At 69.8% G+C, this 230,686-nt stretch carries 182 protein-coding genes and 3 tRNA genes; 77 read left to right on the top strand and 108 right to left on the bottom strand.

The window, feature by feature from the left end:
* Positions 1 to 13: 13 nt before the first annotated feature.
* The 6 genes from FHT26_RS06795 to FHT26_RS06770 all read right to left on the bottom strand — a co-directional run bounded on the left by FHT26_RS06795 (position 14) and on the right by FHT26_RS06770 (position 3,640).
* Positions 14 to 385: an ArsC family reductase gene (locus tag FHT26_RS06795; RefSeq protein WP_168559397.1), complete on the bottom strand. Its 372-nt coding sequence runs from the start codon at positions 383 to 385 to the stop codon at positions 14 to 16.
* Positions 382 to 873 (bottom strand): hypothetical protein, encoded by a 492-nt coding sequence (locus tag FHT26_RS06790; protein ID WP_168559396.1) that lies wholly within the window; start codon positions 871 to 873, stop codon positions 382 to 384. The genes FHT26_RS06795 and FHT26_RS06790 overlap by 4 nt, the downstream gene beginning before the upstream one ends.
* 89 nt (positions 874 to 962) lie before the next feature.
* Positions 963 to 1,604 (bottom strand): hypothetical protein, encoded by a 642-nt coding sequence (locus FHT26_RS06785; protein ID WP_168559395.1) that lies wholly within the window; start codon positions 1,602 to 1,604, stop codon positions 963 to 965.
* A 218-nt stretch (positions 1,605 to 1,822) separates the two neighbouring features.
* Positions 1,823 to 2,218, bottom strand: coding sequence for a hypothetical protein (locus FHT26_RS06780; RefSeq protein WP_168559394.1), 396 nt, complete (start codon positions 2,216 to 2,218; stop codon positions 1,823 to 1,825).
* Positions 2,219 to 2,274: 56 nt separating this feature from the next.
* Positions 2,275 to 2,484 carry a hypothetical protein gene (locus FHT26_RS06775; protein ID WP_168559393.1) on the bottom strand — a complete coding sequence of 70 codons (210 nt, stop codon included), beginning with the start codon at positions 2,482 to 2,484 and terminating at the stop codon, positions 2,275 to 2,277.
* Positions 2,485 to 2,593: 109 nt separating this feature from the next.
* Positions 2,594 to 3,640 (bottom strand): M14 family zinc carboxypeptidase, encoded by a 1,047-nt coding sequence (locus FHT26_RS06770; RefSeq protein WP_210427277.1) that lies wholly within the window; start codon positions 3,638 to 3,640, stop codon positions 2,594 to 2,596.
* 115 nt (positions 3,641 to 3,755) lie between these two features.
* Between FHT26_RS06770 and FHT26_RS06765 the strand changes: the two genes are divergently transcribed.
* Complete coding sequence (locus FHT26_RS06765; RefSeq protein ID WP_168559392.1) at positions 3,756 to 3,893, top strand: hypothetical protein; 138 nt, start codon at positions 3,756 to 3,758, stop codon at positions 3,891 to 3,893.
* A 12-nt stretch (positions 3,894 to 3,905) separates the two neighbouring features.
* Here FHT26_RS06765 and FHT26_RS06760 read toward each other — a convergent pair whose 3' ends face one another.
* Positions 3,906 to 6,521 carry an excinuclease ABC subunit UvrA gene (locus FHT26_RS06760; protein ID WP_168559391.1) on the bottom strand — a complete coding sequence of 872 codons (2,616 nt, stop codon included), beginning with the start codon at positions 6,519 to 6,521 and terminating at the stop codon, positions 3,906 to 3,908.
* Between the two features lie 205 nt (positions 6,522 to 6,726).
* Here FHT26_RS06760 and FHT26_RS06755 point away from each other — a divergent pair, with 205 nt between their 5' ends.
* Positions 6,727 to 7,068 (top strand): hypothetical protein, encoded by a 342-nt coding sequence (locus FHT26_RS06755; protein WP_168559390.1) that lies wholly within the window; start codon positions 6,727 to 6,729, stop codon positions 7,066 to 7,068.
* Between the two features lie 19 nt (positions 7,069 to 7,087).
* Here the strand turns inward: FHT26_RS06755 and FHT26_RS06750 are convergent.
* The 7 genes from FHT26_RS06750 to FHT26_RS06720 all read right to left on the bottom strand — a co-directional run bounded on the left by FHT26_RS06750 (position 7,088) and on the right by FHT26_RS06720 (position 11,725).
* Positions 7,088 to 7,163 (bottom strand) — tRNA-Lys (locus tag FHT26_RS06750).
* 31 nt (positions 7,164 to 7,194) lie between these two features.
* Positions 7,195 to 7,270 (bottom strand) — tRNA-Lys (locus FHT26_RS06745).
* 90 nt (positions 7,271 to 7,360) lie between these two features.
* Complete coding sequence (locus FHT26_RS06740; RefSeq protein WP_349238101.1) at positions 7,361 to 8,188, bottom strand: tRNA threonylcarbamoyladenosine dehydratase; 828 nt, start codon at positions 8,186 to 8,188, stop codon at positions 7,361 to 7,363.
* Positions 8,189 to 8,204: 16 nt separating this feature from the next.
* Positions 8,205 to 9,023 (bottom strand): tol-pal system protein YbgF, encoded by an 819-nt coding sequence (gene ybgF, locus FHT26_RS06735; protein ID WP_168559389.1) that lies wholly within the window; start codon positions 9,021 to 9,023, stop codon positions 8,205 to 8,207.
* Between the two features lie 15 nt (positions 9,024 to 9,038).
* Entirely contained in the window at positions 9,039 to 9,572 is a 534-nt protein-coding gene (gene pal, locus FHT26_RS06730) for a peptidoglycan-associated lipoprotein Pal (protein WP_168559388.1), read from the bottom strand.
* Positions 9,573 to 9,641: 69 nt separating this feature from the next.
* Positions 9,642 to 10,925, bottom strand: coding sequence for a Tol-Pal system beta propeller repeat protein TolB (tolB, locus tag FHT26_RS06725; protein WP_168559387.1), 1,284 nt, complete (start codon positions 10,923 to 10,925; stop codon positions 9,642 to 9,644).
* 14 nt (positions 10,926 to 10,939) lie between these two features.
* A complete protein-coding gene (locus FHT26_RS06720) occupies positions 10,940 to 11,725 on the bottom strand; it encodes a glycosyltransferase family 2 protein (protein ID WP_168559386.1) in 786 nt (261 codons plus the stop codon).
* 72 nt (positions 11,726 to 11,797) lie between these two features.
* Here FHT26_RS06720 and msbA point away from each other — a divergent pair, with 72 nt between their 5' ends.
* From msbA to FHT26_RS06700, 4 genes are read left to right on the top strand one after another with little or no spacing between them, the layout of a single operon-like run.
* Positions 11,798 to 13,597: a lipid A export permease/ATP-binding protein MsbA gene (gene msbA, locus FHT26_RS06715; protein WP_168559385.1), complete on the top strand. Its 1,800-nt coding sequence runs from the start codon at positions 11,798 to 11,800 to the stop codon at positions 13,595 to 13,597.
* Entirely contained in the window at positions 13,594 to 14,415 is an 822-nt protein-coding gene (locus tag FHT26_RS06710; RefSeq protein ID WP_168559384.1) for a glycosyltransferase family 2 protein, read from the top strand. The genes msbA and FHT26_RS06710 overlap by 4 nt, the downstream gene beginning before the upstream one ends.
* The gene (locus FHT26_RS06705; protein ID WP_168559383.1) at positions 14,412 to 15,293 is read left to right on the top strand and encodes a glycosyltransferase family protein; all 882 of its coding nucleotides are present in this window, start codon (positions 14,412 to 14,414) and stop codon (positions 15,291 to 15,293) included. Before FHT26_RS06710 ends, FHT26_RS06705 begins: the two co-directional genes overlap by 4 nt.
* A complete protein-coding gene (locus FHT26_RS06700; protein WP_168559382.1) occupies positions 15,290 to 16,387 on the top strand; it encodes a glycosyltransferase family 4 protein in 1,098 nt (365 codons plus the stop codon). The genes FHT26_RS06705 and FHT26_RS06700 overlap by 4 nt, the downstream gene beginning before the upstream one ends.
* Here the strand turns inward: FHT26_RS06700 and FHT26_RS06695 are convergent.
* Positions 16,368 to 17,471: a glycosyltransferase family 9 protein gene (locus FHT26_RS06695; protein ID WP_168559381.1), complete on the bottom strand. Its 1,104-nt coding sequence runs from the start codon at positions 17,469 to 17,471 to the stop codon at positions 16,368 to 16,370. The two genes, FHT26_RS06700 and FHT26_RS06695, sit on opposite strands and share 20 nt — an antisense overlap.
* Positions 17,468 to 18,442, bottom strand: coding sequence for a DUF5672 family protein (locus FHT26_RS06690; protein ID WP_168559380.1), 975 nt, complete (start codon positions 18,440 to 18,442; stop codon positions 17,468 to 17,470). Before FHT26_RS06690 ends, FHT26_RS06695 begins: the two co-directional genes overlap by 4 nt.
* Before the next feature lie 163 nt (positions 18,443 to 18,605).
* Here FHT26_RS06690 and FHT26_RS06685 point away from each other — a divergent pair, with 163 nt between their 5' ends.
* Entirely contained in the window at positions 18,606 to 19,718 is a 1,113-nt protein-coding gene (locus FHT26_RS06685; protein WP_168559379.1) for a glycosyltransferase WbsX family protein, read from the top strand.
* Positions 19,715 to 20,425 (top strand): class I SAM-dependent methyltransferase, encoded by a 711-nt coding sequence (locus tag FHT26_RS06680; protein WP_168559378.1) that lies wholly within the window; start codon positions 19,715 to 19,717, stop codon positions 20,423 to 20,425. The genes FHT26_RS06685 and FHT26_RS06680 overlap by 4 nt, the downstream gene beginning before the upstream one ends.
* 24 nt (positions 20,426 to 20,449) lie before the next feature.
* Here FHT26_RS06680 and rng read toward each other — a convergent pair whose 3' ends face one another.
* Genes rng through FHT26_RS06640 form a run of 8 tightly spaced genes read right to left on the bottom strand, consistent with a single transcriptional unit; the run spans position 20,450 to position 27,351 of the window.
* On the bottom strand, positions 20,450 to 21,955 hold the full coding sequence (rng, locus tag FHT26_RS06675) for a ribonuclease G (RefSeq protein ID WP_168559377.1): 1,506 nt from the start codon (positions 21,953 to 21,955) through the stop codon (positions 20,450 to 20,452).
* 25 nt (positions 21,956 to 21,980) lie between these two features.
* A complete protein-coding gene (locus FHT26_RS06670; RefSeq protein WP_168559376.1) occupies positions 21,981 to 22,583 on the bottom strand; it encodes a Maf family protein in 603 nt (200 codons plus the stop codon).
* A gap of 12 nt (positions 22,584 to 22,595) precedes the next feature.
* Positions 22,596 to 23,063: a 23S rRNA (pseudouridine(1915)-N(3))-methyltransferase RlmH gene (rlmH, locus tag FHT26_RS06665; protein ID WP_168559375.1), complete on the bottom strand. Its 468-nt coding sequence runs from the start codon at positions 23,061 to 23,063 to the stop codon at positions 22,596 to 22,598.
* The gene (gene rsfS, locus FHT26_RS06660) at positions 23,060 to 23,809 is read right to left on the bottom strand and encodes a ribosome silencing factor (protein ID WP_168559374.1); all 750 of its coding nucleotides are present in this window, start codon (positions 23,807 to 23,809) and stop codon (positions 23,060 to 23,062) included. Before rsfS ends, rlmH begins: the two co-directional genes overlap by 4 nt.
* Positions 23,810 to 24,403, bottom strand: a complete 594-nt coding sequence (gene nadD / locus FHT26_RS06655) for a nicotinate-nucleotide adenylyltransferase (protein ID WP_210427276.1) — start codon at positions 24,401 to 24,403, stop codon at positions 23,810 to 23,812.
* Entirely contained in the window at positions 24,400 to 25,326 is a 927-nt protein-coding gene (gene hemF, locus FHT26_RS06650; RefSeq protein WP_168559372.1) for an oxygen-dependent coproporphyrinogen oxidase, read from the bottom strand. The genes nadD and hemF overlap by 4 nt, the downstream gene beginning before the upstream one ends.
* Entirely contained in the window at positions 25,323 to 26,615 is a 1,293-nt protein-coding gene (purD, locus tag FHT26_RS06645; protein ID WP_168559371.1) for a phosphoribosylamine--glycine ligase, read from the bottom strand. The genes hemF and purD overlap by 4 nt, the downstream gene beginning before the upstream one ends.
* Before the next feature lie 10 nt (positions 26,616 to 26,625).
* A complete protein-coding gene (locus FHT26_RS06640) occupies positions 26,626 to 27,351 on the bottom strand; it encodes a YebC/PmpR family DNA-binding transcriptional regulator (RefSeq protein ID WP_168559370.1) in 726 nt (241 codons plus the stop codon).
* Between the two features lie 91 nt (positions 27,352 to 27,442).
* On the opposite strand from FHT26_RS06640, the gene FHT26_RS06635 reads away from it, so the two are divergent.
* Entirely contained in the window at positions 27,443 to 29,005 is a 1,563-nt protein-coding gene (locus tag FHT26_RS06635) for a helicase HerA-like domain-containing protein (RefSeq protein ID WP_168559369.1), read from the top strand.
* Between the two features lie 3 nt (positions 29,006 to 29,008).
* Here the strand turns inward: FHT26_RS06635 and FHT26_RS06630 are convergent, their stop codons facing one another.
* Entirely contained in the window at positions 29,009 to 30,730 is a 1,722-nt protein-coding gene (locus FHT26_RS06630; protein ID WP_168559368.1) for a M14 family metallopeptidase, read from the bottom strand.
* A gap of 195 nt (positions 30,731 to 30,925) precedes the next feature.
* On the opposite strand from FHT26_RS06630, the gene FHT26_RS06625 reads away from it, so the two are divergent.
* The 3 genes from FHT26_RS06625 to FHT26_RS06615 are packed head-to-tail and all read left to right on the top strand — an operon-like array spanning position 30,926 to position 33,353.
* On the top strand, positions 30,926 to 31,435 hold the full coding sequence (locus tag FHT26_RS06625) for a DUF6622 family protein (protein ID WP_168559367.1): 510 nt from the start codon (positions 30,926 to 30,928) through the stop codon (positions 31,433 to 31,435).
* Between the two features lie 35 nt (positions 31,436 to 31,470).
* Positions 31,471 to 32,535 (top strand): sensor histidine kinase, encoded by a 1,065-nt coding sequence (locus tag FHT26_RS06620; RefSeq protein ID WP_168559366.1) that lies wholly within the window; start codon positions 31,471 to 31,473, stop codon positions 32,533 to 32,535.
* Positions 32,535 to 33,353 carry a LytR/AlgR family response regulator transcription factor gene (locus tag FHT26_RS06615; RefSeq protein WP_246867755.1) on the top strand — a complete coding sequence of 273 codons (819 nt, stop codon included), beginning with the start codon at positions 32,535 to 32,537 and terminating at the stop codon, positions 33,351 to 33,353. The genes FHT26_RS06620 and FHT26_RS06615 overlap by 1 nt, the downstream gene beginning before the upstream one ends.
* Here FHT26_RS06615 and FHT26_RS06610 read toward each other — a convergent pair whose 3' ends face one another.
* Together FHT26_RS06610 and FHT26_RS06605 are read right to left on the bottom strand one after the other, a co-directional pair.
* Entirely contained in the window at positions 33,354 to 33,746 is a 393-nt protein-coding gene (locus tag FHT26_RS06610) for a hypothetical protein (protein ID WP_168559365.1), read from the bottom strand.
* Positions 33,747 to 33,887: 141 nt separating this feature from the next.
* Entirely contained in the window at positions 33,888 to 34,301 is a 414-nt protein-coding gene (locus tag FHT26_RS06605) for a hypothetical protein (RefSeq protein WP_168559364.1), read from the bottom strand.
* 206 nt (positions 34,302 to 34,507) lie between these two features.
* On the opposite strand from FHT26_RS06605, the gene FHT26_RS06600 reads away from it, so the two are divergent.
* Positions 34,508 to 36,325, top strand: coding sequence for a glutamine--tRNA ligase/YqeY domain fusion protein (locus FHT26_RS06600; RefSeq protein WP_168559363.1), 1,818 nt, complete (start codon positions 34,508 to 34,510; stop codon positions 36,323 to 36,325).
* Positions 36,326 to 36,455: 130 nt separating this feature from the next.
* On the opposite strand, the gene FHT26_RS06595 is transcribed toward FHT26_RS06600, so the two are convergent.
* A complete protein-coding gene (locus FHT26_RS06595) occupies positions 36,456 to 37,928 on the bottom strand; it encodes a M48 family metalloprotease (protein ID WP_168559362.1) in 1,473 nt (490 codons plus the stop codon).
* A 118-nt stretch (positions 37,929 to 38,046) separates the two neighbouring features.
* On the opposite strand from FHT26_RS06595, the gene FHT26_RS06590 reads away from it, so the two are divergent.
* A complete protein-coding gene (locus FHT26_RS06590) occupies positions 38,047 to 38,547 on the top strand; it encodes a DUF3016 domain-containing protein (protein ID WP_168559361.1) in 501 nt (166 codons plus the stop codon).
* 18 nt (positions 38,548 to 38,565) lie between these two features.
* Here FHT26_RS06590 and FHT26_RS06585 read toward each other — a convergent pair whose 3' ends face one another.
* Entirely contained in the window at positions 38,566 to 39,669 is a 1,104-nt protein-coding gene (locus tag FHT26_RS06585) for a hypothetical protein (protein WP_168559360.1), read from the bottom strand.
* 211 nt (positions 39,670 to 39,880) lie between these two features.
* Complete coding sequence (locus tag FHT26_RS06580; protein ID WP_168559359.1) at positions 39,881 to 40,105, bottom strand: hypothetical protein; 225 nt, start codon at positions 40,103 to 40,105, stop codon at positions 39,881 to 39,883.
* Between the two features lie 180 nt (positions 40,106 to 40,285).
* Here FHT26_RS06580 and FHT26_RS06575 point away from each other — a divergent pair, with 180 nt between their 5' ends.
* Both FHT26_RS06575 and FHT26_RS06570 read left to right on the top strand, forming a co-directional pair.
* Positions 40,286 to 41,536, top strand: a complete 1,251-nt coding sequence (locus FHT26_RS06575) for a YHYH protein (RefSeq protein WP_168559358.1) — start codon at positions 40,286 to 40,288, stop codon at positions 41,534 to 41,536.
* Between the two features lie 122 nt (positions 41,537 to 41,658).
* On the top strand, positions 41,659 to 42,282 hold the full coding sequence (locus tag FHT26_RS06570) for an SCO family protein (RefSeq protein WP_168559357.1): 624 nt from the start codon (positions 41,659 to 41,661) through the stop codon (positions 42,280 to 42,282).
* Here the strand turns inward: FHT26_RS06570 and FHT26_RS06565 are convergent.
* Both FHT26_RS06565 and FHT26_RS06560 read right to left on the bottom strand, forming a co-directional pair.
* On the bottom strand, positions 42,228 to 43,202 hold the full coding sequence (locus FHT26_RS06565; RefSeq protein WP_168559356.1) for a winged helix-turn-helix domain-containing protein: 975 nt from the start codon (positions 43,200 to 43,202) through the stop codon (positions 42,228 to 42,230). The genes FHT26_RS06570 and FHT26_RS06565 overlap by 55 nt on opposite strands.
* On the bottom strand, positions 43,166 to 43,609 hold the full coding sequence (locus FHT26_RS06560) for a type IV pilin protein (protein ID WP_168559355.1): 444 nt from the start codon (positions 43,607 to 43,609) through the stop codon (positions 43,166 to 43,168). Before FHT26_RS06560 ends, FHT26_RS06565 begins: the two co-directional genes overlap by 37 nt.
* A gap of 228 nt (positions 43,610 to 43,837) precedes the next feature.
* Here FHT26_RS06560 and FHT26_RS06555 point away from each other — a divergent pair, with 228 nt between their 5' ends.
* From FHT26_RS06555 to FHT26_RS06545, 3 genes are read left to right on the top strand one after another with little or no spacing between them, the layout of a single operon-like run.
* Positions 43,838 to 45,265, top strand: a complete 1,428-nt coding sequence (locus FHT26_RS06555; RefSeq protein WP_168559354.1) for an ATP-binding protein — start codon at positions 43,838 to 43,840, stop codon at positions 45,263 to 45,265.
* On the top strand, positions 45,262 to 45,948 hold the full coding sequence (locus FHT26_RS06550) for a response regulator (protein ID WP_168559353.1): 687 nt from the start codon (positions 45,262 to 45,264) through the stop codon (positions 45,946 to 45,948). Before FHT26_RS06555 ends, FHT26_RS06550 begins: the two co-directional genes overlap by 4 nt.
* Positions 45,949 to 45,960: 12 nt before the next feature.
* The gene (locus FHT26_RS06545) at positions 45,961 to 46,797 is read left to right on the top strand and encodes a response regulator transcription factor (RefSeq protein WP_490362773.1); all 837 of its coding nucleotides are present in this window, start codon (positions 45,961 to 45,963) and stop codon (positions 46,795 to 46,797) included.
* On the opposite strand, the gene FHT26_RS06540 is transcribed toward FHT26_RS06545, so the two are convergent.
* Positions 46,698 to 47,957: a PAS domain-containing sensor histidine kinase gene (locus tag FHT26_RS06540; protein WP_168559352.1), complete on the bottom strand. Its 1,260-nt coding sequence runs from the start codon at positions 47,955 to 47,957 to the stop codon at positions 46,698 to 46,700. The genes FHT26_RS06545 and FHT26_RS06540 overlap by 100 nt on opposite strands.
* A 223-nt stretch (positions 47,958 to 48,180) precedes the next feature.
* On the opposite strand from FHT26_RS06540, the gene FHT26_RS06535 reads away from it, so the two are divergent.
* Positions 48,181 to 50,046: a sensor domain-containing diguanylate cyclase gene (locus FHT26_RS06535; RefSeq protein WP_168559351.1), complete on the top strand. Its 1,866-nt coding sequence runs from the start codon at positions 48,181 to 48,183 to the stop codon at positions 50,044 to 50,046.
* Positions 50,047 to 50,058: 12 nt separating this feature from the next.
* Here FHT26_RS06535 and FHT26_RS06530 read toward each other — a convergent pair whose 3' ends face one another.
* The 5 genes from FHT26_RS06530 to FHT26_RS06510 all read right to left on the bottom strand — a co-directional run bounded on the left by FHT26_RS06530 (position 50,059) and on the right by FHT26_RS06510 (position 56,424).
* On the bottom strand, positions 50,059 to 50,937 hold the full coding sequence (locus FHT26_RS06530; RefSeq protein WP_168559350.1) for a dienelactone hydrolase family protein: 879 nt from the start codon (positions 50,935 to 50,937) through the stop codon (positions 50,059 to 50,061).
* On the bottom strand, positions 50,934 to 51,692 hold the full coding sequence (locus FHT26_RS30465; RefSeq protein ID WP_168559349.1) for an NMCC_0638 family (lipo)protein: 759 nt from the start codon (positions 51,690 to 51,692) through the stop codon (positions 50,934 to 50,936). Before FHT26_RS30465 ends, FHT26_RS06530 begins: the two co-directional genes overlap by 4 nt.
* A gap of 60 nt (positions 51,693 to 51,752) precedes the next feature.
* Entirely contained in the window at positions 51,753 to 53,405 is a 1,653-nt protein-coding gene (locus FHT26_RS06520) for an alanine racemase (RefSeq protein WP_168559348.1), read from the bottom strand.
* A gap of 59 nt (positions 53,406 to 53,464) precedes the next feature.
* Entirely contained in the window at positions 53,465 to 55,198 is a 1,734-nt protein-coding gene (locus FHT26_RS06515; protein WP_168559347.1) for a hypothetical protein, read from the bottom strand.
* A 128-nt stretch (positions 55,199 to 55,326) separates the two neighbouring features.
* Positions 55,327 to 56,424, bottom strand: coding sequence for a GlxA family transcriptional regulator (locus tag FHT26_RS06510; protein WP_168559346.1), 1,098 nt, complete (start codon positions 56,422 to 56,424; stop codon positions 55,327 to 55,329).
* Positions 56,425 to 56,516: 92 nt separating this feature from the next.
* On the opposite strand from FHT26_RS06510, the gene FHT26_RS06505 reads away from it, so the two are divergent.
* From FHT26_RS06505 to FHT26_RS06475, 7 genes are all read left to right on the top strand, one after another.
* Entirely contained in the window at positions 56,517 to 57,305 is a 789-nt protein-coding gene (locus FHT26_RS06505; RefSeq protein ID WP_168559345.1) for an amino acid ABC transporter ATP-binding protein, read from the top strand.
* Positions 57,305 to 57,955 carry an amino acid ABC transporter permease gene (locus tag FHT26_RS06500; protein ID WP_168559344.1) on the top strand — a complete coding sequence of 217 codons (651 nt, stop codon included), beginning with the start codon at positions 57,305 to 57,307 and terminating at the stop codon, positions 57,953 to 57,955. Before FHT26_RS06505 ends, FHT26_RS06500 begins: the two co-directional genes overlap by 1 nt.
* A complete protein-coding gene (locus FHT26_RS06495; protein WP_168559343.1) occupies positions 57,952 to 58,638 on the top strand; it encodes an amino acid ABC transporter permease in 687 nt (228 codons plus the stop codon). Before FHT26_RS06500 ends, FHT26_RS06495 begins: the two co-directional genes overlap by 4 nt.
* Complete coding sequence (locus FHT26_RS06490) at positions 58,635 to 60,074, top strand: amidase (RefSeq protein ID WP_168559342.1); 1,440 nt, start codon at positions 58,635 to 58,637, stop codon at positions 60,072 to 60,074. Before FHT26_RS06495 ends, FHT26_RS06490 begins: the two co-directional genes overlap by 4 nt.
* 26 nt (positions 60,075 to 60,100) lie before the next feature.
* A complete protein-coding gene (locus FHT26_RS06485; RefSeq protein WP_168559341.1) occupies positions 60,101 to 61,042 on the top strand; it encodes an ornithine cyclodeaminase family protein in 942 nt (313 codons plus the stop codon).
* On the top strand, positions 61,039 to 62,250 hold the full coding sequence (locus FHT26_RS06480; protein WP_168559340.1) for a D-amino acid dehydrogenase: 1,212 nt from the start codon (positions 61,039 to 61,041) through the stop codon (positions 62,248 to 62,250). Before FHT26_RS06485 ends, FHT26_RS06480 begins: the two co-directional genes overlap by 4 nt.
* Before the next feature lie 216 nt (positions 62,251 to 62,466).
* Positions 62,467 to 63,348 (top strand): ABC transporter substrate-binding protein, encoded by an 882-nt coding sequence (locus FHT26_RS06475; RefSeq protein WP_168559339.1) that lies wholly within the window; start codon positions 62,467 to 62,469, stop codon positions 63,346 to 63,348.
* Positions 63,349 to 63,357: 9 nt separating this feature from the next.
* Here FHT26_RS06475 and FHT26_RS06470 read toward each other — a convergent pair whose 3' ends face one another.
* A complete protein-coding gene (locus FHT26_RS06470; protein ID WP_168559338.1) occupies positions 63,358 to 63,882 on the bottom strand; it encodes a GNAT family N-acetyltransferase in 525 nt (174 codons plus the stop codon).
* A gap of 2 nt (positions 63,883 to 63,884) precedes the next feature.
* Between FHT26_RS06470 and FHT26_RS06465 the strand changes: the two genes are divergently transcribed.
* On the top strand, positions 63,885 to 64,580 hold the full coding sequence (locus FHT26_RS06465; protein WP_168559337.1) for a hypothetical protein: 696 nt from the start codon (positions 63,885 to 63,887) through the stop codon (positions 64,578 to 64,580).
* A gap of 106 nt (positions 64,581 to 64,686) precedes the next feature.
* Here FHT26_RS06465 and FHT26_RS06460 read toward each other — a convergent pair whose 3' ends face one another.
* The 6 genes from FHT26_RS06460 to FHT26_RS06435 form a co-directional block, all read right to left on the bottom strand.
* A complete protein-coding gene (locus FHT26_RS06460) occupies positions 64,687 to 65,169 on the bottom strand; it encodes a hypothetical protein (protein WP_168559336.1) in 483 nt (160 codons plus the stop codon).
* A gap of 87 nt (positions 65,170 to 65,256) precedes the next feature.
* Positions 65,257 to 65,739: a hypothetical protein gene (locus FHT26_RS06455; protein ID WP_168559335.1), complete on the bottom strand. Its 483-nt coding sequence runs from the start codon at positions 65,737 to 65,739 to the stop codon at positions 65,257 to 65,259.
* Positions 65,721 to 67,262 carry an RHS repeat-associated core domain-containing protein gene (locus FHT26_RS06450; RefSeq protein WP_168559334.1) on the bottom strand — a complete coding sequence of 514 codons (1,542 nt, stop codon included), beginning with the start codon at positions 67,260 to 67,262 and terminating at the stop codon, positions 65,721 to 65,723. The genes FHT26_RS06455 and FHT26_RS06450 overlap by 19 nt, the downstream gene beginning before the upstream one ends.
* 36 nt (positions 67,263 to 67,298) lie before the next feature.
* Positions 67,299 to 67,868 carry an ankyrin repeat domain-containing protein gene (locus FHT26_RS06445; protein ID WP_168559333.1) on the bottom strand — a complete coding sequence of 190 codons (570 nt, stop codon included), beginning with the start codon at positions 67,866 to 67,868 and terminating at the stop codon, positions 67,299 to 67,301.
* 10 nt (positions 67,869 to 67,878) lie between these two features.
* The gene (locus FHT26_RS06440) at positions 67,879 to 72,744 is read right to left on the bottom strand and encodes an RHS repeat protein (RefSeq protein ID WP_168559332.1); all 4,866 of its coding nucleotides are present in this window, start codon (positions 72,742 to 72,744) and stop codon (positions 67,879 to 67,881) included.
* A gap of 351 nt (positions 72,745 to 73,095) precedes the next feature.
* On the bottom strand, positions 73,096 to 74,550 hold the full coding sequence (locus FHT26_RS06435; protein ID WP_168559331.1) for a serine/threonine-protein kinase: 1,455 nt from the start codon (positions 74,548 to 74,550) through the stop codon (positions 73,096 to 73,098).
* A 359-nt stretch (positions 74,551 to 74,909) separates the two neighbouring features.
* Here FHT26_RS06435 and sctC point away from each other — a divergent pair, with 359 nt between their 5' ends.
* The 14 genes from sctC (at position 74,910) to FHT26_RS06365 (ending at position 86,606) form a co-directional block, all read left to right on the top strand.
* Positions 74,910 to 76,961 (top strand): type III secretion system outer membrane ring subunit SctC, encoded by a 2,052-nt coding sequence (gene sctC / locus FHT26_RS06430; RefSeq protein WP_168559330.1) that lies wholly within the window; start codon positions 74,910 to 74,912, stop codon positions 76,959 to 76,961.
* Between the two features lies 1 nt (position 76,962).
* Complete coding sequence (locus tag FHT26_RS06425; protein ID WP_168559329.1) at positions 76,963 to 77,979, top strand: hypothetical protein; 1,017 nt, start codon at positions 76,963 to 76,965, stop codon at positions 77,977 to 77,979.
* Positions 77,979 to 78,251: a hypothetical protein gene (locus FHT26_RS06420; RefSeq protein WP_168559328.1), complete on the top strand. Its 273-nt coding sequence runs from the start codon at positions 77,979 to 77,981 to the stop codon at positions 78,249 to 78,251. Before FHT26_RS06425 ends, FHT26_RS06420 begins: the two co-directional genes overlap by 1 nt.
* Positions 78,252 to 78,269: 18 nt before the next feature.
* On the top strand, positions 78,270 to 78,464 hold the full coding sequence (locus FHT26_RS06415; RefSeq protein ID WP_168559327.1) for a hypothetical protein: 195 nt from the start codon (positions 78,270 to 78,272) through the stop codon (positions 78,462 to 78,464).
* An 89-nt stretch (positions 78,465 to 78,553) separates the two neighbouring features.
* Positions 78,554 to 78,916, top strand: a complete 363-nt coding sequence (locus FHT26_RS06410) for a hypothetical protein (RefSeq protein ID WP_168559326.1) — start codon at positions 78,554 to 78,556, stop codon at positions 78,914 to 78,916.
* Positions 78,917 to 79,028: 112 nt separating this feature from the next.
* Complete coding sequence (locus tag FHT26_RS06405; protein WP_168559325.1) at positions 79,029 to 79,484, top strand: HrpB1 family type III secretion system apparatus protein; 456 nt, start codon at positions 79,029 to 79,031, stop codon at positions 79,482 to 79,484.
* Positions 79,485 to 79,512: 28 nt separating this feature from the next.
* Positions 79,513 to 79,941, top strand: coding sequence for a hypothetical protein (locus FHT26_RS06400; RefSeq protein ID WP_168559324.1), 429 nt, complete (start codon positions 79,513 to 79,515; stop codon positions 79,939 to 79,941).
* Between the two features lie 103 nt (positions 79,942 to 80,044).
* Positions 80,045 to 80,773, top strand: a complete 729-nt coding sequence (gene sctJ / locus FHT26_RS06395) for a type III secretion system inner membrane ring lipoprotein SctJ (protein ID WP_168559656.1) — start codon at positions 80,045 to 80,047, stop codon at positions 80,771 to 80,773.
* A complete protein-coding gene (locus FHT26_RS06390; protein ID WP_168559323.1) occupies positions 80,773 to 81,501 on the top strand; it encodes a type III secretion protein HrpB4 in 729 nt (242 codons plus the stop codon). Before sctJ ends, FHT26_RS06390 begins: the two co-directional genes overlap by 1 nt.
* On the top strand, positions 81,459 to 82,256 hold the full coding sequence (sctL, locus tag FHT26_RS06385; RefSeq protein ID WP_168559322.1) for a type III secretion system stator protein SctL: 798 nt from the start codon (positions 81,459 to 81,461) through the stop codon (positions 82,254 to 82,256). The genes FHT26_RS06390 and sctL overlap by 43 nt, the downstream gene beginning before the upstream one ends.
* Before the next feature lie 2 nt (positions 82,257 to 82,258).
* Complete coding sequence (gene sctN, locus FHT26_RS06380) at positions 82,259 to 83,581, top strand: type III secretion system ATPase SctN (RefSeq protein ID WP_168559321.1); 1,323 nt, start codon at positions 82,259 to 82,261, stop codon at positions 83,579 to 83,581.
* Positions 83,578 to 84,096 (top strand): hypothetical protein, encoded by a 519-nt coding sequence (locus FHT26_RS06375; RefSeq protein ID WP_168559320.1) that lies wholly within the window; start codon positions 83,578 to 83,580, stop codon positions 84,094 to 84,096. The genes sctN and FHT26_RS06375 overlap by 4 nt, the downstream gene beginning before the upstream one ends.
* Positions 84,089 to 84,907, top strand: a complete 819-nt coding sequence (gene sctT / locus FHT26_RS06370; protein ID WP_246867752.1) for a type III secretion system export apparatus subunit SctT — start codon at positions 84,089 to 84,091, stop codon at positions 84,905 to 84,907. Before FHT26_RS06375 ends, sctT begins: the two co-directional genes overlap by 8 nt.
* Positions 84,908 to 84,938: 31 nt before the next feature.
* On the top strand, positions 84,939 to 86,606 hold the full coding sequence (locus FHT26_RS06365; RefSeq protein WP_168559319.1) for an HrpF/NolX family T3SS translocon protein: 1,668 nt from the start codon (positions 84,939 to 84,941) through the stop codon (positions 86,604 to 86,606).
* A 386-nt stretch (positions 86,607 to 86,992) separates the two neighbouring features.
* Here FHT26_RS06365 and FHT26_RS06360 read toward each other — a convergent pair whose 3' ends face one another.
* The 8 genes from FHT26_RS06360 to FHT26_RS06325 form a co-directional block, all read right to left on the bottom strand.
* The gene (locus FHT26_RS06360; protein ID WP_168559318.1) at positions 86,993 to 87,460 is read right to left on the bottom strand and encodes a hypothetical protein; all 468 of its coding nucleotides are present in this window, start codon (positions 87,458 to 87,460) and stop codon (positions 86,993 to 86,995) included.
* Positions 87,441 to 89,825 carry an RHS repeat domain-containing protein gene (locus FHT26_RS06355; protein ID WP_168559317.1) on the bottom strand — a complete coding sequence of 795 codons (2,385 nt, stop codon included), beginning with the start codon at positions 89,823 to 89,825 and terminating at the stop codon, positions 87,441 to 87,443. The genes FHT26_RS06360 and FHT26_RS06355 overlap by 20 nt, the downstream gene beginning before the upstream one ends.
* 98 nt (positions 89,826 to 89,923) lie before the next feature.
* The gene (locus FHT26_RS06350) at positions 89,924 to 90,628 is read right to left on the bottom strand and encodes a hypothetical protein (RefSeq protein WP_168559316.1); all 705 of its coding nucleotides are present in this window, start codon (positions 90,626 to 90,628) and stop codon (positions 89,924 to 89,926) included.
* A 6-nt stretch (positions 90,629 to 90,634) separates the two neighbouring features.
* Positions 90,635 to 91,702, bottom strand: coding sequence for a TAXI family TRAP transporter solute-binding subunit (locus FHT26_RS06345; RefSeq protein WP_168559315.1), 1,068 nt, complete (start codon positions 91,700 to 91,702; stop codon positions 90,635 to 90,637).
* Between the two features lie 29 nt (positions 91,703 to 91,731).
* Positions 91,732 to 92,349 carry a hypothetical protein gene (locus tag FHT26_RS06340; protein WP_168559314.1) on the bottom strand — a complete coding sequence of 206 codons (618 nt, stop codon included), beginning with the start codon at positions 92,347 to 92,349 and terminating at the stop codon, positions 91,732 to 91,734.
* Entirely contained in the window at positions 92,346 to 94,283 is a 1,938-nt protein-coding gene (locus FHT26_RS06335; RefSeq protein ID WP_168559313.1) for a SulP family inorganic anion transporter, read from the bottom strand. The genes FHT26_RS06340 and FHT26_RS06335 overlap by 4 nt, the downstream gene beginning before the upstream one ends.
* Positions 94,284 to 94,325: 42 nt before the next feature.
* Positions 94,326 to 95,069, bottom strand: coding sequence for a response regulator transcription factor (locus FHT26_RS06330; RefSeq protein ID WP_168559312.1), 744 nt, complete (start codon positions 95,067 to 95,069; stop codon positions 94,326 to 94,328).
* Between the two features lie 326 nt (positions 95,070 to 95,395).
* The gene (locus FHT26_RS06325) at positions 95,396 to 96,784 is read right to left on the bottom strand and encodes a sigma-54-dependent transcriptional regulator (RefSeq protein WP_168559311.1); all 1,389 of its coding nucleotides are present in this window, start codon (positions 96,782 to 96,784) and stop codon (positions 95,396 to 95,398) included.
* 202 nt (positions 96,785 to 96,986) lie between these two features.
* Between FHT26_RS06325 and FHT26_RS06320 the strand changes: the two genes are divergently transcribed.
* Together FHT26_RS06320 and FHT26_RS06315 are read left to right on the top strand one after the other, a co-directional pair.
* Positions 96,987 to 97,997, top strand: coding sequence for a hypothetical protein (locus FHT26_RS06320; protein ID WP_168559310.1), 1,011 nt, complete (start codon positions 96,987 to 96,989; stop codon positions 97,995 to 97,997).
* A 25-nt stretch (positions 97,998 to 98,022) separates the two neighbouring features.
* Positions 98,023 to 98,289: a hypothetical protein gene (locus FHT26_RS06315; RefSeq protein ID WP_168559309.1), complete on the top strand. Its 267-nt coding sequence runs from the start codon at positions 98,023 to 98,025 to the stop codon at positions 98,287 to 98,289.
* On the opposite strand, the gene FHT26_RS06310 is transcribed toward FHT26_RS06315, so the two are convergent.
* The 9 genes from FHT26_RS06310 to sctU form a co-directional block, all read right to left on the bottom strand.
* On the bottom strand, positions 98,290 to 100,146 hold the full coding sequence (locus FHT26_RS06310) for an ATP-binding protein (protein WP_168559308.1): 1,857 nt from the start codon (positions 100,144 to 100,146) through the stop codon (positions 98,290 to 98,292).
* Between the two features lie 19 nt (positions 100,147 to 100,165).
* Positions 100,166 to 100,690 carry a CesT family type III secretion system chaperone gene (locus tag FHT26_RS06305; protein WP_246867751.1) on the bottom strand — a complete coding sequence of 175 codons (525 nt, stop codon included), beginning with the start codon at positions 100,688 to 100,690 and terminating at the stop codon, positions 100,166 to 100,168.
* Positions 100,687 to 101,544: a hypothetical protein gene (locus FHT26_RS06300; RefSeq protein ID WP_168559307.1), complete on the bottom strand. Its 858-nt coding sequence runs from the start codon at positions 101,542 to 101,544 to the stop codon at positions 100,687 to 100,689. Before FHT26_RS06300 ends, FHT26_RS06305 begins: the two co-directional genes overlap by 4 nt.
* Positions 101,541 to 101,801, bottom strand: coding sequence for a type III secretion system export apparatus subunit SctS (gene sctS / locus FHT26_RS06295; RefSeq protein ID WP_056810193.1), 261 nt, complete (start codon positions 101,799 to 101,801; stop codon positions 101,541 to 101,543). Before sctS ends, FHT26_RS06300 begins: the two co-directional genes overlap by 4 nt.
* Before the next feature lie 13 nt (positions 101,802 to 101,814).
* Positions 101,815 to 102,471 carry a type III secretion system export apparatus subunit SctR gene (gene sctR / locus FHT26_RS06290; protein ID WP_168559306.1) on the bottom strand — a complete coding sequence of 219 codons (657 nt, stop codon included), beginning with the start codon at positions 102,469 to 102,471 and terminating at the stop codon, positions 101,815 to 101,817.
* The gene (gene sctQ / locus FHT26_RS06285) at positions 102,449 to 103,519 is read right to left on the bottom strand and encodes a type III secretion system cytoplasmic ring protein SctQ (RefSeq protein ID WP_168559305.1); all 1,071 of its coding nucleotides are present in this window, start codon (positions 103,517 to 103,519) and stop codon (positions 102,449 to 102,451) included. Before sctQ ends, sctR begins: the two co-directional genes overlap by 23 nt.
* Positions 103,520 to 103,525: 6 nt before the next feature.
* Positions 103,526 to 104,137 (bottom strand): type III secretion system protein SctP, encoded by a 612-nt coding sequence (gene sctP, locus FHT26_RS06280; RefSeq protein WP_168559304.1) that lies wholly within the window; start codon positions 104,135 to 104,137, stop codon positions 103,526 to 103,528.
* Positions 104,138 to 104,282: 145 nt separating this feature from the next.
* Positions 104,283 to 106,238, bottom strand: coding sequence for an FHIPEP family type III secretion protein (locus FHT26_RS06275; protein ID WP_168559303.1), 1,956 nt, complete (start codon positions 106,236 to 106,238; stop codon positions 104,283 to 104,285).
* 23 nt (positions 106,239 to 106,261) lie between these two features.
* The gene (gene sctU / locus FHT26_RS06270) at positions 106,262 to 107,356 is read right to left on the bottom strand and encodes a type III secretion system export apparatus subunit SctU (RefSeq protein ID WP_168559302.1); all 1,095 of its coding nucleotides are present in this window, start codon (positions 107,354 to 107,356) and stop codon (positions 106,262 to 106,264) included.
* A 161-nt stretch (positions 107,357 to 107,517) separates the two neighbouring features.
* On the opposite strand from sctU, the gene FHT26_RS06265 reads away from it, so the two are divergent.
* The gene (locus FHT26_RS06265; RefSeq protein WP_168559301.1) at positions 107,518 to 109,275 is read left to right on the top strand and encodes a tetratricopeptide repeat protein; all 1,758 of its coding nucleotides are present in this window, start codon (positions 107,518 to 107,520) and stop codon (positions 109,273 to 109,275) included.
* A 232-nt stretch (positions 109,276 to 109,507) separates the two neighbouring features.
* Here FHT26_RS06265 and FHT26_RS06260 read toward each other — a convergent pair whose 3' ends face one another.
* From FHT26_RS06260 to FHT26_RS06240, 5 genes are all read right to left on the bottom strand, one after another.
* The gene (locus tag FHT26_RS06260) at positions 109,508 to 111,889 is read right to left on the bottom strand and encodes a hypothetical protein (protein WP_168559300.1); all 2,382 of its coding nucleotides are present in this window, start codon (positions 111,887 to 111,889) and stop codon (positions 109,508 to 109,510) included.
* A gap of 15 nt (positions 111,890 to 111,904) precedes the next feature.
* The gene (locus FHT26_RS06255; RefSeq protein ID WP_168559299.1) at positions 111,905 to 112,861 is read right to left on the bottom strand and encodes a CesT family type III secretion system chaperone; all 957 of its coding nucleotides are present in this window, start codon (positions 112,859 to 112,861) and stop codon (positions 111,905 to 111,907) included.
* A 144-nt stretch (positions 112,862 to 113,005) separates the two neighbouring features.
* A complete protein-coding gene (locus FHT26_RS06250) occupies positions 113,006 to 115,927 on the bottom strand; it encodes a hypothetical protein (RefSeq protein ID WP_168559298.1) in 2,922 nt (973 codons plus the stop codon).
* A gap of 55 nt (positions 115,928 to 115,982) precedes the next feature.
* Positions 115,983 to 116,699, bottom strand: a complete 717-nt coding sequence (locus FHT26_RS06245; RefSeq protein ID WP_246867749.1) for a lytic transglycosylase domain-containing protein — start codon at positions 116,697 to 116,699, stop codon at positions 115,983 to 115,985.
* 7 nt (positions 116,700 to 116,706) lie between these two features.
* Positions 116,707 to 118,185 carry a helix-turn-helix transcriptional regulator gene (locus FHT26_RS06240; RefSeq protein WP_168559297.1) on the bottom strand — a complete coding sequence of 493 codons (1,479 nt, stop codon included), beginning with the start codon at positions 118,183 to 118,185 and terminating at the stop codon, positions 116,707 to 116,709.
* Between the two features lie 381 nt (positions 118,186 to 118,566).
* Between FHT26_RS06240 and FHT26_RS06235 the strand changes: the two genes are divergently transcribed.
* The gene (locus tag FHT26_RS06235; protein ID WP_168559296.1) at positions 118,567 to 121,155 is read left to right on the top strand and encodes a chemotaxis protein CheW; all 2,589 of its coding nucleotides are present in this window, start codon (positions 118,567 to 118,569) and stop codon (positions 121,153 to 121,155) included.
* Positions 121,156 to 121,570: 415 nt separating this feature from the next.
* Here the strand turns inward: FHT26_RS06235 and FHT26_RS06230 are convergent, their stop codons facing one another.
* From FHT26_RS06230 to FHT26_RS06220, 3 genes are all read right to left on the bottom strand, one after another.
* Entirely contained in the window at positions 121,571 to 122,203 is a 633-nt protein-coding gene (locus tag FHT26_RS06230) for a class I SAM-dependent methyltransferase (protein ID WP_168559295.1), read from the bottom strand.
* Between the two features lie 90 nt (positions 122,204 to 122,293).
* On the bottom strand, positions 122,294 to 123,046 hold the full coding sequence (locus FHT26_RS06225; protein WP_168559652.1) for a glucose 1-dehydrogenase: 753 nt from the start codon (positions 123,044 to 123,046) through the stop codon (positions 122,294 to 122,296).
* A 74-nt stretch (positions 123,047 to 123,120) separates the two neighbouring features.
* The gene (locus FHT26_RS06220; RefSeq protein WP_168559235.1) at positions 123,121 to 123,270 is read right to left on the bottom strand and encodes a hypothetical protein; all 150 of its coding nucleotides are present in this window, start codon (positions 123,268 to 123,270) and stop codon (positions 123,121 to 123,123) included.
* Between FHT26_RS06220 and FHT26_RS06215 the strand changes: the two genes are divergently transcribed.
* The gene (locus FHT26_RS06215) at positions 123,202 to 123,792 is read left to right on the top strand and encodes a TetR/AcrR family transcriptional regulator (RefSeq protein WP_168559294.1); all 591 of its coding nucleotides are present in this window, start codon (positions 123,202 to 123,204) and stop codon (positions 123,790 to 123,792) included. The two genes, FHT26_RS06220 and FHT26_RS06215, sit on opposite strands and share 69 nt — an antisense overlap.
* Complete coding sequence (locus tag FHT26_RS06210) at positions 123,789 to 124,073, top strand: hypothetical protein (RefSeq protein WP_168559293.1); 285 nt, start codon at positions 123,789 to 123,791, stop codon at positions 124,071 to 124,073. The genes FHT26_RS06215 and FHT26_RS06210 overlap by 4 nt, the downstream gene beginning before the upstream one ends.
* Positions 124,074 to 124,549: 476 nt before the next feature.
* Here FHT26_RS06210 and FHT26_RS06205 read toward each other — a convergent pair whose 3' ends face one another.
* From FHT26_RS06205 to FHT26_RS06185, 5 genes are all read right to left on the bottom strand, one after another.
* Positions 124,550 to 125,527, bottom strand: a complete 978-nt coding sequence (locus FHT26_RS06205) for a Bug family tripartite tricarboxylate transporter substrate binding protein (RefSeq protein ID WP_168559292.1) — start codon at positions 125,525 to 125,527, stop codon at positions 124,550 to 124,552.
* Between the two features lie 34 nt (positions 125,528 to 125,561).
* Positions 125,562 to 126,746, bottom strand: coding sequence for a tricarballylate utilization 4Fe-4S protein TcuB (gene tcuB, locus FHT26_RS06200; protein WP_168559291.1), 1,185 nt, complete (start codon positions 126,744 to 126,746; stop codon positions 125,562 to 125,564).
* On the bottom strand, positions 126,733 to 128,139 hold the full coding sequence (gene tcuA / locus FHT26_RS06195; RefSeq protein WP_168559290.1) for an FAD-dependent tricarballylate dehydrogenase TcuA: 1,407 nt from the start codon (positions 128,137 to 128,139) through the stop codon (positions 126,733 to 126,735). The genes tcuB and tcuA overlap by 14 nt, the downstream gene beginning before the upstream one ends.
* A gap of 81 nt (positions 128,140 to 128,220) precedes the next feature.
* Positions 128,221 to 129,147 carry a LysR family transcriptional regulator gene (locus FHT26_RS06190; RefSeq protein WP_168559651.1) on the bottom strand — a complete coding sequence of 309 codons (927 nt, stop codon included), beginning with the start codon at positions 129,145 to 129,147 and terminating at the stop codon, positions 128,221 to 128,223.
* A gap of 628 nt (positions 129,148 to 129,775) precedes the next feature.
* Positions 129,776 to 130,453, bottom strand: coding sequence for a TetR/AcrR family transcriptional regulator (locus FHT26_RS06185; RefSeq protein ID WP_246867748.1), 678 nt, complete (start codon positions 130,451 to 130,453; stop codon positions 129,776 to 129,778).
* 24 nt (positions 130,454 to 130,477) lie between these two features.
* Between FHT26_RS06185 and FHT26_RS06180 the strand changes: the two genes are divergently transcribed.
* From FHT26_RS06180 to FHT26_RS06170, 3 genes are read left to right on the top strand one after another with little or no spacing between them, the layout of a single operon-like run.
* Positions 130,478 to 131,389, top strand: coding sequence for an SDR family oxidoreductase (locus tag FHT26_RS06180; RefSeq protein WP_168559289.1), 912 nt, complete (start codon positions 130,478 to 130,480; stop codon positions 131,387 to 131,389).
* Positions 131,386 to 132,396, top strand: a complete 1,011-nt coding sequence (locus FHT26_RS06175) for an alpha/beta hydrolase family protein (protein ID WP_210427275.1) — start codon at positions 131,386 to 131,388, stop codon at positions 132,394 to 132,396. Before FHT26_RS06180 ends, FHT26_RS06175 begins: the two co-directional genes overlap by 4 nt.
* 13 nt (positions 132,397 to 132,409) lie before the next feature.
* Positions 132,410 to 132,769: a hypothetical protein gene (locus tag FHT26_RS06170; RefSeq protein WP_168559288.1), complete on the top strand. Its 360-nt coding sequence runs from the start codon at positions 132,410 to 132,412 to the stop codon at positions 132,767 to 132,769.
* A 467-nt stretch (positions 132,770 to 133,236) separates the two neighbouring features.
* Here the strand turns inward: FHT26_RS06170 and FHT26_RS06165 are convergent, their stop codons facing one another.
* Positions 133,237 to 134,163 carry an alpha/beta fold hydrolase gene (locus tag FHT26_RS06165; RefSeq protein WP_168559287.1) on the bottom strand — a complete coding sequence of 309 codons (927 nt, stop codon included), beginning with the start codon at positions 134,161 to 134,163 and terminating at the stop codon, positions 133,237 to 133,239.
* A gap of 83 nt (positions 134,164 to 134,246) precedes the next feature.
* Between FHT26_RS06165 and FHT26_RS06160 the strand changes: the two genes are divergently transcribed.
* On the top strand, positions 134,247 to 134,609 hold the full coding sequence (locus FHT26_RS06160) for a MerR family transcriptional regulator (protein ID WP_168559286.1): 363 nt from the start codon (positions 134,247 to 134,249) through the stop codon (positions 134,607 to 134,609).
* Between the two features lie 132 nt (positions 134,610 to 134,741).
* Positions 134,742 to 135,092 (top strand): nuclear transport factor 2 family protein, encoded by a 351-nt coding sequence (locus tag FHT26_RS06155; protein WP_168559285.1) that lies wholly within the window; start codon positions 134,742 to 134,744, stop codon positions 135,090 to 135,092.
* Between the two features lie 150 nt (positions 135,093 to 135,242).
* Here FHT26_RS06155 and FHT26_RS06150 read toward each other — a convergent pair whose 3' ends face one another.
* Positions 135,243 to 136,154 carry a LysR substrate-binding domain-containing protein gene (locus FHT26_RS06150; RefSeq protein ID WP_168559284.1) on the bottom strand — a complete coding sequence of 304 codons (912 nt, stop codon included), beginning with the start codon at positions 136,152 to 136,154 and terminating at the stop codon, positions 135,243 to 135,245.
* 121 nt (positions 136,155 to 136,275) lie between these two features.
* Between FHT26_RS06150 and FHT26_RS06145 the strand changes: the two genes are divergently transcribed.
* The 3 genes from FHT26_RS06145 to truD all read left to right on the top strand — a co-directional run bounded on the left by FHT26_RS06145 (position 136,276) and on the right by truD (position 139,153).
* Complete coding sequence (locus tag FHT26_RS06145; RefSeq protein WP_349238100.1) at positions 136,276 to 137,028, top strand: substrate-binding domain-containing protein; 753 nt, start codon at positions 136,276 to 136,278, stop codon at positions 137,026 to 137,028.
* Positions 137,029 to 137,049: 21 nt separating this feature from the next.
* On the top strand, positions 137,050 to 138,033 hold the full coding sequence (locus FHT26_RS06140) for a Bug family tripartite tricarboxylate transporter substrate binding protein (protein ID WP_168559283.1): 984 nt from the start codon (positions 137,050 to 137,052) through the stop codon (positions 138,031 to 138,033).
* A gap of 106 nt (positions 138,034 to 138,139) precedes the next feature.
* On the top strand, positions 138,140 to 139,153 hold the full coding sequence (truD, locus tag FHT26_RS06135) for a tRNA pseudouridine(13) synthase TruD (RefSeq protein ID WP_168559282.1): 1,014 nt from the start codon (positions 138,140 to 138,142) through the stop codon (positions 139,151 to 139,153).
* A 30-nt stretch (positions 139,154 to 139,183) separates the two neighbouring features.
* Here the strand turns inward: truD and FHT26_RS06130 are convergent, their stop codons facing one another.
* From FHT26_RS06130 to FHT26_RS06110, 5 genes are all read right to left on the bottom strand, one after another.
* Positions 139,184 to 142,030 carry a hybrid sensor histidine kinase/response regulator gene (locus tag FHT26_RS06130; RefSeq protein WP_168559281.1) on the bottom strand — a complete coding sequence of 949 codons (2,847 nt, stop codon included), beginning with the start codon at positions 142,028 to 142,030 and terminating at the stop codon, positions 139,184 to 139,186.
* 39 nt (positions 142,031 to 142,069) lie between these two features.
* Positions 142,070 to 143,242: a substrate-binding domain-containing protein gene (locus FHT26_RS06125; RefSeq protein WP_246867747.1), complete on the bottom strand. Its 1,173-nt coding sequence runs from the start codon at positions 143,240 to 143,242 to the stop codon at positions 142,070 to 142,072.
* A gap of 165 nt (positions 143,243 to 143,407) precedes the next feature.
* Positions 143,408 to 143,836, bottom strand: a complete 429-nt coding sequence (locus tag FHT26_RS06120) for a GNAT family acetyltransferase (RefSeq protein ID WP_168559280.1) — start codon at positions 143,834 to 143,836, stop codon at positions 143,408 to 143,410.
* A 19-nt stretch (positions 143,837 to 143,855) separates the two neighbouring features.
* The gene (gene alaS, locus FHT26_RS06115; RefSeq protein ID WP_168559279.1) at positions 143,856 to 146,465 is read right to left on the bottom strand and encodes an alanine--tRNA ligase; all 2,610 of its coding nucleotides are present in this window, start codon (positions 146,463 to 146,465) and stop codon (positions 143,856 to 143,858) included.
* 149 nt (positions 146,466 to 146,614) lie between these two features.
* Positions 146,615 to 148,024: an aminotransferase-like domain-containing protein gene (locus FHT26_RS06110; RefSeq protein ID WP_168559646.1), complete on the bottom strand. Its 1,410-nt coding sequence runs from the start codon at positions 148,022 to 148,024 to the stop codon at positions 146,615 to 146,617.
* Between the two features lie 186 nt (positions 148,025 to 148,210).
* Between FHT26_RS06110 and gabT the strand changes: the two genes are divergently transcribed.
* From gabT to FHT26_RS06075, 7 genes are read left to right on the top strand one after another with little or no spacing between them, the layout of a single operon-like run.
* The gene (gene gabT, locus FHT26_RS06105) at positions 148,211 to 149,503 is read left to right on the top strand and encodes a 4-aminobutyrate--2-oxoglutarate transaminase (RefSeq protein ID WP_168559278.1); all 1,293 of its coding nucleotides are present in this window, start codon (positions 148,211 to 148,213) and stop codon (positions 149,501 to 149,503) included.
* Between the two features lie 11 nt (positions 149,504 to 149,514).
* Positions 149,515 to 150,678, top strand: coding sequence for an ABC transporter ATP-binding protein (locus FHT26_RS06100; RefSeq protein WP_168559277.1), 1,164 nt, complete (start codon positions 149,515 to 149,517; stop codon positions 150,676 to 150,678).
* Between the two features lie 38 nt (positions 150,679 to 150,716).
* Complete coding sequence (locus FHT26_RS06095) at positions 150,717 to 151,742, top strand: ABC transporter substrate-binding protein (protein WP_168559276.1); 1,026 nt, start codon at positions 150,717 to 150,719, stop codon at positions 151,740 to 151,742.
* Positions 151,739 to 152,962, top strand: coding sequence for an ABC transporter permease (locus FHT26_RS06090; RefSeq protein WP_349238099.1), 1,224 nt, complete (start codon positions 151,739 to 151,741; stop codon positions 152,960 to 152,962). Before FHT26_RS06095 ends, FHT26_RS06090 begins: the two co-directional genes overlap by 4 nt.
* Positions 152,959 to 153,780 (top strand): ABC transporter permease, encoded by an 822-nt coding sequence (locus FHT26_RS06085; protein ID WP_168559274.1) that lies wholly within the window; start codon positions 152,959 to 152,961, stop codon positions 153,778 to 153,780. The genes FHT26_RS06090 and FHT26_RS06085 overlap by 4 nt, the downstream gene beginning before the upstream one ends.
* Positions 153,777 to 154,727, top strand: coding sequence for an agmatinase (gene speB / locus FHT26_RS06080; RefSeq protein ID WP_168559273.1), 951 nt, complete (start codon positions 153,777 to 153,779; stop codon positions 154,725 to 154,727). Before FHT26_RS06085 ends, speB begins: the two co-directional genes overlap by 4 nt.
* 20 nt (positions 154,728 to 154,747) lie before the next feature.
* Complete coding sequence (locus FHT26_RS06075) at positions 154,748 to 156,220, top strand: NAD-dependent succinate-semialdehyde dehydrogenase (protein ID WP_168559272.1); 1,473 nt, start codon at positions 154,748 to 154,750, stop codon at positions 156,218 to 156,220.
* A 17-nt stretch (positions 156,221 to 156,237) separates the two neighbouring features.
* Here the strand turns inward: FHT26_RS06075 and FHT26_RS06070 are convergent, their stop codons facing one another.
* The gene (locus FHT26_RS06070) at positions 156,238 to 157,593 is read right to left on the bottom strand and encodes a GGDEF domain-containing protein (protein WP_168559271.1); all 1,356 of its coding nucleotides are present in this window, start codon (positions 157,591 to 157,593) and stop codon (positions 156,238 to 156,240) included.
* Between the two features lie 255 nt (positions 157,594 to 157,848).
* On the opposite strand from FHT26_RS06070, the gene FHT26_RS06065 reads away from it, so the two are divergent.
* On the top strand, positions 157,849 to 158,976 hold the full coding sequence (locus FHT26_RS06065; RefSeq protein ID WP_168559270.1) for a 3-deoxy-7-phosphoheptulonate synthase: 1,128 nt from the start codon (positions 157,849 to 157,851) through the stop codon (positions 158,974 to 158,976).
* A 22-nt stretch (positions 158,977 to 158,998) separates the two neighbouring features.
* Here the strand turns inward: FHT26_RS06065 and FHT26_RS29485 are convergent, their stop codons facing one another.
* The 4 genes from FHT26_RS29485 to FHT26_RS06045 form a co-directional block, all read right to left on the bottom strand.
* Positions 158,999 to 159,163: a hypothetical protein gene (locus FHT26_RS29485; protein ID WP_210427273.1), complete on the bottom strand. Its 165-nt coding sequence runs from the start codon at positions 159,161 to 159,163 to the stop codon at positions 158,999 to 159,001.
* Complete coding sequence (locus FHT26_RS06055; RefSeq protein ID WP_168559269.1) at positions 159,160 to 159,621, bottom strand: hypothetical protein; 462 nt, start codon at positions 159,619 to 159,621, stop codon at positions 159,160 to 159,162. Before FHT26_RS06055 ends, FHT26_RS29485 begins: the two co-directional genes overlap by 4 nt.
* Before the next feature lie 28 nt (positions 159,622 to 159,649).
* A complete protein-coding gene (locus FHT26_RS06050) occupies positions 159,650 to 162,154 on the bottom strand; it encodes an ATP-binding protein (protein ID WP_168559268.1) in 2,505 nt (834 codons plus the stop codon).
* A gap of 226 nt (positions 162,155 to 162,380) precedes the next feature.
* Positions 162,381 to 162,454: transfer RNA gene (locus FHT26_RS06045), tRNA-Gly, on the bottom strand.
* A gap of 73 nt (positions 162,455 to 162,527) precedes the next feature.
* Between FHT26_RS06045 and trmB the strand changes: the two genes are divergently transcribed.
* A complete protein-coding gene (trmB, locus tag FHT26_RS06040) occupies positions 162,528 to 163,235 on the top strand; it encodes a tRNA (guanosine(46)-N7)-methyltransferase TrmB (protein WP_168559267.1) in 708 nt (235 codons plus the stop codon).
* Between the two features lie 13 nt (positions 163,236 to 163,248).
* Here the strand turns inward: trmB and FHT26_RS06035 are convergent, their stop codons facing one another.
* Both FHT26_RS06035 and apbC read right to left on the bottom strand, forming a co-directional pair.
* Positions 163,249 to 163,497 (bottom strand): hypothetical protein, encoded by a 249-nt coding sequence (locus FHT26_RS06035; RefSeq protein WP_168559266.1) that lies wholly within the window; start codon positions 163,495 to 163,497, stop codon positions 163,249 to 163,251.
* Between the two features lie 10 nt (positions 163,498 to 163,507).
* On the bottom strand, positions 163,508 to 164,599 hold the full coding sequence (gene apbC / locus FHT26_RS06030; RefSeq protein ID WP_168559265.1) for an iron-sulfur cluster carrier protein ApbC: 1,092 nt from the start codon (positions 164,597 to 164,599) through the stop codon (positions 163,508 to 163,510).
* 101 nt (positions 164,600 to 164,700) lie between these two features.
* On the opposite strand from apbC, the gene metG reads away from it, so the two are divergent.
* On the top strand, positions 164,701 to 166,746 hold the full coding sequence (metG, locus tag FHT26_RS06025) for a methionine--tRNA ligase (protein ID WP_168559264.1): 2,046 nt from the start codon (positions 164,701 to 164,703) through the stop codon (positions 166,744 to 166,746).
* 27 nt (positions 166,747 to 166,773) lie between these two features.
* On the opposite strand, the gene FHT26_RS06020 is transcribed toward metG, so the two are convergent.
* Together FHT26_RS06020 and FHT26_RS06015 are read right to left on the bottom strand one after the other, a co-directional pair.
* A complete protein-coding gene (locus tag FHT26_RS06020; RefSeq protein WP_168559263.1) occupies positions 166,774 to 167,322 on the bottom strand; it encodes a hypothetical protein in 549 nt (182 codons plus the stop codon).
* A gap of 128 nt (positions 167,323 to 167,450) precedes the next feature.
* Positions 167,451 to 168,203 (bottom strand): fused MFS/spermidine synthase, encoded by a 753-nt coding sequence (locus FHT26_RS06015; protein ID WP_168559262.1) that lies wholly within the window; start codon positions 168,201 to 168,203, stop codon positions 167,451 to 167,453.
* 111 nt (positions 168,204 to 168,314) lie between these two features.
* Here FHT26_RS06015 and FHT26_RS06010 point away from each other — a divergent pair, with 111 nt between their 5' ends.
* From FHT26_RS06010 to panC, 6 genes are all read left to right on the top strand, one after another.
* Complete coding sequence (locus FHT26_RS06010) at positions 168,315 to 168,986, top strand: hypothetical protein (RefSeq protein ID WP_168559261.1); 672 nt, start codon at positions 168,315 to 168,317, stop codon at positions 168,984 to 168,986.
* Positions 168,987 to 169,037: 51 nt separating this feature from the next.
* The gene (locus FHT26_RS06005) at positions 169,038 to 169,238 is read left to right on the top strand and encodes a DUF3460 family protein (protein ID WP_168559260.1); all 201 of its coding nucleotides are present in this window, start codon (positions 169,038 to 169,040) and stop codon (positions 169,236 to 169,238) included.
* Positions 169,239 to 169,274: 36 nt separating this feature from the next.
* On the top strand, positions 169,275 to 170,114 hold the full coding sequence (locus tag FHT26_RS06000) for a segregation and condensation protein A (RefSeq protein WP_349238098.1): 840 nt from the start codon (positions 169,275 to 169,277) through the stop codon (positions 170,112 to 170,114).
* An 80-nt stretch (positions 170,115 to 170,194) separates the two neighbouring features.
* Positions 170,195 to 171,187: a biotin synthase BioB gene (gene bioB, locus FHT26_RS05995; RefSeq protein ID WP_168559259.1), complete on the top strand. Its 993-nt coding sequence runs from the start codon at positions 170,195 to 170,197 to the stop codon at positions 171,185 to 171,187.
* Positions 171,184 to 172,017, top strand: a complete 834-nt coding sequence (gene panB / locus FHT26_RS05990) for a 3-methyl-2-oxobutanoate hydroxymethyltransferase (protein WP_168559258.1) — start codon at positions 171,184 to 171,186, stop codon at positions 172,015 to 172,017. Before bioB ends, panB begins: the two co-directional genes overlap by 4 nt.
* A gap of 21 nt (positions 172,018 to 172,038) precedes the next feature.
* Positions 172,039 to 172,872, top strand: coding sequence for a pantoate--beta-alanine ligase (gene panC, locus FHT26_RS05985; RefSeq protein WP_168559257.1), 834 nt, complete (start codon positions 172,039 to 172,041; stop codon positions 172,870 to 172,872).
* Positions 172,873 to 173,594: 722 nt separating this feature from the next.
* Here panC and FHT26_RS05980 read toward each other — a convergent pair.
* From FHT26_RS05980 to FHT26_RS05910, 15 genes are all read right to left on the bottom strand, one after another.
* Positions 173,595 to 174,377, bottom strand: a complete 783-nt coding sequence (locus FHT26_RS05980; RefSeq protein WP_168559256.1) for an aminopeptidase — start codon at positions 174,375 to 174,377, stop codon at positions 173,595 to 173,597.
* A 271-nt stretch (positions 174,378 to 174,648) separates the two neighbouring features.
* Positions 174,649 to 175,512, bottom strand: a complete 864-nt coding sequence (locus FHT26_RS05975) for an alpha/beta fold hydrolase (RefSeq protein WP_168559255.1) — start codon at positions 175,510 to 175,512, stop codon at positions 174,649 to 174,651.
* The gene (locus FHT26_RS30290; protein WP_168559254.1) at positions 175,512 to 176,237 is read right to left on the bottom strand and encodes an alpha/beta fold hydrolase; all 726 of its coding nucleotides are present in this window, start codon (positions 176,235 to 176,237) and stop codon (positions 175,512 to 175,514) included. Before FHT26_RS30290 ends, FHT26_RS05975 begins: the two co-directional genes overlap by 1 nt.
* Positions 176,234 to 182,806, bottom strand: a complete 6,573-nt coding sequence (locus FHT26_RS05965; RefSeq protein WP_168559253.1) for a non-ribosomal peptide synthetase — start codon at positions 182,804 to 182,806, stop codon at positions 176,234 to 176,236. Before FHT26_RS05965 ends, FHT26_RS30290 begins: the two co-directional genes overlap by 4 nt.
* Positions 182,803 to 183,717 (bottom strand): DMT family transporter, encoded by a 915-nt coding sequence (locus FHT26_RS05960; protein ID WP_168559252.1) that lies wholly within the window; start codon positions 183,715 to 183,717, stop codon positions 182,803 to 182,805. Before FHT26_RS05960 ends, FHT26_RS05965 begins: the two co-directional genes overlap by 4 nt.
* Before the next feature lie 2 nt (positions 183,718 to 183,719).
* Complete coding sequence (locus tag FHT26_RS05955) at positions 183,720 to 184,625, bottom strand: DMT family transporter (RefSeq protein WP_168559251.1); 906 nt, start codon at positions 184,623 to 184,625, stop codon at positions 183,720 to 183,722.
* An 89-nt stretch (positions 184,626 to 184,714) separates the two neighbouring features.
* The gene (locus FHT26_RS05950) at positions 184,715 to 191,191 is read right to left on the bottom strand and encodes an SDR family NAD(P)-dependent oxidoreductase (RefSeq protein ID WP_168559250.1); all 6,477 of its coding nucleotides are present in this window, start codon (positions 191,189 to 191,191) and stop codon (positions 184,715 to 184,717) included.
* Positions 191,188 to 196,965, bottom strand: a complete 5,778-nt coding sequence (locus tag FHT26_RS05945) for a type I polyketide synthase (RefSeq protein ID WP_168559249.1) — start codon at positions 196,963 to 196,965, stop codon at positions 191,188 to 191,190. The genes FHT26_RS05950 and FHT26_RS05945 overlap by 4 nt, the downstream gene beginning before the upstream one ends.
* A complete protein-coding gene (locus FHT26_RS05940) occupies positions 196,966 to 204,594 on the bottom strand; it encodes a type I polyketide synthase (protein ID WP_168559248.1) in 7,629 nt (2,542 codons plus the stop codon).
* The gene (locus tag FHT26_RS05935; RefSeq protein WP_168559247.1) at positions 204,591 to 209,003 is read right to left on the bottom strand and encodes a type I polyketide synthase; all 4,413 of its coding nucleotides are present in this window, start codon (positions 209,001 to 209,003) and stop codon (positions 204,591 to 204,593) included. The genes FHT26_RS05940 and FHT26_RS05935 overlap by 4 nt, the downstream gene beginning before the upstream one ends.
* Positions 209,000 to 215,533 (bottom strand): type I polyketide synthase, encoded by a 6,534-nt coding sequence (locus tag FHT26_RS05930; protein ID WP_168559246.1) that lies wholly within the window; start codon positions 215,531 to 215,533, stop codon positions 209,000 to 209,002. Before FHT26_RS05930 ends, FHT26_RS05935 begins: the two co-directional genes overlap by 4 nt.
* Before the next feature lie 2 nt (positions 215,534 to 215,535).
* Complete coding sequence (locus tag FHT26_RS05925; RefSeq protein WP_168559245.1) at positions 215,536 to 220,770, bottom strand: type I polyketide synthase; 5,235 nt, start codon at positions 220,768 to 220,770, stop codon at positions 215,536 to 215,538.
* A 13-nt stretch (positions 220,771 to 220,783) separates the two neighbouring features.
* Positions 220,784 to 221,560 carry a thioesterase II family protein gene (locus FHT26_RS05920; protein WP_168559244.1) on the bottom strand — a complete coding sequence of 259 codons (777 nt, stop codon included), beginning with the start codon at positions 221,558 to 221,560 and terminating at the stop codon, positions 220,784 to 220,786.
* Positions 221,561 to 221,713: 153 nt separating this feature from the next.
* Positions 221,714 to 222,634, bottom strand: coding sequence for a PA2778 family cysteine peptidase (locus tag FHT26_RS05915; RefSeq protein ID WP_168559243.1), 921 nt, complete (start codon positions 222,632 to 222,634; stop codon positions 221,714 to 221,716).
* Positions 222,635 to 222,638: 4 nt separating this feature from the next.
* Positions 222,639 to 223,046 carry a PA2779 family protein gene (locus FHT26_RS05910; protein ID WP_168559242.1) on the bottom strand — a complete coding sequence of 136 codons (408 nt, stop codon included), beginning with the start codon at positions 223,044 to 223,046 and terminating at the stop codon, positions 222,639 to 222,641.
* 176 nt (positions 223,047 to 223,222) lie between these two features.
* Here FHT26_RS05910 and FHT26_RS05905 point away from each other — a divergent pair, with 176 nt between their 5' ends.
* From FHT26_RS05905 to FHT26_RS05890, 4 genes are read left to right on the top strand one after another with little or no spacing between them, the layout of a single operon-like run.
* Positions 223,223 to 224,422, top strand: a complete 1,200-nt coding sequence (locus tag FHT26_RS05905; RefSeq protein WP_168559241.1) for a multidrug effflux MFS transporter — start codon at positions 223,223 to 223,225, stop codon at positions 224,420 to 224,422.
* Positions 224,423 to 224,464: 42 nt separating this feature from the next.
* Positions 224,465 to 225,391, top strand: a complete 927-nt coding sequence (gene miaA / locus FHT26_RS05900; RefSeq protein ID WP_168559240.1) for a tRNA (adenosine(37)-N6)-dimethylallyltransferase MiaA — start codon at positions 224,465 to 224,467, stop codon at positions 225,389 to 225,391.
* Positions 225,388 to 226,071, top strand: a complete 684-nt coding sequence (locus FHT26_RS05895; RefSeq protein WP_168559239.1) for an ABC transporter ATP-binding protein — start codon at positions 225,388 to 225,390, stop codon at positions 226,069 to 226,071. The genes miaA and FHT26_RS05895 overlap by 4 nt, the downstream gene beginning before the upstream one ends.
* Before the next feature lie 2 nt (positions 226,072 to 226,073).
* Complete coding sequence (locus tag FHT26_RS05890) at positions 226,074 to 228,614, top strand: FtsX-like permease family protein (RefSeq protein ID WP_349238097.1); 2,541 nt, start codon at positions 226,074 to 226,076, stop codon at positions 228,612 to 228,614.
* Between the two features lie 12 nt (positions 228,615 to 228,626).
* Here the strand turns inward: FHT26_RS05890 and FHT26_RS05885 are convergent, their stop codons facing one another.
* Entirely contained in the window at positions 228,627 to 229,124 is a 498-nt protein-coding gene (locus FHT26_RS05885) for a M48 metallopeptidase family protein (RefSeq protein ID WP_210427272.1), read from the bottom strand.
* Positions 229,125 to 229,215: 91 nt separating this feature from the next.
* Here FHT26_RS05885 and FHT26_RS05880 point away from each other — a divergent pair, with 91 nt between their 5' ends.
* On the top strand, positions 229,216 to 229,782 hold the full coding sequence (locus tag FHT26_RS05880; RefSeq protein WP_168559237.1) for a DUF1415 domain-containing protein: 567 nt from the start codon (positions 229,216 to 229,218) through the stop codon (positions 229,780 to 229,782).
* A gap of 12 nt (positions 229,783 to 229,794) precedes the next feature.
* Here the strand turns inward: FHT26_RS05880 and FHT26_RS05875 are convergent, their stop codons facing one another.
* Positions 229,795 to 230,460 carry a hypothetical protein gene (locus FHT26_RS05875; protein WP_168559236.1) on the bottom strand — a complete coding sequence of 222 codons (666 nt, stop codon included), beginning with the start codon at positions 230,458 to 230,460 and terminating at the stop codon, positions 229,795 to 229,797.
* Positions 230,461 to 230,686: the final 226 nt, after the last annotated feature.

Below are 230,686 nucleotides of genomic sequence, written 5' to 3'. Positions count from 1 at the left end.
CGGAATCCGGGGATCAACCGTTCCTGAGCGCTTGCGCGAACACTTGCTCCGAAAATCCGACCGTCACCGAGCCGTCGGCCCAGCGCACCACCGGCCGCTTGATCGTGCTCGGCTGGGCCTGCATCACCGCGCGCGCCGACGCGGCGTCGGTGACGCCCGCCTTGGTCGCGTCGTCGAGGCCGCGCCAGCTGGTGCCCTTGCGATTGAGCAGCGTCTCCCAGTCGACCTGTTTCAGCCAGCCGTCGATCAACGCGTCAGGCACGCCGTCTTTCTTGAAATCGTGGAACTGCACCGCGGCGCCCTGCCCGGCCAGCCACTGGCGGGCCTTCTTGACGGTGTCGCAATTCGGGATGCCATAGAGGGAGATCGACGCGGGAGCGCTCATGGTCGGTTGTCGTTGTCGTGGTCGTTGTAGTCGCACATCGGGTCGATGCCGTACCCGGTCTCGACCACCTTGCCATCATCGCCGACGCTGACCTGGAACCACTGGCAGAACGGCGTCTCGTAGCGGTACGACCACACCGTCAGGTGCTGGCGGCCGATGCGCTGCTGCTGCGCCGGACGGCCGAATTCGAACAGGATCTGCTCGCCCGGCGTGCCGATCATCACCGCATTGAAGCGCGCCTCGGTCAGCACCTGCTGCCAGCCGCTGAGCCGGCCCTGTGCATCGACATCGAGCATGTAGGTGTGCTTGCCGAACGGGCCGCGCGCGTATTCGAGCCGCTTGCCGCCGCCGGGCAGCGGGCGTTCGCCGGTGGGCGGGCCCATGCGCTCGACGATCGCGCTGCGCGGCGCACCGGGCATCAGGCCACCGGGGTCGTAGCCGGCGCAGCCGGCGAGCAGCAACAGCGACATCGCATGAAGCGCTTCCACCCAGCGGACGCCGTGGAACCGGCTTTGCCGGGCCGCTGGCGGTGCCCCCTGGGGGGAGGCGCCGAAGGCGCTTCGGCGGGAACCTTTCACTAGAACCAGCCGGCCTTCTGCGCCCCCGCGAGCAATGCGGTCGCCAGCTCGGCCATCTGCTTGTTCACCTCTTTTGACGGCGCGGTGGTCGCGCGGCCGGTCCACAGCAGCTTGCCGCTGCGCACGTCGGTGATGCTGGTTTCGGCGGCATAGCCGACGGTCGCATTGCCACCACCGCCAACCGGCGTCGACATGCCGACACCGAGCCCGACGCCGGAGCCGAAGGTGCCGAGCCCGAAGCCGAGGCTCACGCCACTGTCGGGACGCGACACCGAGGTCATCGCGCGCGTGCGCAGCACCGCGGTGGCGCCGCGGTCGCGCGCGATGCCGACGTAGTCGGCGGTGGGTCGGGAGGCGCTGGCGGCGGTACCGGCGATGTTGCGGTCGGCATCGTCGAAGGCCACCGCGGTCGCACCGCGTGCGGTGACCTCGGCACGCATCTGGTCCTGGCAGATCTGGCGCAGCGGCGCCTCGTCGGCATCGCACACCACCAGCAGCTTCGCGCCCTGCAGCGAGGTCGGTGCCGCGGCCGGATCGCTCCATTGCGAATCGAGGCGGGTGGTCGAGGCGCATCCTGCCGCAGCGAGCAACACCAGCGAAGCGCAGAGCCCGGTTGCTTGCCTGATCGTTGCCATCGTCATCGCTTTGCTCCTGAGTGAACCCGCACGTGAATCCGCAAGAGAAGAGGCGGTCAGTGCGCTGCACTGACCGCCAAGGGACCGCCGAATTCGGAGGAGCATTACCAGCGGCCCAACCCCGAAGTCATGCTAAGGCGGGGGCCTGGGCCGCGGTGTAGGACGAAATCCCGATCTGTCCTAGGCACGGCCGCAAGGCAGTCGCCGATGCACGGGATTGTGCTTCAGAGCCCCAGGCTCGGATGGCGCGGGGCCGCGGCGACTGGCGTGCGCGCGGGCACGTCGAGCTCAGCTGCCGACTCGCGCGCCGACGCCGGTGTCTTGACCACCGCAGGCTCGACACGCAGGAACCATTCGGGCATCCGTGCGAGCAACCAGGCCAGCGCAAGGAACAGCCCGAAGCCGATCACCGCGAACGCCACCATCATCACCGCGTGTTCCCACGGGTCGGTGAAGAAGCCGAAAGTGACGGCCGAACCGGCGGCAACGCCGGCAGACCGCCAGCGCCCGGTGGCGCCGAGCATCCCGCCCAGTGCCATGCCATAGCTGCAGAGGAAGATCAGCGCCAGCAGCAGCTGGGGCAGTCCCATGTGGCGAAGGCTTTGGTGCAGGTCCGACATGGTTTTCAGCGTATTCGCGCGGTGTCGGTTTGCGTGTAGGAAGAAAGCTCGATATTTCAGGGCTGTAACTGACGTAGCTGCCGAGCAACAGGCGCTGTGCGCAACATCGCACGGCCGCGGTCGGTCAGTGTCAGCACGCCGTCGGTTTCGCTGAGCAGGCCCTGCACGCAATAAGCCTGCACCAGGTCCTCGCTGATCGCATTGCCGTGCTTCTCGTACAGGAACTGCATCGCCTGGTCGAAGGCAGGAAGGTAGCTGGTGTCCATTCGGGGGCCCCGTCGTTGGCGGATGGATCCACTTTACGGACGCACACTTTGTTGCGACATCGCGCATTCGAGGGGGTTGATTTCCTCTCGCGCCCGCCTGTCGCCGACGCTACGACGATGCGCCGGCGCCGTACCAGCGCTGCAGCGCCAGTTGCCCATGGCGCGCGCGCGATGCCGGCGATGGCAGCCAGCGCTGCCAGCTCGCCGCGGCACGCGCGAGGAAATCGAGCAGTGCCATGTGCTGGCGCAGCACGCGCTGCTGGCGGTGCGCGATCAGCGGGTTGAAGATGCCGTGGCGCGAGAACAGCTGGCGCGGGTTCTTCTTGACCCACAGCCACGAGCCCATCTCCAGCGTCAGCGGCAGCAGCAGGCGCTGCGGCAGCGCCGACGCGCGCTGGTAGAGGTGATCCCACAGGTCGCCATGCGCGAGGTACTGGCGGCTCTGCGGCTCGAACACATAGCGGTTGTTCGGATGCGACTGCTGGAAGATGCCGTGCAGCGCGTCCATCTCGGGCAGGTGGGCCATCGGCGCGCGGGTGTGCGCGTACGGAAACCACAGCCGGTCGCGCAGCCCGAAGCCCGAGTGGCAGTCGACCGTCAGGCTGAACGGTCGCGCGAGCAGGTCTTCCTCGACCACCCGGCACAGCGCGGCGCTCTCGGGCTGCATCGGCGCGCCGGCCGGGCCGCGGTACCACGGCAGCGACGCGCTGAGGCGCTGGCCGCCGAGCAGGAAGGGCACGCGGTCCTGCGCATCCACCGGTGCATTGCGCATCAGGTCGACGCCCTGCGGGTTGGCCCGCGTGCCGCGTGCGATGCCGCCGGGGTTGACGACCGGCATGAAGACCATGCGCACGCCGTCGAGCTGGCGGTGCAGCGACTCGTCCCAGCGCAGCCGCATCACCAGGCTGCGCAGGTGCGCCATCACGACCGCCGAGCCGATGCGCTCCAGCCCGTGCACGCCGCCGAAGAAGCCAACCGCCGGGATGTCGGGCGCCGGGTTGCCGAGTGCGACCGCGATCACCGGCAGGCGCTGCGCACCTGCGCCATCACCGGCACCACCGCCTGCATCGACCTCGCACAGCACGCGCGCGCTCAGGTGCGTGCCGCCCTCGTCGATCAGGCGCTGCAGTTCGATCAGTTCGGCCGGGGTTTGCAAGGCTGCGGAGGCGTCGGGGTGCGCGCGCAGGATAGCGCGCCGCGCACGCGCGGTCTGCCATCAAACCGTCATGAACGCTTGCTACGGTGCCGCATCGTCAATTCAGGAGACGCCGATGAGCGGCATCATCCGCAGGCTCCCGGCGCGGCCGGGACTCGCATGGCAGATCGGCGTCGCGGTCGCGAGCAGCCTGCTGTGGGGCGCGATCGAACTGGCCGCGCTGTGCCGGGCGCGCTGGAGGCGCCAAGGCTGAGCCTGCCTCGTTTCAAGCGCGGCCATCGACGTGGCGGGCCAGGTAGCGCGCCGTCGGGCCCGTCGATGAGCCGGCGACCTCCGAAGGCGTGCCCGTCGCGACGATGCGGCCGCCCTCCTCGCCGGCGCCAGGCCCCACGTCGATGACCCAGTCGCTCGCCGCGACGACCCGCATCTCGTGCTCGACCACCACCACGGTGTTGCCGGCATCGACCAGGCCCTGCAGTTGCGCCATCAGCCTGTCGACATCGGCGGGGTGCAGGCCGGTGGTCGGCTCGTCCAGCACATACAGCGTGTTGCCGCGCTGTGCGCGCTGCAGTTCGGTCGCAAGCTTGATGCGCTGCGCCTCGCCGCCCGACAGCTCGGTCGCCGGCTGGCCGAGCCGCAGGTAGCCGAGCCCGATGTCGCGCAACAGCTGCAGCGGCTTCAGCACCGCCGCATCGTCGGCAAAGAATGCGCAGGCCTCGTCGACCGTCATCGCCAGCACCTGGGCGATGTGGCGGTCGCGCACGGTGATCTTCAGCGTGTCCGGGTTGTAGCGCGCGCCGTGGCAGGTCGGGCACGGCGCATAGACGCTCGGCATGAACAGCAGCTCGACGCTGACGAAGCCCTCGCCTTCGCAGGTGTCGCAGCGCCCCTTCGCCACGTTGAACGAGAAGCGGCCGGCGTCGTAGCGCTTCTTCTTCGCGGCCGGGCTGGCGGCGAACATCTTGCGCACGTTGTCGAACAGGCCGGTGTAGGTGGCCAGGTTGGAACGCGGCGTGCGGCCGATCGGACGCTGGTCGACGACGACCAGGCGCTTCAGCGTGTCGGCGCCGACCTGCAGGCGCCCACCGGACGGGCGCAGCGGGCCCTGCGGCACCGATGGGTCGGCCTCCTCTTCGACCACCGGCTCATGGCCGAGGTGCGCGCCCACCAGCTCGACCAGCGCCTGGCTGACGAGGCTGGACTTGCCGGAGCCGGAGACGCCGGTCACCGCGGTGAAGCAGCCGAGCGGGAACTCCGCATCGACGCCATGCAGGTTGTTGCGCTTGATGCCGCGCAGCGCCAGCCAGCCGCTGGGCGAGCGCACGGTGCGGCTCGCATGGCCGGAGGATGCGGCGAACAGGTAGCGCGCGGTCTGCGACGCGGCCACCTGGCGCAACCCACCAGGCGGCCCGCTGTACAGCACCTCGCCACCGCGCTCGCCGGCCTCCGGCCCGACATCGATCAGCCAGTCGGCACGGCGCATCATCTCCAGGTCGTGCTCGACGACGAACAGCGTGTTGCCGGCCTGCTTCAGCTGGTCGAGCGCGCGCATCAAGGCTTCGCTGTCCGCCGGGTGCAGCCCGGCCGACGGCTCGTCGAGCACGTAGACGACACCGAACAGGTTGGAGCGGATCTGCGTCGCCAGCCGCAAGCGCTGCAACTCGCCGGGCGACAGCGTGGGCGTCGCACGGTCGAGCGAGAGATAGCCCAGCCCGAGTTGCTGCAGCGTGGCGATGCGCTCGCACAGGTCGTGCGCGATGCGCTGCGCGGCGATGCGCTTTTCTTCCGACAGTTCCGGCGTGCGCCGCACGTCGGGCGACGCGGCATGCGCCGAGCCGCCGGCCGCGACGCGCCGCCGCGTGTCGCGACGGCCTGCATCGCGGCTGCGCGTCGCGACATCGGCGGGTGCATCGAAGCGTCCCTCGGCGGCTGGCGCCAGCCATTGCGCCACGCGGTTCAGCGGCCAGTCGCCCATCGTGCCGATGTCGACGCCGGCGAAGGTCACCGACAACGCCTGCGGCTTCAGCCGCTTGCCGTGGCAGACCGGACAGACGGTGCCGCTCATGAAGCGCGCGACACGCTTCTTCATCAGCGCACTCTGAGTCGTGGCGAAGGTGTGCAGCACGTAGTTGCGCGCACTGGTGAAGGTGCCCTGGTAGCTCGGTTCGAGCTTGCGGCGCAGCGCGGTGCGCGTCTCGGCGGGCGTGAAGCCGGCATAGACCGGCACGGTCGGCTGCTCGTCGGTGTAGAGGATCCAGTCGCGCGTCTTGCGCGGCAGGTCGCGCCATGGCACGTCCACGTCGTGCCCCAGCGTGACCAGGATGTCGCGCAGGTTCTGGCCGTGCCAGGCGGGCGGCCAGGCGGCGATCGCGCGCTCGCGGATCGTCAACGACGGGTCCGGCACCATCGAGCGCTCGGTCACGTCGAAGAGATGGCCGAGCCCATGGCAATGCGGGCAGGCGCCTTGCGGCGTGTTCGGCGAGAAGTCTTCGGCATACAGCATCGGCTGCTGCGGCGGGTAGTGGCCGGCACGCGAATACAGCAGGCGCACCAGGCTCGACAGCGTCGTCACGCTGCCGACCGACGAACGGGCGCTCGGCGTGCCGCGCTGCTGCTGCAGCGCGACCGCGGGCGGCAGGCCGTCGATCGAGTCGACGTCGGGCACGCCGGCCTGGTCGATCAGCCGCCGCGCATACGGCGCCACCGACTCGAGGTAGCGGCGCTGCGCCTCGGCATACAGCGTGCCGAATGCGAGCGACGACTTGCCGGATCCCGAGACGCCGGAGAACACCACCAGCGCATCGCGCGGCAGGTCGACGTCGACGTCTTTCAGGTTGTGTTCGCGCGCGCCCCGCACGCGGACCTGGCCATCACGCTGCATCGAGTCTCCTGGAAAGGGTGGATCGGATGGTCTCGCCGCGAGCCGGCGACACCCGTAGGACGCCGACACAACGGTGTGTCGGCCTGCGGCGGTGAGCGCGGCCTGGAAACCGTCCTACGCCCGCTTCAGGCGTTTGCCGATTCTCATCGGCCCGGCGGTCCGCCACCATCTCGCGCATTGCACGACCGCTCACGACGCAGGCCCCATGCAGACACGCCTCTTCACTGACAACGCCGACTTCGACGAGGCCGGCGACGGCGCCAGCTTCGTTCGCGAGTTGATGGAAAGCATTCGACGGCAAGGCCCGGACGGTGTCAGGCTGTCGTTCGGCGTGGAGGGACGGGACCGGCAGCTCTACTGCATCATCGACACCCGGAACATGGTCGAGGCGGTCGACATCCTGAGCGCGGCACGCCAGTGGGGAATGTCCATCATGCCGGGCCGCAAGGAAGGCGGAGTCTGGCTGCACCGCATCATCCGGTGCGCAAGGCCTGCACAAAACGAAAGCACAGAAAAGGAAAACCCCGGAGAGTCGCATTGCTGCTGACTGTCCGGGGTTTCTGTGTTGGTGGGCCCCGACAGATTCGAACTGTCGACCAACGGATTAAGAGTCCGCTGCTCTACCAACTGAGCTAGGAGCCCTTGCTCGGGAAACCTCCCGATCAATAAAACCTGGTGGGTTGTGCAGGACTTGAACCTGCGACCAACGGATTAAAAGTCCGCTGCTCTACCGACTGAGCTAACAACCCAGCAAGCCCATGACTATAGCATCACTTGCAGGGTCATCCGTGAATGATGCTCGTGCGATGTTTGAACATCTTTGCGAGCACCGCTTCAACTCAGCGGAGCGCAGATTGTAGCCCGATTTCGAGCGCTTCAGACGCCAGCACCAGTCCGAATGTTGCCGTGACGACCACGGTCGAGCCGTAGCCGTGGCAATTCAGGCTGCCGTCGCCCGCGGTGGCCCCCACATCGCAGGCCTCGCCGGCGACGACCGGCATCGCGACGGCCTCGCGCGAGAACACGCAGCGCACGCCGATCGCCCCGCTGCGCGGCGCGCCATGGTGCTTGCGCAGGCGCTGCCGCAGCGAGGCGAGCAAGGGGTCGTGCGTGACGTTCGCGAGGTCGTCGACCTCGACCGCCTGCGGGCGGCGCTTGCCGCCGGCGGCGCCGGCCATCACCAGCGGCGTACGCGTCGCGATCGCCCACTGCGCCATCGCGAGCTTGGCCTGTACCTGGTCGCAGGCATCGATCACCGCATCGACCGGGCCGGGCAGCAGCGCCGGCCAGTTGTCGGCAGCGACGAAGTCGTCGACCAGCAGCACCTCGCAGCCGGGGTGGATGTCGGCGATGCGCTCGCGCAGGGCCTCGCCCTTGGATTGGCCGAGCGTGGTGCCGGTGGCCTGCACCTGGCGGTTGATGTTCGACTCGGACACGTGGTCCATGTCGATCAGCACCAGCGTGGCGACCCCGCTGCGTGCCAGGGCCTCGGCCGTCCAGGAGCCGACGCCGCCGAGCCCGACGACCGCGACGCGCAGTGCGCGCAACCGCCGGTAGCCGGCGTCGCCGTACAGGCGGCGCAGGCCGCCGAAGCGGCGTTCCAGGTCGGGCGCGTCCAGATCGGCCAAAGACCGATCAGACAAAGGCAGCTCGTTGACGGCATTCACGGCAGCGCGCCTGTCATCACTTCATCGACGCCAACCGCTCCTTGGCCGCCTCGGCGGCCTCGGACTTCGGGTAGGTCTTCAGCAGGTCGTCCAGCGTGCGCTTCGCGCCCTTCGTATCCTTCAGTTCGAGCTGGCAGTTGGCGATCGACAGCAGCGCCTCGGGCGCGCGCGGGCTCGCCGGCGCAACCTTCAGCAATTCACGGAACGACGCGGTGGCTTCGCGGTATTCACGCTTGCCGTACTGCGCGTTGCCGAGCCAGAACAGCGCCACGTCGTTGTAGCCGCTGGCCGGGTAGCGCTGGCGGAACGCGACGAAGGCCGATGCCGCGCCGGGAAAGTCGCCCTTGCGCATCACCGCCATCGCATCGTCGAACTGCTTCTTCTCTTCGGGATCGACGAGGAACTCCTTGTCGTCCATCGTGACCTTCTGCGGTTCGAGCTTGCGGATGCGGTCGTCCACGCCCTGTGCGATGTCCTTCTGCCGGCGTTGCAGGTCGGACACGTCGCGCGTCAGCTGCTCGTTCTGGCCGACCAGCTTCGCCGCATCGCTGCGCATCAGCTCGATCTGCGTGTTGAGATCGAGCAGGCTGCGCTTGAGCTTGCCGATCTCTTCGAGCAGCTGCGCGTTCATCTCGGCCTGGCGCTGCGCCTGCAGCTTGTTGTTCTCCTCGAGCTTGCCGCGCAGGTCGAGGATGGCCCGGCGCGCCTCGTCGTCGTCGAACAGCCCGGCGTGCGCGACCGGCGCCGTCACCAGGGCGAAGGCGGCCAAGGCCAGTGCCGACAGCGACGGCGCCCACCACGCGCCGCCCGGCCGTCCGCGAAGAATCGATTGCATTGCCAGGCCTCCGGCTTACTTGGCGTTGAATTCGGCGCGGCGGTTCTTCGCCCAGGCCGCTTCGTCGCTGCCCTGCACGGCCGGACGCTCCTTGCCGAAGCTGACGGCTTCGACCTGCGACTGCGACACGCCCAGCAGCTCCAGCGACTTCACGACCGCCTCGGCACGCTTCTGGCCGAGCGCCAGGTTGTATTCGCGGCCGCCGCGCTCGTCGGTATGGCCTTCGACCGAGACCTTCTTCGACTTGTTGGCCGACAGGCTCTTGGCCTGCGCTTCGATCGTCGGGCGGAACTCGTCCTTCACGACGTAGCTGTCGTAGTCGAAGTAGATGACGCTGCTGGCGGGCGCCGGCGCGTTCTTCGTCAGGTCGACGCTCGCGACCTGCGACTGCGAGGTGCCGGCGTTGTTGGCGCCGCTGTTCGACGCGGTGCCGCCGGTCGAGCGGTTTTCGACCGGGGCCGGCTTGTCGTCGAGCTTGACGCCGGAGGCGCAGCCGGCCAGCAGGGCCGAGGTCAGTGCAGCGAGAAGGGCGAGATGTGTTGATTTCATGATGTTGAACTCCTGGTCGTGTTGTCGTCGAAAAAAAATGTCGTCGGGAAAAATGCGCCGGCCGTTTTTTCAGCGGCCGTACGGGCCCCACATGGGCTCACGGACATCGGCGGCTGTCGACACCAGCTTCGCCTTGATCTTGCCGTCCAGCGTGGTGGTCATCAGCACATCGCGCCCTTGCGCGCGCGATGCGTAGATGATCAGCCGGCCGTTCGGCGCGAAACTCGGGCTCTCGTCGTCGCTGGTGTCGCTCAGTGCCAGCGGCGTCGCGCCCGGGTTGGTCAGGTCCATCAGGTACAGCCGGAAGGCGTTGCCCTGGCGGGAAATGTAGGCGAGGTTGCGGCCGTCGGGGCTGAGCGACGGGCTGATGTTGTAGCTGCCCGAGAAGGTGACGCGCTCGACCGCGCCGCCGCCGAGCGGCGTGCGATACACCTGCGGGCCACCGCCGCGGTCGCTGACGAAGTACAGCGTGCGGCCGTCCGGCGTGAACACCGGTTCGGTGTCGATCGCCTGGCTGGTCGTGATGCGCTTCGGCTCGCCGCCGCTGCGCGGCATCAGGTAGAGCTGCGAGATGCCGTCGCGGCTCAGCGTGAGGGCCAGCGTCTGCGAATCGGGCGACCAGGCCGGCGCGCTGTTCGAGCCGCGGAAGTTGGCGATCACGCGGCGCTCGCCGGTGGCGACGCTCTGCACGTAGACGATGGCCTTCTGCTTCTCGAACGACACGTAGGCCAGTTCCTGGCCATTCGGCGCCCAGGCCGGCGAGATGATCGGCTCGGGGCTGTTCAGCGCGACCTGGCCGCCCTCGCCGTCGGCGTCGGCGATGCGCAGCGCGTAGCGGCTGCCGGTGCGGGTGACATAGGCAATGCGGGTCGAGAACACACCCTTGTCGCCGGTCAGCTTCTCGTAGACGTAGTCGGCGATGCGGTGGGCGGCCAGCCGCAGGTCGGCCGGCTGCACCGCATTGCTCTGGCCGCCGAGCTCCTGGCCCTTGACGATGTCCCAGAGCTTGAAGCGCACGTCGAAGCGGCCGTCGGCCAGCCGGGTGACCGAGCCGGCGACCAGCGCGTCGGCACCGCGGGTGCGCCATTCGCCCATCACCGGCTGCGCGGTCTCGTCGATCGCGACGCTGGTGTCGATGCCGCGGAACACGCCGGCGCGCTCCAGGTCGGCGCGGATGATGGCCGACAGCGCCTGCGTGGTCTTGTCTTCGTCGCGGAACTTCGCGATCGCGATCGGCACCTGCGTGGCGCCGACCCCGGCGATCTCCACGCGGAACTGCGCCAGCGCAGGGGTGAAGGCCGGCGCGCACAAGGCCAGTCCGGAGGCAGCGGAGAAATGACGTCGGTTCAGCATCCAGTGTCCTGATCTCAAATTGTGGTCTTGGTTCCGGTGGCGTCCACGAACGCCATTTTCAGGTATCGGTAGTAGGTGCCTTCGGCGTTGTAGACCGCCAGCACGAACCCCAGCCGCCCGTCCAGGAAGCCCCGCCGCAGGAGGTAGGCCCTGAAGAACGCCCAGGCACCATGGGCAAGCGCCGTACCCAGGCCGCCGGCGCGGCCGGCCCGCACCTTGTCGACGGCACGCCCGCTGCTGTAGCGGTTCATTTTGTCCAGCGCGTCGTGCAGCGTCGGCATGGTCTCGTGCAGCAGGTCGCCGGGAAGGCGCCCGACCGGGCCCTGCACGTCGAGCCGCTCGTGCACCAGGTCGTCGGTGAAGCGGGCGCGTCCGCGCAGGAACAACCGGGTGACCCGGTCAGGGTACCAGTCGCCATGGCGCATCCACTGTCCGCAGAAACGAGAAAGGCGTGACAACTGGTAGCCGGCGGGGCTGCCGGCGTCGCTGGCGCCGGGCGCCACGGCCGCCCGGATCGCGGCCGCCAGCGGCTCGCTGACCCGCTCGTCGGCGTCCAGGCTCAGCACCCAGCGACCTTGCGCCTGGTCGAGCGCCCGGTTCTTCTGCCGGCCGAAACCGGGCCAGTCGTCGCTGCGGGTCACGCGGGCGCCGAGCGCGGCGGCCTGCTCGCGGGTGTCGTCGGTGCTGCCGGAGTCGACGACGATCCACTCGTCGGCGAACGCGACGCTCTTCAGGCAGTCCGCGATCTGGTGGCCTTCGTTGTGCGTGATGACGATGACCGACAGGTTCGGAGCGGACATGGAGGGCGAAAGGTGCGTGCAGCGGAGGTGCGCGGATTGTAGGCAGTGCCGGCGAACGATAATGCGCCCGGAATGAGCACCCCCACCCTGCCCCCGGCCCTGCCACTGCGATCCCGCCTGAAGCGCCTGGCGCCCTATTTCGCCGACAGCGGCAAGGGCTTCGTCCTGATGATCGTCGGCTCGATCATCGGCGCGCTGACCGAGCCGGTGATCCCGGCGCTGATGAAGCCGCTGCTCGACAAGGGCTTCACCGCCGACGGCATTCCGCTGTGGACGGTGCCGGTGGCGATCATCGGGCTGTTCTTCATCCGCGGCGTCGCCGGGCTGGTCGCGCAGTACGGGCTGGCCTGGTCGGCCAACCGCGGCACGCAGGCGCTGCGCACCGCGATGTTCCAGCGCCTGATGACGGTGCAGCCGACCCTCTTCAGCCACAGCACCGCCAGCAGCCTGACCAACACGCTCACCTACGAGGTGCAGGGCGGCGCCGGCCTGCTGGTCGGCTCGGTGATGACGCTGGTGCGCGATTCGGCCACGCTGGTCGCGCTGCTGGCCTACCTGCTGTGGGTGAACTGGCAGCTGACGCTGTTCGTCGGCGTGCTGGTGCCGGCGGTCGCCTTCGTGATGCGCATCCTCAGCAAGCGGCTGCACCGCCTGACGGTCGAGGGCCAGCAGGCCACCGACCAGCTCGCCTACGTGGTCGAGGAAAACGTGCTCGCCTGGCGCATCGTGCGGCTGCACGGCGCCGAGGCCGGCCAGGCCGGGCGCTTCCGCGCGCTCAGCGACACGCTGCGCCGGCTGTCGATCAAGTCGACGATGGCCGCCGCGACGATGACCCCGGTGACCCAGATGATCGCCGCCTGCGGCCTGTCGGCGGTGATCGTCGCGGCGCTGTGGCAGAGCACCCACTCCGGCAGCACCGCGGGCAGCTTCGCGGCCTTCATCACCAGCATGCTGATGCTGCTGGCGCCGATCAAGCACCTGTCGGAGGTGGCCGGGCCGATCACCCGCGGGCTGGCGGCGCTGGAGCGCGGCGTCGCGCTGATCACCGACGCACCGGTCGAGCAAGGCGGCAGCCACGATCCGGGACGCGCCCAGGGCCGCATCGAGATGCGCCACGTCGGCCTGCGCTACAAGACCGACCAGGCGCCGGCGCTGGTCGACGTGAACCTGCGGCTGGACATCGGCGAGACGGTCGCGCTGGTCGGGCCGTCGGGCGCCGGCAAGACGACGCTGGTGAACCTGCTGCCGCGCTTCCTGGAGCCGAGCGACGGCGAGCTGCTGCTCGATGACCGGCCTCTGCGCGAGTGGGACATGGTCGCGCTGCGCCGCCAGTTCGCGCTGGTGAGCCAGGACGTGGTGCTGTTCAACGACACCGTCGCGGCCAACGTCGCGCTCGGCGACACCGGCCCCGACGAAGCGCGCACCATCGACACCGCCCGCGTGCGCGAAGCCCTGCGCGGGGCCAACCTGCTGAAGTTCGTCGACGAGATGCCGCAGGGGCTGGACACGATGATCGGCCACAACGGCAACCAGCTGTCGGGCGGCCAGCGGCAGCGCCTCGCGATCGCCCGCGCGATCTACAAGGACGCGCCGATCCTGATCCTCGACGAAGCCACCTCGGCCCTCGATTCCGAATCCGAGCGCCTGGTGCAGGAGGCCCTCGACCGCCTGATGAAGGGCCGCACCAGCCTCGTGATCGCACACCGGCTGTCGACCATCAAGGCCGCCGACCGCGTGCTGGTGCTCGAGGGCGGCCGCGTCGTCGAGCAAGGCACGCACGCCGAGCTGATCGCCCAGGGCGGGCTGTTCGCGCACCTGCATTCGCTGCAATTCCGGACCCCCCACGCCGCGCCACCGGAGACCCGAGGATGACCCGACTGAGCATCATCACCGCCGTGCACAACCAGCTGGAGATGAACCGCTGGTTCGTCGAGCACCTGCAGCGCTGCACGCGGCTGCCGTCGGAGTTGATCATCATCGACAACGCGTCGACCGACGGCTCGGCCGAGTTCTTCGAATCGGTCGGCGCCAAGGTGATCCGCAATGCGCAGAACTTCTCCTACCCGTACACGCAGAACCAGGGCATCGCGGCGGCGCAGGGCGACTGGCTCGCGTTCCTGAACAACGACATCGTCGTGCCGCCGGACTGGGACAGCCGCCTCGTCGCCAACGCCGAACTGCACGGGCTGGACGCGCTGACGGTCTGCGGCATCGAGCGCATCGAGACGCCCGAGGCGACGCACGCGCTGCGCCGGCGCTGGAAGCGCGCGTCGCTGCCGGTGCGCTTCTTCGGCGCGAAGCAGCCGTGGCTCGGCCTGTCGCACCGCTGGATGTACGGCGACTGGGAGCGCTTCTGCCGCGAGCGCGCCGAGCAGTTCGAAGGCCTGGTGATCGAAGGCTACGTCGGCAATTCGGTGCTGATGAACCGGCGCGCGATCGACCGCATCGGGCTGTGGGACGAGCGCATCCAGGCCGCCGATGCCGACCTGTTCCTGCGCGCCAAGAAGCGCGCGGTCGAGGTCGGCGACATCCGCCCGCTGCACATCGCGCTCGACGTGTTCGTGCACCACTACATCCGCGTGACCTTGCGGGCCCGCCCGCCGGCCTTCGCGGACGCCACGCGCCTGATCCCGATCGACAGGAAGTGGAGTGCGGCCGAACTGGCACGCCTGTCGGCGGACGCTTCATGACGGCCGCTGCAGTGGCCTCCATCAGCGGCTTCACCTTCCTGCGCAACGGGGTCAAGCTCGGCTTCCCGTTCGAAGCCTCGGTGCGCTCGCTGCTGCCGCTGGTCGACGAGTTCGTGATCGCGGTCGGCCGCGGCGAGGACGACACCCGAGAGCGGCTGCTGGCGATCGGCGATCCGAAGATCCGGCTGATCGACACCGTGTGGAACGAGCGCATGGAGTCGCGCGGCTTCGTCTACGCGCAGCAGAAGATGATCGCGCAGTACGCCTGCACCGGCGACTGGGCCTTCTACCTCGAGGGCGACGAGGTGCTGCACGAGGCCGAGCTGGCGGCGATCCGCGCGTCGGTCGAGCGCCACCATGCCGACCGGCGCATCGAGGCGCTGGTGTTCGACTACCTGCACTTCTACGGCTCGCCGCACTGGCTGGCGACCAGCCCCGCCTGGTACCGGCGCGAATGCCGGCTGATCCGCAACACGATCCGCAGCTACGCGCCCGACGGCCAGTTCTGGGTCGTGATGGACAAGCACCGCCGCGGCCGCCACCCGAACGCGGCACTGGCCAACGCGCACATCTACCACTACGGCCACGTGCGCCGCACCGACTACATGCAGGCCAAGCTCGACCAGGTGAGCAAGTACTGGTCGCACGGCGCGCCGAAGGTGCACTACGGCAACATCGATCCGCAGTCGCTGGTGCCGTACACCGGCACGCACCCGGCACTGATGGCCGACTGGCTGCGCGACGAAGCCGAGCAGCACTTCGCGCCCGACCCGGCGCACGTGCTGACCGGCCGCGAGCGCAAGCACCGGTGGTCGATGCGCGTCGAGCGGCTGCTGGGGGTCGACCTGAGCCGCAAGCACTACCGACTGGTGGCATGACGCCCCCTCGACACCGCATCGGCATCAGCCTCGGCATGATCGATTCGCTGAGCGACGGGCTCGGCGAGTTCTCGACCCAGGTCTGCGAGCACGTCGCGCGCGTGGCACCCGCATGGCGCGAGCAGCACGGCGTGCAGTTCCACCTGCACATGCCGGCGCGCTGGCATGGCCGCTTCGGCGACCAGGTCGGCTACCTGGCCACCCGCAAGCTGCAGGGCTACTGGCACTGGCAGGGGCTGGAGCGCTTCGACGTCTGGCACGGGCTGAACCAGCTCGGCCGCATCATCCCGCCGCTCGGCACGCGGCAGGCGCTGCTGACCATCCACGACCTGAACCCGGTCTACCACGACGCCGAACCGGCCGCCCGCAAGGCGCTCGACAAGCTGCGCCGCCGGCTGCGCCACTTCGACGAGGTGACGACGCTGACGCACCACGTCGAGGGCGACATCCGCCGCCACCTCGGCTGGACCGGCCCGATCAGCGTGATCCCGAACGGCGCGCGCGACCTGAACACCCATGCGCAGGACGCCGTGCCCGGCATCCTGCCGGGCCGCTACCTGCTGCACCTGAGCCGCATGGCGAAGTCGAAGAACCCGCAGAGCCTGGTGGAGATGGCCGCGCTGTGGCCGCAGCAGGCACTGGTGCTCGCCGGGCCGCGCACCGGCGACTCGGACCGGCTCGCGGCCCAGGTGCGCGAGCGCGGGCTCGCGAACGTGACGGTGGTGCAGGAAGTGAGCGACGCTCAGAAGACCTGGCTGTACGCGCACTGCCAGGCCTTCGTGTTTCCGTCGCTGACCGAAGGCTTCGGGCTGCCGCCGCTCGAGGCGATGCACTTCGGCAAGCCGGTGTTCCTGTCGCGGCTGACCAGCCTGCCGGAGGTCGGCGGCCCGCACGCCGGCTACTTCGACAGTTTCGAGCCGGCGGCGATGCGCCGCACCATCGAGACCGACACCCCGCGCCTGCTGCGCGAGGGGTTGGCGATCCGCGCCCATGCGGCGCAGTTCCGCTGGGACCGCGCGGCCGAGGCCTACCTCGCGATCTACCGGCGCCTGCTGGGGCCCGTCGATGCGGCCGTCAGCGCGGCGCCGCGTTGAGGCAGGCCAGCGCCGCGGCGAGCACCGCGTCGGGGTCGATGTCGTCGACCTGCCGCGGGCCATGCAGCGACGTGGTCCGGTTGGCCGACGTGACCCGGTAGTCCGGCAGGATCTCGCCGGCGAACAGCGCGACCACCGGCGTGTCGGTGGTGTGGGCCACGTGCAGCAGGCCGCCGTCGGCGCACAGCGCGAGCGCGCAGCGGCCGATCAGTTCGTGCACCTCGGGGAGGCTGTGGCGGCCGACGCGGTCGATCAGCGGCAGGCCGATCTCGGCGGCGACGATCGCGTCGCGCATCGCGAGGCCGTTGTCGGCGCCGATCAGCACCACGCGCGGCACCCGGCCGGTCGCGGCCAGCCCGCGCAACACGTCGATCCAGCGGGTGTAGGTACGCCAGTCGCGCACGCCGCCGAGCGCGACCGCGATCGCGCCCGGCGGGATCGCGAGCGCGGCGATCGCGGCATGCGCGGCATGCGACGCCTGCATCGTCGGCCGGGCCACCGCCTCGAGCGCCGCGCCCGGCAAGCCCATCAACTGGGCCAGCCGGTAGAAGCCGAACAGCGTGCGGTTGAATTCCGGGCCGGTGTAGCAGCCCTGCACGTGCACGAACGGCACGCGGCGGAAGTACTTCAGCTTGTCGCGCACCGAGCGCGACGACATGCTGTGCAGCATCACCAGGTCGTAGCCGTCGGCGGGCAGCTCGTGCGCCGACGAGGCGACGTTCGAGAACACCGCATCGCTGCGGTACAGCGGCAGCAGGTGCGCATCGGTCAGCAGGTCGAGCCGCGCGACCCGCCCTTGCAGCAGCACCCGCGCCGCCAGGTCCATCAGCGAATCGCCGACCTGCGGCGTGCCCTGGTGGATCCACAGGATGCGGCGGTGCTGCGCCGGGTCGATGTGCTGCCGCAGCAGCGGGCCCTGCCCGTGCAGCGCGAGGTTCAGCTCGCGCAGCGCACGGCGGCGGGCCACCTTCCAGCGCGACGCGCGCGCCGCGTAGTCCGCCGCGTTGGAGGGCAGCGCCTGCGGGAACGGCGGCGTCCAGGTCGCGGCCGCATAGCGCGCGAGCAGGCCCGGCGCGGCCGTCATCGGGCCTGCACTGCCGCGCGCAGTGCGTTGTATTGCAGGCGCAGCCACAGCTTCGGCTCGCCGAAACGCCGGCCCGAGGCCGCGCGCCGGCGCGCCAGCAGCCGGGCGGCAGCCGCATGCGGGCCGTGGCGGATCAGTGCCTTCAGCATGCCGAGCGCCTGCGGCGACAGGCTGGCCGGGTCGTCGAACTCGTCGATCGCCCGCAGCACCAGCCGCTCGAAGGCCGCCAGCGCCGGCTGCAGCGCCGGATCGCGCCGCGCGCCGCGCACCAGTTCGCGCAGCAGGCTGCCGAAGTAGTGCGCCCGCAGCGCGCGGGTGGGCAGCGATTCGACGAAGGCCAGCACCTCGGCGGGCGGCAGCAGGGCCGGCAGGTGGTACGGCCCGTGGAAGCCGAACACCCCGGCCGACAGCGCGCCGTCCTCGACCGCGAAGCGTTCGGCCATCTCGAGCGGCGCGAAGCGCAGCCCGCGGGCCTCGAGCGCCGTCCGCTGCGTCTTGCAGATGTAGAGGTCTTCCGGATGGGCCGGCACGAACGCCGGATCCTGCAGCGCCTGCAGCAGCCGCGCGGAGCGCAGCGAGAAGCCGCCGTTGCCGACCTTCCACGGCTGCGGGATGTGGTTCCACGGCGCGCCGATGTAGTCGACCGACAGGAACTCGTCGCGCCAGGCCGACGGGTTCAGCACGTAGCCGTCCCACTGCACCACCAGCAGGTGGCTGGTGCGCAGGTGCGGCGCGAGCCCCTTGATCATGAAATCGGAATAGACCTCGATGCCGTCCAGCGGCGCGATCTCGATCCAGCGCAGCCCGTCGGGCAGCGCCTGGCCGGCCAGCGAAGCGCGGTCCGTGCACAGGAAGGCATCGCCGAACGACACCTGCGCGAGGCAGCGCCGCAAGGCCTTCAGCGACCAGTCGAGTCGCGGGGTCGAGTCGACACAGCAGAGGGTCACCTGCGGCAGGCTCAAGGAGGTCATGTGGGCGCCATCGTCGGAATACGGGAAAAAGAATCGGCAAGCTGCGACGGATTGTCGGCGGATTGTCCGTGTCCTGTCGTCGTCAAGCTGGATGCAGGAGGCGGCAGCGACAACCACTAGACTTCGACATCCGAAGAAACAAAGCCGATTCCGCTGTCATCCGATGTCCGAACCGAAGATCATTGCCTTCCACCTGCCGCAGTTTCACGAGATCGAAGAGAACAACCGCTGGTGGGGCCAGGGCTTCACCGAATGGACCAACGTCCGGCGTGCGAAGCCGCTCTACCGCGGGCACCGGCAGCCGCGCGTTCCCGCCGGCGACCGCTACTACGACTTGATGCAGCGCGAGACACGCGAATGGCAGGCCGACCTGGCGCGCCGCCACGGCGTGCACGGCTTCTGCTACTACCACTACTGGTTCAACGGCAAGCAGTTGCTCGAACGCCCGATCGAGGCGTTGCTCGACGAGGGCCGCCCCGACTTCCCGTTCTGCCTCGCGTGGGCCAACGAACCGTGGACCCGCGCCTGGGACGGCGGCGAGCGCGACGTGCTGATGCCGCAGTCGTATGGCGACGAGCCCGACTGGGACCTGCATTTCGCCAGCCTGCTGCGCAGCTTCCGCGACCCGCGCTACATCCGCGTCGACGGCCGGCCGATGCTGCTGGTCTACCGCTGCGAGAGCATTCCGACCTTCGAGCCGATGCTGGCGCGCTGGCGGGCGCTGGCGGCCGAGGCCGGCCTGCCGGGCTTGCACGTCGTCGCGATGCAGACGGCCTACGTCGCGGGTGCGCAGAGCCGGTTGGCGGATGCCCAGGTCCAGTTCGAGCCGATGTACACGCTGAAGCACGACCAGCCGAGGGGGTACCGCATGCGCCAGCGCATCTCGCGCCAGGTGGCGAAGCTGTGCCACTGGCTGTCGCCCGAGGCACGCTCGCACCGCCTCGACAGCCACGACTACGGTCGCCTGTGGCAGCTGATCCGGCGCCGTCCGCTGGCGGCGGGCACCTACCCCGGCGCGTTCGCCGACTGGGACAACAGCGCGCGCCGCGGCGCGCACGGCCTGGTGCTGCGCAACTTCAGCCTGCGCACCTTCCGCCGCGGCCTGGCCGCGCAACTGCAGAAGGCACGCAGCAGCGGCGCGCCGTTCGTGTTCTTCAATGCGTGGAACGAATGGGCCGAGGGCACCTACCTGGAGCCCGACACCCACCACGGCATGCAGTTGCTGGACATCGTTGCCGAACTCACCCACACCCCACGCGGGAACAACACGCCATGACGAACGCATCCGCCGCCCACCCGACCCTGCCCGGCGGCCTGCCGGACACCCACCTGGACCTGGGCTGCGGCAAGTTCCCGCGCAACCCCTACCGCCAGCAGCGGTTGTTCGGGGTCGACATCCGGCCGCTGCCGCCGACGCCCGATTTCGAATCGCGAGTCGCCAACCTGGCGCTCGACCCGATTCCGTACCCCGACGGCATGTTCGGCTCGGTCTCGGCCTTCGACTTCATCGAGCACATCCCGCGCGTGCTGGCCGTGCCCGACGAGCGTCGCACCATCCTGCCGTTCATCGCGCTGATGAACGAGATCTGGCGCGTGCTGGCGCCGGGCGGGAGGCTGTACGCGGTGACGCCGGCCTACCCGCAGCCGGAGGCTTTCCAGGATCCGACGCACGTCAACATCATCACCGACCGCACGCACGAGTACTTCTGCGGCGAGACGCCGTTCGGTCGCATCTACGGCTTCGAGGGGCGCTTCCGGCTGGTGCGCGCGCACTGGGTGCGGCACCACAACCTGGACTTCACCGGGCCGGAGAAAGCCGCCGAGCGCGAGGCGCTGGAGCGCCAGCGCCGCAAGCGCCGCCAGCCGCTGCGCTGGATCGCGTACACGCTGCGCGACGCCGTGCGGCTGCTGCGCGGCAAGGACCACGGGATCAACGAGCGCCGCAAGGCGCACCTGCTGTGGGAGTTCGAGGCGGTGAAGTGAGCCGCCGGAGGGTCCCGGCCGGCGCTACATCAGCACGATGTCGTAGGCCTCCGGCGAGCCCGCCGCCTCCGCCTGCAGCGAGATCGGCTTGCCGATGAAATCGCTCAGGCCGGCCAGGTGCTGGCTCTCCTCGTCGAGCAGCATCTCGACCACCGCCGGTGCCGCGATCACGCGGAACTCCTTCGGGTCGAACTGCCGCGCCTCGCGCAGGATCTCGCGCAGGATGTCGTAGCACACGCTGCGCGGCGTCTTCACCTGGCCCTTGCCGCCGCAGGTAGGGCACGGCTCGCACAGCATGTGCGCGAGCGATTCGCGGGTGCGCTTGCGCGTCATTTCCACCAGCCCGAGCTGCGTGAAACCGCTCACCGTGATCTTGGTGCGGTCGCGCGACAGCTGCTTGCGCAGCTCGCCGAGCACCGTGCCCTGGTGCTCGTCGCGCGCCATGTCGATGAAGTCGATGATGATGATGCCGCCGAGGTTGCGCAGCCGCAGCTGGCGCGCGATGGCCTGCGCGGCCTCGAGGTTGGTCTTGAAGATCGTGTCGTCGAAGTTGCGCGCCCCGACATAGCCGCCGGTGTTCACGTCGATCGTCGTCAGCGCCTCGGTCTGGTCGATGATCAGGTAGCCACCCGACTTCAGGTCGACGCGCCGCGCCAGCGCCCGCGCGATCTCCTCGTCGATGTTGTACAGGTCGAAGATCGGCCGTTCGCCCTTGTAATGCTGCAGCTTGCCGACCGAGCCCGGCGTGTACTCGCCGCCGAACGCGAGCAGTTGCTCGTACTGCATCAGCGAATCGATGCGGATCGACTGCGTCGCGTCGTTCACGAGGTCGCGCAGCACGCGCTCGACCAGGCTCAGGTCCTGGTGCAGCAGCGTGCCGGGTGGCGACTTGAAGCTGCGTTCGCGGATCGTGCCCCAGGTCTTGCGCAGGTAGGCGATGTCGTCGGCCAGTTCGACGTCGGTAGCGTCCTCGGCGTTGGTGCGCAGGATGAAGCCGCCGCCGGCATACGGCGTGGCCGGCGGTTGCCCACCTTCGGTCTTGCCGGTCAGCTCGTTCATGCGGGTGCGCAGCTGGTCGCGCAGCTCGTGCGAGCCGATCTTCTGCGAGATGCCGAGGTGGTCGTCCTGCGGCAGGAACACCAGCATGCGCCCGGCGATGCTGATCTGCGTGGACAGCCGCGCGCCCTTGGTGCCGATCGGGTCCTTGATGACCTGCACGGTCAGCGTCTGGCCTTCGAACACCAGCCGCTCGATCGGCAGCGGCGGCGCGGCGCCCGGCGCGTGGTCGTTGCGCGGGCTGCTGCCGGCGACGTGCACGTCGGCCACATGCAGGAAGGCCGCGCGTTCGAGGCCGATGTCGATGAAGGCCGATTGCATGCCCGGCAGCACGCGGGCGACGCGGCCGGCGTAGATGTTGCCGACGAGGCCGCGTTCGAGCGTGCGTTCGAGGTGGAGTTCCTGCACCGCGCCGTTCTCGACGACCGCGACACGGGTCTCCTGGGGTGCCCAGTTGATGAGGATGTCTTGCATGGGCGCTCTTGTTGCGGCGGCGGCGTCAGAACCTGACGCGCGCTTGTCTCAGCAGTTGGGCCGTTTCGTACAGGGGCAAACCCATGATACCGGAGTGACTGCCGGCGATGCGGCGGATCCAGCCGGCCATCGCGCTCTGGATCGCGTACGAGCCGGCCTTGCCGAACGGCTCGCCGCTCGCGACGTAGGCGTCGATCCATGCCGCCGGCAGCGGCGCCACGTCGACGCGCGAGACGTTGACCAGCAGCTCGCGGCGCCGGCCACTGGCCAGCGCCACCGCGGTCAGCACGCGGTGCGTGCGGCCCGACAGCCGTTCGAGCACGCGGCGCGCGTCGTCGGCATCGGCCGGCTTGCCGAGGATGCGCCGGCCCACCGCGACCGTGGTGTCGGAGCACAGGATCGGCGCAGCCGGCAGCCCGCGCGCCGCATGGCGCTTGCGCGCTGCGGCCAGCTTGGCCAGCGTCACCCGCTCGACGTAGTCGGCCGGCAGCTCGCCGGGCCGCTCGGCTTCGAGCGCCTCGGCGTCTTCGTCGGCACCGGGCAGCAGCAGTTCGTGGCGCACGCCGATCTGGTCGAGCAGCTGGCGGCGGCGCGGGCTCTGCGACGCGAGATAGATGAAGTCGTGCATTCCGGGGGACGGCTACTCGCGGTGGTAAGGGTGGTTCACCGTCAGCGTCCAGGCGCGGTACAGCGCCTCGGCCAGCAGCACGCGGGCGAAGGCATGCGGCAGCGTCAGGTCGGACAGGCGCATCGTCTCGTCGGCACTGCGCTTCAGGTCGGCATCGAGCCCGTCGGGGCCACCGACCAGGAAGGCGACGTCGCGCCCGTCGGGCAGCCAGGCCTTCATGCGGGCCGCCAGCTGCACGCTGGTCAGCCGGTCGCCGCGCTCGTCGAGCACGACGCGGCGCACGCCCTTCGGCAGCGCCGCCTCGATGCGCGCGGCTTCGGCCGCCATCATCTGCTCGGCGGTGCGCGAGCCGCGGGTCTCGGCCTTGACCGCCTTCAGCTCGAGGCGCATTTCCGGTGGAAAGCGCTTCGCGAAGTCGTCATAGGCCGTCTCGGCCCAAGACGGCTGGCGCTGGCCGACCGCGACCAGCAGCAGCTTCACGCGCGCGAGGTCTTCTTGGCCGGCGCTTTCCGGGCGGGAGCCTTCTTCGCAGCTGCAGCCTTCGCAGGTGCCGCCTTCGCCGGCGCCTTGCGGGCCGCGACCGGCTTGGCGACGACCTTCTTGACCACGACCTTGGCCGGTGCCGACTTGGCCGCCGCCTTCTTCGCCGGTGCCGCGCTCTTGACACCGACCGTGCGCGTCACGCCGCCCGTCCTCGCCGGTGCGGCCTTGCGTGCCGGTGCCTTGGCCGGGGCGGCCTTCCGGGCCGGCGCCTTGGCTGCTGCCGTCCTGGCCGGGGCCTTGGCAGGGGCCTTGCCGGCCGCGGCCTTCTTCGCCGGCGCCTTCTTCGCGGCCGCCTTCTTCGCGACAGGCTCTTCGGCCTTCACGAGCTTCGCCGGCGCGCTGTCGACCTTCAGCTTGATCGGCTTGTCGCCCCAGATTTCCTCGAGGTGGTAGTACTCGCGGATCGAGGGTTGCATCACGTGGACGACGGCGGCGCCGCAGTCGACGATGATCCATTCGCCGTTGTCCTCGCCCTCGGTGCGCAACACCGGGAAGCCGCCCGATTTCACCGCATCACGCACGCTGGCTGCGAGGGCCTTGGTCTGGCGGTTCGAGGTGCCCGACGCGATGATCACGCGCTCGAAGAGCGGTGAAAGATGCTCGGTGTTGAAGACCAGGATGTTCTGTGCCTTCACGTCTTCCAGACCATCGACGATGGCGCGCTGCAGTTTTCGGATGTCCATTCAACTCCTGAGATCGCCTCTGTATAGGGCGTGTTGGGCAATATAGCGCGCCACGGGGGCGGGCACCAGATCGTCGACCGCAAGTCCCCGGGCCACGCGGGCACGGATCTCGGTCGACGACACGTTCATCATCGGCAGCGGCACCGCACGGTGCGGCAGCGCCTGCACCTCGGCGCTCGCTGCCATCGTCACGCCGGGCCGGTTCGCGACCGCGAGCGTGACACGCTGCAGCAGGTCCTGCCAGCGCACCCAGCTGTGCAGCCCGGCGTACTGGTCCTGGCCGATCACCAGGAACCACTCGACGCCCGGCTCGGCGGCCTGCAATGCGCGCACGGTGTCGAAGGTGTAGCTCGCGCCGCTGCGGCGCAGCTCGCAGTCTTCGAGCGCGAAGCGCGGCTCGTCGGCGATGGCCAGCCGCACCATCGCTTCGCGATGCGCGGCGGGCGTCAGGTCGCGGTGCTTCTGCCATTGGCGACCCGCCGGCACCCAGCGCAATTCGTCGAGGCCGAGTTGCGACAACGCCACACGGGCCAGCGCGACATGCGCCGCGTGCACCGGATCGAAGCTGCCGCCGAACAGCGCGATGCGCTTCAAGAGGGCGTCTCTTCCGCCCACGCCCGCGGGCGCAGGAAGTCGGTGTACAGCCGGGCTTCCGGCGTGCCGGCTGCGGGCGACCAGTTGTAGCGCCACTTCACCAGCGGCGGCATCGACATCAGGATCGATTCGGTGCGCCCGCCCGACTGCAGCCCGAACAGCGTGCCGCGGTCGAACACCAGGTTGAACTCGACATAGCGCCCGCGCCGGTAGGCCTGGAAATCGCGCTCGCGCTCGCCGAACGCCGTCGCGTTGCGGCGCTGCACGATCGGCAGGTAGGCCGGCACGAAGGCGTCGCCGACCGCGCGCAGCATCTCGAAGCTGCGCTCGAAGCCGAGTTCGGAGAAATCGTCGAAGAACACACCGCCGACGCCGCGCGGCTCGTTGCGGTGCTTCAGGAAGAAATACTCGTCGCACCACTGCTTGAAGCGCGGGTACTTGTCGTCGCCGTAGGGCGCGAGCGCCTCGCGGTTGACGCGGTGGAAGTGCTGCGCGTCTTCCTCGAAGCCGTAGTACGGCGTCAGGTCCATGCCGCCGCCGAACCAGGTGACCGGTTCGCCGCCAGCCGGCAGCGCGGCCAGCATCCGCACGTTCATGTGCACGGTCGGCACGTAGGGGTTGCGCGGGTGGAAGACCAGCGAGACGCCCATTGCCTCGAACGGCGCCCCGGCCAGCTCGGGCCGGTGCTGCGTGGCCGACGGCGGCAGCACCTTGCCCTTCACGTGCGAGAAGCTGCAGCCGCCGCGCTCCAGCAGCGGCCCTTCTTCCACCAGCCGCGACAGGCCTTCGCCCTCGAGCTTGCCGCCGGGCTCGCGCACCCAGTGGTCGGTGACGAACGAATCGCCACCCTCGGCCTCCATCGCGCCGATGATGCGCGACTGCAGGCCAAGCAGGTACTCGCGAACGGCGCCGGTGTCGCTCATCGCTTGATGGCGCGGTGGCCGATGTCGCGGCGGAACTGCATGCCGTCGAAGTGGATGCCCTGCAGCGCCTCGTAGGCCCGGTGCTGCGCCATCTTGGTCGAATCGCCGAGCGCGGTGACGCACAGCACGCGCCCGCCCGAGGTCACGACGCCGCCGGCCGCCGGCGCGGTGCCGGCATGGAACACCATCGCATCCGGCTGCTCGGCCGGCAGCCCGGTGATGGCATCGCCCTTGCGCGGGTCCAGCGGGTAGCCGCCGGCTGCCATCACGACGCCCAGCGCGACGCGCCGGTCCCATTGCAGCTCGACCTGGTCGAGCGTGCCGTCGGTCGCGGCCATCATCACGTCGAACAGGTCGCTCTTGAGCCGCATCATGATCGGCTGCGTCTCGGGGTCGCCCAGCCGGGTGTTGAACTCGATCGTCTTCGGCGCGCCGTCGTCGTCGATCATCAGCCCGGCGTACAGGAAGCCGGTGAACGGCGTGCCGTCGCGGGCCATGCCGGCGATGGTCGGCAGGATGATCTCGTGCATCACCTTCGCATGCACGTTCGGCGTGACGACCGGTGCCGGCGAGTACGCGCCCATGCCGCCGGTGTTCGGGCCGACGTCGGCATCCTGCAGCCGCTTGTGGTCCTGGCTGGTCGCGAGCGGCAGCACGTTCTTGCCGTCGCACATCACGATGAAGCTGGCTTCCTCGCCCTGCAGGAACTCCTCGATCACGACGCGCGCGACGCCGGCGTTGTGCTGCACGCCCAGGCGGTTGCCGGTCTCGGTCCCCCCGAGGATCCAGTCGATCGCCTCGTGCGCCTCGGCCAGCGTCATCGCGACCACCACGCCCTTGCCGGCCGCCAGGCCGTCGGCCTTGATCACGATCGGCGCGCCGTGCTTGTCGACGTGCGCATGCGCCGCCTTCGGGTCGTCGAAGGTGGCGTACAGCGCGGTCGGGATGCCGTGGCGCTGCATGAAATCCTTCGCGAACGCCTTCGAGCTTTCGAGCTGCGCGGCGGCCAGGGTCGGGCCGAACACCCGCAGGCCGCGGGCGCGGAATTCGTCGACCACGCCGGCCGCGAGCGGCCCCTCGGGTCCGACCACCGTCAACGCGACCTTCTCGGCCACCGCGAAGTCGGCCAGCGCCTTCACGTCGGTGATCGCCACATTCTTCAGCCGCGCATCGAGCGCGGTGCCGCCGTTGCCCGGCGCGACGTAGACCACCTGCACCTTCGACGACTGCGCGAGCTTCCAGGCCAGCGCGTGTTCGCGTCCGCCGGAGCCGATCACCAGAACTTTCATGCGTTCACTCTCATTCGCCCAGAACGGCGTTGTGGAAGACATCCTGCGTGTCGTCCAGGTCTTCGATCACGTCGAGCAGCTTCTGCATGCGCTGCGCGTCTTCGCCGGCCAGGTCGACGGTGTTCTCGGCACGCATCGTGACCTCGGCCACCTCGGGCTTCAGGCCCGCGCCTTCGAGCGCCGCCTTGACCGCCTCGAAATCGACCGGCGAGCACAGCACCTCGATCGCGCCGTCGTCGTCGGTCACCACGTCTTCGGCACCGGCTTCGAGGGCGACTTCCATCACCTTGTCCTCGTTCGTGCCCGGCGCGAACACGAACTGGCCGCAGTGCTTGAACTGGAAGGCCACCGAGCCTTCGGTGCCGAGGTTGCCGCCGTACTTGCTGAACGCATGGCGGATCTCGGCGACGGTGCGCACCCGGTTGTCGGTCATGCAGTCGACGATCACCGCGGCACCGCCGATGCCGTAGCCCTCGTACCGGATTTCCTCGTAGCTGACGCCTTCGAGGTTGCCGGTGGCCTTGTCGATGTTCTTCTTGATGGTGTCGGCCGGCATGTTGGCGGCCTTCGCCTTCTCGACCGCCAGCCGCAGCCGCGGATTTTCCTTGACGTCGCCGCCGCCCTGGCGTGCCGCGACCATGATCTCGCGGATCACGCGTGTCCAGATCTTGCCGCGCTTTTCATCCTGGCGCCCCTTGCGGTGCTGGATGTTGGCCCATTTCGAATGTCCGGCCATGAAGGCTCCTCTGAGGACCCACGCCGGCAGCCGGGTGGGCAATGTTCTTGGATAGACTGCAATTTTACTTGCCTGCCCACCGGAGATCCCCATGGCCGAGCCGATCCTGATCGCCAAGCACGACACGGCGGCGTGTTTCCTGCTGCCGGCGCTGGCGAATCGCCATGGGCTGATCACCGGCGCCACCGGCACCGGCAAGACGATCACGCTGCAGACGCTGGCTGAAAACTTCAGCAAACTGGGCGTGCCGGTGTTCATGGCCGACGTGAAGGGCGACCTGACCGGCATCACGCAGGCCGGCAAGGTGGGCGACAAGCTGGCCGCGGTGCTGAAGGAACGCGGGCTCGACGCACCCGCGTCGGCCGCCTGCCCCGCGACGCTGTGGGACGTGTTCGGCGAGCTGGGCCATCCGGTGCGCGCCACGATCAGCGACATGGGCCCGCTGCTGCTGGCCCGCATGCTGGCGCTCAACGAGACACAGGCCGGCGTGCTGAACCTGGTGTTCAAGATCGCCGACGACAACGGCCTGCTGCTGCTCGACCTGAAAGACCTGCGCGCGATGCTGCAGCACGTCGGCGAGAACGCGAGCCAGTTCACCACCGAATACGGCAACGTCAGCGCCGCCAGCGTCGGCGCGATCCAGCGCGGGCTGCTGCAGATCGACGAACAGGGCGGCGACAGGTTCTTCGGCGAGCCGATGCTGAACATCGCCGACTTCATGCAGACGGTCGATGGCCAGGGCGTGGTCAACGTGCTCAGCGCCGACAAGCTGATGAACGCGCCGCGCCTGTACGCCACCTTCCTGCTGTGGATGCTGTCCGAGCTGTTCGAGCAGCTGCCCGAGGTCGGCGACCTCGATCAGCCGAAGCTGGTGTTCTTCTTCGACGAGGCGCACCTGCTGTTCAAGGACGCGCCGGCCGCGCTGGTCGAGCGCATCGAGCTCGTCGTGCGGCTGGTGCGCAGCAAGGGCGTCGGCGTCTACTTCGTGACGCAGAACCCGCTCGACATCCCCGACACCGTGCTGGCCCAGCTCGGCAACCGGGTGCAGCATGCGCTGCGCGCGTTCACGCCGCGCGACCAGAAGGCGGTCAAGTCGGCCGCGAGCACGATGCGCGCGAACCCGGGGCTCGACATCGAGACGGCGATCACCGAGCTGGCGGTCGGCGAGGCGCTGGTCAGCCTGCTCGACGAGAAAGGCCGGCCGAGCGTCACGCAGCGCGTGTTCGTGCTGCCGCCGGGCAGCCAGATCGGGCCGATCACGCCGGCGCAGCGCCAGGCGCTGGTCGCGAACTCGCTGGTGGCCGGGGTGTACGAGAAGGCGGTCGACCGGGAGTCGGCGTACGAGAAGCTGAAGGGGCGTGGGGCCGCAAGCGCCGATGCGGGGCGGCCGGCCCCGTCGCCGACCTCGTCGCCGTCGGCCACATCCTCGCCGATGCCCGCGCCGACCGGCGGTCAGCCGGCCGAGGCCGGCGGCGGCTGGGGCGGCATGCTCAATGACGTGCTGTTCGGCACCACCGGGCCGCGCGGCGGCAAGCACGACGGGCTCGCGCAGACGATGGCGAAGTCGGCGGTGCGCACGATCGGCACCAGCGTCGGCCGCGAGCTGATTCGCGGCGTGCTGGGCAGCCTGATGGGTGGCTCGAAACGCCGTTGAACCTTATGGCAGCACGTTCAGCTTGACGCCCGGCACCGCGGTGACGCGCGCTTCGCTGGTCACGCTGCCGATGATGCCGTTCGCGAAGAAGCTGTTCTGCGTGTCGGGCTCCAACGCAGCGATCACCAGGTTGGCGAGCGGCTGGCTCAGCGGCACGTAGTAGCTGCCGACCGGCACGTCCATCAGCGCCTGCGTCAGCAGCACCTGCGCATGCACGACCGCGCCGCCGTCGGCGATGGTGCCGCGCACGTCCTGTCGCGTGCCGGTCTGGCGCGCGGTCTCGGCATACACCTCGCCCTGCATCACCCCCATCGCGGCCACCTGCTCGACCCGCACGCCCAGCGTGCGCAGCCGCATCACCGCGTCGCCCTGGTCGGCGGCCAGCCAGTAGCCGCAGGCACGCGGGCGGGTCTTCAGCGGCTGCAGTTCGAGCGCCGAATCCCAGTTGACCACCAGCGCCTTGTCGGCGCCGGTCGTCGGGTCGAGCATCTGCAGCGTGTACTCGCTGGGCGTCGGGCCGGCCTCGACCACCGCATCGCCCTGGCAGGCCTTCGCGGCCACGTCGGCGTCGACGTACTGGCGCAGCTTCACCAGGTCGGCCGAGCGGTCGGCCGCGCTGCGCAGGAAGCTGCCGAGTGCGACCACGTGCGTCTGCACCCGACGCTTCAGGTGCAGGCGGCCGATGCCGACGCCGCGCGTCTCGATGAGGATGCTGACCGCGTTCGTCAGGCCGTTCACGTTGCGCCCGGTGTCGGGCTGCGTGCCGCCCATCGAGATCTTCTTGTCGTTCACGTCGACCGAGGTGGTGTAGTACCACTCGGCGCTCAGCCCCTGCTGCTTCAGGCTGGCGAGCATCGGCTGGCGGAACCATTCTTCCGCGGCCTTGGTGATGAACTCCGGCAGGTTGGCGGTGGTGGCGTACTGCACCAGCGCGTCGAAGCGCTGCACCGCGCCGAACTTCTCGAGGAAGCGGCCGACCACCGTGTACTCGTGCGAATCGACCACCAGCACCGGCTGGAAGTCGCGCACCAGCCGGGCCTGCGCCTGCGCCTCGGGGGTGCGCAGCAGCAGGTGGTCGCGGTTGGCATCGATGCCGCTGGCAGTGACGCGGCGCTGCGCCTGCGCGCCGTCCGGGTTGGCGCGCGGCAAGATCACGACGTTGATGCGGTCCAGCAGGTCCTGCAGGCCGCCGCCGGCAAGTTCGCGCGCGAGCACGATCAGCGCTTCGCTGCCGGCCGGTTCGTCGCCATGCTGCTGGCCGACCAGCAGCACCGTCGGCCGGCCGCTCTTCAGCACCGCGGCGGGCGACATGTCGGGGTTGCGGGTGAACAGCACCGCCTCCAGCGGCACGCCGGCCTGCGAGCTGCCGAGCGGCAGCAGCGTGGCATTGCGCCCGCCGTGCACGATCTCGCGCAGCACCGCCTGCAGCTCGGCATTGGTCGTGAAGCCGGCGTGGCCGGGCTGGAAGGCCGGCGTGCGGAAATCGACCGCAGGCTCCGGGAAGCGGGCGGCGACCAGGTCGTTGTACGGCGCCGGCAGCGCTGCATCGGCCGACACGGCGGGCGCGGGGGCCGGGGCGGTCGGGGTCGGCCGTTTGGCCGGCGGCATCTGCGGCCCGCCGGCGGGCGTCCACTCGGGCATCGGCGAACTGCATCCGAGCAGCGCGGTCACGGCCAGCAGCGACAGGCCGGCAGCGGCGCGCGACAGCAGGGTGGAAAAGGACATGCGGGTCTCCGTGGGACGCAAAAGCGGCGGCGCCGACTATACGACCACGGCCCGGCCCTGCATCGCGCGCCCGGCCCGCTCGCGCCGCGGCGACCACCGCTTGCGCCGGCATTGCGCGCTTCGTCGCACGCCGCTCGCCCGCCCGACGCCGCCGCGCGACAGTGTGTCCATCGACACCCCCGCCTGAGGACACCCATGTTCACCGCCATCCTTCACCACACGCCGTCCTGGGTCTGGTGGCTGCTCGCCGGCCTGGTCGCGCTCGGCTGGTCGCAGTCGCGCGACCGCCTGCTGACGCTGCAGCGTGCGACGCTGCTGCCGCTCGCGATGGTCGGCCTGTCGTTGTACGGTCTCGGCTCGGCCTTCGGCTGGGGCACCGAGCCGCTGACCGCCTGGGTGGCCGGTGCGGCCGCCGCGCTGGCTGCGGTGCATGCGGCCGGCGGCTGGCGCGGCTTCGAATGGCAGGCCTCGGCGCGACGCGTGTTCGTGCCGGGCAGCTGGATGCCGATGGTCACGATCCTCGGCGTTTTCGGCATCAAGTTCGCGGTCGGCGTGATGCTGGCGATGCAGCCGGCGCTGCGCTCCCAGGCCGCATTCATCGGCGCGGTCGCGCTGGTCTACGGCGTCTTCAGCGGGCTCTTCTTCAGCCGCGGCATCGCGAGCTGGCAGGCGGGCCGCCATGCGCTGCGGGCGGGCCGCGCCTGATGCCCGTGCCCACCGACCTGCCCCACAATCCCGCGATGCCCGACACCGCGCCTGTCCACGAGTCCTTCACTGCCGGCGGCTTCGCCCGCCACGGGCTGATCGTGCTGGGCTTCAACACCTTCATCGGCATCGCGCTGGCGATCGGACGCGGCGGCGACTGGCGCATCCAGATGGTCTATGCGCAGTGCATCGGCCTGAGCATCTGGGCGCTGATGGATTTCGGCCGGATGGCCTTCCATCCCGATCCCGAGACCGGCTGGCCCAGGGGCTGGCGGCGCGCCGTGCTGCAGCTGGGGGCGGTGCTCGGCGGCTACCTGCTCGGCAGCACGCTGGGCGACGCGCTGTTCGGCCGGCCGCTGCTCGACATGTGGCGTGGCTCGCCGCGCATGCTGCTGAGCTACCTGCTGATGTGCCTGGCGGTCAGTGCCGGCATCTCGTTCTACTTCCATGCCCGCAACCAGGACCAGCTGCGCCTGCGCCAGCTCGCCGCCGCCCAGCGCGACATCGCCGAGCACCGGCTGAAGCTGCTCGAATCGCAGCTCGAGCCGCACATGCTGTTCAACACGCTGGCCAACCTGCGCGTGCTGATCGCGCTCGACCCGCCGCGCGCGCAGCAGATGCTCGACCAGCTGATCGCCTTCCTGCGCGCGACGCTGTCCGGTTCGCGGGCTGCGCTGCACCCGCTGTCAGCCGAATTCGCACGCGTCGCCGACTACCTCGAGCTGATGAAGGTCCGCATGGGCGACCGGCTGCAGACCGAGCTCGACCTGCCCGCCGAACTGGGCACGCAGGCGGTGCCGCCGCTGCTGCTGCAACCGCTGGTCGAGAACGCGATCAAGCACGGGCTGGAGCCGCACGTCGACGGCGGCCGGCTGGTCGTCAGCGCGCGGCGCGATGGCGATGCGCTGGTGCTGAGCGTGCGCGACACCGGCGCCGGCCTGTCCGCGGCGCCGGCCGACGGCACCCATTTCGGGCTGTCGCAGGTGCGCCAGCGGCTGGCGACTCTGCATGGCGAGGCCGCTTCGCTGAGCCTGCAAGCCGCGACCGACGCCGACGGCGGCACGCTGGCCACCGTCCGACTGCCCTGGAGCCCGCCCTGATGAATGCCACTGACATGCCGGCCACCGCGCTGATCGCCGAAGACGAGCCGCTGCTGGCCGCGAACCTGAAGGCCGAGCTGCAGGCGCTGTGGCCGGACCTGCGGATCGTCGCGAGCGTCGCGCATGGCGAAGCCGCGGTGCAGCAGGCGCTGGCGTTGCGGCCGCAGCTGCTGTTCCTCGACATCCGGATGCCCGGCATGAGCGGGCTGGAGGCGGCGCAGGCCATCGCCGAAGACTGGCCGGACGACGGCTCGCCGCTGCCGGCGCTGGTGTTCGTGACGGCCTACGACGAGTACGCACTGCAGGCCTTCGAGCAGGCCGCGGTCGACTATGTGCTGAAGCCGGTGCAGCCGGCGCGCCTCGCACAGACCTGCGCGCGGGTGCAGGCAGTCCTGAAGCAGCGCACGTCGGCGGGCGGCGGCGCCATCGATGCCGCGCTCGGGCAGCTGCGCCAGCTGCTCGGCAGCGGCCCGCCGACGGTGCCGCCCGTGGCGCCGCTGACGGTGATCCAGGCGGCCGTCGGCAATGCGATCCACCTGGTACCGGTGGCCGAGGTGGTGTACTTCGAGGCGGCCGACAAGTACGTGCGGGTCGTCACGCTGGAGCGCGAGTACCTGGTGCGCACCTCGCTGCGCGAGCTGTTGCCGCAGATCGACCTGCAGCGCTTCTGGCAGGTGCACCGCGGCACGGTGGTGCGGTCGGACGCCATCGCCACCGCGTTGCGCGACGAGGCCGGCAAGATCACGCTGACCCTGCGCGGCCACGCCGACCGGCTCGCGGTGAGCCGGCTCTACGCGAATCTCTTCAAGCCGATGTGATCAGCGGCGGTGGCCGTCGTGGTCGTGATGGTCGTGGTAGTAGCCGCCACGGCCCGGCACGATCACCGGCACCGGACGCCCCACCGGGTAGTGGTGGTAGACGGGATACGGACGGTAGACGACCGGGTACGGCCGATAGACCGGCCGCGGGCGGTAGACCACCACCGGTGCAGGCTGGACGTAGACGGGGGCCGGTTCGTAGTAGGCCGGCTGCACGTAGACCGGCTCGGCATAGACCGGCTGGGCATAGACCGGCCCACTCGACACGACGGTGGTCACCGGCGGCAGGTTGACGCCGATCGACCATTGGACATTGGCGGCATGCGCGCCGGCGGTGGACAGCGCACCCAGCAGGGCCAGCGCGGCGATGAACGGGGTCTTGCGATTCAGCATCGTGAACTCCTTGTGATCCTGACGCTGCGATCGCAGCGTCACGGGTCTACAACGTCACGACACCTGCTTGCGAAGACCGGCTTCCGTGTCGATTGGTAAGCCGCAGGTTTCCGGAAGGTTAAGTTGACTGGCGTCGTGGGCTTACTGACGTGCGCGGTGCATCGCCAGTTCCAGCAAGGAGCGCAGGTCGCCGAGCTCGGTCAACACCTCGAACGAGAAGCCGGCGCGCCCGGGGCGGTCGCTCAGCAGCAGTTCGTCGAAGTAGGCCGGCAGGTGGAGCGGCCGTTCCCACAGCGCGGCCAGCCGGTTGACGACGTGCGGATGGCGTTGCGCCGTCGTCAGCGGCTGGTAGCGCGGCGGCAGCGACGCGAGCCATTCTTCGGCGATGCCGCTGAGCCCGCCGAGTTGCACCGCGCGCTTCGGCGGCGGCGGCGGCGGCCGGTGCGGCAGGCCGTGCGGCCCGTCCATCAGCGCCGACGGCGCGGTGGCCATCCAGCCGGTCTGGCTGGGCGAGAAATCGAACCCGAAGTTCGAGGGACGCGGCGGTCTGTTCATGCTGCCGATTGTTCGACTGCGCTCCCCGGCTGACCAGCCCGCGGTGCCCCTCTGCTCGCGGGGGTAGATACAACCAGTCACAAGTTGGCGTGAGAAAAATCACGGCCCAGCGATTGCCGCGGCGCCTCCAGGGGTGCGAACTACAATGAATTCACGTTTCGCAGCCCCGCGCAACGCCTCCAACTCCTTGATTCCAAGCGCATTTCATGAGCGATCCCCACAGCAAGGCACCCGCTGGCGAGTCCGCCGCCGCCGACGTTCGGCCGACCAATTTCCTGCGGCAGATCATCGAGCGCGACCTCGACCAGGGACGCTACGCGGGGCGCCATTTCGCCGGATCCCCCGGTGACGCCGCCCACCACGCCGGCGGGCCGCTCGACGCGGCACGGGTGCGCACCCGCTTCCCGCCCGAGCCGAATGGCTACCTGCACATCGGCCATGCGAAGAGCATCTGGCTGAACTTCGGGTTGGCGCGCGACTTCGGCGGCGTGTGCCACCTGCGCTTCGACGACACCAACCCCGAGAAGGAAGAACAGGAGTACGTCGACGCGATCATCGAACTCGTCACCTGGCTGGGCTTCGACTGGCGCAGCGACGTGAACGGCGCGCCGGTCGAGCACCTCTTCTACGCGAGCAACTACTTCGACTTCATGTACCGCGCGGCCGAGGCGCTGATCGGCGCCGGCCACGCCTACGTCGACGAGCAGAGCGCCGACGCGATGAAGGCCACCCGCGGCGACTTCAACACCCCCGGCACCGACAGCCCGTTCCGCAACCGCACGCCGGCCGAGAACCTGGCGCGCTTTCGCGAGATGCGCGACGGCAAGCTCGCCGACGGTGCCGCGGTGCTGCGCGCGAAGATCGACATGGCGTCGCCCAACATCAACCTGCGCGACCCGGCGCTCTACCGCATCAAGCGTGCGACGCACCACAACACCGGCGACACCTGGTGCATCTACCCGATGTACACCTACGCGCACCCGATCGAAGACGCGCTCGAGCAGATCACGCACAGCATCTGCACGCTGGAGTTCGAAGACCAGCGCCCGTTCTACGACTGGCTGCTCGACACGCTGTGCGGCCTGGGCCTGCTCGCGCAGCCGCGGCCGCACCAGCACGAGTTCGCGCGGCTGAACCTAACCTACGTGATCACCAGCAAGCGCAAGCTGAAGCAGCTGGTCGACGAGAAGCACGTCGACGGCTGGGACGATCCACGCATGCCCACCCTGGCCGGCCTGCGCCGCCGCGGCTACACGCCGGCGGCGATCCAGCTGTTCTGCGAGCGCATCGGCGTGACGCGCGACTACAGCTGGATCGACTACGGCACGCTCGAAGGCGCGTTGCGCGACGACCTGGAAGGCAAGGCAGCGCGCGCGATGACGGTGATCGACCCGGTGAAGCTGAAGCTCGTCAACTGGGCCGAGGTGTTCGGCAGCGACACCCACATCGAACCCTGCCATGCGCCGGCGCATCCGCACCGGTCCGAGCTCGGGCAGCGCGACTTCGGCCTCGGCCCCGAACTGTGGATCGAGCGCGACGACTATGCCGAGACGCCGCCGAAGGGCTTCTTCCGGCTGTTCCCGGGCAACAAGGTGCGGCTGAAGTACGGCGTCGTCGTCGAATGCATCGGCAGCGAAAAGGATGCGAGCGGCGAGCTGGTCGTGCTCGCGAAGGTGATTCCCGACACGAAGAGCGGCACGCCGGGCGCCGACGCGGTGAAGGTCAAGGGCACGATCACCTGGGTCGGCGTGCACGACGGCGTGCCGGCCGAGCTGCGGATCTACGACCGGCTGTTCACAGAGGCCCAGCCCGACGCGGGCGGACGCGACTACCTGACGGTGCTGAACCCCGGCAGCAAGAAGGTGCTGCAGGGCTTCGTCGAACCGTCGCTCGCGAAGGCGCGACCGGACGACAAGTTCCAGTTCGAGCGGCATGGGTACTTCGTGGCGGATCGCGTTGACTCCACCGCTGGAAAGCTCGTGTTCAATCGCATCACGAGCCTGAAGGACAGCTGGGGCAAGTAGAAGTCAGTCCGGTTTGAAGAAGCCCCATTCGCGTTGAGCGTGTCGAAACGCTGGTGCCGGCGGCAGGGCTTCGACAGGCTCAGCCCGGCCCTTCGACAAGTTCAGGGCGAGCGGAGTCGAGTCGTCGCGCTCACTCCACCACCTTGACCCGCTGGCCCACCGCCGGATCCTTGCCGCCGCCGTAGACGCCGTTGATCAGCTTCAGCTGGGCCTCGGCCTGCGGCAGCGGCGACTGCTTCGCCAGTTCGGCGAACCCACCGCGCGGGAACGGCACCGACTTCAGCGTCCACGGCTTCGCCGCGGCACGGTCGGCCGCGGTCAGCGCGCGGAACGAAGCCTCGGCGTCCTTCAACCCGGCCGCGTTGCGCTGCAACGCGGCGGCATCCTTCGACGCCTGCAGCAGCACGAAGCGGTTGTTCTGCGGACCGTCGACCACCGTCGCAACGACCGCCCGCGCCTGGCCCTGCTTGGTCGTCGCGGTGCCGGTGAAGCGGCTCGCCTTCAGGCCGTTCAGCTCGATCTTGTCGAACCGGCCCTGCGTCGGCTTGAACACGCTGCGCACGATCTCCTCGTGCGTGCTGCCGGCCTTGGCCGGCGCCAGCATCACCACCAGCCCGGCATCGCCCGCCGCATTGACCAGCGTGATGTCTTCGGCCGAGTTCTGCACCTTCCAGCCCTCGGGCGCCTTCAGCACGATGCCCAGCGGCTCGTGGTAGAAGCTGCGCCCGCGCGTCACCCCTTGCGCGCGGCTCTCGCCGAACGCCATCCCGGCGATCGCCTGCAGGTAGCGGTCGCGACCTTCGTCGACATAGGAAGCATCCTTGGCATAGGTGTCGGCAATGGCCGTGATGTCGCGCAGGCGCTGGTCGTTGCTCGGGTGCGAGGCGAGCCAGTCGTTGCCGCCCGACGCGCTGCGGCCCTCGGCCTTCGCGGTGTCGGCGGCGAACTGCTCCTGGCGCTTCAGCACCTGGATCACCTCGACCATGTTCTTCGGGTCGTAGTGGTTGCGCACAAGGTACTCGGCGCCGAGTTGGTCGGCCTGCGATTCCTGGTCGCGGCTGTACGACGCGATGTAGCCGGCCGCGACGCTCTGCGACACCTGGCTGGCCACGTCGCCGATGCCCAGCACCGCGCCGAGCACGGTCGCCGCGACCACGCCGATGCCGGCGGTCTGTTGGCGCGTCGCACGCTGCGCGCCGTGGCGCGCGGTGACGTGGCCGATCTCGTGGCCCATCACGCCGGCCAGGTCGGCCTCGCTCTCCATGTAGGCCATGATGCCGCGCGTCACGTAGACATAGCCGCCCGGCAGCGCGAAGGCGTTGACCTCGGGGCTGTCGAGCACGGTGAAGGTCCACTGCAGTTGCGCGCGGTGCGACTGCTTCGCCAGGCGCTGGCCGAGGTCGTTCACATAGGCCTGCACCGGCGCGTTGTCGAGCACCGCGTATTCCTTCAGCACCTCCTGGTGGGCCTTCTTGCCTTCGGCGATCTCGGTCGGCTCGTCCATCACCGAACGCTCGCTGCGGCCCGTCACCGGGTTGACGACGGAGGCGCAGGCGCCCAGCAGCGACGTGGCCAGCAACAAGGGGATCAGCAGACGACGCATGGCAAGGACCTTTCCGGGAGTGCGGCCGGATGGTAGCCGCTGTGCCGGCGCTGTCCCCACGCTTGCAGGGCCGCGGTCGGTGGCGTACTGTCGTGGATCAGTCTCCAGGAGTTTCACCATGCGCTTCGGATCGATCATCGGATGGGCCGCCTTCGCGGCGTGCGTTGCAGGGCCCGCCGCCGCGGCGGGCTCGGCCGACGTGCAGTTCAGGCAGCCGGAACGCTTCGTCGATGCCGGCGAAACGCCGCGCGAACGCGACATCAACCTGCGCCTGCTCGCCGACCAGTTGCAGGCGCTCGCCGCGCAGCACCTGCCGGCCGGCCAGTCGCTGCAGGTCGAGGTGCTCGACGTCGACCTGGCCGGCTATCTGCGGCACACCCGGCGCGGTGACTTGCGGGTGGTGCGCGACGACCACGACAGCGCGCGCATCTGGCTGCACTACGCGCTGGTGTCCGATGGGCGCACGCTGCGCACGGGCGATGTCGCGCTCAGCGACCTGTCCTCGCGCAAGGCCCCCGCCGGGTTCGGCACCGACCGCAGCGCGCTCGGTCGCGAAAAGGCCTTGCTGGCGAACTGGTTCACCCAGGAATTCGGCGCGGCGCGGGCCGCCGCGAACTGACCAGCAGGCTGGCTGAGCTCACAGCCGCGGCTGCGTGGTCGGCCAGTCGTCGTGGCGGTCGGACTGGCCATCGCCGGCCACCAGCGTGTTGCCCATGCCGAGCAGTTCGCGGGCCTGCTGCAGGCTGATCAGTTCGTCGCGCGACATCCGCGCATGGCTGCGGTGGCGCTCGATCTCCCACACCAGCTCGATCAGGTGGCGCTGGGTCTGCGCCGAGCGCACCTTGCCGTGCGTCAACGCGGCGAACAGCGGCGCATCGATGCGCAAGGTATCGATCAGCAGTTCGCGCACCTGGGCGATCAGCTGCTGTTCGGACGACGGCCTCTCGATCCGCGGCGTCATCGGCGGCAGGTCTTGGGGCGGCCTGGCGCGCCCGCGACCCAGCGCCTTGTTCAGCACCGCCGTCATGCCACCGGCCGCGGCGCGGGCACCTGACTTCCGGGATGGCTTCGACGCCGCGACCAAGGCCGGCTCGGGCGGCGACCACACCGCTTCGCGGGGCTCTTGCGACAGCGGAATCGTGTCGGACCAGGCCACCGCGTCCACCAGCTGCACCTCGTGCGCCGGCTCGGGCTCGGGAGGGCGGCGCGCCAGCGGCTGTGCCGGCTGGAGCGCCATCGGCTCGTCGACCACGGCGTGCGGCGATGGCGTCGCCAGTGGTTGCGGCGGCAGCATCGAGGTGGTCGACAGGCGGGCGGGATCGATCGGCGCCACGTCGGTGTGCTCGTCGAGGGCGAGCGGCGCGACCTCGGCAGCGGCCTCGGGCGCGATCCACACCGCCGGTGCGGCCGGCTCGCGCGCCACGGGCTGAAGCACCTGCGGCGTCGGCACGTCGAGCGCGACGCTGGTGAGCGTCGGGGCGTCGAGCGCGCCCGAGCCGCTGTCGATCGCCTCCGTCGCTTCCGGTTCCGGTTCCTCGGGCAGCTCGACCAGGCCGAGCCGCACCAGTTCCTCGAAATGCCCGGTCTGCGCGCCGGCCTGGTGGGCCAGGCTCAGCACCTCGGCCAGCGTGCGACGGCCGTCCACCAGGAACAGCACCGTGCGATGCCGCTGACCGAGCCGCTGCGTGCGGGTGCGCAGCTCGTCATGGCCGCGCGAGGTCTTGGTGGGAACGGTGGGCACGGGCATCTGGATCACGGGGTCGAAGGCACCATTGTGGCGCGAGATCTGGTAACCGTCAGTGGTCACTTCGCTCGCTCGCACAGGCGGGTTGAAGGCCGCATCGGGCGGCACTCGTCCCTGTCATCGGCCCCTCGGAGTCGGCCTGTAGGGCCAGGCGGCGCCGGTACACACCCGGTTTCAATCGGCACGTTTCGGCGCGTGCCTCGCAAGCTCAGAAACGGCTGCGCGCCTTGCGCTTGTCGAGTTCGAGCAGCTGGTTCTTGATCAGCGACTGCAGCACGCGCAGGTTCGCCTCGGTCAGGCTGATCACGCTGGACGGATCGTCGTCGTGGTTGGTCACCGTCTGCACCACGGCGTCGACCCGCAGGTGCACCAGGCCGTGCACGTCGTGCGCCATGGATTTCACGCGCTGGATTTCGATGTTGTGGGTCTTCATAGCACTCTCCGCAGGCCCGCTCGCCGGGCCGAGGGCGGCAGGGTAACGCAGCCCCGGGCCAAGCCGGACACAAACATGCAGAAATGATGCAGACACGCCGCGTCATTTCTCCACAAAGCGCTCCTACCTTCGACGCTGCTTTCGGCCTTGTCCCCCCAACCGTACTCTGGAGCTTCCACCGTGACCCCAACTCCTTCGCGCGCTGTCCAACTCCTTCAATCCCTGCTGCACCTGGGACCGCTGCTGGTGCTGGCCGCCTGTGGCGGCAACGGGTCGTCGTCATCGAGCAGCACTTCGTCCAGCGGAAGCTCGTCGGGTGACAGCACCGCCACGGTACCCGGGGCGCCGACCCTCTATGCGACCTCTGTCGCCGATCGCAAGGCCACACTGGGCTTCACCTCACCGACCGACACAGGCGGTGCGACCGTCAGTTCGTTCGAGGCCACCTGCGCCGCAAGCAGCTCCGACACTCACACGGTGACCGGCAGCGCCAGCCCCATCACCGTTGACGGCCTCACCAACGCAACGTCCTATGACTGCACGGTGAAGGCCGTCAACTCGCTGGGAAGCGGCGACGCTTCGGTATCGAAGTCGTTGGCTCCGACAGCGACGCCCGATACCACCGATACCACCAAGCTGCCGCTCGGAGACAACCTGATGGTGACCGCGGCACCGGCCAGCACGGCTCGGGGCTATCTCTATTCCTGCTCGACACCGGATTCGAGTCAACCGGGTACCACCAACAAGGGCCCCTGGTTCAACAGCGACGGCACGACCTGGAACCTCGGCACGAAGCTGCCCTACGCGGTCGAAGGTGCCGAAAGCTGGGCGTCGAGCTTCGCAACCTCCATCGTCAGCAGCCTGCGGAGCATCACATTCAATGGCGTCCCCAGCCACGGTACCGGCCAATTCCCGATCACCTCGGCAACGAGTCCAATGGCCTCGCAATACGACACCAACGGCAACAAGATCGTTGCAGCGTCGACCACCTGGACCGGTTTGAAGACCAGCCCCACGGTCAACAGCACACCGACCTGCCTCGGCAAGGGTGCGATCGGTGTCTTCCTGACGGGCGCCCGCCTGTTCGCCGCGATGGACGCCAAGGGACGCGACGCCCGCGCCTGGGAAGTCACGGATGCCTGCGAAGGCCACCCGGCACCGGGGAACAACTACCACTACCACAGCATGCCGACTTGCGGGCTTGCCGCCGATACCGCCAGTCAGCATTCCGCGCTGATCGGCTATGTCGCCGACGGTTTCGGCCTGTACGGCAAGCAAGGTGACAACGGCAAGATATTGACCAACGCCGATCTGGATGAATGCCACGGTCACACCGATATCGCAGTGCCGCAGTACCACTACCACGCCACAGAGCAATTCCCCTACACGGTGGGTTGCTACCGCGGCACGCCGATCACGAGCCACAACTGACCGGCCGACATCGAGCCGCACGTGTGATGCGCCGAATCGCTGTCGCTTGCATCAGCCTCGCCGTCATGGCGGCGGGCGCCGGAGCCTTGTCTCTGTGGGCCGACTGGCGTCGGCCCGATTCGGTGCTGGCACACGACACGCTGCCGTTCTACGCATCGGCCGACCTGCGCCCGCGCTGGGATCGCGTCTCGTCGGTGCTGCGGGTCAACGACTTCGAGTTCACGGATCACCGCAACGCAGCCGTCGATGAACGGGTGCTCGACGACGGACCAACCGTCGTCAACCTGTTCTTCGCGGGTTGCGTGTCGGTGTGCCCGGTGTCGATGGACCTGCTGCGAACCCTGCAGGCGGGCCTGGGGGCGCAGGCGCCACGTTTCATGTCGTTGACGGTGTCGCCGCTGACCGACGACGCGCGTGCGCTGGCCGATTACCGCGGCAAGTTCGGACTTCCCCAGGAGTGGCTGCTGCTGACCGGCCATCCGCAGGCCGTCGAGGCCTGGGCGCGGCACAGCCTGTACTCCGACATCACGAAGCTCGGCGCGGACGGCCTGCCGCCGCACACCGAGCGCGCTTTCCTGATCGACCGCCGGCACCGCGTCCGCGGCCTCTACGACGCGCGCTCACCGCACGAGATGGTGCGGCTGCGCTACGACATCGCCCGGCTGAAGCAGGAGGAGGCTCCCGCCGCCGATCAGTCGATCTCGAGGTCTTCGCCGTCCGCGGCCACGGCGGTCGTCAGGCGATAGCCCTTGCCACGGATGGCCACGATTCGCACCGCATCGGCACCGACCTCGCGCAGCCGCTGGCGCAGCCGCGACACATGCGCATCGACCACACGCGTGCCGCCGATGCGGCCCGCCTTCGTGGCCGGAATCACGGCTTCGATGTCGGCCCGGCTGACCGGATGCGGTGCCCGGTCGAGCAACAGCTTCAGCGTGTACAGCGACGAAATGCCCAGCGAGAACGGCACGCCTCGCACCGTGCAGGTCAGGCTCGCGGTGTCGACCGTCAGCCCGGTGTCGCCGATCGAATCGTCGACACGAGCGACGCGACTCTTCTGGATCCGTTGCCCGGCATGCCGGATCAGCACGGCCAGTGCATCTTCATGGGCGAGGTCGCCCCAGACGTGATCGAAACCGAGTTCCAGCGCGAGCAGATGCACCAGGCTGCCGAACGCCGGGCCATACAAGGCCACCGACGACACGCCTGCGTCGCGCAAGGCCTCGAGCACGGCGCCGAGCGGCACGTCGAGGCCGTTGGCTGCAACGATCGCCAGCCGGGCCGGACCGGTGCGAGGCGCCTGCACGATCACTTCAGCCACCGAGGCCACCACGCACTGCCGGCCGAGGTTGGCGCAGACCCGGCGGAACCTTGCACGGTGCCGCTCGTCCTGTGCCACGACGAACACGGTGTCTTCCGGCAACGCCGTCGGCATGTCCATCGGCGTCTCGTTGAACGTGTCGGTCGCGCGTTCCGTTGCATCGACATCCTCGATGCGGGTCGAGGCGTCGGACGCGGCACCCGCCGGGTCCGCACGGGCGAGACTCAACAGGAGAGGCTGCTCATCGGCGCGCGGACGCGAGGTATCCAAGGTATTGGTCATGAAAAGCTCGATCGATAGCGGCAATCTCACGCCCCGCAGGCACGACCATCCGGTGACCAGCAAGGCAACGCTGCCTGGGCTGCGTTGCCCGCCTGGGGGAGGGAGATCGTCTGTTGGCGGCCTTTTTCGTCGGTGCGGTACTGGTGGCCCGCCATCGGTCCATGGCCGATGGCATCGAGCGTGTAACCGCCTCCGTCGTCCCTGAGTGAGCAATGCACCGAGAAATGTTCCACCTCGGAATCCGGAACTGCACATTTCCCGCCGGTTCCGTAGCGCTGGTTGCGCTGGAAGGCCTTTTCCATCTTGATGCCCGTCACCGACAGTTCCATCAGCGCAGGCATGGCTCGCGACTTCCGGACCTGGGCGCTGTACCCGGGGAGCGCCACCGCCACGGTCACCAGCGCGACGGCGAGGACGACGCTCAGTTCGACAAGGGTGAAGCCGCGGGAAATCGAATGGGTAGAAGCCATGGTTGCAATTTGTTGCGAGTGGGCAGGCCCGAATGATCGGGGTAACAGAATGCGAATGCCACCCACAAGTGCCCGTTTCGAGGGCGGCAAATGTCAACGATTGCGAACCCTCGTTGCCAAGTCGAGGCCTCTGCACCGAGCATGCACAGACCTGCGCTTTGGACCCTGTCATCGCGCCGGCACACGCCGACAACACCGACATCACCCCACGATCAGAAGATCTCTGCGATGCGCTTGCGAATGGTTCATCAATTGGCGCTGTTGCTGCTGGCGACAGTCAGTCTGTCGGTGCTCTGCGTCGTCGTCGGCGCGCTGCTCGACCTGAGCGGTGGCGCGTCCGACTATGTCCACGATCGCGAGTCGCGCCGGCTGAATCGTTTTGCGGTCTATGTCGGCGAGCAGGCGAGCGACCGGGGCGGCCTGGCCGCGGTGGCTTCCGACTTCGACGGCATGCGCAGGCTGATCGACGGCTTTCTCGCCCGCGAGGGCGATCCGCAGGAGCCGGCCCCCGGTGCGCAGGCCAGCCGTGTCCGGCAACCCGGCTTCGCCGGCCGCGTCCGGATCCTCGACACGAGCGGCGCGCGGATGGCAGGCAGTCCGGCCGAGCCGAGCGGCCGCACGCTGCGCCGCGAGATTCTCGTCAACGGTCGTGCGGTGGGCACGGCCCTGCTGGATCTCGGCGGCCGCACCGGCGAATCGGACATTGATGTCCTGCAAAGCCAGTACCAGGGCGTCGCGGTCGCCGCCTTCGTGTCGCTGGCCGTCTCGATGGCCCTGGCGGTGCGCGTCGCCCGTCGATGGAGCCGGCCGCTCGGCGCGCTTCAGGATGTGACGCGCAAGCTCGCTGCCGGCCATTTCGAGTCGGCCGAACCGTCGTTCGACGGCCCGCAGGAGATCGTGCAGTTGTCGCACGACGTGTCGGCGATGGCGACCTCGCTGCGCCGCCTGGAGCTGACTCGGCGCAAGTGGATGGCGCAGATCTCCCATGAGCTGCGCACGCCGCTGTCGGTGCTGCAAGGCGAGATCGAATCGATGGAAGACGGCGCACGTGAACCCAACCGCGCCCTGGTGATGAACCTCGGCGAGGAAGTCCGCCACATGGTGCGCATCGTCGACGACCTGCACCTGCTGGCGGTCGCCGACCTCGGCAGCCTGCCTTGCCACAAGGTCGATCTGGATCCGCTGGACACGCTGGAGTACGTCGTTGCGAAGCTCGTCCGCCATCCGTCGCTCGACGGCCTGGAGGTGGAGGTGACCGCCGCCGCACCGCGCATGCTGCGGGCCTCGTGGGATCCGGTGCGCATCGAGCAGGTGCTGCGGAACCTGTTGACCAACAGCGGCCGCTACACGACCCGCCCGGGACGCGTGCGCGTGTCGTGGGCGCCGAGCGAGGACGACCGGCACCTGAGGCTGATCGTCGAAGACTCGGCGCCCTGCGTCGAGCCGGCCGACATCCCCCACATCTTCGAGCCGCTGTTCCGCGGCGACCGGTCCCGGCAGCGCAGCGGAACCGGCAGCGGCCTGGGCCTCGCGATCGTGCGTGCCATCGTGATCGCCCACGGCGGCACGGTCGACGCCAGCCCGTCGACCTGGGGAGGCCTGGCGATGCAGGTGATGCTTCCGGTGAAGGCACAGCAGCAAGGAGCCTCCGCATGAACACCTCGATGGATACCACCTCGATCCTCATCGCCGAGGACGACGTGAAGATCGCCGACATGCTCGGCAACTACCTGCGTGCGCAAGGCTGGCAGACGCTGGTGGTCCACAACGGCGTCGCTGCGGTGAACGAGGTGCGCATGCAGCGTGCATCGATCCTGCTGCTGGACCTGATGCTGCCCGGGCTCGACGGCCTCGAGGTGTGCCGCTCGATCCGCGAGTTTTCCTCGGTGCCGATCATCATGCTGACGGCGCGCATCGACGAAGTCGATCGCCTGCTCGGCCTCGAAGCCGGCGCCGACGACTATGTCTGCAAGCCGTTCAGCCCGCGCGAGGTCGCCGCGCGCGTGAAGGCGCAATGGCGCCGCGTCACCGGCCAGTTCCGCACCATGTCGCACGGCGGCTTCGACGTCAACGAGGCGGCGCAGCGCATCCTGTGGCAGGGCCGCGCGCTCGACCTGACGACCTCCGAATACCGCATCCTGCGAGCACTGCTGGTTCGCGCCGGCGCCATCCTGTCGCGCGCCCAGCTGCTCGACGCGGTGCGGCAGGACTTTCGCGACACCGCCGACCGCACCGTCGACAGCCACATCCGCAACCTGCGGCGCAAGCTCGAGGAGGTGCGACCTCAGGGCTCGGGCATCGTCGCGGTGTACGGCGTCGGCTACCGCTTCGACCCATGACGCGTCAACCCCGTGCGTGTCCTGCCAAAAGAGACCTGTTTTCAGGTATGTTCAAACTCACCGACCGGCCTCGCAGGCCGGCCGCTTCCTCCGGGGGACCCGATGAAAGTCGCAATCGTTGACGACGATCCTTCACAGGTCGACTTGATCTCGCATGCCATCTCCAGCCTCGGGCACGATTGCCAGGGATTCGAGCGCGGCCAGGCGCTGATCCGGCAGATGCGGCGCGACACCTTCGATTTCCTGGTCCTCGACTGGCACCTGCCGGACATGACCGGACCGGAAATCGTGACCTGGGTTCGAAACAAGGTCGAGCACCGCATCCCGATCCTCTTCGTGACGAATCGCAATGAGGAGCGCGACCTGATGGACGCGTTGGCCAACGGCGCCGACGACTACCTGACCAAGCCGGTGCGGGTCGGCGAACTGGCCGCCCGCGTGAACGCGCTGATGCGCCGCAGCTACCCCGCGGCCACGAGCGAAGTCGAATCCTTCGGCCGCTACAGCTTCGACACCCGGCGGCGCATGCTGTCGATCGACGGACATGCCATCGAGTTGAAGCAGAAGGAGTACGAGCTGGCGCACTTCCTGTTCCACAACGTGGGCCGCCTGTTGTCGAGACAGCACCTGCTCGAGAAGGTGTGGGGCGTGAATCCGGAGATCTGGTCGCGAAGCCTCGACACGCATGTCTCGAACCTTCGCAACAAGCTCGGCTTGCGACCTTCGTCCGGCTATCGGCTCAGCGCCGTCTATGGCGTGGGATACCGGCTCGAGACGCTGGACGAGGCCGGGACCGTCGGGGCAGTCGGGGCAGTCGGCATGGGACCTGAATCCGGCCCGCCAGACTGAGACCGCGGCAGGTACAGGCTCATCGTCAGCCCTTGCGTGGTGGCACGGCGCTGACGCAGCATGCCGCCGTGGCGGCGTGCCACCAGCGCGGCGAACCCGAGCGCGTAATCGCCCTCCGCCGGCAACACCGGCACGCCATCGCCGGCATTGACGGCCCGGCTGCCGGCGAGATCGACGCCGCCATCAACGGCCTCTGGCGTGGCGCCGTGGTCGGTCACTTCGAAGGCAGCACCGGTGCCGCTGCAGACCACATGGCATTGGATGCTGGCTCCTCCCGGGCTGCGCGCGAGCGCATGTCGGAGCAAATGACCGAGCGCCCGCTGCAGCAGTTGCGCATCGGCGACGACATGCACCGGTGCCGCGCCGGGCTGGGGACGGCGGATCGTGACCCGGCGTTCGCGTGAGCGTTCCCACAGATCGTCGACGGCCTCGGCTGCCACTTCGTTCAGGTCGATCGTTTCGCAGCGCAGCTCAGTTTGCTGCGCCCGCACATAGCGAACGAAGTTGTCGGCCATCGACAACGCAGTGATCGCGTTGTTTTCGACCTGCGACAGCAGATCGGCTTCGTTCGTCGCCCCCCGGCGCAACCGCCACAACTCGACCACGCTGAGGATGGTGGAGTGCGGCGCACGCAGGTCGTGGTTGAGCAGGCGAAGCGCCGCGTCGAGCTGCTGCTGGGCGAGGTGCTCGGCGGTGCAGTCGCGCACGGAGACCGTCCAGCCCGACACGCTGCCGAACACGCCGAACCGCGGCGTCGCGCGCACGATCAGATGGCGGTGCTGCCGGTCCTGCGATTCGCATTCGAAACCGTGTTGCGGCGCATCGCCCGGCGGCCACACCGCCGCCCGGTCGCTGAGGCGGACCGTGCCGCTGAAGAGATCGGCGATGTCCCGCCCCTGCAGCAGACCGCCGGACGGCCCGTTGAAGCAGGCCTGCGCGGCAGCGTTCGCGTGGTCGATGCGCCCGGTGGCATTCACCAGCAGCATCGGGCCGAGATGGGCGTCGGCGACTGCACGACGCTGGCGCCGCGGGCTCAGCATCGGGCCGTTGCGGCCCAGTGCGGACAGGTGCTGCAGAAGCCGTTGCCAGCCGCCGCGCCGGAGCGGCACGGCACGCGTGGTGACGGGCAGGTGGTCCGGGCGTGACGATGGGGCTGTCATGGGTTCATTGTGGGCGGAGCCGTCGGCGCAGTGCAAGGCCGGATCGAGGCGTTTGCCGACGGCTGCAGCGCTTCAATCGCCAACAACTGTCAACTCGCCGCGGTGCTTCGCGGAGCGCCGGAATAAGTCACGGGCCACCGCAACAGCCGGCCCGCTGCGATGCCGAAATGGCGTGCACGATGCCTCTCCGTCGCGCCTCCCTCGCCCGCCCGCGGGCGTTCCCATGACCATCGACTTGTCGTCCACCCTCGCTGCCCTGCCTGCGCCGCCCACCCCGGCCGGGCGGCGCTTCCGCCCGCTGGTGTTGCGCACGCTCGTCGCCATTGCCCTGAGCTGCCTGGTGTGCTCGACGCTGTCGCTCGGCTTGCAGGCCTGGCTCACCTTCGGCGCCCAGGTCGATGACGAACGATCGATGGCACGCGACATCGCCGCCACGCGCCTGCCGCGACTCGCCGATGCGCTGCGCCGACGCGACGGCAGCGCGATCCAGCAGGAGCTCGACCTGATCTCCCGCTACCCACGCGTCGTGAACGCGCGGCTGTTCGCCGAGACCGGCGCCGCCTACGCGGCCGGGGCACCGTCCGACCTGCCCGGCGCGCCGCAAGGCGTGCTGCACGACATGCTGCCGCGCGCGGCGCTGCACGGCATCGAGATGCCGATCGCCGCGGCAGGCGCCGACCCCACGACGCTCGGCCGGCTGGAGCTCGACTTCGATCGCAGCGGCCTGTCGGCCGAGATGCGGCGCAGCGTCGCCAGAACGGCCGTTGCGATCGTGCTGCCGGCCGTGCTGCTCGGGCTGCTGGTGGCCTGGATGCTGCATCGCGACATCTCCCGCGGCCTGCGCCTGATCGCCCGGCAGGCGGCGTTGCTGAAGCCCGAAGAACTCGGCCCGCTGCCGATCTGGCCGCGTCCGCAGCGCCGCTGGCGCGACGAGATCGACCTGGTAGCCGACAGCTTCCAGCAGTTGCACCGCGGCATCGCACGCTATGTCGGCGAGCGCGACCGCGCGTTGCAGCGGCTCGGTGCCGAGCGCGACCGCCTCGAGACCGCGGTGCAGCAGCGCACCGCCGACCTGACGCGCCTGAACCGCGTGCTCGAATCGGCCTCGCGCCTGTCGGCCCGCCTGATCTACCTGCCACCCGATGCCTATCCGCTCGCGCTTCGGATGGCGCTGGCCGACATCGCCGAGCTGCTCGGTGCGCGTGCCTGCGCGCTGGCCGAACGCGGCGACGCCCGCCGCTGGACCTGGACCTTCAGCGGCGGCACCGGCGGCTGCCCGGCCGAAGGCACCGAGCTGCCGCCGCTGTTCCCGGTCGACGGCTGGCAGATGCAGTGGTGCACCGAAAGCAGCGACTGCCATGAATCCCGCGCACTGCTGCATGGCTGCGCGGCCGGCTCGCTGCAGGTGTGCCGGCACGATGCCGCCGACAGCGGCCAGCTGCTGGCCTGCCTGGACCTGCCGCAGGCGGTCGAGGAACGCGAGATCGCGCTGATCGCGAAGCCGCTGTTCGGCGCGCTCGCGCGCTGGCGCGACCTCGCGCAGCTGGAGCAGGCGCGCCGCGAGCTGTTGCACCAATCGCGCAGCGATGCGCTGACCGGCCTCGCGAACCGCCGCGCGTTCGACGAACGCAAGCTGGAAGAAGTCCGCCGCGCCTGGCGTTCGCAGCGCCCGCTGACGCTGGTGATGGTCGACATCGACCACTTCAAGCGATTCAACGACCGCTACGGGCACGCGGCCGGCGACGACTGCCTGGCGCGCGTCGCGCGGGCGATCGGCGCCGCCTTCGAGCGCGGCGGCGAATGCGCGGCCCGCATCGGCGGCGAGGAGTTCGCGGTCCTGCTGCCCGACGTCAGTGCGGACGACGCCGAACGCCGCTGCGAGCGCATCCGCCAGACCCTCCACCACATGGCGATCCCGCATGCCGATTCGCCGCTCGGCTTCGTCACGGTCAGCATGGGCATCGCGACGCTGTGCATGACCGAGCGCCCGCCGCCCGACATCGCCTTCGACCGGCTGCTGAAGCGGGCCGACATGGCGCTCTACGGCGCGAAGTCGGCCGGCCGCAACGGCATCGTGATGCTGATGTGAGCGTGATGCGCTTCAGTGCCTTGCCCAGGGCGCGATGAACTCGAGCAGGCGCTGCCGCGAGCGCTGCAGCGCCTCGGGGTTGCCGCCGACATGCACCCCCTCGCCCGGGTGCAGGCCGTTCGGCACTTCCTTGCGCACGCGCACCGGCGCATGCGAATCGAAGCCGTGGTACGCGCCGGGATAGGCCTCGATCTGCACCGCCGGCGTTCCGGCACCGCTGTCGATGACCGCCCGTGCCGCCAGCGCATGGCAGGGTTCGGCGGGCGTCCAGTCGTCGGCCTCGCCGACCAGCACCAGCAGCGGTGCCGACGGCTGGTAGCCGCGGCGCAGGTCGGCCTCGCAACCGGGGTAGAACGCGACCGCGAAGGCCGGCCGCAGCGGCGCATCGCGCACCTCGCGCTGCCGCAGGTTGGTGGCCGACAACACGGTGCTGCCGCCGTTCGACCAGCCGACAAGGCCCAGCCGCCGCGCATCGACGTCGGGCCGTTGCGCCAGCCAGTGCAGCGACGCGAGCGCGTCGAGCCGGCGATTCGCCTGCGTCACCTGCCGCGTGCCGACGCGCTGCGTGCACAGCTCGGTCTCGCCGCGCGGCGTCAGCGAATCCACCACCAGCGCATGCAGGCCTTGCGCGTTGAGAAGCTGCGCGTACTCGCGCATGCGCTCGCCGAGCCGGCCGCGGTGGTCGTACGGGCCGCTGCAGCCGTGCAGCAGCACGACCGCGGGCGCCTGCCGCCTGTCGACACCGAACCACCAGGCCTTCAGCGTGACGACCTGGCCGCCGCGGCGATCCAGGCTGTCGAAGGCGACCTCGGTCTGCGCCTGCGCGCCGAACACCGCGGCGCAACCCACGGCCGCCAGCAGGCACCGCCAGCGCGGCGCGACGCGGATCACGGTGCCCTCACGCCGTCCGGCGCGATGCCGGTCGCCGCTGGCATCGGCGCGAAATTCAGGGCCTGCGTCCCCGGCGCGGCGCTGAGCGTCGTCACCGCGCCGATGCCGAAGTCCTGCGAACCGCCGACGCGCCGGTAGCGCCATTGCATCTGGGTGCGCCAGGCACCGGCGCGTTCGATGCTGCGTTCCACCTGCAGCTGCACGCGGGCGCCCTTGCCGGTCAGTTCGCCGGTCACCTCGGCCAGCGCCAGCCGCAGCCCCGGTCCGGAGACACGCTCGGCCCACACCGTGCAGCGCGAGCCTTGCGCGGCCACCAGCAGCACCCGGCTGTCGCTGCCCGGCGCGGCCAGCACCGTGCCGGGTTCGCCGGCGAGCAGCTCGTCGGTGGAGCCGCGCATCGGGTCGACCGGCGAGAAGCCCTGCGCAAGCGCCCAGTCGACCGCCGCGGCCGGCTGGCCTTCGGTCTGGATGCAGGCCTCTCGGAACAGGCGCGCCACCGCGCGCGGGTCGGCCCACAGCGAGCGCAGCGGCGCCGCCTCGGGCGCCGACCCGGCGTCAGCGCCCTGCGCCGGCAGCGGCGTGATCAACTCCGCCGCCGAGGTCACCGGGAACGTCACCGCCGGCTCGATGACCGACGGTGGCACCGCCTGGGCCAGTGGCTGCGCGGCCGACGCCGCCGGCCACGACACCCACAGCGCCAGCACCGCCTGCCCCATGCCCGCCACGACGGATCGATTGCCTCTGACCGTTGCCACGCCCTGCCCTTTCACTGTTGCCGCATTGCCGAGGGGGCGATCCTCGCACACGCAGGCCGCTCAGTCCTTCCAGGCGTGCGGCGACGGGTCGACATAGGCCTCGCCCACCACCGACGGGGCGTTGTCGTCCACGTACTTCCGCGCCACCCGCGAGCCGAGCTTGACGTTCAGCTCGGAGACGCCGGAGCCGTGCATCTTCGAGAACTGGTTGACGCTGATGCCGTCGCCGAGCACGGTCACCATGTCGCCCGGCTTGCGCAGGTCGGCCGGCACGCCGTCGAGCCTGATCTGCGACTGGTCCATCGACGTCGAGCCGATGAACTCCGCCTTGTGCGTGCCGACCATCACGTAGGGCCGCGCCGGATCCCCCTCCTTGTTTCCGTTGCTGCGCCTCGGAGCGCCCTCGGTGTAGCCCCAGGCGATGGCGCCGTGCAGTTCCGGCTCGCCCTTCACCGTGTAGTTGCTGCCGTAGCCGATCTGCGAGCCCGTCTCGGCGACATCCACCTGGCGGATCTTGGCCTCGATCTTCAGCGTCGGCTCCAGCGGATGGTCCTCGTCGCCGAACGGCGCCTGGCCGTGGAAGGTCGCGCCCATGCGCACCATGTCCTTGTGCAGCTCCTTGCCGAGGAACACCGTGGACGAAGCGCCGATCGATTCGTCGATGCCGGGGAACTGCTCGGAAATCCTGTTGAACGCCTCCAGCTGCTGCTGCGTCTTCTTGCCGGCGACATGCTCGTAGAGCGTCGAGCCCTCGAGCGCCGACGCATCGTCGGAGTCGGACAGGTGCGACATCACCATCTTGATGTCCAGGCCCGGCAACTGCCCGGAGCGCCACTGCTCGGCCAGGTCGGCCACGTGCTTCTCGCGGATACCGGCGCGCGTCATGCCGGTGTCGAACTGCAGGATCGCGGGCAGCTTTCGGTTCGCCGCCTGGCCTGCTTCGTTCCACATCTTCACCTCGTCGACGCTGTTGAGCACCGGCGTGATCCTGTGCTGGATCAGGTACTGCAGGTCCTCGCCGGGCGCGATGCCGTCGAGCATGTTGATCGCGACGTCGCCCGCCAGGTCCGGCCGCTGGGCCTTGAACGCCGCGCGCAGGTCTGCCGCTTCCTCCGCGCTGGCCACGAAGAAGTCGCGGATGCCTTCGGAGAGCGCCATCATCGCGACCTTGACGCGTTTCTCGTCCAGCCCGGGACCATGCTTGTCGTCCAGCCCGTAGCCGCTGGCCTTGACGACGACGGCCGCGCGGCGGCCCGGGATCCACTTCGGTTCGGTGGCATCCGGATCGCTGTAGTCCGGGCGGGGACCGGCACCGATCATGGCCATGCCGAGGCGGATGTTGCGCCGCATCGCACCGAGGTCGGTGGTCGCGACGGCGCGGGCGAAGGTGGCGCGCCGCGCAGCGTCATCGGCCTTCGCGTCAGCGGCTTCGGCCGCCGTCTTGGCCTCGGCCGCCTGCGTCGTGCCGGTCAGGCGGCCCAGTGTCGACAGCAGTCCGCCGCGCGGGCCCTGGCCACGCCGGGCGGCCGATGCCGGATTGCGCGTCTTCGGCCCGCTGGTGGTGTCGCGCGTGGTCGGCGTGTTGGTGGGTGTGCTGGTGGACGTCGCCGGCGTGGTCCCGCAGCCCTGGTTGCGGCTCGCCGGATCGGGAATGACTGCGCGGCTGCCGGACTCTGCGGCGTTGCTGCGCCTGGCTGACAAAGAATTGAACATGATGGTTCTTTCTGCTCGGATGGAAGGGTGGCGAAGAATGCGCGGACGCTGCTGTGCGCTCAGGCGGTCGAGGTCGACGCGTCGTTCGGGCCGGGCCGGCGCTGCGTCAGTTGCATGTCCTGCTGCCGCTTCACGGCGGCCAGGTTCGTCATATCGGCGTTGGGGTGGGGATAGGTGCGCACGCTGTCGGCATCGCTCTCCGCGCCGTGCGCGTCGGCGGCTTCCGCATCCTCGATGCGCGCCCTGCCCTTCGGGTCGGGTTGACCGGAACCGGCGTTCGCGAACGGCTCGTACAGCAACGCGTTCACGCCGCCGATGATCATGTCGGCCGTCAACTCCTGGAACTTCTCGGGCACTTTCTTGCCGGTCACGCCGGTCAGCGCGATCGTCGTCGCGAGGATGCCGGTTCGCACCGCCCATGGTCCCATCGCGGCGTTCGCGAGATAGCCCGCCTGGTAGCCCTCCGAGTGGATGCCCAGCTGCAGCACGTGGGCGTCGTCGGCGTTGTTCCACCAGGCACGGACTGCCGGGATCGACTGGAACATCAGGTCCTCGCCGATTTCGCCCAGCAGGTTGATGAAGGCGCGCACACCCGCATTGGTCAGCTGTTCCTTGACACCGGCATGCGCCTTGAAAGCGCCCGGACCGGAGGGCGATGCGAACTTCGACATGCAGTAGCTGACCACGCCCTGGTCGATGCCATAGGCCACCATCATTGCGCCGAAGTGCTTCCAGTCCGGCACCAGCCCGTCGGTGTTGTGGTTGTCCAGTCGGAGGTTGGACTGCACCAGCAGGTCGCGGATCGCGGTGTAGGCGGTGAACCCGATGTGCAGCGAGGAGTTCTCGTCAGCGGCGCCCATGCCCAGCTCGAAGGCGGTCGCAGCCACTGCGGTGCCGGCCATGATCATGCGCGAGCGGCGGCTGGTCCAGGTCGCGGTGCCGGCCATTTCGTCGCGGATGGCGCCGGCGCCATGCGCAACCAGCGCCGGCCCCACGCCGAACAGCGTGCCCAGGGCAGCCCTGGCCTGCGGCGAGGTGCCGTACTTGGCGAAGGCGGCCTCCTGCCCCATGGTGATGAACTGTCGCGCGAACGTCCCGACGAACACGCCGGGAAAGTTGCGAACCGTGACGTTGGCGCCGGACGCGAGAATCTTGCCCCAGCTGCTGGTGAAGTCCTTGTTTGCAGCGACGCGCTGGGCGAACTGTTTCGTCGTCGAGGCCGCGCGCTGCAGCATGTTGCCCCGCTGCGCATCGCCGCTGTCGGAAGCCGCAGGCGTCATGTTCGACGGCGAGTGCCTTGCGGCAGGCGGCTCGTCGAACAGGTTTGCCAGCGCATGCCCGGCAATGTCCTGGTCGCTCAGGCCGGCGCCTTTGACCTGCTCGTACTGCTTCGCAAGACCTTCGAGGTCGAGGTGCGACATCATCTCGCCGCGCGCCCGCTCCACATCCATCGGCGTGATGTCGTCGGAACGGGAGCGCCCACCGTGCAGGATCGCCGGCGCCTCGGGCGTCCTGTCGACCCCCTTCTGCTTGTCGAGCGCCGCCAGCTTGCTGGTGGCTTCGCTGCTCGACGGGCGCCGCACCGACTGCACCGAGGCCTGGCTGGCCTGCGACCCGGTGCGGCTGCGGCCCTTCGGCAGTCCGGCCCCTTGCGCCTTGTCGGAATGGGTCGATCCGGATCGCGTCAGTTGCGTCGGCTGCGACGACGGCAGCGGCGTCTCGGACGGACTCGGCAACGACGCGCGCGAATTGCTGCGCGAGACAACGGGTGAGGTGTGGGTCGGGATGGACATGGCAGAGCCTTCGAGTGGGGTGTTTGCGGTACCCGATCGATTCTTGCCATCCCGGATGTGACGCTCGCATGACCTGCGAAGCCGCGTGCGCTCAACCGAAGCTGCGCGCACCGGTCCTCGCGCCGTCATCAGACCGCCGGCGTCGGCCCGCTGAGCGCCTTGCGCAGCCGCCCCGGCGCCATGCCGTACAGCTGCTGGAAGTGGCGGATGAAATGCGACGCGTCCGAGAAGCCGCTCTCGCCGGCGATCGTCACCACCGGCAGGTCGGTGGTGGTCAGCAGGTAGCGGGCGTACTTCAGCCGCGAATTGCGGTAGTGCTCCGACGGCGTCGCGCCGGTCTCGGCGAGGAACACCCGCTCCAGCTGCCGGCTGCTCGACTTCACCAGCCGCGCGATCACCGCGATCTCCAGCGGCGTCGTGATGTTCTTCTCCATCAGCACGATGGCCTGGCGCAGCTTCTCGTGGTCGCTCGACTCGTAGCCGAGCGCATGCCGGCGCGCGACGTGGCTCGCGGTCTTCTCGGCGTTCACCGTCATCTGGTGCACCACCTTGGCCGCACGGTCGGCGCCGCAGTGCACCCGCACCAGTTCGGCCGCCAGCTCGACGATCGAGATGCCGCCGGCGCAGGTGATGCGGTTCGAGCCGATCGCATAGTGCGAGCGCGTCTCGAAGGCCAGGCCCGGGTGCATCGATTGCCAGTCGTCGACGTGGAACGGGTGGATGCACGGCGCATGGCCGTTCAGCAGCTCGAAGCGCGCCAGCACGAAGCTGCCGGTGCAGATGCCGATCAGCGGCACCTGGGCTGCCGCCACCGAGCGCAGGAAGGCCACGTAGCGCGGGTCGGCGCCGCCGATGCGCGGCAACAGCCCGCCGATCACCGCGACGTAGTCGTAGTCGACCGGTGCCGACAGCGGCAGGTCGACCGGCACCCGCACGCCGCAGCTCGCGGTCACCGATTCGCCCGGCGTGCCGAGGATGGCCCACGAGCAGCGATTCTGCCGGCTCTGGTCGCCCAGGTCGGCGGCATGGCGCAGGCCGTCGCACAGGCCGGCCAGAGACAGCAGCGGAAAGCCCGGCCACAACAGGATGCCGACCCGCAGCTCGGCCTTCGATGCCGCCTTCCTGCCGGGCCGCGCCGGCTGCCCGGCCTGGTCGAGCCGGTCGACCAGCGAGCGCGCCTGATCGGTGCGGTCGTCATCGGTCAGGGTTTTCCCGGCATGTCGCATCCGTTCAATATAGCCGCACCGCCCTGCCATGCCGTTGCGGCGATCGTTCCTAGCATCCCCCTCGTCGCAATCAGTACGCACGACGGGGACACATGGAAAACACATTGCTGACGGTCAAGGGCCTGAAGAAGAGCTACGGCGCCGCCGAAGTGCTCAAGGACATCTCGTTCCAGCTGCAGCGCGGCGAAACGCTCTCGCTGATCGGCCCCAGCGGGTCCGGCAAGTCGACCTGCCTGCGTTGCGTGAACTACCTCGAGAAACCGAGCGGCGGCGAGATCGTGCTCGAAGGCGAGCGCATCGGAACGGTGCGCACCGGCAACGGGCGCGAGCGCATCATGAGCGACCGCGAACTCGCGCCGCAGCGCAGCGAGATCGGGATGGTGTTCCAGGGCTTCTACCTGTGGCCGCACTTGAACGTACGCGACAACGTCGCGCTCGCGTCGATCAAGGCCGGCGGCATGCCGCGCGCCGAGGCCCACGCGCTGGCCGAGCAGATGCTCGAGAAGGTGCACCTGCGCCACAAGGCCGACGAATACCCCGAGCGGCTGTCCGGCGGCCAGCAGCAGCGCGTCGCGATCGCCCGCGCGCTGGCGCAGAAGCCCAAGCTGATCCTGTTCGACGAACCCACCTCGGCGCTCGACCCCGAGCTGGTCGGCGAGGTGCTGGGCGTGATCCGCGAACTGGCCGAGGACGGCCGCTCGATGATCCTGGTGACGCACGAGATCCGCTTCGCGCGCGACGTCGCCGACCGCGTGATCTTCATGGACGGCGGCGTGATCGTCGAGGAAGGCCCGGCCGCCGACGTGATCAACCGCCCGCAGAAGGAGCGCACGCGCGCCTTCCTCGGCCAGGTCGGCGAAGCGTCCGGGCTGGCGGCGTGATGCTCGACGCCCTGCCCACCATCGCCGTGACGCTGCTCGAGGGCGCCGTCACCGCCGCGCAGGTTGCACTCGGCGCGGCGCTGATCGCGTTCGCGCTCGGGCTGCTGCTCGCGCTGCTCGACGTGTTCAGCTCGCTCGCACTGGTGCGCACCGCGATCGGCGCCTACGTCGAATGGATGCGCAACGTGCCGGCGCTCGCCCACCTGTTCATCCTGTACTTCGGCCTCGCGTCGATCGGCCTGCGCTTCTCGCCGAAGGGCGCCGCCATCGTCGGCCTGGGCCTGGTCGGCGCGGCCGTGCTGTGCGACGTGTTCGGCGCCGGCATGCGCGCGCTGCACGTCGGCCAGCGCGAAGCGGCGCTCGCCTGCGGGCTGACGCCGATGCAGGCGCTGCGCTGCATCGTGCTGCCGCAGATGCTGCGGCTGACGCTGCCGGCGATCGGCAACTACGCGAGCCAGCTGATCAAGGACACCTCGATCGCGTCGGCCATCGCCGCGCCCGAGATCATGTTCTACGCCCGCAACCTGGTGACGTCGACCTTCCAGACGCCGCTGATCTATGCCAGTGCGGTGGTGCTCTACGCGAGCATCGTGTTCCCCGTCAGCTGGATGTTCAACCGCATGGAGCGTCGGCTGGGAGTCGGACGATGAGCGCTTTCTTCCAGGTCTACCGGGAGTACCTGCCCGAATGGTGGCCGCGGCTGCTCGAGGCGGCGCGCGTCACCGCCGAGCTCTCGACACTCGGCTTCCTGCTCGCGCTGCTGCTGGCGGCCCTGCTGGTGGCGATGGCCCGCTCGCGCTCGCCGGCGCTGCGGCTGGCATCGAACGCGGTGGTGCAGTTCGTGCGCGCGGTGCCGCTGCTGGCGCTGCTGCTGGCGCTGTACTTCGGGCTGCCGGCGTTCGGGCTCACGCTGTCGGGCTACTGGGCCGGCATCCTCGGCCTCGGGCTGCAGGGCGCGGCCTACGTGGCCGAGGTGTTCCGCGGCGGGCTCGATTCGGTGCACCGTGGCCAGCGCGAGGCCGCGCTCGCCGCCGGGCTGACGCCGCGCCAGGTGTTCACCGCGGTCGTGCTGCCGCAAGCGCTGCGCGTGATGCTGCCGCCGCTCGTCAACTGCTACGTCTCGCTGCTGAAGGACAGCTCGCTGTGCGCGCTGATCGCGACCGACGAGCTGATGCTCGCGGCCCGCGCGATGTCCAGCGAGTACTTCCTGCCGCTGCACATCTTCGTGCTGGTCGGACTCTTCTATTTCGCAATCGCGTTCCCGCTGTCGATGGTTTCCCGCCTGCTGGGCCGGCGGCTGTCGCGCGGACGACGCGCCCTGGGAACCCCATGACGCCAAACCTCGACACCCGCAAGAACATCGATCCGTCGCGCATCGAATCGCTGACCTGGGCCACCCTCGAAGAGACCGCCGCCGCGATCAGCGACGGCCAGGTCAGCAGCGAGGCGCTGGTCGAGCACCGGCTGGCGCGCATCGCGCGCTTCGAGCCGCAGTTGAAGGCCTTCGTCGAGGTCTATGCCGACGAGGCGCGGCAGGTGGCGCGCGCGCTCGACGGGCTGCTGCGTGCCGGCATCCGGCTCGGGCCGCTGCATGGCGTGACGATCGCGGTCAAGGACCTGTTCGAGATCGAAGGCCGGCCGATCGGCGCCGGCTCGCGCGCCGTGCCGGCCAAGGTGTCGACGCTGAACGCGACGGTGGTGGAGCGGCTGCGCGCGGCCGGCGCGGTGATCATCGGCAAGACGCAGACGGTGGAGTTCGCGTTCGGCGGCTGGGGCACCAATGCGGTGATGGGCACGCCGTGGAACCCGTGGGACCTGCACACGCACCGCGTGCCGGGCGGCTCGAGCAGCGGCTCGTCGGTGGCGGTCGCGGCGGGCCTCGCCTGCGGCGCGCTCGGCACCGACACCGGCGGCTCGGTGCGCATCCCGGCCGGGCTGTGCGGGCTGGTCGGGCTGAAGACCACGCACGGCCTGGTGAGCCGCCACGGCCTGGTCGAGCTGTGCCCGACGCACGACACCGTCGGCCCGATCGCGCGCAGCGTGCGCGATGCGGCGTTGCTGCTCGACGCGATCGCCGGGCCCGACCCGCGCGACCCGGTCAGCGCCGGCGCGCCGGTGCGCCGCGCGGTCCACCACATCGAGCACGACGCGGCCGGCACGCGGGTCTGGGTGCTGCCGGCGTCGGAGCGGCATTCGATCGAATCGGACGTGCTGTCGCTGTACGACCGCGCGCTGTCGACGCTGGCCGAGCTGGGCATGCAGCTGGTCGAGCGGCCGCTGCCGCAGAGCCTGACCGAATCGATGCGCATCGCCGGCAAGCTGATGAGCGCCGAGGGCTACGCCAACCTCGGCGAGCTGTTCGAGCAGGACCTGGTGTTCGACCCGCATGTGCGGCGCCGCATCCTGGCCGGCAAGGACATCGACGCCGCGCAGTACATCGAACTGCTGAAGATGCGCGACAAGGCGCGCACCGCGATGCTCGACGCGATGGAGGGCGTCGACGTGTGCTTCATGCCGACCAACGCGATCACCGCGATCCCGGTCGGCGAGGTCGACGAGCTGTCGACGCCGCTGTCGCGCTTCGGCCGCTTCGTGAACCTGCTCGACCTGTGCTCGGTCGCGGTGCAGGCGGGGCTCTCGGGCCAGGGCCTGCCGGTCTCGGTGCAGTTCGTCGGCAAGCCGATGGCCGAGCCGCTGGTGCTGCGCGTCGCGCATGCCTTCGAGAAGGCCACCCCCTGGCACGAGGCCGTTCCCAACGGGCTGGATTGATCCCCATCAACGTCAAGGCGAACCCCATGCTTCACATCACCGATCCGCAGGTTGCCGAGCTGCTGGACTTCCGCGGCGTCGCCGACGTGCTGGCCGAGGCCTTCCAGGACCTGGCCGACGACAAGGCCGCCGTGCACGGCCGCCAGCGCACCGATTGCGCCGGCACGAAGCTCAGCACCATGGGCGGCGTCTGGGCCGCGCGCAACGTGGCCGGCGTCAAGGTCTACCCGACGGTGGCCGGCCAGTTCAGCTTCGCGGTGATCCTGTTCGACCTGTCGACCAACACGCCGGTGGCGGTGCTCGACGGCAACGAGCTGACGCGCTTTCGCACCGCAGCCATCACCCGCATGGTCGCGTCGCGCGCGGTCGCGCCGTCGCCGCGCAAGCTGGCGTTGTTCGGCGCCGGGCTGCAGGGGCGCTCGCAGGCGCACGCGCTGTGCGAGGTGTTCCGCTTCGACGAGATCTGCGTCGTCGACCCGAAGGCGGACCCGGCCTGGATCGACCGGCTGCACGCGCGGAGCGGTGCGCGGGTGCGCCTGACCACCGCCGAGAAGGCGGTGCGCGATGCCGGCATCGTCGTCACCGCGACGCGCTCGGCCGAGCCGGTGTTCGACGGCGCGTGGCTGGAGCCGGGCGCCTTCGTCGCCGCGATCGGCACCAGCACGCCGAAGGGCCGCGAGCTGGACGACACCACGATGACGCGCGCCGCGCGCATCGTCGTCGAATGGAAGCAGCAGAGCCTGGTCGAGGCCGGCGAGATCGTGCTGTGGAACCAGCGCCACCTGAGCGAGAAGTACGTCGACCTGCCGGAGCTGTTCGGCGGCCGGCAGCCGTGGCAGCTGCAGCAGCCCGGCATCACGGTGTTCAAGTCGGTCGGTGTCGGGCTGGCCGACGTGGCCACCGCGCAACTGGTGCTGTCGCGGGCGCGCGGCGGCTGGCTGCTGGCGTCGGACGAGGCGCGGCCATGAAGGTCTGCGTCGTCGGGGCCGGCGTGATCGGCTGCGCCAGTGCGTACCAGCTGGCGAAGGCCGGCTTCGAGGTGCAGTTGGTCGATGCGGCGCCCGAACCGGGCACCGGCACCAGCTTCGCCAACGGTGCGCAGCTGAGCTACAGCTACGTCGAGCCGTTCGCATCGCCGGGCACGCTGCAGTCGCTGCCGAAGATGCTGTGGTCTGCAGACTCGCCGGTGAAGTTCCGCTTGCGCGCCGATTGGCGGCAATGGACCTGGGGCCTGCAGTTCCTGCGCGCCTGCCGGCGTGGGACCGCGCTGCACGGCACCGCCGCGCTGCTCGACCTGGCGCAGCGCAGCCGCCGCGTGCTCGACGGCTGGATGGCCGAGGAGCGCTGGTCGTTCGGCTTCGCGCAGAACGGCAAGCTGGTGCTGTGCCCGGACGACGAAACCCTGAGGCGGCAGCGCGCGCAGGTCGAGCTGCAGGCACAGTTCGGCTGCCGGCAGCAGGTGCTGTCGCCCGCCGAATGCCGCGACCGCGAGCCGGCGCTGGCGGCCGCGCGCGAAGACATCGCCGGCGGCATCTGGACCGAAGACGAATGCGTCGCCGACCCGTACCTGCTGTGCCGCGAACTGGTGGCCGGGCTGCGGCGGCTCGGCGGCACGGTGACGTTCGACACCGCGGTCAGCGGCTTCGTGCGCGACGGCCGGCGCTATGCCGCAGCGCAATCGGACCGCGGTGAACTGAAGGCCGATGCCTTCGTGCTGGCCGCCGGCCCGCATGCCGCGGCGCTGGCCTCGGACGTCGGGCTGCACCTGCCGGTCTACCCGATCAAGGGCTACAGCATCACGGTGCCGTTCAAGGGCGGCGCGCGGCCGACCGCCAGCGTCACGCACCTCGGCCGCAAGACGGTGTTCGCGCCGCTCGGCGACCGGCTGCGCGTGGCCGCGATGGCCGAGATCACCGGTTACCGGCTGGACGTGCCGGCCTCGCGCGTGCGGGCGATGGTCGACAGCGTGGAGGCGGTGTACCCCGGGCTGTGCGAGCTGGACGCGCCGCAGACCTGGGCCGGCCTGCGCCCGGCGACGCCCGATTCGGTACCGATCATCGGCCGCGTGCGCGACAGCAACGTCTTCGTCAATGCCGGCCAGGGGGCGCTCGGGCTGACGCTGGCGGCGGGCAGCGCCGAGCGGCTGGCCGAAGCGGTGCAGCGGTACGCCGCCTGAGCCGATCTTTCTTCGCCGTGTTGCCCTGGCCCCGGTGCTCGCACACCGGGGCTTTTTTTTTGCCGCCGCGCATGCACCAACACGGGCCCCGAGGGCTTACCCGGCATGTCGCAAGCGTGCAATTCACGTGTCAGCGCCTGCAATCCATGCGGGGGTTGCGTCCCTATATTCGCTGCCGTTCCAGACCCACAACGTCAACACTTCCAGGAGTTCCCCATGTTGAACGGACGCATTCGAATCGCTGCCCTGCTGGCCACGCTGCTGCTCGCCTTCGCCGCCGCGGCACCGGCTGCCGCGCAGGCGGTCGAGACCATCGAGAAGGGCGCGCTGACCATCGCCTTCACCGGCGACATGCCCGGCACCGGCTACCAGGACGGCAAGATGGTCGGCTACGACGGCGAGATCCTGCAGCGCATCAGCGAAGCGGCCAAGCTGAAGGTGAAGCCGGCGCTGATGGAGTGGTCGGGCACGATCGCCTCGGTGCAGGCCAGGCGCGTCGACGTGATGGCGGGCACGATGGGCTGGACCGAGCAGCGCTCGAAGATCATGACGCTGAGCGACCCGATCCACTACTTCAAGAACGGCATCACGCAGACCGAGAAGAACAACTGGAGCAAGCTGAAGGACCTGGAAGGCAAGAAGGTCGGCACCATCACCGGCTTCTCGTTCATTCCCGAGCTGCGCAAGATCAGCGGCCTGACGCTTGCGCTGTACGACACCTCCGACGCCGCGGTGCGCGACCTGCTGGCCGGCCGCATCGACGCGGTGATCGGCGATCCGCCAGTGATGCAGTACGCGATCTCGCGCAACCCGCAATGGCACATCAGGTTCAATGCCTTCACCGACCAGTCGCCGGACTTCCCGCTGCTGACCGGCCTTGGCCAGGTGGTGTTCGGCCTGAACAAAGACAACCCCGAACTCGCGAAGGCCGTCAACGCCGAGATCGCGAAGCTGTGGCAGAGCTGCGAGCTGCGCAACATCGGCAAGACCTACGGCCTGGTGCAGGATGTGTGGTTCGTGCCGGTGGGCCAGAACCTGCGCGCCGGCGTCGACCGCCCGGCCGACTGGAAGCTGCCGTCCTGCAAGCCGGCGGGCTGATCGAACGGATCAGTTCCCGATGCGCGGCGGGTTCGGATGGAAGCGGACCATCGCGTGCGCATCCACATACTGCCCGTCGCGCAGCGCATAGCCCTTGAACGTGCCTTCGACCTCGAAGCCGAACTTGCGATACAGCCGCAGCGCGGCCGCGTTGTCGGTGTACACCGTCAGCTCCAGGCGCAGCGCGCCGACCCAGTTGTCGGCGTAGTCGCACATCGCGGCCATCAACGCGCTGCCGACTCCCTTGCCTTGCGCCGACGGCGCCACCGAAATGCCCAGCACCAGCGCGTGGCGGCGGCGCAGGTGGGGTCCGACCGGGTGCAGCCCGGCGGTGCCGACCACCTCGCCATGAAGCTCGGCCACCAGCGGCAGGTCGGTCTTGCCGGGCGCGCAGGTGTCGGTCAGCCGGGACTTCCACGAATGCGCATCGGTGTGGGGCATCTGCATCAGACCGGGGAACACCTGCGGGTCGCCCATGATGCGGGCGAAGGCGGCGGCGTCATCGGGGTTGGCACGCCGGAGGGTGATCGTCATGCATGACCTTTGGCAGTTGTCGAAAGCCCGCGCAGCTTACCTGCCCCGACTTCGGGCTGACGTACGACCGTTCGCTTGCAGCAGCGCACCGCCCGCGTGCGGCAAGCACACTGCATTCACGATCAGCCACTCCCGCACGCCCTGCCACCGTGAACACCACCACCACTTCGAATGAGTTCCTGTCCGAGATGTCCCTGCTGATGGGGCTGCCGCAAGGCGGCGCCACCGCGTTGCAGGACAGTTCGGCGTTCTGGGGCCCTGGCGGCCTGCTGTGCCGGCTGCAGATGCAGCATGACGGTGCGGTCACCGCGGTGCGCCCGCAGGTGCTGCTGCCGATGCTGGCCCGCGAGCTCGCGGGGCTGCGCGTCGAGCAGATGATGGCGATGCAGCAGGCCGTGATGCTGGAATACGGCTGGATGCTCGGGCTGTCGTCCGAAGGCATGCTGCAGTTGAGCCCGCTGAAGTGGATCGAGCAGCCGAGCGACGCGGTCGCCGCGCTGGATCTCGGGCATGCGGTGGGAATGCAGGCGTTGGAGAGCTTGTTCGTCGATGAGGACGAGGAGACGGACGACGGGGCCGAACTGGATGCCGCCAAACTCAGTCCCAATGTCGGCAGCTTCAGCGATCTGGCCGACGAGTTCGACATGCCGTGGGACGAGGCCGGCAGTGCACGGGCGAAGCGGCCGACCTTGCATTGAGCGTGTCATCGCTGTCTGCGCTCACTGCGTCTCGACGGAACTGCGCGACCACGCGCTGGCGGCTCGTTGATTCGGGCCATCGAGCCGATGGCTTGTGAAGAGTTGGCTATGGACAATACCTTGTGGAGGTTGCAGCGAATCCACAATCGCCGCTCAACGTCAATTGATCTCCACCCTTGGCGCGAATTGCAATCACTCCGCGCTCCTTCGAGTACGCATAGTCGATGGTATTTTCACGCCAATCTTGGCGGATCACTTGATACTCAAGTAATTCGCCATTGAATGTCATGGCACCCTGCCGCAGCACCATGTACCGCGCCCCACCATAGGTCCATTGCGGCGCCCATTTCTTGGCACTGGGCACCGCGAAAGCAAAAACGTCAGATTTCAGACAGACGAATCTTTCTTCGGGCGAACATTTTTGCAAAGGGTACTCAAGATCCAACAGCCTGACGATTTTATCGCCGACACCTAGAATCATCGACTTCTCGCCGAATAGATTCACGTACCGAACAATTTCCTGTGCCCTTGCAGCGTTCGATGCAGCAGAGAAAGCGCCAGCCAAAATCAATACCACTATTTTTTGCACGTGCACACCTCTCTGAAAAAACTGCATCCCGCCCTGACAGCTTTGCATCCCGTGCGCGCCTACAAATCAACATCAGTCCATGAATTTCTATTCCTTGCAGCTCTCTGGCGCCCCGAGACCACAGCGGCTCTCTGAAAGAAATGACGGCGCAGCCGCCTGTGCAGCTTGGAACGAAATGAGCCCACGCTCTGTTGAGTAGACGAAGTGCATCACCTTCTTGCCATCGCGGCTCTGCAGTATCTCAAGCACTTCGAGCTCGCTGCCGAGCAAAGAGAGCTTCGTCTGCTTCTGAATCTCGTACCGGAAGCCGGCGTGCATCCACGCCTTCGCATTGATGCCTTGCTTCGGAAGCGCAAACGAAAAAATGTCACTCTGATAACACCACATCAACTCCTGCGCCGTACACATTGTCGCGGCCGCGGCCCGATGCCCACCTATTGAATCGGGCTTGATGATGATCTGCCCCGATGAAGGATGCACGGCATTCGCGTAGAAAAACTCTGACGCGTTCGCCGAGCAAGTGAGACCCAATGCAAGGCACAAAGTCGTTGTCAATTCGAAATGCCGCATGGACACCTTCCTAAAAACAATTCTGCGAATTTATCTGCATCCGCTTCTGCCGGGTCGAAACCCCCTCGACCGCTGAGGCGATTTCCGGCTGTGAGACTGGCCGAGCCCTTCGCTCTGTTGGAAGGACTGAGGTGCCGAAACTCATGCGCGAAGATGAATTCTTGACCTGGAGCAGCTTCAGAATTATATGCGTCGCCTTCCTGGAAGAACCGAGAATAAAACGTGGAGTTTGGATACCGTGTGTCAGCAAAATCAGAGCGATTCCTTCGCAACGCGAAAACGTTGGGATCAATTCTCAATACCCAATCATCAAAGAGGGTCTGGAGCTTCGCACGGTCAACGAAACAGACCGTTTTGATCCGAGCTCGAAATCGTTCCCCCAACTCTTTCAACGACTTGACCATTCTCGTCCACTCTTGGCGCTCATACGTGCTCAGGCCTTCAGGCGGGTTCTCGTCAACGATGAAAAGTCCCGACGGATCAACGGCTGTCAGAGGATTTCCGTCCACATATCCGTACGTCGACACGCTCCCACCCACCAACCCGATCGGGTCACTCTGCGTGTAGCGCCCCTCTCCTGCTTTGTAGTAGCGGTGGTAGTTGTAGAACAGCCCACTCTCCTGGTCCGCATACTGCCCCGGGAACCGCAGGTTCTGCGTAAAGACCCCCAGCCCGCTCGGGTCGGTCTCTGGCGCGGTGGTGCCGAAGGGCTCGGCCAGCCAGCGCCAGCGCACGCGGTTCTGCCGGTCCACCACCACGCGCGGCGTGTTCAGGTGGTCGGTGTGGATGTAGAACACCAGCGGCGCCCCGGTGGGGTTCGCCGGGTCGGGCGTGAACATCGCCATCGGCGTGTCGCGCAGCCACACGTATTCGCGCAGCGCCGCGCCGTTCTGGTCGTACTCGCCCAGCACGTGCCCGGCCTGGTCGTATGCGAAGACCACCGTGCTCTGCGCCCCGGTGCTGCTTACCTTGCGCACCCGCTGCCCCGCCGCGTTGTAGGTGTAGCTCGTCGTCACCCCGGCCTTCGTCAGCGTCGCGAGCTGCCCGCGCAGGTTGTACGTCGCGGTGTAGCCCTCGCTGTCGGTCGTCGTATTGCCCGCGCTGTCATAGCCGAAGCTCCTCGCCGGGTTCGTGATGCTCGTGGTCCGGTTGCTCGTCGCCTCCACGCTGTAGGCGCTCAGGCTGCCGTTCAGGCTGATGCCGGTGCGGTTGCCGTTGGCGTCGTAGCCGATGCCCCAGCTCGCCGCGTTCGTCGTGATGCTGGTCAACCGGCTGTTCTCGTCGTAGCCGAAGGCCTGGTCCAGCGCTGGCTGCGCCGTGCCATCGCTCGCGCTCAGGTGCGTGAAGCTCACGATGCGGCTCGCCTCGTCGTAGCGCACATCGCGCAACAGCTCGCCCAGCGGGTAGCGCACCGCGCGGCCCGCCAGGTCGTAGTAGCGCTCGTTCGCGATCTCGCCACCGGCCATCGCCCAGCGCCAGCGCTTGACCGTGCCGGCGAACAGCGTCCACTCAATCTGCGTCACCAAGGGTGTGACACCGAACGAGGTTCTGCGTGTAGTTCACCCAATCAGCGATGCTGCTATCACCTTTTCACTCTGATGTCTTCCCAATTCCTTTGCGTAATGCAGCGCTGCGTCCTTGATTGATGAGTTGATCGCTCCGGGACAGCATTCGATCAACGATTCAACAACTTCTGCGTGATCATCTTCTACGAGAGCCCATTGCAGGCTGGAGCGACCAGCAGCATCGGTTCTGGACGGCAACGCGCCCGCGGCACAAAGCATGCGAACAATGGACGCATGCCCCCCCTTTGCGGCAAACATAAGCGCATCGCGGCCTAAGGAATCCACCGTGTCCAACTTCACCGCATGAGACAGGAGCTTGGAGGTGAACCGATCCATTCCGCTGTAAGAAGCCAGCATCAATGGCGTTTCGTTGCGCTGGCCATGCACGTCGTAGTCAGCACCATTGTCGAGGAGAAAGACAGCCGCCTCTTCGTTCCCAACAGAGCAAGCCCAAACTAGCAATGACTGGCCTTCGAATTCCTGATTCGCACCCGCTAGGCCCTTCGAAAGAATTTCCTTCAGACGTTGAGTATCGAATTCAAGGATTGCATCAACTTCTTTCACACTATCTCCTTCAAGGCTGAACAGCGGCACCACCCAAGGTAAGGGCGGGCACCACAATTTGTGGCGCAGTCACGACGCCAATACCAATGCCAATCGCTCCAACGCCAAGCCAAAAGGGCGTGGTATTCGGCGGAGGCTGGATCACCGGTTCCGCGACCGGACGATTTGCATCGCGATCGATCGATCTGGGAATTGCCGCCCAAGCGCCACCGTCTCCGTCATCCCGGTCTTTGCACTGTGTGTTGTACTTGTCTATGTCGTTCTTGATGCCTTGTCGCAGATCGTTGATCTCTTGGTAGTGGCCGCCGGGCTTGGTCAATTTGCCACCGCGCATCGGGAATCCACCCCGTCCGTCCAAAACTGGATCGTAGGCCCGAAGCTCTGCGAGCAGAAGCGCGTACTTTCTCAGAATTCCGCGCTTCAATTCGCCGCAGTCGCAGCCACCCCGCGGTCCGCCTCCCGCTGGCGAGGAAAGAGCCGTTGCAGCGAGACCCAACGGATCAACGTAGCTCAACGGATTCCCATCGACATACCCATAAGTTGACAGACTGCCCGCAGCAAGCCCAATCGGATCACTCTGCGAGTAGCGACCACCCTTCTGGTCGTAGTAGCGGTGATAGTTGTAGACCAGCCCACTCTCCTGATCCGCATACTGCCCCGGGAACCGCAGGTTCTGCGTAAAGACCCCCAGCCCGCTCGGGTTGGTCTCCGGTGCGGTCGTGCCGAAGGGCTCGGCCAGCCAGCGCCAGCGCACGCGGTTCTGCCGGTCCACCACCACGCGCGGCGTGTTCAGGTGGTCGGTGTGGATAAAGAACACCAGCGGCTCGCCTGCCGGGTTCGCCGGGTCGGGCGTGAACATCGCCATCGGCGTGTCGCGCAGCCACACGTATTCGCGCAGCGCCGCGCCGTTCTGGTCGTACTCGCCCAGCACGTGCCCGGCCTGGTCGTATGCGAAGACCACCGTGCTCTGCGCCCCGGTGCTGCTCACCTTGCGCACCCGCTGCCCCGCCGCGTTGTAGGTGTAGCTCGTCGTCACCCCGGCCTTCGTCAGCGTCGCGAGCTGCCCGCGCAGGTTGTACGTCGCGGTGTAGCCCTCGCTGTCGGTCGTCGTATTGCCCGCGCTGTCGTAGCCGAAGCTCCTTGCCGGGTTCGTGATGCTCGTGGTCCGGTTGCTCGTCGCCTCCACGCTGTAGGCGCTCAGGCTGCCGTTCAGGCTGATGCCCGTGCGGTTGCCGTTGGCGTCATAGCCGATGCCCCAGCTCGCCGTGGGCGTCGTGATGCCGGTCAACCGGCTGTTCTCGTCGTAGCCGAAGGCCTGGTCCAGCGCGGGCTGCGCCGTGCCGTTCGCACTCAGGTGCGTGAAGCTCACGATGCGGCTCGCCTCGTCGTAGCGCACATCGCGCAACAGCTCGCCCAGCGGGTAGCGCACCGCGCGGCCCGCCAGGTCGTAGTAGCGCTCGTTCGCGATCTCGCCACCGGCCATCGCCCACCGCCAGCGTTTCACGGTGCCGGCGAACGGCGTCCACTCGATCTGCGTGACGAGCGCGTTGCCGCCCAGCGTGAGCCCAGTCACTTCGCCATCGACCCAGCTCAGCCCCAGTTGCCGCCCTGACGGGTAGCTCACCCCCGTCAGGTTGCCCAGCGTGTAGCTATAGACCACCGTCTGCGTGAGTTGCGTGGCATTGCCGCCGGCCACCGCGTCCACGCGCTGCAGGTCGCTCGTGATCTCGCCCTGGTCGTCGTAGCCGTACTGGGCCGAGCCGCCCGGGTAGCCGCTGCTCGTCAGCCGACCCACGCCGTGGCTGAAGCCCGCGCCGGTCTGGCTGTAGGTCAGGCTCACCGCCTCGGTGGGCTGCCCGCTCTTCGTCGCCACCGCCACGGTCAGCCGGTCGCTCGCGTCGTAGCCGTACGTCGTCAGCACGCCGCGGCTGTCGGTGCTCGTCTTCAGGTTGCGAGAGGCGTCATAGGTCAGGTTCTCGGTGCCGGTGTCCGGGCTGATCACCTGCGTCGCGTCGCCGAAGCCGTTGCGCGGGTACTGCGTCGAGAGGTTCCTCGGGTCGGTGACCTGCGTCGTGCGGCTGCCGCCGTCGTACGCGAAGCGCGTCGTGCCGTTCTTCGGGTCGGTCGTGTCCTTCACCCGCTCCAGTGCGTCGTAGCTCAGCCGCGTGACGAGGTTCAGCGTGCCGGCGCCGCGGGTGATCTGGGTGCGGTTGCCCTGCGCGTCGTACTCATAGCGCTCCAGCGGCAGCGGCGACGTCGGCAGCGACGGGGCGACCTGCGAGGCCGGCACCGCATCGGTCACGCCCGCCTGCTGCTCGCGCCCGAGCGCGTCCATCAGCCGGTTCAGGACCTGTGTCAACTCGCCCGCCGGGTCCTTGACCCGCTGGTCGGTGCGGTTGCCGGCGTTGTCCAGCACGTAGTCGATGCGGTTGCCCTTCTTGTCGGTCACCGCCACCACGCGGTGGGCATCGTCGTACTCGTAGCCGATCCAGCTGCCGTCGGGCAGCGTCACCTTCGTCAGCAGGCCAGCCGCGTCATACGCGTATGCCGTGGTCTTGTCGCCCACCGTGCGGCTGAGCATGCGCTGGCGCAGGTCGTAGGTGTAAGTCGTGACGGTGCCGTCCGGGCTGGTGCTCTGCAGCACCTGGCCGTACCTGTCGTGGCGGTCGAAGCGCGTCACCTCGCCGCTCGGCGACGTGATGCTCAGCAGGTCGCCCAGGGTGTGATCGGCCGTGGTCTGCGCTGCGCGCAGGTAATCGCTGGTGCCGGACGCCGTGCTGGCCGTCAGCACCCGGCCATCCACGTCGTACGTCCAGGTCTGCACCGTGTCGGTGGTGCCGGCCTGCCGCGTGGCAGCGAAGCCGAGGTGGCCATCCGCATCCGTCGTCGCCTGCGTCACCTGCTTGCACAGCGCGGTGATCGGCTGGCCGTCCAGCAGCGTTGCCGCGGTCGGTGCGCAGCTTGCCACTGTGTTGGCATTGAACGGATCGGGCTGGCCGTGGTAAACGTAGGTCGTCATCCGGCCAGGCGCTGCCACCTTCGTCGGCAAGCTCCAGTCCGGGTGCCACTGCGTGCTGGTCTTCAGCGCCCCGGCCGGCAGCGTGGCGTTGGTGGCCGTGACCGCCGCACAGTCCTGGCTCGTGCCCAGCGAGGTGACGCTCACCGTCTGCAGGTTGCGCGTCAGGTCGTTCAGGTCGCAGCGGCGCGTGCCGTTGAAGTCGTCCCGGCTCGCGATGTTGCCGTTCGCGTCGTAGGTCTGGCTTCGGCTGCTGGCCAGGCTGCCCGCCCCCGGCTGCTGCCCCTGCGCGCTGAAGTAGTTCTTGCCGTTCAGGCTGATCGCGCTCCACGTCGTCGTCTGCCCGCTCGGCTCGGTCATCACCATGCCCTGCGGCAGGTTCCAGGTGTGGAAGCGCGCCACGGCGTCGCCGAACGTCTGCTTCGTCACCTGGATGCTCGGTGGCGTCGTGTAGCTCACCGTGTACTTGTCGACCCCACCCGCATGCTCGGTGCTGATCGCCCGGCCCTGGGCGTCGTAGCCGAAGGTCGAGTAGCGCAGCCCCCGCTCGTCGATCACGCCCGTCAGCGCCCACGGCAGCTCGGTGTTCTCGTACACGAAGCCCTGGGTCTTGCCATCCGCCCAGGTGATGCCCACCAGGTTGTTGCGGCTGTCGTGGCTCAGCGTCGTGACCTGGCCCGTCGCATCGGTGATGCTGCTCACCCGCGGCACGCCGCTGGTCGACAGCGTGTAGCCGAAGCTCAGGCGGCGGCCCCGGTTGTCGCTCACCTGGCTCAGCGTGCGGATGCCGCCGGTGCTGCCGTACGTGAAGTCGATGCGCGTGCCGTCGGCCCAGGCCATCGTCGTCAGGACGCCCGTGCCGCTGGACGCGGTGTACGTCTCCTGCACGTTGCTGCCGCTGTCGGTGTACACGTACTCCCCGCCGGGCAGCTGCACGAAGCGGTCCTTGTTCCCCGGCTCTCCCACCCGCGGGCCGCCGTCGGTGCTCGTCATCGTCTTGACGACGCCGTTGCCGCGCGGAAAGACGGTGGGCACCGGCAGCCCGGGGGTTGAACCGGCGCCGATCGTGAACAGGGTCACCTGCCGGTGCAGGTTGCTGACCCACTGCAGGCTGCCCATCACGCCGGCGCGGTTCTCCACCGCGCCGATGTCGGTCAGCGCCCCCGATGCGGTCGGGATCCGGCTCGCGTTGTCGTAGGTGAAGCGCAGCGTCGTGTTGCCAATCGCGAGACCCGTGTCCACCTCCTCGCGCTTGACCCCGCGCAGCGGGTAGATCGGGTTGCCCTTGCACACCTCGCACTCGGGAGGCGGTGGGGCCGATGCGTACGGCACATCGGTTGCGGGCACGCACTGGGTCGCCGTGCTGTTGGCCGCGTAGCCCTCGTCGCAGATGCACTGTGCGCCGTTCCAGCTCGAGTTCGCCGGGCAGGCCGAATCGGAGGAGATCGCCCGCAGCAGGTAGTACAGCACCCGGTTATGGGTTACATCGACAGAGTTGCGCCAGCCCAGCACGAACGCGGTCGAGTTGTAGGTGCTCGTGAGCGTGGCGGTCGCCGCGCAGGCGTACCAGCCGCTGTTGCCCGCCGTACAGTTGGCGTCGCCCCAGTACGGTCCGCTCCAGACCACCGATGCGCAGCCGTGCGGTACGCCGTCCTCCACCAGGGTACAAGGGGCGACCGTCGCGTTCCTCGCCGCGATCGCTGCCTGCAGCGGCGCGTCCGTCGAGGTAAAGCGAACATCCCAGAAGCCCTGCCCTACCCCATCGAACGGACCCTCCAGCCGATAGTAGGTGCCCGGACCCGGCGTCACCGTCTCGCTCGCCTGCGCCGGACCGTGCAGCACACACAACAGAACGAACACCCAGCCCGCCACGTACCCGATGGGCCGCGCCCATGCACGTGACAGCCCAACGCACAGCACTCCACCGAACCGGTGGAGGCCCGCTTGCTTCGTCATCAATGAACTCCTCGTCGACCCCAATGCACTTGTGCATCGCGCCCGAGGTACTTCTTCGGGAGACTGCTGAAACGCGAGCCGGCGGATTAGACGTGAACGAAATGACCGCAGCAAGAGCCTGTCGCAGGCTCACGACAATCGTTGACGATTTGCCGTTCCCTCACCGAACGCAAGCCTGCGTCACACCGCTCGACATGATGCAGATCCATCGCGCTTCAGCTGCGCGACCCATCCGGATTCCGGAGACGCGAGCCCTCATCGCCCCGCCGAACTGCTCTCCAGCGTGCGCATCAGCTCCTCGCGCTCGTCCTCGTCTTCCACATGCTGCGCCAGCAGCCGGAAGAACTCGTCGCGCGACGACGCCCGCGCGGCCGCGCGCGACACGATCACCCGTGCCACCGGCCCGACGTGCTGCGTCAGCGCCAGCTCTGCCACGCGCATCACCTGGTCGCCGAGCAAGGTGTCGTCGGCGGCACGCCGCCGCGTCGTGACCGCGGCCCCGCCCGACCCCAGCGTGCCGAACGAGCTGGCCCGCGAACGCGTGCGCTGAAGGAACTGGTCGCGCCCGGCTTCGGTGTCGATCTGCTCGGCCAGCGCCTGCCGCAGCGACATCAGGTCGCCGGTCGACCGCGCCGCGCGCTGCACCAGCACGCGCGCCAGCGGACCGATCGACTGCGCGAGCTCCGACTCCAGCATCTGCAGTGTCTCGGAATGCCATTGCGATGGCCGCGCCGCTGCCGGCTGCGGTCGCGTGTCGAGTGCGAAGGTGCCGCGCTGCCAGTCGCTCGCGCGCGGGTCCGGCAGCGTCGGCGCGCTTTGCAGCTCGATGAACGAACTGCCCGCCTCGAGCCGCGCCGCGATCGGCGGCAGCCCGAGCGCCCGGCTCGCCTGCGCCATCAGCGCGTGCTTGAACTCCATCGCCGTCGCGAAACGGTCATCGGGGCGCTTGGCCATCGCGCGCGCGACCACCGGGTCGAACCACTGCGGACGGTGGCTGCCATGCACCCGCGACGGCGGCAGCGGCTCGCTGCTGAGCGTCTGGAACATCACGTTCTCGTTGCTGCCGACGAACGGCGGCCGCCCGGCCAGCAGCATGTAGAGCAGCACGCCGGCCGCGAAGATGTCGACCCGCCGGTCGACCTGTTCGCCGGCGTATTGCTCGGGTGCCATGTGGCCGGGCGTGCCGATCGTCGAGCTGACCTGCGACAGCCCCATCGTCGCGATGCGCGCGATGCCGAAGTCGACGATCTTCAGGCGGCCGTCGTTGGTCCACAACAGGTTGGCCGGCTTGATGTCGCGGTGCCACACGCCTTGCTCGTGCGCATAGTGCAGGCCGTCGAGCAACTGGCCCATCAGGCCGACGATGTCGGCATCGTCGAAGCGCGTGCCGCGGCGCAGCGGCTCCTTCAGCGTGGAACCCTGCACGTACTCCATCACGATGTACGGCTCGGCCTCGTGCTCACCATAGTCGTGCACCGCGACGATGTTGTGGTGCATCAGCCGCGCCGCGGCCTGCGCTTCGTTGCGGAAGCGCGCCAGCAACGCACCACCGGCGCCACCACCGCCCTGCTCCACCAGCGGGCGCCGCAAGGTCTTGATCGCGACGGTGCGTCGCAACACGGTGTCGGTGGCCTTGTAGACCACGCCCATGGCGCCTTCGCCGATCACCTGGTTGATCGCGTATTTGGAGAGCTGGGTCGGATGGTTCATTCGACGTCGCGTCGGAGGGCTCGAGAAAGGATGGAAACGCGCAACGATGCAAGGCTACACGACAACGGCGGCGCCGGCGTGTCCCTTCTCGCAAATGCTTTCACATCCGCTTTCACACGGCCTTCACAACAGCTTTCACCTGTGACATTCCTGCGTGGAAACCCCCGCCGGAACCGTCTCCACCGCCTTTTCGAACGTTCGTTCGAAACCGCTTTCAAGAAATGCGCTGCCAGCCCTTCGCGGCGCTGTCCGCGGCTTCGCATCGGGACCCGGCCGGACTCGATGCGACGCCCACACTTGCATCCATGCAGTCGACGCCCTGAACCGGCAACGACAGCCAACGAAACCGGACACAAGCCGTGCGATTCCTGACCACCCTGATTGCCGCCGCCGCCCTCGCCAGCATGCAGCCCGCCGCTGCTGCCGATGCGACGCCTTTCTCGGGCAAGCGCTTCGTCTACCGCGCCGACGGCAAGAAGCTGCCCGACGTACTGCAGGACTTCGCCGCCAGCCAGGGCATCCCGGTGGTCGTCGACTCCGGTGTCGACGGCTCGGTGAACGCGAACTTCAACACCCGCCCGGAAGACTTCCTGAACGCGATGACCCGCACCTACGGCGTCATCTGGTACTTCGACGGCACGACGCTGTTCGTCTACCCGTCCCGGGCGATGCAGAGCCGGGTGTTCCGCATGCGCGGCTACGACCGCCAGCAGGTGCGCTCGATGCTGGGCTCGCTGGGCCTGGGCGATGCGCGCTTCCCGCTCAAGTTCGACGACCGCCAGCAGACGCTGCTGGCCTACGGCCCGCCGCGCCACATCGAGCTGGTCTCGACGGTGCTCGAGCAGTTGGAGCGCGACGGCCACGACCGCGTCGGCAAGTCGATCCAGGTGTTCCCGCTGCGCTTCGCGACGGCCGGCGACCGGGTGTTCGGCAACGCCAAGGTGCCGGGCCTCGCCAGCACGCTGAACAACCTGTTCTCGAACAACGGCAGCGGCGGAGCGAGCGGCAGCAACCAGGCGCTGAAGGGTGCCGTCAACGGCCTCGTCGGCAACGCCAACAAGGCCCGCGCCGCGCAGGCCACCTACGGACTGAAGTTGCCGGAGACCGGCGGCGGCAGCAACGCGAACAAGCGCGACGACGAGGTGCGCGCCAACCAGTTGAGCAGCAGCGACGCGCTGACGCCAGCCGATGCCGAGCGCCCGTTCTTCCAGGCCGAAGAGGCCACCAACGCGATCATCGTGCGCGGCCTGCCCGACCGGATGCGCGAGTACGAGACGCTGATCCGCCAGCTCGACATCGCGCAGGACCTGGTCGAGATCGAAGCGACGATCATCGACGTCAGCAGCGATGCCTTCGAATCGCTCGGGGTCGACTGGACCTTCACGAAAGACGGCGTGACCCGGCTGACGGTGTCGCCGGGCTCGCCCGGCGCGCAGCCCGGCACGGCCGGCAGCAGCACGCTGGCCGGCAGCAATGTCACCACGCTGGTCGGCAACGCCGGCAAGCAACTGCTGGCCCGCATCCGGGCCCTGGAAGGCACCGGCAAGGCCAACATCCTGGCGCGCCCCAAGGTGCTGGGCGCCGTCAACCGCACGGCCAGCATGACCGACAAGCGCGTCGCCTCGGTGCGCGTGGCCGGCAACCTGGACGCCAACCTCTTCACCATCGAGGCCGGCACCACGCTGCAGGTGACGCCGCAGATCGTCAGCTACGCCGACCACCGCGAGGTGCGGCTGTCGCTGTCGATCCAGGACGGCAACTTCGAAGGCACGGTCGTCGATTCGGTGCCGATCATCAAGCAGACCGAGATCAACACCGAGGCCACCGTGCGCGAAGGCGAGAGCCTGCTGATCGGCGGCATCTCGATCGAATCGAACAGCAAGGGCCGCAGCGGCCTGCCGGGGCTCTCGCGCATCCCGCTGCTCGGAGCTGCCTTCCGGCACGACGAGAACGCGAGCTTCCGCAGCGAACGACTGTTCCTGCTGACGCCGAAGGTGATCGGGGTCGGCCGTGCAGCGGCGACACCGACCGTGCCCACCCCCACCCCCACGCCGGCGCCTGCACCGGTCCCCGACCTGCCCGCACCGCTCGCGCCGCCTCCGTCGTCGTCCTCGACGCCGCGCACCGGCAGCACGCAGCGCGGCTTCTCGGGGCCGACCGCCGTCGCCGCGCTGACGACCTACGGCGCGCTGTCGCCCGGCTACGTGATCCCGACGCTGAAGCCGCTGCTGACGCCGCGCGCCGCGCTGTTCCCCGGCAGCACCGCGCCGGCCACGCCGACCCCGGCGACCGCCACCCGGACCGCGGCGGCCACGACCGGCAAGACGAACAAGACCACCGTGCCAAAGGCAGGCTGCGCGGCACAGGCGATGGGCCTGGCCACCGGCTGCGACAACAAGGGAGCCCGCTGACATGAGCACTTCGCCGGCGCACAAACGCCTTCGCATCCTGAGCGGCACGCATGCCGGTGCCTACCTAGATTTGAGTCCAGGAACCCATTCGATCGGACAAGCAGATGAATGCGACATTTCCATTGCAGACTGGCAGTTTCAGGCCCTCACGCTGCGCCTCGGCGCCGACGGTGTCGCGCTGGCACAGTGGACGAACGGCAGCCCGCAGCTGCTTCGCTTCGATGACTTCGTCCCGGTCGACTTCGGCGGTGTCCGCGTCTGCACCGGCCCCAGCGATTCCGACTGGCCCGACGATGCCGCGCTGCTGGCCGCAACCCGTGCCGTCGCGCCGTCGGGCAGCCTGGCTGCCGTCCGTCAACGGCTGGTGGCCCACCCTGCCCGTGCCGTCCCCGGAGCGCTCGCAGTGATCGTCGCGATGGTCTCGGCCGGCTGGCTGGTCTCGGCCAGCTCCAAGGCCAACGAGGCCCCGGCGCCGACGCTGGAGACGAGCCGCGCCACGCTGCAGCATGCGATCGACGGGGTGGCCGCCGGCCGGCTGTCGGTGCGCATCGCCCAGGGCTCGCTCAGCATCGACGGCCTGCTCGACAACGCCGAGCAGCTGCGGGCGGTCAACGCCGCGCTGAAGGCCGCCCCTGCCGGCTTCCCGCTGCAGCAGCATGTGTCGGTGGCGACCGACGTGGCCGAGACGATCCGCAACGCGATCGGCCTGCCGGGCGCACAGATCGCCTACCGCGGCGCCGGCGTCTTCAGCTACGCGGTGAAGGCCAACGACGTCGCCGCGACGCAGGCCTCGATCGACCGCGTCACCGCCGACCTGACGCCGCTCGTCAAGCGCATCGATGCGGTGCTCGAGGAGCCCGCGACGCCGCAGCCGCCGAGCCCGTCGGTCCTGTCGTCCCTGTCGACCGACGGCGTGTCGGTGATGGAAACCCGTGACGGCGTGAAGCACCTGGTGCTCACCGTCGCCCCCGATGCGGTACTGGCCAACGGCCAGACCGCCCTCCAAGGAGTCCGTTGATGAGCACCGATCTCGCCCCCCCGCCGGCCGACCTGCTGGCCGATTTCGACAAGCTGCAGGCCACCGTGAACGGCGACACCACCGGCGACAGGACGCGCCGCCTGGCGCAGTACTTCGCGCAGGCCGAGACGCTGAGCCAGCAGATGCAGCTGCGCGCGACGGACTTCGAGGAGAAGAACTTCGCCGGGCTGGTGAGCGATGCCTTCGCCGCGTCGCGCCGCATCGTGCTGCTGGCCTGGCAGAAGACGCACGGCCGCGAGCTCGTCTCCTGACCATCTGAGGACTGCCGCATGAACGCACAGCCCCTGGAGATCGAGGTCGTCCGCAAGCTGGCCGCCACGATGGCGCTCGGCCTGCTGCACGGCAGCGAACAGGACGCCGACACGATCTTCACCGCGCTGTCACGCATGTGGCCGCAGGACGGGTCCCTTCAACGCGCGCTGGCTTCGGCCATCGCCAACACCGAATTCGAAAGAGCAACGTAACCCGCTCTCGAACGCGAACCCTTCGCGGGGTTCGGCAAGTGGTTGCAACTTCATCTTTATTTCACTCACCTCAACTCAAAGGAATTGTCATGTCCCTCTCCAGCGCAGCAGGCAAGGTTTTCGGCAACAGCGGCACCCTCGGCAAGGCCGGTGCCTTCGGTCAAATGGGCGGCTCGGCCCTCGGCGGCGCCGCATCGTCGGGCGGCCTGAGCGCACTGACGAACGGCGCGTCGGCGTCGACCGGCAACACCCTGCAGAGCATCGGCAGCGGCGACGTCAACGCCACGCAGGCCTCGCTGGGCAGCGCGGTGGCCGACGCGCAGGCGATGACCGAGATGCAGATGCAAGCCAGCTCGGCCATGGCCAAGATGAACATGATGGCGTCGATCAACGACGGCCTGAACAGCGTCATGAAGAAGGCCGGCGAGTCGTTCAAGTCTGCCGCGCAATAAGCGCATTCATGGCGGACCGATCGTCCGCCCTTTTGCTGCTGTTCCACCCGGGGCACCGCGTCGGCGGTGCCACCTTTTCCAGACCTCCTGAACTGGCCTGAAGGATTCGACCATGCCCGCACGCAAGCTGCCGAAGTGGCAAACCGATCTGTTCGCCGCGGTCTATTCGCTCGCGAGCGAGATCGCGCCGCGCAACGATGTCGCCACGGTGCTGAAGCTGATGTCGGCGGTGCATCCGAACCTGCCGCAGCTCGCCGCGGCCGAGGCCCGCATCCTGATCCACGGCGGCGATTTCGCCGCAGCCCGCTCGCTGCTGGAACGCGCCGAGCACAAGCACCCCGGCAATGCCGTCATCAAGGCGATGCTGTCGTTCACGCTGTTCGTGCAGCAGGACGGCCTGTGGGAGACCTACGCCGAAGAGGCGATCGCGCTGCCAGCGGATGCCGCGGCACGCGGCATCGTCGATGCGCTCGAATCCGCCTCCGGCAAACAGATCCGCAAGGCCTCGAACGACGCCCACGGCGCCGGCCCGGTGTCGATGTTCCCGCCGATGGGCCTGGCCTGCTGAACCCCGAGCCCCTTCCGAGGATGCCACCATGATCAACCCGATTTCATCCGTTGCCCCGCTGAACCCGGCCGAGCAGGCGCTGCAGGCCCTGGCCTCGCAGGCCGCGCAGGGCGGCCACCAGGGTGTCGCGCCGGCGCAAGCCGCCGTCACGCCCGAGATGCAGCAGAACTTCCAGTCGCTGATGCAGCGCAACACCGACCACGCCGCCGCGTCGGTCAGCCACCCCGGCAACGTGATCCAGCATGTGATCGAGCGCCAGCAGGGCGACCTGCAGCGCGTCGAAGGCCAGGTCGAGAACTTCCTCGCCGCGGCGCCCGGCATGGGTGCCTCCGAGGTGGTCGCCGCATCGATGGCCGTCAGCCGCAACGTCGCGGTGACGAACCTGAAGCTGCAGATCGCCACCTCGATCACGCAGGGCTCGAACAAGAGCCTGCAAACCCTGTTGAAGAACCAGTGACCTCGCGGTCCCGAAGGAGCCCATCGTGCCGATCCTCGTGCCGTCCCCCCTGCCGACCCTCGCCATCCCGCAGATCCGGACGGCGCGCCCGCCGGCGTTGCTGATGCGCGCCCTCGTGCTCGCCGCCTGCGCGCTCGTGCTCGCCGGCTGCAAGCAGGACGTCTACACCAAGCTGACCGAGGCCGACGCCAACGACATGCTGGGCGTGCTGCTGATCGCCAACCTCGACGCCGCCAAGTCCAGCCCCGACGGCAAGACCTGGAACGTCGCGGTCGAGACCGACCACATGGGCCGCGCGCTCGCGGTGCTGCGCGCCAACGGCCTGCCGGCCGAGCGCCGCGCCAACCTGGGCGACATGTTCAAGAAGGACGGCCTGATCTCGACGCCGACCGAAGAGCGCGTGCGCTTCATCTACGGCGTGTCGCAGGAACTCGAGAAGACGCTGTCGAGCATCGACGGCGTGGTCTCGGCCCGCGTGCACGTGGTGCTGCCGAACAACGACCCGCTGGCCGAGCATGTGAAGCCGTCGAGCGCGTCGGTGTTCATCAAGCACCGTGCCGAATCGAACGTGGCCACGCTGGTGCCGACGGTCAAGAACCTGGTCGTGCGCAGTGTCGAGGGCCTGTCGTACGAGAACGTCAACGTGACGCTGGTGGCCGCGGCCGCGCTGCCCGAGGCGGCCACCGCCGCGATCGCGCAGCGCGGCGGCATGTCGCCGGTGCTGGGCCTGTCGCTGCTGTTCGGCGTGGCCGGGTTGCTGGGCGGGGGCTTCGTCTTCGCCCGCCGCCGCGGCCTGCTGAAGCCGGCGAACGCCGCCGCCGGAGCCGTTTGATGAACGCGCTGCCCGCGTCTGCCGAGCCCGTGCCGCTGCTGCGCCACCTGCTGGCGACCGCGCGCGCCAAGTCTGCCGACATCGCCGCGCAGCTGCACCCGGCCTGGGTGCAGGCCGCCTGGCAGCGCATCGGCTTCGACACACCGCCCGCCGCCGCCGGCGCGCGCAGCGAGGCGGCGCTGGCCGCCGCGCTCGGGTCGGTCTACGGGTTGCGCTGGGCCTCGCTGGCCGGCTTCCAGCACCGGGCGCACCGCATCGCACTGCTGCCGCGCGACCAGGTGCTGCGCGTGCTGGCCGCGGTCGCGCTGCATGCCGAGCGCGAGCGCGTGCGCCGCTGCATCGGCCGCGGCGCGCGCCAGGCCGTCATCGAGCGCATCGGCGAGCCCGCCTACAACGAGCTGCTGGCCGCGCCGCGCGCCACCGGCCACCACGGCGCGGGCGCGCTGTCGGCGTCCGACCTCGACCCCGACCGGCTGGCTGCCGCCGGCTACGCCCGCCTGAGCGAGCGCCGCGAATGGCAGTGCCGGCATTCGCTGGCCTGGGTTCGGCTGGCGCTGGCGCCGGGCAGCACGCAGTCCGATCCCTCCTTCGCGTTTCCATCCACGTCTTCTTCCTCCGCCCCATCGGGCTCGCCCACCGGCGATTCAATGATGGCTCGACTTCCCCACTACTTTCCGGAGCATGCATGGCTGTTTGGCTCACCCATGGATCGTGCACTGTCGGCCTAGACGACGGCGTGCTGCGCGCGCAGGACCATGCGCGCCTGGTGTCGTCGGCCGAGGTCGCCGCGACGATCGACGCCGAGCGCGAGCGCGTGCTGGCCGAGGCCCAGGCCCAGGCCGATGCGCTGCTCGCCGAGGCGCAGGCGCAGGCCGACGCGCTGATGGCCCAGGCCCAGGAACAGTACGACGGCGCCTGGCAGCAGGGCTTCGACCAGGGCACGCAGGATGCCGCGGCGCACTGGGCCTCGCAACAACTGCAGGCCGCCGAATCGCGCCGGCGCACGCTGGTGCGCCAGAGCGAGCGGCTGTCGGGCATCGTCTCGATGGCGGTGGAGCGGGTGATCGAGCAGGAAGACCGCTCGGCGCTGTACCGCCGCTCGCTGCGCACCATCGCGAAGCTGGTGAAGGACTCGCCGCTGCTGACGCTGCGCGTGCCCGAGGCCGACCGCGACAACGCGCAGCGCGCGGTGGCCGAGCTGAGCGCGCAGCTGCCGCAGGGCACGACGATCGAGGTCGTCGCCGATGCGCTGATGCCCGAAGGCGCCTGCCGCTTCGAATCGGACAGCGGCGTCATCGATGCCGGGCTCGACACGCAGCTGGCGGCGATCCGCCGGGCGGTCGAACGCGCGGCCCGCGAGATGGCGCAGGCCGGCGACGCTGACGAAATCGACTCGGGCGACGCAGGCGACGAGGTCGCCGACGACGGCGTCGACGACGCGATCGACGACACCGCCACCGAAGACCACCTGGAAGCCGCCTGACCATGGACACCAGCTTCCAGCGCTTCGTCAGCACGCTCGAACAGGAGCTGACGCACGAAGACGTGCTGGCCCGCACCGGCCGCGTGACCGAGGTGGTCGGCACGCTGATCCGCGCCAGCGGGCTGGACGCCAAGGTCGGCGAGCTGTGCGAGCTGCGCGACCCGCGCGGCCGCCTGCTGCAGCGCGCCGAGGTGGTCGGCTTCGGCAAACACGGCGCGATCCTGTCGCCGTTCGGCTCGATGGGCGGCGTCTCCGAAGGCACGCAGGTGGTCGGCACCGGCCGGCCGCTGTCGGTGCGCGTCGGCCCGCAATTGCTCGGCCGCGTGATCAGCGGCCTGGGCGACCCGATCGACGGGCTGGGCCCGCTGCTGGGCGATGAAGAACGGCCGGTGTTCGCCGATCCGCCGGACCCGATGAGCCGCGCGATGATCGAGCACCCGCTGCCCACCGGCGTCAAGATCATCGACGGGCTGATGACGCTCGGCGAAGGCCAGCGCATGGGCATCTTCGCGCCGGCCGGCGTCGGCAAGAGCACGCTGATGGGCATGCTGGCGCGCGGCGCGCAGTGCGACGTCAGCGTCATCGCGCTGATCGGCGAACGCGGCCGCGAGGTGCGCGAATTCATCGAATTCATCCTCGGCCCCGAGGGCATGGCGAAGTCGGTCGTGGTGTGCGCCACCTCCGACCGGTCGAGCATCGAGCGCGCGAAGGCGGCCTACGTGGCCACCGCGGTCGCCGAGTACTACCGCGACCAGGGAAAGCGCGTGCTGCTGATGATGGATTCGTTGACGCGCTTCGCACGCGCCCAGCGCGAGATCGGCCTGGCCGCCGGCGAGCCGCCGGCGCGCCGCGGCTTCCCGCCGTCGGTGTTCGCCGAGCTGCCGCGGCTGCTCGAGCGCACCGGCATGGGCGCGGTCGGCTCGATCACCGCGCTGTACACCGTGTTGGCCGAGGACGAGAGCGGCGGCGACCCGATCGCCGAGGAAGTGCGCGGCATCCTGGACGGCCACATGATCCTGTCGCGCAAGATCGCGGCGAAGAACCAGTACCCGGCGATCGACGTGCTGGGCAGCCTGTCGCGGGTGATGACGCAGATCGTGCCGCCGGAGCATGCCGAGGCGGCCGGCCACCTGCGCAACCTGATGGCCAAGTACGACGAGGTCGAGATGCTGCTGCAGGTCGGCGAATACCAGGCCGGCAACGACCCGGTGGCCGACCTGGCGATCGAGCGCGTCGGCGAGATCCGCGCGTTCCTGAACCAGAAGACCAGCGACCTGATGCCGTACGAGGACATCCTCGGGCACCTGGCGGAGGTGGTGCGGTGAGTGCGGCTCCGGTGAAGGCGCTGCGCACGCTCGTCAAGGTGCGCAAGCGGCAAGGCGAGCGGCTCGAGGCCGAGGTGCAGGCTGCACGCAAGCAGCTCGCCGAGCTGGAGGAGGCCCGCAAGACCGCCGAGGGCGAGCTGGCGGCCTGCCGCGCCGACGAGGCCACCGCGCGCGACGAGCGCGACGAGCTGCTGCGCACCTCGTTCACGCCGTACGCGGTGCGTGCGGCGGACTACCGCATCGACGACCTGAAGGCCGCGGTCGGCCAGGCCGAGAAGGCGCTCGCCGACAGCCACAAGCACGTCGACCGCCAGGCCGCCGTGGTCAAGGCCGCGCAGGCCGCGGTGCGCCGCAACGACCAGCGCATCGAGGGCTTCGAGCAGCGCATCGCGACCATCCTGCGCGAGCGCGAGGCCGCGATCGAGGAACTGGCCGAGGAGGAAACCGAGGAGACCGGTGCCGCGCGCTTCGTGGCCCGCCAGCGCGCCCAGCGCCAGGAAGCCGCCCATGGATGACATGCAGGGCCTGTACGAGGTGGCCGCGCGCACGCTGCACCCGCTGGAGGACCTGTTCCTCGCGACCGCGCTTGCGAGCCTGCGCCTGTTCGCTGCCTTCAACGTGCTGCCGCCGATGGGCGACCAGTTCGTGCAGGGCTACGTGCGCGCTGGCCTGGTCGTGATCATCGGCGGCTTCGTCGCGTTCGGCCTGCCGGCCGATGTCGCGAGCAACCTGACGGCCGGCCAGTGGGCCGGCTTCGCGCTGAAGGAATCGATGATCGGCCTGCTGATGGGCTTTGCCGCGTCGACGGTGTTCTGGGTCGCCGAATGCGTCGGCGCGATGATCGACACGCAGGCCGGCTACAACAGCGTGCAGCTGACCAACCCGATGAGCGGGCAGCAGAGCACGCCGGTGTCGAACCTGCTGGTGCAGCTGGTGATCGCGGTGTTCTTCGCGCTCGGCGGCATGCTGGTGTTCATCGGCGCGGTCTTCGATTCGTTCCACGTGTGGCCGCTGTTCGCGCCGATGCCCGACCTGGCGAAGGTGCCCGACCTGTTCATCGTGCAGCAGACCGATTCGCTGATGACCAGCACCATCAAGTTCGCCGCGCCGATGATGCTGGTGCTGGTGCTGATCGACCTCGGCTTCGGGCTGATCACGCGCGCCGCCGACAAGCTCGAACCCACCAACCTCAGCCAGCCGGTCAAGGGCGCGGTGACGATGCTGATGCTCGCGCTGCTGATCGGCGTGCTGGTCAGCCAGGTGCGCCACCTGCTGCTGCCCACCGGCCTGCTGCAGCAGCTGCAGGGCAGCCTGCAGGCGCGTTGATTTCCAACCCCATTCCTCACGGAGAGCAGACATGAACATGATGGTCGACAACAAGGCGTGGCTGCAAGGCCGCATCGGCATCGCGGTGCCGCCGCAAGGCAAGCTCGGCGGCACGCCGCAGGGCGGCGACCCGATGCAGTCGCTCGCGCAATCGACGATGGGGCAGTTGCCGCCGCTGTCGCTGCCCGGTGGCGGCGACGACGATGGCGAAGGCGGCGGCGCACAGCTGCTGAAAGGCATGATGGGCGCGGTGCAGCAAGGCGGTGCGCAGCAGGCGCAGGCGATGCAGAAGGCGGCGCAGCAGCAACAGCAGCAGCTGCCGCCGGCGCAGCGGCCGGTGTCGGCCGAGCAGAAGGCGGCGCGCATGGATGCGCTGTCGACGCTGGAGCGCCATGAAGGCTCGTTCAGCAAGCATGGCACCAAGATCTCCGACATGGAGAAGATGGCCAAGGACGAGAAGACGCCGCCGGACCTGCGCAAGGCGCTGAACACCGTGCTGTCGGACCAGGGCCTGCAGGACATGCTCGACGGCGGCAAGAACGGCAAGCTCGACCACAAGATCAGCTCGAAGGACATCCAGAAGCTGGCCGACGACCCGGAGCTGAAGGCCTACAACGAAGAGAAGGCCCAGGGCTACGCCGACAACTACATCCCGTCGGGCGACAACGGCAAGACCACCGAGGGCCGGCCGATCACGAAGAACGACGCCGAGAACGAGCTCTACAAGTACGCCGACTACCTGCCGAAGAACATGTCGCTGGACGAGCTGCACAAGATCGTCGACGGCACCTCGCACACCGGCAAGTGCCCGCCGCAGCTGATCGCCGCGGCCAAGTACTTCAGCGACCATCCGCAGGAGTGGAAGGACCTGAACAACGGCAAGGACAAGGTCTCGCACGCGAGCATGGAGGACAAGATCGCGGCCAAGGGCCAGCTCGACGCCGACCAGAAGAAGGCGCTGGACCGCATCGATGCCGACCCGAACGGCGCGTTCGGCAACAAGTTCAACCGCGACAAGCTGCAGAAGATCGCCGACGACCCGAAGGCCGCGCCGGAAGACAAGGCAGCGGCGAAGAAGTTCCTCGAGGACCCGGTGCTGTTCGGCAAGCTCGACAACGCGAAGCACGGCCGCGACATCCATGGCGCCAAGAAGCTGTGGCAGCAGTCGGACGACGGCACCATCAGCCGCGACGACATCAAGGCCTTCAACAAGCACCTGGAGAACAAGGAAGTCGCGACGACACCGGCGAATGCGACGCACAAGCCGAAGAGCGCCGAGGACAAGAAGGCGGTCGGCGACATGGTGGCCGGCGAGATGGACCAGCCGGACCAGAAGAAGGCCAAGGGCGGCGGCTTCAAGAAGTTCCTGCAGGGTTGCCTGAGCGTGGTGTCGAAGATCGCCAACGTGATCTCCAAGGTGGCCGAGAAGCTCGGCAAGGTGCTGCCGCCGCCGTTCAACCTGGTGGCCAAGGCAGTCGCGGTCGGTTCGCGGGCCTGGTCGGAAGGCACCAATGTGGCCGCGACGGCGATCCAGGGCGGCGACGTGAAGAAGGCCCTGCGCGACGCCGGTCTCGACCTGGCCGGCACCGGCCTCAACGTGGTGACCAACAGCAGCGCCGGCAGCATGATCACCGGCGGCGTGAAGGCCGGGCTGGACGGGGCGAGCGGCGAGAAGCCGAAGGCGGCTGATTTCTTCTGATCCGCTGGTGATCGGGATGCGCTGTCATTTGGTGCATTCCGGCCAATCATTTGGACAATGCGATGTGTGCTGCCGCTTCGGCAAGAACGCAGGCAAGCTGCGTGCCGGCAAGAAGGGCTTCGCGCAATGCGGCATCCATCCAGATGGTCAGAGCAGCAGCAGGCGCTGCATACCCCTTCGCTGCCTTCAGCTGCCGCCTGACAGTTTTCTCGGAGGCATTCGAAGTGAAGCAGCGAGGTGCCACGTCGAGGCATTGCAAGAGCTTTCCTCGTACCCACGGACATAGGTGTGCAGCGGTGACTCATGCATCTCGTTCCTCGTCTTGGCAACGAACGCACAAGGGCGCCCCGGTTTGGCCTCTGATACGCCGATGACGGAGAACTCGATCACGACTCGATTGCGCGACACAGCTGTTCGAAGGTGGCTGCCTTGGTCAATCTGGCCAACACCGTCTGCAGCGGACGGCTCCTGGTGTAGGGCTTTGGATCCCGGCTCACGTAGTCCTTCACTTCCTTCTTGACCAACTCGAGCGACTGACTGGGCACCTCCTCCCATTCCATCTCGAACAACAGAACAACATCCAGGCCAGAAGCGATCACCGCGCTGACCCAGATGACCGGCCCGACCTCGCGAATCAAGGCTCTGTCGAGCCTCCACTGCCCGGTGGCCTTCCCTGCAAAGCAGCGCCCCCGCGGATCGAAGCGACGCAAACCTTGGAGGCGTCCCGTTTTGAAGTACGTGTGCAGCGGACAAGCCTCCAATTCCCTCTGGCTCGCCGCACAGTAGGCATAAAGATGGCGGTGCTCCTTGCTCGTCAACACGAGCGTGGGGAACTCAATTGCAGGTGCATTCATCTGCTGCATCCATTGCCACTCCCGCACCTGCGTAGCCGCCAGCGGCCCTCGCCCAGCCAGGCGAGCCATACAAAGTCCTCGACACAGGATCCATCGTATTCAAAAGCCCCCTGTTGATCGAGTTTGGCACCGTGGGATTGAGGTTCATCGGATGGTTGGCAATGCCGGGGAAGTTTCTCGCAACCCCGCTATTTTGCGGAAAGAGCCAATGATGCACATCCTTGCCCGGGGGCAAGGACTGGGCGCGCCCGTAGCGTGCGCGCACCGCAGGCCATCGACGGCTGGCTTCGAGCCAGCTCTTTCCCGACACCGAATGCCTGAATGCACCTCCCGCCCAGGCGCCACCGACGGCCCCGACCGCACCGGCAATTCCCACCTGGGTCCAGTCGACGCACTTCATGCGCCCTCCATTCATCAGAAGCTGCAACCCCAGATCGGACAGCGCTCCGACACCACCGCCCACCAAGGCCGGGATGAAGAAAAACTCGCCGGTCGGATCCGTGAAGAGCGTCGGATTCCCCCCGGCATGCGCGTAGGTGTTGATGCCACCCGCCAGCCCGATGGGATCGCTCTGCGTGTACCGCCCGTCCGCGGCGTTGTAGTACCGATTCCAGTTGTAGAACAGCCCGCTCTCAGCATCCGCCACCTGCCCCGGGAAGCGCAGGCTGAACGCGAACGGCCCGTGCCCCCCCTGATCCACCACCGGCGCCGTCGTCCCGAACGGCTCGGCCAGCCACAGCCAGCGGATCACGCCATCGGTGTCCAGTACCGCCCGCGGCGCGTTCAGGTGATCGGCGTGGATGTGGAACACCAGCGGCGGGCCGCTCGCATCCGCCGGGTTCGGCATGAAGACCGCGATCGGCACGTCTTGCAACCACACGTACTCGCGGATCACCCGGCCCTCGCGGTCGTACTCGCCGAGCAACTGGCCCTCTTGGTCGTACACGTAGATCACCGTGCTCTGCGGCCCGGTGTTGCTCACCTTGCGGATGCGCTGGCCCATCGCGTTGTAGGTGTAGGTCGTCGTGATGCCGCCCTTCGTCAGCGTGGCGAGTCGGCCGGCCATGTCGTAGGTCGCCGTGTAACCCGCGCTGTCGCTCGTCGTGTTGCCGGCGTCGTCATGGGCCAGGCTGCGCGCCGGGTTCGTCACACCGCTCAGCCGGTTGCTCGTCGGCGCCGTGTCGTAGCGGCTGGGAATGCCGTCCAGGCTCACGGTCGCGCGGTTGCTGTTCGGGTCGTAGGCGATCGACCAGCTCGTCGTCGCGGTCACCACGCTCGTGAGCCGGTCGACCTCGTCGTAGCCGAACTGCTGGTCGAGGGCAGGCTGCAGCGTGCCGTCGGGCTGCTGGTGCGTGAACGCCGCGATGCGGTCCTGCGCGTCGTAGCGCACATCGCGCAGCACCTGGCCGACCGGATAGCGCGTCATGCGCCCGCTCAGGTCGAACGTGCGCTCGTGCGGCATCAGTCCGCCGCTCCTGTGCCATTGCCAGCCGTCGATGCCGAAGCCGAACGGCGCCCACCTGACGGCGCTGATCAGCGGTGACGGCTCGGCCGTTTCGTTGGGCGCCAGCGCCATCGCGGTCACGTCGCCCCGGTGGTGCGTGATGTGCAGCTTGTGGCCCGAGGGATAGACGATGCTGCTGACGTGGCCACCGGAGGCATACCCGTAGCGCACCGTGTGAGTGACCGTCGCTGTGTTGGCGCCACCGGCCGCATCGAGAAACTGCGTGTCCGTCAGCAGGTCGCCGAGCGGCGCGTAGCTGTAGCGGCTGCCGCCGCCCGCGTGGCTCGTGCTGCTGAGCCGGCCGATCGTGTAGGTGAAGCCCGGCCCTTGCTCGTCATACCGGAACTGCGTCGGCAGCTCGCTGCGCCCGCCCAGGGCACGCACCACGCTGGTCAACGCGCTGCCGGCGTCATAGGTGTAGCGCGTCAGCACCCCGCGGCTGTCGAGCGCGGTCTGCACCAGGTAGGTCCCGGGGACATAGGTGAACTCCGTCGTGCCGGTGTCCGGACTCACGATTTTCATCACGTGGCCCAGGCCGGTGCGCTCATAGAGCGTCTCCAGGCCGCGCGGGTCGATCACCTTGTTGATGTACGGCGTCATGCCCCAGTACTCGAAGCGGATCGTGCCCTGCCGCGCGTCGGTGACCGACGTGATGCGGTAGATGCCGTCGTAGGCGATGGAGGTGCTGTCGCCACTCGCGCCACGCAGGATCTTCGTGACGTGACCCATCGCGTCGTACTCGTAGCGCGTGGTCGGCGAGGGCGACACCGGTGGCGGCGCCTGCGCCGGCGCGGCGCATGGAATCGCACATGACAAGGAACAACCGAGCGCCACCCACAGGCCGGCGCGCGCATGCATCATGAAAGACCTCCCTGGTCTGTTCGTTCAGGATGCGGCGCAGTCTAGAAATCCGGCTCCTTGCGGGTCAACCGGTCCAGATGAACCTCTTCATCGGCGCGTCAGCCCTGCGGCTGCGCCTGCGCTGCCTGCGCGAACGACTGCCCGGCCGCCTCCATGCGCGCGTTCAGCTTGTCGTTGATCTTGCTGAAGATGTCGAGCATCTTCTCCAGCGCATCCATCAGCTTCTTCGGATCGTTCTTGTCGGCGCCGTGTTGTTCGAGCTCGCGCAGATTGCGCGTCGCGCTTTCGAGCTGGTCGAGCATCTTCGACAGTTCGGGATCACCGTCGCCGGCGCCGGACGCCGCCGACGTGGCCTGCGCCTGGCTGCTGCCCTGCCCGATCGGCTTCAAGCCGCCGAGCGTCGGGCGGGTCAAGGCCATGCTCGAGTTCGGGCCCGGTCGTCCGAACGGCGACGCCGTCGCCGGCGGCCGCGGCGGCAGCTTCGGCGGCCCGCCCGCCCCACCGGCCTGGCTGTGCAGCACCAGCGCCTGCGATCCGCCTTCGCCCGGGGATGCGCCGTCGCGCCGCACCGGCGGCGGCAGGCTCGCCGAGCGCGGCCGTTGTGCCGCGCTGGCCAGCGGCGTCGCACCGCCCTCGCGCCGCGACGGGCCGCCGACCGCCGCATCGCGCTGCGACGGCGTCGACGGCCGCGGCGTGATCGCCGGCCGGCTGCCCGGCACCGACCCCGGCGTGACGCCGGGCCCGATCGTGTTCGACCGCTGCAGCCGCGGTGCGTTACCGAGCGGGATCTGCGGCGGCGGCATGGCCGTTCAGCGCGATGCCACGCGGCACAGGCCCAGCACTTCGCGGCTCTGCGAGCAGCTCGATGCCGCCGGGGCCTTGCCTTCGGACGCGACGTTGCGCGCCGGCTCGGCCTCGGTGTCGCAGTGCGACAGCACCTTCTGCGTCGGCGCGTAGTACGACCAGCCTTTCGGCAGCTGCGGCGGCGCGAGGCTCACCTCCTGCCACTTCGCGTGGCCTTCGGTCCTCAGCTTCTCGAAGTTGCTGCACATCGACTTCGCGAACCGCGTCAGCGAGGCGCGCACATCCGGCGACTGGTAGTCGTAGGTCACCAGCATCGACTTGACCGACAGCGAGGTCGCGTCCTGCGTCAGCCAGTTCGGGTAGCTGGTGGCGCGGATCGTCGCCGGCACGTAGGTGCCGTCCAGCGCCTGCGTCTCGGGCGCCGCGCGGTCCAGCGTCAGCAGCTTGATGTACTGGCGCGCCTCCGACTTCATGTCGGCGAACAGCTTGGCCGGCTGGCCGGCGACGATCACGACCACGTCGATCGACTTGTCGGTCGCGAGCTTCACCAGCGCCTCCTCGTTCGACAGGAAGCTGGTGTTCTGCTCCAGCATCGGGCTGCCGAACATCGCGCGGTACAGCGTGGTCGCGGTCAATGCGGTGCCGCTGCCGACCGGGCCGACGTTGATGCGCTTGTCGCGCAGCTCATGGATCGAGCGCAGCGGCGAATCGGCGCGCGCGACGAAGTAGATCTCCTCGTCGTACAGCGGCATCACCACGCGCAGCGGCTTGATCAGCCGGGCCGCCTCGGCATCGCCGGCATTCGCCTGGTCGAGGTAGGCGCGGTACACGTCGGACTGCACCAGCGCGAGCCGCACGCCCGGCTCGGAGCGCAGGCGGCGCACGTTCTCGGCCGAGCCCTTGGAGGGCAGCACCTCCAGCGGCAGGCCGGCGGGTTTGCCGATCAGGCGCGACAGGTCGCGGCCGATCTCGATGTAGGTGCCGCGGTCGGAGCCGGTGACGATGCGGTCGCCGGCAGCATGGGCGCCCAGCGAGGCCAGGCACAAGGCAGCGGTCAGAAGAAGTTGGCGCATGGATTTCTCCGTTGGACGGTGGACGGCGCTCAAGGCGCCGGGAGTTCGCACAGGCCGAGGGCCCGGCGAGCAGGGGGACAGGAATCGATGGACGGGGCCGGCATCGGCTGCAGCAGCGCGACAGTGGCGGTTGGAGTGACGGGCGGTGTGACGGCGGGCGTGGCAACGGACACCGCAGCAGACTCCGGCGCGGGCACCGGTCCGGTCGCCGCAACCTGCACAGCCGAGGCCGCCGGCGCAACCGCTGCGGCCGACACGACCGGCGCCACCGGCACGAGGGTCGCGACCTCCGGCATCCGCGGCGCCACCGGCCGCGAACCGCTGAACGACATCGCGAACGACGCCGCACCGGCCGCCAGCCCGCCGCCCACCAGCCACGGCAACAGCCGGGCGTACGAACGCGCCGGCCTGGCCGCCGCGGCCCGGGCCGATGTCGTCTCGCGGCGCGGCGCGGCCGTCGTCAATGCGGCGATCTCGTCGGGCTTCAGCATCTGCAAGGTCGGCACGAAGTCGGTGCGCTCGTCGTCGGCCTCGGTCTCGGTCTCGGTAGAGGCCAGGTCGCGGTCGAGTTGCGCGTCGAGCCGCGCCAGCATCGAGACGAAGGCGTCGCGTTCGCGCGCCCCGGCCTGCACGGCGGCCGCGCTCACGGTGCGCTCCGGACGATGTCGACGCGCTTCATGCCGGCGAGGAAGGCCTCGCGCACACGGCTCTCGTCGAGCTGGCCGGCCAGCACGTTGCAGAACTGGTCGCGGCTGGTGACGGCGGCCGCGGCGCGGCGCACCAGCACGTCGGCGATCGGACCGATGTGCTCCGCCAGCAAGCGGGTCGCATGGTCGATCACCGCCAGCGGAAGGGTCTGCGCATCGCGCCGCGCCCGCTCGGCTTCGAGCTCGCGCAGGCTTTGCGCATCGGTGCAGTAGTTCACCGCATCGCCGATGTGGCCGAACACCAGGCACGGTCGCAACGGCGATTCCATCTCGGAGATGCGCTCGCCGCCGACCACCAGCAGCTGGCGATCGTCGCGCTGCATCACCGCGGCGCAGCGCGACAGCGCCTTCGCCGCGGTCAGGTCCAGGCCGCCGCTGCGCGTCAGGTCGAGCACCACCTGGCGGGAGCTGGCGTTCACCCGTTCGACCGCATGCACCGCGGCCTCGACGGTCGCGAAGAACAGCGGCTGGCCGATCTCGATCACCGGCACGTCGCGCGAGCTGGTCTTGCCCATCGGCACGCCGACGATCGTCGGGGCCATCGCATCGGTGGCGTTGTATTCGCGGCGCACCAGGCTGTCGCGCATCTGCACGAAGGCCAGCACCGAGGCGGCGACCACACCGGCGCCCACCGCGACCAGGATGTCGGCCGACAGCAGCAGCACGCACACCAGCGCGACCACCGCGATCTCGCCGCGCATGCCGTGCCGGCCGGCCTGCCATTGCGCCAGCAGCTCGCGCACCGGCGGCACGGCGATCTCGCCGGCCACGCACAGCATCAGCGCGGCGACCACCGCCAGCGGAACCTTGACGATCAGCGAGGCGAACACCAGCGTGCCCAGGCCCACCAGCAGCGCCGACGCGAGCGCCGAACTGCGCGAGCTGGCGCCGGCCTTGACGTGCACCGACGAGGTCGAGGTCCCGCCGGCCACCGGCAGCCCGCCGGCCAGCAGCGACACCAGCGAGCCGAGGGCACCGGCCATCAGCGCGCGGTTGGCATCGAATCGCTGCGTGCCGAGGTCTTCGATCTGCATCGCCGAGGTCAGCGTCTCGACCGAGTTGACCAGCGCGATCACCGCGGCGAAGGCCAGCACGTCGAGCCAGCGGCCCGGCGGCCAGCCGTCGACGAACTGCCCGACCAGGCGCGACACCGGCAGCAGCGGGCCGCCGGCCAGGTCGATGGCCGGCAGGTGCGGCAGCGCACCCGGCGCGCCGAGGTCGACCACCAGCGCGATCAGCAGGCCGGCCGCCAGGCCGGCGAGCATCGCACCGCCTGCGCCGTAGCGGGCGCGCAGCAGCGCGAACACGCCGAAGGTGCCGATGGCGGTGCACAGCGGCGCCCACGGCCGCAGGCGGTCCGGCGCGGCCACCAGGTCGGGCAGCTCGGACCACACCAGTCGCAGCGCCAGTGCGATCACCAGGCCGGCCGTCACCGAGGTCGGGATCAGCCGGATCAGGCCGCCCAGCCGCAGCGCCGCGAAGGCCAGCTGGAACAGCATCGCGATGAACAGGCACAGCGACAGCAGCGCGAGCACCTGCGGCAGCTTCGTGCCTTCGCCGGCCGCGAACGATGCGGCCGCTGCCGCGATCACGACCGCAACCGAGGCCCGCGGCGAGAAGATCTGCGTCGGCACCGAGCCGAGCGCGCTCGCGACCAGCGCGCCGAGCGACGCGGCGATCAGCCCCGACAGCACCATCGCCGACACCACGCCCGGCCCCATCGACGAAATCGAGCCGGCCGCCACCGCGCCGTACGACACGGTGGTGATCAGCGACAGCAGCGCGGACAACGAAGCCCCTCGCACGTCGCCCCAGGGCAGCGGGACGCGGTCGGGACGCAGGCCGTCGAAGGTGGAGTGGGTGTGGGAGCGCATGGTGGTGGGCGGTGTGGTGGACGTGTGGTGGACGGTGGTGATCTAGGCGTGGAGCGTGGCCTGCACCGCCAGCCCGGGGGCGGCGGCCGGCGCGGAAGAGGGGCCGCTGGCGGAGCGCGGCGCGGCGGCCGCGTCGATGCGGTAGCCGCTGCCGTAGACGCCGCGCAGCGCGAGCGCTTCGCCGGCACAGCGCTTGAGCTTGCGGCGCAACTGGTAGATGTGCTGCTCGATCGAGCGGCCGGTGATGCCGGCGTCGGCGCCCCAGACGTCCTGCGCAAGGCGGGCCCGGGTCACCAGCTGGCCGGCGTTCTCGAACAGCAGCTGGGCCAGCGCCAGTTCGCGGGCGGTCAGGCCGACGCGATGCGAGCGCGAGACGATCGCGCAGGCGCTGCGGTCGATGCTGCAGCCGGCGACGCTGAGGCCGGCCTCGGCCGGGGCGGGTTGGCGGCGGCGCGCGGCGGCGCCGATGCGCGCCAGCAGCTCGGCACCGCGCACCGGCTTCGCGACGAAATCGTCGACGCCGGCGTTCAGCACGCGGGCGGCCGTCAGCGGGTCGGTGCGGCCGAGGGCGACCAAAGTCACTTCGGGGTTCAGCCAGTTGCGGCGCCAGTCGACCAGCGCGGCGCAATCGGTGGCGGGGTCGTCGACGTCGACGACGATCAGGCCGTGGTCGTCGCGCTTGATGCCGCGCAACAGCGTTCCGGTGGACGCATAGACCTCGCAGTGGAAACCGGCGCACTCCAGTGCGGTCCGCACGACCAGTTGCGTGTCTTTGTCTTCGATCAACAAGGCTGCTTTGTTCACGAGACTCCCCTATGTGTTGAATGATGTCTGACCGGCCTGTTCCGCAAGGCATGTGCCACGAAGCGATGTATGGCTGCGCGACTTGCAAGCGGTTTCACAATCGCATGCAAGTGCTTGATTCGCCGTCATGCGCCACCGAAGCGAACGGGCGTGCCGCAGGCATCCGACAGCGGCCGGGCCGGGCGGAGAATCAAGATTGAGAAGCGAGGGGGTGCGGCTCTCTCACGACTGCGACAGCGCAGCGCGGCAGCGGGACAGCGGCCTCTGGGGGGCCGTCAGGTTCGCGTCAGTCGGCGGCGCGATCGTGCTCAGCCGGCAGGATCGGTGCTCGGGTCCTTGTACGCCGACGGGTCCACCGCCAGCGCCTTCAGCTTGCGGTACATCGTCGCCGGCGTCAGCGACAGCTCGGCGCAGGCGGCCTTCACCGAGCCGCCGTGGCGGCGCAGCGCTTCTTCGAGCAGGCTGCGTTCGATCATCGCGACCGATTCGTCGAACGAGCGCGGGGCCGAGGCCGTCGGCTCGCCATCGACGAAGATCGGCAGGCCGAGGATCATCCGTTCGGCGCAGGCCTTCAGCTCGCGCACGTTGCCCGGCCAGCGCGACGCGAGCAGCGCCTGGTGCTGGTCCGGCGTCAGCGACGGCACCGGCATCTGGAAGCGCAGGCTCGCCTGCTGCAGGAAGATCTGGAACAGCCCGAGGATGTCGCCCAGCCGGTCGCGCAGCGCCGGGATCTTCAGCGATGCCACGTTGAGCCGGTAGAACAGGTCGGGCCGGAACTCGCCCTTCTTCGCGAGGTCTTCGAGGCTCACCTTGGTGGCCGCGACAACGCGGAAGTTCACCGGGATCGGCTTGTTGTTGCCCAGGCGCTCGATCTCGCGCTCCTGGATCACGCGCAGCACCTTGGCCTGCAGCGCCAGCGGCATCGCCTCGATCTCGTCGAGGAACAGCGTGCCGTCCTTCGCATGCTCGATCTTGCCGATGCGCTGCTTGCCCGCGCCGGTGAAGGCGCCGGCCTCGTGGCCGAACAGCTCGCTCTCGAACAGGCTCTCGGGAATGGCCGCGCAGTTCAGCGCGACGAAGTTGCCGCTGCGCCGGCCGAAATCGTGCAGGCAGCGCGCGACCAGTTCCTTGCCGGTGCCGGTCTCGCCGTGGATCAGCACGTCGACCGGGGTCGGCGCGAGGCGCAGGATCAGGTCGCGCAGCTCGCGCACCGGGGCCGCGTCGCCGCGCACGATCTGGTCGATCCCGGACGACTCGGCCAGCCGCGTCTTCAGCTGGCGGTTCTCCTGCACCAGCCGGTACTGGTCGGCCGCGCGCTGCATCACGGCCAGCAGCCGCTCGCGGCTGAACGGCTTCTCGAGGAAATCGTAGGCGCCCGAGCGGATCGCCTGGATCGCGGTCGGGATGTCGCCATGGCCGGTCATCAGCACGACCGGCAGGTCGGCGTCTTTCTCGCGCGTGCGCTGCAGCACGAACAGGCCGTCGGCCTTCGGCAGCCGCAGGTCGGTCAGCACCGCGGCGGGGGCCACGGCGGCCATCTGCTCCATCGCCGATTCGGCGTCCTCGAACAGGCTGACCTGGTAGCCGGCCAGCTCCAGCGCGCGCTTCACGCTGGCACGGAAGGCTTCGTCGTCCTCGATCACCAGGATGCGCGTCGCGGGCGTGGCGGCACTGGCGGCCGCGTCGGTGTCTTGCATGGTCTTGTCGGGAATCGAGGGCTTCACGTGGCGTTCGGTGCAATGCAAGCAATGCAGCGATCGTAGCGCCCTGCCGGCCTGTTGCACGGGCCGCGGCGGCCAACTTCGCGTCCGCATGCGCCGCTTCGCGTGATGCCGCAACCCGCGGCGCCCGGCCAGCCTACCGTGGCGGCCAACGACGTCACAGCCCCAAGGAATCCGCATGCCTCCGATCAATCCGCTGTTGGTGAAAAGCGGCCTCCAGGCGCTCAACCGGATCGGCCAGCAGGCCGGCAAGCTGGCGACGTCCGCCCCCGGGCTGGCGGAAAAAGCGACCGGCGCCGCGCGCCTCGCGGCGAAGCAGATGAGCGGATTGAGCGGCCTGGCCGAGCGCCTGCCGTCGAAACTGCCGACCGCCGCGACGTTGCAATCCGGCATCGCCGGACTGCGCCCGCGCCTGCAGAACGCGTCGTTGCTGGGGAAGATGGGGCGACTGGGGCAGGCTGCGCAGATGGGGAGCACGGGACCGATGGGACCCCTGCCGAACCTCGGTCACCTTCCGACGGGGCAGTTCGGCCAGATCCGCGATGCCGCGCAGTCGGCGCTGCACAGGCCGATGGCCGCGGCGCTGAAGGGCTCGGACCGCGCCTCGCGCGTGGCCGGCGAGTTCCTGCAGGCGCTGCACGACATCGAAAGCAACGCGCTGTACCAGAACTTCGCCCCGCCGCTGGTGGCCCAGATGCTCGGCGAGGCGCGCACCGGCCTGCAGTCGATCCACGACATGATCCAGCGCTTCCAGTCCGGCCTGGCCGGGTTGTCCGGCGGGCCGAAGCCGAGCGGGCAGAAGCCCCCGACCCAGAAGCCGACCACGGAGAAGCCGACTGCCGAGAAGCCGACCCCGCAGCAACCGGCGGCGGCCCGGCCGTCCGCGCCGCTGGGCCTCGGCGCCAAGCCCGAGCCCGTCTCGCTGTCGAAGTCCACGGCCGCGGAAGGGGTCCAGTCGTTGCGCGAGCGGGGCGTCGACCTGAAGGCACTTCAGCAGGACATGCGCAACTACAAGCTGTTCGCCCAGCCGACCCACGACGAGCTGCTCGACAAGTACAAGGACCAGGCGGATCTGTCCATCGTCGACGACGGGCCGAAGCTCGGCAGGTTCATGGTCGCGCTGAACCGCGCTGTGCTGGCCGACGCCGGAACGGCGCCGTCGGCCACGACGCCGTCATCCGCCCCCTGATCCGATTCTCCCAAGGACCCTTCCGATGCGCCTGAACACCGACCTCTGCGACGCCGATCTCCCGTTCGACGACGCCTCGTTCGACGACCTGCAGTCCGAAGCGATGCGCCGCTTCGAAGCGTTGGTCGACCGCGTGACCGACGGCCTGATGAACGATCCGGTCGACAACGGCCCGGCCCATGACCGCGAGGCCTGCCGCCTGGCCGCGATCGCGCTGCTGGCCGAGGCCAACCGGTCGGCGTTCGGCGCCGATTCGCCGGTCGCGCAGGTGCTGGCAGGCCGGCAGCGGTAGCTACAAGGTCCCCGGCACCGTCGTCGGGTCTTCGAGCGGCAGCCGCACGTCGAAGACCGCGCCGCCGCCGCTGCCGTTGCGCGCCAGCAGGTCGCCGCCCATCTCGCGCATCACGTCGCGCGACAGCGCCAGGCCCAGGCCCAGCCCGCGGCCGGCCGCCTTGGTCGAGAAGAACGGCTGGAACAGCCGCTCCAGCACTGCCGGCGCGAGCCCCGGGCCGTTGTCGGCCACGCTCAGCACGATGAACTCGCCGTCGGCCACACAGCCGAATTCGATGCGGCGCGCCGGCACCGGCTCCAGCACGTCGAGCGCGTTGTTGACCAGGTTCGCGATCACCCGCACCAACTGGCCCTCGAAACCGTGCGCCAGCGCATCGTCGAAACCGATCACGATCTCGCACGGCGTCTGGCCCAGCCGCGAGCGCAGCATGCCCAGCGCCTCGAGCACCGCCTGGCGCAGGCTCAGCTGCTGCACCTGCGCGGTCGAACGGGCCGGGAACGCCGCCAGCTGCGCGGTCAGGTCGGTCAGCCGGGTCGACAGTTTCAGCATCGAGCGCATGCTGGCCAGCACCTCGGCGGTCTCGCCGCTGTCGATCAGTTCGAGCGCCGTCTCGGCGACGAGCCGGATCGATGCCATCGGCTGGTTCAGCTCGTGGTTGATGCTCGCGACCAGGTGGCCGACGTTCGACAGCCGCTGCGCATACGCCAGCGTCTGCTCGGTGCTGCGCAGCACCTGCTCGGCATCGCGGTCCAGCGCCAGCATCTCGGCACGCAGCGCGATCGCCTCGCGCTGCTGCTCGGCGGCCACGCGCGAGCCCTCGGCGTAGGCCTCGTAGGCGCCGGGGTAGTCGCCCTGGTCTTCCAGCAGGTCGGCCAGCAGCAGCCGCGCGGTCACCAGCCGCGGCTCGTTCGGCAGCGTCACCAGGTGCCGCACCGCCGCGCGCGCGCAGGCCACCGCCGCCCGGCTGCGGTGGCGCGCGCGCTGCAGCTCGGCCATCTGCAGCCACACGGCGCCGCGCTCCAGCCGGCTGCCGCGGCGGCGCGCCCAGTCGGCCAGCCTTCGCAGTGCGAGCAGCACCGTCGCGTCGTCGCCGATCGCGGTCGCGACCTGGGCGATGTTCTGCAGCACCTGCCCGCCATCGGGCTGGCTGCGCGGGGATTCGATGTGGCGCGCATCCGGCAGCACCGCCGAGGCCCGCGCGTACTCGGCCTGCGCGCCCTGCACGTCGCCCTGCTGCGCCAGCTGGCGGCCGCGCTCCAGGCGCATCAGCGCTTCGTTGTGGCGCAGGCTGATGTCGAGGTGGTGGTCGTTCGGCGCACCGGGCGTGCCGACCGCGTGCGCGGCCATCGCGATCGCGCTGTCGAGGTCGCCGCCCAGCCGGTGCGCCATCGCCATCGCGGCCTGGCAGCGCGCCAGGTCGGCGCGGTGGTCCATCAGCCGGAAGCGCTCGGTGGCTTCGGCGATCAGCGTCATCGCGCGCTCGTGCTCGCCGACCTCGAGCCAGCACTGGCCGCGCAGCAGCAGGATGCGGGTGGCGCGCCAGCGGTCGTCGCGGCGCTCGAAGGCCTGCTGCGCTTCGAGGCACAGCACGTAGGCGCGGTCGGGGCGGCGGGCCTGCAGCACCAGGGTCGCGGCGCGGAACAGCGTGCGCACCGTCTCGCCGTCGTCGCCGCCGGCGCGCGCCAGCGCGATCGCCTCCTCGCACAGCGCGACCGCATACGGGCCGTCGGCGGCGACGCGCTCCATCGCCCTCAGCAGCCGCTGCTCGACCTGCGACGGCAGCAGCCGCTCCGGCGCGGTGTGCGGCCAGAGCGTCGGGCGGTCTTCGAAGAAGTCGTGCGGATCGCTGTCGGGCATGGGGCGGGATTGTGAACGCTCAGGCCCTCAGCCAGAGGTAGTCGCCCGCGGAAATCGCCTCGAACATGTCGTCAGGGGCTTGCAGCAGGTGGTCCTTCCAGTAGCGGCCGTGCTCGGCGTAGTGGGTCAGCGTGTCCATCAGCCACGGGCCGTCGATGTCGTCTGTCATCGGCACGCGCACGATCAGCTGCGTCGAGCCGGTGTCGGGGTCGAGGCCGAGCTGCGCCTGGTCCTGCGCATAGACCAGCAGGTTGGATTCCAGCATCAGCCGGAAGATCGACAACGTGCGTCCGGCGGTCGTGATGCCGTAGTCGAACTGGATGTACATCGCCTGCGGATCGTTCGTCACGTGGTCGACGATCACGCTGAAGCCCTCGACCTCGACCCGCCGCGACTGCAGCACCGCCTGCACGTCCGGCAGGTCGAGCTCGCCGCACAGCGCGGTCAGCAGCTCGATGTAGCGCTCGTGGTCCGGGTCTGCGCCATCGGGTGCATCGCCCTCGGCGCCCTCGGGCAGCTCGTCGTCGTTCATGACAGCGCTCATGGCTGGTTCCTCCTCGCCTGCACCAGCATCTTCGCGATGCTCAGCGCGGACTGTTCCTCGGTGCGCGGCACCTGCAGCTGCAACAGCTTCATCGGCAGCATCCAGTGCAGCATCTTGATCGACAGCGGGAAGCCGCCTTCGGGCAGCGCCGGCTTCAGGTAGTTCGCGGCCAGGTACTCGGCCACCGCCTTCAGCCCGCCGCTGTCGAGCCGCGCGCCGGCCCGGGCGCTGCCGAGCAGCGCCAGGTTCAGCTTGCGCAGCGCACTCGCGGCGAGCGCGCCGTTGCCGGTGTCGGCCGCCTTGTTCAGCTCGCGGTCGATGACGGCCTTCTGCACGACGCCCAGCATGCCCTTCTTGCAGCGCTGCAGCGGGATCTTCGAATCGAACACCCGGCGCGGCGACCCGCCACGCCCGGGTTCATCCGATTTCTCCGACAGGCTGCGCGCCTGCGCCAGCTTGTCCTGGCGCGAGCGTTCGCCGCCGCCCTCGTCCTGGTCGTCGCCCGAGTCCTGCGACTGGTCCTTCAGGCCGACGGCCTCGGTGCCAGTCTGCTGCGACTCCGCCGAGTGGAAATCGTGATCGTCGTCATCGCCCTGGATACCGTTCGCACCGCGGCGCCGGCTCTTGCGCGCCTTGTTGGTCGTCGAACGCTTCGGGCGCGCGCCCGGCCGGTTGCCGCCGACGTGTCGGCCCTGCCCGCCGGCGCGGTGCGGGCCGTGGTGGCCGCCGTGCTGGTGCGTGGCCTGCGGCGTCGCGGGCGGCGCGGTCTGCGCGGTGGTGGCGGTGGCGGCGACCGCGGCCGCACGCGGCGCGACGACCGGCGCCATCCGGGTGAACGAACGGGTGATGCTCATTGCAGCGCCGCCTGTACCGCCTGCTGGGCGAAGCCGAGCACCATCGAGGCACCCCACGGCGCGGCGACCACCAGCGTGATCACCACCGCGATCAGCTTGGCGCCCTGCGAGATGGCCTGGTCCTGCAGCGAGGTGATCGCCTGCACGAAGGACACCAGCAGGCCCACCAGCGCCGCCACCAGCACGGCCGGCAGCGAGACCATCAGGCACAGCAGCATGGCCTGCGAGGTCAGTCGAACGATGTTGTCGTAGTCCATGGGGGCTCGCTCGCTACTTGTAGGTCAGGACCAGGCCGTGGATCAGCGTCGACCAGCCGTCCATCACCACGAACAGCAGCAGCTTGAACGGGATCGCCACCTGCGTCGGCGTCACCTGCGACAGGCCGAGCGCGAGCAGGATGTTCGCGATGATCAGGTCGACGACGACGAAGGCCAGGTACAGCAGGAAGCCGATCTTGAAGGCCGCCGTCAGCTCCGACAGCGTGAAGGCCGGGGCCAGCACGATCAGGTCGTCGGCCTTCAGCGCCCTCGCCCGCTCCGGCGGCCACACCGCGGCCGCCGATTTCAGGAAGAAGGCCTTCTCGCGCGCCTGCGCATGCTTGTCGAGGAACTTGCGCACCGGGTCCTTCGCGACCTCGAGGATCTGGCCGATCTGGCCGGCACTCGACGGCGCGAAGCCCTGGTCCTTCATCTTGTCGTACGAATCCATCACCAGCGGCGCCATGATGTAGGCCGACACGATGATCGCGATGCCGTTGAGCACCATGTTGGGCGGCACCTGCTGCACGCCGAGCGCGTTGCGCAGCAGCCCCAGCACCACGACGATCTTGGTGTACGAGGTCACCATCATCGCGACGAAGGGCAGCACGCCGATCGCGAACGCGATGACGAGCAGCGGGAGCAGTTCACCCGTGGTGGTCTGCGTCATCGCGTGCCACCATGCGTGTGATGCGGGCGCCCAGCCGCGAGCCGACCGCCACCAGTTCCGCGTGGCCGATCACCTGGCCGCACGACACCAGGCGCAGTCGCGCCTCGGCCGCCGGCACCGCGAGCTCGATCACGTAGCCGGGCTCGATCGCCTCCAGGTCGGCCAGCGGCACCGACACGGTCTCGATCTCGAAACGCACCGGCAGCTCGAGCTCGCCGATCGCATCCGCGGGTTCGCCGGGTTCGGCGAGCAGGTCCTGGTCATCGTCCAACATCTGAAGTCCTCCTTCGACTGTCCATGAATTGCCTTGAATCCGTCCCGGCGCCGCCAGGCAGCGCGCACCGCGCGGCCCGAGGCGCAGCGCCGCGGCGGCCCCCTCCAGGGCCTGCAGCGCGGCCGGCAGCAGCACCACGTCGCCGACGCGCAGCGAGCGCAGCACGTCGATCGACAGCGCGCGGCTCGCGATCGCCACGGCGCCCGGCAGGCGCAGCACCGAGCGCCAGGCGCTGCGCTGGCCGTGCGGCCGCGCGGCGCCGCGCAGCGCGTCGTGCACCGGCCCGGGAAGTTGTTGCACCGCGACGCGTGCGATCTCGGCGCCGTCGCGGCGCAGGCTGCACCAGCCGGTGCGCGGCGCCTGCTCGGCCGGCAGCGGCGCGAGCGCCACCGCCTGCACGCCGGGCAGCACCAGGCGCGACAGGCGCTCGGTGGTCTCGCCGAACAGCGCCTCGGCGGCCAGCGCGCGCAGCGGCGCCCCCAGGTCGGGTGCCGCGGCCAGCGACAACGCGGCATCGGCGCGGCAGGCGATCGCGAGGCTGAAGCGGCCAGCGTCGCAGTCGAGCTCCAGCGCGTAGCTTGCGAAACCGCGGAGGGCGTCGTTTGCATCCGGCGCCGCGGCGAGCGAGAGACCACGCCGCAGGTCCAGCGCGCGCCACAACGCGCCGAGGCGGCGGTCGTGCAGCAGGCGCGAGGCGCTGGCGGCGGCGGCGCCGACGGCCCCCAGGTGGGCGGCGATCGGCGTGACGGGTTCGATGCGGGTGGCAGCGGTCATGGCGAATCAGTCAATGGAGATGGCGACATCGCGCCGGCGGTTCAGGGATTCTTCGAGCGTTGCGGCGAGGGCGTCGCGATGGGCAAAGAGTAGGTCGCGGGCCCTCGAGTCGGTGGTCTCGAAGCGAAGCTGCAGCCAGTACGACGAAAGCGACAGCGCCAGCGTGGTGTCGGGCAGCACGTCCGGGCGCAGCGGCATGCGCACCTGCCAGCCTTCGCTGTCGTCGACCGCGCTCTCGTTGCAGAAGCGCGCGATGGTCTGTGCGATCGCGGCGACCACCGGGTGCGTCGGCGCGGCGACGCGGGCCACGCGGGCGGCGCCGTGCAGCAGCGGCTGCAGCAGCTCGGGGCTCGGCACCAGTTCGTCGGCCCATTCGGGCTCGGCGTGTTGCTCGGGCTCGGGTTCGCGGGCGACTGCGGTGGCGTGTTCGGGTTCGGCGGAGATGGCGAACTCGGCATCGACCGGCTGTGACGATGACGGCTCTGGATCGGCGCGCAGACGCTCGCCGAACGGCCGTGCGCCGCTCGACGACCGGCGCTGGCGCAACAGGTCGGTGAAGCTCGGCGCGCGCAGAATGTCGGCAGGCACCGGCTGCTTCGGCAGCGGGCTGCGGTGCACTTCGAAGGTGACAGGACGAGTGCGGCTCATTCAGCACCTCGACGCAACTTGAACGTGATCCAGCGAACCCCGTGGAACCGGCTTTGCCGGGCCACTGGGGTTGCCCCCTCGAGGGGGTGGCGCGAAGCGCCTCCGGGGGTGGGCGTCACAGCGCCACCCTGCCCAGGGGCTCCACGCGCACCTGCGCGCCGAGCTCCTGGTACGAGTACACCGCCAGCCACTTCGATTCCGATTCGACGATGCGGCGCACATAGCGGCGGATGTCCATCGAGGTCACCACCGCGATGCCGGCGCGCGGCGTCATCCCCGCCAGTTCCTTCACTCGCCGGGCGATCGCGCCGACGGCGTCCGGTGCCAGCGCCAGGTAGTTGCCGGCCGGCGTCGGCTTGATCGCGTCGCGGATCATCTTCTCGACCGCCGGCTCCAGCAGCACCGCCGACAGCGCCCCGCTGCCCTGCGTCGCGCGGTGGCTGAGCCAGCGCCCGAGGTCGCCGCGCACGTACTCGGTCAGCATCAGCGCGTCCTTTTCCTTCGGGCCCCAGTTGATCAGGCTCTCGCAGATCGCCCGCATGTTGCGGATCGGCAGCTGCTCTTCCAGCAGCCGGCGCAGCACCTCGGCGATGCGCTGCACCGTGACGACCTTCTGCATCTCGGCCACCAGGCCGGGGTAGTCGGCGCCGACCCGCTCCAGCACCCACTGCACCTCCTGGATGCCGAGGAACTGATGCGCCTGCTCGTGCAGCGACTGCACCGCGTGCTTCGCGATCACCTCCTCGTTCGACGGCTCGCCGTCGGCCTTCGGACCGATCGCCAGCTGGCCGCTGCCGTGCGGCACGTCGTGCAGCAGCAGCTCGTACTCGTTGTCGGCGTGGCTCGCGCGCGTCCACAGCCGGATGCCGGGGAACGGCAACCCCAGCTGCTCCTGCAGGCTCAGGCGCTCGCGCTCGAAGGCGCTGTTCAGCACGTCGGGCCGCAGCGAGGCGGCCAGCGCCGGCGACATCGTCACCGCGAGCGGCGCGGTGAACGCGCTCGCCTTGTCCTCGATCGCCTGGATGTCGCCCTTGCGCGCCTTCGCGCCTTCGCGCTGCAGGCCCTTCAGCGCATCGGCCTCGCCTTCGTGCGAGGTCGCCTTGCCGGCGGTCTTGCCCTGCAGCTTGCGGCCCAGCATCACCAGCGACGCGGCCAGCAGCAGGAACACGTACCACGGGAAGCCCGGCACCAGCGCGAAGCCGCACAGGAAGCCGGCCGCCAGGTACAGCGCGCGCGGGCTGCGCGTCAGCTGGAAGGTGATTTCCTCGCCGAGCGACTTCGGCTTGGCCGCATGCTCGTCGGCCACCCGCGTGATCATCACGCCGGCCGCCACGCAGATCAGCAGCGACGGGATCTGCGACACCATCGCATCGCCGATCGACAGGATCGCGAAGCGGTTCGCCGCCTCGGCCGCCGGCATGCCGTGGTAGGTGATGCCGATCACGATGCCGGCCAGGATGTTGATCACCGTGATGATCAGCGCCGCGATCGCATCGCCCTTCACGAACTTCATCGCGCCGTCCATGCCGCCGTGCAGCTGGCTTTCCATCGCGAGCGCGGCGCGGCGCTGGCGCGCCTCGTCGGCGGTCAGGTGGCCGGCGCGCAGGTCGGCGTCGATGCTCATCTGCTTGCCCGGCATCGCGTCCAGCGTGAAGCGCGCGCCGACCTCGGCGACCCGCTCCGAGCCTTTCGCGATCACGATGAACTGCACCACCGTGATGATCAGGAACACCACGATGCCCACCACCAGGTTGCCGCCCACCACCAGGTTGCCGAACGACTCGATGATGTGGCCGGCGTCGGCATGCAGCAGGATCAGCTTGGTCGACGAGATGTTCAGCGACAGCCGGAACAGCGTCGTGAACAGCAGCAGCGCCGGGAACGAGGTCAGCGAGACCGCGCTCGGGATGTACATCGTCACCATCAGCAGCAGCGTGCTGATGGTGAGGTTCACCGCCAGCAGGCCGTCGATCAGGAAGGTCGGCAGCGGCAGCACCATCAGCGCGAGGATGGCCACGATCGTGGCCACCATCGCGGCATCGCCGCCTATGTTGATCTTGAATTTCTTCATGGCATCCGCCTGGGTGATGAGAGTCAATGAACGGGGTTGTCGTCGCCGGAGGGCCGGGCTGCGGCCGGATCGCCGCGCTTCGCGCCGATCTCGTCCACCCAGCGCAGCACCACGGCCACCGATTCGAAGAGTTCCTCGGGCACGGCGTGGTCGACCGGCACCTTGTGCAGCGCACGCGCGAGCGGCGGGTGCGCGAACACCGGCACGCCCATCGCTTCGGCATGGCCGCGGATGACCAGCGCCGCGTCGTCGACGCCCTTGGCCAGCACCACCGGCACGCCGGCCTCGTCGGCGCGGTAGCGGATCGCCACCGCGTAGTGGGTCGGGTTGACGATCACCGCATCGGCGCGGCCGACCGCCTGCTTCGGGTCTTCCTCGGCCAGCTCGCGCGCCAGCTGCTTGCGCTGGCCCTTGATCTCGGGGTCGCCTTCCTGGCCCTTGAACTCGCGCTTGATCTCGTCCTTGGACATGCGCTGGCCCTTCATGAAGTGGTGGCGCTGCAGCGCGTAGTCCAGCGGGGCCAGCACCAGGAACAGCGCGACCGCGAACAGCAGCACCTTGCCGATCGCGCCCCAGGCGATGGCGCCGATGGCCAGCGGCGTCTGGAACACCGCGCCCGAGATCAGCGGCAGCAGTTGCACGATCACCTGCCACATCACCGCGCCGATGACGACCGCCTTCAGCACCATCTGCGCGAAGCTCATCAGCGACTTCACCGAGAACACCTTCTTGATGCCCTGGGCCGGGTTCAGGCTGTCGAACTTGGGCTGCACCGCCTTCGGCGTGAGCTGGAAGCCGACGTGCGCGGCGATGCCGATGGCCGCGCCGATGGCCGCGACCACCAGCAGCGGCAGGATCACCAGCCCGGCTTCCATGCCCATCGCGGCGAGGCGCTTCCAGATCACGTCCATCGGGATGTCGCCGGGGCCGATGTCGAGTGCGAGCGAGATCACGGTGCGGATGCGGGCGACGCTGCTGTCGGCCATGGCCATCAGCGTGCCGACGACCGCCAGCGTGGACGCGGCGATCGCCGCGTCCTGGCTCTTCGCGACCTGGCCTTCCTCGCGTGCCTTGCGCAGCTTCTGCTCTGTGGGCTCTTCGGTTTTTTCGTCGGACATGGCGTGACCGAATGCAACGGGCGTCGACGGATTGCCGACATCGACAGGCTAGGCGGGCCGTGCGCGCCGGCCGGTGCCGCGCACGAAGCGGCGTGCGCAAACCCGACGCCGCGTGGTCGGCTTCGCTCCGGCCGTGCCGCGGCGCCCGCACAATGCGGCGCATGCCCGACCTGATCGCCCCGCCGACGGCCGAACTGCAGCGCGTGATCGACGCGCTGCCGACCCTCGAAGCCGCCGAAGACCCCGCCCGCCATCGCGGCCTGCTCGAACAGGCGGCGGCCCTGGCCGCCGGCGAGGGGGTCGACGGCCACACGCTCGGCCGCATCCAGCTGCTGATGGCCCGGCTGCATGCGCAACTCGGCGAGTACGAGCTGGCATATGCGCGGGCACTGTCGGCCAGCGAGAAGCTGGAGCGCGCCGGCGACACCGCGCGCGCGTCAAGCGCGGCCAGCACCTGCATCTCGATCTGCATCGAGACCGGCGACTTCAGCCGCGCGCTGGAGCACCTGCGCCAGACGCAGGCCGGGGCACGCGCACGCGGCGACCTGGAGCTGCTGGTGCGGCTGCTGTTCAACCAGGCCTGCACCTTTTTGTGCGTCGACGAGTTCGACGCGGCGGCGCAATGCTGCGAAGAGGTGCTGCGCGTGGCGGCCGAGATCGCGAAAGAGACGTCGAAAGAGAAGTCAGCCGACGCGTTGCGCAGCCAGGTGGCGACCACCGCCGAAAGCGCGCGCGCCGCGCTCGGCTTCAGCCGCACCTACCTGGCCGATGCGCACGAGCGGCGTGGCCGGCTGGCCGAGGCCAAGGCCGAGCGGCGGCGTGCCGCCGAGGCATTGCCGCAGGCGAGCGACCGCAGCCCGCTGGCCTCGCTGCACATGGTGATCTACGCGCGCTCGCGGCTCGGCGACCTGGAAGGCGCGCGGCACACCGCGTCGATCTTCCTGCGGCGCGTGCGCCAGCTGCCGCGAGCGCCGCGCTGGATGGCGCAGGTGTGGCTGACGATGGGCGTGTACTACCAGCACGCCGGGCGGCCGGGGCGGGCCGCGGCGCGCTTCGAGCGGGCGATCCGCGCGATGCGCAGCATCCGCCATGACGGCGAGCTGCCGAACACGATGCAGATGCTGGCCAATGCGCATGCCGCGAACGGCCGGCATGCCGATGCGCTGCGCTGGCTGCGCCAGGCGCATGCGGCGCGGCGCTTCACGCAGCCCGAGCAGGAGCGGTTGCACTACCGCATGGCCGCGCTGGAGCGCGATGCCGAAGAGCGCCGGCTGGAGCGCGAGACCGCGCTGCTGCATGCGCAGCGGCTGGCGGTGGTCGGCCGGCTGATGGCGCAGATCTACCACTCGCTGGGCGCGCCGCTGGTGGCCGCGCGGCAGGCGCTGTCGCTGTGCATCACGCAGGCGGACCATCTGCGGCCGAGCGAGCTGTCGGCGGCGCTGCGCGGCGTGGTCGCGCACATCGACGAGGCGACCGCGCTGACGCGCCAGCTGCGGATGTTCTCGTACCGGGCGGCACCGCAGGCGATGGTGCTCGACCTGCCGCTCGCGCTGCAGGAGGCGTGGAACGGCATGGCGATCGGCCGGTCAGGCCCGCGCGAGCCGCTGGCGCTGCACGGCGTCGCGCCGCCGCAGGTGCGCGGCGATGCGCAGCGGCTGGCGGTGCTGCTGCGCATTCTGCTGATCGAGATCGAGCGGCTGGGGGGCGCGCAGGCGCCGCAGGTGATGCTGTCGATGAACGGCTCGGCGGTGCGGGTGCTGTTCGCGTCACCGGCGCGCGAGGCGGATGCGTCGGCGGTCGGCGGCGTCGGGTTCACGCTGTGCGAGGAGATCGCGCGCGAGATGCAGGGCGGGCTGTGGCGCATGGATGCGCCGCAGGGGGAGCTGCGGGTGGCGTTGGAGTTGCCGGCGGAGAGGTAGCCCGGATGCCAATCCGGGATGGCGGTGTGGCACGTTCCCGGATGGCATTCAGACTACGACGGCAAGGTGATCGGCCGATCGGACCCGCGCGAGTCGCTGGCGTTGCATGCCGTCGCGGCTCCACGCTTTGCGAGAGATCGCACGCGAGTCGGGGCCACCTGTGACGCATGAAAGCGCCGCAGGGGAACTGCGCGTGGTCCGGAGTTACCTGAGAAGGGACAGCTGAGGCACTTTATTGAATGACTTCCTCAAGCACCTTCATGAAGGATCCCAGCTGCTCTTTCAACTTCAACTGAGTTTCCTCATCTGAGACTTCGTCCCGTTGCATATATATACTTAAAAGATCCACCCCTATGATACTCATATGACGACTGCAGTTTCTTGCCCATTTTTTCAAGGCCTCTATTCCGGCCTTTTCAACAAATAATCTGGACTCAAGATCAGAAACGCTCGACAGAAAATCTTCGATAGAGCGTGAGAATAATTCAACATCCTCTGCGAGTCGATAGGCATCAACTTCTGTCGACTCCGAGATCTTCGTCCAACTGGCGAGAAACGAATGTGCCCCAGTCTGAAGTAGCGTCTGATACTTTTCCACTTCATGTTCAGCGGTCTTGGCAGGAGAGACCTGGTCTGGTGACGGTCTTCCGACTGCTAGCGCCTCTCCAGGTTGATATTGCCCAGCCACTACATGCTTATCGCCAACAATTATTATATTTCCCGTCATCTCAAAACCTTTTTTGCTCATCTTTGATTTCTTATTGAAAAAATCATGAACCCGATCCGCGCCACGGCCTATCACCGACTTTTTTCCAGCCTCATCCGAGCCTGCACTTAATTTTTCATTTCTCCTGATCGGGTTTTTCTCTTTATTATATTTTTTGACCATCTTTTTAACACGATTTTTTACATAAATACTCTCACTGTCACTTGACGATGCAAGATCGGGCAGATTTAGCTCAGCCTTCTTGTAGTGAACTGGATCCACTCGAATCGAACGTTTTTCTATGGAATTTAAGCGCCCATCCTGAACGGTGAATTGACCGCCACCAACACTGGAAGGCAGCCAAGAAGTACGATTCGCTTTTTTATCGCTGGAATAATTCGATGAATCACTTTCCGAGCCGGAGCCCGATGCACCGATATCAAGCAAGGCCTCTTGTTTCTTCCGTCCAATGACAGCGGTGACTTCGACACATCCGAGAGAAACACTCAAAGCATCATCTGATTTTGAAGATCCTTCGGACTCTTCAACCGCACTTTCCGTGATGCCGCTTGACGATGATTCATCAGAGTCCGATGACAATCGTTCGCCTACACTCCTCCTACTGCCGCGAGCCTCGCTCTCTTCCTTATACGTCCGTTCCTTACTAACCCTCTTCCCGCGAGGCTTTAGAAGCACCGGCGGCAAATTTTCGCTTGAGTCTTCACGTCTGGGTTTATCACTACTCGAATCAACCGCGTCGTCTCTTCGGTTCGATGCAACGTCTTCAGCATGATCCGCGGCTTTATTGTCTAAATCCGATTGCGTAGCATCTAAATCAAATGATTTAGAGTCCTGATCTGATTTCTTCATGCTCTTCAAACGGGAAACTTCAGCCTCCCATTTACCTATCTCACCTCTGTAAGGATAATGAAAAAGCAGACTTTCTCCGATTGCGTCGTCGAAATTTTCTCCGTTATCACAAGATTTAAAGCAGATCTCCCCGCCATTCATTACCAAGTGCCTGACCGCCTCTCCCATAGTGATATCAATATGCTTCCGGGCAGCACTGGCGCTGGAATTCATGACGGATCCGTCTCCCTTGGGGACGCGCAACAAGGGAAATACGTATAGAATATCAGGCTGCTGTTTCGCAACATTTTTGGCTCCACTCACCGCATGATAGAGCGACTGATATGCAGCACGGAGCTTGTATTCGGTTTCCGGGGCTGGGCGCGACTTCTTTGCAAGAATTCCAAATCTCGTCTTATGCGTGTAAATTGGCTTCGTGAAGAAATTAATTCGACCGTTTGGCGATTTTTTCACCGCAACATCACCCGTTTCATATTTTGCCGACGGATGGGCTTCGCCAACGACGACCCCGTCCCTGGGAATAGCAGGGGGATTACCCATGTGGATTCGTGCACCCGCCGACCAAAGGCGGTAGGCAAGTTCATGTAGCTCCTTCGGCAGCCCACCTTTCACAACCTTATCGCACTCCAGAATCATGGTCGCCCCCAAACGGGCATACGACAAATCGAAAGGCTCCCCGCGGAGTACACTTCGAAAGGCCTTCAATCCGCGCTTGGCATGACATTCGCGAAGACCTGTCCCATGGTTCGGGAGACGGTCGACATAAGCCTTACTGTGGCATATAATATGATTGCGCATTTTCAATGGCATGTGATAACCGAAAAGCTCATTGGGTGAAGTATTTTTTGCCATGGAATAATCCACTTCAATGAACCCATGCCCGCCCATGTCAGGTACATGCGAACTCAAAACCTTCTCCCGATTCTTCAAACCAATCGCATTTTTTTGAGAAAGGACCATGTATTCATTTTTATTGCTATCTGATGAGAGCGGCTTGGTGTAAAACAAGCGTGAAAATGCTTTTACCGGATTCAACATCTCAATCTCCAAAATTTAATTCAACACATCAACGAATTCATCAATCGGCCACGAGAGATTCCGCGCCCGATTTGGCTGGCCCCAGCAGGCTTCGAACCATTGCGTTGCGTTGCGGCCGATCTCGACGATCCCGTCCAGCAACTGCTCGCTTGTCCATACCGGACCGATGATCGTTCGGCGGAACATCACCAGATCCGCGGGCTCCGCCAGACCGAAACCATCTGCCCCCCCGGTTGCATCGGCATCCGTCGCCTTCAGCAGTCCCATCAGAATTTCCATGGGTTCCTTAACCGGCGCCGCGCCGTATTCGCACTCCAGCGTCAACCGGGTCGACCTCGGTTCGGCATGCACCAGCACGACCTCGGCGTCTCCCATCGAGAACCGCAGCGCCAAGGTCTGTGGCGCAGCTGCGAGTTCCTCGACACGGTCCACGCGATCGTCCTCGCACAGCTCCTGCAGCACGCGAACCAGCTGCGCGCGCGCATCGGTCTCTGACGACCGCGGCGACTCATCGCGCCCAGTTGCTTCCAGCACCGGGAATGCCTCCTCGTACAAGGAGCGTCCGGCGCGCCAATGGTGGACCTGCTGGGCCAGCGCCGCCATCACGGCCTCGATCGCGTCCTTCCCGCACTGCGCCATCGGCACCTGCACCCCGAAAGTGATCGCATTGACCCCAGGCCGCCAGCCGAAGCTGCCGCTGCCCGAGGCCTGAAGCCGGCAGTTCAGCCGAAGCAGGGCGCGCAACCCCCATTCGTCCTCCGGCGCAGGCCCGAACTCGCATTCGAGCAGCAGGTGATCCCGGTGCCGCGCCGCGTCGTGCGAGATCTCGAAGTCGATCCCGTCGACCGCGAACCCGACGGCATCGGCCGCGTCGTCGTCGTGCTTCAGCTCAGGCGCTGGCTGCCCGTTCGCCTCGAACAGCGCGTGCATGCACTGCACGAACATGCCATGCCATCGATCCGGGTCTTCCATGCGAGCAACTCCAGGCCAGGTGGTACACAAGCCCGCGGCTGCGGGCGTACCCCTGTGTCACCGCATCCCGCGGTGCGTTCCGTCGCTGCTGCATGTCGGGCGCTCTCGCCCGGGGCCGGGAGGAATGTCCCTGCGCAAGCACCGTCAATCTTCGAGTTCGAGGATGACCGACTCCGTGGCATCAGTTGGTGGCGGTTGTTCGCCGGACTCGGCCCAGGTCCGCGAGGGCCTCTCGTTTCTGCCCGCGAACTCGCGCTCGAGCTCGCGGGCATTCATTTCGCGGATGACGGGCGCTCCGGGCATCTCGAACGAAGCCCGTGGTGCGACGAAGAACTTCGACTTCTTGAGGGCAGCCGGCAGTTCGCTCGTCGGCAGCACGATCGATGGATCCGATCCGGCTTGATTCAAATGCAGCGCCATGAACGACATGTTCGCGCGACGGGCGTTCTCGGCGTACTGCTCCGCCTGGACCCCTCGAACCCAGTGTTCGACCTCCTGCCGGACCGCAGCAGACAGCAGGTCCCTTGTCCATTGATCGATCATCACTTCCCGCAACGCCTCGAGCATCGGCATCAACTCGGGCATGGAAGACAGCAGGCCCGAGCTCAGATCGATGAGGCACTGTGCCCCCATGTCGGGAGGCACCCACTGCAACGCAGTGATCCGCACCGGCTGCTGGGCCAGCCACTGCCACGCGCGGTGGCTGCCGCCGGCTTCGTGAGCCTGTGCATGAACGTATGGCCACAGCCAGCTCAACAGCACCTGCCACGCCTGCAGCGATGCCATGCCCGCGGCACCCGCTTCTTCAAGCAACGACAAACCGTCGGCGGAGCTCGGCGCAAAGCTCGGGCATCGCTGGCGCACTGTCTCCAGCCAGGCCTTCGCATCGTGCGCAAGATCCGCCAACAGACGTCCGTCGAGCAGCACCTTCAGCAGTCCAACGGCCTGCGCTGCATCACCCCATGCCCGGGCGGTCGGCAGCAGCAGCGCCAGCACGGCCTGCCGGGCTCGCAGGCCCGCCAGCTGCGGCAGCGCCTGGGCAAGCAGCTGGCGTGCATCGTCCGGCGGCAATGTGTCCGTCCCGCCCCACCGGGCGATCGTGGCGAGCCAGGCCTCGACGGCGGCGCCGGCCAACATGCCTGGATGCAGCGCCACGGCCACGAAGCTGCGAAGAATGGCACCGCAGGCGTCCGGCACCTCCCGTGCCAGCACCTCGCGGTGTTTGCCGATCGTCTGCTGCCAGGCGTTGTCCAGCAAAACCCGCAGGGCCTGAACCTCGGCAGCGTTGCCAGCCGCCAGCCTGACGCCGACATGGCGGTGCAGTGCGACCAGCCAGCGGCGCAGCGTCTTTCCGTACGCCGCCGCGAGCCGCGGTGATACGCCCGGGTCGGCGATCGGCAAATTGTTCAATGCGCGCTCCAGCGTCTCGCGCGCGTGTGGCGGGTCCAGCGTTGCCAATCGACGCAGTGCCTCGTCGAGAACCGCCTTTCCTCCGCCTGCCACGGCCGCCTCGACCTGCCGGAACACATCGGGCTCCTCGGTGCCGGGCCGGGTGCTCGCCGGTGTCGGGATCGCGGCGGCAGGTTCCGGCCTGGAACGCTTGCCGGTGCGCGCACAGCCCGGCATCGACGTCCCTCGGGGCGGCGACCGACGCGGGCTCGAGCGCCGGGGAGTCTCACGATGCAATAAATGCGCATAGGGTGGAAAAGCGCCACGCTGCGCCCCCATCTCGATCGCCTCCGTGCATTGCTTGTCGAACGCACGCTTGAACGCGTCCGAGGCACCACTCCACGGTTGCGCGCACAGCAAGCAGCCGAGGCGACGCTCCATCGTCCTGGCCTTCGTCGCCGGCAACGCCTCGATGGCCGACGGATGTGCCGCAAGCCATGCCCACGCCTCTTTGAAGTCGGGTTCGAAAGCCTCATATTGCACGTCGGGCCACAGCCATGCCATCAAGGCGGGCAGCCCGGGCACATCGCCGAGGGCAGGCACGACCGCCTTCAGGACGTCGAAAGCCTGCCGGGCGGACAGCTCGATCGGACGGCACGCCGTTGCCAGCATCTCGATCCAGCGCGCTGCCTGCTGCTGCGGCAACCGCAGCGCCGTTCGATCGAGCAGCACGTTCAGCAGTTCCACGTGGTTCGGCAGCTCGCCGGCAGTCGTCACGCGCAAGGACGGCTGGAGAACGATCAACAGCGCCCGCCTGGGCTGCAAATCATTCAGGCGACCCAGCGTGTCGCGTAACAAGGTCAGTGCATCACTGCGCCGAATGTGCAATTCCGAGCACCAGGCGCCGATCATCGAGATCCACTGCGCGGCTTGCTGAGGATCCAGTGCTTTCATCAACGCCGGATGCAAGGCCGTGACCAGCAATCCGTTCAACACGGACTGGCACGCATCACGATGGCGCCCCGCCGCGCCCGTTGCTCCGATCCATTGCGTCCGCGCCCTGAGCAGCAGACTCATCACCTCGGGAAGGGGCCATGAGGACGCATCGGGCGCATCGAGCGCGGCGCTCAGGTTCGTCAGCCAGGACATCATCAGGCTCGCGCGCGTCGATGCGTGGTCGTCCTGCAGATCGGCCGACAAGCCCGGCACGCGCGTCATCGCGTCCGCGAGGAGTGCGAAGGCGCCCTGCTCACCGGGCAGCACGATCGGGTCGGGCAAGACGGGCAGGCTCAGCTGCCGCCCGTCATCCGGCGCGGTCTGGAACTCCATGGCATCACTCGCCCCTGCGCTGTGCGGAATCAGCTCAAGGTGGTGCAACCACCATATCGAGTCATGCGAAAAGAGCGGGACCAGAAAGTCCAACGAAGCTCTGCTGCCACTCAGAAAACCGCGCTTGTCACCCGCTGTCGCTCGCGGGTCGAGAAGCTTGTCTTGCACGAGCTCCTTGAGTTCGTCGAAGCGACCCTTGTCGGCGAATTCGTCCAGCAGGTGCACCGTGGACGATGCGGGCTGCGTCTGCGAGACATATTCCGACAACGGAAGGCGAAAATGTGGGTGTGTGGGTCGCATCGCGCCAGGCAGGAAATGAAGAGTTTCCTGAGTAACGCCAGCGGTCACTCGGTTCCTCCATGCCACCCCAAGCGGCAAATTCATGCCGAACCTCGATGCCGCCTCACCGGCTCAGGCTCCGGTAGATCGCCATCACGTTCTGCACATACGCCTGCGTCTCCGGGTACGGCGGGATCTCCCGCCCATACTTCATCACCGCCCCCTCGCCGGCGTTGTAGGCCGCCACCGCCAGCTCCGGCTGGCCTTCGAACATGTTCAGCAGCAGGCGCAGGTAGCGCGTGCCGGTGCGCAGGTTGGCCTCGGGCTCGAACAGGTTGCGCTCGGCATCGGCCAGCCCCATGCGCTGCGCGGTCGCCGGCATCACCTGCATCAGTCCGATCGCGCCCTTCGGCGACACCGCGTTCGCATTGAAGCGCGACTCCACGTGCACGATCGCGCGCAGCAGGTTGACATCGGTGCCGAAGCTGCGCGCCACCGACGCGATCAGCGGGTCGTACGCGCTGATCCGCTCAGCCGACGGCACCGCCGAGATCGCGATCGACGACGGCGGCAGCAGCGCCAGGCTGCCGCGCCGCTGCGCGTCGGCCGCCATCGCCTCGTCGGCCAGGCCGAGGATCGAGGCCACGTCCTGCGCGCTCAGCGGTTTCGCGGCCCGCACCGGCGGCAGCACCGGCACGCACTGCACCCCGCCGTCGGCGATCGGCCGCGCGCTCAGGTAGCGGTTGCCGAACGCATCGGTGCAGTCGAAGGCCGCGCCGGCCTGCGAAGCGGCCCCCGCCAGCAGCGCGCCGATCGACGCCCGCACGCCACGCGTCCACATGGCCGTCTCAGTACGCCGCAGCCATCTGGTCCGCACGGCCGCGGCGCGCCAGCGTCTCGGTCGGCGTTTCGCGGAAGTACTTGCGGTACGAGGTGACCAGCGTCGAGCGGTTGCGGATGCCCCAGCGCGCCGCGGTCTCGATCACGCTGTGGCCCGGTGCGTCGTCGCGCAGCAGGTCGGCGCGGATGCGCTCCACGCGGCAGCGCTGCATCACCTCGCCCGGCGTCATGCCCAGGTGGTTCTTGAAGGCCCATTGCAGCGCCCGCTCGGTCACGCCCATGTCGTCGGCGATCTCGCGCACGCTCAGCTCGGCGCAGTCCAGGTGCTCCAGCAGGTAGCGGTACGCGCGGCGGTACTTGGCCGGCAGCCGCATCTCGATGTCGTCCTTCACCGCCACCGGCGCCGCCGTGCCCGGCCGGGCCGCGCGGTCGTCGAAGGCCGATTCGGTGCGCACGCACTGCATCGATTCGAGCGCATAGCGCTGGTAGTGGCGCATCGATTCATCGACGCGGCCCGACAACGCGCACACCTTCGCGAGGCAGTACGACAGCTCCATGCGCCAGCGCTGGCGCCCGCCCATCTCCGCTTCGCGCGATTGCAGCGGTTCGAGCGTGGCCCGGGCCAGCTCGGCCTGGCGCTGCGTGATCGCGACCAGCGCGGTGTCCAGGCGCGCCTGGCGCTCGAGCGTCGCGAGACCCAGCGTGCGCAGGCCGGCCACGTGGTCGGGCAGCGCGGCCTGCGCGCGGGCATCGCCACACGAGGCCAGCACCAGGTCGCGCAGCTGGCGCAGCCGGCGCTCCACCAGGGCGAAGCGGCCATGCGCATTCATGCAGTGCTCGATCGCCGACAGCGGCTGCAGCTGGGCCGAGGCCGGCATGCGGTCGACCAGCGGCGATTGCCAGAACACATGGTCGCGCAGGTCGTCGTGCGCGCGGATCTCGCTTTGCGCCAGCAGCTCGACACGCACCAGGCTGACCATCATCGCGAGCTGGGCCGAATCGTCGTCGCGGGCGATCTCGCTCGCGTCGTCCAGCGCCTGCATCGCGCGCTCCTTCTGGCCGAGGCCGTGGCGGGCCATCGCCATCGCGCACATCGCCTCGACCTTCTGCGCCGGCGTGGCGGCCTCGTCGACGGCCATGCGGCCGAAGCAGGCAGCGGCCGTGCCGTAGCGGTGCTGGTACAGGCTCAGGAAGCCGGTGCCGCGGCACGAGACCACGCGCACCGTGCCGCGCTGCGCGCCGCCGGCCAGCTTGACGGCCAGGCGGTAGGTCTCCTCGGCCTCTTCGGCACGGTCCAGCGACAGCATCAGGTCGCCGCACAGCTGGGCCAGCTCGCTCAGCATGTCGTCGCCCAGGTGCACCGGGCGATCGCCCAGCAGCTCCTCGGCCTTCGAGACGGCTTCCTGGACGCGGCCTTCGAGCACCGGCGACATCAGGGCCTGGACATGTTCGTGGCGGGCCAGGACGGTGAGGACTTGGATCTGCATGACGTTCGCTCCTTGAGGTGAAGGTCCGCTGCAGGACCCGATGGAGCTCAGTCTCGTCATCGCACGAAAAAACAAGCTCATGAACTCTCAGTCACGCCGGTTGCCTCAAAAACGAGAAGCCGCACGCGGCCGATTCGCAAGCTTGCGAAAGCGCGCGTTGCCGTGGCCTGTGCTGACGCGAAGCTGACGCCGCACGTCCCTCGAAGAAGCCCGTCGGATGCATTTCTGTCGCGTGATGCGCAAGCGTGATCCGTTTCACGAAAGTGCAGGTGTACCTCGCCCCGGATCGGCCGATTCTCAAAGTTGAGACCGTGCGTGTCGGCTGGGGCCTGCGAGCGAGGCGGATGTCTCACGAAGTCACTTGAATCCTCAGGACGAACAATGAAAAAGATCTGGCGCCGCGGGATGCCCTTCTCGCCCGAAGTGGCCCCGCTGGTGTCGCGCATGCCCGCGGTCGACGAGTACCGCGAGTCGCTGCTGCGGCTGCAAGGGGTGTGGGACAGCCTGTCGATGCTCGGGCAGATGAGCGGCACGCTGCCCGACATCGGCGCGACGCGCGCCGCATTCCAGTCGCTGTCCGAAGACCTGCTCGACAGCCTGGGCCGCACGCTGCTCGCGAACGTCGCTCAGCGCATGCGCAGCCAGGCGCAGGTGGCGATCGACATCCTGGTGCGCAACCTGTTCGAGCGCACCGCCGACATCGGGTTCCTGAGCACCGATTCGCAGCTGCGCGATGCGGTGCGGTCCAGCAAGTCCGCCGAGGGGATCGACGCTGCATCGCTGCGCGCGCTGCGGGCCCGCTTCGCCGAGTACGCGGCCAAGTACACCGTGTACGACGACGTGGTCGCGCTGGCACCGGATGGCCGCGTGCTGGCACGGCTCGACGATTCGACCGATGCCCGTGCCACCGGTCGCGAACCCTGGCTCGCGCAGGCGCTGCAGGGCGCACCCTATGTCGAGCATTTCGGCGAATCGGCGCTGATGGGCGGCCGGCGCGCGCTGCTGTACGCGGCGGCGATCCGCGTCGACGAGCGCGTCGAGGGCGTGCTGTGCCTGTCGTTCCGCTTCGACGACGAAATGCGCGCAATCTTCTCGCAGCTGCTGGAGCCGCGCGACCGCAGCGTGATCGTGCTGTCGGACGCGCGTGGCGCGGTGCTGGCGTCGTCCGATCCGTGGCAGGTTCCGGTCGGGGCGCCACTGCCACCGGCCGCCGGTGCGCAATCCGCCCACCAGCTGGCCCGCTTCGCCGGCCGCGAGTACCTGCTGGTGCATGCCGCCGCGACCGGCTACGAAGGCTACAGCGGCCCCGGCTGGTCGGCGCATGCGCTGGTGCCGGTGGACCAGGCCTTCGACACGGCCGAGTTGCAGGACGCCGCGACCGCAGCAACGGACGCCGACGAGCTGCTCGCGCGCCTGGACACCCGCGAGCTGTTCGGCGAGGCGCTGCGCACCATCCCGACGCAGGCACGCCACATCCAGCGCGATCTGTCGCGCGTGCTGTGGAACGGCCGGCTGCGCCCGGCCGGCGAGGGCACGTCGAACGCCTTTGCTGCCACGCTGCTGCGCGAGGTCGGCCAGACCGGCGAGCGCATCCGCCAGGTTTTCGAGCAGGCGATCGCGAACCTGCACCGATCGACGCTGAACGCGGTGTTCGACGAGGCGCGCCACCATGCGCGGCTGGCGATCGACATCGTCGACCGCAACCTCTACGAGCGCGCGAACGACTGCCGCTGGTGGGCGCTCGACGGGGTGCTGCGCGGCGTGCTGTCGCAGCCGGCCGGCCAGCGCGACGCCGCGCGCGCCGCCGCGGTGCTGCAGCGGATCAACGGCCTGTACACGGTGTATGCGCTGCTGGTGCTGTTCGACACCGACGGGCGCATCGTCGCGGTGTCGGACCCGGCCGAGCAATCGCGCTGCGGCGAGTTGCTCGACGCGCCGTGGGTGCGCGAGACGCTGGCGCTGCGCGATCCGCAGCAGCATGTCGAATCGGCGCATGCGGCGAGCGAGTTGTATGGCGGACGGCCGACCTTCGTGCATGGCGCCGCATTGCGCGCCACGGATGGAACGGCGGCCGTGGTCGGCGGCATCGCGATCGTGTTCGACGGCGAACCGCAGTTCGCGGCGATGCTGCGCGACGCGCTGCCGCTCGATGCGCAGGGCGCGCCGTCGCACGGCGCGGCGGCGCTGCTGGTGACGCGCGCCGGCACGGTGGTCGCGAGCAGCGACACCGCGCGCTGGCCGGTCGGCAGCGGCTGGTCGGTGCCGGCGGACTGGCAGGTGCTGGCGCGCGGGGTGTCGACCAGTTCGGTGATCCACCTCGACGGCGTGGCCTGGAGCGCCGGTTGCAGCGTCTCCGGCGGCTACCGCGAGTACCACGCCGACGGCAGCGTCGGCCCGCACGATCTGTTTTCGGTGGCACTGCTGAAGCTCGGCGCGGTGCAGGCGCAGGCGCCGGTGGCGCCGCTGGTGTTCGACAACGCCGCGACGCCGCCGCGCGGCAAGGAGCCGTTGCTGTCGATCGCGAGCTTCCTGTGCGCAGGCCAGTGGCTGGGCGTGCCGTCGGCGATGGCGCTGCAGGCCTTGCAGCCACCGCGCATCGCGGCCCTGCCGAATGCGCCGGCGCACCTGCTGGGCATGCTGGAGTTCGAAGGCCTGCTGCTGCCGGTGGTCGACCTTGGCGTGCTGCGCGGCACCGGCCCGGCGACCGACCCGCAGGCGGCGCTGGTGGTGGTCCAGGGCTCGCGCGGCCAGCGCTTCGCGATGCGTGTCGACGAGCTCGGGCCGGTTTTCGAGGTCGCCAGCGCCCGCGTGCAGTCGCTCGCGCGGCCGGGCGGTGCGCAGGAGCGGCTGGTCAGCAGCCACCAGCGGATGCTGATCCTGATGGATGTCGATACGCTGGTCGCACAGGCCGGCATTGCGGCGCTGGCGGTCACGGACGTGGCGACAGTGGCGGAGGTCGCGCTGGTCTGAGCAAGCTTGTGTTCGCCTGAGCCTGCGCAACCGTGGTGGCAACGGGAAGCGGTGTCACTTCAACATCGACAGCCGTTGTTGGAGCAGCTCACGAAACCGTGCGCGCCAGCGGGCGTTGGCGGGCGACGGATGGGGCATGGGGTGCATGAACTGCAGCAGGATCGGCCCCCGTCGCGACTTCTTGAAAGGACATCCGGCCGCAGCGATCGCTGATGTCCTTGAGGCGTAGGACTCAGCCCGTGTGCAGACCGAAATGGCAAGCAGCCCAGCCTGCCGATTCCGTCAGCTCAGACCTGCGGGCGAGGTGTCAAAAATGACCCCGCTCGTTGCTTCACCCGCCATGCAGCGGTTGCGGTTCGCGGATCGCGATCATCGGGCGTTCGCTTGTCGCGGCAAAGCAGATGGTGCCCACCTGTCAGCGCTTCACGAACCGATAGGCGAAACGATCGGTCTCGCCCTTGATCGAGGGATCGAACACCTTGAGCGAGTGCTGGTCGTCACTTTTCGCGAGCAACGTACTTTCCGCGTCCAATATGAAGCCGGCCGCCTCCACCTCCTCACGAACGGATGCGGGCTCAATCCGATGCAGTGACCGCGCGACGCTCGTGCCCAGCCCGACTGCGGCGGCGTGGTCCACGATGACGTAGTAGCCGCCGGGCTTCAGTCGCTCGTAGACAGCTCGATTGAAGTGGGCCGCGGTCGCGCCCTTGGCCTGCATCAGCGCGGTGTGGAGATCGTGATAGAACAGATGCAGCCAGAGAACATCCGCTTGTTTCGTGACGTCCGGCATCGCCACGAGGTCCGCCGAGACGGCTTGCACATTCTCTCGGCCCGGCTCCGTCGCAAGCGTCCGCATTCGGCCGACCGGATCGTTCTTGAAGTGGGCGACTTCGGCCGGGACGAAGCTGTAGACCTGTCCTGCAGGCCCCACGATGTCGGAGAAGAGACGGGTCCAGTCGCCATCGCCCGGGTAGACGTCGATGACGGTGGAGCCCGCATCGACTCGTGCGAACTGGATCAACTCGGATAGCTTGGCTTGGTCGTACATCGGAATCTCCTTGACGGTTGGCATCTGACGAGCGCGCGGCGTGCGAGGGGGCGGTCCACGGCGGGTCCACCGTTGATCTGCGCCCTCGTACTAGACCTGCGCCATCCCTCCATCGACGGCGAGATCCACACCGGTGATGTAAGAACTCTCATCAGAGGCGAGGAACGCAACTGCCGCCGCGATTTCCTCGGGGACGCCTCTGCGGCCCATCGGGATCTGCGAAGTGAACTGTGCGACCGCCTGCTCGACCTGCTCAGGGGTAAGGCCCGTCGTCGTCGCCAGGGCCGGGGTATCGATTGCTCCCGGGCTCACACAATTCACGCGGATGCGGCGGTCCTTCAATTCCAGAGTCCAACCGCGCGCGAGGTTGCGCACAGCCGCCTTGCTCGCGGCGTAGGCAGTAAACCCTGGGAGCCCGAGCACGTTCGAGACTGAAGAGGTCAGGATTATCGAGCCGCCGTCTTTGAAGAGGGGAAGGGCCTTCTGCACCGTAAAGAACAGCCCCTTCACGTTCACGTCAAAGGTCTGGTCAAAATGCGCCTCGGTAGCTACCGCGACCGGCGCGATGGTCCCCGCGCCCGCGTTCGCGAAGAGGACGTCGATGTGACCGTGTTTTTCTTTGACGACGGCATAGAGCCGGTCCAGATCTTCCAAGCGCGACACGTCGCCCACGACCGTCGTGACGTTTCTCTTGATGGAGGCAGCGGCCTCCACCAGCTCTTTCTCTCGTCGCCCAGTGATCACGACGTGTGCACCTTCTTCCACGAAGCGCTTGGCGGTGGCCAAGCCAATCCCGCTGCTCCCGCCCGTGATGACTGCAACCTTACCTTCTAGTTTCTTCACAATCTTGGCCTTTCGTTTGTGATTTGACTCAGCGCCGCTGTTTCGATTGGCACGAAAGCGCTGTACCATTTGGATCACCGATCCAGATCCAGATTCACGGCATCCGAACCAGTGATCCAAATATACGGATCAGTGATCCGTTTGTCAAGGAACCTATGCGAGCCGACGCCCAGAAGAATCGAACCCATCTCCTTGCGGTTGCGCGAGAGGTCGTCGCCGAGCACGGTGTCAACGCGTCCATGCGCGACATCGCGCGCCGGGCCGAGGTCGGATTGGCCACGCTGCTTCGTCATTTCCCGACGCGGGAAGCCTTGTTCGAAGCGCTGTTGTGCACACACCTGGACGCATTGGTGCAGACGGCAGACGGACTCGAGAAGTCGGATGCACCCGGTGAGGCGCTCGTTTCATGGTTCCGCGAATGGATGGCGTTCGCGCAGAGCTATCGAGGCGTCGTCGCCATGATGGCGGCCGCCCACACGAACCCGGAGTCCGCTCTCTATGCCGCGTGTGCAGCGGTGCACTCAGCCAGCGCGCGCCTGCTGCTTCGCGCACAGGCCGGCGGGCAGGCGCGCACCGACATGAATGGGGACGACTTGTTCGGCCTGATGTCGGCGCTCGGTTGGCTTGTCGACCTGCCGGCGTTCGCTCCGCGGGCCGATCATCTGTCCCACATCGTCGCCAGCGCCATCCTGCCGAATCTGCCGGGTCACGGTGTCGCCAAGCGACCTGCCAAGCCCGAGCGGTGAGGCTTCGCTACGCCGGCCCCGACGTGTCCACCCGCGCTGCCCACGCCGTGGCCTGCGGGTCGATGTACTCGCAGATCGTCGCCGTCGTGTCTTCTCCGTCAGGCGCGAATCGGATCGTGCGCGACCCGATTCGAGCGTCGTTTCCTCACTCGAACGTCACCAGGTCCTTGAAGATCAGGCGACCCCAGCTCTTCCGGCGTGACTGGGGAGCCAAGAACGCGGCGGAAATGGCAGGCATCTTCGCGGAGCGCGACAGCCTGGTTCAGCACGAAGCCGAATGACCGGTTCGATGTCACGCACCTGAAGCAGCAAGAGGCAGCAACGGGTCGATAGCTCCGCTTCGCGTCTCTCGCGAAATGCGAAGCGGAGCTATCGAGCCGTTGCTGTCGGCCACCATCCACAGCAGCGGCCCGTCGCTGACGGCAAGTACCGGCTCATTACTGCCTGTTGCGGCTGGGTCGGACAGCGGACGGTGAAGCGGCACTACCGACCCCTATGGGGTGCACGTCCACCCGCTCGAGCGGACATCCGGGGTGTGTCGGCATTCAGCTGCGTCAGGGGTGATGCCAATACAGGCAGCTGAGTCGGTGCGTGTTCTGCGCCCGTGCGGCGGTTCATGTTCGGCCCGAGTGCGTGCAAAGGGCTTGCGCGGCCAGCTGGCGGGCGAGCAGATCGATTCGGAAACTGTGGTCGGCATCGCTGACCTTGCGGCCGTCATGGAAGCTGTGATTGATCAGACCTGGCCCTCAGGTCCGCTTCAGTTGGCCGTGATCTTGCGTTCCCGCACGACGGTGCTCCACTTCGCGTCTTCTTTCTTCATGAAGGCCCTCAACTCGGCGCGCGTCGTGGGCTGCGGGGTCAGCCCGTGCTTATCCAGCGCGTCCTTGACGCTCGGGTCGTTGAGCACCTTCACGATCTCGACGTTCCAGCGATCCAGAATCGGCGTGGGCGTCTTGCCCGGTGCCACGAAGGCATACCAGTTCAGTGCCTCGAAGCCGGGGTAGCCGGACTCCGCGACCGTCGGGATGTTGGGCATGTAGGCCGGACGCGTCGGACCCGTGGTGGCCAGCGGGACGAGATTTCCGGCCTCCACGTGCGGCAGCGCAGTGGGCGGCGCCGAGAAATAGGATGCGATGCGTCCGCCCAGCAGGTCCTGCAGGGCCGGCGCGCCGCCCTTGTAGGGCACGTGGGTCATCTCGATTCCGGCGCGCTGGCTGAAGAGTTCGCCCGCCAGGTGAGATGCCGATCCCGCGCCGGTGGAGGCGTAGTCCAAGCCACCCGGCTTCTTCTTCGCCAAGGTCACGAACTCGGCCAGCGTCTTCGCGCCCACGCCTTTGTGGACCACCAGCACGTTGGGGAAGTTGACGCCACCCGACACCGGCGCCAGATCCTTGAACGGGTCGTAGCTGACCTTCATCACGTGCGGAGCGATGGTCAGCGGGCCGACCGAGCCGAACAGCAGCATCGTGCCGTCGGCCGGACCGTTGGCCACCTGCTGGTGCGCGATGTTGCCGCCGGCGCCGGCCCTGTTGTCGACGACAACGGTTTGGCCGATGTTCTCGCCCAGTTTCTTGGCGATCAGGCGGGCCGCTGCATCGGCCGCGCCGCCGGCGGCAAAACCCACGACCAGCGTGACCGGCTTCTTGGGTGGGAAGTCCTGTGCATGGCTAGGGCCGCTCAGCAACAGCGCAGCGAAAGCTTGCGCCGTGGCGTGCAGCAGGTGGGATTTGTTCATCGCGGATCTCCGGAAAGAGTGTTGTGAGTGGTCTTCAGTCGGCCGCCAGACCGATCGAGTTGGGCTGGCGCTTTTCGATCGCATGCCGCAACAGGGCGGCGCTGCGGAAAATGCCGTGCCCGAACTTGCCGTAGGGCAGCGTGGCGAACAAGGCCATCACCGCGCCAAGGTGCAGGCACAGCAGCACGGCCAGGGCGGGCGTGCCGCGGCCCAGCCAGAGTGCCAGTCCGCTGGCGCTGGTGAGGAACAACAAGGCAATGAATCCGAGGTCCATCGGTCTTTGTACGGCGTCGCCATGCAAGGGATGGCGCCGGCGGTTCAGGTGCCACAGCCCTGCCGTGCCGATCATCAGGCTCACACCGCCGACCACGCCGAGCAGCTTGGGCAGGCTGGGCAGTTCGTAGGGCGCCGTCCAGCCGAACGCGTAGTGGTAGATCGTCGCCACGCTGGTCGCCGCAAAGCACAGCAGAAAGCCATAGAAAGTGAAGTGGTGGAAGCGCCGGCGCGCGAGGGTGAAGGCGTCGTCGTCGTTGTTGCAGCCCATACCATGGCCACCGTCGAGGTACTTCAGGCGCAGCACCGCGTCCGTGGCCTCCGCAGCCGCGCGTCCGCTCAAGGATGCGCCGCTGGTGGCAGGCGTGACGTCTCGCCAGAAGCCGCGCACCCCCATCGCCAAGGCCAGGGTTGCGAACAGGAACACCGGCACGAACAAGCCGACCAGAAGGTTGTGAGGGAACAGGTTGTAGAAGTTGCCGCCGGGCTGCCCGCCCCACAACGTGCCGTTGACGGCCACGGCCAGGATCAGGAACAGTGCCAGGCCCGTGGCCAATGCCAGCGACAGCGTCAGGCCGTTGCGCTGGTACAGCGCGCCCAGGGCCGGTGGCCACGCGTAGTCGACATAGGTCTGGCCACGCACCCGGGCCATCGCCTGCGGCACGTTCACAGCAAACTCGTGCGGCGGCGCGTACTGGCACGCATGCAGGCAGGCGCCGCAGTTGTGGCACAGGTTGGCCAGGAAGTGGATGTCGGCCTTGCCGAACTCCAGCCGCCGCGTCATCGCCGGGAACACCGCGCAAAAGCCCTCGCAGTAGCGGCAGGCATTGCAGATCTGCATCTGGCGGCCGACCTCGGCCTCACGGGCGCTGAGGATCGGTATGACCGTGCGGCTGCCGGCGGCAAGCGCCACCGCTTCGCGGGCCAATGATTCAAGCTGCTGCATGTTCGAACTCCTTGCGTGCAGCCAAGGCCGCCTGCGTGCCGGCGATGCGGCCGAATGCGGTGCCGATCGACATGCCGACCCCTGCCGTGTAGCCCTGACCGAGCACGTTGCCGGCCATCATTTCGCCGGCGACGAACAGATTGGGGCTGGGGCGGCCACCGAAGTGCACGGCGGACTTGTCGTTGACCTTGAGGCCCAGGTAGGTGAAGGTGACGCCGGGCTTGAGCGCGTAGCCGCAGTAGGGTGGCGTATCGATCGGCCGTGCCCAATGGGTCTTGGCGGGTGTCAGCCCCTCGGTACGGCAGTCGTCCAGTGCCGTATGGTCGAAACTGCCGGGACGGCAGGCGGCGTTGTATGCCTCCACGGTGTGCACGAAAGCCCGCTCGGGCAGACCCAGCCTGCTGGCCAGTTCCGCCAGCGTGTTCGCCGTGACACCGGCAAAGACCGGGGGCATGAAGCGGCCGATCGCCTTCTGGTCGATGATCGAGTAGCCGATCTGGCCGGGTTGCTGTGCCACGAGACGGCCCCAGATCGCATAGCGCTTGGGCCAGAAGTCCTCGCCCTCGTCGTAGAAGCGCTGCGCTTCGCGATTGACGACGACGCCGAGCGAGACACAGTCGATCCGCGTGCAGATGCCGCCGTCGTACAGCGGCGCGCGCGCGTCGATCGCCACCATGTGCGCCTGCGTCGGATCGCCAATCGAATCGGCGCCGGCCTCCATCATGGATTTGAGCAGCACGCCTTGGTTGAATCGCGTGCCGCGGATCAGGAAGTTGTCGGAGGGCCACTCGCCGCGCCCGTTCCGGCCCCAGGCCTCGCGCAGCCAATCGCGGTTGGATTCGAAGCCACCGGTAGCCAACACACAGCTTCTGGCCTCGATCCGCTCGCCGCTGGCAGTGCAGGCGGCGACGAAGCGATCTCCGTCGAGTTCGACCGACACCACCGGCGTGTCATAGCGGATCTGCACGCCCAGTTTCTCGGCACTGCGAAAGTAGGCGTTGACCAGCGCCTTGCCACCGCCCATGAAGAATGCGTTGGTGCGTGCCACGTGCAGGGCTCCCGACAGCGGCGGCTGAAAGTGCACGCCGTGCTTGCGCATCCAATCGCGGCAGTTCGACGAAGCGCGGATTGTCAGGCGCGCAAGTGCTTCGTTGGTGATGCCGCCGGTCACCTTCAGCAGGTCTTGCCAATACTCCTCTTCGGGGTAGGCATCGACCAGCACGTCCTGCGGCGCGTCGTGCATGCAGCGCAGATTGCGCGTGTGCTGCGAATTGCCACCGCGCCATTCGCGTGGCGCGGCCTCAACCAGCATCACCGACGCGCCGGCCTCGCGTGCCATCAGTGCAGCACACAACGCAGCATTCCCGCCGCCGATCACCAGCACGTCGAGCATCTGATCGTCTCCTCTTCGCATGGAGACGCACTGTAGGGACGCTCGCGTCGGGACGGTAGACGGCTCCAGGGCAAGTGGTGTTCAGGGTTCGTGAAGGGTCGCGCCGGGCCAGCGCTGCTGCGCGACCAGCCCGGCGGCCACCCTGCGAAGCACCACGCGCGCTGCCAGCGCGGCCGGCGACAGCTCGTCGTCGGAGAGGCTGGCCAACAGGTTGCGCCGCCGCGCGCTGCGCTCCGCCAGTTCGATGCGCGCCATTTCGTCGGCCGGCAGGCGCACCGTCGCAGCGCCGGGCTGGATGGTCGCCGCCAGTCCGGCCCGCACCGCGTCCATCAGCACCGCGAGGCCGTCGATCTCGAGCACGACGTGGGGCACACAACGCTCGCGTGCGAAAGCGGCATCGAGGATCGCGCGCAGCCCGTGCGTGCCGCTGGGCAGAACCAGCGGCAGACTGGCCAGCCGCGCGATGCGCACGCTGCGGCCGGTCGGCATGCCCGGCAGGTCACGCCGGCCTATCACGAACAGCCGTTCCTCGAGCAGCGGCAGCACGCTCCAGCGCCGGGCGCCATCGGTCTCGAACAGCACGGCCAGGTCCAGTTGCCGCGCGTTGAGCATGGTCGCGAGATTGCCCGACAGACTCTCGACCACGCGCAGCCGCACGTCCGGATAGCGCTCGCGCATTGCCTCCAGCAGCGGCAGCGCGAGCACGCCCGAAGTGGACGGAGCGAGGCCGATGCTGACGTGCCCGGCCAGCCGCGCCTGCCGTGCGGCATGGGCGGCGGCGTCGGCATGGCGGATCGCGAGCTGGGCCTGGCGGAAGAAGGCCAGTCCCGCATCGGTCGGGAGCACACCGGTGGTGGTGCGCTGCAGCAGCCGCGTCGACAACTCGCCCTCGAGGCGGCTGATCTGCTGGCTCAGCGCCGGCGTACCAACGCCCAAATCCAACGCGGCGCGGCCCATGCTGCCTAGCTCGACGATCCGGATGAAGTAGCGTAGCTGACGCAGTTCCATCGGGTCGTGCTCAGGCTGCCGCCGTGCGCGGGTGCGCTGCGTCATTGCGCGATGCCGGCTTCATCGCATGGAGACTGGACTTGAGGGAGGGCCAAGGCATCGATGAGAACCGATAGTTGAACAGTGTGCACCACGGCACATCACGCCGTGCCTGTCGAGCACCGTATGGCGTTGCGAACGTCGCAGCCGGGAGGTACATCAGGTAGCTCACTGACTCGAAGGTCCGTTGTGCGGCATGGTCACGAATGTCTGTTCGTAGCCGGGACTTGCGGTCCGCGACCTGCTGGTCCTCACGGCGCTGAACGGCAGATGGGGGCGGGATGCCGAAGATGAATGGCGGCTTGCGAGCGGGGACGCGTCCGGCAGCTCATGGCCGACTGTGCCCATTCGTCGATCGCCCTGAAAGCGGTCGCCCAGCGATCAAGTGGCGCAGAGTACCAACTACTCAGGAAATCCAACGGATTTCGAACAGTTCAAGACCGCACCGATCCGCCCCGAATCACTCTCACGCGATGATCACTCGGCGCAACGCTCACCCCTGTGCAGAGGTGAGCGGAGTCGTCCTCGCACAGGAAATGCCGTCGGCGTACCGTCATCATACGAATACCGAATGCGGCTGCATCGGACTTCAAAGCTCGGACTTCAGGCTCTCGAAGGCCTCCCGCAGCACCTTGGCCATCGGCTTGCGCGGGCTGGCCTGCTCGTTCCAGGTCTGCGTCGTCAAGCGCATCGCGCCCATCGAGACCATCGCCACCATGCGCAGTGCCGTGCGCCTCTCCGGCTGGCGCCAGACCTCGCAGAGCTGTGAGAAGAGCACCTGCTCCTGCTCCGCATAGAAGGCCTGCTTGCGCGACTGGAGCGTGGCACTCGACCGCATCACCGCGTCGATGGCCACCATCTCTTCGGTCGTGTAGCGAGCCATGTGCTTCACCATGATGTCTCGCACCGCGTCCAGTGGCGGCACGTCCGGAGACGTCTCCAACAGGTCGTCGTAGATCGCTCGCCAATGCACGTCCTGCGAGAACAGCAGGATGTCGTCCTTGGATTTGAAGTACGAGAAGAACGTGCGCCGGGAGATGCCCGATTCGGTGGCGATGACGTCGAGCGTCGTGCCCTCGAAGCCATGGGCGAGAAACAGGCGCAGCGCGGTTTCGGCGATGCGGTGGCGAGTCTCGCGGCGCTTGCGCTCTCGCACGCCTTCAGCAGACGCGTCATCCGCGGGGTGGGAGGTTCCCGACATGGAAAGGCTCTTGTGTTTTCGCACCGAGTGCAGTACAAATTGCACCCGGTGCAGGTTTTTCTGCATTCAGGATACTACGAACGAGGACCCATGGCTCACTGGACAGCTTCCGACATTCCCTCCCAGCAAGGCCGCACGGCGGTCGTCACCGGTACCGGAGGCTTGGGCTTCCACGACGCACTGGAACTCGCTCGCGCCGGCGCGCGAGTCGTCATCGCCGGGCGCAACCCGCAAAAGGGCGCTGCTGCCGTCGAAGGAATCAGACGCAACGTCGCCAAGGCCGACGTGCGCTTCGAACCCATGGACCTCGCGAGCCTCGAGTCCATCGAAGCGTTCGCCGCGAGGCTGCGCGCCTCGCAGGGCAGCCTCGATCTGCTCATCAACAACGCTGCCGTCATGGCGCCGCCCCGGCGCAAGCTGACCGCGAACGGTTTTGAGCTGCAACTCGGCACCAACCACCTCGGCCACTTTGCATTGACGGCACACCTGCTTCCGTTGCTGCGCAAGGGCAGCCGGCCCCGTGTCGTGAGCCTGTCCAGCGTCGCGGCCCGCTCGGGCGCCCTGCACTTCGACGATCTGCAGTTCGAGCAGGGCTACAAGCCCATGTTGGCCTATGGCCAGTCCAAGCTGGCCTGCCTGATGTTCGCGCTCGAGCTTCAGCGCCAGAGCGACGCCAACGGTTGGGGCCTGCAGAGCATCGCTGCGCATCCGGGCATCGCTCGCACGGACCTGCTGCCAAACGGTGCCGGACCCTCCAGCCCCGAAGCCATCATTCGCCGCTTCCTGTGGTTCCTGTTCCAGCCCGCCGCGCAAGGGGCGCTTCCCACGTTGTTCGCGGCTACCTCGCCCCAGGCCGAAGGCGGCCACTACTACGGCCCCGACAGACTCGGCGAGACGCGCGGCCATCCCGTTGCGGCCCGGATCCCGCCCCAGGCCTTGGCCCAGAAAGATGCGCAGCGGCTGTGGGCCGAATCGACCCTGCTTACCGGAGCCCGCTTTTGAATGCCGACACCGAGGCTCCGGCGAACCCGCAACGGCGCCGGCTCAATGCCCTGCTGCTCGCAGCGGCCCTGCCCCTGCCAGCCATGGCGCGGGCACAACCCGCCGCGCTGCCGTACCGGGTGATCGACTTCGATTGGGTCGATGCCCACCGCTCGCGCCCTGTGCCATCGCGCCTGTATTGGCCTGCGGAGCTGCCGGCCGGGACGCAGGTTCCGCTGGTGGTGTTCTCGCACGGCATCGGCGGTTCCCGGCAGGGCTACAGCTACCTCGGGAAACACTGGTCGTCCCAAGGCGTTGCAAGCCTGCATGTGCAGCACGCCGGCAGCGACGCCGCCCTTTGGCGCGGCAACCCATTCGGTGTGGTCGGACGGCTGCAGGCGGCGGCCCAGGAAAGCGAGGCCATGGCCCGGGCGGCGGACATGCGCTTTGCGCTGGACCGGATGCTCTCGGACGAGACAGGTCCCCTCGGGGCGGCCGTGGACCACCGGCGCCTGGTCGCGGGAGGCCACTCCTACGGCGCGAACACCACACTGCTGACGGTGGGAGCGCAGGTGATCCGCGAGGGCCGCACAGTCGACTGCCGTGACGCCCGCTTCTCGGCCGCCATCGTCATCTCTGCGCCGCCGTTTTACGGCGAGACCCATCTGGCCGCGGTGCTCGGCCCCGTAGCGGTGCCAACCGTCCACGTCACCGCCACCGACGACGTGATCGAGATCCCGGGCTACCGCTCGGGCGCGGCAGATCGGCTGGCCGTGTTTGAGGCCATCGGTGACCGTCGAAAGCTGCTGGCCGTTTTCCAGGGTGGCTCTCACGGCGTCTTCACCGACCGTGCCTTCACCGGCGGCACCGCGCTGAATCCCAAGGTGAAGGCCGCCACCGCCGAGCTTTCGCTGGCGTTCCTGGACCTGACTTTCCAGCGCGACGACGCCGCGCTCAGGCGATGGCGGACCGCCTGGCAACCCATCCTGGCCACGGCTCCTGAACCTGGCTTCCCGGCGCATGCCTGAACGAGAAATGACAATGAGCAAGTACTTGATCTACGCCACCTACGGTTGGCTTGCCCTGAGCGGTGCCCTGCACTTCGTCATCGATGTGGTTTCGCACGCGATTCGTGCCAAGCATCCGCCGGGGCCGGAGACGACGCTCTACTACGGCTTGAACACTGCGTTCTCGCTCGGGCAGGTGGCCTTCGGCTTGCTCGGCCTGTTCCTCTCCTGGCGGGCCATGCACCTCGTGACCGAGCCTGCAGTGTTGATCCTGACCCTGGCGGCAGGCCTGGGCTGGTGGGGGATCACCTTCCTGTTCATGGGCTATTGGGAGCCGAAACTCAACGTCGGCGTCTTCTGCGCTCTCGCGTTGGCAGCTCTTGTGATGCGTTAGCCGAGCGACGCACTCCCGGCCAGTAGGGGTCACTCGTTTGGCGGAACTGGTGGCCGATATTCGCGGGTGGCGTTGTACTTGCGCGCTGCTATGCACCTCGATTCCGAAAGGCAAGGCCATTGCCACATCTGCTCTGATCCGCTCCCTCGCCCGGCTCGCAATTGCAATTCCGCTGGGCCTGGTGCTCGGCGTTCCGGTCGCGTTCTGCGGATTGGTGTTCGGCGCCATGGCCGCGTTGTCGGCGCTGGGCATCCTCCTGCTGGTCCTGACAGCATGGTGCTGCATTCCGTTGCTTGAATTGCTTGGGAAACCTCTGGACAGGTTCCCAAGAAACGAGGGATCGAGTCCGGCGCCGTCTGATATGGAAGGTAGGTGGCTCCGTTCAGTTGAAGCAGCCGGTCGGTCTTTGGCAGAAATGAGATCTCCATACGCCAGGGATGCGTTCGCCGGGCGGGCTCGTCGGGCATTCAGTGATTGGCGGGATGCGCGTTCGCGATGAACCCGACCAGGTCGTCATTGAACGCCTGTGGCGATTCAAGAAATGGTGCGTGCCCGGTGTCGGAATAGAAGATCGTCCGGATCGAAGGATTGAGTTGTTGCGCGCGCCTGGCGCTGGCGTTGGCATGCACCAGGGCGTCCTGCTCGCCATAGATCTGGAGCATTGGCTTACGAACAGCCTGGAGCCCCTTCGCCGCATCGACCGTCATGCGGTGCACGACACGCTGCATGTCGAACGATGCCAGCGCGGCATTGGCGAGCAGCCGTTGGACGGTTTCATCCGAGGGCTGGCGATGGAAACACAGCGCGAGAAAATCGCGTTCCGCATCGAGACGCGTGCGCAGGTCGAAGGAACTCATGTCTCGATAGACCTCGGGATGCGGCTGGATCTGTGCCGCGTCCAGTTCGATGACACCGCCCACATACACCACGCCGGCGACGTTTGCATCGCCGTACTTCGCCAGGTAATTGGAAATCACGGCAGCGCCCAGCGACCATCCGACGAGCACGGGCCGATGGGCCTTCGACGTGCGGATGACCGCGTCCAGGTCGTCCGCCCACCGCAGCCCGTCGGTGTACATCTGCGACGCCGAGGGACGACCGGACTGCCCATGGCCCCGCAGGTCGTAGGTGATCAAGCGGTAGCGCTGCAGCGCCGGGCTGTCGATCTGCGCTTGCCAGCTGAGGTGGCTACCCAACAGGCCGTGCACGAAGACAACAGGCTCGCCACTCGGGTCGCCCGCCTCCTGGATCGACAAACGTACGCCATCCGCGGAGGCGGCCGTGTAGTGCTTCGAAGGGGTCTCAGCCCACGCGGGATTGATCGTGGCCACTGCGAGGGCCAGCAAGCAGGCCACGAGCAAGCGAGATAGCATGCCGAACGGCACGAGGGTCATGGAGTAGCTCCTGATGAGATGAAGGGCGCTGACTGTCGAGCCTCACGTCCGTGTCAGGGTCAAGCCGTCGCCATCAAATCCTCATGAAGCCTGTTGGATTGCTCACCATCGGCGCGCTGTCCCGCCTCACCGGTATCAGCGTGCGCGCGATTCGTCATTACGACGCCCTGCGCCTGCTGAAATCTTCGCGCGCAGAGAACGGCTACAGGAAATTCGAGTCCGATGCAGCTGCGCAGGTGCGCCAGATCCAGAGGCTCCTGGCCGCCGGGCTGAGCCTTGACGAGATCCGGACCTTCCCCGGCTGCATGCTGCTGATCGAAGGCGCCTCACCCTGCGAGCAGACCCTGTCGACGCAACGCGAGCGGCTGGCCCTCATCGAGACGCAGATCGACGATCTGGAACGCCGGCGCGCGCGATTGCGCGAGATGTTGGGCGACAACGGCTGAGATCCGGGATGGCCAGTGCAGTTGCTGCAATCATCGGCCATCGCCGACCGCCGCCATGCCCCGAAGGCTGCCGTGGATTGATGAACTGCTTACAGTGCCATGCCGCGACCCACTCTTGCGAGGAGATCACGCATGCCCGAAGCGCCCAAGACCACGCTGGAAAAGATGAATGCCGCCATCCTCAAGCTCGACTTCGATGCCGCCCTGGCGTTCTGCACGGACGACACGGCCTGGACCTTCGAGGGCGACCAGGTGCTCACGGGGAAGCAGGCGGTCCGCCAATGGATGCTGGAAAACTACAAGGAGCCCCCGTCCTTCACGCTCCAGCGCACGGTGGCTGAAGGCGACTTCCTGGTCGCGCTCGGCGAGATCACCGTGCCGGATGCGCACGGAAAGGCCGTCCTTCACAACTACTCGGACGTCTGGCGCCTTCGCGACGGGCTGTTCGCCGAGCTGCACGCCTTCGTGGTGAAAGCCCTTTAGCCGGACACCTATCGCAGCGCAGGCTCCCAAACGGGAAGATCAGTGGGCGGGGAAGACCTCGAGTCCGCTGTCGCTGATGCGGGCACCGTGTCGCGGAAACACAGCGGTGCGACCATGAACGACTGACGCGCCGGTACGCAACCCGGCTCGCTAACGATGGGCGAGCCGCGTACCAATCATCGCTTTGAGCTGATCGTAGAAGCGCTGCGCCACGGGTTTGAGGCGCCCGCCTTCCAGACTCAGCAAGCCAATGCGACGCGTCGGGCTCGCGTCGGCGATGACGACTCCCTTGAGCACCGCATGACTGCGCTCCAGTGCCATGGAAGGGACCATGCCGATACCGAGCCCGGCTTCCACCATGGCCAGCAGCGTCGCCACGTGGCTCACCTCCAACCAAGGCTGAGGCGGGCGCCTCTCCTCGTCGAAATATTCATCGAGCACTTGCCGGTTCCTGCTCGTGCGTGCAAGCGAAAGCCAGCGCTCGTCGGCGAGGTCCGCGAGAGACACGCGGCGCCTGCGCGCCAGCGGATGATCGCGGCGCAGCGCCAGCACGTAAGGATCGTCCCAAAGCGCTTCGAACGTCAGTCCCCCGTCCGGCGCGGCGCGGAAACCGAGTCCGAAATCCGCCTCGCCGGACTGCACGCTCGCGGCGACATCGTTCATGCCTTCGTCCATCACGCGGATGCGCACATGCGGCATCTGCCTCGCGAACGACGCGATTGCCGCCGGCATCAGCGTGTTCGCGCCACTGGGCAGGCACGCGACCGTGACACGCCCCGCATGGCGCGCCGACATCTCGTTGATCCCCAGCACGGCCGCTTCCAGGTCGTCGAGCGCGGCGCGTGCGCGCGACAGGAACGCTTCGCCCACGCGGGTCAGACGCACCTCCCGCGTGGTGCGCTGAAACAGGCGCGCCCCGAGCAGTTGCTCGAGGCGTTCGACGCGGCGGCTCAGCGCGGCGGGAGACAGGTGGATGTCCTCCGCGGCCGCACGAAATCCCTGCCGGTCCGCGACGGCGACGAAAGCCTGCAATTGCTGCAGATCGAAATTGATGCGCTGCACGCAACAATTGTAGTGAGCATTGCACTTGTTGCAGCATGCGGCGAGGCAGATCATTCGGCCACGACAGCAACCAGGTACCGCCGTGCGACCCCACATCCCGCCTCTTGCCCGCAGCGCGTGCGTGGCATTGACGCTGACCCTCGCGGCCGGCGCAGCGCTCGCCGACACGCTCAACGTGGTGTCTTCCGGCGGCTTCGCGGCCGCCTACAAGCAGCTCGTCCAGACGTGGCAGGCCGATCCATCGCGCAGCGTGCGCTCCGAATGGGGACCTTCCATGGGCCAGACTTCCAACGCCATCCCGGCGCGGCTGGCCCGTCACGAACCGATCGACGTCGTGATCATGGTGGCCGACGCGCTGGACCCGTTGATGGCCTCCGGAGCGCTGGTCCCGGGCAGCAAGGTGGTGCTCGCCGACTCCACCATTGCCTGTGCGGTCGCTCGCGGCTCGCCCGCCCCGGACATCCACACGGTTGCGGGGCTGCGGGCAGCCCTGTTGTCCGCGCGCTCCGTTGCATGGTCCGACAGCGCCAGCGGCGAATACATCGAACACGAGCTGCTGCCCAAGCTCGGCATTGCCGAGCAGCTGCGCGGCAAAGGGCGGAAGATCCCCGCGACACCGGTGGGTGAGATCGTGGCCAGGCACGAGGCGGAATTCGGATGCCAGCAACGCAGCGAACTGCTCGCCGTCGCCGGGATCGACATCGTGGGCGACCTGCCCGATGAAGTGCAGCGCGTGACGCAGTTCGCCGCGGCGATCGTCGCCTCGAGCGAGCACCAGCAAGAAGCGCGGGGCTTCCTTCAGTTTCTCGCCGCGCCGCAGAACGCGTCCGTCATCCGCGACACAGGCCTGGTGCCTGCGGCGCGCCAGAATTGACCGCCTCAACAGGAGACAGACATGAGCACGAACATCCGCCGCACCTTCCTGGCCTCGCTGGCCTTGATCGGGCTTGGCAACGCATTCGGCACCGCGGCTGCCGCCGACGCGTGGCCCTCGAAACCGATCACCATCATCGTCCCGTTCTCGGCGGGCGGAACCAACGACATCCTCGCGCGCATCGTCGGCCAGAAGTTGCAGGCCGCGCTGGGCAAGCCGGTGATCGTGGACAACCGGGGGGGAGCTGGCGGCACGCTGGGCGCTTCGCTCGCGGCACGGGCCGCGCCGGACGGCCACACCTTCCTGATGACAGCCATCGCGCACGCGATCGCACCGAGCCTCTACAAAGGCCTGACCTACGAACTCACTCGCGACTTCGACCCCGTCGGCCTGATCGGCACGACGCCGAACCTGCTCATCGTGCATCCGTCGGTGCCCGCGCAGAACGTGGGGGAGCTGATCGCGTACGCCAAAGCGAACCCCGGCACGGTGACCTTCGGCTCAGCCGGACCTGGAAGCACCGAGCATCTCGCCGGCGAACTGTTCCGCTCGATGACCGGGACGCAGCTCACGCACGTGCCCTACAAGGGCGGCGCACCAATGATGGCGGACCTGATTGGGGGCACGATCCAGATCGCGCTGGAAACCAGCCCGTCGGCAGCACCGTATGTTCGCTCGGGCAAGGTGCGCGCGCTGGCCGTCACCTCGTCGAAGCGGGTCGGAAATTATCCGGACCTGCCGACACTCGCGGAGGCAGGTTTGCGCGGCTACGAGATGACGACCTGGTTTGCACTGATGGCCCCGCACGGCACGCCCGCCGCGGTGCTCGAGCGCATGCACAAGGAGGTGAACGCCGCAGTGCACTCCGCCGATGTCCAGGCGCGTTTCGCGGAGCAAGGCGTGACTGCCGGCGACATGACGCCGGCTGCGCTGCAAGCGTTCATCCGCAGCGAGACCTCCCGTTGGGCGCAGGTGGTGCGTGAAGCCGGCGTGAAACCGGAGTAGCCCGCTTCGCAAGCGGCTCGATGGCAACTTCCGGCCGAACCGCGACATACTGGCCGGCTGGCCGGCCTGTCCCTGTCTCCGGCCGGCTGGTGCCATCAGACTGCCCATGACCGACGCTCCATACACGACCTTGCCGCAATGGCCCAACGCCTATGCGGCCAGCGGCGCCAGCGCCACCCTGAAACTCCGCAACGAGGATTTCATCGTGACCGAACTGCCGCTGCAGCTGCCCTCCGGTGAGGGCGAACACATCTGGCTGGACATCGAAAAGAACGGTGCCAACACCGCCTTCGTCGCCCAGCAGCTGGCCGAGGCGGCCGGCGTGCAGGAAAGGGACGTCGGCTATGCCGGCCTCAAGGACCGCTACGCCATCACCCGTCAGTGGTTCAGCATCTATCTGCCGAAGGGCGAGACGCCCGACCTGACCCGGCTTCAGCATCCGGAATTCAAGGTACTGAGCCAGAGCCGCAACGTGAAAAAACTGCGCCCCGGCGATCTGAAGGGCAACCGGTTCCGCATCGTGCTGCGTGACGTGACCGGCGACCGCGACGCCATCGAGGCCAATCTGAAGGCCGTTGCGTCACAGGGCGTGCCCAACTACTTCGGCGCTCAGCGTTTCGGCCACGACGGCGGCAACGTCGAACAGGGCCGCGCCATGCTGGCGCGCGAAATCCGCGTGCGCCACCCGAAGAAAAAGGGCATCTACCTGTCGGCGGTGCGCTCCTTCGTCTTCAATGAAGTGCTGGCGCTGCGAATTCGGCAGGGACTCTGGGGCAAGACCCTGCCCGGTGACGTGATGGACGAGGCGGGCCGGCCCACCGGACCGCTCTGGGGACGGGGCCGCGTGATCGCCACCGAGCAGGCGCAGGCCCTGGAAAACGGAGTGGCTGAACGTCACGCCACCTTGTGCGACGGCATGGAGCACGCCGGCCTGGATCAGGAGCGCCGCGCCCTGGTGGCGAGCCCGGCGGACATGTCATGGGAATGGCCGCAAGCCGATCAACTGGTGCTCACGTTCTCTTTGCTCGCCGGGAATTACGCCACGTCCGTCCTGAACGAAATCCTCCGCACCACGGAGCCTGACCGGCACACGGAGAACGAGTCTGCGGCGGCCGAATGAGTGTCCTCAGCTCGGGAACGCGGGGCTGATTCAGCTCGAACGGGGATCTGACCGCGGTGCGAGGCTCTCCTTCACCAGCGTCGCCAGCGCCCGCACCTGGTATTCGTTCGCGAGGCGCCGCACCCGGTCGGCGAACGGCCGGTAGCGCGCCTCGGCCTGCGCCAGGCGCTCGGCCTCGTCGCAGATCGCCGCCATGTTGCCGGCCAGCGTCAACCGGTGCAGTTCCTGCAGTTCATCGGCGGCCGGAATCGACTCCGGCGCCAGCGGCTCGCCTTCCGCCGGCGGCGCCGCCGCATCGCCCTCCCCGTCGCGGTAGAGCCAGGTCAGGTCGAGCAGCTCGCCCATCTGCCGCAGCAGGCTCTCGCGGCGCACCGGCTTGGCCTCGAAGCCGTTGCCGCCGGACGCGACCCACTTCTGCCGGTCCTCGGCCGTCACGCTGGCCGAGATCGCGATGATCGGCACCTCTTTCAGGCTCTCATCCGCGCGGATGTGCCGCGTGGCCTGCAGCCCGTCCATCACCGGCATCATCATGTCCATCAGGATCAGGTCCGGCTTCTTGGCCTGCGCCCGCGCGATCGCCGTCTGGCCGTTGTCCGCCTCGTCGATCTGGAAGCCGAGCAGCCGCAGCAGCCAGGCCAGCATCTCGCGGTTCTCGGCAACGTCGTCGACGATCAGCACGCTGCGCGGCGCGCCGGCATAGCCGATCGCGCTGCGCTCGACGCGCGCGGTGCCGGCCACCGTCTGCGGCACCTGCACCGCCAGCTCGAACCAGAACACGCTGCCCTCCTCGGGCACGCTGCGCACCAGGATGTCGCCGCCCATCATGCGCACCAGCTGCCGGCTGATCGACAAGCCCAGCCCGCTGCCGGCCACCCGGCGCGCCGCATCGTGCACCTGCGCAAAGGGCTGGAACAGCCGCTGCAACTGCCCGGCATCCATGCCGATGCCGGAATCGCAGACCTCGAAGCGCAGCCGGGCCCGGTCGTCTTCCACGCCGAGCAGCTGGACGATCAGCTGCACCTGTCCGTGGTCGCTGAACTTGACGGCGTTGCCCAGCAGGTTCAGCAGCACCTGGCGCAGCCGCCGCTCGTCGATCTCCATCGCATCGGGCAGCTCGCCGTGGATCTCGAGCGCGAATTCCAGGTTCTTCTGTTGAGCCTTGATGCGGATCAGGTCGCCGATCATCCCGAAGAAGCTGGCCGGGTGGACCGGCGCCGGCACCAGGTCGAGCCGCCCGGCCTCGATCTTCGCGATGTCGAGGATGTCGTTGATCAGCATCAGCAGGTGCTCGCCGCTGCTCTGGATGGTCTTCAGGCCGGCGGCCTGCTGCTCGTCGAGCGTCGGGTCCAGCCGCAGGATCTGCGTGTAGCCGAGGATGCCGTTCAACGGCGTGCGCAGCTCGTGGCTCATGTTGGCGAGGAAGGTGGTCTGCGCGCGCTGTGCCGCGATCGCCGCGTCGCGTGCCGCGGTGAGCTGCTGCTCGGCGGCGCGGCGCAGCGTCGCGTCGCGCACCACCAGCACGCGCAGCGCACCGTCGCCGCCTGCGCCCTCCTGCACCGACATCCGGCTCACCGACACCTCGACCGGGAAACGCCGCTCGCCGTGCTGCCCCATCGCGCTGCGCGGCAAGGCCTGCTCCACGTCGAGCGGCGGGTCCAGCTCCGACAGCAGGTCGCCGACCACGAGCCCCGCCGGCTGCGGCGCGGCCCGGCCGAACATGCGCTCGCCGGCCGGGTTGAGCTGCAGCACGCGCTCGCCGCGCACGACCAGGATGCCGTCGGCCGTGTGGTCGATGATGGCCGCGAGCCGCTGCTGCTCGATCTCGAGCGACGCCCGCGTCTGCGCCAGCTGCCGCCGGTCCTCGAGGAAGCGCTCGACTGCGCGCGCCATGCCGCCGATCTCGTCCTCGCCCTGCACCGGCACCGTCACCGGCTCGGTCATGCGCCCGTCCCCCGCCAGCGCCTGCGGGTGGTCGCTGCGCAGGTGCTGGCTCACCTCCTGCAGCCGGCCGATCACATGGTGGCCGAGGAAGACCCGTGCCACCGCAACGGCCGCCAGCACGCTGCCGATGAACAGCGCGAAGATCCAGCGCTGGTGGCGCTCGGACGCGTCGACCACCTGCTGCACCGCCTCGCGGTACGCGATGGCCGACGCGGTCGACCAGGTGCCGGCCGCCGCTCCCATGGCCTGCGACTGGCGGCTGATCTCGTCGCGCAGCCCGGTGATCATCCGCTGCTGGCCGATCAGCTTGTCGCGCATCGCGAACAGCTCGCGCACGTCGGCCGCCAGCCCCGGCTGCCGCGCCGCCGGGCCCATCAGCGCCGGCAACCGTGCGTTCAACGCCTCCAGCTCGTCGGGCCGCGTCGCGCCGCGCAACTGGTACAGCAACGCCAGCAGCGGCAGCCGGTCGGGCGGGGCCGGCGCCTCGGGCCGGCCGAAGCGCTCTTCCATCAGCGCCCGCCAGCGCAGCTCGGTGTTCAGCGAATCCTCGCGCAACTGCGTGGCCACGTTGGCCGAGTTGCGCAGCAGCTGGCTGGCCTGGTGCAGGTCGAGCACCACCAGGTCGCCATTGGTGGTGCTGATCTGCGTCACGATCGCATCGAAGTTGCGCAGGTGCGTTTCCATGCGCTCGAAGCTGCGGTGCAGCGCGATGCCGGTGTCGGCATGGATCAGCTGCGACGCATCGAGCGCGATGGTCGCGGTTTCGGCCACCAGGTCTTGCGCCAGCCGCACGCGCAGCAGGCGCTCCTCGGCCAGTTGCCGCGAGGCCACGGCCACCTCCCGCACGGCATACAGCGCAAAGATGCCGCCGGCCCCGAAGATCAGCGCCAGGCCGGCCAGCGCGAGCGCGAACTGCCGCCGAAGCGAGTGGGGCAACAGTTGGCGCCGCTTCACGGAGCAACCGTCCCGCGGGGGTCAGCGTTTCCAGATCCGCTTGTAGGCGTCGCGGTAGCCGTTGTCGGGGTCGTACAGCATGCGCGAGCCGCCTTCGCAGGCGATGTTCTCCGAGGTGACCAGGCGCGGCGGCGCGACGAAGCCGCTGGTCGGCTGGTGCGCGAACAGCCGGTTCAGCTCGTCGACCGTCTGCCAGCCCTGCTGGTTCAGCGGATCGGCGGCGGTCGCGGTCTGGAACGACTTGGCCGCGATGCGCAGGAAGGCCGACGAGCTGCCGTCGCCGCCGGAGATCAGCCGCACGCCGGCGCCGGGCTGCTGCGCGGTGATCAGCGCCGGCACCATGTAGTCGAAGTAGATGTCGTTGACGGCCAGCGCATGCGTCAGGCGCTTGCCGTAGCGCTGCAGCAGCTGGGCGGTGACGGCGGCCATGCGCGAGCCGGTTTCCTCCATGCCGACGTCCAGCATCTCGAGCACCTGGCACTCCTTGCAGGCGCGCACCACCTCGGCCATCGCATGCGCCTTGGTCATCGCCATCCCGAGCTTGGAGTCGGTGAAGATCACCACGCCGGCCCGCCCGCCGGCGTCGATGATCGCCTTCGAGGCCGCCATGCGCGCGACCAGCAGCGGATCGCTGGTCACGTTGGTGCGCACCGGCGTGCCGGCGATCGGGCCGGGCCACGGGTTCGCGTGCCAGCTGACCAGCACGATGCCGCGCCGCTCGAACGGCGTCAGGTCGTAGGGGCCGTAGCCCTTGGTCGACGAGCCTTCGAGCGTCAGCCCGCCCATCAGCGCGATGCCGTCGGGACGGAAGGCCATCACCTCCTGCATGACCTTGTCGCGGTTGGCGACGATGCCGCCGAGGTCGAACACCTTGACGTTCCAGCCGATCGCCGCGGCCGCCTCGCGCAGGCCCAGCGAGGCCGCCAGCACGCCGCCGTTGCGCAGGTCCTCGATCACCATCGCGATGGACTTGCCGGGCTGCGCCGGCGGGCCGGTGTCGACGCGGGGCTCGTCGCCGCAGCGCACCGCCGACGCGACCACCTGCTGCGCTTCGGCCAGCGGTGCGGCGGGCCTGCCGTCGGCGGCCCGGGCCGGGCCGGCGGAGGGCGGTGCCGCGAGCGCCGCGGCGGCCACCATCACCGGCATCAGGGCGCGCACGCAGGCGCGGATTTCGACCAGCGTTCGAATCCTCATGAGACACCTCCTGTCAAGGCAGTCCAGCTCGGATCGCCGGCGCCGCGAGATATCGCCGCGCGTTCGACAAGTTGCTTATCGGCTCTCGGCAGACCCGGCACAAGAGGGTCTGTCCGAGGGTCAAAATGTCAGGGGGTGCGGGCCGGTGGCGAGCCGCGGGCGCGTTCAGTCGTCGCGCTCGAGCCGCTTGCCCATGCTCATCACGTCGTCTTCGGAGAAGCCGAGGCTTTCGTAGAACGCGATCACCGCAGTGTTGCCGCGACGGATCTGCAGGTTGATCTTCGGGCAGCCGCGCTCGCGCAGCCGCAGCTCGGCCCAGTCGACCAGCGCGCGGCCGAGGCCGCCGCGCTGCAGCTTCGGCGCGACGGCGAGGTAGTTGATCCAGCCGCGGTGGCCGTCGTAGCCGGCCATCACGCTGCCGACCACCCCGCCCGCACTCTCGGCCACCGCGAACAGCTCGGGCTGCTCGGCGAACTTGCGCGCGATGTCCTTCGACGGGTCGTTCCACGGCCGGGTCAGGCCGCAGGCCTGCCACAGCGCGATGACGCCGGCCTCGTCTTCAGGACGGCACAGGCGCACCTGCCAGGTCACCATGCTTGCCAGTTCACCAGGCCTATAGCTTTGCCGCAACCCAGGCCTGCACCGAGGCCAGCGCCTGCGGCAGCTGCGACGCATCGGTGCCGCCGGCCATCGCCAGGTCGGCCTTGCCGCCGCCCTTGCCGCCGACCTGCTGCGCGACGAAGTTGACCAGCTCGCCCGCCTTGACCTTGCCGACGCTGTCGGCAGTGACGCCGGCGGCCAGCTGGACCTTGCCGCCGTCCAGCGCGGCCAGCACGATCACCGCGGTCTTCAGCTTGTCCTTCAGCTTGTCCATCGTGTCGCGCAGCGTCTTCGCATCGGCGCCCTGCAGCGTCGCGGCCAGCACCTTCAGGCCCTGCACGTCGACGGCCTGCGACACCAGCTCGTCGCCCTGCGACGAGGCCAGCTTGCCCTTCACCGCGCCGAGCTCCTTCTCGAGCGCGCGCACCTGCTCCAGCACCTGGGCCAGCCGCTGCGGCACCTCGGTCGGCGCGGCCTTCAGCGTGGCGGCGAGCTGGTGCACCGTGCCTTCGAGCGTCTGCAGGTAAGTCAGCGCGTTGGCACCGGTCACCGCCTCGATGCGGCGCACGCCGGCTGCGACGCCGCTTTCGCCGACCACCTTGAACAGGCCGATGTCGCCGGTGCGGTGCACGTGCGTGCCGCCGCACAGCTCGCGGCTGCTGCCGATGTCGAGCACCCGCACCGTCTCGCCGTACTTCTCGCCGAACAGCATCATCGCGCCGGTCTTCTGCGCCGACTCGATGTCCATCACGCGCGCCTGCGTGGCGGCGTTGGCGAGGATCTCGTCGTTGACTCGGCGCTCGATCTCGGCGATCTGCTGCGGCGTGACCGGCGCGTTGTGCGCGAAGTCGAAGCGGGTCTTCTCGGCATCGACCAGCGAGCCCTTCTGCTGCACGTGCGTGCCCAGCACCTCGCGCAGCGCCTTGTGCATCAGGTGGGTCGCGCTGTGGTTGCGCACCGTGGCAGCGCGCAGCTGGCCGTCGACGCGCGCGGTGACGGTGTCGCCGACCGACAGCTTGCCCTGGCTCATCACGCCGTGGTGGCCGAACACGTCGGCCTTGATCTTCTGGGTGTCCTGCACGCCGAACAGCGCGCCCTCGGCGCTCAGCGAGCCCTGGTCGCCGACCTGGCCGCCGCTTTCGGCATAGAACGGCGTGACGCTGAGCACGACGATGCCGGTCTGGCCTTCGAGCAGCTGCTGCACCGGGCTGCCTTCCTGGTAGAGCGCGGCGACGACGGCATTCTCCTCGAGGTGCTCGTAGCCGGTGAACGCATGGCCGGCGCCGGTGTACTCGACGGCGCGGGCCATCTTGAACTTGCCGGCCGCGCGGCCGGCCGCCTTCTGCTGTTCCATCGCGGCGCCGAAGCCGACCTCGTCGACCTCGACCCCGCGCTCGCGGCAGACGTCCTGCGTCAGGTCGAGCGGGAAGCCGTAGGTGTCGTGCAGCTTGAACGCGACGTCGCCGGGCAGCGTCTTCTGGCCGCCGGCCAACGCGGCGTCGAGGATCTCCATGCCGTTGGCCAGCGTCTCGAAGAAGCGCACTTCCTCGGCCTTCAGCGTGTCGGTGATGTGCTGCTGGTCGGCGGCGAGCTTCGGGTAGGCCGCGCCCATCTCGCTGACCAGGTCGGCCACCAGCTTGTGGAAGAAAGGCTTCTTCTGGCCGAGCTTGTAGCCGTGGCGGATGCCGCGGCGGATGATGCGGCGCTGCACGTAGCCGCGGCCCTCGTTGCTCGGGATCACGCCGTCGCTGACCAGGAAGGCGGTCGCGCGGATGTGGTCGGCAATCACGCGCAGGCTCTTGTTCGACAGGTCTTTCTCGCCGGTCTCGCGCGACGCGGCACGGATCAGCCGGTCGAACAGGTCGATCTCGTAGTTGCTGTGCACATGCTGCAGGATGGCCGCCAGGCGCTCCAGGCCCATGCCGGTGTCGACGCAGGGCGCCGGCAATTTCTTGATGCTGCCGTCGGGCTGCATGTCGAACTGCATGAACACGTTGTTCCAGATCTCGATGTAGCGGTCGCCGTCGGCATCGGGCGAGCCGGGCGGGCCGCCGGCAACGTCGGGGCCGTGGTCGTAGAAGATCTCCGAGCACGGGCCGCAGGGGCCGGTGTCGGCCATCATCCAGAAGTTGTCGGAGGCGTACTTCGCGCCCTTGTTGTCGCCGATGCGCACCACCCGCTCGGGCGGCAGGCCGATCACCTTCGTCCAGATGTCGTAGGCCTCGTCATCGTCGATGTAGACGGTGGCCCACAGCTTGTCGGCCGGCAACTTGTAGACCTTGGTCAGCAGCTCCCAGGCCCAGGTCAACGCATCGTGCTTGAAGTAGTCGCCGAAGCTCCAGTTGCCCAGCATCTCGAAGAAGGTGTGGTGGCGCGCGGTGTAGCCGACGTTCTCGAGGTCGTTGTGCTTGCCGCCGGCGCGCAGGCAGGCCTGGACCGATGCGGCGCGCACGTAGGGGCGCTTGTCGCTGCCGAGGAACACGTCCTTGAACTGCACCATGCCCGAGTTGGTGAACATCAGCGTCGGGTCGTTGGCGGGCACCAGCGGGCTGGACGCGACGATGGTGTGGCCCTTCGATTCGAAGAACTTCAGGAAGGTGTCGCGGATCTCGGAGGCTTTCATCCGGTTCTTTCTCGGTTGGCGGGGCTGGCTCGGGGGAACCGACGATTATAGGAAACGGGGGCATGGATGCGTGAAGGCGCGTGGGGGGAGGCTGTGGCGCCCGCCCGCGCCTTCGCTCGCGCAGATCGCGCCAGGATCGCAGACAGAACCTACGCGGCTTCCTGGAGCCGGATCTGCGCCGCCAGGAAGCGGTACAAGCGCTCGTCGTCGCTGAAGGCGACATTGAAGCGCAGCCAGCCGGTCGGCCGCGGCTCGACCAGGAACAGCTGGCCGGGCCCGAGCATGATGCCGTCGCCTACCGCCTGCTGCGACAGCTCGGCGCCGTCGGTCAGGTCCGGGTGCCGCGCCCACAGGTACATGCCCGCCTTCGGCTCGCCGAACAGCTCGAAGCCCAGGCCGGTGAGCCGCTGGGCGATCCGGCCATGCGCATCGGCCAGCCGGTCGCGCACCGACTTCAGGTGCTTGCGCCAGCGCCCCTCGGTCAGCGCGCCGAAGGCCAGCCGCTCGGTGATGTCGGACGAGGTCAGCCCCGACACCATCTTCAGCTGCGCCAGCTCGTCCAGCAGGTCCGGCCGCGCGACGACGTGGCCGACGCGGATGTTCGGCGAGATCGTCTTCGAGAAACTGCCGACGTAGACCACCCGGCGCAGCTGGTCCAGGCTCGCGAGCGACGGCCGCGGCTCCGGGTCCATGTCGGCGCAGATGTCGTTCTCGACCAGGGTCAGGTCGTGCGCCTCGGCCAGCTGCAGCAGCCGGTACAGCTGGGCCAGCGGCGTCACCGAACCGGTCGGGCTCTGCAGCCGCGGCTGCGTGAAGAAGACCTTCGGCCGGTGCTCGGCCAGCAGGGCCTCCAGCGCCTGCAGGTCGTAGCCGGCGGGCGTGCGCGGCACGCCGATCAGCCGCGCCCCCAGGAAACGCAGCATGAACATCAGGTTCGGGTAGCCGGGGTCGTCGACCAGCACCGGATCGCCAGGCTTGAGCAGCCGGCGCGCCACCAGGTCGAGCGCCTGGCTGGAACCCTGGGTCAGCAGCACCTGCTCGGCGCTGACCGCGATCTGGTGCTCGGCCAGCGACTCGGCCACCAGGATGCGCAGCGCCATGTGCCCGTGCGGCAGCCCGTAGCCGCCCAGCTCGGCCCCGTCGGCGGCCATCTGCCGCAGGCTGCGCCGCACGCCGTCCTCGAACAGCCAGTCGTGCGGCAGCCAGCCGCAGCCGGGCTTCAGCGCCAGGTTGCGGTTCTCGAAGATCTGCTTCAGGTACCACTGCGCGTCGAAGCGCAGGTCGGCCACCGGCTTCGGCCCCGCGCCGGCTGCCGGGCCGTCGCTGCGGCGCTTGACGAAGAAGCCGGCATTCGCGCGCGACACCAGCCAGCCCTGCGCCACCAACCGGTCGTAGGCCTCGACGACGGTGAAGACACTGACGCCGCGCGACGCGGCGAAGGCCCGGATCGAGGGCAGCTTGGCCCCGGGCTTGAGCGACTGGTCCGCGATCATGCGGCGGAAACCATCGACGATCTGGCCGACCAGCGGCATCGGGGAGTTCGGGTTCAGCGTGAACATCGGCGTGGCAGGGCTGGGCGGTACTTCCTGGTGCACGGCTGCGTGCCGGTGCACCGATTAGGGCTTGCATGTACAGGCCCCCCGGCCAGCACAGTACACCGAATCGCCGCACTGTCTGTACATGGCGGCCCCCGGACGCCGTCCCTACAGTCCGCCGATCGCATTTTCCTGACACGGGTGAAACGCATGCAACGCGAAGCCGACCTGACCAACGCCGCCCTGATGGCCCGCCGCCACGCTGCAATCGCCCGCGGTGTCGGCCAGGCGCACCCGATATTCGTCAGCCGCGGCCGCAACGCCGAGGTCTGGGACGTCGAGGGGCGGCGCTACATCGACTTCGCCGGCGGCATCGCGGTGCTGAACACCGGCCACGGCCATCCGGACGTGATCGCCGCGGTGAAGGCGCAGCTCGACCGCTTCACCCACACCTGCTTCCAGGTGCTGGCCTACGAACCCTATGTCGAGCTGGCCGAGCGGCTGAACGCGCTGGCCCCCGGCGCGTTCGCGAAGAAATCGCTGTTCCTCACCACCGGCGCCGAGGCGGTGGAGAACGCCGTCAAGATCGCCCGCTCGTTCACCGGCCGGCCCGGGGTCATCGCCTTCACGGGCGGCTACCACGGCCGCACCATGCTGACGCTCGGCCTGACCGGCAAGGTCGCTCCCTACAAGACCGGCTTCGGACCCTTTCCCGGAGACACCTTCCATGCGCTGTTCCCGAACGCGCTGCACGGGGTCAGCGTCGACGCCGCGCTGCAGTCGGTCGAGACGATCTTCCGGAACGACATCGAGGCGGAGCGGGTCGCCGCCTTCATCGTCGAGCCGGTGCAGGGCGAGGGCGGCTTCCACGTCGCGCCGCCCGAGTTCATCGCCCGGCTGAAGGCGCTGGCCGAGCGCCACGGCATCCTGCTGATCGCCGACGAGGTGCAGACCGGCGCCGGCCGCACCGGCACCTGGTTCGCGAGCGAGCAGTGGCCGGTGGCACCCGACCTGATCACCACCGCCAAGTCGATGGCCGGCGGCTTCCCGATCGCCGGCGTGGTCGGCCGCGCCGAGGTGATGGACGCACCCGGCCCCGGCGGCCTGGGCGGCACCTATGCCGGCTCGCCAATCGGCTGCGCCGCCGCGCTGGCGGTGCTGAAGGTGTTCGACGACGAGCAGCTGCTGCAGCGCAGCCGGCGGCTGGGCGAGCGGCTGGTGGCCGGCCTCGCGCGCATCGCCCGGCAGGTGCCGCAGGTGCGCGACGTGCGCGGGCTGGGGGCGATGGTGGCGATCGAGCTCTTCGACGACGGCGACCTCGCGAAGCCGGCTGCCGAGCTGACCCGCCGGGTGGTCGCCGAGGCCGCGCGGCGCGGGCTCATACTGCTGTCCTGCGGCACCCACGGCAACGTGATCCGCGTGCTGGTGCCGCTGACGGCCGAGGACGCGCTGGTCGACGAAGGCCTGCAGCTGCTGGCCGACAGTTTCGCCGCTTTGCGTTGAACGAGGTGCGCATGCCCGTGTTGTCCGAGCCCTCCCCCGCCCCGGCCTCCCGGCCGGCGGCCGCCGTGCAGGGTGCGCCGGCCGAGCCGCTGGTGCGCTTTCGCGGCGTGCAGAAGACGTACGACGGCAGCCACCTGGTGGTGCGCCAGCTCGACCTGGACATCCGCCGCGGCGAGTTCCTGACCCTGCTCGGGCCGTCCGGCTCGGGCAAGACGACGACGCTGATGATGCTGGCCGGCTTCGAGTCGCCGACCGCCGGCGACATCCTGCTCGACGGCAGGCCGATCACGCGCACGCCACCGCACAAGCGGCACTTCGGCATGGTGTTCCAGAACTACGCGCTGTTCCCTCACCTGACGGTCGGGCAGAACGTGGCCTATCCGCTGACGGTGCGCGGGCTGTCGCGCGACGAGCAGGCGCGCCGGGTCGCGAAGGCGCTGGACATGGTGCGGCTGAACGGCCTGGCCGACCGTTCCCCGGCGCAGCTCTCGGGCGGCCAGCAGCAGCGCGTCGCGCTGGCGCGGGCGCTGGTGTTCGAACCGCAGCTGGTGCTGATGGACGAGCCGCTGGGCGCGCTCGACAAGCAGCTGCGCGAGCACATGCAGATCGAGCTGAAGGAGCTGCACCGCCAGCTCGGCATCACCTTCGTCTACGTCACCCACGACCAGGGCGAGGCGCTGACGATGAGCGACCGCGTGGCCGTCTTCAACGACGGCGAGGTGCAGATGCTGGCACCGGTGGAGGCCATGTACGAGGCGCCCGCGAACCGCTTCGTGGCCGGCTTCATCGGCGACAGCACCGTGGTCCGCGGCACCGTGCGCGCGGCCCCCGTCGACACCGGCGGCGACCGCTGCGGCATGGTGCTCACCGACGGACGGGTGCTGACCGGCGTCAACGTCAACGACGCGGCGGTCGGCACCGCGGTCGAGGCCTGCGTCCGGCCGGAGCGCATCCTGCTGCACACGGCCGCGCCGGCCGAGCGCGGCAACCTGCTGCAGGCGCGCATCGCCAGCGTCATCTACTACGGCGACCACCTGCGGCTGCTGTGCACGCTCGGCGAGGGCCAGGCCGCGGCGACGGTGAAGCTGCCGCTGTCGGGCGGCACGCCGCCGCAGGCCGGCGACGCCGCCTGGCTGGAGCTGCCGCCCGAGCACACCCGGATCTACACCGCCTGATTCCCTTCCCACCTCCCCACCCCCAGAGGACCCACGTCATGAAGAAGAGCATCCTGAGCATCGCGCTGGCCGCCGGCCTGGCGCTGCCCGCCTTCGCGCAGCAGATCACCGTCGTCAACTTCGGCGGCGCGAACGCGAATGCGCAGAAGAAGGCCTACTACGAGCCCTTCGAGAAGACCGGCACCAAGGTCGTGCCGGTCGAATACAACGGCGAGCAGGCCAAGATCAAGGCCATGGTCGAGACGAAGAAGGTGAGCTGGGACGTGGTCGAGGTCGAATCGCCCGACGTGGCGCGCGGCTGCGACGAGGGGCTGTTCGAGAAGCTCGACTACAGCAAGCTGGGCGGCAAGGCCGACCTGCTGCCGGCGGCCGTCAGCGAGTGCGGCATCGGCATCTTCGTCTGGTCCACGGTGATGGCCTACAACGGCGACAAGCTGAAGGGCACGCCCGCCAGCTGGGCCGATTTCTGGGACCTGAAGAAATTCCCGGGCAAGCGCGGCATGCGCAAGGGGGCGCGCTACAACCTCGAGTTCGCGCTGATGGCCGACGGCGTCAAGTCGGCCGACGTGTACAAGGTGCTGGCGACCAAGGACGGCGCCGAGCGTGCCTTCAAGAAGCTGACCGAGCTGAAGCCGAGCATCCAGTGGTGGGAAGCCGGCGCGCAGCCGCCGCAGTTCCTGGTGGCCGGCGACGTGGCGCTGACGACGGTCTACAACGGCCGCATCGATGCCGCCAACCGCGAAGGCAGGAACCTGAAGATCACCTGGACCGGGGGCATCTACGACCTGGACTACTGGGTGGTCCCGAAGGGCACGCCGAACAAGGACGCGGCGATGAAGTTCATCGCCTTCGCGAGCACGCCGCAGGCGCAGGCCGAGTACGCGAAGAACATCGCCTACGGCCCGACCAACACCAAGGCCCTCGCCCAGCTGGATGCCAAGGTGCTGGGCAACCTGCCGACCGCGCCGGCGAACTCGAAGGATGCGCTGCAGTTCAACCTGAAGTTCTGGGCCGACCAGGGAGAGGAACTGGAGAAGCGCTTCGCCTCGTGGGCGGCCCAGTGACGACCAGCGCGCTGGGCCGGCAACTGGCGCGCGCCGACCGGCGGCGCAAGCTGCGGGCGTTCTCGCTCACGCTGCCGCTGCTGGCGTTCCTGCTGCTGACCTTCCTGGTGCCGATCGCCGCGCTGCTCAAGCGCGCGGTCGAGAACCCGGAGGTCGCGACCGCCCTGCCGCGCACCGTGGCCGCCCTGGGCGGCTGGGACCGCCAGGGCGTGCCGGCGCCCGAGGCCTTCGCCGCGCTGCTGGCCGACCTCGGCAGCCTGCCCGACAGCGCCGACGCCGGCGCCGTGGCGCGGCGGCTGAACACCGACGCCGCCGGCGCCCGCTCGCTGCTGATGGGCACCTACCGCGCGCTGCCGCTGGACGGCGCGACCGATGCCGCCGCGGCCCGGGCCCGCCTGCTCGCGCTGGACGAGCGCTGGGCCGAGCCGCGCTACTGGCAGGCGATCGCCAAGAACGGCTCGCGCTGGACGCCCGACTACCTGCTGGCCGCCGTCGACCTGCGCCGCGACGCCGCCGGCCAGGTCGAGCGCGTGCCCGAGGACCAGCGCGCCTTCGCCCGCATCCTGGGCCGCACCTTCGCGATCAGCGCCGTCGTCACGCTGTGCTGCCTGCTGCTGGGCTATCCGCTCGCCTGGTGGCTGTCGACGCTGCCGGCGCGCCGCGCCAACGTGCTGATGATCCTGGTGCTGGTGCCGTTCTGGACCTCGATCCTGGTGCGCGTCGCCGCCTGGATCGTGCTGCTGCAGTCGCAGGGCCTGGTGAACCGCAGCCTGATGGGCCTGGGCCTGGTCGACGAGCCGCTGCCGCTGCTGTTCAATCGCCTGGGCGTCGTCATCGCGATGACCCACATCCTGCTGCCCTTCATGATCCTGCCGCTGTACAGCGTGATGAAGAGCGTGCCCGCCACCTACGTGCGCGCCGCGGTGTCGCTGGGCAGCCCGCCGCTGGCCGCCTTCTTTCGCGTCTACGTGCCGCAGACCTTCCCCGGCGTCGGCGCCGGCGCGCTGCTGGTGTTCATCCTGTCGATCGGCTACTACGTGACGCCGGCCCTGCTGGGCGGTGCGGACGACCAGATGCTGAGCTACTACATCGCCCAGTACACCAACGTGAACATCAATTGGGGCATGGCCTGCGGGTTGGGGGCTTTGCTGCTCTCGGCAACGCTGGTTCTGTATGCCGTGTACCGTCGCATCGTCAAATCGGAATTGAGCCTGGGATGAAGCTCGCCCTGCCTGTGTTCCCCGCCTACGCCACGCCGCTCGACAAGGCCGGCTGGTGGGCCGTGCGCGTCGCCTGCATCGGCGTGCTGGCCTTCCTGCTGCTGCCGATCCTGGTGATCATGCCGCTGTCGTTCAGCGACAGCTCCTTCCTCGCCTACCCGATCCCCGGCTGGTCGCTGAAGTGGTACCAGAACCTGTTCACCTCGCCCGAATGGGCACGCGCCGCGAAGAACAGCTTCATCGTCGCGCCGGCCGCCACGCTGATCGCCACCGTGCTGGGCACGCTGGCGGCGGTCGGCCTCGCGCGCACCGACTTCCCGTTCAAGGGCCTGCTGATGAGCCTGCTGATCGCGCCGATGGTGGTGCCGATCGTCGTGGTCGGCGTCAGCACCTACCTGTTCTTCGCCCAGGCCGGCCTGGCCGACAGCTACACCGCGCTGATCATCGTGCATGCCGCGCTCGGCGCGCCCTTCGTGCTGACCACCGTGCTGGCCACGCTGCAGGGCTTCAACAACAACCTGGTGCGCGCCAGCCTGAGCCTGGGCGAGAGCCCGCTGCGTACCTTCTTCCGCATCACGCTGCCGGTGATCGCGCCGGGCGTGATCTCCGGAGCGCTGTTCGCCTTCGCGACCTCGTTCGACGAGGTCGTGGTGACACTGTTCCTCGCCGGCCCGGAGCAGGTGACGCTGCCGCGCCAGATGTTCACCGGCATCCGCGAGAACATCACGCCGACGATCGCCGCGGTGGCGACGCTGCTGATCCTCTTCACCACCGCGCTGCTGCTCGCGCTGGAGTGGCTGCGGGGGCGCAAGCGATGACGGCGCTGAACCAGCCGATGGGCGGCAACGCGATGCCGCGCTTCGCCGGTCTCGCGACGATGATGCGGCTGCCGGCGGCCAGCTCGGCCCGGGGCCTGGACGCGGCCTTCATCGGCGTGCCGCTGGACATCGGCACCTCGAACCGCGCCGGCGCCCGCTTCGGGCCGCGGCAGATCCGCGCCGAATCGGCCCTGCTGCGGCCGTACAACATGGCGACCGGGGCCGCGCCCTTCGATGCGCTGCAGGTGGCGGACCTCGGCGACGTGCCGGTCAACACCTACTCGCTGGACAAGTCCCTGCCGCTGATCACCGCGTTCTACGACGAGGTGCTGGCCGCCGGCTGCAAGCCGCTGACGCTGGGCGGCGACCACACCATCGCGCTGCCGATCCTGCGCGCGGTCGCGCGCCGGCACGGACCGGTCGCGCTGGTGCACGTCGACGCGCATGCCGACGTCAACGACGAGATGTTCGGCGAGCGGGTCGCCCACGGCACGCCGTTCCGCCGGGCGGTCGAAGAAGGCCTGCTGCAGTGCGACAAGGTCTGGCAGATCGGCCTGCGCGGCACCGGCTATGCGGCCGACGATTTCGACTGGCCGCGCGCCCAGGGCTTCACCGTCGTGCAGGCGCACGAGGTCTGGTACCGCTCGCTCGCGCCGTTGATGGCCGAGGTGCGCGAACGCATCGGGCCGGCGCAGCCGGTCTACATCAGCTTCGACATCGACGGCATCGACCCGTCGTTCGCCGGCGGCACCGGCACGCCCGAGGTCGGCGGCCTGAGCGTGCCGCAGGCGCTGGAGATCATCCGCGGCTGCCACGGGCTGAACGTGATCGGCGGCGACCTGGTCGAGGTCGCGCCACCCTACGACCCGTCCGGCAACACCGCGTTGCTGGGCGCCAACCTGCTGTATGAAATGCTGTGCGTGCTGCCCGGCGTGCCGCGCCGCTGACCGTTGAAGGAACCGACACGATGGACACCTCCCCGCTTTCGACCCTGAAGGACGCGAGCCTGTTGAAGACCGACGCGCTGATCGGCGGCGAATGGGTCGCCGGCCAGGCTCGCTTCGACGTCAACGACCCGGCCACCAGCCTGAAGCTGGTCGATGTGGCCAACCTGGGTGCCGCCGAGACGCAGGCCGCGGTGGCCGCCGCGAACCAGGCCTGGCCGGCGTGGCGCGGCAAGACCGCCAAGGAGCGCGCGGCGATCCTGATGAAGTGGTTCCAGCTGCTGATGGCGAATGCCGACGACCTGGCGCGCATCATGACCGCCGAGCAGGGAAAGCCGCTGGCCGAAGCGAAGGGCGAGGTCGGCTACGGCGCCAGCTTCATCGAGTGGTTCGCCGAGGAGTCGCGCCGCGTCTATGGCGAGACCGTGCCGACCACCGACAACGGCAAGCGCTACCTGGTGATCAAGCAGCCGGTCGGCGTCTGCGCGGCGATCACGCCGTGGAACTTCCCGATCGCGATGATCACCCGCAAGGTCGCGCCGGCGCTGGCCGCTGGCTGCCCGGTGGTGATCAAGCCGGCCGAGCAGACGCCGCTGTCGGCGCTGGCGGTGGCCGAGCTGGCGCAGCGCGCCGGCATGCCGCCGGGCGTGCTGAACGTCGTCACTTCCGACGGCGAACAGTCGATCGCGGTCGGCAAGGTGCTGTGCGAGAGCGACCTGGTGCGCCACCTGTCGTTCACCGGCTCGACCGAGGTCGGCCGCATCCTGATGAAGCAGTGCGCGCCCACCATCAAGAAGCTGTCGCTGGAGCTCGGCGGCAATGCGCCGTTCATCGTGTTCGACGATGCCGACCTCGACAGCGCGGTCGAAGGCGCGCTGGCCAGCAAGTACCGCAACGCCGGCCAGACCTGCGTCTGCGCGAACCGGCTGATCGTGCAGGACGGCGTGTACGACGCGTTCGTCGCGAAGCTGGCCGAGAAGACGAAGACCATCCGGGTCGGCAACGGCTTCGACGCCGGCGTGACGCAGGGGCCGATGATCGACGACGCGGCGATCGAGAAGATCGAGCGGCACGTGGCCGATGCGACCGCGAAGGGCGCGACGCTGGTGACCGGCGGGCACCGCTTCGGCACCCGCTTCTTCGAGCCGACGGTGCTGTCGAACGCGACCTCCGGGATGCTGTGCGCGCGCGAGGAGACGTTCGGCCCGGTGGCGCCGGTGTTCCGCTTCAAGACCGAGGCCGAGGCGATCGCGATGGCGAACGACACCGAATTCGGGCTCGCCAGCTACTTCTACAGCCGCGACATCGGCCGCATCTTCCGCGTCGGCGAGGCGCTGGAGTACGGCATGGTTGGCATCAACACCGGGCTGATCTCGACCGCCGAGGTGCCGTTCGGCGGCGTGAAGCAATCGGGGCTCGGGCGCGAGGGCTCGCACCACGGCATCGACGACTACGTCGAGGTGAAGTACCTGTGCCTGGGGGACATCCAGAAATAGGACTGGGGCCCGCTCGCTCAGTCGTTCGCCGCGCCCTGCGGCCCGTAGGCCCCCGCCAGCGCCGCGGCGGCCGCATGGCGCAGCAGGTCGTCGGGCTGTTGCCCGTCCTGCGGGAACTGCGCGACGCCGACATGCGCCTTCACGCCCACCGTGATGCCGGCCACGTTGAACGGATCGCGCAGCACGCGCACCAGCTTGTCGACGACGCGCTGCGCATCGGCCGGCGATTCGGTGGACGGCAGCAGCACCGCGAACACGTCGGCGCCGAGCGATGCCACCACGTCGCTGGCGCGCACCCCGCCGCGCAGCCGCACCGCGACCTTGCGGCGCACCACGTTGGCCGATTCCAGCCCGTGCGCGGCCTCGATGGCCTGGAAGCCGTCCATGCGGAACACCAGCAGGCTGACCGGCGCCGGTTCGCGCTCGCGCAGCGCCAGCACCTGGCTCAGGTGCTCGATCAGCTGGATGCGGTTCGGCAGGCCGGTCGTCAGGTCGGTGGCGTAGGCCTTGCGCGCCTCGCGCTCGCTGGCCTTGCGCGCGGCCGCCAGCCGCAGCCGCTGCGCGAGCGAGCCGAGGTCGGCGTGGAACACGATGTCCTGCACGCCCGCCTCGACCAGGCGATGCGCCTGCTCGTCGGCCAGCGCGGGCGCCAGCACCACCAGCGCCGCGTCGGCCGTGGCCACCGCGAGCGCCGGCCAGCCCAGCACCACGTCGGCCGCATCGGCGCCGAGCGCGAGCACGATCACCTCGGAATGGGCCTCGCGGGCCTCCTGGCAGTCGAGGCCGGCGGCCGTTCGGACATCGAAACCGGCCCCCAGCCGGCTTTGCAGCACGGCCGACGCGATGTCGGCATCGGACGGCTGGGCGTCGATCCACAGCACGCGGCAAAGGGCTTGGTTCATCGAGCGTCGCCTCCGGACTTCGTTGAGCCGCAGTTTAGCGAGCGAGATCGCTTTCGTGCGCGTGGCCGCGGGCGCGCCGCGCTGGTGGGAGGCGCGCGCCGCGGCCATCGCGGTGGCCTGCGCCGCCACGCTGTCGAGCAGCGCCAGCACCTGGGCATCGTCGCCCGTCTCCAGCAGGTGGTCGACCCAGACGGTGAGGTGGCCGAGATCGGCGCTGATGTGCAGCGGACCGCCGCCGGCCGCGTCGCCGAGCACCACGTCGGCCGGCGACATCGCGAGCAGGCTGTCGTCGTACTCGGTGACCTCGCCCGGCAGCGCCGCGGCGATGGTCAGCAGGCCGTCCTCGCTGACCTCGAGGAACATGCGGATGTCGCCTTCCAGCATGAACTCGCTGATCCGGCATTCGCCGGGCGCGGGGCGGTCCAGCCCCAGGTGCCCCATCAAGTCCCTGCCGGCGATTTCGTCGTCCATGCCATCCACCATCGCGTTTCCCTTCGTCGCCGCCATCGATGGCAGCCCAGCAGGGTACGCAGCGAACGCGGCCGGTTCGGGACCGGACGGATGGACTGCGAGGCGCAGGAACAGGGTGGATGCGTGAAGCAATGCTCGGCGCAGCGCCCACCGCCGGTGAGCGCCCGGGACACGCGGTTTCATGAAATGATCGCCAGGCTCTCGCCGCCCTTCTCGCCGCCCTGCCGGCGCATCGACATCGGAACCCTCGAACGAATGAACACCGCACCGGCCCGGAACGACGAACCCTCGATCGTCGACGTCACGCGCACCGACGACACCCGCATCGGCGCCGTGCGTGCCCTGATCAGCCCGGCGTTGCTGCTGGAAGAGCAGCCGGCCCCGGAGCGGGCGCTGGAGGTGGTGGCCCGCGCGCGGCAGCAGATCGGCGACGTGCTGCACGGCCGCGACGACCGGTTGCTGGTGGTGGTGGGCCCATGCTCGATCCACGACCATGACCAGGCGATGGACTATGCCCGGCGGCTGTCGGCCGTCCGCGATGAACTGCGCAGCGACCTGCTTGTCGTCATGCGCGTCTACTTCGAGAAGCCGCGCACCACGGTCGGCTGGAAGGGGTACATCAACGACCCGCGCCTGGACGGCAGTTTCCACATGAACGAGGGCCTGCGCCTCGCCCGCCAGTTGCTGCTGGACGTGAACGGCCTGGGCCTGCCGGCCGGCACCGAGTTCCTGGACCTGCTGTCCCCGCAATACATCTCCGACCTGATCGCCTGGGGCGCCATCGGCGCGCGCACCACCGAGAGCCAGAGCCACCGCCAGCTCGCGTCGGGGCTGTCGTGCCCGGTCGGCTTCAAGAACGGAACCGACGGCGGGATCAAGGTCGCGAGCGACGCCGTGCTGGCCGCGCGTTCCGCGCACGCGTTCATGGGCATGACCAAGATGGGCATGGCGGCGATCTTCGAGACGCGCGGCAACGAGGATTGCCACGTCATCCTGCGCGGCGGCAAGGTCCCGAACTACGACGCGGCCTCCGTCAACGCGGCCTGCGAAGGCCTCGCGGCCTCGGGGCTGCGCGAGCAGGTCATGATCGACTTCTCGCACGCCAACTCCAGCAAGAAGTACGAGCGCCAGATCGACGTCGGCCGCGACGTGGCCGGCCAGATCGCCGGCGGCGATGCGCGGATCACCGGCGTGATGATCGAGAGCCACCTGCAGCCGGGCCGGCAGGACCTGCTGGAGGGCCAGACCAAGGCCGACCTCCGACCGGGCGTGTCGATCACCGATGCCTGCCTGGGCTGGACGCAGACGGAACCCCTGCTTCGCGACCTGGCCGCCGCGGTCCGCACCCGACGGGAACTGCGGCACCGGCCCGCTGCGAACTGAAGCGCGGGGCTGCGCGGCGGGCTCAGCCTGCGGCGTTGGCGTGGCGGACGTAGTGGTTGTCGAACTCGCCCTGCTCGACCAGGACGAACCCGTGGCGCTGGTAGAACCGGTTCGACGCGACCTCGGTGGCTTCGCGGAACGCGATGTCCGCCACCGGCCGGTGCGGCGGCGTGGCGTCGCCGTTCACGGGGTACTCCTCTGCAGGATGCCGAACTCGACGGCGATCTCGCTCAACGCGACGAACCCGGGGCTCGGCCCTGCATCGTCCCGCGATGGCAGGTGAGCCAGGGCCTGCGACAGCGCGAGCTCCCATTCGCCATGCGCCGACAGCGACCGGCAGGTGCGAAGAACTTCGGGCTCCAACTGCGCCTGAACGGACTCGAGCGCGACGGCCAGGCGCTGCTGCGGGTCGTAGTCCGGCCCCTCTGCGAAGCGGGCCACGACGCCGATGGCCGCCAGCGCGACGATCAGCGATCGTGCCGACGCGGCCGACGGCAGCGACACCTCGGGGTACTGCCGTTCCAGCATTGCGTCGGTGACCTTGCTGGCTTCCGCGAGGCCGAGGCCGCCATGCGCCTGGAGCGCCGCGGTGCAACGGCCCGGCGTTGTGCTCTTCCCGGCATGGAGCAGTTCGACGATGTGCATTTTTCAGAACTGCGCCGAGGGACGCTGGTCAAGGATGGACGGGCAAGGCGCCCGGCGCGTTGGCGGCCGCTTCGTCCATCAGGCGAGCGACATCGGCCAGGAAGCGGTCCACCGACAGCGGCTTGGTCCAGTACTCGTCGGCGCCGAGCTGGCTGGCGCGCGCGACTTCTTCCGGCATCGCGCTGGCGGACAGGGCCACCACGCGCAGGCGGCAGGTCGATGCGTCCGCCTTCACGCGGCGCAGGACTTCCTCTCCCTCGATGTCCGGCAGCTGCATGTCCAGCAGCAGCAGGTCGGGCTGCAGGCTGCGGGCCAGCGCCAGGCCGCTCTCACCGTCGTGCGCGCGAACGAAACGCAGGTCGACCCAGCGGGCCAGGATCTGCTCGACGAGGAGCGCATTGACGTCGTTGTCCTCGACGTACAGCACCGTGCCCCGCGGCGCCGCCGGCGCGGCCTGCGGCAGCGGACGTTCCGGCGCGCGCGGCACCGGCTCGACCCGCGGCAGCGACACGCTCGCGCACGTGCCGGCGCCGAGCCGGCTGTCGATGTGGATGTCGCCTTGCATCAGCCGCAGAAGCTGGCGGGTGAGGGCCAGCCCGATGCCGGCTCCTTCGACGGCCCCGCGCTCGCGCCCGAGCCGGTTGAACGGCTCGTACAGGTGGGAGAGCTGGTCCTGCGTCATCCCGAGCCCGGTGTCCGTGACCAGCACGCGGACCCATTCGGCTTCCACGCGCAGCGAGACGTTCACGACCCCGCCCGGCCGGTTGTACTTCACCGCATTGGAGAGCAGGTTCAGGACGACCTGGCGCAGCCGCGTCGGATCGGCGTGCACCGCGACCGGCGCGCACTCGCCGTATTCCGCCACCAGCGACACCGCCCGGGCGTCGGCGGCGCCGCGCGTCATCTGCATCGCTTCGTCGAGCACGGGCAGCAGCGCGAGCGGCTCCGCCTGGACAGCGAGGTGGCCGGTCTCGATCCGCGAGACGTCGAGCACGTCGTTGATGAGCGTCAGCAGGTGCCACCCCGCCTGTTGCAGCAGGTCGAGTTGCGCCAGCTCCTGCGACGTGAGGCGCTCCCGCGCCCCCTGGCGCAGCAGTTCGGCGAAGCCCAGCACGGCGTTGAGCGGCGTGCGCAGTTCGTGGCTCATTCGCGACAGGAACTCGGTCTTGGCGCGGCTCGCCGATTCGGCACGGGCCAGCGCTTCGCGCACCTGCTGGGCCTCGTGCAGGTCGGTGATGTCGAGGCTCATCACGAGCAGGCAGGCCTCGCCCATGTAGTCGATCGGCTCGGCGTTGAAGAGCTCATGGGTCGGCCGGGCATCGCCGCGGTGCACGCGCATCATGCGGTTGCGCACCCGGCCGTGGCGCTGCAGTTCGGCGTAGAAACCCTCGCGATCCTCGTCGCTCAGCCGGGCCGTCAGCTCGGCGGTCTGGCGTCCGAGGATCTGCTCGCGCGTCATCCCGATGGCGGCGCAGCAGGTGTCGTTCGCCGCGAGCACGCGACGCTGCGCGATGGACAGGATCGTCGACGCGACGGGCGCGGCATTGAACAGCAGCTGGAAGCGCTCGAGGCCGGCCTGCACCTCGCGCTGCGCGCGCTCGCGTTCGTGCTCGCGGTCGATGGCATCGAGCGCGAGCGAGATGTCGCCGACCAGCTTGTCGAGCAGCTTCATCAACGGATCGTCGAAGAAGCCGGTCTGCCCCGCAGCCAGCATCAGCACCCCGTCGACGCCGCCCCGGCGATGAAAAGGCAGCCACGCGAACGCACGCACGCCGTGTGCCACGGCCTGGTCGCGCCACGGCGCCGCCCGCGGGTCGTTCTGGTAGTCGTTGCTCGTGATCGGCAGGCCACTGCGCAGCGCCTGCACCGTGCAGGAGCCCTGCGCCTGGGCGTCGCTGGTGTCCCACGGCTGCGGAATGCCGGCAAGGATCTCGGCCGCCGGCCCGGCGGTGGCGGTACGGTGCGCGAAGACGCCATCGAGCACGTACACGCAGGCGACGCGCGCATGGCCAGCGTCGACGCAGATCTCGCAGATCGCTTCGAACAGCCGGGGGCGGTCCCTGATGCGCGCGATCGCCTGGTTGGTCCGCGACAAGGCGTCATAGAAGTGCGTCATCCGCTGCATCAGCGCCTGCGCCGAGCTGGAGCGCCTGTCTTCGCGCAGCAGGAGAGCTGCCGGCAGCGCCATCGCCAGCGCGAGCGTGGCCGGTCCGAGCGCGGTGCGCCGGATCAGGTCGGCGTCGGCATCGGATCCGGCGGCGAAGCCCAGCCAGCCCGCGCTCGACAGCGCCGCCGCGGCCAACAACGCGTGGCCCGACCCGCGCTCGCGCCAAGCTTGCACGGCGCAGAGCACGCCGAGCGACGCGTCGAGGCATGGAGCCGCCCAGCGTGCGTGCGCCGGCGGAGTGAGCGCAAGGATGAGGGCAGGACCGATCAGCGCTGCCTTCGTCGCGCTGCGCTGGCCGAGGTAGTCGGCGATCGCCCAAGCGATGAGCGCACGTGGCAGCAACACGAACTCCGTCGGCAGCGGCATCGGCCATCCCAGCGTGGTCGCGGCGGCCAGCGCAGATCCGGCTGCGGCCGGCAGCAACCACAGGTGGCGTTTGCGTCGCCAGATGACCCAAAGAAGCGCCGCGACGATGGCAAGCGCGATGGCGACGACTTCTGGCACTCCCGGCGGACGGTACATCGGAGTCCCCCATGACCGGGGCGATGGTAGAGGTCGCCGAGCGGCGTGTACAGCCGGACCGCGGGATCGGTGGAGCGGGTGAAGGGAATCGAACCCTCGTATGAAGCTTGGGAAGCTGCCGTTCTACCATTGAACTACACCCGCAGCGGGGCGGATTCTAGCGCGTGGTCGGGCACAATTCGGCCCCCTGCCCGCACGGCATGCCTGCCGAATTGCCATGACCGCCCCCCCCGACCCCACCGTTCCGCTGCGCGGCATCAAGAGCTTCGTGCTGCGCGCCGGCCGCATGGGCCCCGGCCAGGTGCGCGCGCTCGAGACGCTCGGCCCGCGCTACCTGGTGCCGTTCTCGCCGCAGCGCTTCGACCCGCAGGCCGCGTTCGGTCGCAGCGCGCCGCTGGTGCTGGAAATCGGCTTCGGGATGGGCGACGCGACCGCGGCGATCGCGCAGGCGCTGCCGGGCACCGATTTCCTCGGCGTCGAGGTGCACACGCCCGGCGTCGGCGCGCTGCTGAAGCACATCGGCGAGAAGGAGCTCGCCAACCTGCGCATCGTCCAGCACGACGCGGTCGAGGTGCTGGAGCAGATGATCGCGCCCGGCTCGCTGGCCGGCGTGCACGTGTTCTTTCCGGACCCGTGGCACAAGAAGAAACACAACAAGCGCCGGCTGATCCAGGCGCCGTTCGTCGCGAAGCTTGCCGCGCACCTGGCGCCCGGCGGCTACCTGCATTGCGCGACCGACTGGCAGCCGTATGCCGAGCAGATGCTGGAGGTGCTGTCGGCCGAGCCCACGCTGGCCAACACCGCCGACGGCTACGCGCCGAAGCCCGCGTACCGCCCGCTCACCAAGTTCGAGAACCGCGGCCTGAAACTCGGCCACGGGGTGTGGGACCTGGTGTTCACGAAGATGGAACGCCGTTCGCCCTGAGCCTTCGACAGGCTCAGGGCGAACGGGTGGGTTTTGTCGAGGGCGATACGAACGGGCCCGGATCGACGCAGGCCGCAGGCTTCTTCGCCGCGGCACCCGACGCCGCCGGCCCGTAGCTCGGCGCGCGCCGGCTGGCCTTGCACTGCTCGAAGGCCTGCAGCTTGCGCGCCCACGCGGCACGCGCAGCGCCTTCGTCCTCGGGCGCCGCAGCGCAGGCCGCAGCCGCCAGCCAGGCCATCGCTCCGATCGGCATCCAGCGCATGCGCACCCCCTCAGGTGGTCTTCGAGATCGAGATGGTCGGGAACTTCGACGAGAAGTCCTTGCTCCGTTGCGCGATCTTCGCCGCCATCTGGCGCGCGATCGCCTTGTAGAGCCCCGCGGTCTCGCCGTCGGGATCGCTGACCACCGTCGGCTTGCCCGAATCGGCCTGCTCGCGGATGGACAGTGCCAGCGGCAGCGCGCCCAGGTAGTCCATGCCGAACTCGGCCGCCATCTTCTTGCCGCCGTCGGCCCCGAAGATGTGCTCCACATGGCCGCAGTTGCTGCACACATGCACCGCCATGTTCTCGACGATGCCGAGGATCGGCACGCCGACCTTCTCGAACATCTTGATGCCACGGCGCGCGTCGATCAGCGCGATGTCCTGCGGCGTCGTGACGATCACTGCGCCGGTCAGCGGCACGCGCTGGGACAGCGTCAGCTGGATGTCGCCGGTGCCGGGCGGCATGTCGACGATCAGGTAGTCGAGGTCGCCCCAGTTCGTCTGCCGCAGCAGCTGCTCCAGCGCCTGCGTGGCCATCGGGCCGCGCCAGATCATCGCGTTGTCGCGCTCGACCAGGAAGCCGATCGAGATCACCTCGACACCGTGGTTGCGCATCGGCTCCATCGTCTTGCCGTCGGCACTCTCCGGGCGGCCCTCGAGCCCCATCATCATCGGCTGGCTCGGGCCGTAGATGTCGGCGTCGAGGATGCCGACCTTCGCGCCCTCGGCGGCCAGCGCCAGCGCCAGGTTCGCCGCGGTCGTGCTCTTGCCGACCCCGCCCTTGCCGGACGCCACCGCGACGATGTTCTTCACGTTCGGCAGCAGCTGCACGCCGCGCTGCACCGCGTGGGCGGCGATGCGGGTGGCGATCTGCACGTCGACCCGCCCGATGCCCGGCAGCGTGCGCAGCGCCTGCTGCGCCGTTTCGCGCAGTGCCGCGTGCAGGCTGTTCGCGGGATAGCCGAGCTCCAGCTCGAACGACACGTCGGCGCCGTCGATGCGCAGGTTCTTCACCTGGCGGGCGCCGACGACGTCCTTGCCGGTGAGGGGGTCGTCGACGGCTTGCAGGGCGGCCAGGAGGGCGGATTCGGTGATGGTCATGGCAGGCAGGCGGTGGGCGGCCGGCAGTCTAGCCCACACACCTTCTCCCTCGGGCCAGCGCGCCTAGAATCGACCCTCCCCCGCCGACCCGGACGCCTCCGATGACCCGCAAGCTCTTCGTCACCACCGCCCTGCCGTACGCCAATGCGCCGTTCCACATCGGGCACATGATGGAGTACGTCCAGGCGGACATCTGGGTGCGGTTCCAGCGCATGGTCGGCAACGAGGTCCACTTCGTCTGCGCCGACGACGCCCACGGCGCGCCGATCATGATCGCCGCCGAAAAGGCCGGCAAGACACCGCAGCAGTTCGTCGCCGAGATCGCGGCCGGTCGCAAGCAGTACCTCGACGGCTTCAGCATCGGCTTCGACAACTGGCATTCGACCGACGGCCCCGAGAACCACCGGCTCGCGCAGGAGATCTACCTCGCGCTGCGCAAGGAAGGCCTGATCGCCGAGCGCACGATCGAGCAGTTCTTCGACCCGGTGAAGGCGATGTTCCTGCCCGACCGCTACATCAAGGGCGAATGCCCGCGTTGCGGCACGAAAGACCAGTACGGCGACAGCTGCGAGAACTGCGGCGCCGTCTATGCGCCCACCGAGCTGAAGAACCCGTACTCGGCGCTCAGCGGTGCCACGCCGGTGCTGAAGAGCAGCGCGCACTACTTCTTCCAGCTGTCGTCGCCGCGCTGCATCGAGTTCCTGAAGGACTGGACGCACACGCCCGGGCGCCTGCAGCCCGAGGTGCTGAACAAGATCCGCGAATGGTTCGCGGTCGACGAGCACGGCCACGGCGGCCTGGCCGACTGGGACATCAGCCGCGATGCGCCGTACTTCGGCATCCGCATCCCCGACACCGACGACAAGTACTTCTACGTCTGGCTCGACGCGCCGGTCGGCTACCTGGCGTCGCTGAAGAACTACTTCGACAAGACCGGGCGCGACTTCGACGCGTTCTTCCAGGATCCGGCGGTCGAGCAGGTGCACTTCATCGGCAAGGACATCACCTACTTCCACACGCTGTTCTGGCCGGCGATGCTGCATTTCAGCGGCCGCAAGACGCCGGACCACGTCAACGTGCACGGCTTCATCACCGTCAACGGCGGCGAGAAGATGAGCAAGAGCCGCGGCACCGGCATCTCGCCGCTGAAGTACCTCGAGGTCGGGCTGAACCCGGAATGGCTGCGCTACTACATCGCCGCCAAGCTGAACGCGAAGGTCGAGGACATCGACTTCAACCCCGACGACTTCATCGCCCGCATCAATTCCGACCTGGTCGGCAAGTACATCAACATCGCGAGCCGCGCCGCCGGCTTCCTCAGCAAGCGCTTCGACGGGCGGCTGTCGTCCGACCTGGGCGTCGAGGGCCGTTCGCTGCTCGACGGCCTGCGCAACCACCGCCGCGCGATCGAGGAGCTCTACGAGGAGCGCGAGTACGGCAAGGCGCTGCGCGAGGTGATGCTGCTGGCCGACCGGGTGAACGAATACGTCGACCAGAACAAGCCCTGGGACCTGGCCAAGAAGGCCGGCCAGGAGGCGGTGCTGCACGACGTGTGCAGCACCTGCATCGAGGCCTTCCGCGTGCTGACCATCTACCTGAAGCCGGTGCTGCCGACGCTGGCCGCGCAGGTCGAGGCCTTCCTGAAGCTCGAGCCGATGGTGTTCGCCGATGCGGCGCGCGCGATCGGCGGGCACACGATCGGCGACTACAAGCACCTGATGCAGCGCGTCGACCCGGCGCTGCTCGACAAGCTGCTCGAGCCGCCGGTGATCGAGCTGCCGCCGCCCGGCGGCGAGCCGCTCGCGCCGGAGATCAAGATCGACGATTTCGCGAAGGTCGACCTGCGTATCGCGAAGATCGTCGCCTGCGAAGCGGTCGACGGCAGCGACAAGCTGCTGCGCCTGACGCTGGACGTCGGCGAGGCGAAGACACGCAACGTCTTCAGCGGCATCAAGTCGGCCTACAAACCGGAAGACCTGGTCGGCAAGTTCACCGTGATGGTGGCCAACCTCGCCCCGCGCAAGATGAAGTTCGGGCTCAGCGAAGGGATGGTGCTGGCGGCATCGCATGCCGACGAGAAGGCGCACCCCGGGCTGTACGTGCTGGAGCCGTGGACGGGGGCGACGCCGGGGTTGCGGGTGCGTTGAGCTCGGCTTGACGCCACCTGCGCACGCTCAGCGGAGGACGAGCGGCTCGCACTTGGAAAGTACGGTCTTCCACACGGCAGGGTCTGTCGAGAGCGGTGAGATATTGATCAGATACTTGGCAAATTGAAGGTCTGGTTGGCACGAAGCTTGGCGATTCCCCCTCAATGCAGTGCCGATGCTCTTGTCGGCAGAAGGCACAGCACTTTTCGCAAGGATGTACAACGCTTCGGCTGCTTTCAGGGAAGAGGGGTCTTTGAGCAGCGCTACCGTCCCGGCGCGCAGCCTTCCCGCCGTCTCCAACTCTTTGGGAAGAAAAAGGCACAGCACGCGGGTCATCAGCACGGCCGACTTTTGATAGGGATCCAGGTGATCGACACCCCTGTTCAATGCTTCGGTGATGACGCGCTCGTCGAGGTCACGCTGGGAAGTTTCGGGCTGCTGAAAAACAGTTTGCAGAGTCCCCTTTGCCTTCTCGCTTTCCGTGGCACGACTTGAGGTCTGGGGTTGACTGCCAGTCGTCGCACCCACCGAGGGCCGACGCGGAGATGCTTGCAAAGGCGCTGTTGAATAGCTCAATTTCCACTCCTGAGATGCTGCGATGAAGCGGCTTGCGTTTCAACGCAGAACCGTGGAGTAAGTAACCGCAGCCGGGATTTGATTCCCAGCAAGAGACACGACAGTGGACACACTCCAAACTGCCCCGGTCAGGCAGCCCGGATACCCATCCGCGACACGATGAGCCTGAACGCGTCCGCCAGGGGCGGCCAGCCGGCTGACGCAAGGCCCGGCGGGCATGTCGAGGTGCCCGGCGCCAGCCGCAACGCCACACGGCTCGCGAACACGACGCAATTGCTGCGGTCGTCGTCATGCACCACCAGCGGCTCATGGCCGAAGCTGCGCCCGATGCGCTCCAGCCACACCGGCTGCTCGGCATGGTTGGCATGCAGGTTGGCCGCCAGCACGCCGGTGGGCTGCAGCGCATCGGCACAGTCGTCATAGAAGCGCTGAGAGCACAGCTGCCGCGGCAGGCCGTGGCGGTCGAAGCCGTCGACCAGCAGGGCGTCGTAACGCACCGCCGTCTCGCTGACGAAACGCGCTCCGTCGACCTGCAGCACCGACAGCCGGTCGTCGTCCGGCGGCAGGTGGAACCGGTCGCGCAATGCAATCACCTGGGGGTTGATCTCGGCCACATCGAGCCGCGTGCGGCGCAGGTGGCGGTGGCAGAACTTGGCGATCGAGCCGCCGCCCAGCCCGATCATCGCCACGCGCGTGGGCGCCGCGATGAACATCAGGAAGCCCATCATCAGTTGGGTGTACTGCAGGTCCAGCGCATGCGGGTCCAGCAGGCGCATGCGACTCTGGATCTCTGCATCGGAGAACTGCAGCACCTGCGCATCGAGGGTTGCGCGAACCAGCGGCGGGCTGTCGTCGGCCATCGGGAAATCGGGAGGCGTCATCGGGCGCCGCGCCCTTGTTTGGTTTTTCCCATCATAAGGGGGGATGTTTCCGTCACCCGGCATCGGTATGCTGCCGCGAAACAATCCGTCACTCGATGAAGAGGAGGTTCCGTGGGTTTTCTGGACGACCTGAAGCGCCAGGCCGATGCGCTGAAGTCAAAGCAGACGGAGGACACCGCCACGCTGGCCCGCAACGCTGCGCTGGTCGAAGCCGCCTGCAAGACCACCTGGCACTACTGGATGGACCTGGCGCAGCAGCTCAACGTGCTGCTGCCGACGGCGCCGGTGCGTTTTTCGCTCGACAAGGTGACCGCACTCGAAGGCCTGAAACGCCGCGATTTCCGGGTCGACGCCCGACGCAAGCAGCACCGCGGCCAGGAGGTCTTCGACCATGTGGTGATCCACGCGCAGCAGACGAGCGGCCGCAAGCTCACGCTGAACAAGGATTTCCCGCCCGAGATCGAGAGACTGGAATCCCGGCTGCGCCAGGCCGGCATCGCCGCTGAAACCGAATGGATCCGCCACCCCGACAACGGCCGGCTGGAGCAGGTGCGCTTCAGCTTCATCGCCGACGTGGTGCTGACGCTGCGGCTGCTGCCCGACCACGACGAAGGCAAGCTGGCCTTCCAGCTGATGAACCTGGACGGGCTGGAGACCGTGACGGCCACGTTTGCGGCGTTCCAGGTGACGTCGGCGCTGCTCGACCAGCTGGCCCGCGGGATCGTCGGCGAGCCGAACGATTTCCTGAAGCTGGCCGAGAGCGTGCGCCGCGTCGAAGCCTGATCGGCGAGCCCGGCTAAAATCCGCCCTCCTCCCGCTCACCTGGCCCCGACCATGCCGCTCTTCTGGAAAGCCTACAAGTCCGACACCACCTCGTTCATCGAGGAGCTGAAGGCCAAGGACCCGACGCTGTCGGACCGGATGCTGCAGGGCCGCCAGCTGCTGTGGGACAAGCCGGTCGACCGCGACGCGCAGAGCGAGTACCGCGACGCCCAGGTGCCGCAGCAGCCCTACGTCTACCAGACCGGGCACTGATCCGGGCCGGAACGCGACACCGAACGGATTCCCCTCGTGAGCGAAGACGCCCTGGCGCAGGCCGCGCCCGATGCGGCAGTGCCCCATGTGGTCGACCACGTCGCGGTGGCGCGCCTGTATGGCGAGCCGCTGTTCACGATGCCGACCGACCTGTACATCCCGCCGGATGCGCTGGAGGTCTTCCTCGAGGCCTTCGAAGGCCCGCTCGACTTGCTGCTCTACCTGATCCGCAAGCAGAACTTCAACATCCTCGACATCCCGCTGGCCAGCGTGACGCGCCAGTACCTGGCGTATGTCGACCAGATCCGCAAGACCAACCTCGAGCTCGCCAGCGAATACCTGCTGATGGCGGCGATGCTGATCGAGATCAAGTCGCGCATGCTGCTGCCGCCGAAGAAGGTCGCCGAAGGCCAGGAGCCCGAGGACCCGCGCGCCGAGCTGGTGCGCCGGCTGCTGGAATACGAGCAGATCAAGCTGGCCGCGGCCGCGCTCGACCGCCTGCCGGTGCTGGGCCGCGATTTCCTGCGCGCGCAGGTGACCATCGAGCAGTCGCTGACGCCGCGCTTCCCCGACGTCGAGATCGACGAGCTGCGCGCCGCCTGGGCCGACATCCTGAAGCGCGCGAAGCTGAACCAGCACCACACGATCACCCGCGAGGAACTGAGCGTGCGCGAGCACATGAGCATCGTGCTGCGCGGGCTGCAGGGCCGGCGCTTCGCGATGTTCGAGGAGCTGTTCGACCTGACCCGCGGCCCGCAGGTGCTGGTGGTGACATTCATCGCGATGCTCGAACTGGCGCGCGAGCACCTGCTGGAGATCACGCAGGCGGAAGCGTTTGCGCCGATCTACGTGCGGCTGGCCTATCAACCCGCCTGAAGTATCGGCCCGAATTGGCCTGACCAATTTGGGGCCGTCGGGCGTTTAGACTGCGCCACCCTCACTGCCCGACCCCGCGCATGACGATCCACGAAGCCCCCGTCCACCTCGTGACCCGCGCCGCCCCGCAAGCCGCGCCGACCGACCGCTGGCAGGTGGCCGACATCGAAGCCCTGTTCGAGCTGCCGTTCACCGAGCTGATGTTCCGCGCGCAGACCGTGCATCGCGAACACTTCGACCCGGCCGAGGTGCAGCTGTCGACGCTGCTGTCGATCAAGACCGGCGGCTGCCCCGAAGACTGCAGCTACTGCCCGCAGGCCGCGCGCTACGACACCGGCGTCGAAGCCGGCAAGCTGATGGAAACTGAAGCCGTGCTCGACGCCGCGCGCCGCGCGCAGGCCGCCGGTGCCTCGCGCTTCTGCATGGGAGCCGCGTGGCGCGGCCCGAAAGACCGCGACATCGAGAAGGTGGCCGAGCTGGTCGCCGCGGTGAAGTCGCTGGGCCTCGAGACCTGCGCGACGCTCGGCATGCTCGAAGACGGCCATGCCGAGCAGCTGCAGAACGCCGGCCTCGACTACTACAACCACAACCTCGACACCGCGCCGGAGTTCTACGGCGACATCGTGCGCACCCGCCAGTACCAGGACCGCCTCGACACGCTGCAGCGCGTGCGCGGCGCCGGCGTCAAGGTGTGCGCCGGCGGCATCGTCGGCATGGGCGAGACGCGGGCGCAACGGGCCGGCCTGATCGGCGCGCTGGCCAACCTCGACCCGTACCCGGAATCGGTGCCGATCAACAACCTGGTGCAGGTCGAAGGCACGCCGCTGCACGGCACGGCGCAGCTCGACCCGCTGGAGTTCGTGCGCACGATCGCGGTGGCGCGCATCACGATGCCGAAGGCCCGCGTGCGCCTGTCGGCCGGCCGCCAGGCGCTCGGCGAGGCGGTGCAGGCACTGTGCTTCACGGCCGGCGCCAATTCGATCTTCTACGGCGACAAGCTGCTGACCACCGGCAACCCGGACGTGCAGGCCGACCGCGCGCTGCTCGACAAGCTGGGGATGCGCCCCGCATGAGCTCGCATCCCACCACCGAACCGGCGCCCGGCCGCAAGGCGGTGACGCTGCACCGGCTGCGTGAGATGCACGCGGCCCGCGAGCCGATCTCGATGCTGACCTGCTACGACGCGAGCTTCGCGCGGCTGCTCGATGCGGCCGGCGTCGATTGCCTGCTGGTCGGCGATTCGCTGGGCATGGTGCTGCAGGGCCAGGCGAGCACGCTGCCCGTGACGCTCGACGAGATGGCGTACCACACGCGCTGCGTGGCCCGCGGCAACCGCGGGGCGTGGCTGATCGGCGACCTGCCGTTCGGCAGCTACCAGCAGGGCCCGGCGCAGGCGCTCGCGAGTGCTGTGGTGCTGATGCAGGCCGGCGCGCAGATGGTGAAGCTCGAAGGCGGCGGCTGGACGGCCGAGACGGTGCGCTTCCTGGTGGAGCGCGGCATCCCGGTGTGCGCGCACCTGGGGCTCACGCCGCAATCGGTGCATGCGCTGGGCGGCTACCGCATCCAGGGTCGCAACGACGAAGCCGCGGCCACGTTGCTGAAGCATGCGCGCGAGCTGACCGATGCCGGCGCGGCGATGCTGGTGCTCGAGCTGATGCCGGCGGCGGTGGCCAAGCAGATCACCGACGCGCTCGACATCCCGGTGATCGGCATCGGCGCCGGCGTGGCCTGCTCGGGCCAGGTGCTGGTGCTGCACGACATGCTCGGCATCACGCAGGGCAAGCTGCCGCGCTTCGTGCGCAACTTCATGGAAGGCAGTGCGGGCATCGGCGACGCTATCACGCGCTACGTGGCCGATGTGAAGGCCCGCCGCTTCCCCGACGACACACTCCACGGTTATTGATGTTCCTGGGTTGACCCACCGATGAAGACAGTCCACACGATCGCCGACCTGCGCTCGGCCCTCGGCACGCCCGGTGCGTGCGCCTTCGTGCCCACGATGGGCAACCTGCACGAGGGCCACCTTGCGCTGGTGCGGCAAGCGAAGCGGCACGGGTTGCCGGTGGTGGCGAGCATCTTCGTGAACCGGCTGCAGTTCGCGCCGCATGAGGACTTCGACCGCTACCCGCGCACGCTGGCCCGCGACAGCGAGCTGCTGCAGGGCGCCGGCTGTGACCTGGTGTTCGCGCCCGACGAGCACGAGCTGTACCCGCAGCCGCAGAGCTTCAAGGTGGTGCCCGATGCGGCGCTGGCGGACATCCTCGAAGGGCACTTCCGGCCGGGCTTCTTCACCGGCGTGTGCACCGTCGTGATGAAGCTGTTCGCCTGCGTGCAGCCGCGCGTCGCGGTGTTCGGCAAGAAGGACTACCAGCAGCTGATGGTGATCCGGCAGATGGCGCAGCAGTTCGCGCTGCCGATCTCGATCGAGGCCGGGGAAACAAGTCGGGCGGAGGATGGGCTGGCGTTGTCGTCGCGCAATGGGTACTTGAGCGCAGCAGAGCGAGGGGAGGCGGTAGCCTTGTCGCGCAGCCTGCGGGCGCTGGCGGATGGAGTCAACGCTGGCCAGCGGCCGCTCGCACAACTCGAAGTCAACGCGATGGCGGCACTCGCCGCGCGCGGCTGGCAGCCGGACTACCTGACGGTGCGGCGGCGCGCCGACCTGCTGGCGCCTGCCGCCGGCGACGCGCCGGGATCACTTGTTGCGCTGGGCGCGGCCCGGCTGGGGCAGACGCGCCTGATCGACAACCTGGAGTTCTGAGCGATCACGACATGTCGAATCGATACTTCAGCGACTGAAAGTCTCGTATTCGATACCCGTGCCGGACGTAACGCGACCGACCTTGGACGAGATCGGCGTGTTGCTTGCGGACGAGTTGCGGGAACCAGGCATCCCGACGCGCAGGCAACGGCCCTTCGCAGCAACGGGCCTGGCACGCCCTGTTTCAGTCTTGCCGAGTTCAGCTGCTCAATGCTTCATCTGCCAAGGATGAATCCTCGTGGCTGCCTTGAAACTGCTCATTTATCTGCCCAAGGTTGTCAGTGATGCTTGCCGCCCTGCCATTGAAGGGAATATCAACCTCGCGGCCCGCAACGTCTCTGGCAAATTGCTCGTCTCTCCGGTCCCGACCAAGAATTTTCTGCCAACACACACCGGCAAAAAAAACGAGCGCTGCGGAACTTCCTCTCCGCCGATTTCGGCAAATCGCCCAACGCATTGCCCACTCGTGTCCGTGCCCACATCCCGAGGTTCTATCGGCTCCCGCCTAAAACGGCACCCATCGGGAAACGCATCCAGCAACTGCTCGCGGCCGGCCACTTCGCAATGCCTGATGCGTCCAACCTGCGCCCGACCTGCTTGACTGGCAAGTTGAAGTTCCAACCTCGAATCGGATATCGCATCGCTACATCCGCACCCACGTGCCGAAGCCAGCCTCCAGACCGTCAGGCTTGGTCTCAGCCCAGGAGGTCGCCGATGGATCATCAGGGAACAGCTTGCAGAACGAATTTTTTAGTCCTCTCAAGTTGCGATTGCGCCCGTTCCTTGGTTAGTCCGCGCTGTTGAAGAGAAATGCACGCGAGAGCGTATTCGAAGTCCAACAACAAACGACCGTACGCATTTGCGTCTTGCATCTCGTGACTCGACTTCGCGAAGCGTTCTATTTCCTGCAAAGCGGACTTTTCCAATTGCTTGTCCATGCACGGAACCAATTTAAATCGCTTCAGGAGTCCATCGCGATGCTCGCTTATGCATCCCGTTCCATTCAAAGAACGCCAAGAGTCGCCTTCATACTGAAGCTCATCGGCGGCCGCATGGAGTGACAATCCTTCCGCCGAAAGGAAGACTGCCCCGGTGACCGGAGTTTCCACAAGCGCGGAAACGCCTGCCTCGGACAAGTCCTCTTTGAAATAAGCAACTGCATGCTTGCATGTCAGCCACGCGGCGCTGGCCTCCCGGTATCCAGCGGCACGGCGGACCGTCGCCGCAAACTTTGTCATGGCCTGGTTCAACTTCTCCTCATCGGGCGTTGACGCAAGACAAATGTTTCGACTTTCCAGTCCTCTTTCGAACCGCGCCCAGAAATGAACAACTGCTTTGTGAACATCTTTGCCATCGTTCAGGTCTGCTGCCAGCTTTGACATTCCGTTTTCCAACAGGGCAGCAACAGGTCCTGCTTTGGGTTTGTTCTTTTCGGCCAGCGCGTGCCAGCAGACACCGGCTCTGGAACGGGCCAGCGGCACACCACGATGCCCCTGCTTCCTCATCGTGCCGCCTTCTGCGGCCTTGCCCCGCTGCGTTGCCGTGGACAACCTCCTCGACCGACTCCTGCCTTGAATCCCACTGCTCATACTGCGTATTCCACATTGACCAAATCCATTGGGACGCTGATGACCAAATACAGCGATTCCCAACGCGACAGCTGCGAATGAACCGCTCAATGCAAGCGACTCTCGCAACCGGCTTTGTCACCCGCAGTGTCCGATCACTCCTGCGAAGGTACGTCTGGCAAGCCGGTCCATCAGCCCGGCCCCGGGTTCAATCGGCTCCCGCCGGCACCCATTGCGCAATCCGCCCGATCACCCGCTCCCGACTCGCTTCCGGCGTGAACGTGTGGTCCGTGTCCTCCCAGTACTCCAGCTGCAGCCGGTCTCCGAACGACACATCGGGAAACGCATCCAGCAGCTGCTCGCGGTAGTTGTGCTGGTCCTCGCGCTCGGCCGTCAGCACCACCAGGAAGCGGTTGCCTGACGCCTGCGCGGCGGCGTACGCCTGGGTCAGGAACGCCTTCGCCTGCGGCGTATCGAGGTCGGCCCGCGGGTCCACCTCGGCCGGCTCTGCGCCATGCGCACCGCCACCCATCCGCTGCCCCAGCGCCTGCCACAGCGGATGCTTCCCCCGCGCGATGTTCATCCAGCTGCTCAGCCGCGTCGCGCGCCGCGCGTAGTGGTTCAGGTAGTAGCGCGGCGTGTGCGGGATCGACGGGTCCAGCAGCACCAGCCCGGTCACCCGTGCATCGCGCCCCGCGTAGACCACCGCATGGTCCGCGCCCGAGCACAGCCCGACCAGCACGAAGCGCTTGAAACCGCGTGCCGATTCCAGCGTGTCCAGCGCCTCCTTGATGTCGGTCAGGCTCGCCTCCAGCAGCCCCAGCCCGTCGTCGCGCGGCTCGCTGTCGCCGATGCCCGAGAGGTCGAAGCGCACCGCGTCGACGCCCTGCTGCGACAGCTGCCGGCACAGCTGCACCGTCATCCGGTTCGCGCCGACGCGGTGGATGATCCCGGAGTTCAGCACCACCACCGCCGGCCGGTCCGGCGACGCCGCGGCGCCGTCCGCCGCCGGCGTCACGATGCCCACCAGCGCCTTGCGCGGGCCCATCAGCAGCACCTGTTCGTTCACCATCAGCTCCACCATTGCGCGATGCGCTGCAACACCTTCACCGGCACCGCGCCGGCCCCCGAGTGGTGATCCTCCAGCCATGCGGGCTGGCCCTCGACCTGCTCGGTCGGCACCGCACCGACGGCCTCGCCCGGCACCGAGCGAACCACCAGCGTGCGCGCCGGCAGTTCCGCGTGCGGCAGCACGAGGCCGCGCAGCTCCGCCGCCATTGCCTCGCCCAGTGCGAAGCCCATCACCTCGTGCCCGCCGCCGTGCTCGGCCTTGCGGGCCGGCGCGTCGGCCAGCAGCTCCTTCACATACGCCTCGCCCGACACCACCGGGTCCCACAGCACCAGGCTATCGACGTCTTTGCGCCGCCGTGCCGCGACGCTCGCCGCCAGCGTACCGCCCAGCCGCAACCCGACCAGCCCGACGCGCGCTGCATCCGTCGTGTCCTTCAGCTCGTCGATCGCTGTCTCGATGTCGCCCTGCCAGCCGGCGAGGCTCGCATCGAGCATCTCTCCCGCCGAATCGCCGGTGCCGAACCAGTCGAAGCGCAGCACGTGCACGCCGGACTGGTTCAGCAAGGTCGCCAATTGCTTGATCGCGCGGTGGGCACGCAGGTACTCCTGGCCCCACGGCGCGCACAGCAGCACGGCGCGCGTGCCGCTGCCCGAAGCCGATGCCCGCGCCGGGCTGTACACGCCGAACAGCCGCCGTTGCCGCGTGCCGAAGAAGAATGGGTTCATGGGCTGGGCAAGGGGTCCGAAAGGTCCGTGGAAACATGCGCGGCGCCCGCAGCCGCGACCTGGCGAAGGGTCTGGAAGAACAGCACGCGCGGATCCATGCGCCAGCCGGTGCGCTGCTCCACCGCCACCGCCACGCGCAGCGACAGCAGCGAATGCCCGCCCAGCTCGAAGAAGTTGTCCTCGGCGCCCACCCGCTCGATCTGCAGCGTCTGCTGCCACACATCGGCCAGCAAGCGCTCCAGGCCCGGCGCCGGCGGCTCGTAGGCCGCCACCGGCGCGACGTTCTTGAACGGGTCGGGCAGCGCACTGCGGTCGACCTTGCCGTTCGGCGTCAGCGGGATCGCGTCGAGCGCGACCACCAGCGACGGCACCATGTAGTCCGGCAGCTCGCGCCGCAGGTGGCGCCGCACCTCGCTGACGGTCAGGTCCTCGCCGGGCTGGTAGACGACGTAGGCCACCAGCCGCAGGTCGCCCGGCCCCGCCTCGCGCGCGATCACCACCGACTGCCGCACCGCCCCGTGCCCCGCCAGCACCGACTCGATCTCGCCCAACTCGATGCGGAAGCCGCGGATCTTCACCTGGTGGTCGATGCGGCCGAGGTGCTCCAGCCGGCCCTGCGCGGTCCAGCGGCCGAGGTCGCCGGTGCGGTACAGCCGCGCGCCCGGCTGGGCCGAAAACCGGTCGGCGATGAAGCGGTCGGCCGTCAGCTCCGGCCGCCGGTGGTAGCCGGTCGCCACGCCCGCGCCGCCGATCCACAGCTCGCCGGGGATGCCGGCCGGCTGCAGCTCGCCGGCCCGGCTCAGCACATGCACCTGCGTGTTGTCGATCGGCCGGCCGATGGTGACCGGTGCACCGCCGCCGATCACGCGCTCGGCGGTCGACCAGATCGTCGTCTCGGTCGGCCCGTACAGGTTCCACAGTTCGCCGACACGCGCCAGCAATGCATCGGCCAACTCGCGCGGCAGCCCCTCGCCGCCGCACAGCGCGCGGAAGCCCGGCCCGCCGGTCCAGCCGGCTTCGAGCAGCAGTCGCCAGGTGGCCGGCGTCGCCTGCAGCACCGTCGTGCCACTGGCCGCCAGCGCCGCCGCCAGCGCGACGCCATCGGCCGCCGTTTCGCGCGGCAGCAGTTCGACCCGCGCGCCGACCAGCCAGGGCAGGTACAGCTCCAGCCCGGCGATGTCGAACGAGACGGTCGTCACGGCAGCCAGCACGTCGCCGGCCTGCAACCCCGGCTCGCGCCGCATCGAATGCAGGAAGTTCGCGAGCGCGCCGTGCGGCACCACCACGCCCTTCGGCCGACCGGTGGAGCCGGAGGTGTAGATCACGTAGGCCGGGTCGCCGGGCGCCGGCGTGCTCGCGAGGTTGTCCTCGCTGCCCGCGCCCAGCGCGACGGCGTCGGCCAGCACGTCCAACAGTTGCACGCCGGGCGGCAGCGCGATGCCGTCGGCCGCGTCGCCGCCGGCCACCAGCACCGTCGCGCCGCTGTCTTCCAGCATGTAGGCGAGCCGCTCGGCCGGGAAGCCCGGGTCCAGCGGCACGTAGGCCCCACCCGCCTTCTGCACGCCGAGCAGCGCCACCACCAGCGCGAGCGAACGCTGCAGGCACACGCCGACCAGGCTGCCCGGGCCGACGCCCATCGCGCGCAGCCGGTTCGCCACGCGGTTCGCGCGGGCGTTCAGCGCGGCATAGGTGAGCGACGCACCCTCGTAGCGCACCGCTTCGGCCGCGGGGCTGCGCGCGACCTGCGCCTCGAACAGGCGCGGGTACACGTCGTTGGCATGCGCGGCGGCGGTGCCGTTCATCTCGACCAGCAGCCAGCGCCGCTCGTCGGCGGTGAGCATCGGCAGCTTCGCGAGCGCGGTGGCCGGCGACACGGCCGGCGCCGCCACCAGCGATTCGAGCAGCGTGCGGTAGTGCCCCGCCATGCGGCGGATCGTCGGCTCGTCGTACAGCTCGGTCGAGTACTCGAACAGCACGCTGCCGCTGACGGCCGCCTCGATGTACAGCCCGAGCTCGAACGGTGCCGCAGCGCGGTCGATCGCGACCGGCTCCCACTGCAACCCCGGGAACTCGATGCCGCTCATCGGCGCGTTCTGCAGCGTGAACAGCACCTGCGCGAGCGGCGGCAGCGCCGGGCCGCGCAGCGGCCGCAGCTCCTCGACCAGCTTCGCGAACGGCAGCTCCTGGTGCGCATACGCCTCCAGCGCGGTCGTGCGCACGTTCGCCAGCAGCTCGGCGAACGGCAGCTCGTCGCGGCAGGTGCTGCGCATCACCAGCGTGTTGATGAAGCCGCCGACCAGCCCTTCGACCTCGCGCTGTTCGCGGTTGGCGATCGGCACCGCGACCGCGATGTCGGCCTGCCCGCTGTAGCGGTGCAGCAGCGTCACGTACGCGGCGAACAGCGTCATGAACAACGTGCAGCCGTGCGCGCGGCTGAAGGCCTCGAGCGACGCGATCAGCGCCGGCGGCAGCACGTCGGCATGCCACGCGGCGCGGTCCGACAGGATGGTCGGCCGCGGGTGGTCGGTCGGCAGCAGCAGCGGCGCGACGCCGTCGAGCTGGCGGCGCCAGTAGCCGAGCTGCGCCTCCAGCAGCTCGCCCCGGAAGCGCTCGCGCTGCCACACCGCGACGTCGCGGTACTGCAGCGCCAGCGGCGGCCAGGCCGGTGCCGCACCGCGGCGGAATGCCGCATAGGCCTCGGCCAACTCGCGGCCCAGCACGCCGTACGACCACTGGTCGCCGGCGATGTGGTGCATCGCGAGCAGCAGCAGGTGCTCGTCGTCGGCCACCTGGACCAGCAGCGTGCGGAAGACCGGCCCGTGCACCAGGTCGAAGTAGGCGCGCGCGGTGTCGGTCGCCAGTGCGATCGCGGCCTCCTCGGCCTGCCGGCCTTGCGGGCGCAGGTCGTGGAACGGCAGCGCGACCGGCCGGTGCGGCTGCACCGTCTGCAGCGGGCGGCCGTCGACCATCGCGAACGTCGTGCGCAGCGTCTCGTGGCGCTGCACCAGCGCATCGAGCGCCCGCTCCAGCGCGGCGCGGTCGAGCGCGCCGTGCAGCCGCAGCGCGACCGGCATGTTGTAGGCCGAACTCTCCGGTGCCAGCTCGTGCAGCAGCCACATGCGCTCCTGCGCGAACGACAACGGCGACGGGCCGTCGCCAGCAAGCCGCGGGATCGCCCCGCTCGCCGCCATGGGCGCGCGGCCCGCCTCGATCGCCTGCGCCAGCTCGTGCAGCACCGGCCGTTCGAACACCGTGCGCAGCACGAAGCCGCGGTCGAAGGCCTGCCGGATGCGTGCGGTGACCTGCGTCGCGAGCAGCGAGTGCCCGCCCAGTTCGAAGAAGTTGTCGTGACGGCCGATCCCGGCATCGCCCAGCCCGAGCACGTCGCGCCAGATCGCCGCGAGGCCCGGCTCGATCCCACCCTGCGGCGGCTCGACGCACCGCGCGGCCGTCGCGGCCAGCCCCGCCGGCGCCGGCAGCGCCTTCCGGTCGACCTTGCCGTTGCCGGTCAGCGGCAGCGTCGGCAGCGCGACGAACGCGGCCGGCACCATGTAGTCGGGCAGCCGTTCGCGCAGCGCCTGCTTCAGCGCGTCGACCTCGGCGGTGCCGGCGACGTACGCGACGAGCCGCTGGTCGCCCGGCACGTCCTCGCGCGCCAGCACCGCACTCTCGCGCACGCCGGGCTGCTGCGCGAGCAATGCCTCGATCTCGCCGAGCTCGATGCGGAAGCCGCGGATCTTCACCTGGTGGTCGATGCGGCCGAGGTACTCCAGCTCCAGCGAACCGTCGGCAGGCCGCACGCGCCAGCGCGCGAGGTCACCGCTGCGGTACAGCCGCGCGCCGGGGTGGAACGGATCGTCGACGAAACGCTCGGCCGTCAACTCCGCCCGGTTCAGGTAGCCGAGCGCGAGGCCCGGCCCGCCGACATGCATCTCGCCGGTCACGCCGACCGGCACCGGCTGCATCAGCGCATCGAGCAGCCGCACCCGCAGGTCGGGGATCGGCACGCCGATCACGCTGCCGGCGCGCGCGTCGACATCGGCCCGCACGATCGGCCGGTACGTCACGTGCACGCAGGTCTCGGTGATGCCGTACATGTTGACAAGCCGCGGCTGCGCATCGCCATGGCGTTCGAACCACGGGCGCAGCGCCTGCAGCTCCAGCGCCTCGCCGCCGAACACCACCTCGCGCAGTGCGGTGCGCCGCGGCGCGCCACTGTCGACATCGGCCTGCACCAGTTGCCGGAACGCCGACGGCGTCTGGTTCAGCACCGTGACGCGCTCGTCGTGCAGCAGCTGCAGGAAGGCCTCCGACGAGCGGCTCACCGCCTGCGGCACGACCACCAGGCAGCCGCCGTGCGCCAGCGCGCCCCACAGCTCCCACACCGAGAAATCGAAGGCCACCGAATGGAACAGCGTCCACACATCCTGCGGACCGAAGTGGAACCAGCCGGCGGTCGCGCTGAACAGCCGGTCGACCGCGCGGTGCGTCAGCAGCGTGCCCTTCGGCTGGCCGGTGGAACCGGAGGTGTAGATCACGTAGACCAAGTCGTCGGCGCCGACCGGGCTCGCCGGATTGCCGGCCGGCGCGTCGGCGAGCGACGGGTCGTCGAGGCACAGCGTCGTGCCGGCGTGCTGCGGCAACTGCGCGAGCAGCGCCGTCTGCGTCAGCATCACCGACGCCTGCGCATCGCCGAGCATGAACGCGACCCGCTCGGCCGGGTACGACAGGTCGACCGGCAGGTAGGCGCCGCCGGCCTTCACGATGGCGAGCAGCCCGACCACCAGCGCCATCGAGCGCTCGGCGCACAGCCCGACGCGCGTGCCCGGCACCACGCCGAGCGCCTGCAGCCGGTGCGCCACCTGGTTCGCGCGGCGGTTCAGCTCGCCGTACGACATCGAAGTGCCGTCGCAGCGCAGCGCGGTCGCGTCGGGCGTGCGCGCGGCATGGGCTTCGAAACGATGGTGAATGGGCCGCACGTCGGCGGCGACCGCGGCCACCGGCGGCAGCACCGCCGCACGCTCGGCCGCGTCGAGCAGCGGCAGCCGGCCGATGGGCATCGCCGGGTCGGCGACGATGCCGTCGAGCAGCACGCGGTAGTGCGCCCACAGCCTTTCGATCGTCGCGCGGTCGTACAGCGACGGGTTGTACTTGAACGCGCCCGACAGCGCATCGCTGCGGTCGATCAGGCCGAGCCCGAGGTCGAACTGGCCTTCCTGCTGCGCCATCGCATACGGCAGCACGCGCCAGCCGGCGAAGTCGACCGGCACGTCGCTCGCGCCGGCGACCAGCAGGTCGTTCAGCTCGCGGAACTGCTCGAAGCGCTGCAGCACGAACATGGTCTCGAACAGCGGCGAGCGGCTCGCATCGCGCACCGGCTGCAGGCGCTCGACCAGCAGCGACAGCGGGTACTCCTGCGCGTCCAGCGCCTCCAGCAGCGTGCCGCGCACCTGCTGCATCAGCGCGCGGAACGGCAGCCCGGCATGCACGCGCGAGCGCAGCGCCACCGGGTTCACGAAGTCGCCGATCACGCGTGCGAACTCCGGCTGCGTGCGGCCGAAGGTCGGTGTGCCGACGATCACGTCTTCACAACCGGTGTGGCGGAACAGCAGCGCCTTGAACGCCGCCAGCAGCAGCACGTACAGCGTCATGCCCTCGTCGCGCGCCAGCTGGTTCAGCCGTGCGGTGGTGGCCGCGTCGACATGAAAGTCGAACGTGGCGCCCTGCCCGCTGCGCCGCGGCGGCCGCGGGCGATCGGGCGGCAGCTCGATCTCGGCGCGCGGCGCGGCGAGCTGGCGCGTCCAGTACGCGGCGAGTTGCTCGCCCTGCGGGCCGGCCAGCATCGTGGCCTGCCAGCCGGTGTAGTCGGCGTACTGCAGCTCGACGCGCGGCAGCCCGGCCGGTGCGCCGCCGCTGGCTTCGATCAGCAGCGCGCGGAACTCTTCCAGCAGCATCAGCAGCGACCAGCCGTCGATCGCGATGTGGTGCATCGCGAGCAGCAGCACCTGGTCGGCGGCCGCGCGGCGGTACAGCACGCTGCGCATCACCGGGCCGTGCACCAGGTCGAACGGGCGGCGGGCGTCGGCGTCGAGGCGCTGGCGCAGCGCGGCGTCGCCCAGCCCTGCGACGTCATGCACGTCGAGCACCGCCACGCCGGTACCGGCGATGCGCTGGCGCGGCAGGCCGTCGATCATGTCGTAGGTGGTGCGCAGCACCGCATGCCGGTCGACCAGCGCCTGCAGCGCCTGGCGCAGCGCGGCCTCGTCGACCGGCGACAGCACGCGCAGCGCGAACACCACGTTGTAGGCCGCGCTGTCGGGCTGCTCCTGGTGCACGAACCACAGCGCCTGCTGCGGGTGCGACAGCGGCGCGATGCGCTGCTGCTGCGCCGCTTGCGCGCGCAGCGCGGCCAGCACCTCGTCGCGGCGCGCGCCGATCTGCGCGCGCTGCTCGGCCGACAGCGCACCCTGCGGCGCCCGGAAGCGCAGCCGGCTGCCCTCGAACCACAGCAGCACCCCTTGCGCGGCCAGCGCGGACAGCAGGTCGGTCACCGGAGTCACTTGAGTCACGTCGCAGGGGTCCTTTCCAGAGCCGATTGCCACAACCACAGCGCCAGCAGCGCGAGCCCGATCCACGCCGCGCCGAGCAGGTCGCGGTGCGTGAACGCCTCGCCGGCGGCGCCCCACTCCACCAGCGCCATGCACAGCAGGTGCACATGCAGCGTCGGCGCCACCTGCGCGACCGGCGCGCGTTCGCAGGCCCGGTCCAGCGCCCACAGCGCCAGCAGCCCGACGATGCCGATGCCGGCCAGCAGCGCCGCATCGTGCAGGTTGGGCATCACCCAGACGAAGGGCATCAGCGGCGTCAGCAGCGCGAACACGCCGAGCGCGGTGAAGAACAGGTTGGCCTGCACCGGCTCGTCGCGCAGCGCGCGCGTCATCACGACGTAGATGCTGAACGACAGCGCCATCACGATCGGCAGCACCGCGCCGGCCAGCGACCGAGGCAGCGCCGGCTCGGCCATCACCGCGGCCACGCCGCTGCCGATCGCCGCCACCGCCCACACCCAGCGCGGCACACGCTCGCCCAGCGCGAGCCGCGCGAAGCCGAGGATCATCAGCGGCGCCACCCAGAACAGCGCCCACACCGTGCCGGGCCGGTCGCCGGCCGCGAGCGACAGCGCGAAGCTGGCCGGCATCACCAGCATCAGCAGCGAGCGCGACAGCTGGAAGCCGAGGCGCCGCGTGCGCCACAGCCGCGACGGCGCGCGCCAGCCGACGAGCAGCCCCAGGCAGGCCAGGTGCACCGCATAGCGGCACCACACCACCTGCATCAGCGAGTAGTGCAACTGCAGCCGCGCACCGAACACGCCTTCGACGACCGCCCAGGCGAGCGCGAACAGCGCCAGCAGCAGCATCGCGCCGCGGCCCGGCGCGCGCTGCGCGAGCGAGGCCACGGGGTGCAGCGGCGCGACGTCCATCGTCACGGCCTCGTCTCGTCGTCCAGCGGCACCGGGCCGGTCGCCGATTCCAGCCGCATCGGGGCGCCGATCGGCGCGCTTGTCGAAGCCTGCTGCGCCGGCAGGTCGCGCGCGACCGCGGCGCGCCACAGCGCGAGCGCGATGCCCCCGACCATCAGCAGCCCGAGCGCGATGCGCAGCGACGGCAGGTGCCCGCGCACCGCCAGCGACACCATCGTCAGGCAGGCGACGTGCACGTACAGCGCGGGCGCGATCCACGGCAGCGGCGCGCGGCGCAGCGCCTGCTCCAGCAGCCACAGCGCGGCGAAGCCGACGACGCCGAGCGCGGCGAACACCAGCGCGTCGTGCAGCGTGGGCGTCACCCACACGCCGGGCAGGAAGGGCAGCACGCCGACCAGCCCGCCGAGGCCGACCCAGAACAGGTTGGTCATCGCCGGCTCGTGGCGCAGCGAGCGCGTCAACGCGAGGTAGCCGGCGAAGGCCAGCCCCATCAGCAGGGGCACGACCGAGGCCTGCAGCGTCGGCGGCCGCGCCGGCTCGAGCATCGCGACCGTCGCGCACAGCCCGGCCGCGGCGGCGATCCACGGCAGCAGCGGCGCCTTCGACCGCAGCCAGCCGCGCGCCAGCAGCAGCGCGAACACCGGCGCGACCCACAGGCCGGTCATCGCGAGGTGCGGCGACGCGCCCTGCAGCACCGCGACGCCGAACGACAGCGGGATCGCGAGCATCAGCAGCGCGCGCACGCCCTGCGCCAGCGGCCGGCCGGTGCGCCACGGCGGTGCATCGCGGCGCCAGCGCTGCACCGCGAGCATCGACGCGAGCTGCACCGCGAAGCGGCAGCCCTCGATCTGCAGCACGTCGTAGCCGCCTTGCAGGCGCGACGCGATCAATTCCAGCAGCGCCCACAAGACGGCGAAGGCGAACGCGAACCGCAGCCCGGATGCCAATTCGGGTGGGCGCTGGCGGAGATCCCGGATGGGCATCCGGCCTGCGGACTTCACAGCGAGCCCTCCTCGTACGCGGCCTGCGGAGCGACTGCCGGCGCCCCGGTGGCCAGCGGCATGTCCGCCATCACCGCTGCCGCCAGCTGCGCAATGCTCGGCCCCTTCAGCAAGGCCGCCACCGCGACCTTGGCCTTCAGCGCGGTCTGGATGCGATTGCGCAGCTCCATCGCCATCAGCGAATCCATGCCCATCTCCATCAGCGAGCGCTGCGGATCCACCGGGTGCGAGGCCGGCAGCGCCAGCACGCGCACGATCTGCTCCGACAGGAAGCCGACCAGCAGCGCAAGCCGGTCGTCCACCGGCGCCTGCGCCAGCTGCGCGAGGATGTCGACCTGCGCCGCGCCACCGGCCGGCGCCGCGGCCCGCGCCGGCGCGGCCTGCACCAGCCTGCTGAAGAACGGCCCGAGGTTGCGCGGCAGCCGCGCGCGCACCAGCGGCATCGCGGCCATCTGCGGCGTGCGGGCCGATGCGAGCATCTGCTTCATCATCGCGACCCCTTCGTGCGGCGCGATCATCGCGAGCCCCATCGCGGCCCAGCGCCGGCGGTGCTGCTCGCCGATGCCGGCCGCCATGCCGACCTGCGACCAGCTGCCCCAGTCGATGCTCAGCGCATGCTGGCCGCGCGAGCGGCGCAGGTGGGCCAGCGCGTCGACGAAGGAATTCGCCGCCGCATAGTTGCCCTGCCCCGGCGAGCCGAGCAGCGCGGCGCCCGACGAGAAGCCGATGAAGAAATCGAGCGCGAGGTTCGCGGTGAGTTCATGCAGGTTCCAGGTGCCGCGCACCTTCGGCGCCATCACGCGGGCGAAGCGGCGCATGTCCAGCTCGGCCAGCAGGCCGTCGTCGACCAGCCCGGCGGCATGGATCACGCCGCGCAGCCGCGGCATCTGCGCAGCGACCTGCGTGACCAGGCGGGTCATCTGCCCGGTGTCGGCCACGTCGGCCTGCGCGACGAGCACCTGCACGCCGTCGGCCTGCAGCGCATCGATCGCCGCCTGCGTCTCGGGCGACGGCGCGCGCCGGCCGACCAGCACCAGGTGGCGCGCGCCCTCGGCGGCCAGCCATTGCGCGCTGACCAGCCCCAGGCCACTCAACCCGCCGCTGACCAGGTAGCTCGCATCCGGCCGCACCGGCGGCGCGCGGTGCTGCGTGATCACGACCTTGCCGACGTGGTGGCCCTGGCCCATGAAGCGGAAGGCGTCTTCGGCACGCTCGATCGGGTACAGCTTCTGCGGCAGCGGCTGCAGCACGCCGGTCGCGAAATCGGCCAGCAGCTCCTGCAGCATCTCGCGCACGAACTGCGGCTGCGCCGCAGCGATCTCGCCGAGGTACAGCGGGTGGTAGTGGCGGCCGGGGAATTCGTCGGCGACGCGGTCCGCGTCCCAGATGCCGGTCTTGCCGATCTCGATGAAATGCCCGCCGGGTTTCAGAAGCCCGAGGCTTGCCGGGATGAAATCGCCGGCCAGCGAGTTCAGCACGATGTCGACGCCTTCGCCCCCGGTGTCGCGGTCGACGTCGCCGACGAAGCCCAGCGAGCGCGAATCGGCCACATGGTGCACGCCCAGCCGCTGCGCGAGCGCGCGCTTGGCCGGCGAGCCGGCGGTGCCGAAGACCTCGGCACCGGCCCGCTTCGCGAGCTGCGCGGCGGCCATGCCGACGCCGCCGGTCACCGCATGCAGCAGCACGCGGTCGCCCTTCTTCATGCCGGCCAGGTGCTTCAGCGCGTACTCGGCGGTCAGGAAGGTCACCGGAATCGTCGCCGCCTCGGCGAAGCTCATCTGCGGCGGCTTGCGCACCGTCAGCGACGCCGGCGCGAGCACCCAGGTCGCGAAGCTGCGGTCGACCATCGCGATCACTTCGTCGCCGACCTGCAGGTCATCGACGCCGGGACCGATGCCGGTGATCACGCCGGCGCATTCGTTGCCGAGCGGCCCCGGATCGCCGGGGTACATGCCGAGCGCATTCAGCACGTCGCGGAAGTTCAGCCCGGTCGCGACCACGCGGATCTCGACCTGGCCGGCGCCCGGGGCCTCGCGCGGCACCGGCTGCAGCGCCAGCTTGTCGAGCGAGCCGCGCTCGGTGATCTCGAGGCGCAGCGGCTGGTCGTCGGGAACGAAGACGCCGGGCACCAGGCGGGCCGCGAGGCGCGTGCCGTCGCGCAGCGCGATGCGATCTTCGTCGTCGGCCTGCCACACGCTCGCGAACAGCAGCTCGGCCTCGTCGGTGCGCACCACCGGGTCGAGGTCGATGCGCACGCAGCGCGCGAGCGGGGCTTCGGAGGCGATGACGCCGCCCAGCCCCCACACCGTGGCCTGCACCAGGTCGGGCACTGACCCCTGCACCGGCTGCGCGGCGCGAGTGACCAGCCAGCGCCGCGCGGTCGAATCGCCGAGGGCTTGCGCCGCATGCAGCAGGTTGCCGAGCAGCAAGGCCTGCGCGGTCTCGATCGCCTCCAGCGTGTGCGCGACCGGCGGCACCAGCGCCCACAGCACGACCACGCCTTGCAACGGGCGGGGGTCGGCCTGCGCGGCCTCGTCGATCGCACGGCGGATCTGTGCGCTGTCGGCTGCATCGACCTGCCAGCCTTCGGGCAAGGCCGCAAAGCCGTCGCCGCGGTACAGCAGCGCGACGCCGGCGCCCTCCGCCTTCAGCCGCGCGGCCAGGCCGGCGCCGACGCCGGTGCGGTCGGCGAGGATCAGCCAGCGGCCGGCCGGCTCGGCGCGTGCGGTGGCCGCCGGCACGGGCTGCCACTCGGTCTCGAACGCCCAGTCGGGCGCCGTGCTCACCGCCGGCATGCCGGCCACGCGCTGCAGCGCCTCGTGCGTGATGCGGCGCAGCTCCAGCCCGGCCAGTTCGGCCAGCACCGCGCCGTCGTCGTCGAGCAGCGTCAGGTCGGCGCGCAGCACGTCGGCATCGCGCCCGGCCGGCTCGACGCGCACCTGGCACCAGGCCTGCGAGACGCCGCCGCGGAACACGCGGTAGCCCGCCAGGCCGACCGGCACGCAGATGTCGTCGCTGCCCAGCGCCTCGTCGGCCCACGGCAGCCCGAGGCCGATCAGCTGCAGGCAGGCGTCGAGCAGCGCCGGGTGCAGCACCAGCCCGCCGGTCGGCAGCCCGTCCGGCAGCTGCACGCGACCGAGCACCTGCCCACCGTCGCGCGAGATCGCGGTGATGCCGCGGAAGGCCGGCCCGTAGTGCGCGCCCTGGGCCGCCAGCTTGTCGTAGTACGGCGCGACCGGTTGCGGCGCCGCGCCGGCCAGCCGCCATGCTTCGGCCACCACCGGCGGCTCGCCACGGTCGGGCACCAGCGTCGCGCTGGCATGCAGGCGCCAGTCGGCGTCGTCGGCGGCGCGGCTGAAGACCTGCACCGTCCGGGCGTGCGCGTCGGCCGGCGTCACGATGACCTGCAGCGTCACGCCGCCCTGCTCCGGCAGCACCAGGCCTTCGCGGATCGCCAGGTCCTGCAGACGCACATCGTCGCCGCCGCTGACCTCGCGCGCGGCGGCCTGCATCAGTTCGAGGAAACCGGTGGCCGGGAACAGCGTGAAATCGAAGATGCGGTGATCGGCCAGCCACGGTTGCGCGTCGAGGCCGATCGCGGCCTGGAAGATCGGCAGCGGGCTCGCCAGCGTGCCGCCGAGCAGCGCGTGCCGGGTGCGCGTCTCGCCGAGGGGCGGGCCCACCGCGCCGCGCTGCGCCGGCACGTCGAACTGCTGCCAGTAATGCTCGCGCTGGAACGGATACGTCGGCAGCGTCGCGCGCGGCCGCTGTCCGTGCTGCACCGCCGTCCAGTCCGGCCGCACGCCGCGCACGAACAACTGGCCGAGGCTGTCGAGCATCGACAGCGCATCGTCGCGTCCCTTGCGCAGCGACGGGATCCACGCGCTGTCCGGCACCGCGCTGCCGCGCTGCGCCATGTTCAGCAGCGTCGGCTGCGGGCCGACCTCGATGAAGACGCGCAGGCCGTCGGCCTGCAGCGCGGCGATCGACTCGCCGAAGCGCACCGCGTCGCGCACATGGCGGCGCCAGTAGCCGGGCTGGCAGACCTCGTCGCCGGCCAGCCGGCCGCTGACGTTCGATGCGAGCAACAGCCGCGGCGGATGGAACGCGACCTGCGCCGCCACCGCCTCGAACGCATCGAGCATCGGCTCCATCGACGGCGAGTGGAAGGCATGCGAGACCTTCAGCAGCTGCGACTCGATGCCGGCGACCGACAGCCGCTCCAGCGCCGCGTCGACCGCGTCGGTGCGGCCCGAGATCACGGTGTTCTGCTGGCCGTTCGCCGCGGCAACGGCCAGCACCGCCGCATCGCGCGCGATCGCGGCGCGCACGGTGGCCTCGTCGCTGAACACCGCGGCCATCGCGCCATCGCGCGGCAGCGCGCCCATCAGCCGGCCGCGTTCGACGATCAGCTTCAGGCCGTCGGCGAGGCTGAACACGCCGGCCACGCAGGCCGCGACGTACTCGCCGACGCTGTGGCCCATCACCGCGGTCGGCTTCACGCCCCACGACTGCCACAGCTGCGCCAGCGCGAACTCGATGGCGAACAGCGCCGGCTGCGTGAACGCGGTGTCGTCGAGCCGTTCGGCGTCGTTCCAGATCACGTCGAGCAGGCTGCGGCCGAGCAGCGGCGCGGCGATGGCCTCGCAGGCATCGAGCGCGGCGCGGAACGCCGGTTCGGTGTCGTACAGCGCGCGGCCCATGCCGGCGTATTGCGCGCCCTGCCCGGTGAACAGGAAGACGAGCTCGGGCACGGTGCCGCCGGCGGCCCGGCCGCGCGCGGTGCCGGCGCCCGGGGTGCCGGCGATGAACTCGGCGAGGCGCTCGCGCAACGCCTCGGCGCTGTCGGCGACGACCGCGAGCCGCTCGACGAACGGCGAGCGGCCGAGCGCGAGCGTCGCGGCGATCTGGTCGAGCGGTGCCGAGCCGGCCGCATCGGCCAGGCGTCGCGCCGCGGCTTCGAGCGCGGCAGGCGTCTGCGCACTGAGAACGAACAGCCCTGGCGCCGTGCGAGCAGGCCCTTCGACAGGCCCAGGGCGAACGGGAGGGGATGGGAGCTCAGCGCGAATGGGAGCGGGAGGGGCCTGTTCGAGCACCACGTGCGCATTGGTGCCGCTGAAGCCGAACGAACTGACGCTCGCGCGCCGCGGCCGATCGCCGGCGGCAGGCCACGGCGTCGGCACCGTCGGCACCGTGATCGGCATCTCGTCCCACGCGATCAGGTGGTTGCGCCGCTTCAGGTGCAGGTGCGGCGGGATCGTGCGGTGCTGCAGCGCCATCGCGACCTTGATGACGCCGGCGACGCCGGCCGCCGCTTCCAGGTGGCCGATGTTGGTCTTCACCGAACCGATCATCAGCGGCGTGTCGGCCGCGCGCTGGCCGTAGACCTGGTGCAGCGCCTTCACCTCGATCGGGTCGCCGAGCGGCGTGCCGGTGCCGTGCGCCTCGACATAGCTGATCTCGTCCGGCTTGACGCGTGCGTTCGCGAGCGCGGCACGGATCACCGCCTCCTGCGCGGTGCCGTTCGGCGCGGTCAGCCCGCTGCTGCGGCCGTCCTGGTTCAGCGCCGAGCCGCGCACCAGCGCGATCACGCGGTCGCCGTCGCGCTGCGCATCGGACAGCCGCTTCAGCACCAGCACGCCGCAGCCTTCGCCGCGCACGTAGCCATCGGCCGAATCGTCGAAGGTCTTGCAGCGGCCGTCGAACGACATCATGCGGGCGCGCGAGGTCAGGATCGAGCCGTCGGCGGTCAGCGTCAGGTTCACGCCGCCGGCGAGCGCGAGGCTGGCCTCGCCGTTGCGCAGGCTCTGCACCGCCCAGTGGATCGCGACCAGCGACGACGAGCAGGCGGTGTCGATCGCGACGTTCGGCCCGTGCAGCCCGAGGAAGTACGACAGCCGCCCGGCCGCGACGCTGTGCGCGGTGCCCGACGGCGTGTAGGCGTCGCCGAAGCGCGAGCCGATGGCCTCGGACAGCTGGTTCGCATAGTCGTGCGTCGTGATGCCCATGTAGACGGCGGTCTGGCTGCCGGCCAGCGACGACGGCGCGATGCCGGCGTGTTCGAGCGATTCCCAGGCGACTTCCAGCAGCAGCCGCTGCTGCGGGTCGAGGCTGACCGCCTCGCGCGGCGAGATGCCGAAGAAGTGCGCATCGAAGCCGGCGACGTCCTTCACGAACCCGCCCCAGCGGGTGTAGCTCTTGCCGGGTGCGTCCGGGTCGGCGTCGAAGCAGGCGTCGGCATCCCAGCGGTCCTTCGGCACCTCGGTGACGCCGTCGGTGCCGCTTTCGAGGAAGCGCCAGAAGGCCTCGGGCGTGTCGCCGTCACCCGGGAAACGGCAGCCGATGCCGACGATCGCGATCGGCTCGTGGCGCGATTGCTCGGCGGCCTTCAGCTTCGCTTCGAGCTGGTCGATGGCCTGCAGCGAGCGCTTCAGCAGCGCTGCGTAGTCCGGTGTCTGTCGGGTGTCGGTCACGAAGTCTCCTGGGCGCCGATGCCGTCGAGGCGCCGCATCAGCTGCATCGCAAGTTCATCTTCGGACAGCGCGTCGAGGCTGTCCGCGGGGGGGAAGGCCGGTGTCGACGGGGCGGCGACCACCGGCTCGCTGAATTGATCCGCGAACACCTCGCTCGCCAGGTGCTCGGTCAGTGCCGCCACCGACGGGTGGTCGAAGGTGACCGTCGCGGCCAGCGTGCGGCCAACGCTCTTGCCGAGCAGGTTGCGCAGTTCGACCGCCATCAGCGAATCGAGGCCGAGCTGGCGCAGCGGCTCGGTCACGTCCAGCTCGTCGGCACGCTGCACGCCCAGCACCTTCACCGTCAGCCGGCGCACTTCGTCGCGCAGCACCGTCTTGCGGCGGGCCGGCAGCGCGGCGGCCATGCGCTCGTGCAACGACGGCACGGCCTGCACCGGCTTCGAAGGCGAACTGCCCGCCGCGGCCTCGGCCACCGCCAGCTCGCTGAACAGCGGCGGCTGCGTGCCCGCCGCGCGCTGCTCGCGCAGATGCGCCCAGTCGCTCGCGAGCACCGCGATCTGCGCGGTCTCGAACGGGCTGCGCGCGCCGTCGCGGCGCATCGCATGGTCGAGCGCGGCCAGCCCGTCGGCCGGCGCGATCGGCTGCAGCGACCCGGGCTGTTCCAGCCGGCGATCGGCCGCGGCGCCGATCTCGGCCCACGGGCCCCAGTTGATGCTCAGTGTCGGCAGGCCCTGCGCCTGGCGGTGCCACGCGAGCGCGTCCTCGAAGGCATTCGCCGCCGCATGGTTGACCTGCCCCGGCGAGCCGGCCACCGATGCGCCGGACGAGAAGAACACCATGAAGTCGAGCTCGCCGCACAGCGTGTGCAGGTTCCAGCTGCCGAACACCTTCGGCCCCATCACGGTCTCGAAACGCGGCCAGGTCTGGCCGGCGATCACGCCGTCGTCGAGCACGCCGGCCGCATGGATCACGCCGGCCAGCGGTGCGGTCAGCCCCGCCAGCACGCGCTGCACGTCATCGCGCCGCGCGACATCGCCGAGCGCGAGTTGAACGTCGACGCCCTGCGCCCGCAGCTGGTCGATCACCCGTTGCACGCGCTCGTCGGCCGCGCGCCGGCCCATCAGCACCAGGCGCCGCGCGCCCTGCGTGGCCAGCCATTCGGCGACGCGCAGCCCGAGCCCGCGCAAGCCGCCGGTGATCAAGTAGCTGCGCGACGCATCGATGGCCAGGCTGCCGTGCGACGGATGCGCTTCATGCCGCACCAGCCGCCGCGCCAGCCGCCGGCTGCCGCGCAGCGCGAGCTGGTCTTCGCGCGACGCCGACTGCAGCTCGGCGACCAGCGCCACCGCGGCGGTCGCCGCATCGGCGGACGGGTCGAGGTCGATGCGCGTGCACTGCAGCTCCGGGTGCTCGATCGCGACCACATGCGCCATGCCCCACGCCGTCGCCTGCGCCGGGTTCGCGCCATCGTGGCGGTGCGTCGCCTGCGCGCCGCGCGTCGCGATCCACAGCGCGGGCCGCGTGGCGCCAGACTGCGCCGCCATCGTCTGCACCGTCTGCAGCAGCGTGCCGACGACGAACTGCTGGTCGCGTGCGATGTCGTCGGTCGACAGCCCGGCATGCGCGACGAGGTCGAGCGCCTGCAATTGCACGACGCCGCGGCACGGCAGCGGTCCTCGCAGCGCCTGGGCCAGCGCATCGGCCGTCGGCGCCACCAGCTCGGGCAGGTCGCCGGCACGGCGCAGTTCAGCCAGCAGCGCGTCGGCAAACCCGGCGCGGTCGGCCAGCACCAGCCAGCGCGACGGCTCCCGCTCAGCTACGGCCACCGGCGCCTGCGCGACGAACACCGCCTGCTGCGCGAGCACCGGATGCGTCGTCGCGCCCGGCAGCGGCGTCGGGTCCTGCAGGCCGTGTTGCGACAGCAGCGCCGTCCAGCCTTCGCGCGGCATCAGCGCGTAGCTGCGCCGCTGCGTGTCGGTCCAGGCCCACCAGCCGTCGAGCAGGCCGACCGTCAGGTCGCCGAAGCGCTGCGGCGTCGTGCCTTCGAGCAGCACCAGCACGCCGCCCGGCGCGAGCAGTTGCCGCACATGGCGGATCGTCACATCGAGGTCCGGCGTCGCATGCAGCACGTTCGCACCGAGCACCAGGTCGTAGCCGCCGGCCGAGAAGCCCTGCTCGGTCGGCGCACGGCCGATGTCGAGCAGCTCGTAGCGCATGAAGCCGTGCGCCGCGAACTTCTCGCGGGCGCGGTTCAGGAACAGCGGCGACACGTCGGTGAACGTGTAGTCGACCCGCACCCCGCCCTGCGCCGGCAGTGCCGGCAGCACGTAGCTGGTCGTGCTGCCGGTGCCGGCGCCGATCTCCAGCACGCGCAGCGGCCGGTCGGCCGGCCACGCGGCCACCAGCGCTTGCACCGTCTCGGCGATCACGCTGTTGTAGGTCTTCGCCGGCGGCGAGTTGCGGTACAGCCGCTCGGTGTCGTCCAGCGACCCACCGGGGAACAGCAGCGCCAGCGGATCGACCCGCCCGCGCAGCACCGCGGCCAGCTCGCGGCCGCAGCGGCGCGTCAGCAGCAGCTCGGCCTCGCCCTGCGGATGGCGGGCGAGCAGCTCGTCGGCCAGGTCTTCGGGGTCGCTGTCGTCCGGCGTGCGGCGCACGACGAAGGTGGACCCGTCGCGCACCAGGATGCCGTCTTCGGCCAGGATCGCCAGCATGCGCTGCACCAGCCGCGCATGCGCCGGCAGCGTGTCGAAGCGGGTCGGGGCGATGGCCGTGGCCGGCGCGAAGCCGCAGCCGAGCAGGCGCAACGCGCGCACGACATAGGCCGCGGCCAGCCGGTGGAGCCCGACCATGAAGTCGGCGTAGGCATCGAGCCCGTTCTGCGCGGCGATCGCGTCGACCCGCGGCAGCACGTGGGCCGCGAGCTGCGCCGGCGCGAGCGGTTGCAGCGCCGGCCGCTCGGCGTCGCGCCAGACGATCTCGTGCAGCATGTTCTGCACGCGCGGCGCCAAGCCGGTGTCTTCCGCAACGGCCGCCATCGCAGGTGGCGGCGTGGCCGTCGACGCGAACGCCGGCCAGTAGCGCTCGCGCTGGAACGGGTAGCTCGGCAGCGCGACGCGGCGCGCGCCGCGGCCGGCGTCGAACGCCGCCCAGTCGATCGCGACGCCTTGCACGAACAGCTGGCCGAGGCTGTCGAGCATCTGCGCCAGGTCGTCCTTGCCGCGCCGCAGCGACGGCAGCCAGGTGCCGCGCTCCGGCAGGCAGGCGCGGCCCAGGCCGAGCAGCGTCGGGTGCGGGCCGATCTCGACGAACAGCTCGCAGCCGCCGTCGGCCAGCGCCTGCATCGCCGGCGCGAACTGCACCGCCGCCATCACGTGCTCGCGCCAGTAGCGGGCGGTCGCGACCTCGGCACCGATCGGCCGGCCGGTGACGTTGGACACCAGGTCGATGCGCGGTGCGCCGTAGGCGATGCCCTCGGCGACCCGTTCGAATTCGTCGAGCATCGGCGCCATCAGCGGCGAATGGAAGGCGTGCGAGACCTTCAGCCGCGTGACGGCCAGGCCGGCCGCCTGCAGCTGCGTCGCGAGCGCATCGACCGCCATCGCGAGGCCGGAGATCACGACGTTGTCGGGGCCGTTGACCGCGGCGACCGAGACCTCGCGGCGCCACGGCGCCAGGAGGTCCGCGATGCGGGCTTCGCTCGCCATCACCGACAGCATCGCGCCGTTGCGCGGCAATGCGCCCATCAGGCGGCCGCGTTCGCTGACCAGCCGCAGCGCATCTTCGAGGCTGAACACGCCGGCGATGCAGGCCGCGACGAACTCGCCGACGCTGTGCCCCATCACCGCCTGCGGCTGCACGCCCCACGACTGCCACAGCGTGGCCAGCGCGTACTCGACCGCGAACAGGGCCGGCTGCGTGAAGGCCGTGTCGTCGAGCGGCGCACCGTCGGTGAACAGCACGTCGAGCAAGGGCATCGGCAGCTGCAGCCCGGCCGCGCAGCGGTCCAGCGCGGCGCGGAACACCGGCTCGCCGTCGTACAGCCCGCGCGCCATGCCGGTGGACTGCGCGCCCTGGCCCGTGAACAGGAACGCGAGCTTCGGCGCGCGCGCCGGCGCGGTGCCGGCGGCGACACCGGGCACGTCGTCGCCGGCCAGCCAAGCGGACAGGCGCTCGCGCGCTTCGGCCGGCGTCGCGGCGCTGACGGCCAGGCGCTGCGCGAAGCGGGCGCGGCCGGTGTTCGCGCTGAAGGCCAGGTCGGCGAGCGACGCGCCAGCGGTGAGCAGCGGCAGGTGCTGCTGCACCAGCTCGCGCAGCGCGGCCGGCTGGCGCGCCGAGAAGCTGAGCAGTTGCAGCGGACGCGAGTTCGGGACCACCGGCTCGACGTCGGGCGCCTGGGCCATCACCAGGTGCACGTTGGTGCCGCTGAAGCCGAACGAGCTGACGCCGCCGATGCGTTGTGCCTGAGCAGGCCAGGGTCCCAGCGCCGTCGGCACGCGCACCGGCAACTCGTCCCACGGAATGAACGGGTTCGGCTGCTGCAGGTGGATCTGCCCCGGCACCTGCCCATGCTGCAGCGCCAACGCCATCTTGATCACCGCCGCGACGCCGGCGGCCGCCTCCAGGTGCCCGACGTTCGCCTTCACCGAGCCGAGCAGCAACGGCGCCTCGGCCGCGCGGCCTTCGCCCATCACCGCGCCGAGCGCCTGCACCTCGATCGGGTCGCCGAGCGACGTGCCCGTGCCGTGCGCCTCGACGACACCGACCTCGGCCGGCAGCACGCGCGCATCGGCCAGCGCGTCGCGCAGCACCGCCTCCTGCGACGGGCCGTTCGGCGCGGTCAGCCCGTTGCTGCGGCCGTCCTGGTTGGCAGCCGAGCCGCGGATCAGCGCGATCACGGTGTCGCCGTCGGCCTGCGCATCGGCCAGCCGCTTCAGCACCAGCAGCCCGCAGCCTTCGCCGCGCACGAAGCCGTCGGCCCGCGCGTCGAAGGCCTTGCAGCGGCCGTCCGGCGCCATCATGTGCGAGCGCGACAGCGCCACGGTGATCTCCGGGCTCAGCACCAGGTTGACGCCGCCGGCCAGCGCCTGGTCGCACTCGCCGCGGCGCAGGCTGTGCACCGCCTGGTGGATCGCGACCATCGACGACGAGCAGGCGGTGTCGACCGACACGCTGGGCCCGCGCGCGCCGAGCACGTACGACAAGCGGCCCGACGCGATGCTGTGCGCAATGCCCGATGCGGTGTAGGCGTCGTAGCTGTCCACGCCACCTTCGCGCAACAATTGCCAGTAATCACCGGCCGACATGCCGACGAACACGCCGGTGCGGCTGCCGGCCACGCGCTCGGGGTTGATCCCGGCATGCTCCAGCGCCTGCCACGCCACTTCGAGCAGCAGCCGCTGCTGCGGGTCCATGCTGAGCGCCTCGCGCGGCGAGACGCCGAAGAAATGCGCATCGAAGCCGTCGACCGGCCCGACGAAGCCGCCGAAGCGGGTGTTCATCGTGCCGGGGTGGTCGGGGTCGGGGTGGTACCAGTCGTCGATGGACCAGCGCTCGGCCGGCACCTCGGTGACCGCGTCGACACCATCGCGCACCAGCACCCAGAATTTCTCGGGCGTGTCAGCGCCGCCGGGGAAACGGCAGCCGATGCCGACGATCGCGATCGGCTGGTGCGCGGCGCCTTCGAGTTCTTGCACGCGCTGCTGCAGCTCGTCGGCCAGCAGCGCGAGGCGCTTCGGCGAGAAATGGCTGATGCGTTCGAGGAAGTCGGACATTCAGGGCCTCTTCAATTTCTTCGCGAACATCGCTTCGACTTCTTCGTCGCTCATCTCGTCGAGCGTACCGACCGCGTCGACCGGCTTGGCCACCGCCGCTGGCGCGGCCGGCACCGCCAGCGCTTCGAGGTAGGCCGCCAGCGCCTCCAGCGTCGGGTGGTCGAACACCAGCGTCGCCGGCAGGCTGCGTGCCAGGCCGAGGCCGGTGCCGAGCCGGTTGCGCAGTTCGACCGCCATCAGCGAATCGAGGCCCAGTTCATTGAGCGGCTGGCGCGGGTCGATGGCCTGCGCGCTCGGCGCGTCGACCACCCGCGCGACATGCTCGGCGACGAAGGCCAGCAGCCGCTCGCGCCGGCGCTGCGGCGTGGCCTGCTTCAGCTCGTCGATCAGCGCGGCACCGGCGGCCACTGCGGGCTTCGCACCGGCGGCCGGCTTCGCGCCCGGCTTCAGCGCGCCGCGCAGGTGCTCGACCAGGTGCGAGACGAACGGCCCCGGCACGCCACCGCTCGCCAGGAAACGCTCCCAGCGCACCGGGAACACGCCGGCATGCGGGGCCTCGGCACGCATCAGCTTCTCCAGCAGCTCCAGCCCGTGCGCCGGCGTGATCACGTCGATGCCGCGCGCGGCCACCCGCTGGTCGACCTGCCGGTCCGCCGCCGCGCCGACCTCGCTCCACGCACCCCAGCCGATGCTGAGCCCCGGCAGCCCGAGCGCGCGCCGGTGCGCGGCCAGTGCATCCATGAACGCGTTCGCCGCCGCATGGTTGGCCTGGCCGGACGACCCGAGCACCGACGCCATCGACGAATACAGCACGAAGAAGTCCAGCGGCTCGCCGCGCGTCAGCACGTGCAGCGCCCAGCTGCCGTCGAGCTTCGGACCGAGCGGCCGCACGAAGCGCGACCAGTCCTGCTGCAGCAGCGCGCCGTCTTCCAGCACGCCGGCCGAATGGATCACGCCGCGCAGCGGCAGCCCGCCCCGCGCGATGCCGTCGAGCACGCGCGCCACCGCGTCGGCGCGCGACATGTCGGCCTGCAGCACCTGCACCTGCGCGCCCTGCGCGCGCATCGCATCGAGCGTGGCCTGCGCCGCCGGCGACGCCGCGCGCCGGCCCACCAGCACCAGGTGGCGCGCGCCGCGCTCGACCAGCCGGCCGGCCGTCAGCAGCCCGAGCCCCGACAGCCCGCCGGTCACCAGGTAGACGCCGCGCGGCGTCAGCGCCTGCATCGAGGCCTGCAGCGCATCGTGCTGCGTCAGCACCACCTTGCCGGTGTGCCGCGCCTGCGCCATGAAGCGGAAGGCCTCGCCGCCGCGCTCCAGCGGGAACGCATGCAGCGGCAGCGGCTTCAGCTCGCCGCGCTGCACCGCAGCCATCACGGCGGCGAACAGCGCCTGCGCGGCCGCCGGGTCCTGGTAGCGCTGAGCGTTCAGGTCGATCGCGTGGTAGCGCGCCTGCGGGCGCAGCTCGCGGAACTGCGACGGGCTCCAGATGTCGCGCTTGCCGATCTCGAGGAAGCGGCCCTGCGCCGACAGGCTGCGCACGCTGGCCGGGATGAATTCGCCGGCCAGCGAGTTCAGCACCAGGTCGACGCCTCGGCCCTCCGTCAGCCGCGCGACCTCGGCCTCGAAATCGAGCGTGCGCGAGTTCATCACCTGCACCACGCCCTGCGCCCGCAGCAGCGCGCGCTTGGCCTCGCTGCCGGCGGTCGCGAACACCGTGGCACCGGCACGCTGCGCGATCTGCACCGCCGCCATGCCGACGCCGCCGGCCGCGGCATGCACCAGCACCGTCATGCCGGCGCGGATGCCGCCCAGCACCTGCAGCGCATGCCAGGCCGTCATCAGCGCGAACGGCAGCGTCGCGCCTTCGGCATACCCGATGCCGCGCGGCAGCGGCGCGACGTGCTGCGCGCCGGTCGTCATGTAGCTCGCGAAGCAGGCCTCGCCGGTCGCGACCACCGCATCGCCGATCGCGAAAACCTGCACCCCCTCGCCGAGCGCGACGACGGTGCCGGCGCATTCGCCGCCCAGCGGTTCCGGGTCGGCGCGCAGCGCGACGGCATTCATGATGTCGCGGAAGTTCAGCCCGGCCGCGCGCACGCGGATCTCGACCTCGCCGGGGCCGGGCGCGCGGCGCGCCATCGGCACCAGCGGCATCTCGTCGAACACGCCGCTGGCGGCCTTCTCCAGCCGCACCGGCGCCGGGTCGGACGGCGCGGCGCTGCCGTGCACCAGCCGCGCGACGAAGGCCTGCCCGCCGCGCAGCGCGAGCTGCGGCTCGTCGCCGTCGGCACAGATCGCCTGCCACAGCGCGGCGGCTGCATCGTGCGCGTCATCGAGGTCGATGCGCGTCGTGCGCAGCTCCGGATGCTCCAGCGCGACCACCTTCGCGAAGCCCCACACCGGGGCCTGCAGCGGGTTCGGCGCCTCGCCGTCGCGCACCGGCTGCGCGCCGCGGGTCGCGATCCACAGCCGCGGCGTCGTGCCGGCTGCGAACGACTGCGCGCCGAGCGCCTGCACCAGTGCCAGCAGCGAGCCGAGGCTCGCGCGCTGCGTGTCGACCAGCGACTCCGCGCGGCCGGCATCGGGCATCGCCAGCTCGAGCGCGCCAAGGTGCACGATGCCGCGCAGGCTGCGGCCGGCCACGAGCGAAGCCATGTCGGCACCGGCCGAGGCCAGCAGCACCTCGTGCCCGGCCGCGCGCATCTGCACCGCCAGCGCCTCGCCGACGCCGGCGCGGTCGCCGACCAGCAGCCAGCTCGACGCCGGCAGCGCATCGACCGCCTGCACCGGCCGCCGCGCGGCCAGCAGCACCTCGCGCGAATTCGGCTGCGGCGCATCGATCGCCGCGGCCTCGAAGCCGAGCTCGCCGAGCAGCGCCAGCCAGCGCTCGCGCGACAGCAGCGGGTACGCCGGCCGCAGTGCGGTGTCGGTGAAGCGCCACCAGCCGTCGGTCAGCCCGAAGGTGATGTCGATCCAGCGCTCCATGCCGGCCACTTCCAGCATCAGCAGCGTGCCGCCCGGCGCGAGCACCTGGCGGACCTGGCCGAGCGTGCGGCCGAGGTCGGCGGTCGCGTGGATCACGTTGGCCGCGATGACGATGTCGAAGTGCTGCCCGGCCAGCTGCGCCGCCAGCGAGCCTTCGAGGTCCAGCGGCTGGAAGCGCATGAACGGGTGCAGCCCGAAGCGCTCGCGGGCGCGGGCCACCATCAGCGGGCCGATGTCGGTGAACAGGTAGTCGCAGCGGTCGGCCGGCAGCATCGGCGCGACCCACGCGGTGCTGCCGCCGGTGCCGCCGCCGACTTCGAGGATGCGCAGCCGCTGCCCGGCCGGCAGCCGCTGCAGCGCGGCGCGCACCGTCTCGCGCAGCAGCTGGTTGTAGGCCTTGGCCTCGGGTGCATCGCGGTACAGCGCCTCGGCCAGTTCGGTCGAGCCGTTCGGGAACAGCTGGTGCAGCGGATCGGCCCGGCCGGCCAGGATGTCGCCGAGCACCGCGCCGCAGTTCGCGGTCAGCGCGATGCGCGGGCGCGAGGCCGGGTGGCATTGCAGCAGCGGCGCGACGCGCTGGGCCGGATCGGAGACCGGATGCCAGTTCGTCACGGTGAAGGCGCCGCCGTCGGCGCGCAGCCAGCCGTCCTCGGCCAGGATCGCGAGCAGCCGCGGCAGCAGGCGGTGGTAGCGCGGCGCGATCTTCAGCCGCCGCGCCAGCTCATCGGCCTGCACGCGCTCGCCGGGCGCCGGCGACCAGCCGAGCTCGCCGAGCGCGCGGGCGATCCACGCCGCGCTCATCGCTTCGAGTGCGACGAAGGCTTCCTGGTAGTCGGCCAGGTCGTGCTCGCGCGACAGCGCGTCGAGCCGCGGCCCGGCCTGCGCGGCCAGCTCGGCCGGCGTCGGCATCCAGCCGGCGCCTGGCACCGGTTCCCACGCGATGCGGTAGACCGGCTCGCCGTTCCCGTTCGCGGCGGGCACCGCGGCGGCGCGCAGCGCGATGCCATGCAAGGTGGCGACGGTGCCATGCGTGTCGAACAGCACCAGGTCGGCCTTCAGCGTGTCGCCGCTGCCGCCCGGTGCGATGCGCACATGGCTGCTCAGCCGCTCGCCCGGCTCACGGTGCACCGCGAGCCGGCCGATCGCGAGCGGCAGGTAGGCCCGGCCGGCCGCGGCCTGCGCCGGCAGCGCGGCCGCCATCACCTGCAGCGCAGCGTCGAGCAGCGCCGGGTGCATCACGTAGCCGGCACGGCCGGCAGCGGCCGGCAGCGCAATCTCGCCGAGCGCTTCGCCGTCGCGCCGCGCGATCTGCTGCACGCCTTGCAGCGCCGGCCCGAACGCGAGCTGGCGCGCGGCGAGCTGCGCGTAGTGGCCGGCGGCATCGAGCACGCCGGTGCAGCGGGCGCGGATCGCGTCGGGCGCGTCGTGCGACGGCGCCGCGTCGACCGCGGTGTAGCTGCCTTGCACGTGCATGCGCCAGGCGTCGTCGGGCTCGCCGGCACCGAGCGACAGGATCTCGAAGCTGTCGGCCTGGAGGTCGGCTGCCCGACGCAGCAGCAGCTGCACGGTGCGCGATTCGCCGGGTGCGAACACCAGCGGCTCGCTGATCACGACATCGGCCACCGCCCGTGCCACGCCGGACACGATGCGGCTCGCCGCCAGCGCCATTTCGAGGAAGCCGGTGGCCGGCAGGATCACGCGGCCCTGCACCTGGTGGTCGGCCAGGTACGGCAGGTCGTCGCTGCACAGCGTGGTCTCGAACTGCACGACCTCCCGCAACGGCGAGCGCAGCCGCATGCCGAGCAGCGGGTGGCCGGTCGGCGTGCCGCTGCGCGCGGCCACCGGCGGGCGCGCCTGGAACCAGCAGCGCTCGCGGCGGAACGGGGTCGGCGGCAGGTCGGCGAGCCGGGCGCCGCTGGCCGACCAGACGGCGCGCCAGTCGAGCGGCGCGCCGGCCCGGTACAGCGCGGCCAGCGATTCGGCCAGCTGGTCGGCATCGGCGCGGCCCTTGCGCAGCGTCGGCACGCGCACCGGCAGATCCTCCGCGAAGTTCAGCAGCGTCGGGTGCGGGCCGACCTCGATGCAGAGGTCGGGCTTCAGCCCGGCCAGCGTGCGCAGGCCGTCGGCGAAGCGGACCGCCTCGCGCACATGGCGGCGCCAGTAGGCAGGTTGCACGATCGCGTCGGCATCGGCGAGCCGGCCGGTCAGGTTGGACACCAGGCGCAGCTGCGGGCGGCTCAGCGTCGTCGCGGCAGCGGCCTGCTCGAACGCGTCGAGCACCGGCTCGACCAGCGGCGAATGGAAGGCATGCGAGACCGGCAGTTTCTGGCAGCGCACGCCGCGCACGCTGAAGCGCTCGCAGACCGCGTCGACCGCGGCCGCGCTGCCGGAGATCACCGTCTGGTCCGGTGCGTTGACGGCGGCGATCGACAGCTGCGCGGCGAACGGCGCGACCGCTTCGGCCACGTCGGCCTCGGCCGCGAAGACCGCCGCCATCGCGCCGCCGGCCGGCAGCGATTGCATCAGCCGGCCGCGCTCGGCGATCAGCGCCAGCGCCTGCGGCAGCGTCATCACGCCGGCCACGCAGGCCGCGGCGTACTCCCCGACCGAATGGCCGATCACGACATCGGGCGCGATGCCCCACGCGGCCCACAGCTTCGCGAGGGCGATCTCGAGCGAGAACAGCGCGGGCTGGGTGTAGCGGGTCTCGTCGAGGGCGGAGCCGACCTCGTCGAACATCACGTCGAGCAGCGGCCGCGGCAGCACGCCGGCGAGGGCCTGTGCGCACTCGTCGAGCGCGGCGCGGAACACCGGCTGCTGCGCGTACAGCGCACGCGCCATGCCGGCGTATTGCGCGCCCTGCCCGGTGAACAGGAAGGCGATGCGCGCCGGGTCGCGGCGGGTCGCGCGGGCGGTCTGCACGCCGTCGGCCTCGCGGCCGTCGGCAAGCGCCAGCAGCCGCTCGCACAGCTCGGCGACCGAGCGCGCGAGCACGGTGGCGCGCTGCGCGAAGCCCGCGCGGCTGACGGCGGCGGTGAAGCAGAGGTCGGGCAGCTCGCGGTCGGGGCGGCCGGCCAGCGCGGTGGCGAAGCGGCGCGCGGTGTCGGCGAGCGCGGCTTCGTCGCGGGCCGAGAGGATGAACAGATGGTGGTTCGCGGCGCCCTGCGGGCCGGGCGCCGGGCCGCTCCCAGGCCGGCCCGCCCTCCCCTCGGGGGAGTGGCCGACGTACCCGTCGGTCGAGGGGTCGTCATTCCATTCCTCGACCACCACATGCGCGTTCGTGCCGCTGAACCCGAACGAGCTGACCCCCGCGATGCGCCGCCCGTCGATCGCGTCCCAGGGCATCAGCGCGGTCGGCACCTTCAACGGCAGGTCGCCCCACGCGATGTGCGGGCTCGGCGTCTTGAAGTGCAGGTGCGCCGGGACCTGCCGCCGCTGCAGCGACAGCACCAGCTTGATCAGGCCGGTGACGCCGGCCGCCGCTTCCAGGTGGCCGAGGTTGGTCTTCACCGACCCGATCAGCAACGGGTGCGCCGCAGCGCGCCCTTCGGAGAACACCGCGCCGAGCGCCTGCACCTCCAGCGGATCGCCGAGCTGCGTGCCGGTGCCGTGCGCCTCGACATAGCCCACCTGGTGCGGCGCGATGCCGGCGCGCGCCAGCGCCTCGCGGATCACCGCTTGCTGCGCCGGGCCGTTCGGCGCGGTCAGCCCGCTGCTCGGGCCGTCCTGGTTGACCGCGCTGCCGCGCACCACCGCGAGGATGCGATCGCCGTCGGCTTGCGCATCGGCCAGCCGCTTCAGCACCACCACGCCGCAGCCCTCGCCGCGCGCGAAGCCGTCGGCCGCCGCATCGAAGGTCCTGCATCTGCCGTCCGGCGACAGCATGCGCGAATGCGACAACGCGATGTACAGGTCCGGCGACAGGATCAGGTTCACGCCGCCGGCCAGCGCCATGCGGCAGTCGCGCGAGCGCAGCGCCTGGCAGGCCAGGTGCAGCGCGACCAGCGACGACGAGCAGGCGGTGTCCAGCGTGACGCTCGGCCCCTGCAGCCCCAACAGGTACGACAGCCGGCCCGATGCGATGCTGTGCGCGATGCCCGACGCGAAGTGCGCATCGAGCAAGCCGCGGTCGCCCGTCTCCAGCTGCATCTGCGCATAGTCGTTGGCGCAGACGCCGACGTAGACGCCGGTCGCCGAACGCTCCAGCCGGTCGGGCGCCTGGCCGGCGTTCTCCAGCGCCTCCCAGGCCACCTCCAGCAGCAGCCGCTGCTGCGGGTCCATGCCCTGCGCTTCGCGGCGGGTGATGCCGAAGAAGGTCGGGTCGAAGCCGTCGACCGGACCGAGGAAGCCGCCGCCGCGCGTCGCGATGCGGCCGGGCGCCTCGGGGTCGGGATCGTACAGCGCATCGACATCCCAGCGGTCGCGCGGCAGCGGGCCGGTCGCGTCGACGCCGTCGCGCATCAATCGCCAGAAGCTGTCGCCATCGACGCCGCCGCCGGGCACGCGGCAGCCCAGCCCGATGATCGCGATCGGCTCGCGCGCCGCGCCTTCGAGCGCGGCGACCTTCGCCTGCGCCTGCTGCAGCGCCAGGAAGGCGCGCTGCAGCGGCGTCAGCGGCGTGGTGTCGGCGACAGGACTGCTCACGACCCCTCCGATCGGCTCATCAACCAGGCTTCGATCTCGGCGTCGCTCATCGCGGCGACCGCCTCGACCGACGTGGACGGCACGGTCTTCTCCACCGCCGCCACCGCGGCTTTCGGGATCACGCGATCGAGCAGGTGCGCCGCCAGCGCATCGATCGTCGGGTGGTCGAACATCAGCGTCGCCGGCAGCGGCTTGTCGAGCCCGAGCCCGCTGCCGAGCTGGTTGCGCAGCTGCACCGCCATCAGCGAATCGAAGCCGATGTCCATCAGCCGGTCGGCGCGACCGGGCGCCTCCGCGGCGTCGAGCCGCAGCACGCGCACGACGCGCTCGCGGACGAAGTCGCGCATCAGCTCGCTGCGCTCGCCGGCCATCGCGTCCCGCAGCCGCTGGCGGAAGGCCTGCGCGAGCTCGGCCGGCGCGGCAGCGGCCGCGCGTTGCGGCGCGGCGTCCACCACGGCATCGGCCGACGCCATCGCGCCCACCGCATCGCCCGGGACCCGCGCGACGATCACATGCTGGCCCAGCACCTCGGCCGGCGAGCCGGCCGGCGGCCAGGCACCCGCCTCGTCGAAACCGGCCTCGCGCAACGCGTCGATCCAGCGCGCCGGCGGCAGCAGCGGGTTGTCGCCGCGCAGGTCGTCGGCGAAGTGCTGCCAGCCTTCGATCAGCCCGGTCGTCATGTCGAACCACGGCAGGTGGGTCGTCGATTCGACCAGCACCAGCAGGCCGCCCGGCGCCAGCAGGCCGCGCAGCCGCTTCAGCGCGGTGCGCAGGTCCTTGCTCGCATGCACAGCGTTGGCCGACACGATCGCGTCGACGCTGCCCGGCGCCCAGCCCTGCGGCTGCGGATTGGCGTCCATGTCGAAGCGGCCGAAGCGCACGAACGGGTAGCCCGCGAAGCGCTCGCGGGCGCGGTCCAGGAACACGTCGGAGACGTCGGTGAAGTGGTACTGCGCGCGCTCGGCCGGCAAGGCCGCCAGCACGGCCGAGCTGGTGCCGCCGGTGCCGGCGCCGACTTCGAGCACGCGCAGCGCTCGGCCGGCCGGCACGGTGGCGGCCAGCGTCTCGAACGCGGCGGCGGCAAGGCCGTTGATGTAGCGCATCGTCGCCGAGCGCTCGTACAGGGCCTCGGCAAGATCGAACGATCCGCCGGGGAACAAGGTCTCGAGCGGGCTTTCCCGGCCGAGCAGCACCGGCGCCACCAGCGTGCCGCAATGGCGCACGTAGGCGAGCAGCGGTGCGTTGTCGGCGAACAGCCGCTCGGCTTCGGACCACAGCGCCGCCAGCGGCGGCGCGGCCAGCGGATGGTCGGCGACGACCTCATCGCCCGCGCGGCGCAGCACGCCGCCGGCGACCAGGCTGTCGAGCCAGCGCGACACCAGGTGCCGGTAGCTCGCGCCGATGCCGCTGCGCTGCATCAGGCCGTCGAGCGTGTGCGATTCGCCGGCCTGCAAAAACAGCCCCGCTTCGCGCAGCGTGTGGGCGGCGTGCGCGCTGGTGATGCGCGCGAGGCAATCCCACTTCGCCGGGTACGACGCGACGTTCAGGTCGAGCGGGCCGCGCTCGGCCTGGCGCGACAACGCGGTGCCGACGCCCGACCAGCGCTGTGCCGCGTCGACCCCGGGCGCCGGGCGGTCGCCGACGATGTCCATCCAGTGCCGCTTCGCGCGGAACGGGTAGGTCGGCAGCGCGACGCGGCGGCGGCGGTACGGCGCATCGAAGGCGGCCCAGTTCACGTCGGCGCCTGCCACGTACAGCCGTTGCAGGCTCGCGAGCAGGTCGGTCCAGTCGGCACGCTCGCGGTGCAGCGACGGCAGCCAGTCGGCCTCCTCGCCGCCGGCGCATTCGGCGCCCATCCCGAGCAGCACCGGGTGCGGCCCGACCTCGATGAAATGCGTGATGCCCTGCGCCAGCAGCCCCTGCAGCGCCTGCGCGAAACGCACCGGCTCGCGCATGTGCGCCAGCCAGTAGTCGACGCGGCCGATCTCGGCCGGGCCGGCCGGCGCGCCGGTGACGTTCGAGACCAGCGCGATGCGCGGCTCGTGGAACGTCACCGTCTCCAGCACCGCGCGGTAGGCCGGCAACACCGGCTCGATCAACGCCGAATGCGCCGCATGCGGCACGCGCAGCAGCCTGACGCGCACGCCGGCCGCTTCGAGCCGCTGCGTCGCGGCATCGACCGCATTGCGCGGGCCGCTGATCACCAGGTGCTCGGGGCCGTTGTACGCGGCGATCGTCAGCGACGACGGCCCGCGTGCCAGTTCTTCGCGCACCACCGCTTCAGTCGCGAACACCGCGGCCATCGCGCCGTCGGCCGGCAGCTCGTGGGTCAGCCGGCCACGCGCGATCACGAGCTTGATGCCGTCTTCGAGCGACAACAGCCCCGACACGCAGGCGGCCGCGTACTCGCCGAGGCTGTGGCCGAGCAGCGCGACAGGCTCGATGCCCCACGAGCGCCACAGCGCGGCCAGCGACACCTCGATCGCGAAGTTGACCGGCTGCGCCCACACCGTCTCGTTGATCGGCGAGCCGCTGCCGGCCGGCGTGAAGATCACATCGAGCAGGCCGCGGTCCAGGTGCGCCAGGTGCGGCCGCGCGGCAGCATCGCAGGCGTCCATCGCGGCGCGGAACACCGGCGCGCTGTCGTACAGGTCGCGGCCCATGCCGGCGTACTGCCCGCCCTGGCCGGTGAACAGGAAGGCCACCTGCGGCCGCGCGGCACCTTCGACCTCGCCGCGGGCGATGGCAGGATCGTCGCTGCCGGACAGCAAGCCGGCCAGGCCGGCCCGCAGTTCGTCGAGGCTCGTGCCGACGAGTGCGACACGGTGCGAGAAATGCGAGCGGCCGGTGTTGGCGCTGAAGCACAGGTCGGCGGCCTCGACGCCTTCATCGAGCTGCAGCAGCCGCGCCTCGTGGCGGCGCGCCAAGTCACACAGCGCCGCATCGTCGCGGGCCGACAGCGCCAGCACGTGGGCCGGCCGCAGCGGGCCGGCCGGCGGCGCCGCGAGCGACGGGGCCGGCGCTGACTCCAGGATCACATGCGCATTGGTCCCGCTGAACCCGAACGAGCTGACGCCGGCGAGCCGGCGGCCGTCGATCTCGGGCCAGTCGGTCGTCGTCGTCGGCACCTGCACCGGCCAGTTCCAGTCGATGTGCGGGTTGCCCTGCGTGAAATGCAGGTGCGGCGGGATCTGCGCGCGCTGCAGCGACAGCACCACCTTGGCCACGCCGGCCAGCCCGGCCGCGGCCTCCAGGTGGCCGATGTTGGTCTTGACCGAGCCGACGCGCAGCGGCAGCGACGCATCGCGCCCGCGGCCGAGCACCGCCGACAGCGCACCGAGCTCGATCGGGTCACCGAGCGGCGTGCCGGTGCCGTGCGCTTCGACGTACCCGATCTGCCGCGCCTCGACCTGGGCGGCCGCCAGCGCGGCGCGGATCACCGCTTCCTGCGCCGGGCCGTTCGGCGCGGTCAGCCCGCCGCTGCGGCCGTCCTGGTTCAGCGCGCTGCCGCGCACCACCGCCAGCACGCGGTCGCCGGCGGCCTGCGCATCGGCCAGCCGCTTCAGCACCAGCACCGCGCAGCCTTCGCCGCGCACGTAGCCGTCGGCCGCGGCATCGAAGGTCTTGCAGCGGCCGTCCGGCGCCATCATCCGGGCCTTCGAGAAGTTGATGTTCATCTCGGGCGTCAGGATCAGGTTGACCGCGCCGGCCAGTGCGATCTCGCATTCGCCCAGCCGCAACCCCTGGCAGGCCAGGTGCAGCGCGACCAGCGACGACGAGCAGGCGGTGTCGACCGCGACCGCCGGCCCGTGCACGCCGAGGAAGTACGACAGCCGCCCCGACGCGACGCTGGCCGCATTGCCGGTTGCGAAGTACGGGTCGATCAGCTCGGGGTGCCGGTACAGCGCGCGGCCGTAGTCGTTGTTGCTGATGCCCAGGTAGACGCCGGTGCGCTCGCCGGCCGGCGTCGCGGCCAGTTCTCCGGGCGGGTGGCCGGCGTCTTCGAGGGCCTCCCAGGCCACTTCGAGCAGCAGCCGCTGCTGCGGGTCCATGCTGGCGGCCTCGCGCGGCGAGATGCCGAAGAACTCGGCGTCGAAGCGGTCGACGCCGTCGATGAAACCGCCGAAGCGGGTGGTCATCTTGCCGGGCGCGTCGGCGTCGGCGTCGTACAGCGCATCGAGGTTCCAGCGCTGCGGCGGGATCGCGCCGATCGCGTCGGTGCCCGACCACAGCAGCCCGGCCAGGCCAGCCGCATCGACCACGCCGCCGGGCAGGCGCAAGGCCATGCCGACGATCGCGATCGGCTCGTGCAGCGCAGCGTTCGAGCGCGCGAGCTTTTCCTTCAGCTCACGGATCTCCAGCAGCGCGCGCTTGACGGGGCTGAGCGCTTCGTCGCGCGGGTCGGTCATCGGGAATCTCCCAGTTCTTGCAGCAGCAGCGCTTCGGCTTCTTCGTCGCTCAGGTCGTGCAATGCGTCGGCCGGCCTGTCGGTCGCGGCGTCGGTGGTGGGCGCCGGCGCGGGCTCGTCGAGGCCGAGCAGGCGCATCAGGTGGGCAGTCAGTGCCGCGACCGTCGGGTAGTCGAACAGCAGCGTCGCCGACAGCGGCCGGCCGATCGAGCGGGTCAGCGCGTTGCGCAACTCCACCGCCATCAGCGAATCGAGGCCGAGGTCTTTCAGCGGCACCTTCGGATCGACCGGCGTCCCCGGTTCCAGGCCCAGCACCTGCAGCGCGCGCTCGGCGAGGTGGGCCGCGAGCGCCGCGGCGCGCTGGCCGGAGGGCACCGCCTGCAAGCGCGACAGCACCGAGGACTGCGCCGGCGATGCCTCGGCGGCGGCCGGCGCCGGGGTCGAGGCACGCGGCAGCACGCCGTCGAAGAATGCCGCATCGACACCGGCCGGCAACGTCGCGACGAACCGCGGCCAATCGATCGTCAGCACCGCGGCCTGCACCGCGCCGTCGCGCAGCAGCTGTTCGAGCCGCTCGAAGCCGTGCGCCGGCTCGATCGGCAGCAGCCCGCGGTCGCGCCACGGATCGTGGCCGGTGGCCGCGAGCTGCGTCGCCATGCCGCCTTGCGCCCACGGGCCCCAGGCCACGCTCAAGGCCGGCAGGCCCTGCGCGCGGCGCATCCGCGCCAGTGAATCGAGCTCGGCATTGGCCGCCGCGTACGCGCACTGCCCCGGCGCGCCGAGCAGCAGGCCGGCGGCCGAATACATCACGAAGAAGTCCAGCGGCAGCCCGCGCGTCAGCTCGTGCAGGTGCTGCGCGGCGCGCGCCTTGTTGTGCAGCACCGCGGCGCAGCGCGGCCATTGCTGGCGCAGCGCGATGCCGTCGTCCAGCGTGCCGGCCGCATGCACGATGCCGCGCAGCGGCGCCATCTCGCGGGCCATCGTCTCCAGCACGCGCTGCAGCGCCGCGCCATCGCCCGCATCGGCCGCGAAGCAGCGCACCTGCGTGCCGGCCGCCTCGATCTCGTGGATCGCCTGCTGCGCTTCGGCCGACGGCGCATGGCGGCCGAGCAGCGCGAGCTGGCGCGCACCCGCGCGCTGCAGCCAGCGCGCGGTGTGCAGGCCGAGCGCGCCGAGGCCGCCGGTGACCAGGTAGCTCGCGTCCGGCCGCACCTCGAACGACGCGCGGCCCGGCATGCGCAGCACGATCTTGCCGATGTGCTTCGCTTGCGCCATGTGGCGGAAGGCATCGGCCGCATCGGCCACTTCGAACGCGGTGACCGGCAGCGGCTGCAGGCTGCCGTCCTGCAGGCCGGCGTGCAGTTCGGTCAGCATCGGGCGCAGCAGGCGCGGGTCGGCGTACGCCGCGTCGCCGAGGTCGTACGCGGCGTAGCGGATGCCCGGGCAGGCCTGCTCGACCGCCTCGGGCGTCCAGGTGTCGCGCTTGCCGAGTTCGAGGAACCAGCCGCCGCGCGCGACGACGCCGAGCCCGGCCGGGATGAAGTCGCCGGCCAGCGAGTTCAGCAACACGTCGACGCCGGCACCGCCGATGGCCCGCATCAGGTCGTCGGCGAACGCGGTGCTGCGCGAATCCATCACCGCGCGCACGCCCATCGCCAGCAGGCGTGCGCGCTTCTCGGGCGAGCCGGCGGTGGCGTAGACCTCGGCACCGGCACGCAGCGCGAGCTGCACCGCGGCCATGCCGACGCCGCCCGCGCCGGCATGGACCAGCACGCGCTGGCCGCGCTGCAGCCCGGCGATGCCGAACAGGCCATGGTGCGCTGTCAGGAACGCGACCGGCAGCGCCGCCGCCTGCTCGTTCGACAGGCCGGGCGGGGTCCGCGCGACGAATGCGGCCGACGCGACCGCCTCGCTGCCCATGCTGTCGTGCACGAAGCCGAACGCGCGCTCGCCGACGCGCCAGCCGTCGACGGCCGTTCCCACCTCGCTGACGATGCCGGCGCATTCGGCGCCGAGCGGGATGCCGCTGCCGGGATACATGCCGAGCGCGAGCAGCACGTCGCGGAAGTTCAGCCCGGCGGCTTGCACCTGGATGCGCAGCTCGTCCGGCTTCAACGGGCGCGCGGCGAGCGGGCGCAGCGCGAGGCCGTCGAGCGTGCCGGCGCGGGCGACCTCGAGGCGCTGCGACGGCACTGCCGTGGTCGACGCGGCCTTGCGCCGCACGAGGCGCGGCTCGTGCCTCGTGCGACCGCGCAAGGCGAGGCGCGTCGACGGTGCGGCGGCGAGCAGCTCGTCGCGCAGCGCGTCGATGCCGGTCGCATCGATGTCGATCGCGCGCAGCGGGATGTCCGGATGCTCGACGGCCAGCACGCCGAGGAAGGCCCACGCGCCGGCGGCCGCCGACGACAGCGGCGCCTCGTGCGGCAGCACCGCCTGCGCGCCGCGCGTGACCAGCCACAACGCGACCGGCGCCGCATCGGCCTCGGCCGCGAGCGCCTGCAGCACATGCAGCAACGAGCCGCTGGCGCGCAACTCGGCCGCGTCCGCGTCGCGGGGGTCGATGCCCGGCACGTCGAGGCTCCACAGCGCGACGATGCCGCGCGGCGTGCCGTGCGAGCGCCAGTCGGTGACGACCGACTGCATCTGCGCCGCATCGCGCGGGTCGACCGACCAGCGGTTCGATGCGAGCCGCTGGAAGCGCTCGCCGACCACGACCTCGGTGCAATGGCCGCCCTGCTGTTGCAACGCGGTGCGGAGCGCGGCAGCGGTGCCGCCGTCATCGGACAGCAGCAGCCAGTCGCCGGTGGCGTCGGCAAGGCCTGGCAACGCCCCTTCCCGTTCGGGCTGGGTCTGTCGAAGCCCTGGTGCCATGTGAGCCGGCCCTTCGACAAGCTCAGGGCGAACGGGTGGCGGGAGCACCCACTGCATCTCGTACACATCGCCCACGCCGCCCGCCAGCGTGCGTGCCTCGGTGGCGGCGAAACGCACCCCGCGCAGCCGCGCGACCGCAACACCGTGTTCGTCCGCGAGGTCGATGTCGGCACCGGCCTCGCCGCGCAACACCGCCACCGCCTGCAGCCGCGCCGCGCCGGGCCGCAGCAGCTCGACCTGCTCGATGCCCATCGGCGCCCACAGCGTCGTCGGCACGCCCTGCGCAGCGACCGCGCACAGCTGCAACGCACCGTCGAGCAGCGCGGGATGCAGGCCGAATGCCGCCGCCTGCGATTCGAGCTCGGCCGGCAGCACCAGCGCGGCCCGCGCCCAACCGCCGCCGCGCTGCACCGCCTGCAGGTTGCGGAACGCCGGACCGAAGGCGACGCCGAGCGCATCGAAGCCGGCGTAGACCTCGGCAGGCGACAGCGCCACGGCCGGCCCGGTCACCTGCAATGGCTCCCCCACCGACGCGTCTGCGGCCATCGCCGTGCACACGCGCTGCCACGCCTCGCCATCCGCCGCCTGATCGTCGTCCAGCGCCTGGTGCAGCTCGACCGTCCCATCGCGCACGATCACCTGCCAGTGCGCCGCACCGCCCTCCGGCAGGAACAGCGGCCGCTCGACCGCGAACGACGACAGCGCGCGGCCACCCGCCGCCGCACGGCAGGCCTCGACCATCGCGGCCGCCGGCATCAGCAGCCGCCCGCCGATGCGGTGTTCGTGAAGCGAACCCACCTCGTGCGCCGTCCACCGCGCATCGAACACGGTGGCCGAGGTCGCCGGCGTCGACAGCCGCGCGCCGAGCAGCGGGTGCGCGCCACGCCGCGTCGGCGACGCTGCAGCCGCCATCGGCGTCGGCCGCAGCCAGTAGCGCTTGCGCTGCCACGGGTAGCGCGGCAGGTCGACCACCTCGCCGCCCTCGCCGGCCACCGCCTCGGCGTCCAGCGTGTGGCCGTGCACATGCAGCGCGGCCGCGGCCAGCAGCAGCGATTCGCGCTCCGGCCGGCCCCGCCGCAGCGAGGCCAGCACCTGCCCGCCCGCGGCCGATGCCCCCGCCGCGGCCAGGCTCTCGGCGATCGACGCGCTCAGCACCGGATGCGGCCCGATCTCGAGGAAGCTGCCGAAGCCATCACCCGCCATCGCGGTGATCGCCGCATGCAGCCGCACCGGCTCGCGCACGTTGCGACCGAAGTACGCGCCGTCGAAACGCTGCCCGGTCGCGAGCCCGCCCAGCACAGTCGAATAGACCGGCAGCGCCATCGGCTGCGACGGCAGGTCGGCCAGCAGCCCGGCCAGCGCCTGCTGGAACGGCGCCATCTGCGCGCTGTGGAAGGCATACTGCACCGGCAGCATCCGGTGCGCGACGCCGCGCCGCGTCAGCACGCCCAGCAGCTCGTCGAGCGCCGCCGGCTCGCCGGACAGCACGATGCTGCGCGGCCCGTTGACGGCACCGAGCGCGAGCCGGTCGCCATAGGGCTTCAGCAGCTGCAGCGCCTCGTCTTCCGCCAGGCTCGCCTGCGCCATCCGCCCGCTGCCGGTGGCCTGCTGCATCACGCGGCCACGCTGGCAGACGACGCGCACCGCATCGGCCAACCCCAGCACGCCGGCGACATGCAATGCGGCGATCTCGCCGACGCTGTGGCCGACGACGCCGTCGGGCACGATGCCCCAGTGCTGCCACAGCTCGGCCAGCGCGACCTGGATCGCGAACAGCGCCGGCTGCGCGACTTCGGTGTCGGCGAGCCGCGACTGCGCTTCGTCCTTCGCCAGCTCGGCGCGCAGCGACCAGCCGGCGAGCGGCAGCAACAGCGCGTCGCAGGCGTCGATGCGGTCGCGGAACACCGGCTCGGCGGCGATCAGCTCGCGGCCCATCGCGAACCACTGCGGGCCCTGGCCGCTGAACACGAACGCGAGGCGCGGCACGCCTTCGGCCGGCACGCGGCCGGCCACGGCGCCAGGCGAGACCTCGTTGCGCAGGTAGTCAGACAGCCGCACCGCCAGCTCCTCGCGCGTGCGGCCGACCAGCGCAAGCCGGTGGTCGAGCGCCGAGCGGCGCGCGCCGGCGGTGTGGCACAGGTCGGCCAGGCTCGCCGGGCTGCGCGGCAGGAACTCGGTCCAGGCCTGCGCCAGCGCGCGCAACGCCGGCTCGCTCTGCGCCGACAGGTGCAGCAGCCGCGGCTCGCCGTCGGCCAACGGCGCCTCGGCCGGCAAGCGGGGCGCCTCTTCGACGATCACGTGCGCATTGGTTCCGCCGACGCCGAACGAGCTGGTGCCGGCGCAGCGCGTCTGCGGCCCGGCCGGCCATGGCACCGGCTGCGCGGCCACCTGCAGCCGCGTGCCGGCCAGCGACAGGTGCTGGTTGAGCTGCGTGAAATGCAGCTGCCGCGGGATCAGTTCGTGGCGCAGCGCGAGCACCGTCTTGATCAGCCCGCCGACACCGGCCGCGGCTTCCATGTGGCCGAGGTTGGCCTTCGCGGCCCCGAGCCAGCAGGTGCCGCCGCCGGCATCGGCGCGGCCGACGGTGGCGGCCAGCGCTTCGACCTCGATCGGGTCGCCGAGCGGCGTGCCGGTGCCGTGCGCCTCGACGAAGCCGATGCGGCCGGGCGCGAGCTGCGCCGACGCCAGCGCCTCGCGGATCAGCGCCTGTTGCGCGAGGCCGTTCGGCGCGGCCAGCAGCGTCGAATGGCCGTCCTGGTTGACGGCCGAGCCGCGCACCACGCCGAGCACGCGGTCGCCGTCGGCGATCGCATCGGCCAGGCGCTTCAGCACGATCACGCCGCAGCCTTCGCCGCGGCCGAAACCGTCGGCGCTCTGGTCGAAGGTCTTGCAGCGGCCGTCCGGCGCCATGAAGCCGACCTTGCTCAGCGCGATCATCAGGTCGGGCGTGACCATCAGCGAGACGCCGCCGGCCAGCGCGATGTCGCTCTCGCCGTGGCGCAGGCTCTGGCAGGCCAGGTGGATCGCGACCAGCGACGACGAGCAGGCGGTGTCGACCGAGATGCTCGGGCCGCGCAGGTCGAGCAGGAACGACAGCCGGTTGGCCAGCACGCTGTGCACCGTGCCGGTCAGCGTGCGCGCGTCGATCGCGTCGGGGTCGCGGTATTCGAGCAGCTGGTAGTCGTTGTGGTAGCTCGCGATGAAGACGCCGGTACGGCTGCCGCGCAGGCGCTCGCGCGTCAGCCCGGCGTCGTCGAGCGACTCCATCGCGACCTCGAGGAACAGCCGCTGCTGCGGGTCCATGCGCTCGGCCTCGCGCGGCAGGATGCCGAAGTACGCGGCATCGAAGCCGTCGATGCGGTCGAGGAAGCCGCCCCACTTGGTGGCCGACTTGCCGGGCGCCGACGGGTCCGGGTCGTACAGCGCGTCGGCATCCCAGCGGTCGGCCGGCACCTCGCGCACCGCGTCGACGCCGTCGACCAGCAGTTGCCAGAACTGCTCGGGGCTGTCGGCGCCACCGGGGAAACGGCAGCCCATGCCGACGATCGCGATCGGGTCGGCGCGCATCAATGCCTCGCTCTGGGAGCGCATCTGCTGCGCCATCAGCGCGAGCTTGACGGCGGACAGTTGGGTCAGCGGCACGGTCGGCTTGTCGCTCATCGTCAGCGCCTCTTGCGCAGCAGGCGCGCCGCGTCGTCGTCGGACAGCTCGGCAACGCTGGCGAGCACCGGCGCCACCGGCTCCGGCGCGGCAGGCACCACGACCACCACGGGCGCCTGCTCGCCCGCGAGAAAGCCCACCAGCGCCTCCACCGTCGGGTAGTTCCACGCGAGCGTCGCCGACAGCGGCTTGCCGTGCAGCGGCTCCAGCCGGTTGCGCAGCTCCAGCGCCATCAGCGAGGTCAGGCCCATCGTGCCGAGCGGCTTGCGCGCATCGATCTTCGACGGCGTCAGCTTCAGCACCCGGCCGACGACGTCGCGCACCGCGCGGTCGAGCGCGCGGCGGCGCTCGGCGGGGTCGCTGCTGCCGGTGAGGGGTGCATCGGCGGTCGGCTCGCCTGCATCGGCGAGCAGCTCGCGCAGCAACGGAACATCGCGCGCGCCGAGGCTGCGCCGCATCGCGTGCCAGTCGACCGGCATCACCAGCAGGTGCGGCACGTCCTGGCGCAGCGCATCGCCCAACAGGGCCAGCGCCTGCGACGGCGCGAAGCCGCCGATGCCCTGGCGCTGCAGCTCGTCCAGCTGGCGCCGGCCGCCGTCGCCGCGCATCACGCCGGTCTGCGACCACACGCCCCAGCCGATGCTCTGCGCATGCCGGCCCTGCGCGCGGCGCTCGCGTGCCAGCGCGTCGAGGAAAGCGTTGGCCGCCGCATAGCTCGCCTGGCCGGCCTGCGGCATCAGCGCCGCCATCGACGAGAAGAACACCAGCCGATCGAGCTCGGGCAGCGCGCGGTGCAGGTTCCACGCGCCCTGCAGCTTCGGCGCCAGCACCGCGGCGAGCGATGGCTGATCGAGCTCGTGCAGCAGCACGTCGTCGGTGATGCCGGCCGCATGGATCACGCTGCGGATCGGCGGGCGGCCTTCGGCGCGGTGGCGCGCGAGGAAGGCCGACAGCGCGGCCTCATCGGCGATGTCGACCGCCGCGACATCGACGCTGGCGCCCAGCGCTTCGAGCTCGCGCACCGCCTGCACCGCCGGCGTCGGCGACGCGGCCCATTGCGCGCGCGGCGGCAGCGGCGTGCGGCCCAGCACGACGAGATGGCGCACGCCTTGCGCGACCAGCCAGCTGGCGACATGGCGGCCGACGCCGCCGAGCCCGCCGGTCACGAGGCAGCTCGCATCGGGGCGCCACGGCGGCGCGAGCGTCGGCCGCGGCGCGAGGCGGCGGAGCACCGGGCGCGTCCAGCGGCCGCCGCGCAGCGCGCACGAGCCGGCATCGGCCTGCACCGCGTCGATCACCGATTCCAGCGCGCCGTCGAGTTCGACCAGGCCGCCGAAGCGGTCGCCATGCTCGGCCGCCAGCGTCGCGGCCAGGCCCGACAGCGGCGCCTGCGCGAGCGAGCCCGCCGTGACGAGCCACAGGCGCAGCTCGCGACCGGCCGGCCGGCGGATCACCGCCTGCGCGTCCTGAACGATGGCGTGCAGCGCCGGCACGTCGCCGATGGTCTGCAGGTCCAGCGGGCGCAGGTCGATGACGTCGACGCGTTGCTCGGTCGTCAGCGTCGACAAGGCCGCGGCATCGGCGAGACGATGCACCGTCTCGCCGCGCTGCTGCAGCGCCTGCGCCAGCCCACCGCGGTCGCCGATCACCGCCCATTCGCGCGCCTGCGGCCGCACGACCAGCGTGGCCTCGGCGGCATCCAGCACATAGAAGGCATCGGCCGCATCGGCGCGGGCCGCGGCGCCCAGGCGTTCGAGCACCAGGCCGTCGAGCTGCAGCACCGGGCCTTGCTCGTCGAACAACACCGCATCGACACGCACCGGCTCGCCATCGCGCTGCGGCGCGGTCGCGCGGGCGTGGATCCAGCCGGCGGCGGACAGCGGCCGCAGCCGGCGGGCGCCGTCGAGCCGCGTCGGCAGCCACAGCTCGCCGGGCGGCGCCAGCGTGACCATCAACTGGAAGCAGGCATCGAGCGCCACGGGGGCGATGCCGAAGCGCTCGTCGGCCATCGGCGCGAGTTGCGCCAGCGCTTCGGCCGGCGCGAACCAGGCTTGCGCAATGCCGTGCAGTGCGGCGCCGAACTTCGCGCCGATCGCATCGAGCCGCGCGTACAGCTGCTCGCCGCTCACCGCGGGTTGCATGCGCAGCCGCGCCGGCGCGGTCGTGTCGTGCGCGGCCGCGGCGAGCGGTGCGGCATGGGCCTGCGCATGCAAGGTCCATGCGGACTCGCCGCGGGTCTGGAAGCTCAGCGCCAGCATGCCGTCGGCACCGGCCACCGCCTGCAGCTGCAACGCGCTCGCGGCCTCGGCCTGCAGATGCAGCGCGCGTTCGAAGCGCAGCCCCTGCACGCCCGACCCTGGTGCCAGCGCCTGCACCGCGGCGAGCGACAGTTCCAGCCACGCCGACGCCGGCAGCACCGTGCTGCCGTGCAGCGCATGCGCGAACCAGGCCGGCACGCGCGCCGGGTCGATCGAGAGGTTCCACAGCGCGCCCGCCGGCGTGCCCGCCAGCGCGATGCCGACGCCGAGCACCGGATGCCGGCTGTCGACCACCGGGCCATGCCCCTGCACGCCGGCCGGCGCGATGTCGGCCGCGGCGATCCAGTGGCGCTCGCGCTGCCATGGGTAGGTCGGCAGCGTCAGCGTGCGGCCGCGCGGCAGCACGCGCGGCGCGTCGAGCGGCACGCCGGCGCAATACAGCGCGCCAAGCGCCGTGCGGAGGGCCGGCAACTCGGGCTCGTCGCGCCGCGCGCAGGCGATCGTCGTCGCCTCGTGCCCGTCCGCCTGCGCCGTCTGCTGCACCGACGGCAGCAGCACCGGGTGCGGGCCGAGCTCGACGAACACCGTGATGCCATCGGACAGCATCTGCTGCACCGTCGCGCCGAAGCGCACCGGCTGGCGCAGGTTGTCGGCCCAGTAGCGGCCGGTCAGTTCGGCCCCCTCGGCACGGCGCGCGAGCACCGTCGAGTACAGCGCGGCGTGCGTCGTTCGAGGCTGCAGGTCGTGCAGCTCGGCGGCGAGTTCGGCCGCGAGCGGCTCCATCTGCGGGCTGTGCGAGGCCACGTCGACCTTGACCAGCCGGCAGAACACGCCTTCGGATTCCAGTTGCGCGATCACCGCCTGCACGACCGCCGGATCGCCGGAGATCACGCTGGAACGCGGGCTGTTGCTGACGGCCACCGCGACCTGGGCTTGATGGCCGGCGATGCGCGCCTGCGCGTCGGCCATGCCGAGCTCGACCAGCGCCATCGCGCCCAGCCCGCTGGTGCGGCGCATCAGCGCGCTGCGGCGGCAGACGATGCGCATCGCCTCCGGCAGGCTCAGCGCGCCGGCCACCGCGGCGGCGGCGACCTCGCCCATGCTGTGGCCGACAACGGCATCGGGCTCGATGCCGAGCGAGCGCCACAGCGCGGCATAGGCCCACGCGAGGGCGACCAGCACCGGCTGGATCATGTCGATCTGGTCGAGGCGGTACGCGGCACTGCCCGGTTCGGCGGCAAGCTGTTCGACGATCGACACGTCAGTGAACGGCCGGGCCGCCTCATCGCAGGCGTCGAGCGCGGCGCGGAACACCGGCTCGCGCGTCATCAGCTCGCGCGCCATGCCGGCCCACTGCGCGCCCTGGCCGGGGCAGACGAACGCGATCTTCGGGCGCGTCGACGGCGCGACGCCCTCGGCCGCGGCCGCCTCGCCGTCGGCGAACCGCTTCAATGCGGCGGCCATGGCCAAGCCATCGTCGGCGACGAAGGCGGCGCGGCGCTCCAGCGCGGTGCGGCGGGTCGCGGCGTTCCAGCAGACATCGGCCAGCGATGCGCCATCGGTCAGCAACGCGGCGTAGCGCAATGCGAGCGCGCGCAAGGCCGCATCGCTGCGGGCCGACAGCAGCAACAGCGGCACGGTGGTCTCGGCGCTGCGGGTGTCGTGTTGCGGTGCCCCTTCGAGCACGACGTGCGCATTGGTCCCCGCAATGCCGAACGCGCTGACGCCGGCCAGCGGCGCCCCCGCCGGCCACGGACGCGCCGCGCGGGCGACCTCGACCGGCATCTGGGCCCACGGGATCGCCGGGTTCGGCTCGACGCAATGCAGGCTCGCCGGGATCTGCCGGTGCTGCAGCGCGAGCGCCGCCTTGATGAAGCCGGCCACGCCGGCCGCGCCTTCGGTGTGGCCGACGTTGGTCTTCACCGAGCCGACCGCCGCACGCGCGCCGTTCGCACGGCCTTCGCCCAGCACATCGGACAGCGCGCCCAGTTCGACCGGATCGCCGGCCCGCGTGCCGGTGCCATGCGCCTCGACATAGCCGACCTCGGCCGCCGGGCGGCCGGCATCGCGGTAGGCGGCGCGCAGCAAGGCCTGCTGCCCGCTGCGGCTGGGCGTGCCCATCGAGCCGCTGCCGTGGCCGTCGTTGTTGACCGCGCTGCCGCGGATCAGCGCGTAGATGTGGTCGCCGTCGGCCTGCGCCTGCGCCAGCGGCTTCAGCACCACCAGGCCCGCGCCCTCGCTGCGCACGTAGCCGTCGCCGCGCGCATCGCCGAACTTGCAGCGGCCGTCGGGCGCCATCATGCGGCTCTGCGAATACGCGATGCTGATGTGCGGCTGCAGGATGATGTTGACGCCGCCGGCGATCGCCAGCGTGCATTCGCCATGCCGCACCGCCCGCGCCGCAAGGTGGATCGCCGCAAGCGACGACGAGCACGCGGTGTCCAGCGTCAGGCTCGGGCCGCGCAGCCCGAGCGCATACGACAGCCGGCCCGACGACGCATAGCGCCCGCTGCCGGTGGTCATGTAGAAATCGACCGCCTCCGGGTCGCTGAACAGCCGGGCCTCGAAATCGCCGAGCCACTGGCCGACGTAGACGCCGGCGCGGTCGGCATCGATGCGCGCCAGGTCCTGGCCGGCGTCTTCCAGCGCCTCCCAGGCGGTTTCGAGCAGCAGCCGCTGCTGCGGGTCGAGCCGCTCGGCCTCGCGCGGCGAGATGCCGAAGAACTCGGCGTCGAACTGGTCGATGCCGTCCAGGAAGCCGCCCCAGCGCGTCATGATGCGGCCCGGCGTCGCGGGCCGCGGGTCGTGGTAGTGGCCGAGGTCGATGCGGCTCGCCGGGATCTCGGCGATCGCGTCGCGGCCTTCGCTCAGCAGCGACCAGAAGCTCGCCGGGTCGTTGACGCCGCCGGGGAAGCGGCAGCCTATCCCGACAACAGCGACAGCAGCAGGAGCTGGCATGTCGTGGTCGTCGGCGTGCATCGGGGCCTCGGGGTCAGGCGAAGGAAGGAGACGTTGCCCAGAGCGGCGCCAACGTGACCGACAGGTCGGCCAGCAGCGCATCGCGCCGGCCGGCCAGGTAGAAGTGGTCGCCGGGGAACACTCGCACGCGGAACGGGCCGCGCGTCTCGCCGCGCCAGCCGTCGAGGTGGGCGCGCGGCGTCAGCGGGTCGTCGCTGCCGCCGAACACCGACAGCGCGCAGTCGAGCGGCACGCGGCCGGCCGGCGGCTGGTGCGTTTCGAGTGCCGCGATGTCGGCGCGCAGGCTGGGCAGCAGCAGCGCCATCACGTCGGCATGCTGCAGCAGCTCGGCCGGGATGCCGCCGTAGCGGCGCTGGATCTCGGCGACGAAGGCGTCGTCCGGCAGGCGGTGCAGCGGGGCGTCGCTCGACGGCCAGTGCGGCGGGCGGCGGCCCGACACGATCAGCTGCTGCGGCCCCGGCGCGCCGTGCTGTTGCAACGCACGCGCCATTTCGGCGGCGAGCACCGCGCCCATGCTGTGGCCGAAGAACGCGAACGGCTTGCCGTCGAAGTCCGCGCGCAACGCCGGCAGCAGTGCGTCGACCAGCGCGGCCATGCGGTCGATCGGCGGCTCGTCGAGCCGGTTCGCGCGGCCCGGCAGCTGCACCGCGACCAGCTCCAGTTCGGCCGGCAGGCCGGCCAGCCACGGCCGGTACACGGCCGCGCCGACACCGGCATGGTGGAAGCAGTACAGCCGGGCTCGCGCCTCGGTGCGGGGAGTGAAGCGTTGCAGCCAGGAATTTGCGCTCATCGCAGGACGCCGTCGACAACGGGGTCGAGCCCGCCCGAGTGCGGCCTGTGATCCTCCGTGTCTTTCCAGTGAAGCAATGTAAAGTCAAAAGGCGCCGCGACACCCTGGTGACGACCCCCCATCTGAGTGAGGCGGCGCCCCCTGGAATGCGGGTCAGCGTGAGCGATTCAACGCTTCGTCGAGCGCCTGTTGCGCCTGCGGCTGCCAGCGGTCGTGCAACGCGAGCGCGGCCCGCGCCGCCTGCACCGCGTCGTCGCGGCGGCCGAGCGCAAGCAGCGTGTCGGAGAGGTTGATCCACGCCGCGGCGCTGCGGTGCTGTTCGGCCGCGGCACGGAACACCTCAGCCGCCTGCGCCGGCTCGCCGGCAGCGCGCAGGCTGTTGCCCCGGCCGACCTGCAGGCTCAGCACACGCGGCCAACGCTGCAGCGCCGACGCATACACGCCGGCCGCGACCGCCGGCGGTGCGCTGCGCTCGAAGCCGACGGCTGCTTCGATGGCAGATTCTGCGTGCGCGGTGGCCGGCCAGTCGCCCGGCGGCAGCGCGACGAAGGCCCAGAAGCCGGAGCGACCCCAGGTGTGCTCGAAGGTCGACAGCGGCAGGCGCTCGCGCTCGGTGCGGCCGGAACGCAGCAGCACTTCGCCGCGCGGCAGGTCGTGCCCGACGACGACCGCGTAGTGCCACAGCGGCACGAACGACAGCCCGAGGTTCTGCAGCACGACGACCGGGTGGCCGGCTGCCAGCTCGCGCAGCAGCGCCTCGAGCTCGCCGGGGATGCGCGTCGCGACCGCGCCGTGGCGACGCGCGCCGGCCAGCATCTCGGCCTGCAGGCTGCCGGCACGCGCCGGCACGAAGACCTCGTCGGCCAGCGCGACCGGACCGACCGCGATGCCGGCTGCGCCGAGCGCGGTGGCCAGCGCCGCCGGGCCGCACTGGTGGTCGGTCTGAGGGAAGAACGGCGTCGCGCGCAACTCGACGACCGGAGGCAGGTCGGCGGGCGGGTGCGCGCGCAGCGCGGCGGTCTGCACCGCGCAGCCGGTGAGGAAGAGGCTCAGCGCCAGCCACGCGGCGCGCATCGACTCAGCGGATCGGCCGCGTGAACGGGAACACCTTGGTGTAGCCGAGGATGTCGGTGATCAGCAGCAGCACCAGCACGAAGATCAGCGAGCCGACGATGTCGTTGGCGCCCGCCGGCGCGCGGTCGATCTCGTCGCCGAGCCGCGCCGCCTCGGCATCGCTCAGCGCCGCGATGCGCAGGCGAGCCTGGTCGAGTTCGACACCGCGCTCGGCCAGCGCGCGGGCGACGTCGTCGCGCTGCAGCGCCGCCAGCAGGCGCTCGCGCTGCGCGGCGCCGCTGACGATGCCTTCGCTTTCGGCGACCTGCTCGGTGCCGATCGTCAACGCATGCGCCGGCGCACCGGCCAGCGCGAGGCTCGCGGACAACACGGCGGACAACACGAAGGACGGACGGCGGGTGGCAGGACGCATGCGGGGATCTCCGGCGGGTCGGGACGGCGCGGGTGGGCGCGACGGGCCATCGTAGCAAGCCGGCCGAGGTCAGGCGAATCCGCGGCGCGAGCCTGATAGGCTCCGGGTCTGCGCCGCTGCATGCGTGCCGCGCGCCCCCTCCCCTTCATGCTGCCGTGACCTCTTCCCGCCATTCGATGAGCCCCGCCGTGGTGGTGCTCTCGCTGATCCTGCTGCTCGGGATCCAGCCGGTCACGACCGACCTGTACCTGCCGGCGCTGCCGATGCTGACGCGCGCGCTCGACGCGCCGGTGTCGGCGGCCCAGCTGACGCTGTCGGCGCTGATCATCTGCTTCGGGCTGGCGCAGCTGGTCTGCGGGCCGCTGGCCGACCGCTTCGGCCGCCGGCCGGTGCTGCTGGCCGGACTCGCGCTGTACACCGTGGCCAGCGTGCTGAGCGCACTCGCGCCGTCGATCGGCTGGCTGGTGTGGTGGCGCGCGCTGCAGGGCGCCGCGATGGCGGCGGCGGTGACCTGCGGCCGCTCGATCATCCGCGACCTGTACGCGCCGCACGAAGGTGCGCGGGTGATGTCGCGCGCGCTGAGCGGCCTGGGCGTGATCGCGATGGCGAGTCCGGTCATCGGCGGCCTGCTGGCGCAGCACCTCGGCTGGCATGCGGCGCTGATGGCGCCGGCGGTGTTCGGCGCGCTGACGCTGGCCTTCATCGCGTGGCGCTTCGACGAGACGGTGCCGGTGCCGAATGCCGGCGCGACGCGGCTCGGCCCGCTGCTGCGCAACTGGGGCAGCGTGCTGCGCCACCCGACCTTCCAGGCCTGGGCCGCGCTGTCGGCCTTCACCTACGGCGGGCTGTTCTTCCTGCTGGCCGGTTCGTCGTTCGTGTTCATCGAGGTGCTCGGCACCTCGCGCGTGGGCTACGGCGTGATCATGCTGAGCAACTCGCTGGCGTACACGCTGGGCACGCTGCTGTGCCGGCGGCTGCTGGCCTCGCACGGGCTGCGCCGCACGGTGGCGGTCGGCGGCGGCTTCACGCTCGGCGGCGGCGTGACGATGGCCGCGCTGAGCCTGGCCGGCGTGCACGCGGTGTGGGCGATCGTGCTGCCGCAGTGGCTGTACGCGCTCGGCCACGGCATCCACCAACCCTGCGGGCAGGCCGGCGCGGTCGGCCCGTTCCCCGAGAAAGCCGGCACCGCAGCGTCGCTGTCGGGCTTCGGCATGACGCTCAGCGCGCTGGCGGTCGGCCTGTGGCTCGGCAAGCACCTCGACGGCACCGTCTACCCGCTGACGCTGGGGATCGGGCTGTGCAGCGTCGGCGTGGCCACGGTGGCGTGGACGCTGGTGCAGCGGCACGGCGAGCCGGTGTTTGCCAGAGCCGCCTGACGAATGTGTCCCGAAACAATTGACGAGAGCTCCTTGCGCCCCATGAACTACCTCTGCCTCGCCGGCCCCACCGCTTCCGGCAAGACCGCCGCCTCGCTCGCGATCGCGCAGGCCCTGGCCGAACGCGGCAGGCCGGTCGAGATCGTCAGCGTCGACTCGGCGCTGGTCTACCGCGGCATGGACATCGGCACCGCGAAGCCCGGCGCCGCCGAGCGCGCCGCGGTGCCGCACCACCTGATCGACATCATCGAGCCGAGCGAGGCCTACTCGGCCGCGCGCTTCGTCGGCGATGCCGAGCGGCTGATCGCCGAGATCGGCGCGCGCGGTGCGTTGCCGCTGCTGGTCGGCGGCACGATGCTGTACTTCAAGGCGCTGTTCGAAGGGCTGGACGCGATGCCGGCCGCCGACCGTGCGGTGCGTGCCGCGCTGGAGGCCCAGTGCGAGCGCGACGGGCTGCATGCGCTGTACCGCGAACTGCAGCGCGTCGACCCGGTCACCGCGAAGCGGCTGCAGCCGGGCGACCAGCAGCGCATCCAGCGCGCACTGGAGGTGTACCGCGTCAGCGGCCAGCCGATCTCGTCCTTCCACACCGAGAAGCCGGCGCGCGAGCTGCCGCCGCTGATCTCGCTGGAGCCGGCCGATCGCGCGTGGCTGCACCAGCGCATCGAAGCCCGCTTCCACCAGATGCTCGAAGACGGCCTGGTCGACGAGGTGCGCCGGCTCGAAGCGCGTGGCGACCTGGATGCCGACATGCCGTCGATGCGCTGCGTCGGCTACCGGCAGACCTGGGAGGCGCTGGTCGAGGACGACCTCAGCGAGCTGCCGGAACGCGGCATCGCCGCGACGCGCCAGCTCGCGAAGCGGCAGATCACCTGGCTGCGCGGCATGCCGCAGCGGCAGGTGATCGCCTGCGATGCGCCGGACGCGCTGGCGCGCGCGGTCGAGTGCGCGCTGCGGCTGGTCGCATGACCGCGCTGCTCGAGGTGCGGGGGCTGGCGAAGCGCTACGGCGACACGCCGGTGTTCGCCGGTGTCGACCTGGCGCTCGCAGCGGGTGAATTCGTCGCGGTGCTCGGCGAATCGGGCGTCGGCAAATCGAGCTTCCTGAACTGCCTGGCCGGTCTCGACACGGTGGACGCCGGCTCGGTGCACATCGCCGGCACCGAGATCACCGCGCTCGACGACACACGGCAGGCGCTGTTCCGGCGCGCCCACCTCGGCTTCGTGTTCCAGGCCTTCCACGTGCTGCCGCACCTCAGCGTCGCGCAGAACGTCGGGCTGCCGCTGCTGCTGCAGCACCGGCCCGACGAGGCGCGCGTGGACGCGCTGCTGGCGGCGGTCGGCCTCGACGGGCTCGGGCCGCGGCTGCCGCAGACCCTGTCCGGCGGGCAGTTGCAGCGCGTTGCGATCGCCCGCGCACTGGTGCACCGGCCACAGCTGATCCTGGCCGACGAGCCGACCGGCAACCTCGACCCGGCCACCGCCGAACGGGTGATGGACCTGCTGTCGGCCCAGGTGCGCGAGCAAGGCGCCTCCTGCGTGCTGGTGACGCATTCGCGCACCGCGGCCGCGCGGGCCGACCGGGTGCTGACACTGACGCCGACCGGCATGAACGCCCCGGCACCGTCGGGCACACCGGCCGGGACCTGACCGTGCTGTCGCTGCTGCGCCACCTGTCCTGGCCCGAACTGCGGCACCACCCGTGGCGCAACCTGGCCGCGCTGCTGGCGGTGATGCTCGGGGTCGCGCTGGCGTTCTCGGTGCAGCTGATCAACCAGTCGGCACTGGGCGAATTCAGCTCGGCGGTGCGGGCGGTCAACGGCGAGCCGGATTTCGAGCTGAGGAGCCAGCGCGGCGGTTTCGACGAAGGGCTGTACGGCCGCGTCGCGACGCAGCCGCAGGTGGCCATCGCCAGCCCGATCGTCGAGCTCGACACCTACGCGTTCGACGCGCAGGGGCAGCGCGTGCCGCTGCACGTCGTCGGGGTCGATGCGCTGGTGGCGGGGCCGCTGTCGCCGGCCTTGATGCCGCGGCCCGCAGCGCCGGCGAGCGCGGCCAGCGATGCCGCGGAGGATGACGATCGCTTCGCGGTGCTCGCGGCCGACTCGATCTTCCTGAACGCGCAGGCGCAGCTTCAACTCGGGCATCCGCGCCGGGTGCGGCTGCAGACGACGGCCGGCAGCGTCGAGCTGCAGGTGCGCGGCAGCATCGGCGCGAACGGACCGGCGCTCGCGGTGATGGACATCGCCGGCGCGCAATCCACCTTCGGCTGGAGCGGCCGGCTCAGCCGCATCGACGTGCGGCTCGCGCCCGGCGCCGACCGCGCGGCCGTGCTGCGTGCGCTGGCGCTGCCCGAGGGCGTGCGTGCGGCATCGCCGGACGAGGCGGCGCAGCGCGTGTCGAACGTGTCGCGCGCCTACCGCGTGAACCTGACGGTGCTGGCGCTGGTCGCGCTGTTCACCGGTGCGTTCCTGGTGTTCTCGATCCTGTCGCTGTCGGTCGCGAAGCGGCAGCCGCAGCTGGCGCTGCTCGGCGTGCTCGGGCTGGGCGGGCGCGAGCGGCTGCAGCTGGTGCTGGCGGAGTCGGCGCTGCTGGGGTTGGTCGGCAGCCTGCTCGGGCTGGCGCTGGGCACCGGGCTTGCCGCGTTGGCGCTGCGGCTGCTGGCGGGCGACCTGGGCGGCGGCTACTTTCCCGGCGTGGCACCGCAGCTGCAGTTCAGCGCGCTCGCGGCCATCGCCTATGGCGGGCTGGGCGTCGCGGCCGCGCTGGTCGGCGGCTGGCTGCCGGCGCGGGCGGCGCAGCAGCTGGCGCCCGCGCTGGCGCTGAAGGGTCTGGGCACGCAGCAAGGCCGCGCGGCGCGCTGGCCCGGGCCGGTGTTGCTGATCGGGGGAGTCCTGCTCGCGCTGATGCCGCCGATCGCCGAGATCCCGCTTGCCGCGTACGTCTCGGTCGCCTGCCTGCTGCTGGGCGGCATCGCCTGCGTGCCGGCCGGCGTGGCGGCGCTGCTGTCGCTGCTGAAGCCGTCGACGCGGCCGCTCGCTCTGCTGGCGATCGAACGAGCCCGCCACCAGCGCAGCACCGCGACGATCGCGGTGGCGGGCGTGGTCGCGAGCCTGAGCCTGGCGGTCGCGCTGACGGTGATGGTCGCGAGCTTCCGCGATGCCGTCACGCATTGGCTGGACACGGTGCTGCCGGCCGACCTCTACCTGCGCGCGGCGGCCGGCCCGGGCGGCAACGACGTGGTGACGCTGCCGCCGCAGCTGCTGCAGCGCGCGGCTGCAATCGGCGGCGTGCTGCGCGTCGAGTCGCAGCGGGTGTCGGTGGTGCAACTGGATCCGCAACGGCCGGGCGTGATGCTGATCGCGCGGCCGTTGGCGCGGCCGGAGACGGCGCTGCCGCTGGTCGGCGAGCTGCTGCCGCTGCCGGACGGCGAGCGCGCCGCGTACGTCAGCGAGGCGATGGTGAGCCTGTACGGCGCGGCGCCCGGCACGCGGCTCGACCTGCCGCTGCCGAACGGGCAGCGCGCGCGGCTCTTCGTGCGCGGCGTGTGGCGCGACTATGCGCGCCAGCATGGCGCCGTCACGCTGACATCGACCGACTACCAGCAGCTCACCGGCGACACGCAGGTCAACGACATGGCGCTGTGGCTGGCGCCGGGCGCCGATGCCGGCGCGGTGCAGGCGGCGTTGCGGGCCGCGGCGCAGGCGAGCGGGCTCGATGGGCGCTTGCTGGAGTTCGCATCGCCCGGCGAGATCCGCGCGCTGTCGTTGCGCATCTTCGACCGCAGCTTTGCCGTCACCTACTGGCTGCAGGCGGTCGCGATCGCGATCGGGCTGTTCGGCATCGCGGCCAGCTTCTCGGCCCAGGTGCTGGCCCGCCGCAAGGAATTCGGGCTGCTGGCCCACCTGGGGTTGACGCGCCGCCAGGTGCTGGCGGTGGTGTCGATCGAAGGCGCGGTGTGGACCGCCGCCGGCGCGTTGCTCGGGCTGTTGCTGGGGCTGGCGGTCAGCGTCGTGCTGGTGAAGGTCGTCAATCCGCAGAGCTTCCACTGGACGATGGACCTGCTGCTGCCCTTGGGCCGGCTCGCGGCCTTGTGCGCCGCGGTGATCGCCGCGGGCACGCTGACGGCCTGGTTGTCGGCCCGCAGCGCAGCGGGGCGGCAGATGGCACTGGCCGTCAAGGAAGACTGGTGAGCGACGTGCGGCTCAGGGTGCGCGCGATGCCCCTGCCTCGCGCCAGGTGAGGTAGACGCGCAGGTCGAACTCGAGCTGGTGGTAGTCGGGTTCCATGTGCGTGCAGAGCTGGTAGAAGGCCTTGTCGTGCGCGCGCTCCTTCAGGTGGGCGAGCTCGTGCACCACGATCATCTTCAGGAAATCGGCCGGCGTCGTGCGGAACACGCCGGCGATGCGGATCTCGCGCTTGGCCTTCAGCTGGCTGCCCTGCACGCGGGAGGTCATCGTGTTCAGGCCGAGCGCCTGCTCGACGACCTGCAGCTTGTTGTCGAACACCACCTTGCTGAGCGGCGGCGAGCTGCGCATGTAGCGGTTCTTCAGCGCCATCGTGTAGTCGTAGAGCGCGCCGTCGGTGCGGACCTCGTGCTGGTCGGTGTAGCGAGACGCGAGGCGCTCGCCCAGCGTGCCGGCGGCCAGCAGGTCGCGCACCTGGGCTTGCAGCGGTTCGGCATAGCCGGTCAGGTACTTCATTGGCGGGGTCATCGGCGGGGCGGTGCTGCAGTCGTTCGAGCGAGTCGCGCAGTGTGCCAGCACTGCCTTCGGCACCGGCGACAATCCGCGGATGGACATCGATGAAGAGGCCGTGGCGGCCGAAACCCGCGCGTGGGTCGAACTGGCCGTCGTCGGGCTGAACCTGTGCCCGTTCGCGAAGGCGGCACAGGTCAAGAACCAGATCCGGTACGTGGTCAGCGATGCGGCGGACGAAGAAGCGCTGCTCTCGACGCTGTGCGACGAGATGCAGCGCCTGGTCGACACGCCCGCGGCCGAGGTCGAGACGACGCTGCTGATCCATCCCGGCGTGTTGGGCGACTTCGGCGACTTCAACGACTTTCTCGGTGTTGCCGAAGCCGCGGTCGACGAGATGGGGCTCGAAGGCGTACTGCAGGTCGCGGCCTTCCATCCGGATTTCCAGTTCGGCGGCACCGAGGCCGACGACATCACGAATGCCACCAACCGCTCGCCCTGGCCGACGCTGCACCTGCTGCGCGAGGACAGCATCACGCGCGCAGTCGACAGCTTCCCGGATCCCGACAGCATCTACGAGACCAACATGCGCACGATGGAGACGCTGGGCGTTGCCGGGTGGTTGGCGCTGCGGCAGCGCTGCAAGCAAGATGCTATGGGGTGAGTTCGGCTCGTTTCAGTCGGCGGCGAAGCAGTAGAACAGGCCGGCGCCACCGGTGGTCTTCAGCGCCTCCGGGCTGCAGCCGCGCGACGGGTGCGACGCATTCCACGACTTCGCAGGCGCCTGCTCGTCGAGCCCGGTGCGATCGTGGTGGCCGACGACTGCCGAGCCCTCGCCGCTTTGCGTCCAGTTGCCGCAAGTCAGGTTCTTGTCGCCGGTGGCGACGCGGCCGTCCGGCGTCGAGCCGGTCAGCATGTCGTGCAGATTCGGCGTGTCGCCACGGCCGTTGATCACCTCGCCTTTTTCGGTGAGGGCGGTCTGCTTGGTGAGGTTGTTGGCACCGTGGAGCTGCTCGACGTCGGTCGCCACGACGACGCCCCTCGCGTTCCGCCATGGACCGCGTCCGATGCGGTCTCGGGCGCTGATCGGCGTGGCGCCTCCGGTGCTGTCTGTGCTGAGGTAGGCACGCCAGGTCCTGTCGCCCGCGCCGACAGCGCTCGCGAGTGCCGTGCAGTACTTGTCAGCGCCCGCCAATCCGCCCAGATCGGCACCCTTGCCCGGGTTCGCACTGGTCACGAAGAAGCTCATCGGGTTCTTGTTGGCTGGCGCCCCGGCGCATGCGGCAAGACCAGCGAGGCAGGCCAGGCAAACCGGCGCGATCCAGTGACGGGAGATGGTCATGACGCGTCCTCGATGAAGTTCATGGAATGCGAGACCTTAGGGCATGATCTGGAACGCGGCAATGCGGGTATTGCTTGGAAGCAGTCGCGCATGTGGTGCGTATACCGTCGCTGCAGACAGCATCCACGCAGCGCAATTCGAATCCCCCAAAAGCGAAACCCCCGTCACCTTGGGAGGAGACGGGGGTTGGCCTTATTAATAGCCTGACGATGTCCTACTTTCACAC

It is taken from the genome of Rhizobacter sp. SG703, from assembly GCF_012275445.1.
Classification (GTDB): Bacteria; Pseudomonadota; Gammaproteobacteria; order Burkholderiales; family Burkholderiaceae_C; genus Rhizobacter.
Note: the sequence above shows the minus strand (reverse complement) of the source record. Positions and strands in the feature narration are given on the sequence as shown.

What these genes read in the sequence shown, in the direction of transcription:
- FHT26_RS06795 (WP_168559397.1), bottom strand. Translation starts at nt 385, where the DNA reads ATGAGCGCTCCCGCGTCGATCTCCCTCTATGGCATCCCGAATTGCGAC.
- FHT26_RS06785 (WP_168559395.1), bottom strand. Translation starts at nt 1,604, where the DNA reads ATGACGATGGCAACGATCAGGCAAGCAACCGGGCTCTGCGCTTCGCTG.
- FHT26_RS06780 (WP_168559394.1), bottom strand. Translation starts at nt 2,218, where the DNA reads ATGTCGGACCTGCACCAAAGCCTTCGCCACATGGGACTGCCCCAGCTG.
- FHT26_RS06775 (WP_168559393.1), bottom strand. Translation starts at nt 2,484, where the DNA reads ATGGACACCAGCTACCTTCCTGCCTTCGACCAGGCGATGCAGTTCCTG.
- FHT26_RS06765 (WP_168559392.1), top strand. Translation starts at nt 3,756, where the DNA reads ATGAGCGGCATCATCCGCAGGCTCCCGGCGCGGCCGGGACTCGCATGG.
- FHT26_RS06760 (WP_168559391.1), bottom strand. Translation starts at nt 6,521, where the DNA reads ATGCAGCGTGATGGCCAGGTCCGCGTGCGGGGCGCGCGCGAACACAAC.
- FHT26_RS06755 (WP_168559390.1), top strand. Translation starts at nt 6,727, where the DNA reads ATGCAGACACGCCTCTTCACTGACAACGCCGACTTCGACGAGGCCGGC.
- ybgF (WP_168559389.1), bottom strand. Translation starts at nt 9,023, where the DNA reads ATGCAATCGATTCTTCGCGGACGGCCGGGCGGCGCGTGGTGGGCGCCG.
- pal (WP_168559388.1), bottom strand. Translation starts at nt 9,572, where the DNA reads ATGAAATCAACACATCTCGCCCTTCTCGCTGCACTGACCTCGGCCCTG.
- tolB (WP_168559387.1), bottom strand. Translation starts at nt 10,925, where the DNA reads ATGCTGAACCGACGTCATTTCTCCGCTGCCTCCGGACTGGCCTTGTGC.
- FHT26_RS06720 (WP_168559386.1), bottom strand. Translation starts at nt 11,725, where the DNA reads ATGTCCGCTCCGAACCTGTCGGTCATCGTCATCACGCACAACGAAGGC.
- msbA (WP_168559385.1), top strand. Translation starts at nt 11,798, where the DNA reads ATGAGCACCCCCACCCTGCCCCCGGCCCTGCCACTGCGATCCCGCCTG.
- FHT26_RS06710 (WP_168559384.1), top strand. Translation starts at nt 13,594, where the DNA reads ATGACCCGACTGAGCATCATCACCGCCGTGCACAACCAGCTGGAGATG.
- FHT26_RS06705 (WP_168559383.1), top strand. Translation starts at nt 14,412, where the DNA reads ATGACGGCCGCTGCAGTGGCCTCCATCAGCGGCTTCACCTTCCTGCGC.
- FHT26_RS06700 (WP_168559382.1), top strand. Translation starts at nt 15,290, where the DNA reads ATGACGCCCCCTCGACACCGCATCGGCATCAGCCTCGGCATGATCGAT.
- FHT26_RS06695 (WP_168559381.1), bottom strand. Translation starts at nt 17,471, where the DNA reads ATGACGGCCGCGCCGGGCCTGCTCGCGCGCTATGCGGCCGCGACCTGG.
- FHT26_RS06690 (WP_168559380.1), bottom strand. Translation starts at nt 18,442, where the DNA reads ATGACCTCCTTGAGCCTGCCGCAGGTGACCCTCTGCTGTGTCGACTCG.
- FHT26_RS06685 (WP_168559379.1), top strand. Translation starts at nt 18,606, where the DNA reads ATGTCCGAACCGAAGATCATTGCCTTCCACCTGCCGCAGTTTCACGAG.
- FHT26_RS06680 (WP_168559378.1), top strand. Translation starts at nt 19,715, where the DNA reads ATGACGAACGCATCCGCCGCCCACCCGACCCTGCCCGGCGGCCTGCCG.
- rng (WP_168559377.1), bottom strand. Translation starts at nt 21,955, where the DNA reads ATGCAAGACATCCTCATCAACTGGGCACCCCAGGAGACCCGTGTCGCG.
- FHT26_RS06670 (WP_168559376.1), bottom strand. Translation starts at nt 22,583, where the DNA reads ATGCACGACTTCATCTATCTCGCGTCGCAGAGCCCGCGCCGCCGCCAG.
- rsfS (WP_168559374.1), bottom strand. Translation starts at nt 23,809, where the DNA reads ATGGACATCCGAAAACTGCAGCGCGCCATCGTCGATGGTCTGGAAGAC.
- hemF (WP_168559372.1), bottom strand. Translation starts at nt 25,326, where the DNA reads ATGAGCGACACCGGCGCCGTTCGCGAGTACCTGCTTGGCCTGCAGTCG.
- purD (WP_168559371.1), bottom strand. Translation starts at nt 26,615, where the DNA reads ATGAAAGTTCTGGTGATCGGCTCCGGCGGACGCGAACACGCGCTGGCC.
- FHT26_RS06640 (WP_168559370.1), bottom strand. Translation starts at nt 27,351, where the DNA reads ATGGCCGGACATTCGAAATGGGCCAACATCCAGCACCGCAAGGGGCGC.
- FHT26_RS06635 (WP_168559369.1), top strand. Translation starts at nt 27,443, where the DNA reads ATGGCCGAGCCGATCCTGATCGCCAAGCACGACACGGCGGCGTGTTTC.
- FHT26_RS06630 (WP_168559368.1), bottom strand. Translation starts at nt 30,730, where the DNA reads ATGTCCTTTTCCACCCTGCTGTCGCGCGCCGCTGCCGGCCTGTCGCTG.
- FHT26_RS06625 (WP_168559367.1), top strand. Translation starts at nt 30,926, where the DNA reads ATGTTCACCGCCATCCTTCACCACACGCCGTCCTGGGTCTGGTGGCTG.
- FHT26_RS06620 (WP_168559366.1), top strand. Translation starts at nt 31,471, where the DNA reads ATGCCCGACACCGCGCCTGTCCACGAGTCCTTCACTGCCGGCGGCTTC.
- FHT26_RS06615 (WP_246867755.1), top strand. Translation starts at nt 32,535, where the DNA reads ATGAATGCCACTGACATGCCGGCCACCGCGCTGATCGCCGAAGACGAG.
- FHT26_RS06610 (WP_168559365.1), bottom strand. Translation starts at nt 33,746, where the DNA reads ATGCTGAATCGCAAGACCCCGTTCATCGCCGCGCTGGCCCTGCTGGGT.
- FHT26_RS06605 (WP_168559364.1), bottom strand. Translation starts at nt 34,301, where the DNA reads ATGAACAGACCGCCGCGTCCCTCGAACTTCGGGTTCGATTTCTCGCCC.
- FHT26_RS06600 (WP_168559363.1), top strand. Translation starts at nt 34,508, where the DNA reads ATGAGCGATCCCCACAGCAAGGCACCCGCTGGCGAGTCCGCCGCCGCC.
- FHT26_RS06595 (WP_168559362.1), bottom strand. Translation starts at nt 37,928, where the DNA reads ATGCGTCGTCTGCTGATCCCCTTGTTGCTGGCCACGTCGCTGCTGGGC.
- FHT26_RS06590 (WP_168559361.1), top strand. Translation starts at nt 38,047, where the DNA reads ATGCGCTTCGGATCGATCATCGGATGGGCCGCCTTCGCGGCGTGCGTT.
- FHT26_RS06580 (WP_168559359.1), bottom strand. Translation starts at nt 40,105, where the DNA reads ATGAAGACCCACAACATCGAAATCCAGCGCGTGAAATCCATGGCGCAC.
- FHT26_RS06560 (WP_168559355.1), bottom strand. Translation starts at nt 43,609, where the DNA reads ATGGCTTCTACCCATTCGATTTCCCGCGGCTTCACCCTTGTCGAACTG.
- FHT26_RS06555 (WP_168559354.1), top strand. Translation starts at nt 43,838, where the DNA reads ATGCGCTTGCGAATGGTTCATCAATTGGCGCTGTTGCTGCTGGCGACA.
- FHT26_RS06550 (WP_168559353.1), top strand. Translation starts at nt 45,262, where the DNA reads ATGAACACCTCGATGGATACCACCTCGATCCTCATCGCCGAGGACGAC.
- FHT26_RS06540 (WP_168559352.1), bottom strand. Translation starts at nt 47,957, where the DNA reads ATGACAGCCCCATCGTCACGCCCGGACCACCTGCCCGTCACCACGCGT.
- FHT26_RS06535 (WP_168559351.1), top strand. Translation starts at nt 48,181, where the DNA reads ATGACCATCGACTTGTCGTCCACCCTCGCTGCCCTGCCTGCGCCGCCC.
- FHT26_RS06520 (WP_168559348.1), bottom strand. Translation starts at nt 53,405, where the DNA reads ATGTTCAATTCTTTGTCAGCCAGGCGCAGCAACGCCGCAGAGTCCGGC.
- FHT26_RS06515 (WP_168559347.1), bottom strand. Translation starts at nt 55,198, where the DNA reads ATGTCCATCCCGACCCACACCTCACCCGTTGTCTCGCGCAGCAATTCG.
- FHT26_RS06510 (WP_168559346.1), bottom strand. Translation starts at nt 56,424, where the DNA reads ATGCGACATGCCGGGAAAACCCTGACCGATGACGACCGCACCGATCAG.
- FHT26_RS06505 (WP_168559345.1), top strand. Translation starts at nt 56,517, where the DNA reads ATGGAAAACACATTGCTGACGGTCAAGGGCCTGAAGAAGAGCTACGGC.
- FHT26_RS06500 (WP_168559344.1), top strand. Translation starts at nt 57,305, where the DNA reads ATGCTCGACGCCCTGCCCACCATCGCCGTGACGCTGCTCGAGGGCGCC.
- FHT26_RS06495 (WP_168559343.1), top strand. Translation starts at nt 57,952, where the DNA reads ATGAGCGCTTTCTTCCAGGTCTACCGGGAGTACCTGCCCGAATGGTGG.
- FHT26_RS06490 (WP_168559342.1), top strand. Translation starts at nt 58,635, where the DNA reads ATGACGCCAAACCTCGACACCCGCAAGAACATCGATCCGTCGCGCATC.
- FHT26_RS06485 (WP_168559341.1), top strand. Translation starts at nt 60,101, where the DNA reads ATGCTTCACATCACCGATCCGCAGGTTGCCGAGCTGCTGGACTTCCGC.
- FHT26_RS06480 (WP_168559340.1), top strand. Translation starts at nt 61,039, where the DNA reads ATGAAGGTCTGCGTCGTCGGGGCCGGCGTGATCGGCTGCGCCAGTGCG.
- FHT26_RS06475 (WP_168559339.1), top strand. Translation starts at nt 62,467, where the DNA reads ATGTTGAACGGACGCATTCGAATCGCTGCCCTGCTGGCCACGCTGCTG.
- FHT26_RS06470 (WP_168559338.1), bottom strand. Translation starts at nt 63,882, where the DNA reads ATGACGATCACCCTCCGGCGTGCCAACCCCGATGACGCCGCCGCCTTC.
- FHT26_RS06465 (WP_168559337.1), top strand. Translation starts at nt 63,885, where the DNA reads ATGACCTTTGGCAGTTGTCGAAAGCCCGCGCAGCTTACCTGCCCCGAC.
- FHT26_RS06455 (WP_168559335.1), bottom strand. Translation starts at nt 65,739, where the DNA reads ATGCGGCATTTCGAATTGACAACGACTTTGTGCCTTGCATTGGGTCTC.
- FHT26_RS06435 (WP_168559331.1), bottom strand. Translation starts at nt 74,550, where the DNA reads ATGAACCATCCGACCCAGCTCTCCAAATACGCGATCAACCAGGTGATC.
- FHT26_RS06425 (WP_168559329.1), top strand. Translation starts at nt 76,963, where the DNA reads ATGAGCACTTCGCCGGCGCACAAACGCCTTCGCATCCTGAGCGGCACG.
- FHT26_RS06420 (WP_168559328.1), top strand. Translation starts at nt 77,979, where the DNA reads ATGAGCACCGATCTCGCCCCCCCGCCGGCCGACCTGCTGGCCGATTTC.
- FHT26_RS06415 (WP_168559327.1), top strand. Translation starts at nt 78,270, where the DNA reads ATGAACGCACAGCCCCTGGAGATCGAGGTCGTCCGCAAGCTGGCCGCC.
- FHT26_RS06410 (WP_168559326.1), top strand. Translation starts at nt 78,554, where the DNA reads ATGTCCCTCTCCAGCGCAGCAGGCAAGGTTTTCGGCAACAGCGGCACC.
- FHT26_RS06405 (WP_168559325.1), top strand. Translation starts at nt 79,029, where the DNA reads ATGCCCGCACGCAAGCTGCCGAAGTGGCAAACCGATCTGTTCGCCGCG.
- FHT26_RS06400 (WP_168559324.1), top strand. Translation starts at nt 79,513, where the DNA reads ATGATCAACCCGATTTCATCCGTTGCCCCGCTGAACCCGGCCGAGCAG.
- sctJ (WP_168559656.1), top strand. Translation starts at nt 80,045, where the DNA reads ATGCGCGCCCTCGTGCTCGCCGCCTGCGCGCTCGTGCTCGCCGGCTGC.
- FHT26_RS06390 (WP_168559323.1), top strand. Translation starts at nt 80,773, where the DNA reads ATGAACGCGCTGCCCGCGTCTGCCGAGCCCGTGCCGCTGCTGCGCCAC.
- sctL (WP_168559322.1), top strand. Translation starts at nt 81,459, where the DNA reads ATGGCTGTTTGGCTCACCCATGGATCGTGCACTGTCGGCCTAGACGAC.
- sctN (WP_168559321.1), top strand. Translation starts at nt 82,259, where the DNA reads ATGGACACCAGCTTCCAGCGCTTCGTCAGCACGCTCGAACAGGAGCTG.
- sctT (WP_246867752.1), top strand. Translation starts at nt 84,089, where the DNA reads ATGGATGACATGCAGGGCCTGTACGAGGTGGCCGCGCGCACGCTGCAC.
- FHT26_RS06365 (WP_168559319.1), top strand. Translation starts at nt 84,939, where the DNA reads ATGAACATGATGGTCGACAACAAGGCGTGGCTGCAAGGCCGCATCGGC.
- FHT26_RS06360 (WP_168559318.1), bottom strand. Translation starts at nt 87,460, where the DNA reads ATGAATGCACCTGCAATTGAGTTCCCCACGCTCGTGTTGACGAGCAAG.
- FHT26_RS06355 (WP_168559317.1), bottom strand. Translation starts at nt 89,825, where the DNA reads ATGATGCATGCGCGCGCCGGCCTGTGGGTGGCGCTCGGTTGTTCCTTG.
- FHT26_RS06350 (WP_168559316.1), bottom strand. Translation starts at nt 90,628, where the DNA reads ATGCCGCCGCCGCAGATCCCGCTCGGTAACGCACCGCGGCTGCAGCGG.
- FHT26_RS06345 (WP_168559315.1), bottom strand. Translation starts at nt 91,702, where the DNA reads ATGCGCCAACTTCTTCTGACCGCTGCCTTGTGCCTGGCCTCGCTGGGC.
- FHT26_RS06335 (WP_168559313.1), bottom strand. Translation starts at nt 94,283, where the DNA reads ATGCGCTCCCACACCCACTCCACCTTCGACGGCCTGCGTCCCGACCGC.
- FHT26_RS06325 (WP_168559311.1), bottom strand. Translation starts at nt 96,784, where the DNA reads ATGCAAGACACCGACGCGGCCGCCAGTGCCGCCACGCCCGCGACGCGC.
- FHT26_RS06320 (WP_168559310.1), top strand. Translation starts at nt 96,987, where the DNA reads ATGCCTCCGATCAATCCGCTGTTGGTGAAAAGCGGCCTCCAGGCGCTC.
- FHT26_RS06315 (WP_168559309.1), top strand. Translation starts at nt 98,023, where the DNA reads ATGCGCCTGAACACCGACCTCTGCGACGCCGATCTCCCGTTCGACGAC.
- FHT26_RS06310 (WP_168559308.1), bottom strand. Translation starts at nt 100,146, where the DNA reads ATGCCCGACAGCGATCCGCACGACTTCTTCGAAGACCGCCCGACGCTC.
- FHT26_RS06305 (WP_246867751.1), bottom strand. Translation starts at nt 100,690, where the DNA reads ATGAGCGCTGTCATGAACGACGACGAGCTGCCCGAGGGCGCCGAGGGC.
- FHT26_RS06300 (WP_168559307.1), bottom strand. Translation starts at nt 101,544, where the DNA reads ATGAGCATCACCCGTTCGTTCACCCGGATGGCGCCGGTCGTCGCGCCG.
- sctS (WP_056810193.1), bottom strand. Translation starts at nt 101,801, where the DNA reads ATGGACTACGACAACATCGTTCGACTGACCTCGCAGGCCATGCTGCTG.
- sctR (WP_168559306.1), bottom strand. Translation starts at nt 102,471, where the DNA reads ATGACGCAGACCACCACGGGTGAACTGCTCCCGCTGCTCGTCATCGCG.
- sctQ (WP_168559305.1), bottom strand. Translation starts at nt 103,519, where the DNA reads ATGACCGCTGCCACCCGCATCGAACCCGTCACGCCGATCGCCGCCCAC.
- FHT26_RS06275 (WP_168559303.1), bottom strand. Translation starts at nt 106,238, where the DNA reads ATGAAGAAATTCAAGATCAACATAGGCGGCGATGCCGCGATGGTGGCC.
- sctU (WP_168559302.1), bottom strand. Translation starts at nt 107,356, where the DNA reads ATGTCCGACGAAAAAACCGAAGAGCCCACAGAGCAGAAGCTGCGCAAG.
- FHT26_RS06265 (WP_168559301.1), top strand. Translation starts at nt 107,518, where the DNA reads ATGCCCGACCTGATCGCCCCGCCGACGGCCGAACTGCAGCGCGTGATC.
- FHT26_RS06260 (WP_168559300.1), bottom strand. Translation starts at nt 111,889, where the DNA reads ATGTTGAATCCGGTAAAAGCATTTTCACGCTTGTTTTACACCAAGCCG.
- FHT26_RS06255 (WP_168559299.1), bottom strand. Translation starts at nt 112,861, where the DNA reads ATGGAAGACCCGGATCGATGGCATGGCATGTTCGTGCAGTGCATGCAC.
- FHT26_RS06245 (WP_246867749.1), bottom strand. Translation starts at nt 116,699, where the DNA reads ATGTGGACGCGTGGCGTGCGGGCGTCGATCGGCGCGCTGCTGGCGGGG.
- FHT26_RS06240 (WP_168559297.1), bottom strand. Translation starts at nt 118,185, where the DNA reads ATGCAGATCCAAGTCCTCACCGTCCTGGCCCGCCACGAACATGTCCAG.
- FHT26_RS06235 (WP_168559296.1), top strand. Translation starts at nt 118,567, where the DNA reads ATGAAAAAGATCTGGCGCCGCGGGATGCCCTTCTCGCCCGAAGTGGCC.
- FHT26_RS06230 (WP_168559295.1), bottom strand. Translation starts at nt 122,203, where the DNA reads ATGTACGACCAAGCCAAGCTATCCGAGTTGATCCAGTTCGCACGAGTC.
- FHT26_RS06215 (WP_168559294.1), top strand. Translation starts at nt 123,202, where the DNA reads ATGCGAGCCGACGCCCAGAAGAATCGAACCCATCTCCTTGCGGTTGCG.
- FHT26_RS06205 (WP_168559292.1), bottom strand. Translation starts at nt 125,527, where the DNA reads ATGAACAAATCCCACCTGCTGCACGCCACGGCGCAAGCTTTCGCTGCG.
- tcuB (WP_168559291.1), bottom strand. Translation starts at nt 126,746, where the DNA reads ATGCAGCAGCTTGAATCATTGGCCCGCGAAGCGGTGGCGCTTGCCGCC.
- tcuA (WP_168559290.1), bottom strand. Translation starts at nt 128,139, where the DNA reads ATGCTCGACGTGCTGGTGATCGGCGGCGGGAATGCTGCGTTGTGTGCT.
- FHT26_RS06190 (WP_168559651.1), bottom strand. Translation starts at nt 129,147, where the DNA reads ATGGAACTGCGTCAGCTACGCTACTTCATCCGGATCGTCGAGCTAGGC.
- FHT26_RS06185 (WP_246867748.1), bottom strand. Translation starts at nt 130,453, where the DNA reads ATGCAGAAAAACCTGCACCGGGTGCAATTTGTACTGCACTCGGTGCGA.
- FHT26_RS06180 (WP_168559289.1), top strand. Translation starts at nt 130,478, where the DNA reads ATGGCTCACTGGACAGCTTCCGACATTCCCTCCCAGCAAGGCCGCACG.
- FHT26_RS06170 (WP_168559288.1), top strand. Translation starts at nt 132,410, where the DNA reads ATGAGCAAGTACTTGATCTACGCCACCTACGGTTGGCTTGCCCTGAGC.
- FHT26_RS06165 (WP_168559287.1), bottom strand. Translation starts at nt 134,163, where the DNA reads ATGACCCTCGTGCCGTTCGGCATGCTATCTCGCTTGCTCGTGGCCTGC.
- FHT26_RS06160 (WP_168559286.1), top strand. Translation starts at nt 134,247, where the DNA reads ATGAAGCCTGTTGGATTGCTCACCATCGGCGCGCTGTCCCGCCTCACC.
- FHT26_RS06155 (WP_168559285.1), top strand. Translation starts at nt 134,742, where the DNA reads ATGCCCGAAGCGCCCAAGACCACGCTGGAAAAGATGAATGCCGCCATC.
- FHT26_RS06140 (WP_168559283.1), top strand. Translation starts at nt 137,050, where the DNA reads ATGAGCACGAACATCCGCCGCACCTTCCTGGCCTCGCTGGCCTTGATC.
- truD (WP_168559282.1), top strand. Translation starts at nt 138,140, where the DNA reads ATGACCGACGCTCCATACACGACCTTGCCGCAATGGCCCAACGCCTAT.
- FHT26_RS06125 (WP_246867747.1), bottom strand. Translation starts at nt 143,242, where the DNA reads ATGAGGATTCGAACGCTGGTCGAAATCCGCGCCTGCGTGCGCGCCCTG.
- FHT26_RS06120 (WP_168559280.1), bottom strand. Translation starts at nt 143,836, where the DNA reads ATGGTGACCTGGCAGGTGCGCCTGTGCCGTCCTGAAGACGAGGCCGGC.
- alaS (WP_168559279.1), bottom strand. Translation starts at nt 146,465, where the DNA reads ATGAAAGCCTCCGAGATCCGCGACACCTTCCTGAAGTTCTTCGAATCG.
- FHT26_RS06110 (WP_168559646.1), bottom strand. Translation starts at nt 148,024, where the DNA reads ATGTTCACGCTGAACCCGAACTCCCCGATGCCGCTGGTCGGCCAGATC.
- gabT (WP_168559278.1), top strand. Translation starts at nt 148,211, where the DNA reads ATGCAACGCGAAGCCGACCTGACCAACGCCGCCCTGATGGCCCGCCGC.
- FHT26_RS06100 (WP_168559277.1), top strand. Translation starts at nt 149,515, where the DNA reads ATGCCCGTGTTGTCCGAGCCCTCCCCCGCCCCGGCCTCCCGGCCGGCG.
- FHT26_RS06095 (WP_168559276.1), top strand. Translation starts at nt 150,717, where the DNA reads ATGAAGAAGAGCATCCTGAGCATCGCGCTGGCCGCCGGCCTGGCGCTG.
- FHT26_RS06085 (WP_168559274.1), top strand. Translation starts at nt 152,959, where the DNA reads ATGAAGCTCGCCCTGCCTGTGTTCCCCGCCTACGCCACGCCGCTCGAC.
- speB (WP_168559273.1), top strand. Translation starts at nt 153,777, where the DNA reads ATGACGGCGCTGAACCAGCCGATGGGCGGCAACGCGATGCCGCGCTTC.
- FHT26_RS06075 (WP_168559272.1), top strand. Translation starts at nt 154,748, where the DNA reads ATGGACACCTCCCCGCTTTCGACCCTGAAGGACGCGAGCCTGTTGAAG.
- FHT26_RS06070 (WP_168559271.1), bottom strand. Translation starts at nt 157,593, where the DNA reads ATGGACGACGAAATCGCCGGCAGGGACTTGATGGGGCACCTGGGGCTG.
- FHT26_RS06065 (WP_168559270.1), top strand. Translation starts at nt 157,849, where the DNA reads ATGAACACCGCACCGGCCCGGAACGACGAACCCTCGATCGTCGACGTC.
- FHT26_RS06055 (WP_168559269.1), bottom strand. Translation starts at nt 159,621, where the DNA reads ATGCACATCGTCGAACTGCTCCATGCCGGGAAGAGCACAACGCCGGGC.
- FHT26_RS06050 (WP_168559268.1), bottom strand. Translation starts at nt 162,154, where the DNA reads ATGCCGCTGCCGACGGAGTTCGTGTTGCTGCCACGTGCGCTCATCGCT.
- trmB (WP_168559267.1), top strand. Translation starts at nt 162,528, where the DNA reads ATGACCGCCCCCCCCGACCCCACCGTTCCGCTGCGCGGCATCAAGAGC.
- FHT26_RS06035 (WP_168559266.1), bottom strand. Translation starts at nt 163,497, where the DNA reads ATGCGCTGGATGCCGATCGGAGCGATGGCCTGGCTGGCGGCTGCGGCC.
- apbC (WP_168559265.1), bottom strand. Translation starts at nt 164,599, where the DNA reads ATGACCATCACCGAATCCGCCCTCCTGGCCGCCCTGCAAGCCGTCGAC.
- metG (WP_168559264.1), top strand. Translation starts at nt 164,701, where the DNA reads ATGACCCGCAAGCTCTTCGTCACCACCGCCCTGCCGTACGCCAATGCG.
- FHT26_RS06015 (WP_168559262.1), bottom strand. Translation starts at nt 168,203, where the DNA reads ATGACGCCTCCCGATTTCCCGATGGCCGACGACAGCCCGCCGCTGGTT.
- FHT26_RS06005 (WP_168559260.1), top strand. Translation starts at nt 169,038, where the DNA reads ATGCCGCTCTTCTGGAAAGCCTACAAGTCCGACACCACCTCGTTCATC.
- bioB (WP_168559259.1), top strand. Translation starts at nt 170,195, where the DNA reads ATGACGATCCACGAAGCCCCCGTCCACCTCGTGACCCGCGCCGCCCCG.
- panB (WP_168559258.1), top strand. Translation starts at nt 171,184, where the DNA reads ATGAGCTCGCATCCCACCACCGAACCGGCGCCCGGCCGCAAGGCGGTG.
- panC (WP_168559257.1), top strand. Translation starts at nt 172,039, where the DNA reads ATGAAGACAGTCCACACGATCGCCGACCTGCGCTCGGCCCTCGGCACG.
- FHT26_RS05980 (WP_168559256.1), bottom strand. Translation starts at nt 174,377, where the DNA reads ATGAGGAAGCAGGGGCATCGTGGTGTGCCGCTGGCCCGTTCCAGAGCC.
- FHT26_RS05975 (WP_168559255.1), bottom strand. Translation starts at nt 175,512, where the DNA reads ATGGTGAACGAACAGGTGCTGCTGATGGGCCCGCGCAAGGCGCTGGTG.
- FHT26_RS30290 (WP_168559254.1), bottom strand. Translation starts at nt 176,237, where the DNA reads ATGAACCCATTCTTCTTCGGCACGCGGCAACGGCGGCTGTTCGGCGTG.
- FHT26_RS05960 (WP_168559252.1), bottom strand. Translation starts at nt 183,717, where the DNA reads ATGGACGTCGCGCCGCTGCACCCCGTGGCCTCGCTCGCGCAGCGCGCG.
- FHT26_RS05945 (WP_168559249.1), bottom strand. Translation starts at nt 196,965, where the DNA reads ATGTCCGACTTCCTCGAACGCATCAGCCATTTCTCGCCGAAGCGCCTC.
- FHT26_RS05935 (WP_168559247.1), bottom strand. Translation starts at nt 209,003, where the DNA reads ATGACCGACCCGCGCGACGAAGCGCTCAGCCCCGTCAAGCGCGCGCTG.
- FHT26_RS05930 (WP_168559246.1), bottom strand. Translation starts at nt 215,533, where the DNA reads ATGAGCGACAAGCCGACCGTGCCGCTGACCCAACTGTCCGCCGTCAAG.
- FHT26_RS05925 (WP_168559245.1), bottom strand. Translation starts at nt 220,770, where the DNA reads ATGCACGCCGACGACCACGACATGCCAGCTCCTGCTGCTGTCGCTGTT.
- FHT26_RS05920 (WP_168559244.1), bottom strand. Translation starts at nt 221,560, where the DNA reads ATGAGCGCAAATTCCTGGCTGCAACGCTTCACTCCCCGCACCGAGGCG.
- FHT26_RS05915 (WP_168559243.1), bottom strand. Translation starts at nt 222,634, where the DNA reads ATGCGCGCCGCGTGGCTGGCGCTGAGCCTCTTCCTCACCGGCTGCGCG.
- FHT26_RS05910 (WP_168559242.1), bottom strand. Translation starts at nt 223,046, where the DNA reads ATGCGTCCTGCCACCCGCCGTCCGTCCTTCGTGTTGTCCGCCGTGTTG.
- FHT26_RS05905 (WP_168559241.1), top strand. Translation starts at nt 223,223, where the DNA reads ATGAGCCCCGCCGTGGTGGTGCTCTCGCTGATCCTGCTGCTCGGGATC.
- miaA (WP_168559240.1), top strand. Translation starts at nt 224,465, where the DNA reads ATGAACTACCTCTGCCTCGCCGGCCCCACCGCTTCCGGCAAGACCGCC.
- FHT26_RS05895 (WP_168559239.1), top strand. Translation starts at nt 225,388, where the DNA reads ATGACCGCGCTGCTCGAGGTGCGGGGGCTGGCGAAGCGCTACGGCGAC.
- FHT26_RS05885 (WP_210427272.1), bottom strand. Translation starts at nt 229,124, where the DNA reads ATGAAGTACCTGACCGGCTATGCCGAACCGCTGCAAGCCCAGGTGCGC.
- FHT26_RS05880 (WP_168559237.1), top strand. Translation starts at nt 229,216, where the DNA reads ATGGACATCGATGAAGAGGCCGTGGCGGCCGAAACCCGCGCGTGGGTC.
- FHT26_RS05875 (WP_168559236.1), bottom strand. Translation starts at nt 230,460, where the DNA reads ATGACCATCTCCCGTCACTGGATCGCGCCGGTTTGCCTGGCCTGCCTC.